Consider the following 230686-nt stretch of genomic DNA (forward strand, 5'->3'; position numbering starts at 1 on the left):
GATTATGACTAAAAGATAGATTCTTTAAAATCTGAATTGTCAATCTTCTGTACTTTTATAATATTATTTGTTATTAAAGTGGTGTAGGTTGAATAATTTAAATATTTTTTATTATTATTAAATTAGTGACATGTCAATGGAGTAGATTTATGTCTGTGGCTTCAATAAGAAAAGTTTATAATATTTATGCTTCTTTCTACGATTTTGTATTTGGCTCTATTTTTAGCCCTGGCCGTGCATTATGCACCAGTATTATCAATAAAATCGCAAAGCAAAATGCTTCCATTCTTGAAATTGGCATTGGCACAGGATTGTCATTACCTCTTTATCGTTCAGATTTATGGATTACCGGGATAGATATCTCGGAAAAAATGCTGGAAAAAGCACAAGAGCAGGTTGAAAAAAACCAGTTGGAGGATAGGGTACAATTAAAAGTTATGGATGCGGCTTATTTAGAATTTCCCGATAATAGCTTTGATTTTATCGTTGCCATGTATGTTGCTTCGGTTGTTCCAGATGTTAATGCCTTTTTACAGGAGCTCACTCGTGTTGCTAAACCTACAGCCGAAATTATATTTGTAAACCATTTTGCTTCAGAGCATGCTGTTGTTCGTTTTTTTGAAAAAAAATTTGCTTATGTCAATAACCTGGTAGGTTTTAAGTCTGATTTTTCTGTCCATTCGATTCTGGATTACAAACAATTAAAGCTCTTAAACGCTCAAAAAATTAATTTATTTGGCTATTGGAAATTATTGCATTGTAAAATCAAAAAGGACAATGCCTCTGCATGATAGGGTAGACGGGGAATACTTTTCATAGAGTCAATCCTCATACTCATTTAAATCAAAAGCTTCTTGTAAATTCTCTAATTGTTCGGCAACTACATCCAATTTTTCAAAACTGGCAATATGAAACAATGCTTGCCCTGAGTGTACAAGAGGCAGTTTGCTTTCACCAATGATAATGCCGGATATCGGGGATTTTAATTTATATTCTTCGGTGCTTGTCGGGTTTGCAATAATTGCGATAACTTGACCTTTTGTGACTTTATTCCCGGATTTTTTGATGTGCCTCAATATTCCACTGATAGGCGCTCTTAGCCAATAGCTGTTCCTTGAAACAGTTGGTGTACATTTTTTTACCCCATATTTGCTGGGCTTAATCATCCCAAGTGCACCCATAACACTTAAAATTCCGTTGATGCCTGTTCTAATGGATAATTCATCAAATCGAAGAGATTCCCCTCCTTCGTAGACGAGAATATGAATTCCCTGTTCATTTGCATACTCTCTCATTGAACCGTCCCTAAAGGTTGAATGTAATATCACAGGAACGTTAAAAGCACGAGCTAAATCTTCAATTCCTTCCATATCAAGATTTGCCCGGATTTGCGGTAAATTAAACCTATGGTTTGATCCGGTATGTAAGTCAATTGCATGTGTCGATTGAGATAAAATTTGCTTGCTGATTATTTCTGCAAGCATTGAGGCAAGTGAGCCCTTGGAACTACCAGGGAACGAGCGATTTAAGTCTCTTCGGTCCATTAGGTAGCGTTCTTGATATAAAAATCCATAGACGTTAACAATGGGTATCGCAAGGACACTTCCATTGATATGTTTTAATCCCTTCTTTTTCAAGAGTCGTCGTATGATTTCAACCCCATTGATTTCATCGCCATGAATCGCTGCAGTAAGACAAAGTGTAGGCCCTTCTTCAGAGCCATTAATTACATGTATAGGCAGACAGATAGGAGTCCAGTCATATAATTTTGGCATAGGTAACAAAATTGTTTTACGTTCACCTGGTTTGATTTTTTCATCACCAATGATAATAGATGCTTTACTCATTTTTATCCTTAATTGAACATCAGTTCGGGATAATAAAGCCGAATCATAACTCCAATTCCCAAGCCCTTGGCATACTCGCGTTGCGGCTCGTTAGCGATACTAGAACATCTACCCCACCGCCAGTGATTTGGGGAGTGCCTCTTTATCTCTACGTCACGAGACTTGTTCGTTGGATCCAGAAAACACTCCCCACTCCCTGGATGCTAAAGACAAGCCGCGAGACTTCGAATGAGGAGGCTGTCCTGAGTCAATTGTATTGCTAGCCCCAACAAAACCCGGTAGGCAGCTAATTAAAATCCTTATCCCGATATCACGTTAATTTATGACTCTATAAAAAGTGTAGCTTGTATTTAGGAGTATAGGTAAACTCATGCCTAATTGACGTTGGAATAAAAATATAATAGCGTAAAGACATTTCATGAGGTAACTTACCAGATAATTAAGGATAATTATGCATTCATATATTAAAAAACTGCTTTTTACTGGACTATCATTGCCTGTTGTTTGTTCTGCGGGAACGATGGGGAATGTAGGCCCTTCCAAAATCTGGTCTATTCCTATTCAAGGAGGTTTTTTTGGCGCATCGCAAGGCAACGATCAGCATGTTGATATTGATGGTTTGATAGGCAACCAATACACTGTGGATAATAACTCCCAAATCAGTGGACTTGTAGGTTTGGGGTTATATATTAATGGTCCTTCTTATAATTGGTTTCAGCTTTCATATGGAGTCGATGCCTTTTATTTAGGACAAACCAAGGTCAAAGGTGATATTGTTCAGGAAGATTTATTTACCAACCTTTCCTACAAATACAACATTCAAAATGTTCCTGTTTATGCGGCAGCTAAAGCGCTTATTTACACGAATAATCCCGTTTATAACTTTACTGTAGATGCAGGTATAGGCCCTAATTTTATGTGGACTTCTGGTTATCATGAAACGCCATTAGTTGATTTTGCTGTACCTGATAATGCATTTAAAGGAGCAACAACGACAAGTTTTTCTGCAACGGTTGGAGCTGGGATCCGTTTAAACAATATTATTGGTCAAATACCATTTGAATGTGGTTATCGTTTCTTTTATTTAGGACAAGGCCATTTAAAGAGGGCTAATGATCAAATTCTTAATAACTTAAATACGGGTGACACCTATGCTAATGCACTTGTTTGCGCAGTGACAGTATAGATACCCGGAAGAAAAATGAGCGATCAAAAAGTCTTATGTCTAATTGTTATGTTCCTTATTTAATAAGGAGTGTAGTGTTTAATACAGAAACCATTGGCATCAAAGTTTTCACGGGCTATGCTTATATGAAATGAACCGAATTGCCTTATCGTAATTAATGGCTTGAGGCGAGAAGACAATTCTGGTGAGTCAATTAAGAGAACATACCAGATTACTTTTTCTGACTGATGATGCCGGTATTTCGTTCTATTCACCTTTTCGAGTTCTTTAATCTGAAAATGAAAGGTATTACCAATCGGTAATGACTTAATTTGTTCTGGACTTAACTGCCCCGCATAAAACACAGTAATATGACTGCCAACGGGGCTTTTTGCGGGTTCAATACAGGAAGCATCCTTGCCCTCTGTATGTTGTATTAGAATAGGATATAAAGCATTTAAATAATCATTGGAAACTTTTAAATAGACATATCCATTTTTGGTAACCTCCAATGTTCCTTGTGTTGGTAAAGATTGGGCGGTGCTGAGTAGCGCAGGATTATTGAGCACCGTTACAGTATAAGAATTATTGTTTCCACATGAAATTAATAATAGGAGCAGGAGGCTTTCATAAAAAAATCGAATTAAAGTTTTCATCGTCACTCCAATCTCTTATAGTGAATCCTTAATGTTTTAGTTTTCTTCAGGGCAATTGTACTCATGCTTAAGATGAAAACTGTTCTAGTGTTGCTTTAAATACAGCTAAATTCCAAGCTTTGACCAATTTATAATTTTCATAAGAAACAGGCATAATAAAGATAAGCGTATTATTTTTTTCATCACAATATACAGAAACTGAAAAATTCATACCTTCATTATTTTCCAGAGGCGAGGCAAGGGACTTTTTAACTAACTGTACTAATATACGATAATAAGCGCTATTTTCTGGTATTTTTCTAGAATGATGAATCACTAATTTTTTATCTTTAAATTCATAACAAATACCAAAAGGAAAATTATGGAGAAACTCTGTAACAATTGCGTCATATTCTTTGGGTAAAATTAAATGGCTTTCGTTCAATAGGTTGATGTTTTCAAGGGATAAGAGGGTATTTTCTTTTAGGAGATCTTGCAATGCTTGTGGACCGTTTACAGCATCGGCACATAAGCGATAACCTTCAATAATACCAGCGGTTTCTATAGAAATCAGAGACAATGAGTCTTTTAAATTAAGCCCATTTGACGCAAAGAATAATATTAAATTATGTCTGTCAATCCAAAAGAGGCAGGGTGATTGAAATGTATTTGATAGTATTTTTTGCAATCGAATTTTATTCTTCCACGGTATCTTGGCATCAATTGCAAAGGAAATGATTGTTGCAGGTTTTTGATGGTGAATAAGTGCATTGAGCCAATCACTAAAAGAATAGTTGAGATTAATTGAGTTTGTTACTGGCATAAAATGGGGTTTATAAATATAAACATTACCCAAAAACAAAACAGAAATTAAAATGAGCACGTTTAGGTATATAGATTCAATGGAGATAAAGCCAAAAACAGAAATCAATATAATCAAACCACTAAAAACAACGTCTAAATAATAACGATTACTAAAGGCATTGATTTGCAAATAAGCCATGCTGGAACGCAAGATAAAAAATATTAGCAGGAGTAAACTAAAACTGAACGCACTTTCTTGAAAGTATCCTACATAAAACAATGCAGTGATTAACCAGTAAAAAAAGCCAATTAAGGGTGTTATATATAATACACGTGTATTAAAACTATTTATAAATCGATTTAATGAAGAAATGCTGCATTTTTTTATGTCAAAATAAAACAATCTTCCCCAAGTAGAGCTTGCATTTAATAATGGGGCTATGAAATAAAATAGTTTGTAATAGTCATTATAATCAGCATGGTTGAGGCTGTAGTAATACATAATCCAAATTAACATACCCTCTAAGCTTATCAAGATACTTGCTAGACCAGCCCAAAAAAATTCGGGAATAAAAATTTGGGGGATAAAATGCCAGAACTCTTTGAGTTTTGGCCATATTGACTTTGGCCATTGATGTGTTGTATATGCATTTTTAATGTAATAAAGGCTTATCGCAGAGCTTAGAATTGCACTGCAAAAAGTATTTAACACAAGAGTATATCCACCGGCAAGCCACCAAAAAAGCATTAAAAATGCGATGCTTGCGCAAGGCAATAATAAAATGGAGAGCAGGGGACGAAAAACACGGAATTTTGCATAAATCCCTGAACGGCGAACCTCAACAAAAATATGTAATCCTAACTGAAAAATCACTGCGGCAATGTAGCTATTCTCCAGCACATGTTGGGAACCAATTTCAATAAAAGCAAGGGTTCCGAATATAAAACTCGTGATGAAACAACCACCTGAAAGAAGTATTGCGAGAAATTGCCAGTTTCCTAGCTCCTGAGCAAGCAGGCTATTTTGTTGTGAATTATGCAGATGGCGTATACGAGACCGCATCACTTCCAACATTCCCCACCACCCGGCATTGATAACAAAAATTGCTGCACGGAATAAAATGAGACTTTCAAGATGAGTACTGGTAAAGATTACGGTTAAAAAATAAAACTCAAGAACATGTACTGCCATCGTAAAAATGACATTAATACTAAAATAGCGTAAGCGAAAAATAATATAAGCTAAAATATTTTTTCCAAATAACGCTTCATTAAAACTAACAAAACCTTCCTTTTTTCTTTTTTGTTTGTTGATCCATTCTTGAATTGTTTGCGGCTGATGCATGGCAACATCCTTTTATAAGAGTTGTACTGGAAAACCAATCACACCCGTCAAACATATGCCTATCAGTATATGAGACAATGATACCCCAATAAGGGTTTGGCACCGTAAGTAAAGCCAGCCCCATGCTAATCCCAAGATGAAAAAAAGGATTGAGGCGTACAACGCAAAACTTGAATAAAAACTACAGAAAATAAGATTAGACATTAATATTGCATAGATCGAATGATCTTTTTTTACGTACTGCATCAAAGAACTTTGTAGGCAACCTCGTGCAATAAACTCTTGGATTGGCGCTAAAATAATAAATCCGATACTCAATTCCAGTAATTCATAAATATTTTTGCAAGAACACAACAAAGGAGTTTCTTTAAAGTAAGGCGTATTTGTGATTAATACCCACTTAATGAATAAAAAAGAACAGATAATGAAAAAACTCACTATTAAAGATTCGATGACTGATTGTTTACTGTTTTTCAAAGTAAACCCCATTTCAGCAAGTGAGTAACCATTTTTCCACATGACAACAAAAAAAATAAATGCTAATGCCAGCGTAATTCTAATATTTAGTACATTAGGGTGTTCAGTGAATTGAGCCCATGAAGAAATATCTTTTAAAATAATAAAGAGAGAAATGATCACTAATAAATATGTCATAAATCGTGCTGTTTGCACTTGGTTTTTAAGCAGAGATATTTCCTTTTTTAAAGTGTTGGTGGCTAATTTATTCGCTTCACGCAATCGATCGGGTAGTGCTTTACTAAGATTTACAATTAATTGAGCATAAAGCTGTGGATATTTATCTTGTAAATCCAGCATATTTATTGCATACAATTCTGAGGGGATTGCTGCGTATACAGAAGAGGAACGAGGCCTCCTATCTAATATACTCATTTCACCTAAATAATCACCACTAAATAAATCAGACAAATGCTGGCCTTTTGACTCAATGCCAATCTTTCCGGATTTAATTAAGTAAACAGAATCTCCTTTGGTATCCTCGTAAAATAAATAGTGATTCTTTTTTAATTTAATGCGTTTTACAAAGTGTAAAATAATTTCCAAGTCCTGGGGATTAATATTTTGAAATAGCATTTGGAAATCAGATAAATCGTTTATCCTTATCATATGTAAAAACTCCATTTTTTCGGAAAGTAAATTTATGTTGATCCCAATAATTTTTTTCCCTGCATAAAGAGGTTAAATGCCATTCATTTCTTAAAGTTGCATAAGAAATTTTTCGAAATGCGCGTGCTCCTTTTATACCCGTAAGTAATTCAGCAATAATTAAAGCAATTGAATTATCTATTTGTTTTAAACTACCCCTATTAGTTACTTCTTTGAATATACGTTGAATTGTAGGATCTTTGAATGTGTTTGTTTCATTTAATATGTTATTTGCAATTTTGCAGAGTGCTTGCCCTTTTTGTTCCAGGTCAAGCTGGGCTAGCATTGATGTTGCGTTAATTAATCTGTGCTTTATCCGTGCCAGCATTTTTTGAATGGCAGCGCGTTTTAATGTTTTAGTCCCATCTGAAAAAATAATAAGGCCGCATAAGTCTATCTTGTTTGAGCCCATGAACTGTTCTGAATCAGTGAATGGTCTACCCGCATGAGTAAGGTAAAAACGTTGGTTTTTATCTGGGTTACACCGCAATCTTAATTTTTCTAAAATAGCGCTTATGCGACGCTCACCTTCTTTGAATAAATCAAGATCGGTATTGGCATATATAAAATCATCACTATACCGTGCATAAAAACCATGTGGAATATCCGATAATGCCTCATCAAGTTCAGATAAATAGAGATTATAAATGAGTGTTGCTAAAGGTGATCCAACTGGAATACCTACTATTTTTTGATAAGGTAAATTATCTTCGGTATGTAAAATGGGTCTTAAAGCCTCTTCAATGACGATGCGTAAGCAATCGCGTTGTTCCAAATCTTTAATTTCTTCTAAAATATCATAGAAATAATTCCAAAAAATTGCATGGGTATCAGCGGGTATACTCCCCCCATAATTTGTTATATCTGCTCTTAAAACATAGAGATTTATTTGCTTATTTGGTTCCTGAATTTGTTTCAGGTAAGAGCAGAAAGATTGGATTGCTTGCTTGGCTGAACGCCCTGAAATGTAAGAATAAACAGATGGAGAGATTAAATGCAGCGTTCTTTCTCTAAATAAATCATATAAAAGACTAAGTAGGAGCCGATCAATATAGGAGTAATTTGCAATAAGGCGCATTTTAGAATTGATGTAAACCTTTCTTTCATCATACTGCATGGGTTGATAACAACCATTAAGCAACTCCCCTATAAGAATTTTGGTAATATTTTTTCTATCCGTATAGATATCGGAAATATTAATTCCTGCTTGATCTTGTTCAAAGACTCGATTGCTTCTTAGTAATTTATTATACAATTTAGAAATTCTTTGAATGCAACGAGTCTTGTCTTCTAGTTCGGTTATGAGAGGCTCATTGTTCATAACATTAGTCACAGTATAAGTTACATGAATGACAGTTAAGTCAATTGCTTGGTAAAAAACAGAAAAAAATAAAAAATTCGGCCGCAACCACAATTTTTTCTTCGAGTATAAATTGCAAGACAAACTTGTTATCTCGCAATGAGCAAGCTTATTTTCTTAACTGTCACTAAAAGTATAGACTATATTATTTCTCTTTAGTCGATTTCATTAGATCTGATGACAATTGATCCTCATTCTCTATACCAAAGCAATGCTTTTATTTTATTATTTAAATTCATTATTTTCTGATGTTTTTGGTATTGAAGAAGGAAGCCAAATGAAACGATTTTCGACCCTGTTTTTTTCTCAAAAAGAAGGCTCACTAAACTCTCATATAAAAGCCGAGGCCAATGTTCTGATTGATAAGAAATCTGGGGAAAATAGGCCACCTCAACGAATCGTTGCAGAAGTTTATTTTCCAACAATTTCATTTTTAGGTTGCCCCTTCATTTGGTACTATTATTCGTCTCATGACCTGGCCATTTGGACAGGACATTTATACGACACACCGCGGGACAACTACAACTCAAGAGCCATGCTTACAAAACTACAAACTATCCCTGGAGTGAGCATTGAGAATGGTGAAGCTGTAATTAGAAAGGCGGGTGATTTTTGTTTACAACATCAAATGAAATATATCTCATATGAAGAGTGCAATAACCTAAATGTCCCATTAAAAAAAATATAAACGAGACTCCTCTCTTTTGGCATAATTATCTGGTTATTCCTGAATTTAATTGAGCCATAAATTCATAAGGACTTACCTGGTGCGAGAAATAAAATCCTTGCCCATACTTACACCCATAGTGTTGGAGTTGCTCCCTAATTTCTTGGTTTTCTACTCCATTGGCGAAAACATCTAATTCTAAAGTTTGTGCCAGTTTAATAATGGCTTCAACAAGTTTAGATTTTTTCTCGTCTTTAGTCATATTTAAAATTAGCGATTTTTCAATTTTTATTCTGTTGATAGGAAAATTAACCAGATAAATAAAAGAAGAAAAACCGCTGCAAAAATCATGTATCGTTATATTAACACCTAGTCTGCTTAATTCGTTTAAAACGGGAATTGATTTTTCTTGATCAGACAAACAGGCGCGCTCATCGAATTCTAATATTAAATATTGAGGCGCTATTTTATTTTCATTAAGTAAACTTTCTATAAAGCCAGGCAGTTTTTTATCAATAGCATCTTTAATAGATAAGTTAATCGAAGAAAAAATTTTATGTCCTGCTTGATGCCAAAGGGCTAATTGTTGGGTGACATTGGTGAGCATAAACGAAGTTAATTGCTGGATTAAATTTGATCCCTCAATAAGAGAAATAAATTTTTCTGTACTAATTAATCCATATTTTTCATGTACAAAACTACCCATAGCTTCAGCGCCGATTATTTTACCGGTTGCCAGCTCAACTTCAGGTTGATAATAGATCTTAATCTCTTGGTTCTCTATGGATGCTTTTAGTCCACTCATTACAATCCTATTTGTCGTAAAATCGTCTTCCATATCTGGATTGTAAATTGCAAAGGGTTTGTCTTTCTTCCTTGCATGAAAAACGGCAGTGCGGGCATGATTTATTAATGAAACATTATCTTCCCCCGCGTCAGGATAGATAGCGGCTCCTGCAGTGGTACTGATGGCTACATTAATTCCATCAACTGTAAAATTAAGATTTGTCGCATCTATAATGGTATTTAATAACTTATTTAAATTAATATTTTTATTCAGCCTTGGTAACAATAAAGCAAACTCATCACCCTCTACTCGAGCTACACTATTGATTCCCATAGTTGCCTCTAGCATAAAAGAGGTAATTAACATCTCTTTTAGTTTTTTAACAAATTCAATCAATACGCTATTGGAATTAAAATTACCAAAATTGCTGTGGATCGCTTTAAAATCATTTAATTTTAATAGAATTACTGCCAATTCATTCGATTTTTCAATTTTATTAATGGACTGAGTTATTTGTTCACCAAACAAAAGTGCATTAGGCAACTGAGTAAAAAAATCGTGCTCACTTTCATATTTTAGTTTTGATTCGAGATCACCACTTTTATATCGAAGCTCCTCGGTTTTATTCGCAACAAATGATTCTGCTGTATTGACTAACCCATGGCAAAACGATTGTCCCCAATAGGCAAAGAGAAAGGGGGTGAGGTCAAGCATCCAAATAGCTGGGTTGGTTGCTTGTGCTTTAATAAATCCCTCAAGATTAATCCATCCTGTCATTTGGTAGGACACAATAAGTGAAGCGAGCAAGATGCTACTAATGGCAATGCTTAGCCCTATATAAGCATATTTATTCACATATTCCTTTAAAATAATCGAACTTTGTGCAAGCTTGTAATTTATATCCATATGCCAATAGGAGCTATTTTTAACTATATTGATGTATTCGGCAGAAGATATAATTACTTTAAAAATTTTTATACAGTCTTATGTGGATAAGAATAATCTATTGTATCTAATCTATAGATACAGTGCTTTTTCCGTAATCCTGCCGCAAAAAATCTTGTTTTTTGCGGGTTACAAAAAAGAAATGGGCATTTTTTATTATGTTCATGCAGCAGGGGATAACTTAAGTAATAGCCCTAATTCAACGAATAGTAATTCCAATATTAATACTACTCCTAGCCCAGAAACGAATCCTCCTCCGGGAATTAACTCTAATCCAGGCCCCCCCCTATTTTAAGAACTAATTCTAGTCCGGATACCAGCTACTAATTGGGCTTACATGAATTTTAAAAAATTGGGTTACTGCTCTAGAGGGAGCATTGCTAGTGGTGTAAGGGGGGCGTCATTTTCGTAAACGCAGAAATTCGTTCAATCCCTGTTTCGATCTGACGGCTAATTTTGCCATATAGCATTATTAATAGGCTGAATGTTGATGACTACAACTTTCTAATGAGGGTGATTTTTATTGGGAACAGAAAAATCTCAAATTTCTTTTCCTAATAAAAATCACCGCATTTTATAGTTTTTCATGATTAATATTTCTTGATTAAACAATGAATTACTTTTTACCTATATAAGGAGTTTGTTTTTACTTTTAACCATGTGGCTTAATTTAATTCAATTTTGAACCATAAAAAATATCTTTACACCCTGATTTGTTTCTGTTAACAATAAATTGCTGCCTTTTAGCGAAGAGTTGTAATGGATTTACTTGTCTTTACAAAGGAGTTAAAATTATGCCCAAAGATAGAATGGATATCGACGAAGGTTCTAAGGAAAAAGACCTCAAAAAGGAAAAAAAAGTTCAACAAAGCAATACCGATACCTCTCCCCCCCATGATTCTGAAACTGGCAAACATAACAAACAATTTACGGCACATGATTTCTCGCATCTTGCAGAGAATGAACATTTTCGTTATGCACCAAATAGCAAAAAAATAGGTCATGCGGTGATCACTAAAGAGGGTGATCAAACTGTTGCACTCCAATATGAGCTTCCTTCGGTTGATGATGAAGAAACACCCACAGTTCGTCCTTTGGTTAATATTGAGGCGATTGAGCCTTTCCGGGGTATGCATCGATTTAGGGCTCAAACACCCGATGGCCATACCCCGATGTATGCAAAACGATTTATTCAAGGAAAAGTAGGAGAGAATGAAAACGAAGAGCCCATTCAAATAGCCTGTTTTTCTCCTTCTCCCGAAGAGGGTAAGCAACCTTTTTGGGGGTCAATTAAAGAAACACCTTTATTTCGAGATGATCTTCCCAAATCAGTAAAGAAAGATTTAAAGAAAGATTTGGCAGAAATGGAGCTTGTCACTAAAGGTGGGGATGTATTAACGGTTGAGCATGATTCCGTTCCACAACGCGATCTTATTAAAACAAGAACTCCTGATCAAAATACAGTGATGGGGGAATCAGCTCGCGATGCTTATGAGCATTTTTTTGACAAAATGACCAGTGAGCTGCATCCAGAGATGAAAAAACGGTTACAACGCGCCTTTAAAGCAGATATTAAAGATAATTTTTATAAAAACAGCTTTCGCCCTGAGTGGTTACATCTTAAAGGTTGGTCATTAATGCCAATGAGTATGAATCCACAAACTAAAGATAACTTGGGTGCCGCGCCAAAATGGGCAAATACCCAAATGATGATTTTGGAGCGAATTATCAAATGGTTCGCTATAAATGCCCCAGACTCCTTATTAACAATTAAACCTAGATTTGAGATGTTGCTTGATTCTGAAGTGGTGAAGCATATTGATTTTGATGTGAAAATTAAAATAAAAGAACGATATGTAGAATTGATGCAATCCATAGATCCCTTTCTCGCTTATCCTTTATTTCCTAAAGCATCTGATTTAGCACAGGGGGCTGGAGTAACTTATAATATTTTAAATAAGATCGATCCGGTAAGCAAACAAGTTGTTAAAGGTGTTAAATCAAAAAGTGATGAACATGGTTCGTCTAAAAAAGGCACATCTATATTAACACAAACTCAAGCAAGCAAAACTAATGCAATAAAAGTACCCTCCTCTCAACAAGAGACCTCTTTAGGTAGAAAAAGAAGGCGAGATGCAGATGCTGAAGATGCTTTCGAAAGAAGTGCTCCAAATCCCAAACGAGTTGCCGTGGAAAACCAGGAAGCAAGACAGCCACATGAAACAATGAGTGACAAACCAAGTTCGCTTAATCGAAAAAGAAGGCGAAGGGAAGATAGTGACGATGAGTTCTTCGAGCCACCAGTTAGAAAACGGGTCAAGTTCCCCACTCATAATCAACATGAACGTTCTGTGGTGCAAATTTATTCTGATTTTTTCGTTGCCGATTATGATAATCCCTGGCGAGGCCCAGAATCATCTGCTTGCTCAGGTTCCGGTTTTATTGTTCAAGATCCCTCCTCCGGAAAAAAATACGTTATGACTAATGCTCATGTAGCGGAAAATACAACGTTTCTTCAAGTACGGTTAGCAAATAACCGTATCAAAAAATATGAAGCAAAGGTTAAATGTGTTTCATATCAGTGTGATTTAGCCTTATTAGAGGTTGATGATCCTGAGTTTGAGGAACTTGTAGACCCGGTAGAGTTGGGTGAAATGGTGAGTCTGCGGGATAGGATCATGGTTGTTGGCTTCCCTATGGGGGGTACAGAAATATCCCTTTCCAAAGGTATCGTGTCACGTATTCAAGTGGATGGTTACTCCATGAGTGGCCAAAATTTGTTACAAGCACAAGTGGATGCAGCAATTAACCCAGGGAATAGTGGTGGACCAGTATTTATAGGAAACAAAGTAGTTGGAGTTGCTTTTCAAGGATATGGTGGACATCAAGGATTGAACTATATTATTCCCGTTCCTATTATGGAGCATTTTTTAATCGAAGCATTTAGTAACAAGAAATATCGCGGATTTCCAACTCTTCCTATTGTTACCGAACAAATCGAAAATGTCCATGAACGTGAATTTTATAAGATGGGTAAACGATCGGGCATTCGAATTTTAAAAGCAGACAATTTATCGGATGCATTTAATAAGCTAAAACCCGACGATATTATACTTGCTATTGATGGATTACCGATTTCAAATGAAGGTACGGTCGATATTCCAGGGATTGGGAATTGTATCGATTATTTTCATGTGACGCAGTCTAAATTTATTGGCGATACGGTCAGGCTCAATATTTTACGCAAGAAAGATAATGGCGAGGGAGTTGAGGAATTAGAGATTGATGTTGTTTTGGACACTATCTTGGGGGATACCGAAAAAGTATCAGTCTCAGAGCACGATAAAATGCCCACTTATTACATAAACTCTGGAATTTGTTTTGTTCCGCTGACACGTAATTACATGGAAGGCAATGGCTGTGAATTTGAAGAGATGCATTTGGTCGAAGAGAATTGTTCCTTACCTGACGCACCCAAGAAAAATCCCACCGATCAAATTATTGTGATCAATACAATCCTTAACTGTAAAGAAACACAAGGTTATGAAAAGCATATTCGTGGAATTGTTAAAGAAATTAATGGCAAACCGATTAACAACATTCATGATGTTGTACGTGTTATGGAAGACAATAAAGATAAAAGACATGTGATTTCACTGGCTTCAAAATCAAAAATTGTTATCCCTAACATGTCTGCTCCAGAACATGCCAAGTTATTAAAACGTAATCATATAGCTCACGATCGATCTGCGGATTTAGACTGGATGTTTGTTGATTCCAAAGATTCTTCACCTGTAACTGTTTCAAAAAAATCAGAATTATACGTAGAAGAAATGGAGTTAACACAATCAGGAATGCATGCTCTTTTTGCCCGCATGGGATATCCAGAAATTATTAGTGGCTCCATTTATAATGGTAATCCTACACTTAATTTAGATGCCCTGAATCGTCAAGGGTTTATGCCTATATTAGCCGATGTTGACCAGAGAAACGTTTCTGGCCATTGGATTATGTTAATGCAAGGCCATGGTAATCGATACTTCATTTTTGATCCTTTAGGACAGGAATCAGGTAAAAATTATGTGGAATGTTTAGCAAGCCAATTACCTCAGGGAGCCAGGCTTTCTGTTATTCCGAATGCCAAAGGATTAAATAGAGGATTATGTGGGTATTGGGTTGCATCAACAGGTTTGAGGGCTTATGCCGCATTAAATCAAAAGACCTCACCAAGCCTGGAGAAACTTGGTCAAAAGGTTACTGAGGAGATGCAAGCTGAGTTAGCCAATAATGGATTCATGAAAATTATAACCTGGTTGCAATCGGTGTCCGAAAAATTTACAGGCTCTCCATCAGCAAAACCAATTGATGCACGAGATTTAAGGCAAGAAAGTGAAGCAGAGCTACAGCGACCTAAAATTTTAAGCCCTATTCCCATAAAACCGGTCTCGTTGGGCCTCTTTGGCAAACACCCTGCAAAAATTGAGCAAAAAGAAGCCAATACAAAACGAAGGCGAATTATTGAATCAGATGAAGAGGAAACTGAGGAAGTGAAAAGCCTGTCATCGGGTAAGGAAGAAGGTGGGTTAACGAGGGACATGTTACCTGGTTTAAAACGCTGGCAACAAAAAATAGAGGAGTTGGAGGAGCGTTATAAAGATCTTCCAGAGGATGAAGAAGAGGATGAGGAATATGTTAACTCCTCTGAGGGTTCAGAATATTCTGATGAGGAAGAAAGTGAAGCTGACGAAAATAGTATGGATCTAGGGGATTCAGATTCAGAAGAGATCGCCGAAGTACAAGTGAAAAATAAATCTTCTAACAGAGCACGTCTTCATGGTCATGGATTTTTCAGACCTACCTCTATGGATGTTGACACTAATGCTGAACAGAATCAGAAACGATTCCAATACAAATAATCCATTTCTATATTGCGCTGGGTAAATCAAGCCCAGCGTATTTTTATTGAATGATGTAGGGGGTAGCGATGTATCAAAAAATTATGGAAATAAAAAATTTTCGAGAAGCCTTGAAAGACATTCATTTTGATACCTGGGTGTTGTTGGATCTCGATAATACGGTCATGACTCCTAAAATTGCATTTGGAGGAGATGCATGGTTTGAAGGCTTATTTTCTCATGTCTCTCAAAAAAAAATTGAAGCGGTTATTGCTCAACCATCACTAATGTCGGTTTATAATTCAGCACAGCAATTTGTACGCACTACGGCAGTAGAGCCAAAGATGGTGGATATCATTAGAGCATTGCAAGATATTGGTATTCCTGTCATTGGATTAACCGCACGTGGATATTCGATTCGACACCAGACATTGAGGCAGCTAGCTGATATGGGCGTTGATTTTTCACGAAACAGTATTGTTGCTGATGATGACTCCTCATGCCAGGGAGGCGTTATTTTTTGTGCAGGCGGTGATAAAGGAGAAAATTTAAATTCGTTTTTATCGCGATTAGGGCGTATTCCCCGCCATATTGTGATGCTTGACGATAAGAAAAAACACCTGGAACGGGTGATGTTTGCTTTGAAACCATTAGGAATTCATTTTAGTGGATTTCGTTATGGCTATCTTGATGAAGAAGTAAAACAGTTTAGTATGGAAACAGCGAACATTCAGTTGGCCCATTTATGGGAGTGGCTATCAGCTACGGTACAAGAAGATGTAAAAAAATTAAAACTTATTGCTGAAGAACTTATAGGTACTTTAAGTCCATTAGTTTATTCAGAGAGTTTTTTTCATCCTGAACATCCCCTGCATTCTGTTTTGTCACAACCGCACGCGAAAGAGCCTTCACAAGAAAAGCATTCCAAATTACCGAAACGCTCACTAAGTGTTTCTTCATTTTTTTCCAAGGGAAATCAAGTAGAGACAACATCCCCGCAATGGATGAAAACAGAGACAGATGGGCCTATCGATAAGAATCTAACCTTATCCATATGAACTAGTAGAGAAAATTACTATTGAAATGGGTAGCTCAGACGGCAAAAGCTACCTGAAAAATAACAAAAATAGCTAACCCAGGATTTGATAGGCGGTAATGAAATAATAATGGTACGATGAGTGTTCAGATTCGGTGCTCAATTCAGGGAGGATATTTACCAGAGCCTTGATATATTCTGAGTTGCACAACCTTGTCCTGGCCTGTGCACGTTTTTATTTTCTTGACTTTGGGTATTTAATCTAGTTAATCTGTGATTGATTTTTTATCATTCAAGAGTATCTATTATGCTAAAGGACTGGCAAATAAAATTTCCATACAGTTTTGCACCATTTCCAAATCTTTTTATCGAATTAGATTTTGAACAACAAGAAACTTTATCTCAATTATTGCATTTAACAGAACAAGCGGGTGTGGGATTACTCAATGGTGATACTGTTTTTCAAATACTAAATCATTCTTCTTATTTATCAGAATTAACCTATCTCATTATTTTACTTAATGATCTTAAATGTTTGGATAAATACATGCTGAATCATTTATTCACTCATCATTATTTACCAGACTTGCAAGAGAGTATTGATGTTCTTTCTAATCACACGAGGCTCACCTCCGATGTGGTAAAATTTTTATTTTCCGTCAGAAATCCGCAAGATTGTGTCGGTTTTATGATGCGCTCGCTCCAAAAAGGAACAGGGTTACCTGACATTTTGGATTACTTATCGCAACATGTCACACTGGAAGGGGTAAATCGTGCGTTAACTCTCTTTGATCTAAGTGGTTATCGCTATACGCCGGAACATTTCCCCAAATTTAGCGTCATAGCCAAGGTACTTGCAAATCCTTTATGCCAAACTATTTTTGATTCTCGGTGGCGTAGTTTTTCAGATTATACGGAAATTTCAGAGCCCTTAAATTCTACGGATGCGGATGAAATTATAAATCAACTTATTGGTTTGGTTGCTGAAGAGGATAAGATACGCACCTTTTTTGATTTTTTTGCATCATTGCGCCCGTTTCCCCCAAGTCAAAAATACATTGTGGATATAAATATTGAAGATAAGGTTACGACAGCATTGATGAGCTTTTGCAAATCAAAAATCGCAGCAATTGCAAGTAATGAAGACTCTTTGCAGGTTCAAGCAATGATAACAACCTTAAGAAAAAAAGGTGGCGATAATGCTATTTTTGATACAATAAAGTATGAGGTAGCAAGTGATATAGAATTGGAAGATTTATATTCTATGCGCAAATACGAAGATCTTATGGATGAAATTTGGTCGGCACTTAATCAACCTCAACCTCACCTGGAAACTTTTGAAGATACATTTCATGAGCGCAGGGAGTATCCAGGTTTTTTTGCCAAAGCATTAAGATTTCAAACGGCTACAGTCTCTCAGAATAAGATGGATATCGAACAAAAAGATAAAATGAATAATCTCTCAATATAATAGGGTAGAGGTATGTTTTGACTTGCCCCTGACCAAATGTTTCCAAGAATGGAACGAATCTTATAAAAACTAATCTCAACAATATACAGGATTGCAGTGAGTTAGCGGATGCAAGAGGTTTGGTCTATAATTAAACATTATACGCTTTCCCAGGAGCGCTTTATGTTAAGCCAATCCCTTAGAAAATATATAGATACTCATCATATTTCCTACAAAACTATTAGTCATCCTAGAGCTTATACAGCATTACAATGTGCACAAGCAGCACATATTAAGGGACACTATTTTGCTAAATCTGTGGTCGTCAAATTAGATGGAAAATTTGTACTCGTAGCAATTCCTGCCAATATGCGACTTGATTTAACGTCATTTAAAAAAGAGACTCATGCAAAACATGCAGAAATAGCCCATGAATTTGAGTTTCAAGATAAATTTAAAGACTGTGAAATTGGAGCAATCCCACTTTTTGGAGAGCTTTATGGTATGGACGTTTATCTTGCAGAAAGCCTGACTCATCAGGAGTGGTTGGCTTTTAATGCAGGAAATCATAATGAAGTGCTGCAAATGAAAAGCAAGGATTTTTTTAATCTGGTACACCCAAAAACTTTATCTCAATGTTAACAGGAAAGAGTGGATTGTAAAAAGTTGGGTCTATAATCTGTGCATATAGAACCTATATTAGATGAGGTTAGATCTTGTTTTAGTTTCAGTTAAAACTTATCTTATAGCTCGGCACTTGCCTTTAAGCTGATAGGAGTGCTTGATGTAAATGCCAAACTATAAAAACAGTTTAAACTAAAGGGATCAAACCATTATGTCTTGGAAACAAACAATTACACTCGAGCAGTTGCAACAAAAAGGTCGTCACTGTGAAACTATTGATGGTCATAAAATTTTATTAATTTGGCACAATGACGCAGTACATGCTATTGCTTCTCAATGCCCACATTTCAAATTACCTTTGACCAAAGGGGTGGTTACGGATGAAAACACCATCGTTTGCCCTTTTCATAAAAGTGCTTTTAATCTGACAACCGGACAACCCGAATGCTGGTCACCCTGGCCGCCTGCTCTTGGTACGGTACTTGGTAAGCTTAGTAAACCCAAGAATCTGAAAATATATCCAGTCCGTATTGATAATGATAAAATTATTGTCGATGTTGCTTAAATGATCTCTTGCAGCGGTATAATATCCCCTTTTTTCGGACAGTTCTCGTTTTGTTGAAAACGCTTACTTATTGAACCACCCATGGATTAAAGCTCATAAAGCGTAATGCTCATGTAGTGAAAGACCAATTGTCAATAGCCCATTAATCATCTCCCAGTATTGGGGAATGATTAGGGGCTATTTTTTGCAAGAGGAGCATTACTGAATAAAAATGAAGCCTAAAGGAAATCAGGACAAATGCTATCGGTTTTGGGGTTTCCCTCGTTATCATTTTTCATCACGTTCTCTAATGCATCCAATCTTATTTTGACTTGTTCTTTTTTAAGCATCTCTTATCTATGGAGTTGTTAATTATTAACGCCTCTTTTTCAGAGCACTCTAATGATTTTTTTTATGAGTCACTGAATTATCTAAAAAATTTATTAATTTTTTCATGGATGAAGCGTCTTTTAGAAAAATTCTGGCACGTGTAGAGGTAGCCCAAACAGCCGATGCTACTGCAAATCCGAGCAGTGATACACCTATAATAGCCGGCAGTGAAAAGGGTACAGTTAATAGAATAGCTGCTATAGCGGATCCTCCAACAAGGAGCGCTATAGCGCCCAAGGCAATATTTATTTTTGCATTTCTTGTTGTGTAATTTTTTAATCCCGTTAAATTAGATTGGTAGCCTTCTTTGAAGGAGTATAGTTCCATGATTATGTTTTCTTTTGCTTTATTGTAGTCTTTAGATTCATTTGCAAATTTTATTTCATCTCTTTTTTTCGGGTTGACTCTATGGGGAATTGTATCACTATGATGATCATAGGGGGCTGAATTTTGCGTGCACAAAGGACGAGTAATAGCGACATTATCGCGAGCATGTCTCATTGCTCCATTAAATGCTTGAAACTCATGATTGCTCGTCAAAGTATTTTGTTCTACTGCTTTAAACTCATCTACAAAGACATGCATCCGCTTGGAGATTTCTTTTTCTAATTGATATCCATTGAAAGCAGTAAAAAAATCACTGTCTAAATGACCTGCCCCATTAATAGAAGTTAATGGCTCTGCTTTTCCTCCTGTAATTGCATCCCAGGCATCTGATTCCCTAAATTTATCTTTATCAATCTTTATATCAATAGCCGCTTTAACTTCATTGGAAATTTTTTGCTCCAGCTTCAAGGTAATATTTCCAGGAATTAAGTTTTGATTGTGGCTGTAGAATTGATGTAATTGTTCTAATATCTTTTTCTGATCATCTTTAAAAATAAACTTAATTTCTTTATTTGGATGTAAGAAAGCAAAAAGATGCATTTGTGCATATAAAGTTGATATTTTGGATTCATCCGTTTTATTTTTAGGCATGTTTTTAATATCTTCCACATCATCCAGAGTGGGTTTCCTTTTGTCTGTTATATAGGATATGTGTTGATATTGATTAAAATTAGTACCTGGATTTATACCTTGTTGAGCATCTATTGTTAAAAAGCTATCAAATTTAATAGTACTTTTATTGGCGCTATCTTTTATTTTTTTTTTAATCTGTTCTACTCGATCTGGATAAGCGGTAAACACAGAAAAACAGCTAGATTTACAAGAATTATAATGATCTTTATGGATCCCCTGTCTATTCGAGCCAACGCAAATGGTGGCTTCATTTCCTGCATTAATACTATCGGCGATTTCTTCTATTAACATAGGGTTTGCTTCGATCATTTCTTCGAAATTTTTTTCCGCCATACATCCATCATAATCAAGAGAATAAACATACAGTTTTGTCATTTTTTATGCTTCATATCATTATTGTTTATAGATAAATTTAATCATTATGTTTATATTTAATCCAATTGATTGTATTTATAAGTGATATCAACTCAACAAATATAATTGTAATTTACGCTAAGTGATTATTGTTTGAGCAGGTGCTCAAGGTGGCTATTAATACCGAAATCCTAAAATTCATTGGATCATAAGATCAGTTGTTCCAATCGCCAGAAGCTTTCCGTTTTTCCACAATAATAATTCTTTCGATTGGATTGAGGCTAATAAATTAGGTTGATGTACAAATTCCTTATCGAATTATAGAGCGTGCTGGTGAAGATCTTAAATTGATTTAAGGGATAAGCAGGTATCAAACATCGTAGGTTGGCTTCAGTCCAACCTACGATTTCTTGATAACAGTCCTGTAATGATTATTTTGGAAAATACGTTAATTACACTTTATTAATCACTACCCTTAATGCCTGTAACTTTAAAGTAGCGCTATGCATCAACTGTTCACCTTCTACGAGCTGATTTTTTAAATAACTAACTTCTTCATCCCGTATTGAGGGGTTAATCTTTTTTAATGCTTCAAGCCGATTAATCTCGTGATTTATGCAGTCCTTCATTTGTTTAATTGCTTTTTCAAGAATCTCCTGAAGCTGAATTTCAGCAACCTTTTTACTTTGTGTTAATATCATTTCCAGATCCTGGTGAACCTGCTGAATAATGGGGTAACATAAGTGGCGCTTTACGGGCTCACACAATTGATTTAATTGATTATAACCCAATACCTTAGAAAGGTTTTTTCCTGAAACATCCATGAACACTCGAATCGGTTCCAGGGGTAGAAAGCGTTCTAGTTGCAGACTTTTGGGTGCTGCACAATTTACCGTAAAAAAGGACTCCAAAAATAAAGTTCCAGGCTTGATACTTTTAATGGAAATTGTTGCTAAAGTTGCGTTTCCTAACTCAGATTCTAAAGTCATTTCCATACATTCACTGACCATAGGATGTTCCCAGCTTAGAAACTCAATATCCTCGCGAATAAGTGCTTTGGGACGCGAATAAGTTACAGTAACGCCGTCCTCTCTTAAACCTGGAAAATGGCTTGTTTTCATGTGATCTGTGGGACGGAGAATTTCAGTATTTTCTGAATGGTATTCATGATCAATACCGTACTCTTGAAATACCTGTGCCATGTAATTTTCCAATTCCAAACAATTTTCTTCTGCTTCGATGGCGGTAATTAGTTCCTGGGCTTGTTGGGCATTACACGAATTTAGTTCCAGCAAACGATCGCGGCCATCATGCAATGCCTGATTGATTTCTTCTGCGCGTATTTTAGTGCGGGCAATCAAGGTGTTAAGTTCTTCCTCGCTTGTTTCTACTCGATCGAGAATAGGCAAAAGTTCATTTTCAAATTCTTCATAAAGAGTAAAACCAACAGAACAACTTTGAGTAAATAAGTTAATTCCTTCATGATACCAGCGAAATAATTTCTCTTGCACCGAATTCAAAAGGTATGGAACATGAATCTTAATCGTATGGCGTTGTCCTATACGATCGAGACGTCCAATACGTTGCTCCACCAAATCAGGATTTAAAGGTAAATCAAACAAAACAAGATGATGTGCAAATTGAAAATTCCGACCTTCGCTTCCAATTTCAGAACAAACAAGTGCTTGTGCGCCATTTTCTTGTTCCGCAAAATACGCGGCAGCGCGATCACGTTCAATAATAGACAATCCTTCATGAAAGGAGGCGCAGCGAATTCCCATTTTTAATTTTAAATGTTGATCCAAAGCAATAGCGGTATTTGCTTTAGCACAAATAATTAGAACTTTGTGGGGATAAAGTTCTTTAGTTTTATCGGTTAACCATGTCACGCGAGGATCGTTTTCAAGCCAAATTTGTTTATCAACAAGTTGTTCTGGATAAAGTTTCCTCTGGCCTTTTTGTTCTCCCAATGAAGAATAAATGATAGGACACTCTAGAGGGTAAGCATGTACTTGCCGTTCGGGAAAGCCTTGAATGGCTGCGCGAGTATTGCGAAATAAAACGCGTCCCGTACCATGTCTGTCTAACAAATCTCTAATTACTTGATCAATGCTTGTTTCTATTGTTTCACCCAAATAAACTTCGAGTTGTGATTTTAATTCTATGCTTAAATCATCGATAGATGCATCTTCACCATATGCCATGAGCGCTTGCACTAATTTATTGATTTCCTGATATCCATCTTCTTCTTTTTTAAATGCCGAAAAATCATAAAACCGTGAAGAGTCCAGCAATCGTAATCGAGCAAAATGACTGGCAATTCCTGCTTGCTCAGGAGTTGCTGTTAACAAGAGTAAGCCTTTACTGTGCGCAGACAATTCTTCAATACATTCATACTCTGGACTTTTCTCTTCTTCAGACCAATGTAGATGATGGGCTTCATCGACAACAAGCAAGTCCCATTTACTTGCCAGGGCTTGTTGGCGCGCATTTTCATTATCCATCAGAAAATCCAAACTGCATAAAATCAATTGTTCATTTTCAAAAAGGTTTTCTTGCGTTGTTCCGATTTGAATCCCTTCTTCGTCGTCCAGCTCATAGATCTGTTCATAGCGGTTGGCATCGATGATTGAGAAGTTCAAATTAAAACGGCGGATCATTTCTACCAGCCATTGATGAATTAATGTTTGCGGTACTACGATCAGAACCCGATTGGCACGTCCTGTATGGAGCTGGTAATGTAAAATCATACCTGCTTCTATGGTTTTTCCAAGGCCTACTTCATCGGCAAGCAAGACGCGCGGAGCATAGCGGTGTGCGACTTCATGAGCGATATAAACCTGATGTCTCAGGTGACTGGTTCTTGAGCCTAATAATCCTCTGACTCGAGATTGTTGCAATCTGCTCGCATGGTTTAGAGTATCTATTCTTAATTTGAAAGTGCTCAACTTATCCAATAACCCACTGAACAATCGTTGTTCAGGAGTATTTAACTTGATAAAACAATCCAAATTAACTTCGCTGATATAAAGCTTATTACCTGCATCATCCACACCACGGTAAAAATACAGCCCCTGCCGTTCCTCAACCTGGGTAATATTTATTTTTTTGTGGCTGGAAGTCATAACTTCTTCGCCTTCTTTATAAATGATACGACTCAGCGGAGCATTATCCGTAGAGTAAATGCGTTCTTCTTCGGCAGCGGGGAAACTCACACTTACCTGTCTCCCACTTACATCAATAATAATACCCAGACCGAGTTTTGATTCGGTATTGCTTATCCAGCGTTGGCCAATAGTAAAAGTCATAAGAAACCATGTTTTTTTAAGTATGACTAAAATAATAAAAAACTTAAAGAAACTCAACTTGACACGTAGCTTTTTTTTGAAATAGAATGGCGCAATTTTAATCATAAAGAGGACGTTAGACTATGCAAGCAAAAAGAGAGACCTTTCCTGAGTTGAGTATTAAGGAGCTAATTGCGTTGGTTGGAGTTGCTGCATGTTCAGAAAGTGATAGGGAGAAAAAGGAAGCACAAGAAATTATAGCTGCATATGCTACTGAAAAGAAAAAAACTGCTCCAGGATTTTTTACTCCTTATAGAAGTTTAAAAGATTTTGGCGGTAATTTAGTTCTTCCAGTTGTTTCTCCTTTAACTTTAGGGCTCGTTGCTGGTGTTACCGCGATTGGTGCAGCATTAGGAACGATTACTATTGCAGGGAGTTTGTTATTTGCAGCTGGTGCTGGTGTCGTCGGTCTTTTCAATAAAAACGCAAAAGAAACAGCAAAAGATGCGCTTATGGCCGCTGCCTTGGCTGGTATTGTCTCAGTTGCTTGTACTATTCTTACTGCTGCATTGGCTGTAATTGCTGTTGTTTCAACCCCATTATTAATTGCCAGTATTTTTACCCGCGGCGGCGCTACTCTTTTTTCTGCTGTTTCTGACTGCTTCTCTCGTTGCTTCCCTAAATCAGAAGCTCCAAAGCATGAGGAAGTTAATGAAATAATGGAAGATCAACCTATTTTAGCATGTAATTAATACCTGTTTTAAGCTAGGCTTTAATCGCCTAGCTTTCTCTCCGCTTTAGTGATGGCAATACCCTTTCTCTGTCTTTAAAAAGAACACACTTTGTTAAATTAAAACAGCTTAGATCTAAAAATTAATTTTTACTTGTTTTTTTAAGCTATCATGGTTAAAAATAGTTGGCACAGGATGAATATTTAACAGAAAGGGAACTCACATGGCTACCAACACAGAAGAGCTTCAGGCTCTTGTCACTACAGATACAGAAAATGATCTCAAGGAAGTAACAGAAACCACGCCACTCCAAACTAACTTAGAGGAAGAAATTCAAGCTAAGTTAAAAGCCCTTAGTGATACCGAAGAAAATAAATTCAAAAAAATGACAATCACTAAAGAAATATTCGAACAAATTAGAAAAAGTTTGGAAGAAACTGTTAAAAGTATGGAGAAAAATCCAAGCCTTTTCTCTCGTGCTGCAGATTTTTGGGGTGAATTACCGCTATGGCAAAAAATTCTCGGCGGGGTTGCCGTTACGCTACCTACTTTAATTATTGGTATCGCTGCCAATGTTGGTTTTCTGCTGGCAATTTGTGGGGTAACGGCGATTACCTATACAGCAGGTGGACTTATTCTCGATGATCATCACAAATGCAGCACCAGTGCAGTTGAGAGTTTGCAAAAAGGGATTTTAGGTTTGGCAGACTTACTTGAGTTAACGATTAATGCCCTAAATGTCATTCGCGAACAATTAGAGATCGAAATTACAAAGTTCGCACAAGAAAATCAACGTCTTGCTGAAAATATTAATTTTTTAAGTAACCAAATCGATGCGGTTGATAAACAAGTACGGGCCACCTCTAAAATTAATGAATCACTCACCATTACCAAAGATGGGTTACAATGCGTTGCCAACACTTTAACTGAGGGTGTAAACCAACAAACAGATTTATTGCAACGAGCCCAAGAAAAATTGCGCTATATTAATGAAGCCTATGGTAGCAGTCAGAAAGAGTTGGGAGAGAAAATTTTAGAGATTGAGAAGGTAAGAGCTGAATTAGGGGAGGATCTAAATAAAGCCAAATTAATGATAGAGGCTTTGGGGTCGGCAATCTCAGAATTTTCATCCACAATTGGCAATGAAGAAAAGCAACGCGTATTCCAAGAAAAATTGGATGATTTTCTTAAAAATAAAGAAGCTAGTTTTCTGCACATAGCCGAACGAATTTGCGAGGCAGAAAAAAAACTCATACTCGTACAAAAAGAGTTAGAAATTACGAACGCTTCGTATCGAGAACTCCTTGAAAGACAAGGAAAACAAGTGGATAGACTTGAAGGTTTGGATTTCAAAGGGTTATCTAAAAAATTGTCTAAAGCACCAAGTTCTAAAGAAACATTCATTGGCGAATCTCTAAGCAAAAATGGGCTTTATGCGACATCTAAGAAAGTCAATGAGTCTACAGAAACACATGAATCGAAAGTGACTCAGACGCTGCAGCACAATTAATTAATAAATACTCGCGATTCCTATCTGCCCCTCGTTTAATTTTTTCCTGGTTGAGTGAGGGGATTTTCTCACCCTGTTTCTAGGGTGAATTATCAACACGTATGCGTAAACTAAATTTTACCTGCCATGGATAACTCATAGGCCTTTAAAGCAGCTTGCACCGCTGTACGTTCACCTAGACGTTGATACCATGACAGCAGATGGGTAAATCTTTGCGTATCGATAGTTTGTTTGTAGAACACTTGAAAACAATATATCCAGGGCCAAATAGCCATATCTGCAATAGTATAATCATCTCCGCCAATAAACGGGCGATTGGTTAATTGTTTTTCCATAACACCCAACAAACGATCACTTTCATCTGTATAGCGTTTTAGTGCATACGGAATCTGTTCAGGGGCTGCGCGGTGAAAGTGTCCTAATTGGCCAAACATTGGGCCAATGTGTGCTGCCTGAAAATAACACCACTGCAAAATCGTGTATTTAGCTTTTGGTGCACTAGGTAGGAATTTTCCATGTTTTTCTGCAAGATATTGCAAAATTGCTACACTTTCAAATAAATAAAAATCTTCCTGAGAATCATACAAAACCGGGATCTTATTATTGGGTGAAATTTTTAAAAACTCTGGATTAAATTGCTCATTTTTGGAAATATCAATTAATTTGATCGTATAGGGTTGAGATAGCTCCTCCAGTATAATGGTTGGTTTTATGCCATTGGGAGTGCCAAAAGAGTATAATGAATACATGCGAACCTCCTGTTTTAATTTCTATGTGATCTGAGTCTTTCAGTAACATTGAGCGGATGCCAAGATAAGCTATTGAAATGCCACCTAACCATATCAAAAGATTATATAATGTCAAAACATAACTCAATGAAATTGCCTTTTTTGCTGCAGATACAGGCGAATCAGTTATTTTTGTAAATCTAATTAAGCGATAGGACGTGCTTTTTAAAGAATATTTTCTTGCAGAATCGTCTTGCATCAATCTATAGCACACAGGAAGAAGTTTCATTATACTGGGTACTAAAATTGATGACACGGAAACATGTTATGTATGCGCCCACAGTTGCTCTTTTTAATCCCTTTTGCTCTTTTTTTCTTCTTAAATTATTTTTCTTCATGGAAGACACCCTAAATTTGCAGAAAGAGTAACTTAATGGATATACGATCTTTATTTTCTACTTTTCATGAGCCTGATAAAAATCAGGCTCCCTCTGCCAAAATAGTCCAAATTATTATCCTGCTATTCCTACTCCTGATCATTATCCTTTTGATTAGGGGGTGTCTTGCCCTTCTGGCCAGTAGCCCTAAAAAAGCGGTTACTCCCATGCTTATTCGCAAAGAGCATCATATATTCGTCCCTGAAAATTCTCCTTTGCGTGCCCAACTCATTGTACGTCCGGTTAAAACATCGAATAAACCTCATCGCGTTTTTTTACCCGGGGTCGTTGAAGCTGATCCAGTACGTACGGTAAATATTTTCCCCCCACTGACAGGACATCTGACCGCACTGAAGATCAAGCTCGGCGATGAAGTAAAACACGATCAAGTTTTAGCAACCTTACAATCAGCGGGTTTAGCTCAAGCATATTCTGATTTGGCAAAAGCACTGAGTATCTTGAAGCAGACTCAAGAAACGTTAAATCGTGCCCAAAAAGTCAACCGGGCAGGTGCTAATTCAGTCAAAGATATTGAACAAGCGCAAAGTAGTTACACCCAAGCCTTTGCCGAAGTACAACGTGCTCAAGCAACTTTAAAATCATTAGGCAATAATGAGCCGGGTATATTGCGCATTCAAGCTCCTATCGACGGCAAAGTGATCGCGATCAATTATGGTATAGGCTCATATATTAATGATCCCGCAACACCTATATTGACTTTATCTAATATTCAGTCTGTTTGGATTGCAGCTTGCGTTCCAGAACATTTAATTGCGTTAGTCAACAAAGGGCTTAAAACGTCCATTTCATTAATTGCCTACCCTCATCAAGTTTGGGAAGGTCAAGTGGCATTTATTGATAATTTAATTGATCCGTTCACCCGATGTAATAAGACGCGCATTGCTTTTGCAAATGCGAATCATAAACTGCAGCCCAATATGTTTGCTACAGTACAAATGGATTTGCCACAAGAAGAACAGGTCATTGTGCCGCTCTCTGCAATTATTATGAATGATGACGCCACTTCTGTGTACGTTGAAACAGCGCCATGGACTTTTGAATCACGTGCTGTAGTGCTCGGTCCTGAAGATAAAAATATGGTACGGATTACTTCAGGATTAAAACACGGAGACCGCATTGTTGCCTCCGGAGGAATACTGGTCAATGATTGATAAAATAATCACTGCATGTTTCCATCGTCGCCACATTGCCTGGGGAGCTGCAATTTTGATTGGCTTTTATGGCTATATTTCTGGTACCCAAATGATGGTTGAGGCTTATCCTGAGCTTGATGATGTCAGTGTTTCTGTCACTACTCAGGTACCTGGCTTAGCCGCAGAAGAAATTGAACAACAAATTACTATACCCTTAGAACGTGCATTGGTGAGTGTACCCAATATATCCGTATTACGCTCCAGCAGTACGTTTGCCTTATCATTAATTACTATGGTTTTTAAGGATGGAACAGATGAATACTTCCCCCGAGAACGTGTTCAAGAAGTGTTAAGCCAAACTTCCTTACCGCCGGGTATTTTTCCTAGCCTGGATCCACTGGTTGGATCAAGTAGCGAAATCTATCGCTACACGCTTACATCCAATACTAAAACCTTGATGGAATTATCCGAAATTCAACGTTGGTTGATTATTCCCAAACTAAAACAAGCTCCGGGGATTTCTGATGTGGTTAATTTTGGGGGGCTGACTAAAGAGTTTCAGCTTACCCTCGATCCTCTTAAAATGCGAATTTATAACCTTTCATTAAATGACATTAGTAACGCAATCAACAACAATACTACCTTCGCAGGGGGAGGCCGAGTTACTCGAGGCGAACAAAGTTACATTATTCGTGGTAAAGGCCAGGTACATACCTTAGACGAGTTGGGCGCTATAGTAGTCAAACAACAAAAAGGTGTTCCAGTGCTTATCCGTGATCTTGGCAAACTTGAGTTCGGTCATAAGGAGCGTGAAGGGATATTAGGAAAAAATCATAATTCAGATACGATTGAAGGCATCGTTCTCATGCGGAAGGGGGAGAATGCCGGAAAAATATTAGAAGGAGTTCATGCCAAATTAGATGCATTGCAGGAACAACTAAAGCGCATGGGAGTGACTATTGTTCCTTGTCTTGATCGTGATAAATTGGTCGACCTTACCGTCGACAAAATAAAGCATACTGTCATTGAAGGAATCGTCTTTGTTTCGCTTGTATTGATGCTTTTTCTTGGGAGTTGGCGTAGTGCCTTGGTCGTTACCGTTGCGATTCCTGCAGCATTAGTGACTGTATTTATTTTCATGAATTTAACTCAAATGCCTGCGAATCTTTTTTCCCTAGGCTCTATTGATTTTGGTGTCATTGTTGATGGGGCAATCGTCGTAATGGAAGCAATTTTACGCCAGAGGGAACAAAATCCTGGGCAAATGCTGACCGTTGAAGAGACATTAAAAGTAACCAACTATGTCGCTCGGCCTATATTTTTCGCTACTTTAATTATCATCTCTGCTTATTTACCCTTATTTGCGTTTGAACATGCTGAAGGTAAATTGTTTACGCCAATGGCCTATACAGTGAGTTATGCTCTTTTAGGTGCTTTAATCTGTTCCTTGGTACTTATTCCAGGCTTAGCCTATACCGCGTTACGTAAGCCACAAAAAGTATTTCATAATTATCCCCTGATTTGGTTAACCAAACATTATCAATCGCTGCTACGCCAATTGCTTAAACGCGCCTATATTGCTTATGTATTAGGGATAATTACATTAGTCTTAGTCATATTTTTAGGAATTACAGCAGGTCGTGAGTTTTTACCGGAACTGGATGAGGGATCACTGTGGTTGCAAGTCGATTTGCCGCCGGGTTTATCCTTGGAAAAAGCTAATCAAATGGCGGGTTCATTACGCGATACTCTGCTTGAATATCCTGAAGTTTCTTATGTGATCACTCAAGTAGGGCGCAATGATGAGGGCACTGACCCATGGACTCCTTCTCATATGGAAGTTCCTGTGGGTTTAACACCTTACGCACAATGGCCTAACCATGAAACTAAAGCCCAATTTATCGCAAAGCTTACAAAACGATTTTCCAGGATGCCAGGGTACACCATAGGAATAAGCCAACCCATTATTGATAACGTGAATGATATGATAGCAGGGGCACATAGTCCGCTTGCTTTAAGGATTTATGGGGATGATTTGCTTGAGTGTCGTCGTATAGCCAATCAGATTGTTGCGCTATTAAAAACTATTCCTGGCACTGCCTCTGCGTCAGTATTCCAAGAGCCCCCCATTCCGCAAATAACGATTCAAGCCGATAGAGAAAAAATAGCCCGCTATGGTATTAATGTTGCTGATATCACTAATTTAATTCAAACGGGTCTTAGCGGTTCTCCAATAGCGTCCATATATGAAGGTAGTCGCATATATAATGCTACTGTACGCTTTCCTAAAACGGATAAAAACAGCATTGAATCCTTGGGAAATTTATTTCTAACCAGTTCAGATGGAGCTCAGATACCTTTATCAGAATTAGCTAAAATTGAATACAAGACTGGTGAAAGCACGATTGCTCATGAAATGGGAGAGCGAGAAATCACAGTACGTATGGATAATCGAGGTCGCGATCTTACTTCTTACCTTAATGAAGCCAAACGTCGCATTGCTCAGGAAGTAAAATTTGATGCGCAACAAATTCGTCTGGAATGGGCGGGCCAATTTGAAAGCCAGGAGCGTGCAGAAAAACGATTAATCTATATCTTGGGCCTTATGTTCGTCCTCATGGGATTGATTTTATTCTTTGAATTCCAAAAATTACACCTCGTTTTTCTTATTTTGGGTGTAGTCCCGATGGCAACCTTAGGCGGCCTGGTCACGCTTCATATTACGGGAGAAACATTCAATGTTGCTACCGCGGTTGGTTTTATAGCCCTCTTTGGTGTTTCCATACAAAACGCGATTATCATGATTGCAAATATTAGAAGGGTACGCAAAACCAATAAATCGTTAAGTCGTGCTGTGGTCTATGGCGCAGCTGAACGGTTGCGACCTATACTCATGACTGCAACAGTGGCTTCCTTTGGTATGCTTCCAGCTGCATTGGCAACTGGGGTAGGAACAGATGTACAACGTGGGTTAGCTACAGTAATAGTGGGCGGCTTGGCAGTATCTACTTTATTAACTTTATTTATTCTACCTACCTACTATTACACCTTGGAACACTTCATTGAACACGGTAGAAGCAGTATGCGCCGATGGAGATGGAGGCGATGAGTAAGCATAAAAAAGACAACTGGTATTTTGGGCTTTGTAATAAGCTCTTTAACCCATGTTTTAAACGAGCCTCGGGTATAGGCGCTGTACTTGTATTTTTTCTCTTAAGTAACTGTACGGTTGGTCCTGATTATAAAAGGCCGACACAAATACTTCCTCAGTCGTATACGAAAAAATCATTGGGAAAAAAAACACCTGCAACGGCTACTAAAATGGGTGAGGCACAATATTTTGCCCCAAACAAAGAGCTTCCGAAACAATGGTGGCAATTATTCCATTCCAAAGATCTCGATGATGTGGTTTTGGCAAGTTTACAGCACAATCCTACAGTAACCTCAGCCCAAGAATCATTGTCCGCGGCTCTTGAGAATGCCTATGCCGGAAAAGGTGCTCTACTTCCTTTTGTCGGAAGCTCCTTTTCACCTACTTACCAACAAACGGCAAAAATTCTTACAAGTGTTTTAGCAAGTAATCAATATTTATATTCCTTATTTACCGGACAGCTTTATGTTTCTTACACTCCCGATGTTTTTGGAGGTACAAGGCGCCAGATAGAATCATTGGTTGCCCAAGTAGAGGTGCGACACTTTCAGTTAGAGGCAACGTATTTGACCCTAACGACCAATGTGGTTAATGCCGTCATCCAGGAAGCGGCTTTGCGCGAGCAAATTACAGTAACCCAGCACCTGATTGCCAATCAAAAAAAACTTTTGGTAATTCTGAAGCAGCAGTTAAAACTGGGTGATACAGCGTTATCCAATGTTGCTACTCAACAAGCAGCATTAGCTGCATCAGAAGCAATGCTTCCTCCCTTGGAAAAACAGCTTGCGATTCAGCGTGATTTGCTTAATGCTTTAACTGGACGATTTCCAGACGATCAACATACACCTCAATTTCGTTTAAGCTCCTTACATCTTCCAAGAGAACTTCCCCTCTCTGTGCCTGCAAAATTACTCGAAAATCGACCTGATATCCGGGCTGCTGAGGCACAAATGCATGCAGCAAATGCATTGATTGGTGTTGCTATCGCAAATCGATTGCCGAACGTGACGATTAACAGCAGCGGCACTAACCTGGGAACCGCAGCAACGACTATAGGCACTTTATTGCAATCTAATACCCAATTCTGGGCAATGGCAGGGATTATCACACAACCTATTTTTGATGCGGGGACTTTGCGCCATAAACAACGTGCCGCGGAAGCCAGCTACAGGCAAGCTGCAGCAGACTATCGCGCAACAGTCATTAATGCCTTCCAAAATGTGGCCGATACCCTAAAAGCAATTCAATCCGATGCCTCTTCCTTAAAAACGGCAAGCAACGTTGAACGCGCAGCCTTAACGAGCCTGACCATTGCTCAACGCCAATTTACATTGGGGGATAGCAGTACTGTAGCATTGATTCTTAATGAAATAACTTATCAACAAGCCAAATTAAATTTAATTCAAGCGCAAGCCAATCGGCTAGCAGATACTGTTGCTCTTTTTCAGGCTCTGGGAGGAGGGTGGCAGACTCCTTCAGAGAATAAAAATTGTAATACATCAAAATAATAAAGCGGGGATATTTTGCCTTAATTTCAAGCGGATGGTAAAAAAATGGACTATTGCCCTTGGGAAGGGCGAGGCTTCGCCACGCTATTAAGGCAGTAGAGATCTGTATGAATCACAATCGCCCTATAATTTGTTTTTTCCTTCCTTTTTTTGTAAGGCTTTCAAGTGGATGCTTGTTTTGGCAGCGCGATCAGTAAAAATCCAATTGAGTCCTCGATTCAATTCCCTATATAAGCTGTACTTCGAATCGACCAAGCCGACACCCACAATTTTTTGGGTTGCCCTTAATTGATTGATTGCTTTTTTGTGAATCATAAGATAATGGCCTAATACACCTCCATAATTTTCTTCGATACATAAATTACAAAATTCCTGCACATTATTATGTGAGGCTACTAATAATAAAGATTCTTTGGGAATTTGCGTTAATGAAGAAAAAATTGATGATTTGAGAGTCAACAGATGGTAGTTCTCTGCAGCGGATAATTCTTGTAACTGCGCTACTAAGGCCTCTTCATGATGAATAGTTGTTTTTAATTCAATAAATAAATGCATGCTCTTGCCATATAGAGCGATTACTTCGGTAAGTGTAGGTACGTTAGGAACCAGCGCACGCAGTTCATTAAAGGTAATTTTCGCGATTTCTTGATTATGTCCCCAAAGACGCTTCAATGTCGCATCATGATTAACAACTAATACATTATCTGCTGTACTACGTACATCAAACTCAATTCCCCAACACCCCAAATCCTTGGCTAAGGCGAAAGCGGGAAGCGTATTTTCAATAATTCCCCGGGCTTTATTATGAGCTCCCCTATGGGCAATTAAACGTACGGACTGCATTAGCTCAAATGAGGGCTTATTTCTAGGGATAAATGAAAAATAGCCATCTAGAGTTTTTCCTAATATACTAAGTAACACGACATGATTCCTCAACAATATTTATTTTTAATTCTATGCAGGTACTATTGAAAAGGCAAAAATAGCTGCTTTCTCCTGCAAATTGTGTAAAAATAAAAAATTTTCACTATATGTTTTCTATATGCCCTTAATCACTACCAATATTGATCGAGCGATTCACGATTTGCAACAAGGGAAGCCTGTTGCTATACCTACAGAAACTGTCTATGGCTTAGCAGCTCCTATCAATAATGAGCAGGCAATTAAAGCGGTTTTTGCGATAAAAAATAGACCTTTAAACCATCCTTTAATTATACATGTGGCTGAAAATTGGGCGCTTGACCTGTTGGTTAAAGATATTCCAGCTTATGCACAACAATTAATTAAAAAATTCTGGCCAGGCCCTTTAACGTTAGTCTTTCATTGCAAACAGGATCAAATCAGCCCATTAATAACTGGTGGCCAAACGACTGTAGCAATCAGATGTCCTGCTCACCCCATCGCCCAGGAGTTATTAAAAAAATTGGGCGTTCCGCTTGTTGCACCCTCAGCAAATCCATTTGGAAAAGTCAGCCCTACTACTGCAGAGCACGTAAGTGAATCTTTTTATAATCAAGAACTAACTATCCTAGATGGTGGTCGTTGTACTGTAGGGATAGAATCAACCATCATTGATGCAACTGATCCCCAAAATTATCAAATTTTACGGCATGGAATCATTGATGAAAAAGCTATAGCGGAACTAATTGCTCTTCCATCTTTGCGCGGCGAAAACTCGTTACGTGTTCCGGGGAAATTAGACAGTCATTACCAACCCCAAAAAAAGCTGTATTATTTTGACAGTTATAATTTGCTGACTCATTTTTGTCAAAAAAATGGAGATAACATTTACGTTATAGCAAGCAAAAAACCAATGGGTATGCGCGAAGAATATTTTCACTTACTTGAAGATAATCCTGAAAAAGTAGCGTTTGATCTATATTATCAATTAAGAAAGGCTGATGCTTCTAATGCGGAGGTTATTGTCATAGAGCTTCCCCCTGCTACAGGGGCATGGCAAGGAGTACGGGAGCGTATCCTTAAAGCAGGCGCTCCTTACATGGCTTAATCCTTACTCGTTAATTATTGTGGGTGTGCCGATAAACGTTCCTTTGCATTTAGGTGTACTCCATACCACCCAAGTTTTACCTTGATCCAGCTCACTTAAAGTTTGTTGATACATTTTTACAGGGGTAGACCATTCTCCATGTGCGTCTTTTCCACTGATTGTCGCATTAACTACATTAAATAACAGCCCATCTTTTTTGGTGCTTTTATAGCTGTTATAGTTCACACGCAATCCATTTAATGATTTTACTCCTTGTTTACTTAAGACTTGAGCTACTGTAGTGACCATTACCGTTGGTGTATGCTCCAAACAATATTGTAAGGTAACATCCTCTGACCTGGGTGTTATATTATCAAATACCGCCGTCCAAATTATGGATTTGGATGCGCTTGCAATAGAGCTATAAAACAGGATAGTTGCAACAATAAATATTTTTTTCATGATTAATGATCCAGTTTGAAAATATACTCGTAAAGCCATAAATGTTTATTAATTACATCATTATGATGCAAAAGCAAATAAGCACAAGGCTTCTGTGATTTTTCATGGTTCTGAAGTGCTGTCCCAAACAGCGATAACACAGCAATTAACTAAAAGAAGCCGGTTATGCTATTGACAGAACTGTAAAATATGAGTACTTTAGCGCCACAATGCCGAGGTGGTGAAATTGGTAGACACGCTAGCTTCAGGTGCTAGTGGGGGTAACTCCGTGGAGGTTCGAGTCCTCTTCTCGGCACCATTAAGCGATTTTAAAACAATTTCTGATGGTTTATCGTTGTTCATACCTGATTGATGATTAATTTTATAATGATCGTTTTAGTCCATCTGAGGGACAAAAGGTCTTCCAATGGGTTCTTAATTCTTTCCTATAGGTAAAACTGTATTACTAATAATGCAGTCCAGTGAGCAGTAACGTATTTTTTAGTTTTAAATTTCCGGGTTAATCAACCATCAAATAAAGTAAAAATATGATTCAAAATAATATATCTTATAAATTTATGTTAATCATATAAGGGGTTTCCGTAAATTGTTAACTAAAAACCATAGGTTAACTATGAAAGTTAGTTCTGGTGATACTCTTGAATTATCTGATATCGTCATTTGAATTTTAAATATCCGCTTTCTACTTACCGCTGCTTGTCAGCGATAGCTCCCAATTAGTGCCGTATGTCGTGGACAAACCGTGGTTCATAGGTTGTTTAACGAGTTATGTAAAAATCATATAACTAAAGTAAAGAATAGTGGACTTTATTTGATAGTGATTGAGTCATAAAATTATCCCATGCATTTAATTACAGATACTAGTGATGTTATAAGAAAATGATTTTTCAAAGATTCTAACAAGATCGCAGGTAAGTTATATAAACCGTTATGAGAATTAGGAAAACTTATTTTAGTTTAGCGAGCTTAGTCTCAATTTGCTCAATATTTTTTAAAATATTCTTAATTTTTTCTTCAATATTTTCTTCAGAGTTATTTTTTAAATGCCCTTCGGTTGGTTTTTTATCGTTTTTTATTTCCTGCTTTAAGTAAGGAGTCTGATTATCTAAAAATTTGTATAATTTTTCCTTAATTTTTTCTATTTGATTTGTTTTACCAAGTTCGTCCTGTTCAGCGCCATTAGAATTTTTTAAAATTGACATCGTTTGCTACCAGGGTTAATTGCCTATAATTTAATCCTAGATGACTCATGTTAAGACAAGATGATTTTTAAATTCCATTTTTTTATGAGGCATTCTTTGTGGGAACAGTAGATGTTTTAAATTGACAATTAAAAGTCTCAAAGAGGCAACTATTAAAGTGAAGGGTAACAACAAGGCCATCCGATCCAGCCGCTAAGGCTAATTGATAATTTTTATTTAACCTGTCCTATAATTTAATTACGAAACATTATAAGAGTTTTCTTGTGAGAAAGAGCATCATACTTATAATTTGTATTATTATACTTCCACTTAATATTTATGGACGAACGTTAACAGTAGGGATTTCCCACTTTGATCCCTCCTTTGTCATCCAATTAAGTCCTAAACATTTCTCTGGTTTTGATATTGACCTGATTCAAAATATTTGTAAGAAACTGAATGATGATTGTACGTTAATTTCTATGGATTGGGATGAGCTGATTGATGCGGTAGCTCAAAAAAAGGTCGATATAGCAGTAAGTGGCCTCACTATTCCGCAAAGCCATTCTTCACCGGTTGCATTTTCTATACCCTATCTAATTATGAATATTGATACTATAGGATTAAAAAAAAATGTAATAGGTCATTTTAATATGAGAATGCTAATTAATGCGAATATAGGAACTACAGATAAAGATTATTGGACACTATTTAAAAAATTAAACCTCAAAAGTACCAACTTTATTTTATTCGATCAAGATGATGAATTAATTAATGCCCTAAAAGTAGGGAAAATCAAATTTGCATTGGTGGATTCATATACTGCAAGCTACTGGGAAGTTAACTCATCAAATACAATTAAGGACTTAGGCCCAGTTACTCACCTCGAATACTTTACGGCTATTGCTATCAATCCAAATGATCCGGAGCTTCAAAATGAAATCAATAAAGCTTTAACTGATTATTTGCACAGTAAGGACTTTATGGATAATTATCGTAACAATTTGATTCATTTTTAAAATCACTGGCTATTTTAAAACGAAAAATGAAACATCTATTAAATGCTGATATCAATTCCTCCGGTAATGCCGTATTGGTTTTTCACTTGGGTTCCATAGAGATTTTGTATTATTGGGATATTAATGCCAAGATATGCGGAATAATTGGTGTGAGTATTGACTCTAATCCCAGGCAATAAAAAAATGGTGTTTCCTCCGCTATTCGGATCCATCGTTCCTGCAATATTATCTTTTGTAATATACTCACCATTGAGTTCCAAAATGCCATCAATATCCAACTTTAATGATTCATTTCTATACAGCTCTAAAACAGTTGCAAAATTATAATCAAATATAGAGCCCAGAGTTGTATGTTGTATACCTTCTATCCCTTGGGTATAAATTAAATTTGAACTTAATGAAAAATTGTTAAATTGCCTCGAAATAATAAGTCCAGCAAATGGAGTCCATGCCCCACTCCCTGGCTGATCTGAGGCAGAAAATAAAGTCCCAGTATTATCTCTCGCTGTCGTTTTGCCTGTTGGAGCATTAACACCAGAAATTAAACTCAGTGAGATGAAGTAATTATCTTCTTTAAGGAATTGCAATAAAGCAAAGATGTTGGTATCACCTAACCCGTAAGCACCTCCTAAATTAAGAACACTTTCAACTTGTGTAGTTTCATTGAAGCCTGCAGCAGCAAAGGAAATATTATCAACATAGACCAGGCTTGCACCAATGGATAAATTATTCAACAGCCCATAAGAAATCAACAAAGAGCCATATATACTGGCATTTAAATTCTCGGCAAAGGGGTGTTGCAATAATACTGCATCAGACAGGGGGATATTAGGATAATATTCTACTCGTTGGCTTATACCTATCGCCCCTTTTTCTAAAGCATCGGCAGTTGAGGTAACGATAGGTTGACCTATCCCCACAGAGTAATTGATTGTTTTTTGGTGAAGCGTGGCTGCATGGAGACTAAAAAAAACGCAACAGTATAAACATATTACTCGCTTTATTATGTTCATTTCGTGAGTATCATTTAAATTTTTATTGTAACTTAGATAGAGGTAATGCCCAATAGCCTCTAAGAATCCCAACGGTTACAGTTTGACCTCTTCTAGTAAATTCACAATGAGCTTTTGATTAGAAAATAACTCTGATTGATGTTCATCAGATTTTTTTGTCCACAAAAGATATTTTTTTAATTTAAATATTAATGAGTAGCCGTATGCTGTTATTATGCCAGTATACCTCGAGTTTCATTAGGGTAGTTTAACATTAGTGGCTCATTGGCTTTCTGAGCATCTTTTTTAATCCCCGTAAATAGAGGCTCTTCATATCCTCCAGGAATTCCTTGCTTTGAAAAAACAATTTGCCACAATTGCGTGCCACGCGAACGAAAAGTGCCGGCACATGCTAATAAATAATAACGCCACATACGATAAAAACGATGATCATAATGTTCTTGTAATTGCGCCCAGTTTTTTTCGAAACGCTCATGCCAGGCCATTAATGTATGATCATAGTATGCGCCAAAATTAACCCAGTTTTCCATAATAAATAATCCTTCTGAAGCCTTGCTAAGTTGCTCCATAGAAGGAAGCATGCCATTAGGGAAAATATATTTGTTAATCCAGGGATCTCCTGCCGTTTGAGTGAGGGTACTGCCAATGGTGTGTAATAAAAAAAGGCCATTACCTTTGAGGCATTCTCTGGCTTTTTGCATATAGGTACGGTAATTTTTATAACCTACATGCTCAAACATCCCTAATGAAATCACACGATCAAATTTTTCATGGATATCACGGTAATCTTGGAAACGAATTTCAATAGGTAAACCGACACAATTTTGTTTTGCATAATTACACTGCTCTTTGGAGATAGTAATCCCCACCACACTAACCCCATAATTCTCTGCTGCATATTTTGCAAATGCACCAAATCCACATCCTATGTCCAGTACACGCATGCCTGGTTCAAGTTTGAGTTTTTGACAACTTAATTCTAATTTATTGATTTGCGCTGTATCCAGGTCGCTGGCATTTTTCCAATAGCCGCAAGTGTAATTCATCCGGGTATCCAGCATCGACTCAAATAACTCATTACCAAGATCGTAATGCAGTCTTCCCACTTCTAAGGCACGCTTTTTAGATTGGTAGTTAACCAGCTTAAGGAGAAACAATTTAGGCCATAGCCATTTGTTGGTGCGAATTTTGCTGTCAAGATTAGCCTGGATAATTTGGGTAATAAACTGATCGAGACTTTTACAGTCCCACCATTCCTCCATATAGGTTTCCCCAAGGCCTAATGTACCATGATTAAAAACGCGTTGATAAAATTCGTCATTATGGATTTGAATATCCCAGGGATTTGACCCGTTGGGTGAAATTCCGGCTGAATGCAAAAGGTCTAATACAATTTTTTTAATCATTCCCTGACTCATAAGTAGATTTATCCTTTTGTGCGGCAAAATTCAAGAACGATTAAGCGATACTCAGCTTATCCTGTTAATATAAATAGTACAATTTAAATACTAATAAAATATATTTTCCATAAGTTACAATTGGATGCAATAACAAATCTGTAATTATGTTTGACATGAATAAAGCAAAAAAGCAAGTGGGATAGCCATGATATTATAAGCCAGTCCCCAAAATGCTGGAGTTAAATCTAAAAATATTTTTCTTGCTGTTGTTCAAATGCAAGATTTCACGAGTATATTCAGTAAAGTTATTTTTACTGTATTGTTTGATAGTCGATCGCCAGAACTGATAAGCACCTTCGTTGCCAGGTAGAACCATCACTTCCCATTCTCCTGAAAATTTTTTAAAACATTGCTCTGCAACATAACGGCCAATACCTTTGTTTTTGAATTTCCGTGCGATAAAAAATTGAGCCATATTGAATTCAACGCCAGCATCACTTCCTATTTTATCCACTATAGCAAAGCCAGCCAGTTCCTTTTTATAACGGATGATAAATGGGAAAGAGTTTTTATCTTCCCAATATTTTCTAAAATCAATACATTCATACAAACCATCCGCCGGGATTTCCCATCCCTCTTCATCACCTATGTATTCGCTCATATCATAGACATAAAATCTACCTAGATTTTGCACAACCGGATAATCTTCAAGGGTCGCGGGTATGAGCTCTATTTTATCGTGAACTGCAGATAAATTCGCAATAGAGTACCAGGCTACTTCAGTATTTCCATATCTTCCCAGACCTGCATAGCTCATCCCCGCTTTTTCCAATACGCGGCGTGAACGTTCATTTCCGGGATGAACATAGGCAACAAGCCTCTCTATGGAAATGTTTTGAAATCCCCAGGTGATGAGTGCTTTTGCGAGCTCAAGGCCGTATCCTTTATTCCAGGCGGTTTTATGCAATGCATATGCAACTTCAATATCAGGCTGGCTGTCATTGTAGGCGGCATAAATTAATCCGGCACGCCCCACAAAATGAGCACTTTCTTTTTCAAAGACACAGCCAAGGCTGAACCCATACTTCTCATAATGGGCAATGGCTTTCTCTAATCCAGCCATTATTTCAGCCTCAGTACGAATTCCTTGACCAATATACTTCATGACATCAGCATCGGTTTGTAAGGTATATAAGTTATTAAAATCCGCCAATTGTGGTGCTTTAATGATTAAATTTTTAGTTTCTAAGAAAAGGCTCATAGTGCTCGCTCAATACAAAAGGGATTCATTGATAAAGATAACTAAAATCATTTCTGACCTTAACATAATACATTTATATTACCAACGAAACATAGAGCCTTTAGAGACTATGGGATAGAAAGGTATTCGCTGGAGAATGGCCCCTTAGGTCAATTTGCTTGCTCTAATCCAATTTTATGTAAACTTATTGAAAGTATATGATGCAAGATTAAGGCAACACGCCTTAATTAAGATTTATTAAATTGTGGTTGGCTAAGGCATGTTAGAGTAAAGGAAGATTTTAAATTCTTTTATTAGGGTGTGTGCACACACCCTAAAATAGACTTATTCGATGGTCTAAATTTGGCTTATTCAATCGTCCAATTTATTTCGCCGGGAAGAGAACTCCACCAGCTGCCAATTTTTGCAACATAATCAGCGTGCACATTGTTTGAGCTAGAGTAGTCACCAGAGACAGATCCTGCATACATGACACATAAATCTTGTCGAGAAACAATACTGATGGTTTTATTATCGCATTCATATTCTAAACGAATACTTGGACCAGCAGTGTAGGTCTGCTGCAGTGTAAACGAGAGGGCTTTCTCGCCATTTTCAATTATTCCAGGTACCTGGCCAAATATAAGCTGGCCATTTATTAAATTGGTTGAACGTAAAGTACAGGTATGTCCGCTTTTGTTAAACACGGAGACATTCAAATTACCACAATTATTTGCATGAGCCGACCATACGCTGGCAACCAATGGTAGGGCGAATAAAATTTTCTTGTTCATTGTTAATCCCGTTTAAAAAACATAACGCCATGAAGTGTACACTTGGTTGATTAGAAGTTCAATGCGTGAAACTATAGGTCATATAAGTTGTTGTTCTATTTTTAAATTACTTCGTTTTCTTGCTTCCTGCTCCTAACCGCTAATCAAAAGACTTAATCCTGGGATTATGATTAAAACATATGTTTTTTGATTATTTCTTTTACTTTTGCTTCTTTTTTAGTACAATGTCGGCAGTCAGAACTAGATGTGCGGAACAGTGGAGGAAGATAGGCTAGGGGATTTACTCGAACATGTTTAAAAATTTTTATTAATAGTAAAAAACAATATTTTCTTTTATTGAGATACTTATGCTGTAAATCAGCCCGCAAAGAGATCAATTAGAAAACGACTAAATCATATTTATTGCCTACTTCATCTGATTATTTCAGAAAAGCCATATCTACATTCTGCAAATGATAAATTATTGGAGAAGTGTAATGCCAACTCTGTTGCGAGAAGAAGTAGATATTTATGTTAAACCGGAAATTCATGATACCGGATTGGACAGTAAATTAGCGGAAGTTACGGTCGGTGATCTCCACGGAAACATGATAAAGCTTTTATATTTTCTGGTTCGCTATGGTATTGCGAATATCAGCTCAGATGACTATGACAAACTACTGAAAATTTATCAAACACCCCTTGAGAACATCGATAAAGAATGCCTTATTCAATTTAATAATATTTTAGATAGAATTGTTTTCCAAAAGGGGAGGATGATAAGACTCCTCGGGGATGAGTTGGCGGATAGAGGGGCTAACGATTACTTCACATTAAAGTTGTTGGAAAAACTGCAATTAAATAAAGTACCTGTCGAAATATTACTGTCAAATCATAGCGTTGAATTTATTGAATCCTATGAAAATGAAGATCGTTTTCATACAACGATGGTTCCATATGAGGGCATTTGTCATTCAATAGAAAGTTTACAAAGATTGGTTGACAAAGAAGTTATATCAAGAGAAGAAGTTCTTGAATTAGCAAATGTAGGTTATAAACCAGCACTGCGAGCGCTTTCATACTCACTTAATGAGGATCAATCTGAAATTACAATATACAGCCACGCTGGTATTGGTTTAGAAACTATCGAAAAGCTTGCAAAAAGCTTAAATGTACCGTATCTGGATAGCTCTGCTAAAGAGTTAGCAGCAACTATCGATAATATTAATCGGGTATTTCAAGGTTACGCAACTACAAATACGGTACACACACTGTATTCACGTGAGACTATGACAGCGGCTTATAAGTGTAATAGAGAATTTGTCATCGAGTCACCGATTGAATTTATAATGATGAACCGAAACTACGAGGTTCTTAATAGACCTGTTACCCATTCTAGCTATCATATCAATTTTGTTCATGGACATGAGATAAGTGATCTAACAAAAGAAAATATTTATAATCTTGATGATGATCTTGGTAAAAGCTCCGATCCGATTCTGGCACCTAAAAATCGTGGGGTATATTCGGCGGTTATGCATATTGTTCCACCTTCATTTGCGCAAAAACTCTTGTTTGATGTATCTCAATCTTTGCAGGAAGAGTCTTTTGAAAGTGTCGATAAACTTTATGAGTCTACTTATACCCCTAGATTTTCTCTATTTAGGCCAGAATCAATTCTGGTAGCAGAAGAAGACTTGGTTTCTCCGAAAAAAACCTCTGATAATGTAGAGAAACTTTATGAGCCTATCCTTAGTCCCCGGTTTTCTCTATTTAAGCCTAAATCAATTTTAGTACCAGAAGTTGACTTACTTACCTGGAAAAAACTCTTCGGGAATGATAGTGCATTTTAAAACTTGATTTCTAATTATGCGAGTATTATGAAATAATGCTCGCATAGTTGAGATTAACGTAAGAAATTAATGATGGGCTATCCAGGTATGCAAATAATGCATCGTAGGTGTTATGGTAACAGCGGAGTGTCCTGATTTGTCCTTATAAAGACATACCCAACTGTCTTGGCCATCAACCTCATAAGCCATGGGGCCTTTTTCAAAAACTAAAGAATCTACAGCACGCAAAACTTGTTGTTTTGCATTATTTTCATTACTTGCTCGGAAAGCGCCGATAATAAAAGTCCATTTATCATTAGTATCGTAAGTGTGGGATCTTACTGCGCCATACCATAAACCATTTTCTTTTATGACGTCAGAAACACCCACGGCTTGTAATCCTGAGACTGAGGGGCAACTCTTGGGTTTCTCAGGGGGAGCAGCAAAACTGAATTGGGATAGTGATAAGAATAAAACTGTATTTATAACTTGTACTTTCATGATTTTCCTTTGAAAATTTTAAAAATATTTCCATAATTACTTAGGTTGCATCAAAATTTTTTTGATGTGTCCTAAGTATGCAGAGAATATACCTTAATCCAATCATTTAAATCCAACAGTAATATGCAATTATCACCACAACCAGGCAAATGTAGCCCGTATCAGCGCAAACCTAATACGGGATTTCCTCTGGAATTCTTTATGAATGAGATGTCTTAATATAACAGGTCGCGCCTTAAATACATTTCAATAAGCCTAATAGAGGTTGAATAATTCGAATCATTAACTGGCATTTTCCTGTTCTTGATTAGGGGCCGGAAATGGGGAAGAGCCAACGCTTTTTAAAATTGATATGAAGTGATCATCGAATCAAGATGCCAAAACCCAGACTGGAGTTGGCTCCCTGAACAAGACACGAGCCCGTGACCTAATGATTAACAGTTATAAAATTACGGCTTTTAACTACTTTTAGCAACTTTTAAATTATCTCAACAACCCTTTATATATAAGGCCTGTAGGCTTTTATTATGGCGTAAGCACTTTTATTGTGTTTTAATCATTCCTTCGACACATATTCGACACGTTTGAATAAGAGGGAAAATGAAGATCACAAAATCGGCCGTTGATAAATTACCTTTGCCTGTTTCAACGACTCAGGGAAGAACTGCCCAAAAACGATATTACGATGAGGTGATGAAGGGATTTGGTATCAGAGTTACCTCCGGTGGAACTAAGGCTTTTTTTGTTGAAAAACTGATAAAAAATAAACTGTCTCGCATTACATTAGGCCGTTATCCTGAGCTGACAGTAGAAATGGCCAGAAAGGAAGCCCAAAAGTTGCTCGGGAAAATTGCGACTGGAATCGATCCGGTTGCCGAAAAGCGCGCTGAAAAAATGCGTCAAATCACCTTAAACGATGTATTTAATGATTACATCCAAGTGCGTAAATCGCTAAAACACAACACCCTTTATAAATATAAAAAAGTATTAGCCACAGGATTTGCTGGCTGGGTTAATAAACCCCTTCTTGCCATCACCAAAGATAGCGTTGCCAAGCATCATAAAAAATTAGGTAAAGAACATGGTGAAGCTTACGCCAATTTAGCTATGCGTTTACTGCGAGCCCTTTTTAATTTTGCAGCCGGTCAATACGAGGATACACAAGGTAAATCATTAATTACCGAAAACCCGGTTAAACGTTTATCACAAACTAGAGCCTGGTATCGGGTTGAACGTCGTCAAAGTTTTATTAAAGCCCATGAATTAGCTGCTTGGTACCTTGGCGTACAACAATTACAAAGTGAGGTTTTGCGAGACTATCTATTGCTAATAATACTAACAGGATTACGGCGCCAAGAAGGAGCTACTTTGCGTTGGGATCAAATTGATCTAAACGCTAAAACACTAACGGTTCTTGATACTAAAAACCACGAATCTCATACTCTCTCTCTTTCTAGCTACCTTTATGAATTGTTATTATCACGCAGCCAAAAAAGGATTAATGAGTATGTTTTTCCGGGAACGGGGGCAGCAGGTCATATTATTGAGCCACGCAAACAAATGGCCAATGTAACCAAGCTCTCAGGCATTCATTTTACGGTTCACGATTTAAGACGAACATTTATTACCATTGCTGAGGGACTGGATATCTCAGCTTATGCTTTAAAGCGTTTGATGAACCATAAAATGAATGGAGATATTACAGCTGGGTACATCGTGACCGATGTTGAACGGCTGAGAAAACCAATGCAGCAGATTACCGATTATTTTTTGAAGTGTATGGGTGTCCAACCATCCGCAATACTAATAGCAATCCAACCACAAGAAGTAGTTCATGAGTAAAGAAATTTAAGTTCAAGATGACGCATTATGCTTAAACCAAGATTACAAGCATTTCTTAACCAATATCAAAACACGGTTACAAACAGCTCAGATCCGCGCGGCACTTGCTGCGAATAGTGAGTTGATAAAGTTCTATTGGGAGCTTGGTACTGATTTAATCGAGAAACAAAAAAATCATCAATGGGGATCTCATTTTCTGGAACAATTCTCACATGATATGAGGCAAGCATTACCTGAAATGCAGGGGTTTTCTAAAAGAAACCTTGAATATATGGGACGGTTTGCCCAGCTGTTTCGCAATTGCCTTGGGGGCACATTGTGCGCTTGATGTAGATGGTTAAAGAAGAGTCTAGGCGAGAATGGTATGCTGAACAAACTATAAAAAATGGTTGGTCACGAAATACTCTTGAAATGCAAATCAAAAGTGGATTGTATGAACGACAAGCTATAGCTAACAATAAAACCTCCAACTACCATAAGCATTTACCAGAATTACAATCTGATTTAGCCAATGAAATATTGAGAGCTCCCTATAATTTTGATTTTCTGACTATTCAAGGCAAAGCCCATGAACGTGGTATTGAAAATGCTTTAATCACCCATATTCGTGACTTTCTCATTGAGCTCGGCCAAGGTTTCGCCTTTGTGGGTTCTCAAGTCTCCCTAACCTTTGATGATCAAGAGTTCTTTGTTGATCTATTGTTTTACCACCTCGAATTACGAGCATTCGTTGTCATCGAATTGAAAAATACGAAATTTAAACCAGAACATACCGGACAGTTGGGTTTTTATCTTGCAGCTGTTGATGATCAATTACGAAAGCCCGGGGATAACCAAACTATTGGAATCTTGCTATGTAAATCGAAAAATAAAGTCATTGCAGAATATGCCTTGCGGAACATTAGTGCTCCTATAGGTGTTTCAGAATATACCTTATCAAAATCAATTCCTACCGACTTGAAAGGCAGTTTACCGACAGTTGAAGAAGTTGAAGCTGAATTAAATGAATCGGCAAAAGAGAATTAATTAATTTTCAGGGTAATTAAATGAACTCTACGTGTATTTCAAGATTATAAAAAATGTATGAGACAATGGGGTGAGTGGGGCAGCTCGTCAATACTGAGCTAAAACCGCCCCACTCTGAATCTTCATGGTGGGATATGGAGCACATTTTCGTTTTTTAGTTTTATTGTTTCACTCAGTATCCTTCTACGCAACTAATTTTCTATAAAGAAGAATCGTAAGAAGAGAACCTAGCGAGCAGATTAAAAATAAAGAGTAATAATCAACTAACTGATAAATTACGCCTCCTAAAACAGGACCAACAGCTAAGCCCATAGCGGAAGCATTAAGAACACCATAACAACCACCCATCACCTGTGGTGGTGCAATTTTAGCAAGGAAGACATCATTCAGTGGGAAGAAAATGACTTCGCCTATGGATAAAATGAGCATGGAGCAATTCAATGTTATACTATTTGGGGCAAAACAAAATCCCAAAAAGCCTAGAGCGAATAAGGAGAGTCCAGTAGAAGCAAGCACCATATAATTGACTTTTCTGAGGAGAGGGCCAATACAAATCTGCAACAAAACGCAAGTGATTGCATTGACGATGAGCATGTTGCTGTACATCACGATTCCATTATCAAATTGTTGCACCATATACTGAGCTAGTGAAGAAGTTATTTGGGCGTATAAACAGTAGCAAATAAAACTAATCAGAAAGAGTATTTTTAAAGAAGAATTGGCTTTGATGAATCGAAAGGTATCCATGACTGAGAAAGGTGATTCTTTTTTTGTTTGTCTATTTTTCTTTTTTGACCAAAACATCAATAACAAAAGTCCAGTAGCAAGATAACAATATGCGATGAGCTGAAACAGTTGAGTGGCGTGTTCTACAGGATAACGTGCCCCAATCAGCGGGCCTAAAGCGGCCGCTAAATTTAAAATGGCATAACGCACACCAAAAGCGATAGTTCTCTGTTGCTCATGGGTGTTGGACGCTAGAAACGTTTTTGATGCACTATCAAAAATGGCTCGGAATATGCCAATGATAGTAATTAATACAATAAAACACATTAATGATTGGTTTTGATAAAGACACTCATAGGCAATAGCTGAGCCCAATAAAGTCACGATGAATAAGTGCTGTGAAGGGAATCGGTCTGATAAATGACCTATGAATAAGCTTGTTAGGCTGTGACTTAATTGCCCAGATGCGATAATCACTCCTATAATAATAGGTGATAGTGAAAAATGATTCAAATAAATGGCTAAAAAAGGGATGATTAAAAACTGCCCTAATTTCATGATAAAAAAAGAGAGCATAAAGAGTGACATGCTCAAATAAGCGCTACTGGTGCGAGCGCTACTAAGATACATAGGTTCCGACATGATATTTCCCTAATCAATATGAGCTTTTGTGGTGATCTGCACGTGTTCCATAGCAAAACTCACCGAAGAAATAGCCTCATCAATGGTGCTTCCTGTTCCTAAAATATATCCTTGTCTGGATAAAGATGAGCTTAGTTTCCCAAGTTTCTGCCCCTTTTTCAAAGTACAATCAATACGAACGATTCCGGGCAAATTGTTTGCAGAATCAAGCCCATGAATATCAAGAATCTCTTCAAATTCTCGAGCAAAAAATAAAACAGCAGCGGCATTTGCTTTCTTAGTTGTTGTATTTTGACTTAATCCCAATAAATGGAGTACGGTTTTAGAAATGGTATCCACTCCTGTGGTTAATTCGGTGAGCTCCCAAATTTGATCGCCTCCCATTCGGGTTTGTGATTCAATTATTTTTATTTCATCCTTGTGTACTTTAATCTCCGTATGTGCCGGACCATTTAGGTGCTGAATAATATCTAGAAAACGAAGAATAAGTTGCTGTATTTTTTGTTGTAGTTTTGGAGTTAATTTTGCAGGAGAATGATGCCCTAATTCAATAAAATGAGGGAATCCGGTTGTCAGCTTTGCGGTAATAGCAATTACCTGATGTTGTCTATCCAAACTTAAAGATTCCACACTGTATTCTTTGCCTAAAAGATATTCTTCTGCAATCAGTTCCTGATTGCCATGCTGTATAGCCCAGTCCCATGCATTAGGGATGTTTTCGAGTGAATCCACATAGCACACGCCTTGACTTCCTGCGCCATGAGTAGGTTTTAGGATAAAAGGGGCATTTATTTTTGTATAAAAGGCAACGACATCTTCTAAGGTGGTACATCTTTGATAGGCAATAGAGTCAAGCTGATGCTTTTTCAGTAAACTACGCATTTTAAACTTATCTCGTGTGTATTTTACTGGAAATACAGCATTTCCTCGAATGTTCAATTGTTTAGCGATTAAGGCTGCGGGATATAAACCAAACTCAGTAAACGAAACAACGGCTCTAAAATGATGTATTTGATGTAATTGTTTGGCTATTCGACTTAGTTCAGAAAGATTATCATAAGTATCAATGAATACGATTTGTGCCTCCAACGAGGTAGTTATAGAATCATGTTGTGATTGAATCAGCACAAATCGGATATTCATTGTTTTTAGTTTTTGTAATGTATGTTCTCGCGCCCCGATGACTAGTAAACAAGGCGATGAGTTTATATCATATGCTTCCATGTTGGATGTTCCTTAAAAATGGCTAATTCTTGGGTAATTTCTGCAACTGATTTATTGAGATAATAAGTGCTCAATGAAGAGAACTCCTTTCCAGCAGGTAAACGGCCAAGCCACTCAAGTGGTGTTAACTTATCCTGAATGAAGTTGGTTCCCCATGCGTTTAAATCATTGCATAGTAGTTCCTGAAGTAGTTCGCGCTCTTCTGAGCTATCGGGATTTAATAGCGTGCAAAATATTTTTTGGATTAAAGGAAGATAAGCAATTTGCCTTGTTCCACCCAAGACACGAATTTGAGGCATGAGACATAAAACAAGAAAGCTTAAAAAAATATTAGGGATAAGTAACCCATCAATAAGAGCTGTTCGAATCGATTGATGGTCTAAGGGTATTATTAATTGTTTATTTAGATTGGTTGTTTTTTCTTTAAAAATATTATCTACAATGGTTAATGCACGTATTTTATTGTCTCTGACGCCCCAGAAAAACTCGGTACCTTGTTTTAAGAACACATGATTCTTTTCATGCATCATTGAGGCGATTGAATGGTTCAACTTGTTGCGTTGTTTCGGGGAAAAAATAAGTTGATAAATAATTCCTTCAGGCTCACGTAAATGTTCTGCAACTAAAAGTGAGGTGAAGTAGTCGTTCATGATTAATGGCTGGATTTCTTGGTCTTGAGCACACTGAGCCAGTAAGCGTTGATTCGATATGGTAAATGCAGAAATAAACCCTTCATATTCTTTAGAATCAATTGATGTCAGTAGTTTTTCTAGTCCTTTTCGTTCAAAATAATTGGATTGATTCAAATATTGGGTGAAATTATCCCTACAATAAGTCAATCTAGGGTAGGGTGAGCACACACTGAGTTTCGACATCTGTTTCGGCGTTAAAGCAAATAAATTAATCACCTCATGTTTCAGGTTAAGCCATCCAGGACCTTGTTTCTTACTCCATTGTAGCGTTCGTGTCACGCTGTTTAAGACAAACATATGGTTTAGCCGATGGAGTTGGCTTCCCATCCAGCTCATCAAGATGGCATTAAAATCAACCTCGTTGGCGTACAGCTGACAATGGGGTCCTGTTTGTAAAATGGGGTAGCGTTCAAACTCGAAAATAGCGCGTTCAAAGTCAATGGATTGTGGTCTAAAAAACAGTTTCAATGCGTCATAGAATTTCGTTCTGGATTGAACTGCTATGGTACTTTCGCAAGAAATAGGCCTTTGCCAAACTTGGTTGATGTAGGACGATAAAGTATCGTCCCAATGTGTTTTTAAATCATTAAGAACGCCAGGACAAATGATTTCCATCGCTTTAATAATGGGGAATAAATCAAGCTCTCTCATATTCGCCCCAGATATGATGTGTTACGTGAAAAAAGGGATCAAACACGTTAGCGAATTGTGTTTGAGAATAGTCCTGGAGTTTTTTATGGAGGATATGGAGTTCTGCACAAGCAATAATGAAGTGGTGCTTTGGATATTGGCCCATCAACTCTAAAAAGTTATCCAATAACTGTGAGTTTATTTGATTATCTTTCACGGCCTTAATCAGCCTATTTAATTGTGTTTGCACCTCAGTTTCAACATAAGTAATGTGCGTAGCTACCTTTGCCCATAATGGATGATGTTCCAAAACCTGTGCCTCTTTTGCTGAAGAGGCACAAAGAACGAGGAATTGTGTGTTTTGTGCCAGTACGTGCTCCAAACCCTTTGTGACCAGCGAATAAATTTTAACCTGGTGCTCAGGTACTAATTGGGACAGTAATGCATGGGCAGTAAAACAGCAAATCACAATACAATCGACTTCGTGCTGTACGAGATGCGCTATATTTTTTTCAAGCTTTGCTAAGAGCTCCGTTTTACTTAGATTAACAGACATCAGCGCTGTAGATTGAGTCTGCAAGGGCTCAGAATACAGATATACATAAGGGGAATGATACTCCTCTTTTAACTCATTCTTATTGAGATAAGTTGTATAAAGAGTCTCAGCAAATGATGCCGAAGCCAAGGGGCCCATGCCACCGATAATACCTACTTTAATTGTTTTTTTGTTCATTCGTGTTAATCCATTAATTTATCACAGCATCCACATGGTCTGTTTAATTCAAAATGCGCTTTCACTTTGGTATAAGCGTTGTATCCTACCCGTGCAATCACATTAAGTTTGTTGGTATCGATTCGTTTATCCTTAGTTAAAATGTCAGGATTAAGATGTATGCCAACGACTTTTGCGATGATCATGCGGTTGATTAAACTCGAATTATCGGGTATTGGTAATTGCACCGATTGGTGATAAACACATTCCAAACTAATCGGTGCGTCTTTAACGCGATAGGTTTGAACTATTTCTCCTGGTAAATGGTCTACTTCCGCCATAGCAAATTCGTTAATTCCCCTTGAAAAATCTAAGGAGGTAATATTCATTGCCTCCTTATTGATGTAACTCACCAAATTGACGGTAAACTCTTTAGTTTCTTCCGCATTTTTTAACGTATCTTTGGCACCACCACTGTCATGTGAACCAGTAGTGGCAAACATAATCATCGGTGGGTCTTCACAGACAATATTAAAATAACTAAAGGGCGCTAAATTAGGATTGCCTTCCTTATCTTTACTGCTTATCCAGGCAATGGGCCTTGGAACAACACAGGCTTTAAAGAGTCCTTTAGGCAATTTCTGGGATGTATGAAAAAACATGATCGATTCCTTGATTAGAGTGGGGAAGAAAGACTCGTCCACCCATAGTTTGAAAATTTCTGAATGCCCATAAACTGGGGCTTACAAAGACGCGTTGAATCCAGCGATAAGGACAACCTTGATGGTCGTAGGTTGGCGTAAATCGCTCGCGAGCATGCAGCGTAAAACGATTATCCACATACACTAATTTCTCTGGGGTAATTTGAATGGCTTCAGAGGTTTCTTTGATGGCTTGATGGAAATGAGCTAAGGCTATTTTGGCTGCATGATTGATGGGCAGCATCATATTCGAGTAAAAAGCAACAGACACCCGTGGCTTATTTAATGTTCCTCTTAAGACTGAACATTTAACCATTGCTTCATGAGAGAAAATTTCGCGCCATCGATAGGGGATGTTTAAATAAAAGTTCGCTCCATATAAAATTTTCAAATCAAAAGGGCTTAATAACTTTAAAGCCTTGCGAGTATCAGCAATGAAGGTTTTGGTGGGTTCAATGCGTTCATCAATTCGGATACCTAAAAAGAATAGTCCCGATGGCGAATAATCGTCTTCAGCAACATACTGCAATGCCGCATTTTCAATATGAAAATCGAGCTCTACTTCAGAGCCCAATCCTGTATAATCAAATTGATTTTGGGCTTGTGGTGTTAAATTATTAACAAGCTCTTGCCCCTCAAAATAGATTGAGTAGGGTTCGCCCACTAGAGAAGCAAAAGCGGTAATAATGTTTTCACTCAAGGTGCCGGATTTAAACAGTTTACCTGTTTGTTCGAAACTGGGACTTCCATAGATTTCTTCATCGATGGGAACATTGTTAATTACTATTGCAGGTGCCAGATTATCGGTCCCTCGTTGGCTTGTAAGCGTATTAATTAATGTTTCGGGTAGCACCTCATATATTTTTTGCCGCAGCAATTGGATATAGTGTTCTCTCCCTAAAGGGTCATATACAATTTCGTTAAACTCCTGTACTAGTTTTTGTTTCTTTTCAGTACTCAGAGTGATTTCAATAATACTTTTTTCATCCATGGTAATTCCATATTTAAATCCTGTACTTCTGATTAAAAAAATCAGTCTTTTTTTCAGATTATCTTTAGCTGGTATACGTCATATCTAAATTTACAAATTATTTTTTCCTTATAGGTTGAACTTGATTAATTTGAACATTGAATATAAAAGAAAAAAACTACTATATTTTCATGTAAATTTCAGAATTGAATAATGAACAATTTAACTTAAAATAAATCCAATTTATTGACAGGTCTCTTTTTGTAGAACTAAAATCGTAGCTTTTTATTGGATTTTACTAGAGTGTGTATTCATTTGGTTTTTAAATCAAAAAAATAAGGACACACCCTAAAGTACAGGATGTTGCATTGATGTTTACAGAGGTTGATGAAAGAAAGGGATTGGTTAAATGTTTTTGGTCAGATATTCGTCACCGTTTTGCAAAGATAGAGCCTGTATTTACTAATATTGTAGATCAGTTATCGCCAAATCAATCTTACCCTCTTTATATCGCTTATTATCTTTATGGTGATACTGATGCTGACACACGTAGCTCCTTATTTCCTAATATAAATGGAGACTACTATCGAATTACGGATCCTAACCTTCCACAAGATATTCTTCAGCATCTTGGATATAGTGCAAATGGCACTCCTTTAGGCATGGTTCTCGAAAAAGAGCTCGAATGTTTTATCGATTTGAAAAATGAACAAATCACAATTCCTTGGCTTGTTTATAAACCTGGGGATATTTTCCCTCTCTCAACCATTCTAAATAAAAGAAAAAGTCATGTTTATACTCCCAATGGATTGTTGTCTTCAACAGCAGGAGCACGCTCAACATTTATGTTGCCTAATATTGGAGCAGCTCTAAATCATTCGAATTTACAGCGGGATTTTAATATTAGAAGTCGACCTGCAAAATCACTATATGAACATTGGCAAGTTTTTAGAGAGGTAGTCAATAGTAATGTAATTAGTACTGATTGGCGTTGTTGTATCGTTTATTTCTCAGAGAGTTGGTTAATTAGTTTGCATAATGATGTTAGTTGGAAAAGTTTGAAGCAATATTTGCATGAATTGGCATGGTATCGATATGAGTATGAGCGAAACAGAATTTATTATGACATCACTTTTTCAATCATACAAAAAAATCGTAATTTAAAACCCAATCCTTACCTTGTTGATACAGCGAAACATTTATTTGCTACTGCTTTGGGTGCTGCTCCAGGTTATGTTCCTGCAACAGATAATAATGCTTTACCGGTTGATATATTACAGCAAGCTTTTGTGGAATCTTATGGCTTAAAAAAATATAGGCCAACAGTGATGCAACCTAAGCATTTTAATTTTCAAACAGATTATTTCCCAATATATTATTCATTGCAGCATCCCGCTACTCGTATATTCTCGCCAAGATCAAGGCTTGCCTCCAGTACAATAAATGAAGTGCGCGAACTAGAACATATCATGAATATTTTCATCGAAGAATTATCAAAAGATGGCGCGTTGTCTTCTGATACTGTTGTTGGGCAAATAGCAAAATTTGTTAAATTCAGCTATTTTCATAATGCTTTAGATACTCATAACATACTTAGAAACTCTCTCGATCTGTTAAATAGTGATAAGCGCTTTAATGATACTTTATTCCTACATACATCAGAAGCATTATTTGCAGCAGATGCCTCCTTCTTAAGGGGGTGTGTTAGTATAGGTTCTGCTGCAATACCAACACAGCAAAAAACACATTGTCCCAATAAACATGCTGCAATACCAGAGTAAATTTCCACCCCAATTTTGATATATGATACCTCCTAGTGTTGGTCCAATTACATTGCTTACTGCAAATGCGGTTTGAAATAATCCTAAGCTTTGTCCTTTTTTCTGATTGCTACTTCGCTCATAACATAAAAGTTGGGCTGTAGAGATAAAGAGCATTTCACCTGTTGTCCAAACAATGCAGGAAAAAATAGCCAGCACAAATACAGAAGAATAGCTTAAAACCAACATCCCTGTTCCCATTAATAAAGCACCAAGTCCTGTCACTAATAATTTATTTTGTCCACCTACTAAGGTAGTCAATGGAGCTTGGAAAAAGACAATTAGAAATGTATCTAAGAGAAATAAAATACTTACGGCCCTAATACCTAAATGTGGAAATGACTTTTGAATATAGAGAGGATAAGTCGTGCTTAACTGGGCTATTATTAACCCAACAAGAAAAACACATGCAATAACCAATAATAAGATTATTTGAGATGCATTTGAATGATCGTAGTGATGCTGCCCTTTGATTGGTAATGGTACAGTAGTACTCGTATTTTTCTGAAATAAAAGATAAAGTGCGGAGCACAAAAGCAATAAGCTGGATAAACAAAAAATTGACTGAAATCCATAAGTGGTCATGCTAGCAATAAGGATCCCTGATAATCCTAACCCAAAATTAGCAGCAACATGGGAAATACTAATCGTTTTATAATGTAAATTTGTATCATTTCGACACAAGCTAAGCATCCATACATTATTGGAGGTTTTAAATCCATAGGCTGCAAATCCAAGCAAGAACATATTAGCCATTAGTGCAAAGGCTGAATGTAAGTTACTTAAAAGAAAAAACGTTGTAGATTGCACTAAAAGGCTAAAGATTGAAATAAGACGAGGTGAAAACATATCTGACAATTTACCAGTAATAAGTCCACCCAATACGGTACCCAAACCGTAACAAGAAAGTAATAATCCAGCTATGGATGGAGTAAAGTGCCTAATAGTAACAAAGTAGAGCGATAGGAAAAAACAAATACCAATAGTAAGCGTATTAATACAAATTAGCATAATACCTTGCCAGCAAAGCTTAGGTAATCCTTTATAATTTGCTGTATATTTTCTAGCAAAAGTTGTTAAATAATCCATCATTTTTAAATTAATCCAAGTGCACTTAATATTGCCTCATTACAATGAGCTTTTTTTACAGGGGGAATATATAAGGTTGAAAGGGTCGATAATTGAATATCCGGTAAATGCTGTAACTGCGTACGGGTTATTCTATGATCTAAACCAGGATATTGTGCCGCTTCATAAATAATAATTACATCTACAGGCTGATAAAAATGCTTCAAATAATCCAATAAGAGCAAAATGCCTGTTTTTTTATTATTTGTTGAGCCGTGATCAATAATGCCTACTGCATCAATTTGCCACAAAATTAAGTGTGACGAAGGATCTAATTGTCGCTGATGAATTAAAAAATCCGATGCTTCGAACGATTGACACCCTAAAGAACCTGGATCTATTAATAGATCAGCAAAAAGACAAGCCTCAGCAGAAATAGCCGGTAAGATTTTTGCAAAATAACCTTTTTTTTGCGCTTGCTTAACTGCTTCTAATCCTGGTTTGGAAAAAACACTGGGATGACCATATAGTGCAAAGCATACATGCTTCTTTTGATATAGATGCTCTAAAACATAATTAGTAATACGCTGATAGGTTTCTGTGCGTAGAGAACACGAACCATATAAAAAGTCCAATGATTCTGTATTTTGATTTTGTTTTTGTATCCATGACTTCAGAACGGGATCATTTACTAAATAAAGAACGATATCAGACTGTTGTATATAAGCAATTGTCTCTGTGGTTAAATGGGCAAAGAACTTAATTCCGCACCCAACAACAACCAGTGATGACGTATTTGGATTTATTTGCATATCTAATGCGAAAGCATCTTGAAAATCTAAAGATCAAAAATTGTAGTTCGATCAGCAAGTATCTCCGTTTCATTAAAAAGAGCTTTTAGATATGAAGCATCATTATTTGCAAATACTTGCTGTATGTCTGCATTTTTTTCTTTTAATAACTTATCAAGATTTATTTTATGGTGAGTTGTGCTGGCTAGTTCTTGGAGAAGCGTTACAATACACATAATGCAGATCCCTCTATAGATTAAATTTTGATTCTAACATAGGATTATAATGTAGTTAAACACATGGAACATATAATTTTAATACTTGGTTCTTATAACAATGATCAAGGTGAGTTATCTCACATTGCTACTTCTCGATTAATGAAAGGCCCGATTGTCCCGTGTATTTTTTACATGTCTGCAAATAAATTATTATTTTGTTTGGGAATGATAGGTTGGTTTTCCCGTTTGCAAGCAAACGGGCTACTTGCTGAATGCAGACCTTTATATCTACAAGGAACGTAGTAAAGGTCGCATAAAAAAGACAATTCAAGGAGCAAAGTGCCAATCAAGCAATAGTAAGAAATATGCTAAAGGAGCTAATGAGCCATGGATAATTATTACGTCTCTTCCAGAAGGCTTAAATACCGCTAAAAAGATAATCAAAATATATAAATTACGCATGCAAATCGAAGGCGCTTTTAAAGATATAAAAAATAAACGTTATGGATTTCGTCTCCCTGAATCAGGTACAAAATGTATCAAGCGGTTAGAAAATTTAATCCTCATCGCTCTTCTTGCTACAGTAGTTGCGTGGTTAGCAGGTCAAGTTGCACTATCCAATAAATGGCACTATCAAATTCAGGTAAATACGGTTCGTTCTATTCCTGTATTAAGCATCTTGTTCATTGGGCCTCATATTCTAAGGCATTTAACTTCTTATAAAGTAAGTAAAAAACAACTGATACAAGCTTTATCTTATATCAGTAATTATGTATTAGATTGGGGAAATTATGATTGTACAAAATTATGACGGGATCGTTCAGGGTCAGGTCTTGAATTTTGAATTACAACCATGTGGCAATAAAAAAACGGTACAATTCACAATTCAAGGCCTGACCCCATTGATGCCATTGAAGATGTTTTTTTGCCGCAAATCTACAGTATTTTATGGTGACAATAACTCTGTCGGAATTTTTAATCAAGAATCAGTTAGGCTCCTCGCGGACTCATACATCAACTCTACTTTTCCGCATGTAGCACAAGCTTTAGATACACTAAAAACAAATGCTTTAAAATTTCTTGCGTTATTGGATAAAGAGTTAAAACACCAAAGTCCAGGAGTCATCAATAAATTTTCCGAGGCAAGAATTCAAATTGCGCTAAAAAATGCTCTGGAAGGATCCTCGGTTACTGATGAGACTGATATCCGCAAAACATTATCCAGTTTATTGCTCGAAGGAGTTAATCAATCAAATTCGACATTAGTTGAACTAACAGTAAATGAAGCAATTATAACTTCATCAAAACTGAACCTAAATTTAATTAAAATGCTGGGGCTATCATTCATTTTTAGTCGAACAAAATTAGATCATTTTATGGATGGATTATTTGATAAGATTGATCGTGGAATTAAAAGAATGTTAGAAAAATACAGCGAGATAGCCGGACTTCGTCGTACAGTTTTACCATACCAATCACGACATTTTTTGTTCACCTGGTTAAAAACAAAAGGCATTGATGATGCATTAATTCAACCCTATTCAGACCATGAAAACCGCGCCTCGCTTGAGATTTATTCAAAATTATCCTTATCTGATGCGCAAGAATCATATGATGATAATATAAAAGATTTTCCTGTATGACATTGCTCAGATGGCGGAAAAAGCTGTGATCTTTACTCCCAGGCCAAGTAATCGACCCATTGAGGTGTAATTCAGCACTGTTTAATTTTTTGACGATCAATTTAGGATACAGCTGTTTGTTGATTTTCTATATTTCTTGAATTATAGTTTTGCGCCTTGAAAAATAGGCGTGTATAAGATGGCGCAGCATAGCGAACATACGCGCTATCCACTCGAAATAGGCCCATCATGTTTTCAAAATCAAACCCCAACAACGCGCTCCAAAGTGCTTATGCTATTTTAGCAAAAAGCTCCTTTGTTCCCGGTGATATTATTTTACTGGATTTAGACCAAACGCTTTTGTGGTGTAAGAAAGGTGAAAAATATACCCAAGCCCCTATGTTGACGCATCCCAAATTACCTCAATTGCTTCAGAGCTTGCAAAATCAGGGTGTGATTTGTGTGGGTTTGACGGCAAGAAATGCTCAATATAGGAAACAGACCCAACACCAACTGACCACTCTAGGCCTATCCTTTACTCTGGTGACCAAGCTGCTTGCTGCCACGCACTTTGACGTTCAGGATTTTAGTTATGCAGACGGTGTTTTTTATGCTCCTGAGCAGCACATAAGGAGCACTAAGGGCATAGCGGCTGCCTCTTTGTTGCACACACTAAAGACACTGGATGCATTTACGTTGGAACAACAGGGTTTAAGCCACAAAACGCTTGCAAGACACGTTTTTGCTTTGGATGATGAAAGCCGCAATTTAGAAGCGATACAGCAAAGCCTGTGCGACCTCAAAAACACATTAACTATCGAAGCGGTAGAAACTCATAGTGTTTCGTACGCCCCGATTTTTGTATCCAACGCGGCCAATGCCACCCCATTTCCTGCAGATTTATCCGCACTGGAATTTATAGAGCACCTGGATGGGGGTTCTGGTGGTGTTTATCGAGTGCAAGAGCGCACTACGGGGAGGCAGTACACCTTTAAAGCGCATTCGGATGTAAACCACTTACACGAAGAGCTTATTTCCGATGCACTGTACCAAGCCGCGGGGTGCGCGGTGCCTGATTTTGCGATTATCACTGCCATACCTGCCTGTTTGGAAGACTATGATATCCCGCGCAATGGCGTTTATCGCTTGGCTCAATTCATTTGCGCCGCTAAGAAGCAAGACAAAATATTCATGCACAAGGAACTGGCCCGCCATTTCTTAGTCGATGCTTTATTGGCCAATTGGGATATTGCTGTAGGTGACTTTAAGAACGTCATTTTAGACCAAAACAACAGGCTCTATCGTATCGACAATGGCGGTGCGTTACGTTATAGGGCCACTCAAGGGTTAAAACAGGAAGGCTCTTCGTGGTCAGCGTATTATATGAGCGAGCTTGAGACTTTACGGGACTCGAGCAGGAACAAAGATGCGGCTGCAGTGTACCAAGGACTCACTCAAGAAGACCTAAAACAGCAACATGAAGCGTTATTGCCACAGGTGAATTCTCTTTTTACAACGCTTAGTCACTTAGCACAGGTGCTTAATATTGAGCACGTAGAAGAACTGCAGCAGCTGCTTGCAGCAAGGCTTTATGATTTAGAAATTCGTCTGCATAAGACCCCGCACCCTTATGCCAAGGCGTTTACCAGTCTTAAGGCGAATAAAGAACGCAGCTCCGCCAGTATTTTAGTCTTGAGTGAAGTGCAAGGCATTCCTTGTGCGTTATTAGGCCAACGCATTCGCCACCAATGGTATGGGGATTTGGGCGGAAAAAGCGAGATAGAGGATGGCACGCTCATGGTAACGGCTGCACGCGAGTGTGCGGAGGAAACTGGGGGTAAAATTCAGTATTCTCCTGCGCAACTGGAGCAATACCCCTCTCATGACCTTATCACCCAACACGAGCAAAAAGGGCATACCCACCGCATGTTTCTTGCCCAGAAAAGTTATATACCCAGTCACGATATTGCTGATGCCGTACAAAAAGAGACAACCCAGGCGCAAGAATACACCGATTTTCAGTGGGTCCCTGTGGCAGCACTTCTTACTGCCTTACACGACAGGAACTACATCCACGAAGAACACCAAGAAACACTTCAGGTCGACTATACCTCTCCTGAAACAGGAGACAAACACCGCATTTCCTTATTTCCACCGCTGGCTAAGATGCTCCAGCAAGCTCCGGTAACAAACCACTTACAGCATCTCATGACGAAGAACGATGCTTTAGTTTCGTTTCCGCACAGAACCCGTTCGCATGCAAACGCGTATGCAGCGCTCAGTCAAAACAGCCCTCCTCGATACCAAAACCCTATCCTTTTAGAACCTCAACAACCTCATATCCCCGCCATCAAAGTACGCACGGTATTCTATGGCAACCAATCGGTTGAAGAACGGGTGTACCCAGATCCTGCAGCAGAGCAGCACTGTGTGCTAAAAAATACGGTGCGTTCTTCTGTGTTATTAAACCAAGAGATAAAAAATAAAGCAAAAGAAAACACTACCCCGCCGACCTCTCCCTACCCATCACAAAGTATTGCCCATCTTCAAGGCTTATTAGAGACTAATGAACGCAGTGCCGCACATTTGGTGCCGCAATTTTTTGCTGAAAAAATGCGTTCGTCCCCCATGGCCACCGATGTCCAATACCAAGAAAAACTGATACAAATTATCGAAGCAGAAGCAAACCATCCCAACCACATCGTTTTATACCATGCAACCAATGCCCACATTGGCTTTTTCTATGATTTGATTTCTAAGGTGCGCAGTACATTGGTGTGTGCTGACATCCGCAGTTTACGAACCTTTGATGATGTCTTTGCAGGCCTTAACGATGTGGAAGCATTTTTACAAGAACAATGTAGAAAGCAAAATGTGTCCAGGCAAGAGCTAAATAACTACTCCGCAGACTACCAAGAGAAAGGCTTATCGTGTAATTTTAGTGTGTTTGCTAATTACAATCATCCCACGTCCTCGAGTTTTGAGTACTTTTATACGAATAGCACTGCAACAAATAATGATAAAAAAGTGCTGGTGAGTGCCTTTAACATGTTGCTTCGTTACCTTAACATCCAAAGTGTCCGCATCCAAGAATTCATCGATGTGTATGAACAGCATCAAAAAGACTTAGGCGCTCATCTGTATCAAATTTTTATTGCTCAAGAACACGTCGATACGTTGTGCTATTTCTCCAGTTTTCATGGACGTTATCATAACTTCCTCCAACCCTGGCAAGAGGGAATGAGTCCTGAGGACCAACATAAATTAGCGCCTGTTATCACTGCCTTACGGCAAGACCCGCAGGCCTTTGCAAAAAATCAAGAACTCAAAAGACAAGATAGCCTGCAAGTACGGCTTTTTATGCAGCCTTACTTGATGCATGACCCCCATATAGTGCAGGTAAGCACCTATAAAATGCAAAAAAAACCCAAGTTAGCACAGCAGGAGTTAGCCGAATTTGCGCAGCGTATCGTTCAAGAGCTGTTATACAAAAAACAAGGACTGCAAGTAAGTTATCAGGCCAGTATTCAGGGAAATACAGAACAAACAGCGTTACAAAGAAAATATGCCTACGTCGTTCAAGGGGAGATACAGCAAAGCATTCGCTATAACCGATCGTTTAATATTCATCTTCTGTATCAATGCATCACATCGAACGATACTGTGGTTTTCGAGCGCCTACTAAACTCGCTGCCCGAAGGCTTCGATCTCGGCCAAGAATTGAATGACTTTTCAGGAAGAATAAAGGAACCATTGCTTTTTTATGCATTGAAAGAACAGCAAATCAATATGGTTTCTTTACTTGTGAATAATAAATGCTGTACATCAAAATTGCTGTCACAGAAGGATAATCAAGGAAATACCCTATTAACGTTAGCAACACGACGAGGTGCGACAGAGATTGCTATAGCATTATTAGAGAGCAAATATTGTACTGCTGAATTGGTAACTTCTACGCCATACCACAATAAAATCACTACTTTGATTGAAGCTGTAAGGCGCGGAAATATAGACCTTGTTAAAGCATTGCTGAATAGCCGATACTGCAGCTCAAAATTTGTAGCTCATACGAACAGTGATGAAAAAAATGCCTTGATCATAGCTGTAGAAAAAGGTCATGCAAGGATTGTTAAGGCATTGCTAGAGAGCCCATACTGCAGCCCCGAATATGTGGCTTATGCAAATAGCAATAATGTAAACGCCTTGCTCTTAGCTATAAGCTTAGGTCATACAGAGATTGCTAAATCATTATTAGAGAGCAAATATTGTACTGCTGAATTGGTAACTTCTACGCCATACCACAATAAAACCACTACTTTGCTGGAGGCTGTAAACCTCGGAAATATAGACCTGGTTAAAACATTGCTAAATAGGCCATTCTGCAGCCCCGAATTTTTGGCTTATGAAAATAGCGATAATATAAACGCCTTGGTCGTGGCTATAAGCTTAGGCCATACAGAGATTGCTAAAGCATTATTAGAGAGCAAATATTGTACTGCTGAATTGGTAACTTCTGCGTCAGGCTACTATAAAACCACTACTTTGATTGAAGCTGTAAGGCGCGGAAATATAGACCTTGTTAAAGCATTGCTGAATAGCCGATACTGCAGCTCAAAATTTGTAGCTCATACGAACAGTGATGAAAAAAACGCCTTGATCATAGCTGTAGAAAAAGGTCATGCAAGGATTGTTAAGGCATTGCTAGAGAGCCCATACTGCAGCCCCGAATATGTGGCTTATGCAAATAGCAATAATGTAAATGCCTTGCTCTTAGCTATAAGCTTAGGCCATGCAGAGATTGCTAAAGCATTATTAGAGAGCAAATATTGTACTGCTGAATTGGTAACTTCTGTGTCAGGCTACTATAAAACCACTACTTTGATTGAAGCTGTAAGGTGCGGAAATATAGACCTTGTTAAAACATTGCTGAATAGCGGATACTGCAGCCCCGAATTTGTGGCTTTTGAAAATAGCGATAATACGAACGCCTTGTTCGTGGCTATAAGCTTACGCCATACAGAGATTGCTAAAGCATTATTAGAGAGCAAATATTGTACTGCTGAATTGGTTTTTGCGTCAGGCTACTATAAAACCACTACTTTGATTGAAGCTGTAAGGCGCGGAAATATAGACCTTGTTAAAGCATTGCTGAATAGCCGATACTGCAGCCCCGAATTTGTAGCTCATACGAACAGTGATGAAAAAAACGCCTTGCTCCTAGCTATAATCGAAGGTCATACAGAGATTGCTATATCATTATTAGAGAGCAAATATTGCACTGCTGAATTGGTAACTTCTACGCCATACCACAATAAAACCACCACTTTGCTGAAAGCTGTAAACCTCGGAAATATAGACCTGGTTAAAACATTGCTAAATAGCCCATTCTGCAGCCCCGAATTTGTGGCTTATGCGAATGAAGAGGGAAACAATGCCTTAATTGAAGCAGCACAGAGAGGTTATACAGATATTATGAAACTTTTGCTGGAAAGCATTTATTGCATAGCAGAATTAGTGGCCCACACCAATAAAAATGGAGATACCGCTTTGCATTGGGTAGTAAAGAAAGCGATTAAACCCATTATCAAAATTCTACTAGAAAATAAACACTGCACCTCAACGCTTGTGACCCATGCGAACAGCAACGGTGAGACTGCTTTGCATTGGACTGCTGAGAAAGGCCGTAAAGAAATAGGCGATGCGCTACTAAATAGCGAGCACTGCACCCAAGAATTTGTGACCCACATAAATAATAATGGAGACACTGCTTTGATTTTGTTAGCCAGTAATGGCCGCGCTAAAGTTCTCAAGGCAGTACTGGATAATAAATATTGTTCCCCAGAATTTGTTAATCACGCAAATCACAAGGGCGATAATGCCTTGATTGTAGCTGTATCTAACAACCACAGGAAAACTCTAAATACACTATTAAGTCACAAACATTGCAGCAAAAAACTAGTAACTCACGTAAATAATGATGGAAATACCGCATTAATTATAGCTGCAAAAGTAGGTCGTATCGAACTTGTCAAATTATTATTAAACAGTAATTACTGCTCTGCTCAGTTTGTCACGCACGCGAATAATCAAGGGGAAACCGCCTTGAGTTGGGCCAAACGAAAAGACCTCACAGAGATTGTCACAATATTAGAAAAATATAATGTAGTAGAAAAAACATCTTCTGTTATAGAAAGTCAAAATGTACGTTTTTTTAATCGAAGTCTGCAAAATGAATCCTCTAATACAATGATGATTAACCAAGAGTACTCCGCTCTTACGGGTTTTGTTCAAAACTCAAAAAATACTTATGGGTAATTGAAAGTCACGTAATGGCGTCAACTTAAGTGGACGCCATTAACCGTTCACGCCTCTTGTAAAGAGGCGTCTAAGTTTTGACAACATCATCTTCTTCGTATACGTTCGGCTAAATACGGGTTGCATTGAAAGAGAAAATTAATTAGAGATGTTTAGGTTAAACGGCAACAGAGCTTTAAAATGCTCTACTGCTTTGCAAGAGCGGATGTTTTCAAAAAGGGTTTTCAGATAATCAAAGGGATTAAGACCATTAACTTTAGCTGTTGCAATGAGGCTATAAAACAATGCTCCAGCATAAGCGCCTCTGGGGCTACCAGCCATCAACCAAATTTTCTCCCTAAAGCAAAGGGCCTAATGAGGTTCTCTATGAGATTATTAACAATCTCAAGGCAGCCATCCAAAAGATATGCAGTCAACTCGCCCCATCGAAGATGCATGTAATCTAATGCCTTGCCCAGTTCGGATTGGGTAGAGGTTGTTTTGATGGTTTTGTCCAACCATATTTTAAGTTCCTCAAGGATAGGTTTTGCTTGTTGCAAACGAAGTTCATATCGTTGCTCGACCGTGTAGTGGTTATTACGGGCATGCTGTTCAATTAAGTAGGGTTTTTTAATATAAGCTACAGCTTGATGCGATTTCCCAGTAGTTTTGGCAATGTTCACAAGCTTTGCAAAAGGCCTTCTGGCGTGAGCGAAGCAACCCAAATGGATAATATCCGGATGGTCATCCACCCAGTCATAACCTTTATATCCATCTGTTTGCAAATAGCCCTTAAAATCCTTAAGAATTTGTTTTGGCCACTGAGCTTGGCAGGTTTGCTGGTAATCAAAAAGAATTACTTTTTTATCAGGCTGGTGGTTAGTATAGACCCACATATAACTGGTACTGGTATTTTTTCGATTCAGTTCATCCATGACTTGCATGGTGGTTTCATCGGCTTGTAGATAGTTTGATGTAACAAGTTCTCCATGAAGAGCTTGCCTCATGGGTTCACACACCTCATAAGCGGCCATTATCCAGCCACATACCGTGAAAATCGAGATAAATTGCAGGTTCTTCTCCTGGATGAAACGTGTATTTATTAGACGCCATCAACCAATTTAAATGCTCTTTTGTTAACTCAATATGCCCTTGTGTATTTCGTGGGAAAATAAATTTCCTTTTTCCAATCTTCTGTACCATAAAGTAAAACCAAACTCCTCGGAGTACAAAGCCTTTAGTTTGGAGCCACAACGACTACGAAATAAAAATAAATGCCCTGACTGAAGCGCCATTCCAAAAACTTCATTGTTTAATTACATAGTCCTATTTAAAAAAACTAACCCTCATGTTTTAGGTATAGATTTGTTAGCCTGTAACGTTGGCCTGATTACTGATGAATATGATGGATTCGCCCAAAAATTGGCGGAAAATATAGATGGGATGAGATTTGAGAATGGTTTGGCGCTTCATACTTTCATGGGACCTGATGATAGAATAGGAAATATGAATTTAGTTATTGATGGTAAAAATAATAATTTTTTTATCGAAAAAACAGATGAATTTGTAAATCAACCAGATATACAAAGTAAGTTAATTCTCCTGGAGCTTATTCGTATATCTGATGCTCTATTTTTTTATGGGAATGATTACCCCCCCATTTCTAAAATTGCAAGATACTTAGAAGAAGATGATTTGGAGTTCTATCTTAGAAAAATGATCCGATTGAGAAAAAACGATCAAATAACTATTGAAACATCCGAGGACTACCTATATCCGTTTAACCTCAACAACATTAATCAATTAAAGGACAACAAAGATGGGTCATATACAATAAATTACGATAATGGAGAAACAGAAGTAATTGATGGCAAAATTTTACATGTGATTGCTCAAGAAAGTTTTATCACTTCAATTAAATATCAATATGAAGACCCTAATATTAATCTTAGTTTCGATTATCCAGGAACAAACAGAGGTCAGCGAGACGAAATCTGTAAAGCTATTAGAGATGCTTTATCTAAAGTTAGAAGGGTTAGAAACAATTATACCAATGAAGAAAACATTCGAGTACCAATTAGATCAGACAGTTTTATCTACTCTACAAAAGTAATTCGTGGTGCTCTAGAAACGTTTACTCAAAACCAAAAAGACTTTCATCCTCAAGGACATCAAAAAACCTGTGAGCTATATAAAAAAACACGCCAACACCTCCTAAAGTTAGAGGGCGATTTAAATGAAAATAAACCACTGGGAGGAGGATTTTACAGACTGTTGGATTCAACTGATAAAAAAATAGAAATAGCTAAAGCAATAAGGTCAGCCAAAATTTTAAATCAGATTATCGAGAATAAGTATCAGTACTTTCTGAGGAGGAACCAGAGGTAGTTGCAAATATGAATTCATATACTTCATCTTATGATATGATGAACCTAATTAAGTTTGTAACAAACTAGCTGCCGAATTTCATCCCAATCTTCGACACATATTCGACACGTAAAATTTAAGGTTTGATTGATTTTCGCCAAAACCCAGACTGGGATTGGCTCCCCGGACAAGACTCGAACTTGTGACCTAATGATTAACAGTCGAGCAGAATGCATTGTTCTTCATTATTCAGGGACATGCAACGTTATTCATGAATTTTATTGTAAAGGCTTATGAGATAGGGATTTTTCTTGATTTCATGCTTCATAAGACATTATTGTTATTCACCAGTTGCCAGTACTTTAGAGGAACGTTTGGAGGAACGTTTAAGCATTTAGCTATAACTAAGACTATAATTTTTATAGTTAGTTATTGTTTTTGGAATAAAAATTATGAAAAAAGGATTAGATAACCGTTCTCAAGATAAAAATGGAAGAATACGGAAAAAAAATGGGAACACGAAAGTTAAAACGCTACAACATGAGTATGGCGAAAATTTTCTTAAAGGATATAATCCTGAGGCAACGCTTAGTGATGTCCTTAAAGAAACAGGAAAAAATAGTTTGAGTGAGTTATTAAAAAAAGATAAAGTCGACAAGTAACGATTTACTTGCCTGTTTGGGTTTATCTCGTGTTCTTTATCTTTGGGTAATGATTTTATAGGTTTAAGGAAATTATCTGAGATAACCACTTGTGGGCTTGCTACGTTATTTTCATTTAATCCTATTACCTTGATTGTCTCAGCAATTTGTCTGGTAGAGAGTTCCGCCAAATGCAGAAAAGATGAATTCTGCTTCAGTCATATGATCGCTTAAGTTTCTGAGATGACTATTTCCTTTACTTGATAAACCTATTTTGAAGCCATAACTTTATAGGTTCTGATTTAGAGCTGGGATAGATTGAATTAGACGTAATGGATCATCTGCGGTAAGTAGCATTGGTAAGACGTAACTTTCCATCCTCAGCAATCATTTTCAACTGGTGACAATTTGCCACCGTTTCACTTCCTTCCTTTTTTAAACGTTCTTTTAATTTATTCCAATACTTTCTTGCTATTTGATTATTTTGTAGTTGAGTTAATACTTGGACAATCTCAACCACAGAGAAAAGCCATGTTTCGGTTTTTGCATCATAAGCATGATGAATTTTGTATTGTTCAAAAATGGCTGGATTATTCACAATAAATTCTTTGTTTTTATTTTTTATGCCGATATTGCTTGAATATTTACATGTAGAAAAAAATAAAATGTTTTTAGAGGATCACATTTTTCACTTTTTTCACCATTTGGAAATTATAATTCAAAAAATAAACAAAAATATTATCAAATTGTTAATTCACTTTTTTCACCTCATCGATTATAGTCTGGTGTAATTTAAAAAAGTTTGGTTTTTTGTATGCACCTTATTCACAAGAAGTATGGATCGAAGGTTTTAAAATGAAGAAGTGGACTGATAAAGAAATTCAAGGTATGAAACCCAAGAGTAAGAGTTATGACCAACGAGAAAAAAGTGGCAATGGCTTTGGTGTAACTATATTTCCGACAGGGGAAAAAAGTTTTTTTTATATTTATACATTTCAAGGTCGAAAACGGCGTATGACATTGGCTAAATATAGCTCGTGCTCTTTGGGTGAGGCTAGGAAATTACATAGAGCAGCACTTGTTGTGCTCGAGAGAGGTAAAGATCCTGCTGAGGAAAGGCGAAAACAAAAAATAGTTATCCGTGACGCATATACTGTAAATGCGTTAATCGATGAGTATATAGAGAAGTGGGCTAAACCTAATAAACGTTCTTGGAAAGCTGATGAAAGTTGTTTAAAGCGTGATATTAAACCTCTCTGGGGTAAACGTAAAGCGAATGAGATTACAAGAAGAGAGGTAATTGTATTACTCGATGGAATTAAAGAGCGAGGTGCTCCTGTGCAAGCAAATCGAGTGCTTGCATGTATAAGAAAAATGTTTAATTTTGCAATCGAAAGAGATTTACTTACAGCTAATCCTTGTAGTGGTGTTAGGCCTGTTACGAAAGAAAATAAGCGCGATCGCGTATTATCTGAAGAAGAAATAAAAATACTATGGTTTGCTCTTAGCCATATACATGAAGTGAATCAATCCCATGATCTACATATGTCTTTGGAAACTATGCTTGTTTTAAAGCTTCAACTAGTTACAGCACAAAGAAAAGGTGAGCTCATAAGTGCAGAATGGGATGAAATAGACTTTGCTTCTGGTTGGTGGACGATTCCAGCAAGTAAAGCTAAAAATAAACAGGCACATCGTGTACCTCTTAGCTCGCTAGCAGTCGAGCTATTAAATGAAGTTAAAGTTCTCAGTGGTAATTCACGCTATTTGTTTCCAGCAAAGCATAAAAATGCACATATTACTGATAGTTCTATTGATAAAGCGGTTAAGCGCAGCATTTTTGAGGGAATAAAACCATGGACGCCTCACGATCTTAGAAGAACAGCTGCTTCTCACATGACGTCTATAGGTATTCTTCGTTTGGTGGTAAGCAAAATTCTTAATCATTCCGAACAAAGTATTACAGCAGTCTACGATCGCCATAGTTATGATAATGAGAAACGATCTGCACTAGAAACGTGGGCAAATAAATTACAAGAAATTATTTATAGTGATACCTCATTAGTTGTCACTCTTGAATTAAGTGATGATAAAGAAATGGTGTAAAGATGCTTATGGTTGTGGCTAATTTGTAAATAAGGGACATTGCTTATCATGAAAAGTATTAATGCTGATGTAGAAGCACAAGCAAATGCAAGAGTATATGCAGTTAGAGATAAATTTAGTCCTGGCTCAAATTTTGATTTATTGGGTAATTTACTTGAGCATAGCAAGCAAGTGGAGAGGAATCATGCTCTTAGTAAAGTGTTTCTGGACTTAGGAGATGATTTAGCTCTTTTAAAGAAAGAACTTGATTCAGAAGTAGCATCTTTAAGTCGATTGGAAAAATTATCTTCTTTTACTAAAAATAGCCTCGATATAGCAGAAAAAATTACTTATAAACAAAAATGCATTGTGGAACTTACCACACATTTGCAGAACCTTAGTACAGCAATAAGAAAGAGGAAAAGATATCCACGTTCAGACGCAAAACATCATATACGCAGACTTGCTGGTATTTTTTATGAAATGACAGGTAAAAAGCCAGATTGTATTTACGACAGTATGGGCGGTGAGTACGGAAATAAGCCATATTCTGGAGTTTTTTATGATTTTTTGCTCAGTATAAAAGCTATTTCGAATGAAATTGGCATTAAGTTACCGGAGAGTAATGAAACTTTAGGGAAATATGCTTCTCAAATCATCCATGAAGATAGTTTTGCCAGTTGGAATCTCGCCTAAAAAAACCTAGAGACGTTGTGGAGCCATAATATTTCGCCATGATCGCATTTAAGGTAAATGAAATGATATGTCTGCGGAATACAGTTTTAAACCCCTAAAAACTATGTTCTGTGACTTTAAGTTAAAAATTCAAGATACTCCTAAGGTGTCATAAATAACAATGAGGAGATTGAAATGACTCAAATTAAATCTAAAGGAGTAATTCGTTGGCGAGGGCTTAGAAAACGATTTGATGACAACATTAGTCGTAGCACTATAGATCGATGGATAAAGGCTGGCAAGTTTCCTCCTAAAATTCGGTTGGGGAAGAATTCAGTAGGCTGGAGTCTTGAAGCAGTAGATCAATGGTTCCAAGATCGTGCAATTGCTGCACAGGAGATAAGGTAATGAATAAATTAAATAACAGGTCATCGTTTGCGGCGATGACCTATGACGCAAAACGGCTTCTTAGTCTTTTTTCAAATACCAAAGTACTAATTAATATAAGTAGAACACCGTTCGATAAGGATTTTAACCTTAAAACTACATACCTTCCAGTGGTAACAAAATTGCACCAGAGGTTTTTATCCAATGGAGGGTTACTATGAATACTTCACAAGACTTAATTACTCTAGAGCAAATGTTTCATGATTTTTTAGCATCTAATGGGCATCCATTAGATGGTAATATTAACTTTGCTTCTGAGTTTCACCGTTATAGATGCCCTCATGGTGGTTCAAAGGATGCAGTGTACAAAATTTTTACCAATGGTGTTGCGGCTGGATATTTTAAATGTTGGCATTGTGGAATTGAGGATGACTTTTGCTCTAAGTCCAAACATGATATTTCAGTAGCGGAATGGGAAGCCCATAATAAACGCTTAAAAGAGGCGAAACGTCAGGAAGATTTAAATACCAGAAAGCGATATGCAGAATGTGCGCAATTAGCTAGAAAGGTCTTCTCTTCTGCAATTGGGGTGGATGCTACTAAAGAAGGTTATTTATCTAAGAAAAGGGTCCAAAGTTATGGTTTAAAACTTATAGATAAAGAAAATGAGTATACTAAAAATGCTCAATGTTATTCAGGTACTCTATTGGTACCTTGTTATAATGCAGCGAACGAACTTGTTAACCTTGAGCGTATTTATTTTGATGTTTCCCAAAGTAGATACCAAAAAAGGCCACTGGCCGGTGCTCAACGTAGTGGTGCTTTTTATATTTTGGGCGATATTACTGCTCAAACTCGTACGGTGTTAATTGCTGAGGGATATAGTACAGCCGCTACACTTTATGAAGCACTTGGATATCCAACTGTCATTACCTTTAATTGTGGAAATATACTTCCCGTAGCAAAAGTATTGCGCGAAAAGTACCCTTATCCTCATTTTCTTATTGCTGCTGATGATGATCGATGGCATGAAGATGAAAAACTGAAATATTCTGGTGAAAAAGTAGCTAAAAAGACATGTGCTGAAGTAAATAATACCACTTATGTACTTCCTGATTTTAGTGTTTTAGATATGCCGGAAGGGAAACTGACAAAACTAAAACCCACAGACTTTAATGATCTTTTTGTACTTCTTATGGATAAAGGAGCATCAAAGGAAGATGTGTTGGCAGAGATAAAACGTCAGATATTTCCCACTCCAACTCCACATGCTGAGGTTTTAGGAAGGCTCCTCAAGAAAATCCCATCTATTGACTTTAGGGAGCATATTTCCCTTAATGAAAATGAAACATTAAAAAATAATCACTATCAAATCACTGTGATAGATAGTTTATTAGATATTGCGATGGCCAATAATTGGGGAATTTGTAAGAGTCTTGATTTTATTTACTTATTTAATGGTGCATTCTGGAGTCAGCTTGATGAGAGTGAGTTCAAGTTATTTCTTGGAAGTGTAGCTGAGAAAATGGGTGTTGATAGGTATAGGGCGAGATATTTTAATTTTAGAGATCATTTATATAAACAGTTTCTTGCTGTAGCACAGTTGCCAAGACCTGAAGTAGATAACGGAAATATTTGTATTAATTTAATGAATGGTACTTTTGAGTTCTCTCAAGGAGGGTTTCGTTTAAGGGAGTTTGATCGTAATGATTTCTTAACATACCAACTTCCTTTTGAATATCAACCGGACGCAGAGGCTCCATTATTTCACCAATATTTAAATGAGGTATTGCCAGACAAAAAATTGCAGGATGTTCTTGCTGAATATTTAGGATCTATTTTTATTTCTTCTATTACATTAAAACTTGAAAAAACTTTAGTACTTTATGGAACTGGTGCTAATGGAAAGTCTGTTTTTTATGAAATTGTGAAAAGCTTGCTAGGGGAAGAAAATACTTCTGCATATTCTATGCAAAGCCTTACTGATAATAATGGCTATTATCGCGCCATGATTGCAAACAAGCTTGTAAACTATTCTAGCGAGATTAATGGAAAGCTTGAAGCCTCATTTTTCAAACAGCTGGTAAGTAATGAGCCTGTAGAAGCAAGAATGCCGTATGGCCGACCATTTACTCTCAAAAAATACGCCAAATTAATTTTTAATTGTAACGAGCTACCTAAAGACGTTGAGCAGACAGAGGCTTATTTTAGACGTTTTCTAATTGTTCCATTTGAGGTAACTATTGCAGAAGCTAATCAGGATAAACGCTTGGCACAGAAAATAATTGCTACTGAGTTGGCAGGAGTTTTCAATTGGGTTTTAGAAGGCATGAAAAGACTTTTATGCCAAGGAAATTTCACTGAAAGTGATACAATTAGAAAAATTAGAGACCAATATGCGCTAGACTCGGATAGTGTAAAAACATTTTTGTATGAAAATAATTATAAATCTAGTCCCAATAATTTTATTCAGTATAAAACTCTTTATGAGGAATACAGAATGTTTTGTGATGATGATGGTTTTAAGCCTGTAAGTAAGACAAATTTCAGAAAGCGTCTTGAGGCCGCCAAAGTTACGATAGAGAGAAGAAATTTTGGAATAGTAGCTTTTTTAGCTAAAGAGACATACAAAGATTTTGGTTAAAACAAAAAAGATAACGCTTCTTGGTCATTGAAATTTTTATAATTTTTAATGACCATTTTTTCAAAATGCTCTAAACCTATATTCTGAAATACTTTAGTACTACAGGAAGTATAACACCTATGATGAAAATAATGATCAAGACATTTATTTTGATTTTAATTTGTTTGGTTAAATGTTCAGCATTCTTATATGTGCTTCATGATCAATAGAGACTCTGTTTTACACGATGAAATAAGAATTTTTATACGAATTTTCCCTGGAAATTTACTGAAAAATTTATGATTCTTAAAATTTTAAAAAATTATCGAACTCACCACAGGCGAGGCTCCAATACTTCTAACAAGGGTAGCTCGTTTGCGGGGCATACCCCCATAAAATTTTATGCCAAAATGCCTGCATTGCTTACTGGTTGCTATTCTCTTTAAGATGGCAGCTATGGTGTGGGAGTAGTTAAAGATAATGCTATTGTATAATAGCGGCTTGTCCCCTAAACAACAATATGATTGTTTATTAAGATTGCAGACAGGCATTTACTAAAACAGTAATATTACTGTTGACTGTAGATTCATGAAAGATCCATTGTTCATGTGATCCGTAGCGATGGAATTCACTTTGAAGGCTTTCTTCTCATTAGATAATGAAGAGAATGATTTGATATAAATTAGCTGGTACGATATTTGACTGAATTCTTCTCGTTTTAATTTTCTTTATTCTCTAAACCACAAGTAGCAAATACATTTGATTTAAACTGGATTTCAAGTAATAAAAAAACCATATCCCAGGTAAGCTCAGGAAGTTTTTCATTAAGAACTATTTTGTTAGCTGCTTTGTCCGTGCGCCAAAAAGTTATCCCTGTTGCGACTGTATCAAGATAATTATACTAGCTTCTTGTTTTAATGCTGACAACACTAATTGTTGTTCTTATTCACAATAACAATTGAATAAAAACATTCAATCTAAGATTTAATAATCCTTTTCAAATTGGGCTTCAAGAGCTGCTACGTTATTGAGAAGCAAAGTCATTTCCTTTTGGTTTGTATCGGATAAAGCATGAGTACTTTCAATCCTATTGCCATAAACTTTAGGTAACAATTTACAAGCGAGCCATTTGCGCGTATCGATTTGTAGTTTTGCCCTGGTTACTACATTATTACTAAATACAGGTACTCCTTGTTCATTAACTACCCTGTCTTTAGATGAGTCATCAGCAATTTCTAATATTTCATCAACCAATAACTCAATTTGACATCTTTTTGCTTGCGCGTATTGCTCTGAAAAGTCCTCATTATTTTTAAGCCACGTAAATAAAGTAGCTTGGCTCGGCCAATGGGAGTTCTCTTTGCATAAAGTTTTAGTTCCCTTACTTGAGGAGGAGATAGTATCGCAAATCTCCTTTGCCAATTCGGCACTATAAGTGCTAGGTCTACCTTTCTTGAGTTGAGTCATGATCATTTTCTTATTCCAGCGTCTTTATATCAGAATATCACATCATCAATAAGAAATAGCGATATGAATATATTGTTATAGCAAATCCTCCTGGCTATAATTTAGGCATTATAGCGGAGGACAATATGATCACATTATTAGTATATTTTTATTTAGCACTTACAGTCTGGGGCATATTTAAAGGATTAGATTCAGGATCATAATCATAACTTTTTCCCTATTGCTGAAAAGCTAAATATCCTCAGTGCTTTTCTTGCTCTAATTTTTTAGTGGCTGGGTTATAAATCCATAAAATTGCATCTTCTTTTTTAAGCCTTGATAATCTGGGCGAATCATAGGCTTGTAATTTTTTAATGCTAGAGCTGTGTTCCTTTGTTACAGTGATTTCATCATTAATTGTTAGTGATTTGGCAGAAACACATACAGTAAAAACAGATGCAGCAATATACAGAGAACGCTTAAACATTTTTTTAAATCTACATGCATTAATCTATCCTCGCAAATGGATCTTCAGGTGAATTGAGAGAATATTTGATAGTGTCTAATTTATCCTCAATTCCATTTAATCGTTCTTTACAACAGTAGTTATATTCGGAACAACTGTGATGTCTGCACTCCTGTAGATCCTCTCTTAGTCGATCAACATTTCTGTCAATGTTCTTAATTTTATATTGGAAGTCCTCATAAACTTTAGCTGCAACTTTATTCGCTATGTAACTAGCGAAGCAATACATCATTAATGTAACTGCGCATCCTATAAAAACTGAATTCCAAGAATAATATTGGGCAAAAATGTATACTCCAAGCGCTACTAATGACCAGATACTAAGAAAAATACTAGCACTAATAATTTTTTTTCTAATCTTGGCATATACTCCACCCTCTTTTCCTTCTACATCAATCAAAACAACTATGGCTATTGAAAACGCCATACCCATTAGAGCGCGAAAATATTCGTATTCAAATGCATATACATAGATTGTAAGAAAAGTAATAGAACCAATTAAAATATATAAAGAATATTGCTTTAATAATTTATAATATCCATATTTCTCTAGCCTTATTATTATAATTTCTACAAACGCAATAAGCATTATAAGGCCAAAGAATAATCCAATACTTATATAATCACCTGTTTCATATTTATGATGAAATGGCAATTTTTGTTCCGTCATGTTCTTAAAATTGCTCATATAAGCTCACCAAGGTTAAAAAGTGAGCATTATACTATCGTTTGTTCAAATTAAAAGCATTTGGTTGGGGTTGATTTTGTATTCTGTGAAAATTTCATGTATTCAATTTTTTCATATAAGACCTTAAGTTCAATTACATTGCCCCTTGTTAACTATCACTCTACTAAATCCATTCGCGAATTTTATGTGTACGATGTAGAGACTCACATGTTCTTTGGTTTGTACTGCATTAGCAATTTGATATACGTTTTGCCTCTTGCGTTATCCAGCTATCAGAGATACGTCCTCCACCTTGCATAGCAGCATGTCTACCTGCTTCGGTCATTGCGCTTAATTTTATTTGGCATAATTTTGAAAAATCTACAGCAATAATCATGCATTCAGTAACTGATTGAGGTGTTCCACCATATCCTCCTTCAGCTATATGCAGGGCTTGATTACCCTTTTCAAGGCAAGAATCGACAGATGATGCCAATACAAGATTTGACAAAATTAACATAGTAATAAAAACAATAGTTTTCATTTTCTTACCTTCATTATTGTTTATTTGGTTTTAACTGATTTGGTGATTATATTCTGGGTTTTTATAAATGACTTTATTTTGCTCATCCCTGTAGGGTGTTAAAATTAATTACCCATTGTGTCAATTAAGTACTCATTGATGGATGTTGATTAGTGAAAAAGGTGCTAAAAGTGAAAGCTTAAAAACATTTTATTTTTTCGCTCTGTTAGGAATTGTTCTAATTGATTATTTAAATATCGCAACTAAAATTGAAACTAACAATGCTACACCAGAAATCCATAGTGCAAGTCGAGCGATTTTGTTTGATTCCTGTTGCAAACTTAGAGCTTGTTGTTTATGAGATATGTTTTGTTCTTGTTTCTTCGTTTTGACCCAATTTTCAGCAATAGCTCTTTTTCCTTTGGCATCACCATATATTCCTTGAGCTAATCCCTCTTCAACGGTACTTAAGCCCTTTTGTTCCAATTGTTCTTTAAAGTGTTCTTTCTCGATTTCATCCATCATGATAGGGTCTCCATATAGTTCTAATTTATATATAAGATGATTTAGCACTCAAATTATAGGCTAATTTGTTCCTAGCAAGAGATCGAAAGGAACGTTTAGAGGAACGTTTTTTAAAATTGATATGAAAAGTTATCGAATTAAGATGCCAAAACCCAGACTGGGATTGGCTCCCCGGACAAGACTCGAACTTGTGACCTAATGATTAACAGTCATCCGCTCTACCGACTGAGCTACCGGGGAATGAGGCCGAATCTTAAAACGATTCTGGTTTGAGGTCAAGTAGATTTAATAATAATTTTTTAAATTTGCGTTGAATTTAGAATTTTTGATCCATGATTAAAACGGTAATTCTCCTCACCTACCCGTAGCGAGGAGAGAATTTAGAGTTTTATTTACAAAAATTTTGAAGGCGGTTTAACGCATCTTGGAGCGTTTCCATGCTGGTTGCAAATGAAAGCCGAATGCAACCTTCGTTGCCGAAAGCAGACCCTGGGACTAAAGCTACTCCTGCTTCAGTTAACAGTTTTTCTGAAAATTCGAGATCGTTGGCATAACCACGTTTTTCAATAATGGCTTGTACACTGGGGAAAATATAAAAAGTTCCATCAGCGGGGATTACCTCGATGCCAGGGATGTCCTGTAATCGTGAAGCGACAAAGTCATGTCTTTGGTGAAATGCTTTTACCATTTCTAAAACACTTTCATGACCGCCCTTTAATGCAGCTACTGCGGCCCTTTGCGCAATAGAACAAGGGTTTGAGGTCGATTGAGATTGAATGGTTTTCATCGCATTGATTAGGGAGGCTGGACCTGCGGCATAGCCTATGCGCCATCCGGTCATCGCATACGCTTTGGATACCCCATTTAATACGATGGTTCTTTCGTATAATTCGGGGCATGCATTAAGGATATTCGCAAAAGGTTGGCTCCATAGAATATGCTCGTACATGTCATCTGTGGCAATAACAATCTGGGGGTGCTTTTTCAATACCTCAGCCAATGCCTTTAACTCTTCCAATGTGTAGGCTACTCCTGAAGGATTGGATGGGCTATTTAAAAAGATGAGTCGTGTTTTCGGGGTAATAGCTTTTTCTAATTGCTGGGCATTAAATTTATATCGTTGGGCTGGAGTGGTTGAAATAAACACGGGCGTTGCATCAGCAAGCAAGACCATATCTGGATAAGAAACCCAGTAAGGAGCCGGAATGATGACTTCGTCGCCGGAATTTAACAATGCCTGGCATAGATTATAGCAACTTTGCTTTCCGCCTACAGAGACTAAAATTTGATTCAGCTGATAATCAAGCCCATTATCTTTCTTAAATTTATTTTTAATCGCCTCTTTTAATTCAGGTATTCCGTCTACCGCTGTATACTTAGTATAACCTTGTTGGATGGCCAGGATTGCTGCTTCTTTGATGTAATCTGGCGTATCAAAATCAGGCTCTCCAGTACCTAAGTTAATCACATCATGCCCTTGTGCACGCATTTGGATTGCTTTTGCAGCTACAGCCAAAGTGGGAGAAGGTTTAACTTTTTGCACGCGTGTTGCCAATGCGATATTCATTTATTGCTCCTGTGAGATATACTATAAAGATATGAAAGATTTATTTAAAATTTATGCCGATTTTCAACCTGCCGGTGATCAGCCAACCGCTATTGCCTCATTAATCGATGGCTTAAAATCTGGTTTGGCCAAACAAACCCTTTTAGGGGTTACTGGTTCAGGTAAAACCTTTACTATAGCACATGTAATTCAAGCTATGCGAAGGCCTGCCTTAATTATGGCCCCTAACAAGACGCTTGCCGCTCAGCTTTATGGGGAGTTTAAATCCTTTTTTCCGGATAATGCCGTAGAGTATTTTGTATCCTATTACGACTATTATCAGCCCGAGGCTTATGTGCCTTCATCAGATACCTTTATTGAAAAGGATTCATCCATCAATGACCACATAGAGCAAATGCGATTATCCGCAACCAAAGCCTTAATTGAACGTAAAGATGCAATTATTGTTGCTACAGTTTCGGCAATTTATGGTTTGGGTGATCCTGACTCTTATTTGCGTATGGTATTACATCTTTCTCGTGGAGAACAATCGGATCAGCGTAAAATTTTAAGACGCCTTGCGGAAATGCAGTACACTCGTACCAATTTTGCTCTGGAACGTGGTCAATTTCGCGTACATGGTGATGTGATTGATATATTTCCTGCTGATTCTGAAAAAGAGGCAATACGCGTTGAGTTATTTGATGATGAGGTTGAAAATATTGCTCAATTTGATCCGCTTACTGGCGAAATTTTGCGACGATTACCCCGAGTTACTGTTTTTCCCAAAACCCATTATGTAACGCCCCGGGAACGTATTTTGCAAACTGTCGATTGGGTAAAAGAAGAGTTACAAGAACGCTTGGCTGAGTTTAATGCACAAAATAAATTAGTTGAGGCACAGCGCTTGGAGCAACGTACCTGTTTTGATATCGAAATGATGCTGGAGTTGGGATATTGTTCCGGTATCGAAAATTATTCGCGTTATTTATCAGGGCGAGAAGCTGGAGAACCCCCTCCTACTTTATTTGATTATTTGCCAGATGAGGCATTACTGATTATTGATGAGTCCCATGTTACCGTGCCCCAAATTGGTGGGATGTATCGAGGAGATCGCTCGCGTAAAGAGACTCTAGTACAATACGGTTTTAGACTTCCTTCCGCCCTGGATAATCGACCTTTACGTTTTGAGGAATTTGAAGCGCGTTCGCCTCAAACGATTTACATTTCGGCCACGCCTGGGCCTTATGAACAGGAACATTCCGATAATGTGGCGGAACAAGTCGTGCGTCCAACAGGCCTGATAGATCCAGAGGTTGAAATTCGCCCAGTTCGTACTCAGGTTGATGATTTAATGTCAGAAATTCGCCAGGTGATTCGACATAATGGACGAATTTTAGTAACGACTTTAACGAAACGAATGGCAGAGGATTTAACCGATTATCTGAATGAACATGGAATTAAGGTGCGTTACTTGCATTCGGATATTGATACGGTGGAGCGAGTGGAAATTATTCGCGATTTGCGTTTGGGTGTTTTTGATGTTTTGGTGGGGATTAATTTATTACGCGAAGGTTTGGATATGCCCGAAGTCGCATTGGTCGCTATTCTTGATGCGGATAAGGAAGGATTTTTACGCTCTGATCGCTCTTTGATCCAAACTATAGGACGTGCAGCACGTAATATGAAAGGGCGAGCAATTCTTTATGCCGATAAAATAACCGGATCCATGCAAAGAGCTTTGGACGAAACGAACCGCAGGCGTGAGAAGCAGCAAGCATTTAATGAGGCACATGGGATCACACCTAAAGGGATTAATAAATCCATAGCAGACATTATGGAAGGAGCCTTTCAGGGAAAACGCAAAGTTGCAGTTGCTGAGTCAGTTCCGGAATACAAGCATTGGTCAACTCAGGAGTTAATTAAGCATATTAATACTTTGGAAAAGCAAATGTATTTGCATGCTAAAAACATGGAATTTGAAGCCGCAGCGAAAGTTCGCGATGAATATCTTTTATTAAAGAAACAACTAGTGGAAGGATAGCCCCGACAGACATGGATTATGAACCCTTTTGGTTCAAGTGGGCAGCGAGTGAATCGGTTCAGGCTTCCCACTTTAAAGTGGGCTTGCTCAACGCCGAATTCAGGATGCTTCCCATGCTGTTAGCATTGGTTCTAAAATCACTTGCTATCGGGTTAAGTAGATTATAACATGGCCAGCTTGATTAAAGTCAAGAATTAGAAAAAATGTTTATGCATTTTTATTCAGGCACGAAAATAAAGTTGCCAATAAAATCGAAAATTATATAGTAGAGAGTTCTACTTTTGACATAAAAGAGGAGGGCGTTATGGCAGCAACCCTATCAAATATGCTCCCACTGGGAACTAAGGCTGCTGATTTTAATTTAGTCGATACACGAAATAATCAAATGGTTTCTTTGGCACAGAGCAAATCATCTGTTGCAACAGTAATTATGTTTCTATGTAATCATTGTCCTTTTGTCAAGCACATCCAGGTAAAGCTTGTTGAGATAGCTGAGTATTATCAGAAAAAAGGGATTCAATTTATAGCAATCAGCTCCAATGATGTGGAGAGATATCCCGCTGATAGCCCAGAAAAAATGTGCCTTGAGGCAGAGCAGTTTCACTACCCATTTCCTTATCTGTATGATGAAACACAAGAAGTGGCCAAAGCCTATCACGCAGCTTGTACTCCTGACTTTTATATTTTTGATAAAGACTTGCTGTGTGTTTATAGAGGATGTTTGGATGAATCAACACCTGGCAATAATAAGCCGGTAACGGGTGATCATTTACAAAAAGCGTTAGAAAACATACTTGCCGGAAAGCCTGTCAGTGCAGAGCAAAAGCCGAGTATTGGATGTAATATTAAATGGAAGTGAGCTTTATTTTTTGTTCTATAATAAAGCTATGAGTTATTTTACTATTTAAGCCTTGTATGATTGCGGCAGAGAAATATTGACATTGAATATAATCCCGGCTTAGCATGCAAGAGCTATTTTATTTATGGATATGTGATGGGAATTGATCATTTACGCAATTTAGTGAGTGAAGATTTTGAGGCAGTTAATCATTTAATTATTGAAACAATCAAATCCCCCATCCAATTGATCGATGATATCGCGAATCACGTTATTCAAAGCGGCGGCAAACGCTTACGATGCCTGTTAGTTCTTTTAGCAAGTCGTGCTTGTGGTTACGAAGGTAAAGAGCACATCATGCTTGCAGCTATGATTGAGTTTTTCCATACAGCTACCCTGCTCCATGATGATGTTATTGATGATTCGACTCTACGTCGTGGTCGAGATACTGCTAATAAAATATGGGGCAATAAGGCGAGTATTTTAGTTGGCGATTATTTATTTACAAAATATTTAGAGCTTATGGTTGAAGTGGGTGATATCGATATTATTCAGCTTCTTATTGGCATCGCACCTCAAATGGGTTGTGGTGAAATCCAGCAATTTTCTAACCGCCATAACGCCGATCTTTCTGTTGAAGAGTATTTTGACATGATCCGTGCCAAAACGGCCTTACTTTTTGCTGCATCTTCTGCTATTGGGGCTCTAATCAGCAAATCAGAACATCAAATCCAGAAAGCGATGTATTCTTACGGATTGCATTTAGGCAACGCCTTTCAATTAATTGATGATGCTTTGGATTATTGCTCGGATGCCCAAACAATAGGAAAAAATATTGGTGATGATTTAGCAACTGGCAAAATTACTTTACCGTTACTGCAAGCCTTAAAACACGGCACCGCAGAACAACAAATAAAAATAAGGGAAAGCCTGGAAAAAGGAACGCTTCTACATTTACCCGCCATATTAGCTGCAATCACTGAAACAAAAGCGATTGAGTACACGCGCGATATTGCCGATAAAGAAGCAGATTTTGCAATTGATGCGTTAAGTATCTTACCGGATTCGACTTATAAACAAGCACTTGTGGACTTGGCTCGATATGCTGCTCACCGCAAGCATTAAACTTAATATTTAATGCAAATTCTTGAAACCTGGATGTCTTATACTACAATAAAGTTATACTTTTTCGAGAAGTTTTTTGATGATTTGATAAATAGTGAATCTCTTGATGTTATTCCCTCAGTTTTAAAGTCATTATAAATTGGTATATTGGCATTGATGAAGTATAATTAACGAAGCATTGATATAAAATGCATAAGCCTTTATATCGCTTAACGAACGTTATCCCGTGATATGCATAGGTTTTACGCGGGATCGGGTTCTAAATAAAACAGCTTGATAAATCATTTTATTTTTTATATCGAGCAGACGTTTAACATTCTGGCATACTAAGTACTCAGCATGGGCTATCAAATTTATTCGTCACTGGGACCTAATTATGGAAGATCTTGATATACTTCTAAAGCCTTTCTGGGGTTCCGAAAAATGGATCCTTGAGGGATGGAACAAAATCACTGATGACGAAAGAAAAGACATCAAAAATCGAGTAGAAAACCTTTTTAAAAATGGTCTACCTTTTGAAATAAAATATGACAAGCTGCTGTATCTTTATGTTTTTTCGTTGATGGCGCAATTAGAGGTTCTGGGTATTCAGCTACCTATGCGTTTTGAAGATGAAATGCATAACCCGGAGCTAAAAAAACGAATGCGGGCACAATTAGTAGATGAAATTTATCACGCGATTGTTTTTACTAAAATTATATTTACCCTTTGTGCTCCTTATGCAACTCCTCCTGCTTATAATCAAGAAATTGAGCGCCTTTGTGAGTTTATTCGTGCTCAAGACTGTCTCAAAGTAGGCATGGTTGTTATGAACTTAGTATGCGAAGGCTTGGTTGAAGAGGTTTTTACCATTTTTCACAAATATGGTGTCGCAACTGAGCTTTTTGAACTGATTATCGAAGATGAACATCGACACGTTTGTGAAGCAGATTTGTATCGAGAAATAGGTTTACCGGATAAAGAAATCCTGGCGGAGAAACTGAGAGCATTAGAAGAGCTCCTCATTTCTGCCTTTTCATTACAGCCCAAGTATGATGTAGCACTCAGTGTATTAATCGGTCCAAGAGGGACTGGTGAATTTCTCATGGCTTTGCAGGACAAACACATTCGCCAACTAAAAAAAATAGATATGGTTCCAGGTGAGAAATGGGAGTTGGTCTTCCAGCTAGCCCCAGAAGCTTTAGCTGAATTAGAACCTCATAAAGAAGAATTAACTCGTGAAGCAGAGCTTGAAATCTATGAAGTGGAAATGACGCCACTGAAAAAAATTTTCATGTATGAGTTAAATGATCCTGGTGATCCTACCACAGTAGCCCAGTTTAGTATTGATATTAGCAATTTTGGTTATTTTGATAATAAATACCCCCCTGAATTGTTAACGCCCTTAATGATGCAAGCTGTAAGTCATATGGGGGCCACTGAAGATTCATTTCGAAATTTTCTAAGTTACAAAAAAATGTATCGTACCCGGGGTGCATATGTTGCGCTTTATCAGAAATTACCCGGTTGTGGCGATCATTTAGCGACCATCTTTTTCAGAGATTGCCATGAGCTAAGCCCGATTGAAATGCTCCCTCGAATTAAACGTACTATAGAGATGATGGTTTATTGCTATAAAAAAAGAGAGCAAGTTGAGAAAGAACACCCGGAACTTAAGCGACGTTTAGATGATTTGCTTTATGAATATGCTCATGATGTCTATCCTTGTCCAATTCCTGTCAGTTATGGAGCATATATAGCTAATGCTCAAGAATGCGGGTATGAGCAAGTAGTAGCTCCTTTATTAAAACAAACGAACCTACAGCTGACTCTTCTGGCTGCAGATCGAAAACCGGTCTGGAATAATGCAACACGATCATTTGAACCCAAAGATGTGTTACCCGTATCTCTTAGTGCAGACGGTCGAATTTTTGATGGAACCTTACCTGTTCCAAAGCTACTCAATGAATCCTTTCAATTAATGTTTGAAAAGATGAACGAACGAATGAATAGTCCGTTAAAGGATAGTGATATAGCAGAGAGTCTTTACAAGGAAAAAGCGGATAGAATTGCTGAAACTCTTTTAACCAAAGAAAAGATTAAACGTGGGGAAAAAATCGCTCAATATTTAGCGAGTAAAAAAATAGTACTCAAGGAAGCTCGCAGAATATTTGGAGATGATATCGAGGATTTCGAGTTATATGGCGAAAAATTATCCCAATACTCAGATTTTAAGAATATTGCCAATAATCTTTTGCTTGATTATCTGGGATTTAATGCAGAAGAAGCAGCGAAAAACGAAAAGCTTACGCGCATGATCGATAAAATGTTGGCCGAAAATGTAGAGATGGGATATCGCATACTGTCTACCTTACAAACTATATGGCTCGATTATGTAGATATAGAGGCTGTTTTTAATACCGCCTATAAAAAAGTAGCGCAAACGCGACTGATCAAATTGGCTAAATTTATTCCTACTATTGGCAAACGCTTAAAATACGATGATCCGGATGAGTGATGATTTATCCGTGTATAAGCCTTGAGCTTTTGCGACATAATCAACAATCCTTTTTAAAGCTGGAATCCAAGCGTTCTGTTGTTATCAAGCGGCTGCTAATGGATTAGTTGTGTTCAAGTTCAGCTAAAAATTATTCCGGTTTTCTTCGTCGTTATTTACGACACTCGGGTCGCTTTTGGTGATTTTATATTGTCGATAAAGCTGGCCGTCATCAAGGCTAGGGAATGGCTCTAACAAAAGAACGTTTGAAATAGTGCGCTGATAGAAATGGCGGCATGGATGGTATCTTGTACCGTGGAACAAAGCCACGGTATTTAGAATTGAGTACATATGGAAAATCCTGTCTTCCCTTATTTCATAGGCTCTGGTTGTGGGTAACCCATTGGATAGGTATTCTCTAGCGATTGCCCAGTACATGGTTGAGCAAAAAATCCAGGATATACGCTTGGTGCTGTTGGCCAGGAAACTGCGGTCGTATAAGGACTGCTTTCTCCTATAGGTGCATTGTATAGCGAAGCCGGAGGAGCGCTTGGTTCAAAACCAGGGGCAAAGGGTGGTTGAAAGCTTTCATTTGGAGTCAACCGAACGGATGAAATAGGAATTTGTCGGTTCAATTCTTTTTGCATTGCCAGCAATTGGGCCCACATTCCTGATCCTGGTTCTGGTTGGAATAAGCCCCTTTTGACTGCAAAAAATTTACCCAAAGGTGTTTGTTTTGATAGTGCTTGATTAACCAACTCCCTCTTCATAAATGGCGGCAAGGATTGAATATAGTTTAAAACACGCTCTTTATTGTTTCCATATTTACCTAAAACAGCCAGTGCTTCCGGTTCAAGGTATTCCTTTGATTTCACTCGCCATTCAGAACAATCTATAATATGCTCTTGTTTAATAGGAGGTAGATGTAATCGGCTTCCTCTAGCCAAGATGCCTGAACCGGCAAAAACTAATAATGCAGTTGCTTCGATATCTATATACTGCTGGTGTAGAAGATTATATAAAGGGGATTGACCTGAGTGGTTTACTTTTTTAGCATTGACTCCAAGTTTAAGTGCCAATGATATATGGCCTAGACAATTTGACATAACAGCATGTTGTAACAAATTATTGCCAAAAGAATCTTCGGAATCAACTTTTGCACCAGCTTGTATTAATACAGCGGCAGCCTCAAAATCTATTGGGTAATTATTCAATAAACATTGCAGTGGAGATAAACCTGCTTTATTTTGTTTTTGAATATCCATGCCTAGTTTTAATACTGCAGGAATCAGTGCATAAGCTTTGCAATAAATGACCAGATGAAGCAAAGTATCGCCATTGACATTGGGAGTATTAGGATTTGCCCCTGCTCGGATAAGTGCAGTAACTCCTGCTAAATTAAACTCTGACTGTGATAAGTAATCTCTTAACTCGACATCGTGGCTCATTTAAATTTCCTTATTAGATACTTAAAGTGGATCGTTATCTTTGAAAAAACTGTCGCCCCTCAAAATCTGGAGACTTACATTAAAATAATTGGTTCTTAAAAGGAAGTATTAAATAATCACATATCTTTGAGTTTCTTTATTGAAATTTTAATGAGGCTTAATAAGCAATACGAATATTTTAGATAATCAGTTATCTCCCTTTTAGTTACTGATAACTATACTATAAATTAAATCCGCCAAAAGGAATTGGTATGAAAAAAGAGATTTTTAATAAGAAAATTATTCTGCTGGGATTTGGCTCTATCGGGCAAGCAATATTACCCCTATTGATTAATCGATTAAATAGTTCTCCATCGCAAATTTTAATTATCACTGAGGAAGATTCTGGAATTTCCCTTGCCCAAAAATATGCGGTTAATTTTTTTATTCAAAAGATTACACAACAAAATTATGTGGAAATTATCGGTAGTCAACTTGCATCAGACGATTTAGTTATAGATGTTTCTATTGGTATTTCAAGTGCTTCTATGATTCAACTTTGTAATGAAAAACAGACATTGTATATAAATGCCTCTATAGAGGAGTGGGGAGAAAGTCTTTTTGAAAAGAATATTCCTGAAGAGCGAACCAATTATTGGTTACGGGAAACCATTTTAAAATTAAAAAAAACAATTAAAAAGACTGCGGTACTCACTCATGGCGCTAATCCTGGGTTGGTTTCTCATTTTGTAAAACAAGCTTTATTAAATATGGCCAAGGATAATAATCTTCAAATTTCTACCCCAAAAAATCAATTGGAGTGGGCTCAACTTGCCTCTTTACTAAATATCAAAGCAATACACATTGCTGAACATGATACACAAGTGACCCACTTCCCTAAAAAATTAGGAGAATTTGTTAATACATGGTCTATCAATGGATTTATCGAAGAAATGAAACAACCTGTGGAAATAGGATGGGGTAGTCATGAACGCCATTTTCCTATCGATGGCAAAATTCATTCGCAGGGAGAAAAATCCAGTATCTATATAGAACGCCCCAGTGGTAGCTTTAAAGTTCGTTCCTGGACTCCAAGCTTTGGTCCTTATCATGGATTTTTAATCACCCATCCCGAAACCACCTCAATTACGAGTTATCTAACTTTGCAACATGATCATGAACTTTTATATAGACCTACGGTGCTTTATGCTTATTGTCCTTGTCCTGATGCAATTTTATCGATTCATGAATTGCAAAGCAAAGAATGGTTGCCCCAAAAAAACCATCGCTTAATTGTTGACGAAATAGTTGAAGGGGTAGATGAACTTGGTGTCTTACTTATGGGGAATTCTAAGGGGGCTTATTGGTTTGGCTCTACTTTGTCCATAGAATCAACTCGTGAACTAGTTTCTCATAATAACGCAACGAGTTTACAAGTAGTTGCAGGCTTGATTGGTGGGATAATTTGGGCGATACAACACCCCAACCAAGGCTTAGTGGAGCCGGATGAGTTAGATTATGACGAAGTTCTGCAAAATGCGTTACCTTATCTTGGGAGGGTAGGCGGTTACTATACTGATTGGACTCCATTACAAAATAGGAAAAAATTATATTTTGAAGAATTGGATTTTTCAGACCCTTGGCAATTCATTAATATACAGTCAAATAAGTAAGTACAAAGTCTCATGTAAATACAGCGTCTAAACGCACGAAATAAACACTTAAAATTTTTCTGCATCGGCTGCTTCCCAATGAGCTCTATAACTCTCCGGAACTTCAGAGGTTAATAGTTGTCCTGGTGACAGGTATTCGTAGATCTCATTAAAAGACTTCACTTCTTGCACACTTACTCTTCTCATAATATGGCTGGGTTTCAAATCACTGGGATTGTCTAAGCCTAGCGATCCAACCATTTCTAAAAAGCTTTTCATGGTATTTTTATGGAAGTTTGCGACTCTATATTTTTTTTCATCCACAACCAAGCCATATTGCAAGCGTTTGCTTTGCGTTGCTATTCCAGTTGGACATGTATTGGCATTACATTGCTTGGTTTGTAAACAGCCTGAAGCTAACATCATCGCTCTTGCAGCATTACACATATCAGCTCCCAAGGCGATATTGGTTAGCAAATCAAATCCATTAGCCACCTTACCACTACAGATAATACGTATTTTATCCCGTACATTAATTCCTACTAAAGCATTATGCACAAAAACTAATCCAGCCTCTAAAGGGGTACCAATAAAATTGGTGTATTCTACGGGCGCAGCTCCTGTGCCTCCTTCCGCCCCATCAACTGTAATAAAGTCTGGCAGGATGTTGGTTTTTAACATGGCTTTACAGATTGCGAGAAACTCATCCCTGCGTCCAAGACATAGCTTGAATCCAACAGGTTTTCCATGAGATAAATCACGTAATTTTTTTATGAAATGGAGCAAACCAATTGGGGTACTAAACGCGGTATGTGCAATTGGCGATACTACATCCTGACCCATGGAAACTTTTCTGGCTTTGGCGATTTCTGCAGTAAGTTTAGCTGCTGGCAAGATTCCGCCATGAGAGGGTTTAGCGCCTTGAGAGAGTTTAATCTCAATCATTTTTACTTCTTTACGGTTTGCTTCTATGGCAAATTCCTTCTCATCAAAATTACCTTGCTCATCACGACAACCAAAATAAGCAGTTCCTATCTGAAATATAATATCTCCTCCTTGTAAATGATAGGGGCTTAGACCACCTTCACCAGTGGATTGAGCAAAACCACCAATCATTGCTCCTTTGTTCATGGCCATAATAGCCTTCCCTGACAGGGAGCCAAAACTCATGCCGGAGATATTAAATCGAGACGCATTATAAGGTTGTAAACAATCAGGGCCTCCAACAACAATTCTTGATTCTACTTCGGAATGATGTTTTGGAGCTAAAGAATGTAATGCCCATGTGTAGCCCAAACTTAAAATGTCACGTTCTGTTCCATAGGGTATGGTGTCGCGTGTATTTTTGGCACGCTCATAAATGAGCGAACGTGTCTCACGATTATAAGGAAGCTCACTTTCATCAGTAGCAATGAAATATTGTTGGATTTCAGGGCGCAGGAACTCTAAAAAATAGCGCACATGGCCCAAAACAGGAAAATTACGTAAGATGGTATGTTTCGTTTGTATTAAATCATAGATCCATATGACTATAATGGGTATAAGAAAAGCGATAAACCACCTAATATCACTCAGCATAATAAAAAACGCGAGAGCAATTAATAGAGCCACTCCAAAGCCTATATACCATTGGCGTCTCATTTTTAGTCCCTTTAATTGAAAATATTTAAGTAAAAATTAGCACGTAACGTAACAGTAATTAAAATTCGTTCAGAAAGACAACTAATCTGTTTCCGTGATGCTTTCAAGTAATTCTCCATCGACCATTTTATTGATTTTATTTTCTAATGAAGTAATAAATTGAGTGACTTGATGTTGCTGATAGGCCTGTTTATTTTTGCATATTATTAATTCATGGCTTATATCAAGAGCTGCAAGTAATAGAGTTTGCAGGTTATCAAGTTGTTTTGATTTCTTTTTATTAATAAGGATTTGGTTGTTTAATTTCTGTACTGCAAGGTGTAAATTAGCCTCTTCGCCTTCAGGACACTTGATTTCATAAGTTGCATTAAGCAATTTAATGGTGCATGTTTTCATATGAGTCATGATAATAGACCTTTGTTATTCCACTGTATGGTAAGAATAGTAACAATTTTGCTTGCAAGCAGCAATTAGAAGGGTGAACGCTTGCATTAAATCGGTTATTATGGAGATCACTTTATATTAATGAGTTGAATATGTCTGAGAAAGAACATTTGCATTTGCCTAATTATGACGAATTTTCCAAAAACATTAGTGTATTAAACTTACATATATCTGCCAGTTTATTGCATGGAGCGATGTGTGGCTATCTTTGTGCAGGTGCAGATATTCAGGGTGAAGCTTATTTGCGTGCCTTGTTGAATAATAAAAAGGATGAAACAAGCCGCAATGCTATTTTAGGGATGTTTGCTGTTTTTTCAATAAGCCAGCAGCAAATTTCCAGCCTGGACTTTGGGTTTGAAATGATGCTTCCTGATGAGTATGAGCCCTTATTGGTACGGGCGCAAGCTTTTAGTGAATGGTGCCAAGGGTTTATTGAGTCGTTGAAACTCGCAGGTATTGGCGTTGGACGATTCCATGATGAAGAAGCACAAGATGCCTTCCAACATCTTATCGAATTTGCCGAGCTTGATTGTGAAACAATAGATGTGGGTGAGGATGATGAACGTGCATTGATGGAAGTGAGCGAATACACTCGGATGGCAGTGCTGCGTTTGTATAGTGACCTGGTAATGGGTGAGCCTAGTGGGAATTCTGGAATAACGCACTAAACAAAAGGATTTTGATATGATTTCTCAACAAGAATATCAAGCAAGAAGAAAAAATTTCATGCAAAGGTTGCCTGAAGGAAGTATTGCTATTATCCCGGCAGCCCATGAGTCCTTACGCAATGGAGATGCGCATTATCGTTTCCGTCAAGAAAGTAATTTTTATTATTTGACCGGCTTCAATGAACCTGAATCACTGTTAATACTTATCTCGGGGAAAGATTCGCAAAGTATTTTATTTAATCGACCACGTAACCCAATGGAAGAACAATGGACAGGAAGACGTTTAGGCCAAGACGGTGCTCTGTCTGAATTAGCGATGGATGCCGCTTTTCCTATAGGTTGTATTGCCGACGAGTTACCTAAATTATTAATTGGGAAAACAGCAATTTATTATGCTCTTGCGCGTAATTCAGAAGTTGAAAAAATAATTATGCAGGCCTTGGATAAGGTGAAAAGCCAGGTACGACGAGGGGTAAAAGTACCTGAACAATTGTGTGATTTAGAACCTATATTAGGTGAAATGCGTTTATTTAAAAGTGACGCTGAACTGGAATTAATGCGTCGAGCTGCGCGTATTTCTGTTAAAGCTCATGAACAAGCCATGCGACGCTGTAAACATTTGGAGTATGAGTATCAGTTGGAAGCCGAGCTTCTTTATGAATTTAGCCGTCAAGGTTGTCGTAGTGTCGCTTATGATCCTATTGTCGGGGGAGGTGAGAATGCCTGTATTTTGCATTACACGAATAATAATAAACCCCTGCGACAAGGCGATCTGGTTTTAATTGATGCTGGTGGTGAATATGAAAATTATGCTGCTGATATTACCCGAACCTTCCCCGTAAATGGGGAATTTAGCCTGGAGCAGAAAAGTATTTATGAGCTGGTGCTCAAGGCACAAAAAGCAGGGATAGCAGTAGTGAAGCCAGGGCTTCCCTGGAATGAGATACAAAAAGTTATGTTAAGGATTTTAACAGAAGGTTTATGTGGATTAGGTATTTTACAAGGAAATGTTGAAGAATTACTTGCTAAGGAAGCCTATAAACCTTTCTATATGCATAATTCAGGGCATTGGTTGGGTTTAGATGTACACGATATTGGCCTTTATAAAATTAATGGTGAATGGCGTCCTTTGGAACCGGGAATGGTTTTAACCGTAGAACCTGGTTTATACATTAGTTCTAATACTCCGGGAGTAGATAAACGCTGGTGGGGTATAGGTGTTCGTATTGAAGATGATGTAGTAGTGACTAAAACAGGCCATGAGGTAATAACTGCGGCTTTGCCTGTAGATGTGCATGAGATTGAGGCATTAATGCGTGATTAATAGAGAAATTGATATACTGGTTATTGGTGGGGGGTTAACAGGTGCAACTTTAATGCTTGCTTTGCAAGGATTAGGTTATCGCACGTTATTGGTAGAAGCAAAACCATTTGGTGAGAAAATAAAGCCTGATTTTGATGCACGTTCATTAGCACTATCACCTGCTAGCCGACGCATACTTACTATGCTTGGTGTTTGGCAACATCTGAAAGCCCATGTGAGTCCCATAGAGATGATTCATGTTTCAGATCAACACCATTTTGGTGTTTCACGCTTACAAAGTCAAGGGCATGAACCTTTAGGTTATGTTGTTGAAATGCAGCATATTAACCAGGCTTTGCATCAATTAGTACCTCAAGATCAGCTTATAGCCCCCGCAACATTACAGTCTTTAGATTATGAGAAATGTTCGGCGACCGTACATACTGATTTAGGAGAAGTTACGATTGCGGCTCGTTTAATTGTTGCAGCAGATGGAACCCAATCAGGGGTGCGCCGCTTTTGTAATTTATCGACTCAAGTGAAACAATACAACCAGCATGCCCTTGTTGCCAATATAGGTTTACTCAAGCCGCACCAGCAACGTGCCTATGAGCGATTTACAGTTCATGGCCCCTTAGCGCTCTTGCCCATGCAAAACGATCGAATGTCTTTAGTATGGGCAATGCCTCCTAAGGAGGCAGCACATATGTTGTCTTTATCAGATACCGATTTTTTAAAACAACTACAACACGCTTTTGGTTATCGTGCAGGTCGATTTGATAAAATAGGTAAACGATTTTCTTATCCTCTGCAGCAAGTTTTAATGCCGCAGCAAATTCGCTGGCCTATTGTTTTTGTGGGCAATGCAGCACATACATTACATCCTGTTGCAGGCCAGGGATTTAATTTAGGGCTTAGGGATGTGGCAATGTTAGCCCAATGCATCGCAGAGCAAGGACTGACCGCAGAAATGCTTTTGCATTATGTGCAATTAAGAGCACACGATCAAAAAGCAATTACTTGTTTAACTGATGGTTTAATTCAAGTATTTACCAGCCGTTTACCCGGCATGGGTTTGGTGCGTGGTTTAGGATTGATGGCACTGGATAATATTCCTGTTTTGAAAAATCTTTTAGCACGATATACGCGTGGTTTTGGGGGAGCAATTCCCGATTTAGTGTGTGAAATTGCCTTGGCTGAGGCACAAAAACACGCTCCGTTTGAAATTTCGGAGAAAAAATGAGGCAGGAATTTAATGTATTAGTAGTTGGCGGTGGTATTGTGGGATTAACTTCCGCTTTAGCTATGGCGCAACGTGGCTATACTGTTGCCATTATTGATGCAGGATCCTTAAAAACTGATGCATTATGTGCTGATACACGTGTTTATGCTATTAATCATGCCTCTCAAATGTTGTTACAACAATTAAATGTTTGGCATCATTTGGAACAATCAAGAATTTCCCCTTATTGTCGCATGCATGTTTGGGACTCAGTTAGTGGTGCGCATATTGATTTTGATTCACGCTATGTTGCAGAACAAAATTTGGGTTTTATTATGGAAGAGTCCGTTCTTAAAAACGCTTTATTCAAACAAATTGCGTTGCATCCAGCAATTCATCTATTTCCAAATCGTTTTGTGGAGGAAATAAGCTTTGATGATGATGGAGTTACGGCAAGCAACACAAAGCAAAGCTGGAAAGGGCTGCTCTTAATGATCGCTGATGGAGCACAGTCCCCAGTACGGAAAAAACTAAAAGTTGCATTAACAAGTTGGTCTTATGACCAACAGGCTTTGGTCGCAACAGTGTTTACTGAAAAGGAACACAAGCAAACTGCTTATCAAGTGTTTCACCCTGATGGTCCCTTGGCATTTTTACCGCTTGCAGATCCACATCAATGTTCCATAGTTTGGTCCACGAAGCCTAATCATGCGAAAGAATTAATGAGTCTTTCTGATCACGAATTTAATAAATCACTTACCCAGGCTTTTGCGAAGCGATTAGGTAAAGTAGAAGTCATTAGTGCGCGCCATCAATTCTCTTTGCATATGAGGCATGCACACCAATATGCAGGTAAGCGTTGGCTGCTTCTTGGGGATGCAGCACATACAATTCATCCTTTGGCGGGTTTAGGCTTAAATGTTGGATTAGCTGATGTAAGCTCCTGGCTCCACTGTCTGGATGCGGTTTCTGGGGGTATTTGTTCGAAGAAGGCATTAGGCGCTTATCAACGCGAACGTAAGGCAGCTGTATGGCAAATTATATTGCTTATGGAAGGATTTAAGCGCTTATTTGGTAATTCTTTTGGTCCTGTGGTTACCTTGCGTAGTTTGGGCTTGGGATTTTGTAACGGATTTACCCCTATAAAGCGTTTATTTATTCAACACGCCCGAGGCGTGTCATCATATTGAACGGATATTAATTTCATTAGGAGCTCGTCATGCCACGCATTTATTGCGAATCCATTATCTCATTATAGGACCCATGGGGTATAGGGGTGTTTATCGGATGGGCTCTCAGATACATTTTCTTTTCCTCCTTGGAGCTCCACTTCTCCATTTTGAAGATCATCAGCGGGGATGGTCTCGTAGCGTTGAGTTGCATTTAAAAAATCTGGATTAATCTCTGTTATGGGCACTGATTCCCAATATTTAGAAGTTAAAATTTCTAAATGTTCCCCATATTTGGAGAGAGCCTCCTTTAACTCACTGGATTCTTTTACATGCCCTCCGCAACCTACTTTTTTTCTGCGGTCTGGTGCTTAATGAGCCGTGCCGGGGTAGCAAGAATTTGTGCATGATAATAATCGAAAATGGGATTTGGAATGTCATTGGTTTTTTTACAAAGCAAAGAAGCCTCCTTCATCTCCTCCCTGTTATGAATAGGAGAGGATATCGTTAAAAAATGATTCAAAATTCTGCTGTTCATTCGAAGATATATTTTTTCCCATTTAAATACTCTGCTTCAGCATATGATTGTTATCATTTAAACACTAAGTATTGTATTTATGCAATGCAATTTATTTATATCTTATATCGAATGGGCTGATAAAGGAGAAAATTCAGCCTCCAATGGATAGGTATGCCTCGCTACGGAATTTGTCTTTATTTTTTCATGAAATTTTCTGAATCAGGTAATTTTCAGTCTTGTTCAGATGTTTTTGGTGGTCAAATACAATCTAAACCCGATCTGGGTCAGGCTATGCCACCGATTCTCCGGATAGGTTCTAATTCATATGAGGCTTATCATTCGATTTTTCTATTTTTATTATTGGATCTTGAGTCAATTGAGACGTTAATTCATTGGCTTGTTTTTGTACTTCTTTTATAGGGGACGAGAAATGCTTAACCTCAGATTGAATCGCTTGAGAACCAGATTTTTTAATGAGGGGCACTTTTTTAGGGCATGGACTATCAGGCATTTCCTTGACAGCGTCCTTAAGCTTAGTTGCAATATCCATTGCCACGCTGACAGGTTCGACAAATACATCTTTACGAAATCCTGACGTAATTAAGCGACTAAAAAAATTTTTAACTTTAATGAGAAAGTCTGAAAATGAGAGTGGGGTATTTTGTTCTTTAATTTGAATCTCAGTACATATTTGCGCACATTCCTTTTTAAATTCCTTGTTCTTTTTTATTCCTTTGTTCCAACTTTTATAGAGCTCATCAAGTGATTTAAGTTGCTCAGGATATCTTTCCTTACTTTTAGGATCTTGATTTAGTTGATTTATAAGTACGCCACAATAGTGGAGCATTTGTCTTTGTTTTTCTTCGCGCATGTTTTTCTCTTGAGCTTTTTGAACTAGCTCTTGATGCATCATTGATTTTATGGCAATTCCTTGAGCATATTCTTGAGCTTTATGAAATTCATGGGCGGTGTCATCAATAATCGCATAATCCAATTTAATGTTTGCTTGGGCAAAAATGGATTGAATGTGCGAGTCTTTAAAGATATCGATGACTTCATTATAACTGTGGTAACCGTCTTTAATGTATGCCGAAGTCCATAACATTATGATGTTATTTATTTTTTTCTCAAGATTTGGATCTGCTTTATGTTTCTCCATATATTTTTGTAGCACCACAACTAAAGAGTAAGTTGTGCCTGATAATGAAGCCACAAAAGGGACTTGAGGATTTGATTTTGAGTAGCCAGCAGCCTTTTTCTCATCGATGACTATTTTATCTATTTTTTTAATCGGGACTGTATTATCCAAAAAATTAGGAGAATTTGGTTTCATAATACCAGGATTGGCTGTTAGTACTTGTCCTAACTCTTCTCGGGAGCGATCTTTTTTCTTATAGATTGGTGATTGATCCTTTAAGCCTAGTTCGACGTTATCATTAAGCATCACGAATGCTAAAACTAGCTTTCGTGCTTCTTCAAAAGTATTAATTTTGGTGAGATCATTGATTGTGTATTCAGGCCTTACTTCGTTATATGCTTCGTTTAAATCATCAAAAATGGAACAATCAAAATCATTTCTCAAGATGGATTCAAGATGTTCTGCATACAAGACTTCATAAAATCGTCGACTTTCATTGTCTTTAGGGGCACTTGTTATCTGGGAGGCTTTAGTTATCAAACGTTGAACAACGTTTGAACCTAATAGTGTTTCATTCTCTTGACACAGCCTTAAAATATTTTCTATAGCTTCTTTATATTCCAGTTCCAAATAGTGTTTTTGAATTTGTTTCGAAAAGGCAGGATAATTTTTATGATTACCTAGTTTTTTTTCAATAAGCTTGGAGGAAAGTAAAATGAAATCTGACTCATCTAATTTAGGATAATCCAAGGCCAAAAGAAGACCACTTTCAATTTTTGTATATGACATATTAAAGCGCTAAAAAATAATTAATAAGTTTAAATATAGACCATGAAAAGTTAACCGGATATATTAAGCACGAAGAGCATTATATATAGGGCATCTTTTTTTGACTACATATTGGCCTAAATGATAACATATGGATCATTTTATTGGAAGTCTGCTTTTTAATCATTTTATACGCAAGAGGAAAACTAAATGCCTAATTTTACGGAAACTCCGAATCCAGCTAAACCAGGTGTCTTTAATATCCAATTAACTCGATCGGCGGTTGGCAAACCAAAACCTGATGTTACAGATAAAGAATATCCAGTCGTTGCTTATTATCCAGAGAGTGTATTGGAGGGCTTTCAGGCAATCATTAAAGAAAGTAGCTTATGTGGACAAGAATTCTATAATCCCTTCACAGAAGAGATGGAACGGTTTCCCGAACATCCAACTGAATTTACTGTGAGACATTTACAATTTTTAGCACGCAATGAAAGCAGTAATGTCAGTGGTATTATGGATTGTAGCTTATACGGGGGGCTCCTGACCGAAGACCAGATTGCACGTATTCGATGTTTAGTTAAAGGATCGGCGGTTGTTGGTAAGGTTACAGCAACCAAGGCATATGGCTTTGGCCGCAAGGTAGAGGAATTACCTAAACCAGAAGATGTAATTGTTATTGATCAAATTGGACTTCAGTGGCAGGGCGATTTGCGAAATACAGGTGGCATGTTTTTTTATCCTCAAGACTCAGAGATTGAAAAATTACCTAAGAACTATGCTGCATGGCAAAATGATATGTTTTTTCAGATGTATGGTGTTGAAAGGAGAGATCAACCATCTAAAGAAAATTCATTGGAATTGCAATGGGGGCCTAGCTTGGATAGCGACTTAAGAGTGCGGGGTGTGCTTGATTTAGATGGTGTGCGTTGGGGAATTATGCATGAATTTCATCAGGCATTGGCAGGTTTGGTTAATTACAGTCACACGCTCTCAGAAGATTCAAACCCAATTAACTTTAAATTTCTTAAAGCAGGAATGGGTTTTTTTAGTGCGGGTCTTTATGATCTTGATTTTAATTATCCTCTCACTGCACTTCAAAATGATGGTCTTGCACAAGTTGAATTAGCTCGCTTAAAAGGCATATTGTCTGCTCTGGAAAGCTACCCTTCTGATACCAATTTCGGAAAGGTTAGGCGCTTGAATTTACCTTTTAGTGCTCAAGTACCAGATAATGCAAGCCCAGAAGTTGCAAATCAATATGGGATAATTCTCAAGGCAATAAAAAATGAGTGTAGGCGATTAAATCTGGAGTGGGGTACTGATCGAGTTGAAGATGCTTTAGCACCTGTACCAGGATATATTAATGCGGTAACTAATTGTGCTGATCCTCATGCATTGATTGGAAATGAAGGTAAGTACTCAAGTGTTGATGCAGCGATTTCCAGCAATATTCCCAATATCCATCTACTAAATTCGGCCTATAACGTTCATATCCATGGTTACCCTTTAACTCCGGGATTTACTCTGCCAAAACGAAGCAAGCCTGAAGTGATACCGCAAACGGATGTTTCTTTGTTTGGGTATGTACAAAAGCTTGCTACAGGTCTGGTAGATAGTTGGACTAAAAATACACCCATTCCAGAAAAAAATGTAGTGATAAAGTCCAATAAAGTAGGTTTTTTTGATTCTTTATCTACTCCAAAAAGAGGCGAGATTGAAAATATATCGAAAGTAATACCTGAGAAGCAAGGTGATAGCCCAAATCCTAGGTAAAAACAGCGAAGGTATTTCCTCGGTTAAATTTATTAACCGAGGATTTCTTTGGGAAGTTGTTTTATCAAAGTAATAAAGAAAAACAAAAGGTTACTCCGCGTGCACAATGCTAATAAAATGGGGTTGACGCCATGAAGAATTATAGGGAGTATCATTTGTCATTTTAAACGAGAAAAACTCTCGCGACTAAAGGCTACTTTTTCTGCGACAGACTCCTGGGGAAATTGGTGGTAACGGGCTTCAATAGTGCGGTACCTTTTTAACCCCCCTTCTCTATTTGCAATTTGGATGTTTAATCCTGGACGTGCATTCAGTTCAAGCATCAAAGGGCCTTGGTCTTTATCAAGTACTATATCAACGCCAAGGTACCCTAACCCGGTTAATTCATAACAGCTGGAAGCTATTTCGAGTATTTTATTCCAATAAGGTACTTCTATGTCTACTATTGAATTCAAGGTATCTGGATGATAATCGATGATGTCATTGTGATATACACCACCAAGAGTTTTTCCAGTAGCCATATCGACCCCTACACCAATAGCTCCTTGGTGCAAATTAGCTTTTCCTCCCGATAATCGAGTCGGAAGCCGCACCATAGCCATCGCCGGATAACCCAATAAACTAATAATTCGGATATCGGGAATCCCTTCATAACTGACTTCAGCAAATACAGGATCAACAACTACACGTTTCTCAATAATTGCATAGTCAGAGGAACCCCCAAGGCTATATGCACCTGATAATAAGCAGGATAAATGATAGCTAAGCTCCTGGGTTGTCATTAATTTACCGTTAATTTGCCGATATCGCCCGTAAACTTTATCCTTAAAAACCAAGATACCATCACCACCAGAACCACGGGCTGGTTTTACTACGAAATCATTATAAGGAGCCAAACGTTCTTCGATGGTTTTTATTTGTTGTTCTGTTTCAATAATATCGTACAAAGGAGGTACAGCAATTCCTGCTTTTAAAGCTAATTTTTTTGTTTTTAATTTATCATCCACCAAAGGAAATAACTTTCTAGGGTTATATCGCAATACAAAATCAGTATTGCGCTGATTGATACTCAAAATCCCATGATTTTTTAAACGACGAAACAGGGCAATCATTCTACATGTCTCGCGAGTGATTTAAATCGTTTTAATTCGAACAAACGATAGCCTCTATATTGTCCAAACCATAAAATCAAAGCTAATAAAATCAAAAGCAATTCTGGAAAAGCAAAGATCAAATATTGTAATGGTTCATAGCTCATTGCCCAGTAAGAGATGACTGCGGCGACCAGGCTTCCAATACCAGATTTTATCGCTTCGGAAGCACCGCGCTCGTCCCAGGTAATGCACATTCGTTCTATAGTCATTGTTAAAATGATCATAGGGAATAAGGCAACAGACAACCCGGCATCGAGTCCCAGGCTTTGACTAAGCACACTAATAAAAATCATTAATAAAATGACAACCGTAAGAATCGCCCCAAGTCTTGGTACCAGAAGCAACCTTAATTGATCTAGGTAAAAGCGCGCCAATAGACCGAAAGAAATAATGATAACAAACAAGGAAATTCCCCAGACCACATGAGTTTCCCTAAATGCTAATGCGATTAAAACGGGCATAAAAGTTCCAAAGGTTTTAATCCCAATAAAATTACGCAGGATTAAAATAATAAAGGCGCCTATAGGAACAGTTAATAAGATTTTATAAGTTGCCTGGACATTGACTGGAAGTTGTAACAATGAGAAACGTAATAATTGTGAATCTGATTGCAATCCTCGTGATTTAGCAATACTTAATGCATTGATAGGAGTAGGGGAAACCGTTAAAGTAAATTGGGCTTTTTTTCCTCCAACAACATCAAAAACAGGTTCATTTCCATATTGCCAAATAAGGAAATCTTTAGGCAATCCTGCCCCACCTGTTTTGGGATTGATATAAATCCAATTTTTTCCGTTAAAAACGGCTAGGAATGAATTTAAATCGGCTTTACTTTTTTGGGATAAATAAATTCCCTTAACAGGAACCGCATAAATTTTAGACTGATTTAAAATAAGGGTTGCGGCGCTAATGATATGCCCATCATCAAAGTTATTACCTGTTAATAATTTGGCATTACCATCTTTTTTATTCAATTCTTTAATTGTGCTTTGCGCAAAGGTTTTTATGTCTGCAGAAGATTGCCTCACTTGGTTGGTAATAGTTTCTACTGCTGATTTTTGATTTTCCTCCAGAGGCTGGGATTTTACCGCTGGTGGTGTCCCTAATGGTGATTCATTTGTTTCCGTTTGCCGGAAAATGGCTCTGTAATACAAGGATTGTTGACCACTCGCTCGTCTTATTGCCCAAACTGTTTCTCGATTATCACCGTTTAAATTGGTTGTAACCCCATAGTTTCTTGAGACAAAATATTCATCAAGAATAGCAAAATGAGGGGGTAAATAAGGAATATTAAAGCTCGCTTTAATTGGCGTATTCGGTTCTGCAACAAAACGTAAATTGGACTCTACCATCCAGCTGTTTATGGTTTCAGTATCTGTTAAGGGAACATCAAGTACTAAATGCCTGTATAAAAAAATCCCTGCTCCTAAAATCAATAAGGTAAATATCAGTCCATAAACGTGACGTGTATTGTTTTTCATTGCTTCTTAAGACTCTTATTTCTTTTTTAAAGTAAAAGTGAGAGCAGGATCAACTGCGCCATTAAACGCAATGATTGCATCTCTTCCTAATAGAAGAGGATAGAGAAAACGCTTACGATTGGTTAAGTTGACTTTAATTGTCCTTACCTTATCGCCAAGTTGCATACTGAGCAGTACCACGGGGCGTTTAATGGGTGCATGCGCTAATATTTCTGAACCGTGTTCTCCCTCACGAACTTTGATCTTCACTCGGCCTTTATATTCTGCTTCAAATTGATAATCCCCGTTTTTAGTAGGCACCGTAAAGCGTAAATAGGGTATACCCTTTTTGGTAATTTCGGTAATATTGGTTGCATTTAATGATGCTGATTTAGCTCCAGTATCCAGTTTTGCTGATAGAATCAAATTCTTTTCTGGAAAAGATACTTTTTCAACATAACCATAAATTTGTGCTTCATTTGTTGCCATAACAGGTCCAGTCATTAATAACACAAAAATAAAGAGAGCAAGTGTTGATCTCATTTAATCATCTTTCCTAAGTTGTTTTTATTATTTAGTGCGATATCGTAGCAGGTTTTACAGCTTAAGTCACAACCGTAAGTATGTTTACAACATATTTTTTGTGCTTTTTGAGTGTGATATCATGAACAATGGCCAATAAATTTGTATTTTTTTGGCACAGGATGAAAGTATTATTGACATGAAGAGCAATTATACATATAATCCGCGCCATCTTAACCGATGGTCTCTCTGCGTGTAAGCATGTCCCGTAAGAGTAAAGATTCAGCTCCAAAATCAAAAGAACTTATTTTCCTTTTAGCTGTTGCTGGGCGCATCGATGCGCAAGGCAGGCTTCTGGCGCAAAAACTCGATAAGAATCGATATGTTTATCATGCCTACGCAATTTTAGATTCTCTCAGTTCCTCCTACAGCATGCTTAAATGGTTTTTTGAAGTATGCATGCCCAATAATAATCCTGATGTGATGCATGATATATTAACCTCACCTGAAGGAATCGCTGCAGCTTCAGCGGAAGCACTCTTTTTAGTTTCTTTTTCTTTGTTAGCAAGTGTTTATGATGGCGAAGAAAAAAATCCAGTTAAAAAATTCATTGCAAGTGCTTGGCCTTATTTTAGAGATGTAATGAAAGGCTTGAAAAACGCATATAAAGGCTGGAAAAGTGCCATACAAGTCATGGGCATCATTACTGAGGCAGATCTTAAGTATATGGTGGTTCCTGTAGGGCTTGTATTGGGTGTTTTTGCCGCAGCAAATCGACTTTGGATAAGGGGTATGCTTGAGTCGCGCAAGAAGAAAATGAATCAAAATAAAGAGCTCTTAATTGAAATCCAGCAATTAAACTCGTTAACATTTTTAGATCGCGAATATTATTTATCCCGTATTGCCCATCAGGATGAAGAAGAACGCATCCATGCTTACCTGGCGGTGGGTATTGGTGGTTTGCTTGACGGGTTATATCTCTATATAGGGGTAGTCAGCCTTTCTATTCTTGCTCCCCCTCTTTTTCTTGCCATGTCAATACTTAGTGCTGTTTATGCGGTGTCCTGTGTGATTACACGACTTTATGAAGAATATGATTTTCAATTGCGTTTGATGGTTACCCAGACCAAATGCCAACTTGCGCTTGTTACTAAAGAAATGGAACTTGCTTATGCGAAGTTACTTTCTTTAGAAGAAAAAAAAGATAAAACCATTGAAGATAAATTTGAGATTAAGCGTTTGAAAGCGCAAGTCTGTCGACTCCTCGACGATTTTGAAGCGTTACGCCAAACCTTAAAAAATCAGACAACCCATAGCTACTTGACTGCTGGTTTGTTAGGAATGAAGTATGGTTTATATGCCTATGGAGTGTTGACCAGTATTTTATTTATGGTCTCTTCAGTATTTTTAGTGACCGCAACAGCGTTTCCGCCTGCTTTATTAGCTGCGTTTATTATCTCCGGGTTAGTCTTAATGGCTGGATTTACCGCGTATACCTTAAGAACCCATTCCCAGCATCTGAAAGAACAAGCACAGGCACAGGAGGAAGAGAATCCATATAAGCAGTTAATAGAAATGAAAAAAAATATAGAGGCCAATGAAGAAACTGCAGAAATTTTAACTTCTGATAGTTTTGGAGCCTCCTTAAAAGATGGCCTTGCTCTTGATCCATCACCACAATATTTTTTTCAAGAGTGGTTTGAAGTTTTTCGTTCATTGGCATCGGGCATTTCTAAGGGTAAAAGTTTTTCTAATTTTGCGACAACTCCACTGCAAGAAGCCGATTCTGAAGGACATTATCATGATACACCACTGATCGGTGCCTTGGCTGTCGCAAATTCGGTATTGTTTTCTTTAGTCCTTGGACTTCGTGCTTTGGCTCGAGGATTAGGACGTCCCCCTTTAGGGCAGGTCAATTCGCGTAATGTGAAGCAACCTGATGTGGTTGAGTCGTCAACGGATGACATAAAAACCAAGTCTCCAGGGGAATCAAGCCGACCTTCCAAGAAAAAAGCGCCTGATTCCCTGTCGAGAAATGAACCTTCTGTAGCAAACATGGGCTTCTTTGGCTCAAAACTTAAAAAAACCACCCCACAAGACAAACCTATGTCCCATTCAAAGAGTGAATTCCATTTATCTTCATTTGAATCTTCTAACGGCGGTATAATTCTGGGTTTAGATTAGGATCATTGTACATTTTAAATTGGTGATAGATTCTGAAAGTCCGTTTTTTAGCTCGTACTTCCTCAACCAGTTCCCCAAGGCATTGAGATAATTGTTCTAATTGTTGGCGAATGATAATTAACTTCTTAGAGCAGTTTTGCCGATGCTCCTCGGTTGCATCTGTGCGCTTTGTTTGTAGGGACATATGATAGGATTTCAAGGATAAAATAGAGAGTCTATCGATAATCATACCTGGTGATTCAGAATTGACAGGACAATTATTGAAATCGGCAGGTTGTAAATACTTGAAAAGCCATTCATCCATAGCTTCCATGCGATTATTACGTGATTGATTGAACCGGTCTATTTCGCGTTTTGCCTGATATACAAACTCATAACCCAAGTCATCACGACGCGCCCGGTCTTCAGCATGCCATAGCTGAAAATTAAAGGCATGGTTTTCTTCAACTAATCGATAGAAGTCCTCCTGTTGAAAGATTATGCCTGATGTTTTCCAAATGGCAATGGAGTTTTGATGGAGATTGGTTATTTCTGAAACCTTAATACTATCTGGCATTTGGTTATCCTGTCTAATAAAATAAATACCAGTTTAACCCATACCTTATTTTGTCACAATTTGAGTTTCTTATGGGCTTACTTTTTGCGGGAAAAAGAATAGGGCAGAAAGCGTAAAAAACTGCTGTTGCGTTATTTACCGAAATATTTATTATAGATCATTTCATAAGTTCCATCATTTTCTATTTCTAGTATGGCTTTATTGATTTTATTCATGAGTTCTGCATTTTTATTCAGAGTCAAAATCCCATATCCATTTCCGAGATTGATCGACTTGCTTATTGTCCAGCCATTTATAAGGTTGTTATTCGTTAAGTATTTCAAAATATCCACATTGAGCAGCAGAGCATCGACAGAGTGATCTGTAAAGCCTTCCATTAAATCATTAATGCGATCGTATTCTTTAATGTTTTCATCAGAGGTATAAAGTTTAAGGATTCTATGAAGATCAGAGTCTTTAAGTGTGCCAATTTTCTTATCCTGAAGATCAGATAATTTTTTTATATTTGGATTGTTCGTTATAAATTGTCCATGACTTGTCAAATAAGGGATACTGAAGATGAATTCAGGGGGGAGATGATTAGAGATAGGGGTTGATGATATAGAAATATCAACCGTTCCTTTTTCCAGTTCGTCTAACATAGAGTCTGGGTCAATTGCCTTGTATTCGCACGTCGTATTGATGCGCTTACACACTTCATTAATTAAGTCGATGCAAAAGCCAAAGTAATGATTGCTTGTATCTACTGAAGAAAATGGGGGAACAAATTTCACAATACCTACTTTCACCGTATTACTGTAAGCAAAGATACTGCTCATTAATAAGGCGAAGCAAATGATATATTTGATAAGTTTCATGTCCAGCTTCTTTTTGGGTTATACTTTGAATCTAGGTCGCTGGGAGTTAATTGTCAAATTACAGGGATTATTTGAACTTAAAAAATATCGATATCTAATCGAAAGATTCTAAATGAGTTTTTTAAAGAAGAGTTCGTTGCTGATTTTAGCGAGTTTATTTACCAAAATATTTATTATATATCCCTTCATAAGTTCCATCATTTTCTATTTGTAACAAAGCCTTATTGAACTTATCAATGAGTGCTGCGTTTCTTTTAAGGGCTAATAACCCATAGCCATTTCCAAGATTAACCGGTTTACCAACGAGCCGAAAATTAATTATTTGATTGTTAATCAGGTTCTTAAGGATATTTACATTCAACAATATGGCATCAATGTCATTATTATTCAAGGCTTCTATTAAATCAGGAAGCTTTGAAAATTCTTTTACATTTTCAATAGGAGTGTAGCTTAAAAGAGTGGTTTTTAAATTGGATTCCTCAATTATGCCGATTCTTTTACCTTGAAGATCTTTGAGCGATTTTATGTCTGGATTGTTGGTTATAAATTGCCCACTACTGGTCATATAAGGCATGCTGAAAATATATTCGGAGGATACATCTGGGCTAATGGGGGTTGGCGTTAAAGTAACGTCAACGATTCCTTTAGTCAGTGACGCTTCAATACCCTCACTCATGACTGATTTATATTCGCATGTATCGTTCATTCGCTTGCATAATTCATTAATCAGGTCGATACAAAATCCAAAATAGTGATTACTTGTATCGGCTGCCGAAAATGGGGGGACAAACTTTCCAACTCCTACCGTGATAGTAGCGCTATATGCAAACATGTTGCTCGACAATAAAGCTAAAAAGATGATTTGCTTCAACATTTTCATGGCACATATCCCTTGCAATTATATCTTGAATCTAGTTTGTGATAAGATTATTGTCAAATTTTAGTTACGATTTTTTGATTAAAAATCAGTAGTCTTAACGAGAGATTTAAATGAACAAAGTTGGCAAGCAATAGAGGCTAATTATATAATGCTCCAAAAGTGCTTCTAAATCCATTTCAAGCGGCTATTACGCAAAGTTTTCAACACTCTAGCCTTATTACAATTTGATTGTGTTTTAGGATAATATCAACGATATATCAAAAATAAAGTTATAATTTTGAGGAGAAAAGATAAATGAGAATTTTTGCTTTTTTGTATTGTCTTTTGTTATCTTTTTATGCAACAGCTGAATCTACTTTACCTTCGGGTTGTCAGGCGGTAACTGTCCAAGGGGAGTCAGTAACATTAAAAACCAAAACAAGTAGCTTGTTTTTTATACATAATTTGACTGACGCAGATTTATGGATCACTCATCCTGTAACGAATCCTGGCGCAAGTGCTGGATGGACTTCGCGATTGAAAAGTGGAAATTGGTCGGCATTAGCCTTAAAAAAAGGTCCTTTCATTTTAAATTGCATTGAATCCAGGCCAGGACATGAACAACAATCGCCATGTGAAGGGGCGATTGCAGTGTGCCAATGGAAAGCAAAGGGAGTGAAAATTCCTGCTAATGCTAAAAAAACCACTTTCTGGGTAGCGGAGGATATGTCTCTATCTGGGCTAATTGCAGCAGTTGGTGCACGTGGTTTTGTTATTCCTGTAGCCAAAAGTGATGAATAGGTAATTTTGTTACCGACCCTTTATCTTGCTACTTATATGGATAAATGATAGAACAAAGTAAATGGTGTGTAATTAAATATATGACAATAAAATACAAACAAAAAACAGGATGAAAGTTGAGTAAAAAATCAAAAGATCCCTTTTACGAACGGGAAAGTGAAAAGTATACCGATCCCGTGCCCAGTCGTGAATTCATTATGAAAATTCTTAATGAATATGGAAAACCGATGTCGCGCAATCGATTATTTGATAAATTGCATATAAGCGATGAGCGTAAACAAGAGTCAATGGGATTTAGGTTGAAGGCTATGTTGCGTGATGGACAAATCATGCAAGATAGGCGCGGGCGTTTTTGTCTGATGCAAAAAATTAATCTATCTCGAGGTACTGTGCAGGGACATCCGGATGGTTTTGGTTTTTTTATTCCTGATGATGGCTCAGAAGATATGTTTTTGTCCGCTAAAGAAATGCGGGCAGTGATGCATGGAGATATAGTTCTTGCTTACCAAGCCGGGATAGACCGTCGAGGCAGGCCCGAGGCCAAGATCCATGAGGTAATTGAACATGCTAATGCTACTGTTGTGGGTCGTTTTTTTACGGATCATGGAGTCAGTTTTGTTTTACCAGACAGTAAACATTTGACGCAAGATATTTCAATTCCCCAAGAAATGGTGAATGGTGCCAAAAATGGGCAAATCGTATTAGTTGAATTAATTGCTTTTCCCAGTAAACGCACTCAGCCTATAGGTAAGATCATCCATGTATTAGGTGAGCATATGGCTCCAGGCATGGAAATTCAAGTTGCTCTTTATGCACATGGGATTCCTTTTGAATGGCCGGAAGATGTGCGTGTTGAAGTGGCTAAAATTCCACAGCAAGTTACTGATGAGCAAATAAAAGGTCGCACCGATCTTCGTAATCTTCCTTTTGTTACTATAGATGGTGAAGACGCTAAAGATTTTGATGATGCTGTTTATTGTTATAAAAAGCCTAAAGGAGGTTTTCAATTATATGTTGCTATCGCTGATGTGAGTCATTATGTGAGGCAAGATTCAGCATTGGATAAGGAAGCCGCTCGTCGTGGTAATTCTGTCTATTTTCCAGGCAAAGTAATTCCCATGCTCCCTGAGGCTTTGTCCAATGGACTTTGCTCTCTCAACCCTCATGTGGATCGTTTATGCATGGTTTCTGAGATGGCAATAAGTCGCGAGGGAAAAATATCACGTTCACGTTTTTATCGCGCGGTTATCCATTCCCATGCACGTTTAACCTATAATCAGGTTGGTTCATGGGTTGAACAGGGGCAGGCAGATGAATCCCATTCTTCATTATGGCCGACGTTGTGTGCACTTCATGATTTGTACCACATTTTATTGGTTACTCGTAAGCTTCGTGGTGCAATGGACTTTGAGACTACTGAAACACGAATTGAATTTGATGAAAACAAAAAAATTCAATGTATTGTTCCAGTGGTCCGCAATGATGCCCACAAATTAATTGAAGAATGTATGTTGGCAGCCAATGTTTCTACTGCACGCTTTTTAGAAAAGGCAGAAATCCCTACCCTGTATCGTGTGCATGCAGCACCTGAGGAAGATAAAATTACCGCTTTAAGGCAATTTTTAGGTGAATTGGGATTGCAATTAGGTGGAGGCAAAAAACCTGGACCCAAAGATTTTCAGCGTACAATGAGTACCATTGAAGACCGCCCTGATAAACATCTTATTGAAACAGTCATGTTACGTTCATTAAAACAAGCACAATATGTTGAAGCGAATGAAGGACATTTTGGTTTGGCCTATTCTGCCTATACCCATTTTACTTCACCAATCAGGCGTTATCCTGATTTATTAATTCATCGTGCATTAGGTCATTTGCTAGATAATCATCCAATTCATGAGTTTGTTTATACCCATGAAGATATGAATCGTTTAGGTAAACATGCATCAATGACAGAACGTCGTGCCGATGAAGCGACTCGAGAAGTTACTGCTTGGTTAAAATGTGAATATATGCAAGATAAATTAGGGCAGATATTTAAAGGTCGGATTTCTGCTGTAACCAGTTTTGGAATTTTTGTTGAGCTTGATGAAATCTATGTCGAAGGTTTGGTGCATGTAACCTCTTTAAAAAATGATTACTATACTTTTGATTCCGTAAAACATCGTCTGACTGGAACTCGCGGTGGCCAGGTATATTGTTTGGGTGACAAAATGACCGTTTTAGTGGCGCGTGTTGATTTAGATGAGCGTAAAATCGATTTTGAGCCTGTGGAGGACACAATAAGCCATGAGTGATCAGTACGTTTATGGATTACATGCGGTATCTGCTTTATTAGCTAACCCCCATCGAATGACCAAAAAACTCTATGTCAGTCTTGATCGAGAGGATAACCGATTGCAGGAAATAATTGATAAAGCGATGCAAGCGAATATTAATATCGAAAAAGTAAGTATGCACAAAATGAATCAACGTTTTGCTGATTTTACCCATCAAGGAGTTGTGGCTTGTGCTTCCTCATTACCGGAATATAATGAATCGCATTTACTTGCATTATTAGAGTCCAGTAAACATCCTGCTTTAATCCTTATTTTGGACGGGATCACAGATCCTCATAATTTAGGTGCTTGTTTACGTACTGCTGATGCAACAGGTGTTGATTTTGTGATGATCCCTAAAGATAAAAGTGCCAGTATTACTCCAGTGGTAAGTAAGGTTGCATGTGGTGCAGCTGAGTCTGTACCTTTAGTTAGAGTGACCAATTTGGTACGTAGTATCAAACTTTTAAAAGAACACGGTGTATGGGTTTATGGTGCTGCAGGAGAGGCAACAGGTACGTTGTATCAAACAGATTGCACCAGCGCTATTGCGATAGTCTTAGGCGCGGAGGGAGAAGGATTGCGTCGATTGACACGTGAGAACTGTGATAGTTTATTTTCTTTGCCTATGTTGGGTAGTGTTGATAGTTTAAACGTTTCTGTAGCCACTGGTGTTTCTTTATATGAAATTTTAAGGCAAAGAAAAGGGAGTGGTTTTTTATGAGTGATTTAAAAATTAAAGCTGCAAAAGCGGCGCTGGATTTTATTGAGGATGACACAATTGTTGGTGTAGGCACAGGCTCTACAGTTAATTACTTTATTAAAGAACTGGCTACTATTAAGCATAAAATCGATGCTTGTGTTGCGAGCTCTAAAGCAACCGAAGCTTTATTAAGACAAGAAGGGATACCAGTTATTGATTTAAATTCAGTACAGGACTTGCCAGTTTATATTGATGGTGCTGATGAAGTAACTGAGCATGGTGAGATGATAAAAGGAGGGGGGGGAGCTTTGACCGGCGAAAAAATTGTAGCCCAACTCGCTCAAAAATTCATTTGCATTGCGGATGATTCAAAACAAGTGCGCCATTTAGGGGGATTTCCTGTAGCAGTTGAAGTACTTCCAATGGCAAGAAGCATGGTTGCCCGGGAACTCGTAAAATTGGGTGGTGATCCAGAATATAGAGAGGGTTTTGTAACCGATAATGGCAATATTATTCTCGATGTTTTTAATTTTACAATCAATGAGCCTATGGATTTGGAAGAGCGTATTAATCGCATAACGGGTGTTGTCGAAAATGGTATATTTGCTCATCGCATAGCGGATGTGATTTTATTAGGGTCTCAAGATGGAGTGAAGCGACTGAAATAGCAATCGTGGCCTGGGTAAAATAATAAATCCCGGGAATGCCTTACATCTACGTGGATTGTATATTAATCTCAAACACAAGCAGGTTTTCGTTAATGAATGAGCATAAAGTTTATGTAAACAGAATTCTCAATATGAAAAAAATCAAGATGATTGGCCTAGATATGGATCATACTTTGATTCGTTACCATTCTGAGAATTTTGAATCCTTGGTTTATCAGCTCGTTAAAGAGCAATTGGTCGAAGTAAAACACTACCCTGAACCTATTAAAAAATTGAATTTTAATTATCGTGATGCAATTCGTGGGTTAGTGATTGATAGAAAAAACGGTAATATATTAAAGCTAAGTCGTTATGGTGCAATCCGGCAAAGTTATCATGGCACCAAATTAATCAATTTTTCGGAGCAGCAAAAAATTTATCGAAGTATTTATGTCGATTTAGGTGATCCTAACTATATGGCCATAGATACTGCATTCTCAATAGCCTTTTGTGTATTATATGGACAGTTGGTTGAATTAAAAGATACGTTGTATCCCGAACAGATGCCTAGTTATCAAACGATGGCTGTTGACGTACAGTTTTGTGTCGATAAGGTCCATTCTGATGGGAGTTTAAAATCGATTATCAGTAAGAATTTGCCTACTTATGTGATAAAGGAACGAGCTGTGGTTGAAGGGTTGAAGCATTTCATCCATCACGGCAAAAAAATATTTATTCTGACTAATTCAGATTATTCTTACACAAAGCTTTTACTCGAATATGCGATAAACCCCTTTTTAAAAAAAGGGGAGCACTGGGTTGATTTATTTGAATATGTTATTACTTTGGCAAATAAACCACGCTTTTTTTACGATAATCTTCGCTTTTTATCTGTTAATCCGGGTACAGGTATGATGACAAATACAATGGGAGCTATTGTCCCTGGCGTGTATCAAGGAGGTAATGCTAAGAAATTCACTGAAGACTTAAATATCCGTGGCGATGAAATTCTTTATATTGGTGATCATATCTATGGTGATATCCTAAGGTTAAAAAAAGATTGTAATTGGCGAACGGCACTGGTTGTTGAAGAGCTTGGTGAAGAAATTACAGCCCAGACCCAAGCTATTCCTGTAGAGAAAAAAATAACGGAAGCTATGGAAATTAAAAAGGATTTAGAAAAACAATATGTAAATTTATATACCAAAATTATTGATGAAGGTGCTTCTAAAGAGCACAATAAAGAACTTCGAGAGTTACAAGCAGAGATAAGTCGAATCGATGCCCTGCTTACAAAATTAATCAAAGAGCAACAAACCTATTTTAATCCCAAATGGGAACGAGTTTTTCGGGCAGGAGCAGAAGAAAGCTACTTTGCTTATCAGGTAGATCGCTTTGCGTGTATTTATATGGAAAAATTATCTGATTTATTAGAGTACTCTCCTGTAACTTATTTTCGTGCTAATAGACGTTTGCTGGCTCATGATGCTGATGTATAAATTCTGATTATGAGCATATATAAAATAAGCATATATGTTTTATATCGGACTGATTTTATTTAGAACTGGATCCCATATAAAGGCTAAGCATCTCCTCTTTCTCCCGGGGCAAGCTTGATAGGATAACGTTCGTTTAGGGACGTCAGGCATGGAAGTGTTTTGGCGTCGAACCCACGTTAAATAAGGAATACAATGGAAACAATTAAATTTTTAAAGAGAATGATTCTTATTGGCTGTCTAATAGGAATTTCCCCATTTATTAGTTCCTGTGCAACGAATCAGACAATACCAGATAATGCGAAAGGTTATGGTGGTGAAGGGGGGGGCGGCCACTAGATTCGTTTATCTTTACCGCTTGAGTTAAAGCCTGGCCTATATATTGAGACAGAAGATTTTAGGGTAACTTGAAAGAAAATATGTTTCTTGTAAAGGATGGGCTGAGGGGGGTAGTTAATTTCATTTCCCCAGCCTATCCTCATACCCTCTTCTCTTTATCTAAGCGCTAAAAAAAATTGAATAATACCAAACCGTTATCATCTTCGCCGTTACTGATAGTACAAAGCCAGTCGAGAACCAGTTGGTGTTTATGCAAAATAGGATTAAAGAAATCCAAATGCAGTGTTGCGGTATTATCCTCAAAAACACTTAAACGACCAGAGAAAGTTAAGAGTTCCCCTGAGGGACGTTCTATAAAAATTTTCATAGATGTGGTCACAGTATCTATTAATTGATCATTAATTTTCTCTTGGGCATGAAAAAAATGGGTAAAGTTAAATCGAGTAGTTGCTCCTTCTAATCTTCTTTCTTTTTGAGTTTGAGAGGCCGATTCTTTCACAAGACAATTGTCAAAATGAATAATCGCCCGGACATTGTCCCCATTTTCAATAGCTTGAACGAGTTGAGAAAAATTAACAAGAATATTACTATTATTAAGTGCGTGAGTCTGATTTAAAGAAAGCAGCAACACTCCTCCAACTGCCATCAAGAGCCAAATTCTCATTTATATCCTCCATGATTTGCCCCAAATTTTTAACTTATCCAGCAATAAATACACATTGAGCATTTAAATTTTACTATATGATTGTATTTATTTCATTCTTTTTAAGAATAACTTTATTAGTCCTCGCTTTGAATGGGTTTAAATTTGACTGCTTTAGTTAAGAGTTTTTATTGAAGACCACAAAAAGCACATAAATATTTATTGTTTCTTAAGTGTTCCTTAAGGTTTGATCTTTATACTTAACCGCAACTAACAGGGAGTCTTGACGTGATGCATGTATTAATTATTGAAGATAATGCTTTTAATGCATTTTGTTTGTCTCGAATATTAGAGACAGTTATTCCTTCAGTTTCAGTAATTGTGGAAAATAATAGCCAAGATGCTTTATCGGCTATAGACAATCATGTACCTGATCTTGTTATCATTGACGGTGAGTTGAATTTAATCGATGAGTTATCTACTCATGGTCCGCAGTTTGCTGCGATTCTTTTACAAAAACATCCCCATCTCCCTCTTATCGCCTGGTCAGATTCAGAGTTTATGCGCGGAGCATTTGCCAAAGTTTTTATGCAGAATAACCGTAAAATTAATGAATTTAATTCCTGGTCTAAAACAGTTAGCCCGAATGATATTCGTAAAACTGTCGAATATTATTTTGATGAATTAACTGGAAAAATAGCCAAACCATTCTCTCATGCCATAGGCTCTCAACGACATACCAGTTACCGTATGGATTGTATTTAAAAAATTAAACACTTTTATCTATACTGAATTAATAAGTTATAAGTAACTCTGAGCTATAATTACTATAGTAACTAGTTTTATGCGCAATAGAAAAGTCCAATTTTTAGGAAGGAAATATAATGGAATATAACCAATTAAATTTTGAAATGCAGAAAGATCAAAATAGCCAAGAAATGAGTGTACGATACTCATCAAATGGAAAATCAAATAAAGGAAAAAAAGGTCACGCTAAGAAAAGAAAAAGCGTCCTTGATTTAGAGGAACAAATGTTTAAAGCAGAAGCTCATTATACGAAAAGCATCCTGCAAAGTATCTTGGAAAGTGCGATTGAATATTCTATTGTGGGCACAGATCTCCCTGGGACCATTTTATTATGGAATGAAGGGGCCCATTGTAATTATGGTTATAAAGCAGATGAGTTGATCCATAAAAAAAATATTCGCATGTTGCATGCACCTGAAGATATAGAGTCAGGAGTGGTTGAAAAGTTTATGCAAGAAGCCTTGGAAGAAGGAAAAGCAGAAGGTATTTTTGAACGTGTCCGTAAGGATGGATCACGCTTCACTGCTTCGGTTACTTTATCAATACGCCGAGATGATGAAAATAATCCGATTGGTTATGCGATGATTTCCAGGGATATTACTGAAGCGAAACGAATCGAAAATGAACTTATCAAGAGTAATGAGGAGTTGGAACAGTTTGCTTACATTACCTCACATGATTTAAAAGCCCCTTTGCGGGCAATACAACGGTTGGCTTGTTGGATCGAGGAGGATAATAAAGATAAGCTCGATGAGAAATCCAAAGAGAATTTGATGTTATTGCGTAAACGATCGATTCGCCTTGCCAAATTAATTGATGGGATATTGCAATATTCACGAGCAGGCAGGGTCGATTTAAATATAGAAACCGTAGATACCCAAGAAATTTTACAGGATATTGTTGACAGTCTAAATCCAGATGGTCGATTTAAGATTAAATATCCCAAAAATTTCCCCATTTTTGAAACAGCTAAAACTCCATTAATTCAAGTAATTTCCAATTTAATTGGAAATAGTATAAAACATCATCATCGAAAAAATGGAACTATTTCAATTGATATTGATACATTGGGTTCATTTTATCTTTTTACAGTGAAAGACGATGGTCCTGGAATTGATCCTGAGTATTTTGATAAAATTTTTGTGGTTTTCCAGACCCTTAAATCTCGAGATGAATTAGAAGCCACAGGAATTGGTTTAAGTATCGTAAAGAAAATTGTGGAATCTCAAGGTGGAAAAGTAATGGTTCAATCTCATGTAGGCCATGGCACTACCATGTCATTTACGTGGCCAAAATACGTCAAGAAAATTATAGTCGATAATTAGGGATGCAATTTGCTGTATTTAGCGAAGGGGATATGCTTAAGGGAATTTAGGTAACGAATAACCTATGTACAAGTTGAAAATTATTGTAAGGTTTGTCGCTCCTACAACCCGTTAAAAAATCTTCACATTTTTAATGTTGTATTTTATCAATTCCGATTGTCATGTGGAAATTCCAGGAGATTCCAATAGTGATGCAAGGCGTTCACTACTTCTTTAAAATCTGAAAATTGGAAGGGTTTTATGATATATCCGGCAACATTTAAATTATATGCATCTATTTTATCCTGCTCATTATTTGAGGTAGTAAGAATAAAAATCATCAATGATTTTAATTGATTATTGGCGCGTATGGTTTTCATAAATTCTATGCCATTCATTTTAGGCATATTGATATCTAAAATAATGATTTTAGGAGTAGGGTGCAGTTTTTGTTCACCTGCCTTTCCCAATAACATATTTAATGCATCCAATCCATTAGTTGCTACGTGAAGTGGATTGTTAATATTATTATTTTGAAATGTTCTCTTTATGTCTTGAATATCAACTTCATCATCATCAATTAGCATTAAGTTAATGGACTGATCAAATTGAAACATAACTGGTCCCTCAAGTTTATATTTATATATAATTATAGGCAATAAAATAATCATTGTGGACGTAAGCAATACTATAATTATAAAGAGAGTCGCTAATGATTCAGATTTTTAGATATTTTTCTAAGGTCTGTTGACAATTGGTTCCCACTGTCTATGTGTTGCGCTCTATGTGCAGCATCCAGCTTTGCAAGAACCTAATTTTGGTTCAAATAGTTTCATCCCTATGGATCTCGCGCATAAAGCGCAGACGTAGGGAGCATAAGAATCGTCAACAAACCTTAAATTTTTATTTGGCTTAGGGGCGATGTGGATATGGGAAAAGTGTAACAGGAGGACGATTATGAAACCCCAGGAAAATACTGTAGATATTTTATATGTGGAGGATGATATCGTTGATGCCCAGGGTGCACAACGGTTATTTAAAAAAGTAAAAGAATCCTGTGCTATTGAAATTGCTTCTAATGGACAGGAAGCATTAAATAAATTATTTGGCCATGAAGGAGAAAAAAAAATACACCCCAAGGTGATTCTTCTCGATATTAATATCCCCAAGGTAAATGGGATCGATTTACTTAAGATAATCCGTCAAGAGCCTTCATTAGCTTTTGTAGAAGTATTTATTTTAACGAATGCCTATACTACAAAAGATAAAATTGCAACCAAAGACTTAAATGTCAGAGGTCAAATTATTAAACCTCTTGAATACGGTGATGCATTAAATATTTATTGGGCAACCCAACACACATAAGAGTGCCCATTGAGACAGATATGGATCTAATGAGCGGCATCCCAATTGGCACCTGTGCCAATGGAAACAACGAGTGGAACAGAAAGTGTAACGGTGTGCTCCATCAATTCACGAATCATTTCTTTGCTTGATTCGATTGCATTTTTATTTACTTCAAAAACCAATTCATCATGTACCTGCATGATCATTCTTGCTGGGGGCTTTTCATGAGAATTTTGCCATTTTGCGATGCAAATCATTGCATTTTTTATAATATCAGCTGCAGTTCCTTGCATGGGGGCATTAATAGCAGTTCGTTCTGCGGCTTTTTGCCGCATTAAATTACGTGCATTGATTTCGGGTAGATACAAACGTCTGCCAAATAAGGTTTCCACATAACCTTGATGATGCGCTTGTTGACGGGTGCGATTCATGTATTCCAGCACTTTAGGATAGCGCTGGAAATAAGTGTCAATATAATATTGCGCATCTTGACGTTCTACCCCAATTTGTTTTGCTAAACCAAAAGAAGACATTCCATAAATCAACCCAAAATTAATCGCCTTGGCTCGGCGACGTTGTTCATTATTTATTTCTTCCAAGGGTATTTGAAAAATTTCGCTAGCTGTTGCCGCATGAACATCCCAACCGTTAGCAAATGCTTTGAGCAGATTCTCGTCTTGTGATAAATGCGCCATGATCCGTAATTCAATTTGGGAGTAGTCTGCCGCAAGAATAATATTATCTTCAGGTGCTATGAATGCGGTGCGAATCAGTCTTCCTTCTTCACTGCGTATAGGGATGTTTTGCAAGTTGGGTTCACTCGAAGAAAGTCTACCTGTGGCCGTGACCGCCTGGTTATAGGAGGTATGTACTCTATTTGTTTTAGGATTAATTTTTTTAGGCAAGGCATCAATATATGTAGAAACTAACTTGGTTAAACTACGATACTCAAGAATTACAGCGGCAAGACGATAATCATAGGCTAATTCCTGTAACACGGCTTCCGCTGTTGATGGTTGTCCTGTAGGTGTTTTTGCAATAATAGGCAATTTATGCGAATCAAAAAGAATTTCTTGTAATTGCTTGGGTGAGTTTAAATTGAAGGGCTTGCCTGCTAGATGCAATGCTTCTTCTTCCAGGGTTCTGATGCGTTCTTTTAAGCGTTCCCCATGTTGCTTTAGGGTTGCGGAGTCTATAAGAACTCCCATTCGTTCCATATCTGCAAGTACCGTCACTAATGGCATTTCAATATTGCCAAAAACATGGTGTACCGACTCTGGGATTAACGGATAGAGTTTATGATGGAGTTGCAACGTAATATCAGCATCTTCTGCAGCATAAGCCCCGGCTTTCTCTACAGGGATCTGGTCAAAACGAAGTTGCTTTGCTCCTTTGCCTGCAATTTCTTCATAACTTATCGTCTTATGTCCTAAATATTTTAAAGCAAGGGAATCCATATCATGACGACCCGAACCACTGTTGAGGACATAGGATTCTAACATGGTGTCGTAATAAATCCCTTTTAACGTAATGCCGTGATTTCTCAAAACAGAATAGTCGTATTTAAGATTTTGGCCGATTTTTTTTATGGTAGGGTTTTCCAAAATGGGGTTTAAAGCGGTTAATACCTCTTCACGCAGTAACTGTGGGCTGCCATCATCGTGAGTCAAAGGAATATACGCTGCCTTGCCTTCCTCGATTGCTAATGAAATTCCTACAATTTCTGCCATCATAACATCAAGGCTTGTTGTCTCTGTATCAATGCAAAATGCTTCACATTTTTCCAATTGGTTTAACCAATGACTTAACTGTTGATTCGTTGTGATTAGTTCAAATGACACTGGTACTTGTTTTTCGTTATTGTCATAAGACTCTTCCTCACTTAAGAGTTCTTTGAGCCAGTTTTTAAACTCTAAATCCCGAATTAATGCAATCAGGCGTTCTTTATTCATAGTCTTGGGCTGTAACTCGCCCCAGCGCAAAGGTAAGCTTACATCTGTTTTAATAGTGACTAATTTTTTAGATAGGGGAAGCTGAGGTATGCTTTCACGTAAATAGTCACCTATTTTACCGCCTATTTGATTTGCATTTCTGATGAGATTATCAAGAGATTGGTACTCTGTGAGCCATTTAATGGCTGTTTTGGGGCCACATTTGGTTACTCCTGGAACATTATCTACACTATCACCAATGAGGGTTAGATAATCAATGACTTGACTGGGCATAATGCCAAATTTTTCTTTGACTCCCTCAATGTCCATGGCTGAGTTATTCATGGTATTAATTAGTGAGATATGCTCATTGACAAGTTGTGCCATATCTTTATCGCCCGTAGAAATAACAACGGACACACCTTGTTCGGTGGCTTGTGTTGCTAAAGTTCCGATTACATCATCTGCTTCAACGCCTTCAATAATTAGAATGGGAATCCCCATGGCTTCTAATAATTCGATTAGGGGGGTAAATTGTGAGCTAAGCTCTTGAGGCATGGGCGGTCTATGTGCTTTATACTCAGGATACCACTCATCCCTGAATGTTTTTCCTTTTGCATCAAAGACTACGGCCAATTCTTCAGGCTGATAATCTTTAATGAGTCTTTTAATCATATTGACAACCCCATAGATTGCTCCTGTAGGCTGTCCCTTTGAGTTAGTCAAAGGAGGAAGTGCATGAAATGCACGAAAAAAATAGGATGAGCCATCAACGAGAATCAATGGGGAAGATGTCATAGTTACTCTGCCTCTTCTTTAGCTAACAGTTGCTTTTTCAACAAATCAACTTGTTCTGAAAGCGCTTTAATATTTTTACGCATTAAGGGAATGCGATTAACACCAAGCTCATGTTGAATAGCAAGGTCTTTGGGACGAGCAGGGTTTCCCAAATAAATATTTCCTTCTTTCAAATGCTTATTTGGTGGCACACCTGTTCGTGCCCCCAATACCACACCATTATCAATGCGTACATGGTCACTGACACCAACATTTGCAGCAAAAATAACATTATTTCCAGAGGTAGTGCTTCCAGCGATACCTGTAAATCCACAAAGAATATTGTGCTTCCCTAATTTAACCGAATGGGCTACTTGGACTAGATTATCAATTTTAGTTCCTTCGCCAATAACGGTTGAACCTATTGTCGCGCGATCTATTGCCGTATTTGCACCTATTTCTACATCATCTTCAATAACAACATGCCCAACATGGGGAACTTTTTGGTGTTTGCCATCAATAAATGTATAACCAAAACCGTCAGAACCTATAACAGTAGATGCATGAATGGTTACCCTGGATCCAATTCGACACTTATCATAGATAGTCACTTGGGGGTGAATGGTAGTATGGTCGCCCAGGATCACCTCATGCCCAACATGAATATGGCTTTTCAGCACACAGTGATTCCCTATAATACTTCCGGCCTCAATCACTACATAAGGACCTATAAATACCTCATTTCCTAATTGCACTCCTTCTCCAATAACGGCAGTAGGATGAATATTCGGAATGATTTTTGGGGGGGGATTAAATTCTTGTATTAAAGCTATAAATGCATTGAATGGATGTTTTACTTGGATTAGGGGTTTGCTGGAAATTGAAACCTGCTGATTTACAAGTATAGCAGCTGCTTGAGATGCTTCTGCTTTTTTTACATTTTCAATACTATCAGCAAATACCAAGCTTCCAGGAGCAATTTCATCGATAGGTGATAGGAAAGAAATTCTTATCGAGTCATCACCAATGACTATCCCATGCACCTTATTTGCTATATCAGATAGTGAATAACTCATTTGTTGGCCTTTTTGTAAAATAGCTGATTATATACCCAAGAAACCTTCAATGCCACGGTTTAGGCGACTTGATTTTATCTCATTGAGTTTACTGTAGAATAAGTGAAGTATAGAAAATCGAGCCTAAATATTGTATAAAATTAATCGGACTGCATTAGGGGTTGTTGGCGGTTTGTTTTTCTTCCTGCAACCCGGGTTTTTGTTCATGTTTTAGGTAATTCGAACTTGTTTGTACCACTATTGGGCTTGGCCCAGCAGGGGCGCATGAAGTGCGCATGCAGGAAGTGGGGGCAACTGTGTACAGACCTCAGGATTTAATGTAAAAAAATCAAAAGGATAGGTATGTTTAAAAAACTAGTAGTCTTGGCGTTTTGTGCTTTATTTTCCATGAATGTTTTTGCCGTAGACCCATATGCTCCAGTAATACCTCAAGTATGGTCATCGATTATTACAATTAGTGGGGGGCCTGCATGGTCTGATCCTGGAAAAGATCAATACCTTTATCCTTATCCCGCACCATTGTTTAACTATTATATTGCTGACTCAGAATCTGATTTTTTAGGTACAGGTGAGATCTTTTTTGGGTTACAGCGTTTTATTGGCACAACTAATATCATTGGGCAATTGGGTCTTGGCGTTGCAGCAGCTAGTGACGCTTATCTTTCTGGGGTGGTTAATGTCAACGGCATTCCCAATGTTTATGCTTATCAGTATAGGGTAAGCCATGTTCGTGCAGAAATGAAGGGTAAACTTATTGCCAATGGATTTCAAACCGTACAACCATATCTTAGCGGAAGTTTTGGTGTCGGTTGGAACCATTCCCATGATTATTCTTCTACAACAATAGATCCTGTTCTTTTCCCTACATATTGGTTTGGCACCAGCAGTGTTGTTGCTTTTTCTTATACTCTGGGGGCAGGTATCCAGAAGATGTTAACTCCCAATTGGCAAGTAGGTGTGGGTGCTGAATTTGCCGACTGGGGAAAAAATTATTTGGGTGGGGATGGGGCTACTCTTAATCAAGGCCCAGGCATGCCTCATTTATACACTACAGAATTGTTATTTAGCTTAAGTTATATGTTTTAAGTGTTGGCAAAATCCAAGAGCGCCGCACTAAAACACTAAACCCCGCGGATGAACCGGCGGGGTATGGTCGCAGATGTGATTAAGAGGCGGCGATTCGCGAAGAGGTGACGTTCTTCGAACGCTGATTTAGTTTTAAAACGTTAGTTTTCAACAAAGCTGCTTGAAAAATATTCGTGCTAACAATCCTGCATTTGTCGTAAGCTATTTTTAGCGTACATACCTACGTAGAATTAAAGCAGTATTGGCGCCTCCAAAGGCAAAATGGTTAGATAATGCAATATCAATAGATTTTTCACGTGCCTTATGAGGGACATAATCAAGATCACACACCGGATCTGGAGTTTCTAAATTGATTGTTGGTAGTAATAGATTATGTTGTAGACTCAAGCATGAGGATATAATCTCCATCACTCCAGAGGCACCTATAGAGTGGCCTATCATTGCCTTTTGCGCAGTGATTGGAATTTCATAGGCTCTTTCCCTGAATATGGATTTAATGGTTTGAGTTTCAGTTGCATCATTTAAAGTAGTTCCGGTACCGTGTGCTTTTATATATTGGATATCTTGAGGTGAAACTCTTGCATCATCCAAAGCTGCCTGGATAGCGCGTTGCTGCCCTTCAGAAGAAGGGGCGGTGATGTGAAACGCATCACAGCTGGCACCAAAGCCGATGATTTCTGCAAAAATGGGAGCCCCCCTTGCCAGTGCTTGGCTTAATTCTTCAAGGACTAAAATTCCAGCACCCTCTGCCATGACCATTCCTTCACGATTAAGATCAAATGGACGACAAGCTTTTGTTGGGTTCTCGTTATTAATAGACATCACTTTAAGTTTACACCATGCAGACATCATGGATTCCCAAAGTGGCGCTTCGGTTCCTCCACAGATAGCCGTAGAAATGATGCCTTGAGAAATTTGTTGGTATGCTGCGCCTATAGCATCAGCTGATGAAACGCACGCATTTGAAATTGTAGAGTTGGGCCCGCCGATCCCGAATGCAATGGCAATGAAGTTTGCAACGGAATTGGGCATCCCTCTAATTACAGTTAAAGGCTGCATCTTTTTCCAGTTATTGGTGAAAAACATCCTATAACTTGTTTCCGATTCAGGATAACCTCCCATTCCTGTACCTATGTATGTTCCTGCCTTGCGTAATTCATGCTCAGTAAGCCCAGACTGTAATAATGCATTGTTTGTGCAATATAAGGCAAATTGGGCTACACGCACGTAGCGCTTGTTTTTATTCAATTCAGGAAGATGTTCTAATGAAAAGTCAGTTATTTCACCTGCTATTTGGGTTGGATAAGGAGAAGGATCATAGCATTGAATGCGTTTTATGCCGCACTGTCCTTGACTTGCGGCCGCCCAGAATTTGCTGAGTCCAGTTCCTATGGAAGAAGTTACCTCCATACCGGTTATTACAACCCTTTTTTTCATTAATGATCCTTTAGTTTTTATCAACAGCAAACTCGTTCTTAAATATACGTATAAAAAATGAATGAGAATTGAATTGTTCCATTTTTTCAGTCCAATACTAAAGGTGGGCTTTAAATTTTGTCAAGTTCTATCTTGAGTAAACCCTTATTAAGCCCCTATTACTACCGTTAGCTAATCTAGTAAACTCAAAATGAATGATGATCTTATAGATTTTGTTAGCAACCGAGTCTTATTACAGTCCTAAAGATATTTATAAGATTGGTGTTTTTATAAAGCATCACTTAAGGACAATCGGTTTATTCACTGACAATCATCCTTCTAAACCCAGCAATCCTACTTATCCTCTGCTTTAGACTCTTCCTGATTTCCACGTTTCTGTTTTATGAGTTTTTCCAATTGGTAGAGATCAATTTCCCAATAATCACATGCATTTTGCGTGAGGAAACCAAGACGAGAATATAGGTTAAGTGCTTTTTGATTATGTGTTTCCACATCGAGATTAAGATGTGGTTTTCCTTCACTTAATGCAAAATTAATACAGTGCGCTATCAAGGCGGTTCCCAATCCTTTCCCTTGTCTGATGGGTAATACAGCAATATCTGAAAGTGTTGCTCCATCCTTTTGCCAACGTAAATGGGCTTTCCCAACGATATGGTTGTCTTCAAAAGCGAGTATTATTTGATAGTTTCTATCACCGAGTATGTGTTCGAAACGTGGAATTAATTCTGCTTGCTTTTTAAAAAAACAGGATTCGTCCAGAACACAAAGAAAAGGAATATCTTTAAGGGTTGCGGTACGAAAAGTTAAGTCCTTTTTATAATCGAGCAAAGGGCTTAAATCATTACGTTCCATGTAGTATTCGCTATGCATATAGGAACATCCAAGATCAGGTAGCCAATGGTGATTTAAATGAGCAGGACTTGAAAATATTAGTTTGAAAAAATTTTGTTCCTTTATAAGAGGTAAAATACTCCGAAGCAATTTTTTAGCCATACCCTGGCGACGAAAAGATGGATGTATAAGCAGAGAAACTTCTACGGCATCATCATAAAAAAAATAAACACTTAAGAAACCGATTAATTTTTGGTTTTCATAGTTCAACAAAATAGTTGGAAAGTTTCTTTTTTGGGTTAATAAATGAGTATATAAATTGGGAACACTGCCATCGCTTTTTTTACAGATGGCTTTTAATTGTTCTAGATCCTTAAGTTGATCCTCAGTGAGTTGATTTGTATTACTTAGCATAATTTTGTTAATCGTAACTATTTCTGTTAAGAATAGCTGGTTTTAACGAAATTTGCTCTTATTAATTGATTAAAAATGCAAATTTAGAACCGCAATAATAATTTCTAAAGTGATTAAAATGATAATGATTATTTCCAAATTATGGCCATGCCGATTATCAAGGTAGTTATTAAACATATCAAAGATTTCATTTAGAGTATCGAGACGATGATTGATTGCGTTGACGCGTCTTTGTATGTGCAAGTAGCGTTCAAGCATCGTAAAGTGTTCTTCTAATGTTGGATGTTGCCAAAAATATTTTGGGTGATAAAGAAAATTACTAATTAAGTTCATTTCGCTTTTCGCGCCAAGAATTTCACCAATAATTTGCTGTATTTGTGTACGACTAATTTCCATTTCACCTGATAGAGAAAGTTTTTGAATCATAGGGTTGTATTTTTCGATCAGCACTTCAATAATGGTTTCAAAATACTGCAACTTAACTGATTGAGAAAATCCATAAGACAGGCTAAGTTTTAACTCATCACTGTCATCTTCGATCGTTAAACAATCTACATCAAAAAAATCATGGGGTTCTATAGTAGTTTTACTACCATATTGATAATGAAATTCATCATGGACCAAAAGAGCTACAGGTTTATCAATGAGGCTTTTAACAATATTCAAATAATCGTTAATTTGATAACGTTTGACTCCCCAAGAAACTACAGCGCCGTTTTTAAAAATAAATACGGTATGATTTTTATTATGATTAGCACTTAGCTTCAGTACATCGCGAGTCTTAATCGCTGTAAATTTACCCGAAGCGTTTTTAAAATAATTATCTACACGTGTTAAATCAATTGACTTACCAATACAAAAACTTAAGCATTCCATGATGGTTATAATCCGCGAACTCAAAGCATTTAAAGATATATAGGAAATAATTTGCTGCATCAGCTCTAATTAAGATTAGATACAGCAAGATTATTTATATAGTATATAATAATTTCAGTAATTATCTCAAATGGCGTCAATGGATGCAAAAATGCCTTAGTTACTGTTTTTAAGATATGCTATCTGCTGTCTCGCGGTTTAGATAAGTTCTTTTACGGTCACTGGCACCACCTAACCATTGAGGACAAACTTCCAATATTTCAGCGATTTTGTTGAGCTGATCATCTCCGGGAAGTATGTGACCAAAAATAAAGGAGTTTGCTAAATGACGTGAAACACCAAATACCTTAGATACCGCTTTTGTTTTTTCAGTTAACTCTTCCGGGAACCCTAAAGAAGCTAATTCGCGATTGAAACGTTGCGAAAATACTTTACTGTTCATTTTCTCACTCCATGAAAAAATATTTTTCAGCGTCATGCTGCTACTACATCCTGGTTGCTTAATGATCCATAAGCTATGGTAAGAATGTTATAACTTATTTTTTTTCAATAGAAAAGTTCTTTTATTATGAAATCAACTAGTTATTTTTATATTCGAAGATAATTTTTTGAGCAAAAAGATTATATTAAGCTCAGCGGTGAGCATTTTTTCGATCAAAATCCGAATTAATTTATAATTTTTTACACTAATCGTATGAAATAGGGTATAATGCTGTGCTGAAATTCATTAGTGCTAAAAAATTTGTTAAAGTTATCAATTATTAAGGGCTGTTGCTAATTTATCTCCATACATCTACTTGTCTCGATTTATGTCGCGTAGATAATAGTCAATGCCTCTTAATTTTTCTTGTTCCTTGGTATGGTTTAAGGATATAAACATGTAAGGAATATTTATTTCACATTAGGAGCTAAAACAGAATGATGAAAGTAACCTCGATTTTATTAGGTTTTGTTTTAACCGGCTTGGCTTTTGCTAATGGTCCTAAAGAAATAGCAGCTCATACGGTGACTCTTTCAGGTTTACAACCTGGAGAAGGTCGATATATTCGTAGCGATATATTCGAGAACAATAAATTCCAATCAGGTTATTATTTTTGCGCTGGTGCTGATAGTTTGCTTTATGACTTGCAATATGTTTTTTCAAAAAGCCAGGAACCATTTCACGCAGAACATTTAATTAAGTTTTCCATATGCCAAGATGAGACTATGGCACAATGCCACGAGTTTGCTATAGATAAATACCTTACTTTTAGAAATCTCGATGGGTATTTACAAAATGATGTGACTAAAACAACAGTAGATATTTCTCCATTAAAAACAGCTTACCAGTCCTGTGAGCCAAGTGCAGATATGGATGAGTTGGTCAAACAATCAATTTATGAAAATGACCGTCGCTTTGCCCGTATAGGTTAAGTCATTATTTTTTTCCAAAATCTCAAATAGAGGTCTGTTGGGCTGGCGGCATGTGCTGCTATTATGCCAAAAGGACCTCGTTATTCTTCATTTAACCTCTCGATTTGTTATTCTTTTGTTAAAATTTAGCAAAATTAATACAATTGCTTGTGTAAAATAATGTTCCAATGGTTAAATTACGTGCATTTTGCGTTTGTCTAAACATTAATTCGGAGGTTTATTGAATGAAAAAAATGAAAGTATTAGGTTGTTGTTCTTTATTAATACTTGCATTGGATGCATACTCCTACCAAACTCGAGAGAGTAAAATATATGATGAAAAAGGCCAGGTTGTTCATGTAGATGGATTATCATGGTCTGGATTTCAAGATACAAATGTTCTTCAAGGATTACAAAGCAACCCTTTTTATGCAATTCCATCCCTTCAATCGAATCCTAGATCTTTTGGCATGATGGATTTAATCAGTAAACCGTGGGAATTTCCTGAATCAGGGGTTGATAAAAGCTCAGCGGTCTCTTTTAAAACCATACGCTTACCAATCCAACCCGAAGTGCTTTATGATGATCAGCGTGAAGTAGATTTGAATAAGTGGCTTTCAGATAAAGCCAAACCAAGTGCCGGTAATGGTATTTTTTGTAAAACCTGGCAGAGCAATGGAAGTGGTTGTGAAAAGGCAGTTAGCCCAAGGCAGGCTTTTTGGATTGTCTTACAAGAATTTAAAAAGAACAATATCAGAGTAATGATTGATATCCATCACCGTCAAGGATATGGTGATGCAATGCGTGATGGAACTGTTTATGACATGACGCAATATATTCAAGATATCGCTTTTTTAGCTAAAGAAATTAAAGATCGTCAATTAGACAATGTTCTAGGCATTGATATTTTCAATGAGCCTTATCGTTTGAATTGGTTTAAACCCCACGATTCTCAAGTACCTTGGACAAAAGTTATTGCAACTGCTGCAAATGCAGTGCAAAAAAATAATCCTGATTTATTGTTATTTGTGGAAGGCCCAGACTCTGGTAATGATGATTCAAATAATCCAGTTATTTGTGTTCCTAAATCTCAAGTACCCGATGATAATGGATATAGCCATTCGCCCGATCCTTCGTTGTGCGGTAGTCTTGAGCGAGTTTTCTTTAAAGGCAATTGGGGTGAAGATTTTAAACCTTTGCTCGATGAGCAATTGGCACAACGTGGAATCGCGACTTTTGACGCAGTTAAATTCAAGGATCAGTTGGTTCAGCAGGGAATTAACCAATCTGCTTTGCAGTGGTTAATGGGTGATGAACAAGCTCAAAATAGCCATTTAGTATTTTCACCTCATGTATATCCTGCTGAAGTTGCTGGATGGGAAACTTCGCCTGGTATGGCAAGCCAATTACGTTTTGATTGGTCATGGGGTTTTTTATATAAAGCAGGTTATCCTGTTGTTCTTGGTGAAGCGTCTTGGAAAACTGCAAAAGGAAAAGCATTTTTTACAAATTCATTGATGCCTTATTTACAAGATAATATGGAAACAAATAACCTCTTTTTCTGGGCAATTGGTTATCTTGGTGATACCGTAAGCGCTATAGATCCAAATTCAGGTAAGCTTAATTTGGAAGTACAGCAAGCCTTAAAACAATACTATGATGATCTCTAGGGTATGTATTTTGAGACATTAACATTTTTGTCTGGGTGAAAGTGAAACCCAGGCAAATCCTGATAAAATAGCAGTGGAGTTTCGCTCATATAGAGTTTACACGATAATTGGTGTGATAGTCTTATTGCTTGTATATTGGGGTATGTCCCCTAAAAACTCATAATCTGCGGCTTTACATTCCAGGCGATACAATCCCAAAGTTCAGAATGTTCTTTATTTTCAAAGATGCATAATGCTCCTGTAGCAATTTTAATTCCATATTGTCCAGTGAATGCTGCAAAATTACCTGTTAAATGAGGTAAAAAACGGGCAACTCCATTACTGGTGATGACCAAACATGTTTTCCCCATATAATTTGTGCGAAGATGGATAGAAAAATCCAGCCAATTTTTAATGAGTGTATCGGGATCAACACTCCAACCTTGGGGTACTATAGCCTGGGTTTCCCAAGCGCTCATCGCATCTTTTCCAATTCGAGCAATTACATTCTCTTCTGGTTGGTTTTCATCAGGCCCATAATCGATTTCATTGAAAATGGACAAGGTTTCAATCGGCAAATCAGAGCCCATAGTGAGCTGAGCTTGTTCTGCTGTCTGGATGGCGCGTTTTAATTTTGAGGTAAAAATCACATCAGGGATAAGATGCTGTTGCTTTAGGTAAACACCAAGTAAACGGCCTTGATTTAAGCCGCTTGCCACTAAAGATAAATCAGTAGTGCCTACTCGGCGGACCACATCGCCAGGGGCGAAAGTGTTTCCATGACGGGCGACAAGTAATCGTGTAGCCATATTATAAATTCTCTTGAGATTGAATGGGTAAGGAAGTTAAAAAGTCACCATATTTAGCGATCAATGCTTCAGCACGAATGACGTCCTGCGGGCTATCAATACCAGACATGCTGACGCGATTTTTATAATCAACAGCAACACAACGAATCGTGTAGCCATTTTCCAAGAGACGCAATTGTTCCAATCCTTCTAATTTTTCAAATTTACTTTCAGGTAAGGTAACATACTTTTCCAGCATATTGAGCGAATACCCGTATAAACCAATATGACGAAATATAGGGCTCTTGTCGCTATTTTGGCGTAACTTTTCTTCTTGGCGCACAGCTGGAATAATACTTTTACTAAACCAAAAAGCGTTGCCAGTTTGCTCATCGAAAACGGCAGTAGTCCCACTAAAAGGGGTTATCTGTTTATTCTGGCGTAGCTCATCGAGTTGTTTCCAGGTTAATTGGGTCACAGGAGTTACTACATCACAAGGTGACTCAGCGAAGGCATCGATCATTGCCCGTAAAAAATCAGGGGGCGTTAGAGGTGCATCCCCTTGCATATTTAAAATGAAATCAGGTTTGTCCGGAATCTGCCGTATTGCTTGAGCAACGCGATCAGTACCACTGGGAGCATCTGGGGAAGTCATCACAGAGGCAATGCCAATTTCATGACAATGCTGGACAATTCGATCATCATCAGTTGCGACGATTACAGAAGTGTTTTTTAGTCCTTCAATAGCGGCGAGTGATAAACGGACTACACGTTGGAGCATCGTTTGCCCCTTAATATACACCAATGGTTTTCCTGGTAATCGGGTGGAGGCATAACGAGCAGGAATGACAATGGCGGTTTTCATGGCAAAAAATAGGTCAATAACAAAAAAACAATAATAGCCTAAATAATGGGCTGTTACTATAGTAGAATGATCGCGCAATAATTTGGGTTTAAATAAGGATATTGATGATGAAAAAAATAAATGCAGTCCTAATGGTCTTAATGATGACAGGGGCTTTTGCTGTTAGTGCCGATCAAAATTCTTTGGCAAAATTAACTGATCTAGCAGGTGCATCTGGGTTTGAGAAATCCGTTCGTGATGTGGTAAAACAACAGTGGCAACAGTCAATGAGTCGCGTTACGGTGGATGGCATGGGAAATTTAATTGGATTATATAAAGACAATCCCCAAGGTCCTAATGTTCTGTTAATGGCTCATATGGATGAAGTTGGATATATGGTTGAATCAATAACGCCTGATGGTTTTTTAAAGATTATCCCTCTAGGTGGTATTCCGGCCTCGGTTATTTTTGCACAACGCTGGACTGTTTCGACTCCTAATGGTCCTATTCTTGCTTATTCCGGAATGGACTCAACTCACCTTATTGAGGAACCCAAAAAAAATAAATTGCCCGCGGTTAATGCCGTATTTCTGGATATTGGCGCCGAAACAAAAGAGCAAGCTGAAACTCAATTCAATGTTCGTCCAGGATTACAAGTGACTCCTGCCAGTCAATTTAGTCCCTTAAGCGAGAATCGTTATTTAGCAAAAGCACTCGATGATCGATTAGGTTTAGCGTTGATAGGCGATGTTCTGGAGTCCATCAAAAATAAGCAACATCCTAATCAGCTTTTTACAGCTGCAACCGTACAAGAAGAGGTCGGGTTACGTGGGGCAAGCACCGTTTTTAATAGTACCCATCCAGATGTCACCATTAATGTTGAAGTAGGTATTGCTGATGATTATCCTGCATTGATTGCTGCTCGCAAAGGTAAAATTGCTTTGGGTAAAGGTCCCACGTTATTTGTTTATGATCGTTCGATGATTCCTCACCAAGAGTTATTAAGTTGGATTTTAGATTTGGCTAAAAAAAATAACATCCAAGTACAATTAGAATCTGAAATAGGTTATGGCCAAGATGGATCCAAAGTACAAGGTTCAGGCTCAGGAGTTCCAAGCATTAATATTGGAGTGCCCATCCGTTATGCCCATCAACAAGCAGGTGTATTTGATAAACGTGATTATGATCAAGCAGTAAAGTTAATTAGTTTGATCGTCACTCATCTCAATCAAAATGCTGTCGATCAAATTAAAGCGGGTTGATTCTATAAATAGAAGGATGCTTACATCCTTCTTTTATTTCATTTTTTCCTTGCATTGTTCCAGGAAATAATGTGCAGATGAGTCCTGGGGATTTATAGATAGAATTTGTTTAAAAAGCTCTGATGCTTCATTAAATCTTTTTGCTTCATAATGACTTAAAGCGGTCGTAAAAATAGCAGCTGAATCATTTTTAAGCTGAATTACCACAGGTGAATTATGATTAAAGATTTCATAAATTTTAATAGGGTAGTTTTTACCTTTTACTTTGGTCAATCCTAAAAAACGAAAATTATATCGTTCTTTGTATTGTAATTGTATAAAGGTTTGTTCGCTGATTAATAACTCAATATCAAAAACTCGAGTTAGGTTTTCAAGCCTTGAAGCAATGTTGACCGCATCACTAATAACACTGCAATCCATTCGTTCTTCAAATCCAACGGTGCCTAAAATCAAATGCCCTGTATTGATACCAATGCCAACACGTATAGGATCCAGATTATTGAGTATTCGAGAAGCGTTAAAATTGTCTAGGGCGACTAATAATTCCGATGCAGCTGCAAGGGCATCATCTGCATTATTGAATAATGCCATGATGGCATCGCCAATATACTTATCAATAACGCCAGAGTTTCTAAGGATTACCGGCTCCATATAGCTCATTAATGTATTAATCAGATTAAAAATTTCAACTGGGGAAAGTTGCTCGGCAATGGAAGTAAAGGACTTGATATCCAAGAAAAGAACTGTCATGACTTTTTCAACCCAATCACCTAATTTGATATCGGCAATGTTTTTTCGATTCAGTACCTTAAGGAAATCTTGGGGGACAAAACGGGCTACTGCTATGGCATTTTGTTGAATTTGGAGTAGTTTGTCGAGCAATTCGTTATTTAATGCCCTAACTTTTTGCTCAGCGATTTGCAACTCTTGAAAATATGAATTGGTTCGGACCATATAACGAACACGATAACCAAGTAACGTTGGGTTAATCGGCTTTGTGGTAAAATCTGTAGCTCCCGCCTGGTAAGCAAGATTAATTGATTCATAATCTTCTAAACCCGTGACAATCATAATCGGAAGGTAACGCCAATCAGGTAATTTGCGAATTTCAGCACAGACTTGAAAACCATTTAAACCGGGCATTTCTACATCCAGTAATACAGCGTCGGGTTTAGCAGTTGTCAGTAGTGATAATGCTCGTTCACCATTTTCAGCTTGAATTACATTAAAACCAACTTTAATTAATGCATCGCAGGTAATTAGACGCATAGTAGCACTGTCATCAACAACTAAAATCAATGGATTTTCTTTTTCCATAAAAAGGTTACTCGCTTGTAATGGTACAAATTTTTGTTAAATAACCTGCAATATTCTCTAATTCAATTACTTTGTCTACGGCGTTTAATGATTGTGCTACAGCACCCATGCCAAACACAACAGAGCTTTCTTGGTCTTGGATCAAAGTATGCCCATGAGCTTGTTTTAATTCCAATAATCCTGTTGCGCCATCATCACTCATTCCCGTTAAAAGCACACCAATGGCTCTTTCTCTGGAAACCCTGGCGATTGATTGAAATAAATGCGTAATTGAAGGGCAAAAACCGGAAACAGGGGGAGCATCCACTAATTTGCAGATTAAATTTTTATGAGCTTTATCGATCTCCAGATGTTTATGCTCAGGGGCTATGTAAACTACTCCTGCTTTTAAGGTTTCATAATTTTCTGCATTTTTAACGGTAAGCGCTATATTTTCCGCAAGCCATTGAGCAAACCCGCATATAAAACCACTACTCATATGTTGCACAATTACGATAGGTACAGGGAAATCTGCTGGTAATTGGGAGAGAATAGTTTTCAATGCTATGGGACCACCAATGGAGGCCCCCATAGCAATAATTTCATAAAGGGGCTCGCTCGTATGCTTGGCGTGCGCCAGGAAACTGCCGTGTGTTAAATGCCTTTTTAGTGGCTTTTTTACTACTCGAATATCCGCAAGGCTACGAAGAGTATCAATGATATGATTTTTGCTGTCTTCAAAAGAAGGTGAAAATACATTTTGCGGTTTTTCTAGGGCAGTTAATGCGCCTGCGTCGAGAATATGAAAGCTAGCTTGGGCAGATTCGCTATTTATCAGGGAACTAATGATCACAATTGGTGTAGGATGATGGGCCATAATGATACGAGTGGCCTCTAGCCCATCCATGACTGGCATATGTATATCCATCGTAATAAGGTTGGGCTTTAATTTTTTGTTTAACTCAATTGCTTCCTTGCCATTTTTGGCGACGCCAATCACTTCCATATCCTTGGCAGACTCAATGATATGTTGGATTAGTGCCGTTTCTGTAGGTGAGTCATCAACAATTAAAATTTTTATCATAGGCAATCATTCACTATAGCAGCACCCTTTTTATTATCTCTGCAGAATTTAGTACGAAATTAATTTGATTGCTGCCTGTTAAGGTAGCCCCAATGACACAAGGTATATTGGCTAAAGGTTCTTGTAGTGGTTTGAGTACTATTTCTCGTTCACCAATAATTTCGTCGACAAGCAAGGCAAGGCATTCTTCATCTTTCTTGATGACAACAACAGAAAAATTTTCCTTGAGATTCTTCTTATTTTCATCAAGGGACAATACCTTTGACAACGAGCATAACAAAATGGGTTGTTCCTTAACAAGGACGGTTGGATTCCCTTCTACATTAACAATGTCTTTCTTTTGTAACAGCAATACACACTCTACAGCGCTGGTAACAATTACAAATGTCTGGCTACTGCACATAACAATTAAACCGCGTTCAGTCGCTAAGGTAAGAGGAACCTGTAAGAAAAAAATAGTTCCTTTACCTGTTTGGCTTTCTACATTAACCTGGCCTTTTAAACGAAGCAGATTCGATCGAACAACATCAAGTCCTATGCCTCTTCCAGAAATATCGGTCGCTGACTTGCGAGTAGAAAACCCTGGCCGAAAAAGGAGATCATAAATATTTTCCTGTTTCATCGTTTCAAGTTCGGTCTGGGTAATAATATTTTTTTGAAGTGCGCTACGGATCACATCTTCAGTTTTAATTCCTGCACCATCATCGATTATTTTAAACACAATTTGATTGTTTTTCTGCACGACCTCAATACTTATATTTCCCTGCGGTGATTTGCCAGCCCGCAGACGAACCTCACTATTTTCAATACCATGATCAATCGCATTACGCAAAATGTGGACTATAGGATCTTTTAGGCCATCAAGGATTAGCTTATCAATTTTTACTTGATTACTTTTAATTTCGAAATTGACTTCCTTGTTTAGCTCTTGTGCTAAGTCACGGACTATGCGTGGTAAATAACGTAATTGATTTGTTACCGGAATAAGGCGTAATGTACGAATTTCATCCTGAAGTGCATTTAATAAAATTGATAATTCGCTGATGGGGATACGTAACTCCCTTTCAATTAAATGAGCCGCTTTTTTGGCTTCTGTGAGTTCAGTAAAGTTTATGGAGGGTAAGGTATCCACATGTTTTATTTCATTTCCAGAATAATTTTTAATTAACTCAAAGGTGTTTTTTTTCCAAGACTTCGTGAGCTGCTCTAATTTGAAATTAATCTTGGTTAATTTGGCATAGTTTTCTTCAATAGCAATTTTAATGGCTTGAATTTCTTCCATATAAACTGAAATACGTTCCAAATTTTGTAAGGACACGCGTATTGATTCAAATTCGCTTTTTTGGGGGGTGATTGGAAATCCGGCTTTTTCATTAGGCTTAAGTGAGGTTTGATTACTTGGAGATCTATAAGAAGCTATTTCTTTTTGAGTTCGGCCTTCAGCATAACAGGTTAGCTGTTGCAAATGATTGTCTAAGTCAAATGATAAAGGCCGTTGCTCACTAAAGCATTGTATCGCTTCATTCATATAATCAATTGACTGCAAGCAAAGATTAATTATTTCAGAAGAAATCTCGATCTTTTTTTTCTGAATTGCAGCAAATAAAGCTTCTAAATAGTGAGCAATTTCACCTACATCAACGGCTCCTACTCCTCGGGCGGAACCTTTGATATTATGGGCAACTCGAAAAATTTCTTCCAATAGATTCTGGAAGTCTTGTTCAGAGTCAGTTCCTTTCTCAAGCTGTAATAATCCATCCGTTATCGTGATTAAGTTCTCATGTAGCTCTGTTTTAAATGTTTCAATGATTTTCTTAATAAACTCAGTATCTGAGGAAGAAGGGGTAGGTATTGAAGGAGATGTTTCTTCATTGGATTTATTTTCATGAGAGGTAGTCTGTGGGGGGGGGATTTGATTTTCTTCTTCATCTTTATCACGCTGCGAAAGAGATTCGAGTTGATATAACAGTTTATTAAGGTTAGCGGAAAGGGGTTTTTTTTCAATAAAATCCTGCATGGCTTCACGCATCCCATCAACCGCACGAAATGTTAATTGGATTATCTCTGTTGATATTTTATGGAACGGATCAAACAGTTGCTCCACAAATTCAGCGATCTTGCCAAGATTTTGCATGCCTACTGAAAATGCTGAAACTTTAATGTTGCGTCCAGCACGAGAAATGTCCGCCATCATAAGATCGAGATCATTTACTGCTTCTGCCCGTTCAATTTTACTTAAATTTTCAGTAATAATTGACAGTAATGACTCAAGTTCTGGGCCAAATGTTTCTAATAACTGTTTTAATAACTGATCGTCTGGAGTCATATTAAAGCTTCTAAACTTTATAAATATTCACACCATCTTTAAGATGTTTTGCTATATCATCTAACTTATGGATAAAATCCATCAATTCCTTAATGCCCCCTGAAAAAGTGGATGTAGTGCGGTTAATTTCATTCATACTTTCGACTATTTGCTCTATACCTACAGTTTCCTGGCGTATGGCTACTTCAATGTGCTGACTTGAAATAGAGGCTTCATTGATCATTTTACTAAGCGTCTGAATGACTTGACCTGCTTTATCAATGAGTTTTGTCCCGGATTCAAGGGCTTTTGATCCTTCTTCGGTAACAGTAACGGCTTTTTCGGTAGTTCGTCGGATATCTTCAAGAATTTTTTGTACCTGTACTGTAGATTGTTCTGATTGTTCTGCAAGATTTCTGACCTCAGTGGCAACAGCAGCAAATCCTTTTCCAGCTTCACCTGCTTTAGATGCTTCAATGGATGCATTCAATGCCAGCATTTTTGATTGCTGTGCTAGAGTGTTCACTACGGAAGTGATATCCCCAATTTGTTGGGTGTGGGTGCTTAAGTCAAGAATGGTTTGAGCGATAAGCTTCATCTTTTCCTCTAAAGCATTAATCCCTTCAATGCTTTGTGCTACCGATTCCGTACCTAATTTTCCTTGCTCATATGTATTTTTAGCAACTTCCCTTAACGTTTGTGCTTTAGCCATAGTTTGTTTTGAGCTTTTATCAATTTCTTCTAAAGAGGCGCTTATCTCATTAATTGCAGTTGCTTGTGAGGTAATGCCTTCAGCTTGCTCATTGGCCGAAGTAAGAATCGTTTCAACCATGGCCACTATCTCATTGCCCGCGGTGGTAATTTTTTTTGTAATGGATGCAAGGCCATCGGTCATTAAATTTAAATCTTTACCTAAATCTTGTAAAACGTCTTCTTTATCAATTTCAAGATGTTCTCTAAGGTCGCCTGCGGCAACTTTACTACTATGTTCACGAAATTTCTTTGATGAGCTGACTAATTTTTCAAATAATATTCGAGATTCTTCTTCTTTAGTACGGAGAATCTCTTCATTCTTCTTAATCGCTTCTTGCATCGCTTTTAAGGATAAAAGAAGTTTACCTAATTTATCCCTGGTTGGAATTTGGATCATTATATCGCGTTCACCTGCGGCAATTTGTTCAGCAATATCTATTGCCTTATCGATTGGAATGGACATCGCCCGTGATGTGAAATAGGGAACAATAATGGTTAAAATAACAGCTAAAATGAGTAGCCAATAGGCAGAGTTTTTTATAGAAACTAAACTTTTATTAATTTTGGTCGTGTTCTTTTCGATTTCTTGAGATAACAAATAAAATAAGCCACCCGATCTTTTCCCTGTTTCATTAGAATAAGCACCGTCTATAATTTTAAGCATCGCATCTTGAATATTTCTTGTTTTATTCCTCGTTGTTTCTACATTATCAGGATTATTGGGATCCCTTGGCGTATTGATAATCGAGCTTTGAACCTCGTAAAGGGGTAAATATAGTTCCTCTAGTTTATCCCATTCATTTCGGAGTTTGGGGTTTTCTATAGAATGCATGGCCTGGTTCCATTCATTTCTAATATTAGTGATTTGACCCCATAGGCGCTCGAAATGGATTTTGTCTTCGGGGTCGCCTGTCATTGCCCAATGTTCCAGGATGTCTTGAACCTCATAAATTTGGCTATCAATAATTTGTGGCAAATTTTCACTGCGTATTTTTTGGCTTAATTGGACTACAAAGTTAACCTTGGGTATTAAAAGCATAATTAACAGCAATAAAGGAAGGCTAAGAGTCATAAATCCAATGATTAAGCGAGCACGAACAGTTATAACAAAGCCTCGATTATTAGTGGTTTCCATGAACCTCTCCTCTCCTGTATAAACTTTTTTTAATTTCCAAACATAAACTCGATATTAGAGCCTCAACATGGATAATTGCTGTAACCGCATGATGCAATCCCAGAATATATTCAGGTTTTGCTGCATTTGTCGACGATAATGGGATGGCCAATTGATTTGGCTGATAAACAGCACTTCCCTTGATTTGAGGGGTTAGTAAAGCAAGGGTGATGTTATTGGCATTAATGACGATAATAAAATCGTTTTTTTGTTTATGCCCAGAAGGATGCGGATGAAAAAATCGGATTAGATCGATCACAGTAATTAATGCCCCTCGCCAATTAATGACCCCGGCAATAAAATGGGGGATGAACGGAGGTTTTACCAAATCCACATGATGTAAAATTTCTTGGACATATTGATAGGGAATTCCATAATGTTCATTTTTGTTAAGTGTGAAATGAACAAAAGCAATGCCATTATTTTGAGTTTTATCCACTTCCTGTTGTGCGAGTTGCCTGGTTCTCGCTTGCAGTATGTATAATGCTTCTTCACTTTTTGGTATCAGTTCAGAAGCGTGCTTTTGTTCTTTTATCGTCATTTAAAATCCTTTTTTGTTTCATCATCTTTATTTAGAGAGAAATAGATAGCATCATTATGATGAAAACTAAGATTAGTTCCTGATGTAACAATCGGATCTGACGCGCCTAGTACCAGATAACCATGTTCGGTCATACAGGCGCTTAATTTTTTCATAATTTTTATAACAAGTTCATTATCAAAATAAATTAGCACATTACGGCATAATATTAAATCAACATCAAATATTCCATTAATTATAGATGGATAGCTATTATCACATAGATTAAGATATTTAAATTGTACCAAGTCACAAATTTCTGGTGAAAGGATGTATGAGCGATTATTTGTTTTGAAATATCGTTTTACATACTTTTCAGAAATAGAGCGCATCGACCATTGTCCATAAATGCCGGAGCTTGCTTTTTGGAGGGCGCTGGTATTTATATCAGTTCCTATTAAATAGAGGTCCCACGAATCGATATTGGGAAGCAATTCTGTTAATAACATGGCAATTGTATATATTTCTTCACCAGAAGAACAACCTGCACTCCAGATTTTTAAAGTAAAGTCATTCGACTTTTTTTTGATTAATTGAGGCAAAAGAATTTTTTCAAGTAGGAGCATTTGGTTCTTGTCGCGGAAAAAATAGCTTTCGCCTACGGTAATCGATGCAAGTAAATCAGCTAACAATGAAGAATTACAGGAACAACTTTTTAGATGGTTTAGATATTCTTGAGGCAAGTAATTAAATTTAATACATGCGGCAATAATTGTTTTTGTGAGTTCTGTAGCCTGATTTATACGTATAACAAGACCAAATCGTTTGTGAATGAGCTCGATAAACTCGGGCTCGAGTTTTTTTATTTCATTTATTATGGTATTAGTATTGTTGTTCATAATTAGTTACTTGAGTTATTTCTTGTGTAAGTTTTAGCGTAAATACCCAATCAATATTGATTAATAGTGAAACCCCGGTCTCCAGAGTTACGACGCCAAAAAAAGGTGAGTTGCTATTTGTAAATTCTTCATGAACCTCAAGTTTGGTTTCCTCTATTTCATTGATACCAAGTACTTTATCAACGATTAAACCTATCTGGTGTGAGCCGTTATCGCATAGAAGAACGGGTATATTTAAGGGATATATTTGCTCTCGATGCAAACCAATGCTAATCGCTAAATCAAGAACAGGGATGCATTTACTTTTAAGATTCATCAGGCCTGCGCAATAGACTGGGGAAGATGGTACTATTTCAAGCAAGGGTAAAGGAAGTACTTTAGCTATATATTTCAACTCAATGCATGCATGGATGTCTTGCAAAAGAAAATGGAGAACAGTTATGTTCTTGATTGACATTTAAGCTTTTTCCTTAAATAAAAATATTTTTAAGTATGTGTATTATATTTATAGACTTAATACTATTTATGTACAAGCTAATTCCTACAGGAAATCGCTTCTTTGCAAGAGCTTTGTCTCTGAAAACGAAGAGAGTCTCTCCAGGGGATGCTGCAAGTTGAAATTTAGAGTAAGGGTTGTTGTTTCTCCTTGAACCTTCCGCTTGTATGAAGGGTAGTTCCAGGGAGAAACAATTGCAAGGGAGTCTATCCTGCTGAGGTGTTTTCACGTGCAAAATAATTTAAATCCAGTTCTCGGGCAGCCTTAACATCGTCCAGTCGCTTAACGGGTAAAGAATGAGGTGCCTCTTTAACTATGCCAGGGTTTGTTGCTGCTTCTTCTTTGATAGATTTCATTACCTGTACAAACTGATCCAGTTCTTCTTTGCTTTCGGTTTCTGTAGGCTCAATAAGCAAGCATTCAGGAATAAGCAACGGAAAATAAGTGGTTGGGGCATGGATGCCATAATCCAATAATCTTTTGGCAATGTCCATGGCGGTAATCCCATAAGATTTCTTTTCCGGACTTAGTGTTAAGATAAATTCATGCGAAGCACGTCTGTTTGGATAGGCTGGAGTAAACCCTGCTTTGATTAACTCTTTAAGGAGGTAATTTGCGTTTAGCGTCGCATGTTCTGAAACACGCAATAAACCCTCTTTACCGAGTACACGTATGTAAAAATAAGCACGCAGTAAAATACCCGCATTTCCCATAAAGCAGGATAATCGGCCTATACTCTGGGGATAATCGTGCTGAGATGCCCATTGGTACCCAGAGTTTGTTTTTTTCACGACTGGTAATGGCATGAAGGGCAGTAAACGGTTGCCTACTGCAACAGGACCTGCGCCAGGTCCGCCGCCGCCATGAGGGGTAGCGAAGGTTTTATGAAGATTTAAATGCATAACATCAAAGCCCATATCCCCCGGCCTTACTTTCCCTAAAATAGCATTAAGGTTGGCACCATCGTAATACAATAATCCACCAGCTTGATGAACCAGGGCAGCTATTTCTTTAATTTGTCGCATAAACAATCCGAGTGTAGAAGGATTGGTTAACATGATTCCTGCAGTTTTAGGGCCAAGTTTGCTCTTTAACTCTTCAAGATCAATATCGCCGTCTGCAGCAGTAGCTATTTCAACAATTTTAAATCCACACATGACTGCAGAAGCTGGATTTGTGCCATGGGCGGCATCTGGAATCAACATTTCATCTCGTGCAGTATCACCGCGAGATTGGTGATACGCTTTAATCATTGCAACACCTGCAAATTCACCCTGAGAACCTGCCATGGGTGTCAAAGACACCCCAGCCATCCCCGTAATTTCGGCTATATATTCTTGCAAGCGATAAAGCGGCTCTAAAAAACCCTGGCTGTCTTGTTCAGTTGCAAGTGGATGGCGGTTGAGAAAATTCGGGTTGGATGCTGCTTTATGTACCCCCCGCGGATTATACTTCATGGTACACGAACCTAAGGGATAAAAATTACTGTCTATTGCAAAATTTTTATGGGAAAGGCGCGTGAAATGTCGCACGACTTGTAATTCGGAGCAAGCAGGCAATCTAGGTGGTATTTTTCGCTCCAATTCGGCAGGAATGGCGTATTTACTCTTTGAAATTTTCGGTGCTTGTGCCGTAGCTTGACGGTTATTTTGGGATAATTCAAAAATTAACATAATTTGCCTTCCGTTTTCTGAATAAGCTCTTTAAGTTCAGCTCGATGATTGACCGGGGTAAATTCAATAAACTGATACTCCGCGATTTCTGCTAAATAATAAGGGTCATTTTTGAATATGGATTCAAGATAGGCTCGATCATTTGTAGCCGCAATGATGATCCCGCCTGTCCGTGGTTTCATTGGGCCAGAAGCTACCAATAAACCTTGTTTGTAATAGTAATCAAGAAATTCTCTGTGTGACTGTAAATACTTATCTACTTCATTAAGAGGTACTAGATAAGTTAACTGAATTACGAACATGTGGCACCTCGTTGAGACATGATGGCTTTTAATGTATTTGCATAGAGCTCGATTTCTTCATCTGTACGCATTTCTGTAGCACAAACCAAAAGGGTATTTTCTAATCGAGGATAATGGATTGCTGGAGCATAACCACCTGTAATGCCTGCATTGGCTAACTCTTTTAATACTTGATCAACAGGTTGATTTAATTGAAGCAATACCTCATGAAAATAAGGGGCATCAAAAGCTAACTTTACACCATCAATTTGGGTTAAAACCTCAGCCAATAGATGTGTGTTTTGATGGCATTGGCTTGCTACCTGGCGTAATCCTTCTGCTCCCAATAGGCTCATGTGGATGGTTGCCGCGGTAACGAGTAATCCTTGATTAGTACAAATGTTTGACGTCGCTTTAGCGCGGCGTATATGTTGTTCTCGTGCTTGTAATGTTAAAGTAAACCCTCTTTTACCCTCTTTATCTACAGTACATCCAATCAATCTTCCTGGAAGTTGGCGGACATGGCTCATACGTGTACTTAAAAAACCAAAATAAGGGCCTCCAGAAGCCATAGGCGAGCCTAAAGGTTGCCCTTCACCGCAAACAATGTCTACGCCATGGTTACCCCACAAACTCGGTGGTTTTAATAATGCAAGCGATACGGGGTTTACACATGCGATACTAATGACTTTGTTTTGATGTGCCCAATCACTCAATTCATTAACTTTTTCAAGGCAACCAAAGAAATTAGGCTGTGCAATCACGAGCGCAGTAATATCCTCACCAGAATATTGCTTTAATGCAGAAAGAGCGATAACGCCTTTCTTTTCATCAAATGGTAACGTAATGACTTCGATATGTTGATTACGTAAGATGGTTTCAACCGTTTCACGATAGAAAGGATGAACAGTACCCGCTATTAACACACGATTTGTTTTACTGTGTTTGTTGATGCGTACTGCCATTAAAATGGCTTCCGCCAAAGAAGTGGCGCCATCATACATTGATGCATTAGAGACATCCATGCCAGTGAGTTCACAAATCATTGTTTGATATTCGTAGAGTAGCTGTAAGGTGCCTTGACTGGCCTCCGCTTGATAAGGCGTATATGCGGTTAAAAATTCGCCGCGAGAGGCAATATCCCACACTGCTGCAGGAATATGATGTTCATAGCATCCTGCCCCCATGAAGCAAACACCATTACGATTTTTATTTGCAAAGTTTTGTGCTTCTTTCAACATATCCATTTCGTTGATGCCAGCAGGTATGTTTTGAAAACCTGCATATTGCAAAGCTAAGGGAATCTCATCAAACAAGGTTTGTGTTTCTTGTACTCCAATAGCATTTAGCATGACCTTAATGTCTTCAGGGGTATGGGGGATATAAGGCATAATTAATGTTCCTCGGCAATCTCATTTTGATATTGTTCAGCATTTAATAAACTATTTATTTCATCGGGATGGCTTGGTTTTAGTTTGACTAGCCAACCAGCGGCATAGGGATCGCTGTTGACGAGTGCTGGATTTTCAACAACCATTTCATTAACTGCCGTGACAATACCACTAACAGGGGCGTAAAAATCAGAAGCAGCTTTTACCGATTCAACGACACCTAACTCTTCACCGGCACTTACCTGATCACCTATTTCTGGAAGCTCGACAAAAACCATGTCCCCTAAAAGTTCTTGGGCATGATCTGTAATGCCTACAGTGACCTCTTCATTTTCTTTTTTTAGCCATTCGTGTGTCATTGTGAATTTTAAATCATTCATTGTATTTATCCTCATTTTTTGTGTAGCTTAAATGAAGCGAGGTGGGACCTCAGACGTTTGTACCACTAAAAATTAGCATCTATAACTCCCTGTTCTTGCTCGCTATGAACTCAATTGCTTATAAATAATGTGACGTTAAATGGCTTTTCCCAATTTGACAAAGCGTGGCTTACCTACTTTTGCGGGAACTAATTTACCACGAATATCTACCATTACTTCCTCACCCGTTTCAACAGGAACTCGTGCCAGCGCGATAGATTTTTCTAATGTAGGAGAGTAGCTTCCACTGGTAATAATTCCATCGGAACAACCGGGAACAACAACCCTTTGCCCATGGCGCATGACTCCTTTGTCTAATAAGGTAAGTCCTATCATTTTGCGTTTAATTCCTATTTGCTTTTGTGAAAATAAAGCCCCCATTCCAATAAAGTCGCGATCTTCGGGTTCCCACTTAATGGTCCAGGATAGGCCTGATTCCAATGGACTGGTAGTTTCATCCATATCTTGACCATAAAGAAGCATGCCGGCTTCTAATCTTAAAGTATCTCGAGCAGCCAGGCCACAAGGATGTATGTGTGCTTTTAGCAAATCATGCCATAATTGCACAATTATTTCTTGTGGAACAATAATTTCTAAACCGTCTTCTCCAGTGTATCCTGTACGTGCAAAAAACCAATTTTCTACATCAACGCATTCAAAATGGGTTAATGTAGAAACAGCATCACTTTGTGCAGGATTAAGTGTTGTTAACACCTTTTCTATCGCATTAGGGCCTTGTATGGCAAGCATGGCCAACTCTGTTCGCTCTTGCAAGCCAACAGCAAACCCCTCACTTTTTTTGCGAATCCAGGCTAAATCATTTTCTCGGGTAGCTGAGTTGAGAATAATCCTGTAATTATCTGAAGCACGCTGATAAACAATAAGGTCATCAATAATTCCGCCATGCTCATTGCACATGCAGCTGTACAGTGCTTTGCCGTTATGCTCCAACAAGTCAACATCATTAGTGAGAAGTTTGCGTAAAAATTGACGACAACCAGCACCAAGTACATCGACTATGGTCATGTGAGAGACATCAAACATACCTGCATCTTTGCGTACATGCTGATGTTCTGTGATCTGAGATCCATAATGCAACGGCATTTCCCAGCCATGAAAATCAACCATTTTTGCACCACATTCCAAGTGTGTGGCATAAAGAGGAGTTTTAGCAATCATTGCATATCCTTATAATAGAACCTTGATGCCAATGATTATACCTATTGCGGTATATACTGTATATTGCATAAAGCATATTTCTTAGGACTACTTTAATGACAGGGCTATTTTTTTTGCGATGGATGCTCGATTTAGTTTGGTTATTTTTTCTTTTGATTCTGTTTAGACATTTTTGGCAAGACAGGCAGGTATTAGTGCGTGCGAAATCCTGGTTAATCACCAAAGGCCGTATTACCTCTTGTAAATGGACGGAAGTGGGCCATAGTGTTTGGCCTAAAATTGAATATTCTTATCAAGTTTATGATAAAGATCTGACTGGAGAATATTTATTTTTAGATACTGCTCATAATAATCCAAATAGTAAATATTCTAGAAATATTGCATATAAGGCTGCAGTTGCTTTTAAAGAGGATAAAGAAATTGATGTTTATTATAATCCAAATAATCCAGAGCAATCCGCTTTGGATGTAACTGTGCCAACCAAGTTAAATATCATTTTAATTTTGATTGGCGCATTCATCGTCTTGCATTTGGGACTTATTGTTTGGCGTTACCTGAGTTAGGTTTACTCGGTGGTAAGAGGGGGCTCTCTTGTTCAACATCACATTTACAGGGTGTTTTGTTGACCACAGATTGTAGACTCGAAATAGTGTAGCCTCTTACGCCCTGGCCTGAGGGGGCTGTCATAAAATTGATGGTTACTTTCAAATGCTGTTTTTGCTGATATTGGGGATTTTGGTATACAACTAATAAACCCATAGTCGCTTTCCAATGCGTGGCGTCAATGTTAGAAATAACAGGTGGTTCAGTCGCTACAGCGCTTACATAATAAAGATTTTTTTGTATGGCCTCGGGTAATTTTGAAGCATTTAATGCATTGCTGTATGCTATCCAGCCATCAGCCGTAAAATATTTGGCTATTCTTTTTTGATCTTCTAAATAGTTTTTATAACTATAGGTGTATGTGGCAACAATAGCTTCATTGACCCAGACTGATAATTGCACGGGATCAGGTTGTGCATAACTGAATTGAGAAATGAGCAACAGTATCCCCAGGAAGCTTGTTAATTTTTTATTCATGAATAATGCCTCGATTGTCAATGGAATAGATTGATTTTAATCATTTTTACTGAAATTCACCACTTCCAATAAGAAGTATTTGAGTTCTTATTTAGCTTGAATCCTGGAAAAAAGCTTTATTTTGAAACAAGATGGGGCAAAAACAGTATTTCGGGCTTAGGGCAGAAAACCACCGCCATTAACTGCGGAAATGCAGACTCTATACACAGGAGAAATGGATTTTCCCTTTCGTGAAAAGTTTCCCCCCAGGTCAATAGCAGTGGGCCTAAGTGGATACTAAAAAAATCCCCGGCTGGAGCCGGGGTAAATTGTGTGTTTAGATCATGAATCTAAACATTTCTTCGCTTAAGAGGGGGTAAAGCGAAGTTAAGCATTCGGGGGAAATGCTCACTATATTAGACACCTAAATTCCATAAAAGTTCAATTATTAATCTAAATGTTTTGTTTTTTTCGATTGTCTTTAATTAAGGATAATCACCAACTGATCGATTAATCATTATAATGAGCAATTTAGGATAATATTTCAACGGCTTTTATCTATTGATTAAGCCTTCTTTATGGTATTTTATGCAGCATATCAAACGGATATGGAAATAACTGTAACTGCATTTTTAGTGTATACTGTTTGTTTGATTCTGCAAAGTGTATTTCGTTGTATCAACCAAAGTTTATTAAGGGGGCATAGTGCGGGAAAGTCGGTTCTACTTTGCTAATCCTGATAGAGTCGGTCGATATATAAATCGTTGGGATTTACTGCTTCTTATTCTTATTTTTTCTATCCTGTTTTTTTTAGGTTGGGCTGGTTCACAAATGGCTACTCCATATCAACTAGGAGAACAGATCCCCATTTCTTTAGATCCTTCCAACCTTCCTTTTTATGCGTTGCGTACCGTGTTGCGTATGTTTATCGCCTTATTCTTTTCCATAATTTTTACATTTACTGTTGGGCTTTGGGCTGCTAAAAATCGACGTGCAGAGCAGATAATTATTCCAGCTATTGATATCTTGCAATCCATACCTGTCTTAAGCTTTTTATCGATTACAGTAACAGGGTTTATTCACTTGTTTCCAAATAGTCTGTTAGGACCGGAGTGTGCTTCCATATTCGCTATTTTTTGTGCCCAGGTATGGAATATGACTTTTGGTTTTTATCAATCCATAAAAACACTGCCTCATGATTTAAAAGAAGTAGCTTCCATGTTTCGATTATCCGCATGGCAGCGTTTTTGGAAACTGGAAGTACCTTTTTCCATGTCAAGTTTATTATGGAATATGATGGTTTCCATGTCTGCGAGCTGGTTCTTTGTGGTCCTGTCTGAAGCGATTTCTGTCGCGCATCAAAACATCCGCTTACCCGGAGTGGGCTCCTATATCGCTTTAGCCATACAGCAACGCGATTTACATGCAGTTGGTTATGCAATTTTAACGATGGTTATTGTGATTTTTTTGTATGATCAAATTTTCTTTCGCCCTTTAATTGCATGGTCAGAGAAATTTAAAGCAGAAACCTCGCATGATGAAGCGGAATATCAATCTTGGTTGGTGGATTGGATGCGTGGCAGTCGTTTAATGAAGCAATTCGCCGAGATTATTGGGGTTTTCACCGATCATTTTGTGAATGCACGCTGGATGCGCCTTAATGAATCCAAAGCAGTTAAGGAAATTGATTTAAAAAAACAACGGCGTCTTGATCGATTTTGGGGGGCCTTTGTCTTTTTATGTGTGTGTTCAGGAGCATGGTTTTTGCTGCGCTTCATTCTTGCAGAGCTGAAAATTAGTGATATTGTTCACGTATTCTTGCTTGGCGCAGCAACAGGGACACGTGTTATATGTCTAATTATCCTGAGTTCATTAATTTGGATTCCAGTAGGTGTATGGATAGGTATGAGACCAAGGATTGCACAAAAAATACAGCCAGTGATTCAATTCGTCGCCGCCTTCCCAGCTAATTTATTTTATCCTTTATTTGTTATTGCTATTGTTAAATTCCATTTAAATGTAGAAATTTGGGTTACTCCACTGATGATCCTCGGGACTCAATGGTATATTTTATTTAATGTGATTGCGGGTGCATCGGCAATCCCGCGCGAACTGTATCTCGCAGCAGATAATTTTGGTTTGAAAGGATGGCTTTGGTGGAAAAGATTAGCAGTTCCAGGGATCTTTCCTTTTTATATTACTGGCGCCATAACTGCAGCAGGTGGTGCATGGAATGCCAGCATCGTGGCAGAATTTGTAAGTTGGGGAAATACTACGCTTAGAGCCACCGGTTTAGGTGAATACATCCAAGCCAGTACAGCAACAGGGGATTTCCCAAAAATTGCTTTAGGTACAGCGATGATGTGTTTGTATGTACTTGCTTTTAACCACTTGATTTGGCGTCCGTTATATCGGTTAGCGGAAGAACGTTTTAATTTTAATTAATAAATCATTATGTCTGAAACCATTATTTCTATAGAAAGTTTAAGTAAGTCGTTTAAAAAATCATCAGAGCAAAATTTGCTGGTGCTCGAGGATGTTAATTTTAAACTGCAAGAAGGTGAAATTGTTGCTTTATTAGGTAAATCTGGTTCAGGCAAATCGACGTTGTTGCGTATTATTGCCGGTCTGGTTGCTCCAACAAGCGGCTCTGTGACTTACAGGGGAAAACCAGTTATGCGACCCGTTGATGGTATTGCGATGGTTTTTCAATCTTTTGCGTTGATGCCGTGGCTTACTGTATTAGAAAATGTAGAGCTTGGTCTTGAAGCTCAAGGTGTTAGCCGAGAAGAGCGAAGGCATCGTGCTATTGAAGCAATTGATATTATTGGTCTTGATGGTTTTGAATCTGCTTTCCCAAAAGAATTGTCAGGCGGTATGCGCCAACGTGTTGGTTTTGCGCGTGCTTTAGTGATTAACCCCGATGTTTTGTTAATGGATGAGCCTTTTTCTGCACTTGATGTGCTTACTGCGGAAAACTTAAAATCTGACTTGTTGGAGTTATGGAAAGAGAAGAAAACAAATACGAATGGAATTTTATTGGTAACCCATAATATTGAAGAAGCTGCTACTTTGGCAGACAGAATCGTTATTTTTGGCAATGATCCTGGATATATTCGAGCTGAATTACCTGTAACTTTACCACAACCCCGTGATCCCGAATCCTCTGAATTTCGAGCTTTAGTCGATAAAATTTATACTTTAATGACTACTGGACCTAAAGAAAAAGCGAAGCGTGCCCAAAGAGAGCGGCAAATTGGTTTAGGTTATCGTTTGCCTGAAGTAGAGCCTTCAGAGCTAACGGGTTTGATTGAAACTATGACTTCTTTTGAAGAGCGTATTGACCTTCCAGAGCTTGCTGATGAACTCATGATGAATATTGATGATCTATTCCCTATACTTGAAACATTAGAAATATTAGGTTTTGCTAAAGTTTCTGCGGGCGATATTCAATTAAGTGATTTAGGAAAGCAATTTTCCGAGGCTGATCTCCAGGAGCGTAAACAATTATTTGCACGTAGATTATTGGAGAAAGTACCTCTTGCACGTTACATTCGCAGAATTTTAGATGAAAAAGTCGGCCATAGAGTTTCGGAAGAACGATTTTTAAGTAAACTTGAAGATTATTTAAGCGAAAAGGAAGCCGAGCGTGTTTTACGCACAATGATTGATTGGGGGCGCTATGCAGAGATTTTTGCTTACGATTTTAATACGGGTATTTTAAGTTTGGAAAATCCCGGCATAGGTGCATAAAATGCATCATTAAAACTCCTTTTCAAAAAGTCCAATTTATTTGCTAAAGAATATTTATATTCATCTGATTAATTTATTATTATTTGTTCAAATTGATTGAAGGTTATTTAGCATGGAGCACAAAGAAGAATATGATGAACATTTAAAAATAATCCTTCTTGGTGATAATTATGTTGGCAAATCCTGTTTACTGGCAAGTCTTTGTGGCAATGCAGATTTTAATAACTATTTCGACACCATGGGTGTTGATCAGAAAATAAAATTTCTTGGAATTTATAATAAAACAATAAAGTTACGCATTTGGGATGCTTCCGGAGCTCCTGGACTTCAGAAGATCGTTACGTCCTATTTTCATCATGCTGATGGTGCCTTTATTTGTTTTGATCTTACTAACCTCCGATCATTTTACAATGCCAAAGTCTTAATCGAGCGTTTTAGGGCAAGTAATAAAGAAGCACCCATCATTCTTGTAGGTTGTAAATCTGATTTAATTGAATTGAGGAATGTATCCTGCAAGGAGGCTAACGAACTGGCAAACCATTTTGGTCTAACTTATATAGAAACCTCTGCGCGTAAAGAAATTAATGTTAAGGAAGGATTCAAATTATTAAGCAGGCAAATTTACTTTTTGGCGCAAATAAAAAAAATTAAGCCCATATTGGAAGGGCAATACCATAATTATTTATTAAGTATGCAGAAAAACCGTTCAAGTTTGTTTTCAGCATGCAGTCAATACCCTAAAGAAAATCTATTAAGTGAGGAATATCATCACAGCCTTGAACAGTTTCTTAAAGCTACTGATCCTTCTGCCCTGAATGTGTTCTGTATTAAAATATTAGATCTCATTGAAAGGGCGGATCAATTGTATGAACAGGAAAATCCATATTGGAGTATCCTTTCTCATAGCCCACTATCTAAAATTTTGAGACATGCGTTGAACTTTTTATGCAGCATGCCGTCAGCAATTATTGAATTAAGTGATATTAGGGAATTGATAAGCAAGGATAGGTTTTTTTGTAAAACCACACGGTAAGGATTTTTAAACTCAGAGGAGATGCCGTGGCATATTGGCGGCATCTTCTTTCGGCTAATTTAATTCTTTAGTAGGCTACAAATGCAGGTTCGTGAGCTTTTTTTATTGGGTGTATCGAATTGACTTGCAGAGTTTGGGTATTTTTCAAACATACTATGCTCGCTGACTCGAGCTGTTTCTACAGTAAATTTAAAGTCTTCTTTTGATGTTTCTTGATAATTCCCTAATTGCTGTTGCGCGGCTAGTTGGGCAATATTTTCTTTGATTTTAGGATAAACACACGTATGGAAAAAGTTACCATCAACTTCGATACTGCATTTTTCATAGAGTTTGGTTGTTTGTTCTTCATTTTCATTTTTATACAACGGATATTCTTGATTTCTTAAAACTAAATATGGATCAGATACTGTAGAAGAAGGTGTTCTTCCATCCATTACAAAAGCAGTTCCATCGCCGAGTCGGTGCATGCATGCAACGATTTTACTTACATTTTCTTCGCTAATATTTTTAAATGTTATCACCAAACGAGCGCGATCTTCGCCGGGGGTAAGTCGTGATAAGTTTGCAGTGTGAATTTTTACATTCGCTAAAGATAAAATTACATGCCCGAGCAAATCACATTTTTCTGGATTAATACGATAGGGAATTAAAAATTCTTTAAATTCTTTATGCAGCCCAATATTGCTAAGAACTGATTCATTGCGATGATAACACTCAAATAAAGCAATACTATCCAACAACATTATGAGTTGTGCGTATAATTTTGGCTTTCCATTAATTTCTGGTAGTTGCAAAAAATGATTTATCTCTTGTTTGCTTTTTAAGACATCTACATACAAATGTGGAAAATTCTCTAAATCAAGGATGCGCCCTGATAAAGTTGAAATGAAACTGATGAGGTTTTTTATTGTCTGCGTGAATGACGTGCCTGGGTAATTAGCCATTATCATGAACTTTACTTCATCAAGGTTCTTTTTGAGTATGTTTTTAGCATTTGCCTCTAAAAGTGGGGCAGATAGTGCCTTATATTGGGCGATAATTTCAGGTGAAGTTTCTTTTAAGGTTTGAAAACGATTTTTAAAATTAAAAAGAAAGTACTCAATCATGGTATCATCGTTGATTAATATCGGTTTGCCATGTAGGTACTTTTCTTCGGGGATTTTAAAGAAGTTGAGTATTTTTTTGATTTGAGAAAAATCGAGCCCAGTTGCAATGGAAAATGTTACTTTTTCTTTATCCATTGTTTCTTCATTGTCAAGAGTAAAGCCTTGATAGAGCTGCTCTTCATTGACTTTAATATCAGCCAACTGATAAGTCATGTAGTTTACTATTCCTGAATGAATACTTATTCGTTCCTGCTCCAGAAATTGCTGCAGCTCTCTTTTTAGCTTTGATGTCATAATGTGTCCCTTCATTATTGCAAAAACACAGTTAGAGAATTATGTTGATTTTCGCGATAGATAACTCAATATTTCAAGTAAGCGATCCGGGCTCCCAGCCATTTGCAAATCAGTTTTGTATTTATGATTCACCACGAAGGCAGGAACGGCATTAATTTGATAGCTTGCCATCAAGCTCATGCCATTTTGTACTCGCATATCAATGGTTGGTGAGTTCTCAAAAGCACTTTTTGCGATTTCTCTATCCACACCTTGTGCTACAAAAAACTGGATCATTGCTTGTTTTGAATCCAGTGGTTTTTTATCTTCTTGTATGGTTTTAAATAATAAAGAGTTTATTTTATCTGAAAGGGCTAATGTTTTGGCCGTGTAATAGGCTTTGGCATAGAGTTCCCAGGAAGGTTTAAATATTACCGGTACACGTTCAAATTGTATGTTTTTTCCTGTTTCGCTTACCCATACATCAAGTGGTCCTTCGATTTTATAACACCATGGGCAACCATAACTAAAAAACTCTTCGATAACGGGCGTTTTATTTTTGTCATTTGTGGCATTTGGGTTGGTCACGATTTGATAATCTTTGCCTTCAACAAATGATGTAGCTAAAGCTATTGCTGGTAAAAGAAAAAATAAAGCAATTAATTTTTTAAACATAATTTAGTTTCCTAATGTAAACCTTCAATATAATGTGCTACAGCTTCCATGTCCTCTTGGCTCATTTTGCTGCTAATGTCTTGCATAATATGGTTCAAATCGTTTTTTCGTTTGCCCTCTTTAAATGCATTTAATTGTAATACAGTATAAGCAGAATGTTGGCCAGAAAGAACTGGAAAACCCGCTTGGGCGTTGCCCGTGCCTTTAGGACCATGGCAGGCGATACATGCCGTGATCTTTTTTGCAAAATCTCCTCCACGGTAGATTTGTTCACCCCGTTTCAGAAAGTGTTCAGGTGTACTGCCTTGAGCAACTGGCATTTTAGCATAATATGCAGCCAAGTCATCCATGTCCTGGGCGCTCAAAGTAGAAACCAGGGCATTCATTGTTGGTGCGTCGCGTAAAGAGCGGTGCTTCATGTCTTTAAGTTGCTTAACAAAATATTTAGGGTGTTGTCCGGCAATATTAGGCCATTCAGGATTTGTACTATTACCTTGTTGTCCATGACAAGCAGTACATACAATCGCCTTATTGGCAACGGATGGACTATCTTCTTGAGCAAAAAGAATGGTTGGTGCGAATAGAATAAAAGCGAGTACAAATTTTTTCATCGATTTCTCATCATTAACTCTCAAGTAATGGTACACTGTCTTGGTTGAAATCCCAAAAAGTATTATGTTCATGTTTGAAAACCCTTATTCTAAAGCAGTATTTCTAAAAAGTGCTGCACGCGTATCCCAGTTGCCTGACGATTCAGGTTATGAAGTAGCTTTTGCTGGACGTTCTAATGCTGGAAAATCTAGTGCTTTAAATTGCTTAACGGGAATTAAAAATCTTGCCCGTACAAGTAAAACGCCTGGGCGAACCCAGCTGATTAATTTGTTTCAGTTGGATGAAGCACACCGTCTTGTTGATTTACCGGGTTATGGTTATGCCAAAGTTGCTTTACGAGTGAAGATGGATTGGCAAGAAAATTTAGCCCATTATCTCGAGGTCCGAAAAAGTTTAAAAGGTTTGATTCTGTTGATGGATATTCGCCATCCTTTAAAGGACCTGGACGTAATGATGGTTGATTGGGCATTGGATCGGGGATTGCCCGTACACATTTTATTAACCAAATCAGATAAATTAAGTCGCAGCGAAATAAAGAATACCGTATCCAAAGTTCGTAAGTATTACGAATTGGCGCAACATTTGATTACAGTCCAATCTTTTTCATCTTTGAAGAAGGATGGGATAGGGGAGTTAATTGCATTATTAAATCAATGGATGGAATTCAATTAATCCACAATTACCCAATTCTTATCGTGATGCAAAAATCAATAGTCTCTTCGATGTAGGCCTGGAGGTACTCCTGGGGCATGGTGGGCAGAGGGTAAGAAATAAAGATACCCCCCTTTCGGATACCCTCTCAACAGGTTTTTTCCTCATCACCATTAGATCCTATCAGTATGGAGGAATAAAAATTTAATACTCGATTATGATAGGATAAGCGATCGGACAGCATGCGAATTACCGCTTTATGTAACTCATTGGAAAGATGTGGGCATTCGGTTTCAAGTTGACTTAAAATATCTTTGGAAAACTTATATACCACACAGTCTTCCTCCGCAATTATTGAAGCCGAACGCCCAATGTTTGTATAAAACCCCATTTCACCAATAAAATTTCCATTTTGTAATTTTTTAACAATTAATTGAGTCGGCTTACCATAATTAATAATTACATTTAAACTACCTTTTGTTAATAAATATAAACTCTCTGATAAATCACCCTGGTGAAATAAGAAATCGTTCTTTTTAATTTTTTCTTTTACCCCATGAGACAAAATTTCTGTTCCTGTCTTAATATCTCCAAAAATATCCTCTAGGATTTGAGGCACTCCTCTTTTATGTTGAATATATGCGTTAGAAATAATATTTTTTTCGATATCATCAAGTGCTTCTTCAATAGAATTGAATACAATAAGTTTACCCTGACTATTTTCCTCTTTATAAAAGTTACTCAATTCACTAATCATTTTATTATTTAAGTGTGTTAATATAATTAATATATTATGTCGCATAGTGTAAGTGAGGACTTTATATAAGCTATCTATCCCTGTAATTTCCAATCCGGAAACCTGAGAAAAATCTATTATCACGTTTGTATATTTTTGGTCAGGAGCATCCAGTTTCTGGATGATTTTTTTGCTCATTAAATTGGAATTACCAAAAAATAAGTATCCATTTAACAAAACTACCAAGGTTTTTTGACCTGCTTTATCTAAAAAGAGTCGTTCTGTTTTATTATGTTCAACTTTACTGGTTATCATATTGGCATTCGACATGTATTTAATGGAGCTAATTTTACTGTATCTGTAAAAGAATAAGCTCAATGCAAATAACATCCCAAAAGAAACACCTAACATATAACCATTTATCACGATGATAATGCTTATAAGCCAAATAATTAAATAATCAAATTTCGAAACTTTGTAAAAAATTTTAAATAGCCATTCATAAATCAGTTCAAAACTTACGTATAAAAGAAGGGATGAAAGGATAAAATTTGGAATGTACATAGTCAGGCTGGCATCCGCGAAAAAAAACAAAACACAGACAAAACCTGCAATCATGCCAACTGTTCTAGAGATGGTGCCTAATTTATAATTTATTAAAGAATAGGAAAACCATTGATAACCCACCAATCCTCCCAAAAGAGCCGATATACCATTGGCTACACTCGTTATTCGCAATTCATGATCAATTTTCAACTCACTTTTTACAACTTTCTCGATACCTGTAATATTAAGCAATAGACCTATAACGGATAAAAATGAGACGATCATATATTCTGGTAGATAGTAAAAAACGACTTTCCAATTTACTCCATGATAAAAAACTACAGTGCTCGGGATGTTCATTATGCTTCCCGAAGAAGTTAAATTTAATGTCCAACCTAATAATTGAGCTTGATGGAAGGATATTCCTTGATACTTTATGTAAATAACAAAGGCGATAAAACTCGCTAAACAACTAAGAGGGAATATCAAATAGTGATTAAAATACCGCATAAATAGAAACATGCAAAAAGCAACGCTAAAAGGTATTGCCCATGTAAAAAGATGAGTAGACAAAAGCTGATAAGATATGTACTGAGAGGACGGTATATTGAGACTGCCTCTTATTGCGCCTGACATTAACAGTAAGCCTGTTCCTGCAATAAAACCTGCTATTATCGTATAGGGAATGAATCTAACGAGCTCTCCCAGTTTGAACCAACCTATAACCCCCATAATTACAGCAACAGTTAGCCCTAATATTATCAGGCTGGCAAATATCGTGGGTAATAGGCTATCAGGTTGTTTTAACATATCCGGATGGTTAGCAATTGATGCAACAATTAATGAAGACATGAGTGCAACAGTATCTTGTGGACCAGCGATAGTAATGGCAGATGAACTAAATTTTGAAATAAATAATAAAAGAACTATAGACCCGATTAAACTGGATGCTGCACCTATAAGTAAATAGCTGGATAAGTTTCCATTAAATATTAAAATACTAAATGACAGTGAGGTAAAAATTAAAAACACACCTATCATTAAGCGCAGATAGCGCGCATTTACTTATATTTTTGAGTGCCTCGTTCATTTATGTATTTCATTGTCAAAAGTACATCAATTCATTGTTAGCCTAAACAGATATTACTAGATTATAGTCTATAATGGACATATAGTTTTGCTCTTAATGATTGCTCATGAATACCCGGCTAAACTTCGATTATTCAAATAATTTAAGACTGATTGTAAAAGATTGGCTTGCATTATTTAACTTTGATGGCAACAAACCGCATAATATGTTTCTGCTTAATTGACAAGCTCAGACCACAGCCTATGCTGAAGAGCTAGTGTTTCTATTTTTTGAGAAAATAGGAATTAATTATCCAGGAACAAAAGATAATGAACATAATTTGGAGAGTGAATATTTAAAAAATCAAATAGATAAAATAGGTATATTTTTTCTTCATGAATTAATCGCTTCGCTGCCACATGATACTGAAATAATAAAAAATGTGCATAAATTGCTATTCAGTAATTCATATAAAAAAGCAGGGGAGTTCCGAAATGAGGATGCTTCAATCAATCTGTCGCATTTCTCTATTCCGATCAGAATTAATGATGAACTCTGTAATTATATAAAAACTTTTTATAAGCACGAGCATCTCAAAACCAGCACCAAAAAACTCCTTGCAAAACAATGTGCTGTTCAATTTAATTTATTTAATATGATTCATCCATTTTATTACGGTAATGGCATTATCAATCGTTTGTTTATTAATAATTATTTATTAATACATAATTACCATTCTGATTGGGATTTGATAGAGCAAAAAGAATATGACGAGTCATGTAACCTGGCATTTCATGGAGATTTAAATAACCTGGAAAAAATGGTTAATAAATTGATAGTTCCGTTATCACAACGTCTTGTTTCTTAACCATGCGTGTCCTCCATTTCTAAAATTTAGGTGTATTCATAGTCTCTACATTAAGAGCGCTACTTAACTTTATGTGCAGAGTGCCATCAATGACTGTTTCTGCACATTTATAAATTATAAGGAAATACTCTTATCCTTTAATTTCTGCATTCTCCAATACTTTTTCTGCTTGGGCTGCGCGATAATTTTGAATCGCTTCGCGGTATTCAGGATATTTATTGCTAAGGATTGTCGCTGCTAAAAGAGCTGCGTTAATGGCTCCAGCTTTACCAACGGCAAGGGTCCCTACTGGAATACCTGCGGGCATTTGAACTATAGAAAGGAGTGCGTCAAGCCCATTTGTAAAGGTGGATGATGGCATAGGTACTCCTAAAACGGGCAATAAGGTTTTTGCAGCAACAACACCTGGTAAATGGGCGGCTCCACCCGCTGCAGCGATAAATATTTCGATACCGCGTTGTTCTGCTGATTTTAAATAGTCAAATAAGGCATCAGGTGTGCGATGGGCAGATAAAGCACGCACCTCATGGGGAATATTTAATTTTTCCAGAGCCAAACTGGCTTCCTCCATAATTGTCCAATCTGATTTAGAACCCATTAATATAGATACTAGTTTATGTGACATATTGCCTCCATTGATTTGCTAACGCAAAATGTTGTTTAAAATGTACAACGACAAATAGTTTGTATTGCCTCAACCAAGGCCGCCCCTTCCAACTCTTGTACCCTGGCTTTTAAAAGTTCGGGTGTATCATTTAGTCTGACGGGACATTTCTTTTGTAAAATAATAGGGCCTGCATCTACTTCTTCGGTGACATAGTGTACGGTACATCCTGTTTCAGGTTCACCTGCATCTAAAACGGCTTGGTGCACTTCAAGATTCATCAGGCCGGCGTAGGCTGGTAAAAGTGACGGGTGAATGTTAATAATTTTATTTTCCCAGGCTAAAACAAACTCAGCAGACAAGATACGCATGTAGCCAATGAGCACGATAAGATCAATTTGATGTTGCTTGAGAATCTCGGATAAACGATGATCAAATTCAGTTCGGCTTAAATCCTGGGAATTAACAAACATGGATTTAAGACCAAAATGGGTTGCTTTCTCGAGAATGAGCGCATCTTCCTTATTGCTTAGTACCAGTTCAATCGATGCAGCCAGATTTTTTTGATTTACAGCTTCAATAAGTGCGTTAAGGTTCGTCCCTCGGGTTGAACCTAAAACAGCGATGCGAGTCATAACGCACGTATCCTTAACATCTGTTCAATGCGTTGTCGAATTAAAGGTTTGGTACCTATATCCTGACGATGAAACAAAGGACCTTCAATTAATGAAATTTCATGTTCGGCTTTTTTTTCTGCTGCAAAAATAGAGTCCGCAATACCGACATAAGCTGCTGTTCGAGAGCCTACAGCAATGATTTGCTCATTCACTTGATTGACTGAGGCAAGGTATAAATGATTCTGACAGGTGATTTTTGAAAAATTAACAACAAAATTTTTCTTGGGCGAATCTGGATATCCTTCAGGAACCGTGTATTTGCAGACGGTAGCTTTTTTGGCAAACCTCACCTCATCTTCATCTAAATGACCATTTACCTGTGATTGGCAAATGCCTACAAAATCCGATTCTAAAATCGAGAGCACGTTTAAGGCCTCAGGATCTCCAAAACGCGCATTGAATTCGATAACGTAAACTCCATTTTTAGTAGCGATAAAGCTTCCATATAAAATGCCAATGTATTGCTCATTACATTCATGGGATAAGGCACGAAAAACGGCATTGTTAATCGCTAAAGCATCCTGCACTTCGTCTGTAGTCAAAAAAGGCAAACTGTGATTAGCGTCTGAATAACTACCCATCCCACCAGTATTTGGACCGCGATCGCCATCATAAGCACGTTTATGATCCTGGACTAAAGGCATGGGAATGAGATGCTTTCCGTCTGCGAAACACATCAATGAAAATTCTTGCCCAATAAGTTTCTCTTCAATGAGGATGGTCTGATTTTGATTAAGAATTTCCTGACAAAAACTCATTGCCTCTGCGATTGAATGTAAATGTTCCCCAGCCACTTTTACACCTTTACCACTCATTAATCCATTTGCTTTAATGACATAACTACCTTCGCCCAGCTCATTTAGAAAGGATTCTATATGATTTAGGCTCGTGAATTTTTTATAAAGAGGTACGCCTGGGATATCGTATTTCTGCATGAGGTCGCGAGCAAACTCTTTCGATGTTTCAATTTGAGCCAAGATTTTTTTGGGACCAATTGTTGGGATACCAACCTGCCATAATGCATCAGCCATCCCTTTTTCTAAAGGTGCTTCGGGTCCAATAATTGCCAAATCAATCGCCCAAAGTTTTGCTTTGGATAAGACAGCAGTACAATCAGTAATATCGCCAGTACAATACTGGACAGTTAATGGATGAATGCCCGGATTAACTGCTGTACCATAACAAAACAAAGATGGATTTTGTGGCGAGCGATGTAATGCTTTAATGAGGGCATGTTCACGTGCGCCAGAACCTAAAACAAGAATATTCATTCCATCAAGTCCTCTTTTTGTGACGGGTTATTGTGTCGTCCTGTTTCACGTAGTTGCTCCAATTGCTGCATTTTTTCTTGAGTTATTCTTTTGCAAAAATAATCGCCATCCATACACGCCATACATGGTTTTTTGATTAGATGTTCACCACGACGGGTGACGGCCTCAACCAAATCTTCCTGTGCTTGATACAGTAAAACATCAACACCCAGATAGTTTGCAATTTCTTCCTCAGTTTGATTTGCTGCAATGAGTTCTTTACGTGAAGGGATATCAATACCGCTAAAACAGGGGTTTTTAAGGGGGGGGGAGGTCGACGCAAAATAAATTTTTTTTGCCCCAAACTCCCTGACCATTTTGACGATTTCACGGGAAGTGGTTCCCCGTACAATACTATCATCAACAATCATCACTACTTTATTTTCAATTTCAGTGCGTTGAGGGGTTAATTTATAGCGAATATTACGAGTTCTCGCTTTTTGGTTAGGCATAATGAAGGTGCGACCAATAAAGGGGTTTTTATACAAGCCTTCAGAATATCTTACGCCTAACTCATGGGCAAAAGATAACGCAGCTGTATTTGCAGTAAATGGTGCTGGAATAACCACATCCGGGATCATCTCGGGGTGGTTTTTCTTCCATTGAAGGGCCAGATTTTGTCCCATACGCAAGCGCGCTCGGTAGACGCTGACATTATTCAATGTCGCGTCAGGCCGGGCAAAATAAACATATTCAAAAACACAGGGTCTGAATTGTTCTTTTTTAAGCACGCGGCGATGTAATTTCCCATTGAGATCCACGTAGGCTACTTCACCGGGTAATATATCTCCTTGTGGCTCAAATCCCAATGCATAGAAAGGGGTTGTTTCTGAAGCAAAAATTGTGTCTATTGTGCCATCGGTGTTTTTTCGGGTGCCCCAAACCAGGGGGCGTATGCCATGAGGATCGCGGAAGGCAACAAGCCCTTTACCTATGACCACGGAGACAATGGAATAAGCTCCTTCGATTCGTTTAAAAACATAGGATACTGCTTTGCTGAGCAGTTCAAAAAAGCTTTCAAAATTCTCTTCAATACTGTGGGCGCTACTTGCAAGTTTGTCTGCAAACAGGAGCAATAAGGCTTCTGAGTCCAAAGAGGTATTGAGGTGACGATGTTGTTTTAAACAAATCTCATCTGCCAACTCCTGATAATTAGAGAGATTACCGTTATGCGCCAATGCAGTCCCGCGCGGACTACCAATCCATAGGGGTTGAACATCAGTTGTGGTATAACCCCCGGCAGTGGGATAACGGACATGGCCAATACCTATATTGCCTTGTAGGGATGAGATGTTTTCGGGGGTGAAAATTTCCCGTACTAAACCTAACCCATGCTTTGTATAGAAACGCTGATCACAGGTAAGTATGCCTGCAGCATCCTGTCCTCGATGCTGCAGGTGAATTAGGCTCTCATACAATTCAGGGGCTACTGGTTCATGGCTGTAAATACCCACTATTCCACACATGGATGAACTTACCTCAGATAATTGGCAATATGGCGCAAAATACGTTGCTCGGCCGGCTCTTTATGCGCGTTAAAATTAAAATCTTTACCGGTAATTCGTTCATAGAGTTGAATATAACGGGCGGAGAGTTCGACAACTAATTCTTGGGGTGCTTCAGGGAGTTTCTCATCATGATAAGGATCTGAGTTTTTAGCAAACCATAAGCGTAAGAACTCTTTGTCTATATTTTCAGGTTCTAATCCCGCAGCTATGCGTGATTGGTAACTGTCAGCCAACCAGTATCGACTTGAGTCAGGGGTGTGAATTTCATCAACAACTCTAATTGTTCCTTCAGCATCACGACCAAATTCGTACTTGGTGTCTACTAAAATTAAACCGTGATCGCGAGCAATTTCAGCGCCACGCTGATAGAGTTTAAGTGCCAGGGCACTTACCTCTAACCAATCTTCCTCACTCATCCATCCTTCAGAAATAATTTCATCTGGAGAAATAGGGCGATCGTGAATTTTTTCTTTAGTAGTTGGTGTCAAAACAGCTTGTTCCAGTTTTTGGTTTTTCCTTAAGCCTTCGGGAAAGGTAATGCCGCAGTAGTCACGTGTGCCATTTTGATATTGAGTCCACAATGAAGTGCTTGTTGTACCGCTAATATATCCTCTTACCACAAATTCAATCGGAAAGACCGTGCATTTTTTAGCAATAACCACATTAGGATCGGGAACGGCAATGATATGATTGGGGACAAGATTTTTTGTTTGTTCAAACCACCATGCGCTGGTTAAGTTGAGTACGGCTCCCTTATAAGGGATTAGCGCCAAGTGCCTGTCAAAAGCGCTGAGCCTATCCGTAGTCACCAGCATGATGGCATCACCAAGATCATAAGCATCTCTTACTTTCCCTTGATATTTTTCTCCTGCAGGCAAGTTTGTTTGGTCAAGGCAAAAAGCCAAAGCTTCTTGAATTTCATCATGATAAAGAGTAGTTGTAGCATTCATGAGCATGTGGATTCCCAATAATGTGAGTTAACAAAATACGATCAGTAAGCATCGCGACATCGACTTCATCGCTGGTAAACTGCCATAAAACACCATGATTTATTTTATTGATTTCTGGAATTGCGTAATGAATTTTCAGTGTTTGTAAAGTTTGTTGGCCTTTCAAGTCCTCTTGAGGGCGAACGAGATAGGCTGAAGCATTGGAGGAGCGAAACTCGGTTAATAAAATTTCTCGTTCTTTGCGATCAGAATACAAAAGTCCGGTTTTTTTCAACAATTCAAAACTTTCTAGCGAATCACAATCAATTTCCCAATGTTCAAAACGGTGCACTGTGACTGGGAATCCTAAACGTCTTAATGTTTTTTGCACGGTTAATGCTTGATTATCAGTAATAATAAGCTTGACAAGACAGAGGTAACTACCCGGATTCTTGATAAAATTCTTTGATTTTTGATGCGGCTTTGGCGGGGGGGGCATAATCCGCGATGGTGAGCCCTTGGTTCGTATATTATTTGCATCCAGGTTACAGTTATCTTTTATATAATCGCGCATGGAAGTAAAAATAGGGTCACCATTAACGGTACGCTCAGGGTGTGGCATCATTGCCATTACATTACCTGCACGGTTGGTAATTGCGGCAATATTACCAGCAGAGCCATTGGGATTGATCGGGAAATTATCAATAATGGCTCCTTCGGCATTACAGTATTGAAAAAGATTTAAGCCCTGTTCTTCAATTTGATTTAATAAAGAGTCAGGCATAAGAAAACGTCCCTGTGCATGTGCGATAGGGAGATGGATTAAATCCTTACTCGAAAGATGGCGAGTAAATGCGTTATGTTGATGTTTGTCAGACAAGCGCATATGAACCCAGGCATTATAAAAACCGGTTCCTATAATTTTGTGATTCATAATACGTTTATTTTCGGTAAGTGCCATAGGAACATCATGCCGCTCACCCTCAAGCGCGGGCACCAGACCTGATTCAACCAGGATTTGTGCACCATTGCAAATTCCTAGCACGGGTTTACCTTGTTCGCTTTGGGTTTTGATTTCCTGGATTACAGGATCAAGTGCTGCAATAATTCCGGCACGGGAGCGATCTTCATAAGAAAAACCACCGACAAGAATATAACCATGCAAATGACGCAATTTCTCTAAAGGTTCATTCCACAGAAACTCAACAGGCTCCATTCCTGCACGTTTTACTGCTAGCGCTGTTTCACGTTCACAATTAGATCCCGGAAATTGAATTAAGCCTATACGTATCATAAAAGCGTCACCTTTTGTTCTCCTCTTATAACTTGCCCTATTTCATAAAGAGGGTAGGATGGAAAATCACGTAACACTTCGCGAATGGCAGAGAGTGTCTCTGGCCCAATAAACAGAACCAAACCTGCCCCCATATTAAAAGTGCGATACATTTGCTCATCATCAAGATGGCCTAATTTGCGTAATAAATTAAATATTGGCAGCTCGGGAATCAATTTTTTGTGGATTTCAACAGTACAATTCTTAGGTAGAATACGAGGAATATTCTCGAGTAAACCACCTCCAGTGATGTGTGCCATCCCCTTAATTGGGATGTTTTTTTCCAAAATGCTTAATATCGGACGCGTATAGTTAATATGGGGAGCCAAAAGCTCTTCACCTATAGTATGGGTAAAATCTTGAAATTGTGATTCCACTTTGTAACCGGCAACGTCAAAAAGTAATTTTCTTGCCAATGAATAGCCATTGGTGTGTAAGCCACTTGAAGGAAATGCAACTACAATATCGCCTGCATTAATTTCTTTTCCTTCGATTGCTTTACTTTTTTCCACGACTCCAGTGATTACTCCCACTAAATCGTGTTCTCCAGGGAGATATGTTCCAGGCATTTCGGCGGTTTCACCTCCCACCAAGGAAATTTGATTTTCTTGGCATGCTTTTACCATACCATGAATAATTTGTTCGATGATTTCGGGTCTTAATTTATCATTGGCAATATAATCAAGAAGGGTAAGCGGTTTTGCCCCCAGAACAATAATGTCATTGGCGGTAGCACTCACCAGATCGATGCCGATGGTGTCAAATTTTTCCATCATTTTAGCCACCATCATTTTGGTGCCCACCCCGTCAATGCTTTGCACCAAAACAGGGTGTTCATAATGATGGAGAAGATTTTTAAGATCATACATCGCCCCAAAGCTGCCGATTCCCGTAAGCACTTGTGGTGAAAAAGTACTTTCTACGGCACTTTTAATACTGCGAACCGCTTCATTGCCTGCTTCTATATCTACACCTGCAGCTTTATAATCGATAATTGACATTTATATGAGCCTCTCAACTAAACCATTTTTCCAGGCAGTTTTTGCTGCACTAATAGATACATGAACTACGGAATTCATTATCAATGTTGGGGTTGCTGTTGTTTCACCTATTGCATGAAATGCTATTGAATGATTCTTAAATATCGTTTCTATTTTGATTAGATTTTCAGGAGAAATTTCAAGGATAAACCCTCCGCTTTCTGAGAATAGCTTTTTATCATTAGGCAATTCGCCTGGAATAAAAACATCTACGCCAATTTCATTTTTAAAGCTCATTTCAGCAAGAGCAACAGCGACTCCTCCTTCGGAAATGTCGTGAGCTGAAAGAATCAACCCTTTTTGCATGGCGAGATGGATGGCTGTAATTTCGTTGGTGAATGATAAAAGATCAGGTTTGGGCAATTGGCTACCGAGTTGATGATGTAATTGATAATAAACACTGCCGCCGCATTCATCCTTACGTTCTCCAACCATGAGCAACACGGAATTGGTTTGTTTGAAGTCGTAGGTTATTGCTTTGGAATAGTCACTGATGGCACCGACACAACTGATAATAGGGCTTGGTGGGATCGCTTTTTGAGCTGATTCATTATATAAGGATACATTGCCAGAGATAATGGGTAGGCACGCATCATTATGGATCATTTTTATTGCTTTACATGCATCGGTGATGCCTTGTACTGAAGCAACAAATTCCCCCATTTGCAATTCATTCTCTGGGTTGCCAAAACACAGGCAATCCGTTAGCGCAAGAGGCCACGCTCCTACTGCAATGATGTTACGTACTGATTCTATAACTGCGTTAACAGCTCCCCAATAAGCGTCAATTTTATTGTAACGAGGATTATGATCAACAGATAAAGCAACACCAGTTTGGCGAATTTCTTCAGGATATTTATCTTCATTAAATGGGGCAATCAAGCCAGCGTCAGCCCATCCTGGTTCAAGAACAGAACGACCTTGAACTTGCTTGTCATAGCTTTCATAAATGGGGGCACGAGAGGCAATATTTTCATGGGAAAGCAACTGCAATAATTGCTCATTGAAATTGTCAATGGTAAAAGGCGCGGGTTCATTATGAGTTGCTTGTTTTATGTGGTAGGGCCTATCGTAGAGTATGCCTTTAGTAATGTCCTTGGCTTTTGCAGAAACAATCTCTTTGCCTTGAGCTTTAACGACATACAAACCATCATTTCTTATTTTTCCTACAACCGTTGCTTGCGCGCCATCACAGATTTCTGGAAGAGCAAAACGTTCGTTGTAATGTTTGAGGAAGGTATCTACAAGTTCTTGAGGGACGACCCACATAAAACGCTCCTGGGTCTCAGAACATAAAATGACTGCGGGAAGCAGATTATCCATACTGGTAGGAACTAAATCCAGATTGATTTCAGCACCATAACCACTTGCCTCTGCTAATTCTACGCTGGCACAAGCAATTCCGCCTGCACCTAAATCTTTAAAACCAACCCGATCAATGAGGTTATTCTCACGCAGAAATGCAAACATGGCATAATTTGCTTTAAGAACATGCCGCTGTAAAAACGCATTAGGTTCTTGCACTGCGCCTTTATTTTGCTCTTGTTGTTCTTCACTGAGGGTTGCCGAAGCAAACGCCGCACCGCCAAAACCACTATTATCAGTTGGTTTGCCTACCAGGATAAATTGATAATCTTCTGCGTGGGAGGGGGCGTAAGAATGAATAATATGGTCTTCGCGGACTACGCCTAAAGTCACTACTGTTACCAGGCAATTTTCATTATAAGCTTCATCATAATAAGTATCGCCGGCGAGGTTAGGAATCCCAAGCGGATTGGCATATCCAGCAATACCCTGAACTACCCCCTGATGAATCCATTTTGTTTTTGCGCGATTAATATCCCCAAAACGTAAGCTGTCTGCAACGGCAATCACTTCTGCTCCCATACAACAGACATCGCGTACATTGCCACCTACACCAGTAGCTGCCCCTTCGAAAGGTACGAGTTGTGAGGGATGATTATGTGACTCATGGCTTACAACAATACCGTAGCGTCGGTCTTGTTTATCAGTAACTACGGCAACAATGCCTGCATCTTCTTTGGGGCCTAAAATAACGTGAGGTGCTTGGGTGATGAATTGATTGAGGTGTTTGCGGCTGCTTTTATAGGAACAATGTTCTGAACCTTGAATGGACCATAATACGCATTCTGCATAAGTAGGCGGTCGTTTTAATAAAGAGTTCTGGATAGTGAGTGCTTCGTCAGGAGTTAGGCGCAGGTTAAAACGTTGGAGTAAATGAGCTATTTCATCCAAGGACAATTGAGAAAAATCAAAACAATCCGGTGTTTCTAGCATTTTAAGTAAAGACCATCAGCTAAAACGTCAACGAATTGTAATCGTATTTCTATCAAAAAGCAATAAAGATTTTGTCATTTAATTGCCAAATTGGTCAAAAATTTTCTGAAAAGCAATATCTATTTTTCCAAAAAATCCAGAAGAGCCTTTTTTCAATTGAGCCTAATTTAATGAATAAAATAAAAAATTTGTCAGGAACCTCCTGAGGTGATTTTTCTTACAAAGGATGAAGTCGATAAATCTTGAAACATGAGAGTTGTCTCACCATGGACGCTGTTGCGTTATGGTGAGAATTCCTGGTTCTTTATCTGTTCAGGGCGGCGAATGCATTGTTTTAGGTTAAAATTGTGCCGATTCTTCCCATAATTGCGCAACAATCTGAGGGTTTGCTAAAGTCGAAATATCACCTAATTCTTCAAGACTTTGAATTTCTTTTCCTGAAATTTTGCGCAAAATTCGCCGCATAATCTTACCTGATCGTGTTTTTGGTAAGTCATGAGTAAAATGGATGATGTCTGGTTTGGCTATAGGGCTTATTTCTTGATTCACTTGTTTGATTAACTCAGTTTTTAAAGCATCATTCGCAGTGAAACCATCCCTTAAAATGACAAAAGCATAAATTCCTTGACCCTTTAACTCATGAGGTATCCCAACAACAGCTGCTTCTGCAACTGCAGGGTGGCTTACCAACGCACTTTCAATTTCTGCAGTACCTAAGCGATGACCAGAAACATTAATCACATCATCCACACGGCCAGTGATCCAATAATCCCCCTCTTCGTCACGCTTGGCGCCATCACCGGTGATGTAATAACCATGATGTAAATAGGTGCTACAATAGCGATGGTGATCTCCTGCGATGGTTCGCGCCATAGATGGCCATGGATATTTTATAGCCAGGTATCCTTCACCAGCTCCGGTTATTTCATGGCCATGCTCATTGAGTAGCACTGGAATAACCCCCGGAATGGGTTGGCGGGCAGCGCCAGGTTTGCTGTCTGGTTCATCAGCTCTGGGACTAATCATAATCGCCCCAGTTTCTGTTTGCCACCAAGTATCTATTATTGGGCATCTCTTTTGGCCTACTTTCTGATAATACCATTGCCAGGCTTCTGGATTAATGGGTTCTCCTACTGAACCCAGCAAGCGTAAAGAACTGCGGGTGCTGGATGCGAGCCAGTCATCTCCTGCACGCATTAAAGCGCGTATAGCAGTAGGTGCGGTATAAAAGACATTCACTTGGTATTTATCAATGATTTGCCAGTTTCTGGAAGGATCAGGCCAGGTAGGAATCCCCTCATAGATAAGCGTGGTGATGCCATTGCAAAGAGGGCCATACACTAAATAGCTATGACCAGTAACCCAGCCAACATCAGCGGTACACCAAAAGATGTCATTATCCTGACAATTAAAGAGCAACTGATGGGTGTAGGCTGTTTGTACCAGATAACCCGCTGTAGTATGAACTACCCCTTTAGGTTGTCCGGTACTACCTGAGGTATAAAGGATAAATAAAGGATCTTCGGCATCCATAGGCTCAGGATCGCATTGATCACTTACTTTCTCTTTTAACTCATGCCACCAGTGATCTTTATTGTTATCAAAAGCAACAGGGTCATTACTGGTTTTAATGATAATTCTGGGTAAGGATAAATCCTTGCACGCTTCATCAATATGCTCTTTTAATCCTACTAATTTACCCCCGCGGTAAAAGTGGTTTGCTGTAATGATACAGCGGCATTCCGATGCGAGTACACGTTGCTTTAAAGCCTGGGCAGAAAAACCTGCAAATATGACGGTATGTACTGCGCCAATTCGGGTACAAGCGAGCATAGCTATTGCTGCTTCGGGGATCATCGGTAGGTAGATCGCGACTTTATCCCCTTTTTTTACATTGAATTGTTTGAGTACATTGCTCATGCGGCATACTTCAGCATGTAATGTTGCAAAAGTTAATGTCTTGTTTTGGTCTGGATCATCTCCCTCCCAAATAATTGCAGGATGATTTGCTTTATAGGGAAGATGCCTATCCAGGCAATTTAAGCTGGCGTTTAGTTTCCCACCTTTAAACCAGGTCACATCACCATGTTGCAACCCACCAGTCAATACTGTATCCCAGGGGCGTAGCCAATCCAAAGTTTGTTGCGCAATTTCCGACCAAAATTCAGTCAAAGTATCTTCTGTTTGTGCTAGTTGAGGGGGGCGTAAATGAGCATGCATATTATACCTCTTTTCCTTGAGCGATTAATTTGATTATGGCTGAAAAATCAGAATCACCAAGTCCTTGATCAATAAAATGTTGATAAATTTGAGCAGCTTTCGCACCTAAAGGAGTTTCCAGATTTACCGAGTGCGCTGAGTCTTGGCTGAGTAATAAATCTTTGAGCATCATTGCGGCGGCGAATCCAGGTTTATAATCATTGTTTGCGGGAACATTTTCTAAAACTCCCGGAACAGGTGCATATTTAGTCATTGCCCAGCATTGTCCTGAGGAATTACTCACTACTTCAAAGAGTTTTTGCGGTGATAATTGTAATTGTTCTGCAAGGACAAAAGCCTCTGAAATAGCAATCATTGAGATGCCGAGGATCATATTATTGCAAATTTTTGCTGCTTGCCCACTTCCTGCAATTCCAGTATGGATGATTTTTTGTCCCATAGCAGCCAATATGGGTTTTGCTGCATGGAATGCACTTTCTTCACCGCCAACCATAAAAGTTAGAGTAGCAGCTGTTGCTCCAGCTACGCCACCTGAAACTGGTGCGTCAACTACTTGAAGGTGATATTGTGTCGCCAAATGATGCAATTCACGTGAACTATTGACATCTATCGTCGAGCAATCAATGAATAAAGCGTCTTTTTTTGCTGCCTGAAATAATCCATTCTTGCTATGACATACCCCTAATACTTGTTGCCCAGTTTGCAGCATGGTAATTATTGCATCTTTATCATGAGCTAATTCCTGGGTATTATGGGCGATTAAACCACCGGCTTGGGCAAAATGTTGCAGGGCTGTTTGTTGTAAATCATATCCTGTAACTTGATATCCTGCTTTAATCAGGTTGATGGCCATGGGTAAACCCATATGTCCAAGTCCTACAAATCCTATTTTTGCCATTGATTTCTCCGTCTGATGAATGTGTGGCCTTGTTGAAACGCAACGAAATCCGGGAAATTGATTGAGTCCAATAAACCCTATGCTACTAACTAAATAAGTCGCACTTTAATGCTACTCACCTCAACATCCCGGAAAGTATGATTCGGCAAATTTTTTCTTTAATTTCGTGCCATTAAGAGAACCTGGGCTTCGCTGCGCTTCACCCAGTCTGCATCATTTCTAAATCATTTTAATCATGCGTAGGCATAATGAAAGAGCTTTCTTTGATATCACTAACAGGCCATTTACTGGTAACTGTTTTGCGACGTGTATAAAAATGTATACTTTCTTGGCCATGCATGTTTGTATCACCAAAGGAGGAATGCTTCCAGCCACCAAAAGGATGATTGGCAACGGGAACTGGAATAGGGATGTTTACTCCAACCATGCCTACTTGTACCCGTTGACTGTATTCACGGGCACTGAATCCATCACGAGTGAAAATTGCGGTTCCATTGCCATACTGATTTCTATTCACCAAGGCTAAGGCATCCTCAAAACTATCTACGCGTACGATAACGAGAACAGGGCCAAAAATTTCATTTTGATAAATAGACATATTTTCATGGACATGATCAAATAAACAAGGACCCATGAAGAAGCCCTGGGGATGATCCGGGTGTTGAAATGATCTTCCATCAATGAGTAATTTCGCCCCTTCATTTATACCTTGCTCTACAGCAGCTAAGACTTTTTGGCGATGGGTGTCGCTGATTAAAGGCCCCATATCTGTTTGGGGAATATCACCTGCGTTAATGCGTGTCGCATGAATTTGGGGTGTCATTTTGGCAATGAGTGCATCAGCAGTATTTGCTCCTACTGCAACAACGACCGAGATTGCCATGCATCGCTCACCGGCAGAACCATAAGCTGCGCCGACAATAGCGGAGGAAGCCTGGTCAAGATCTGCATCAGGCATGACCACACAATGATTTTTCGCTCCACCGAAAGTATGAGCACGTTTTCCATATGAGGTCGCCTGGGTATAGATGTGTTGTGCTACTGGTGTAGAAGCGACGGCAGTAAAAGCGGCAATATCGGGATGGGTAAGTAAATAATCTACAGTTGATTTATCCCCATGGACGCAGTTGGCAACCCCATCGGGTAATCCAGCATCACTTAATAACTCCAGTAAACGAACAGGGGCAGAAGGATCTTGTTCTGAAGGTTTTAAGATGAATGTATTGCCACAAGCAATTGCAGGGATAAGCATCCATATTGGAACCATAACTGGAAAATTAAATGGTGAAACACCAGCACAAACGCCCAATGGTTGCCTTAGTGTGTGGCAGTCAATACCCGTAGTTACATCGGCAGAAAAATCTCCTTTCAATTGGTTCACCAGGCCACAATGTAATTCAACTACTTCTATTGCTCGAGCTACTGAACCTTTGGCATCATCTAAAGTTTTTCCATGTTCACGAGTAACAATTCGCGCTAACTCTAATTGGTTTTTTTCAAGCAAGTCTCTGAACTTAAAGAGAATTCGTGCACGTTTAATGGCTGGAGTCTGCGCCCAGTCTATCCCTGATTTTTTAGCTGCAGCAATTGCATTGTCGCATAGAGATTTTGATGCAAAATAAACTTGGCCTACCACCTCGCCCAAAGCAGGATTATAAATAGAGTGACATGTCGTATTTGTTTCGTTAAATAATTGACCCTCAATATAATGTTGTACAATGTAACCCATTAGCAAACTCCTTTTATTATTTTTAGCAATTAAGTTGTTTATTGTAATTGTTTCATGGAATTATTTATACAATAATAGCGAAGAGATTAGGACTAAAATAACCTCATTTTGAATCACTCTATTCTGGAGTAACTTTAAAACCGAGGTAAGCAGTTAAGGAAAATAAGCGATGGGAAAAGGAATTATTGTACGGGTGCCGCATGGCATCGAGTTATCATCTGAATTACTGAGTGCCTTAGAAGTTCGCTTTCCAGGTTATATTCTAGAGACCTACTACCAGAAACCTGATTATCACCGTAGTTTTGCACGTCGTGTAGATAGCCTGCACAAAGCGTTCTATTTTCTTATCGACGCTTATCCGTTTTCTGCAAAGAACACGCCTTTAACTAAACAAACTTTAAAGGCGTACGTTGATGAGTGTAAATTAGCCACTACTGACGCAAAAGGATCTATAGATGATTTGCATAAAGAATTAGAGCGATTCACCGCCAAGTTAATTGAACTTATCGCTTTAAATTGGGGCTGTTCTGAAATTAAAGAGGCTGTAGAGCTATTAAATGAGGCAGAGCAATATGCGTTGATGGGCGAAGGCCGTTACGATTTAGTTACATTACTCCCTATGCAGTTGGGGCAGGATGTAGATTATGTTCTTCAGGTAGATGAATCACTTCCCCCATATTATGATCAATTACTTGATGAATTAACGTTAATTAAAGCCAAAAAATATCCTAAAACGCCTGGCTGGTTACGTGATCTTGAAGAATATCAACATGCCTATTTCTGTAACTTGGATCAAGGGGTTACATCTTATCTTGAAGTGATTCGAGATTTTAACAATTTTTTACTGAATTGGGCCTCAATAAAAAAGATAGCACTGAGCTTAAATTCTGATTTGCAGCAAATTGTCAGTGGTTCCCCGCCACTTCCTTCATGGTTTAATGGGTTAAGTGTACATCAACGCGAAATGATGCGAATTTTAGCGGCAGACCCAACCTCATTAGATAAAAAATTAACTCAATTTAAAAAATTTCTCACAGGGGACATTAAGTGGGAGATCTGGGATACAGCGACACAGATTTCCAGTCTTCCCCAGTGGTATTGGGTATTATCTGAACACCAACAATTTTTCCTGGAACATGTGCTTAAAGGAGTTGATGACGTCAAAGATGCAGTTTCCTTTTTATCGAGTCGCCACCGTACCCTGCCATTGCCTGCAAATTATGCCGCCCACAGTTTGTTAGGGTTGAGTGAAAATGGGAACATGCGCGAATTATCCGCCAAACGCTATCGTTCCAGTCATATTGCAACTCGAGACGGATTAAATTGGCCTAAAGCAGTACAACAAAGGCATAGTGATTCTAATCTGGCTAAGGTAATGGAGTATTCAAAAAACGATCAACTTGCGATATTGCAAACTTTGATTAGTCCAATACATGCAACAGAATATGTGCCTAACTGGATTACTGATTATTTACCAACCCTGCCTCCTGATTTGGATTTGTATAAGCTGGCTCGTTCTGCGGTTGAACGTCGAAAAGAGACCCAATCCATTCTTCAGAATAACCATCCCTATAATATGGCTAAGCGGCTTTATTATACTCAAGCGTATGATAAAGACAGTCAGTCTCTATTAGTTACAGCAAAGAAGTATGCTTCTTTTACGCCAGGGTTACAAGAACTCTTGGATCAATACCAATCTGTCCTGGAATCAGCACTAGGTACGGCAACTATTTTTGATTATGCCGGTAGAGAACTATTTTTGAGTTCTCTTGAGCAGTTAATTATCTTGACCATTGGCGGACATTCCTATGGTTCTTGTGTTAGTGGTAAAGATAGAAAAGCCATTGAGCTGATTCATACGGATGCGATGATTTTGTATAAGGAGTGCTACGGCACTTGGCCGGTGTTTGATGAACTTCCCGATAAGGAAAATCGTATTCGTTTTGTTTCTTTAGTCGCTGATTTGTATATGAGTCGCCATCAGCATGAACATGCAGGGCAAAATGCACCAGGTTCTGAAGGGATAAAAACTCCGGAATGGTATTTACCAGAAGATATTGCAGCCGAAATCAGAAAGCGTTTGGATAGCGAGCGATCACTTAAAGATGATGACCGGGCAGCAACAGATAATGAAGTAAAGAATATTTTTATTGGGGGTAGTAAAAAACTTAAGGAATATTTACTTCCTGAAAAAAAATTGCTCTGTCGTTTAGTGGCGCGGCAATTAGGGGAAAGCAATTGTACAAAGCTATACGATGCCCTACATTCCTTGATTAATGAAAGAAATTTATTTACACCACAAGAACAAAGTTCGCGTTGGACTAGTTCATTCTTTTCCTCTGAGAGTAATCCTACTCCTGATGGTATCAAACAGATACTTGAGTTAATGCTGAGTCCTTCATCAGGTAAAGACAATATCATTCGAATTGAAAAAATATTGCAGGTTGTATCTGAGCGACCTGAAATTGATGGAAGTCGGACTGAAGCAACAAATTCAGTTTATGGGCGCTTACGGTCATTTTTAAACTGCAGTGAAAAAGCCACTACTTTTTCCGAAATTGTTTCAACAACCGTAGAGGAGTGGACCAAGTTATTTGAAGAGTCTAAAAGAGCGCACGTTAAAGAGTTTGAGTCTTCTCATAGATGATAAAACCTGGATTGATATAATCCAGGTTATTTTTAAGGTTATAATAAATGCTCAAGCCCATAGACCAAGGTAGTCAATCCTAATACTTTTTGACAGCAAAGGACGATGCCGGGCATAAAAGAACGACGATCAATGCAATCGTCAGTAATTGTTAATGTCTCGCCTATGCTGCCAAAAATAACCTGTTGTCGTGCAATTACTCCTGGAATACGTAAGGAGTGGATATTGACATCATAGTGAGAACCGCCGCGCGCGCCCGGTATTAGTTCTTTGAGATTTAATTTATTTTTAGGTTTTTTTCGTGCTGCAGCAATCATTTCTGCTGTTTTTAAAGCAGTTCCCGAAGGGGCATCCAGTTTTTGTTGATGATGTGCTTCAATGATTTCTACTTCAGGAAAATATTCTGCCGCTTTTGCTGCGAAGAGCATCATTAAAACAGCACTAATTGAGAAATTGGGGGCAATAATCCCACCGATATGATGGCTTTCGCAAAGTGTGCTTAACTCTTTAATTTGATCGGGAAGCAGGCCTGATGTTCCAATCACAGGACGTGCTTTATGACTGATGATAGTAAGGCAATTTTGGTACACGCAATCTGCACGAGTTAAGTCAACAACTATCTGTGCCTGGGTATCTCCAATGGCTTGAGCTAAATTATCATCCTTGCCCAGTTCTGCCACTAAATCGAATTCGTCGTGATTGCTCAGTGTTTCACAAGCAAGAGAACCCATTTTGCCTTTAGCCCCATTAACAATAACTCGAGTTGGCATAATACTCCTTAATGAAGTTTATCGTTTAATTTTTTTGTCTTTTTTGTTTTTTTTGTATTTCTCATCGCCATAGTGGGTGTTCCAAGCCCATACTGTCGCAAAAGGCCAGCCAATAATTGTAACTTGCATAACTAATGAAATGATTGCACCGCCAGGATTATCATCCAAAAGAAGCAGAAGCCATGGAAAGAATGTTGCAAGGAATAATATAAATATTTTTTTAAAGAAATCCATCATTTGCTCCACAAATTTCGTTATAAAAGTTGATGAATTGACAATTTATTAACGAACTGTTATTAAAACAATAAGCTAAATCCAAGAAGTCTTGAATAATACAATTTTAGTCTAATTATAGGTCTATCATTCACTTTTTTTCTACCTGGATTATTTTGTTTTTATACCGCACTGCTAAGCATCACAGAGGACTTGCAAACAATCAATAAACATTGTACATTGTGCGCTCATTTTTAATGTAAAAGATTTTATTTCAGATATGACAATCAATATCTAACCAAGGGTTCACTTATGAGAAAACAGGAGCTGCACCCACGCACCGCTGTTATTAATAAAGCTCAAAAAAATAAGTCTAAAAAAGCACGGACAGATGCTTTATTATGGCTTGCTGCAAATTTTCCTGCAGCATTTGATAATTCACTACGAATTCGCCCATTAAAAATTGGTATTATGGATGATATTTTACTTCATGCAGAAAAAGCTGCGGAAGTTGGTATTTCCAAAAGCAAATTGAGAGAAGCAGTGGTGTTATTTACGCGCCGTCTAGATTATTTGGCCTGTCTTAAGCTTCGAGAAATGCGAATTGATTTGCAAGGTAATGACGTTGGTGAAGTGAGTTCAGAGGAAGCTGAATATGCGGCTGCCAAGATTAAAAAGCGTGTTGAGAAAAGTGCTCGTAACGCGCGTAAAGCGCTTGCAGACAAAACAGCTAATCCTTCTAATCCAAATCCTCAAGGCATGAGCTACCACTCAAAAATAATGAATCAATCATCAAACACAACGGATGATAATTTTCCTGTTTATCCCACACGATCTACCTATAATGCCCTAAATGCAACGACACAACCGGTTAGAACTACTGCTGTAGTGGTAAAGCATAAGTCAGCAAAACAATATGATCCTGATGCTGTAGCTCGTTTGAAAGAGAAATTGGGATTGTCCCGAAATTCCGAAGAAAAAAAAGAAACTGTTGAAGAGTAATTTTATCTCTATCAGATAATAATCCAGTTCTACTGTGCCTGTTTACTCGGTAGGGATGAATGGTCAACACGCCCTAATTTAATTTTAGGGTAGTGGCTTTGTAGCATTGGTGAAGTGCATTAAGCTTAAAGAAGGTTTCCCTGGACTGCCCCACTCATTAGGTGAGGCTCTTACCTGAATACAGTTTTGGGTTATAGGGTAAAACTATAACCAAGGGGTTTATCTGTAGTTTCTGTTTTAGATACCAGTTTGAAAAAACGACAAGAGCCGGGTGACTGTTGCGGTTTCTCCACCGAATTATTCTTGATAATTTCTGAAGAATTCAAGGAAGTCTGTTGTCCTGATTTTTCTGTATCTTCTGTCTTTTCCGCGGAATGGTCGAGGTCACTTTGCATTTGCCATTGTTGTAACACTTTATTCATTCCCAACTGATTCAGGAATTCATGGTGTTGCCTTGTAAGTGGGAGCTGTTCAGGATTTTTTACGTATCGCTGTAATAACTCGAAGCATTTACTAACGTAATCAAGCTCCTGTGTGCTAATAAACTCATCCAGCTCACTGTTCTTAATATTTGCCAAGTGTGCCAAAACGACAATAAGCATCATGAATTGAGTAGCTTGATGTTGTGTAGCAAGAGAGTTGTTTGCATTGATCACCTGACGGGTTAAAGGGCAAATAACTTCTTCTTTAGTTAAATCCTCCCCACGGTCATCACGTAATTTTTTTCGATGTGACTCCAATTCTACTGCTTGTTGTGTAATTAATTCTTCAAGATATTGAGGGAGTAATTTAAATCCTGAGGTCTTGTCAGATGATTGTAAAATTTTCCAATACTCATCAACTAATGGTGCTATATTCTTATCACCAATTTGTTTCAGTCTGTTGATGACAGTCATTGCTGCTTCTTCATTTTGTTTGGCCACCATGTGAGCCATGATTAAGCCACCATTTATGGCATTACAAATCATGCGAATTTGCGCCTTGTCTTTTCCTTCCTCTACAAGAAACCTTAAAATATTCTTTAGTTCTGTTTCATAAGATTTATCTGTATGGTTGTTTTGAACAACCAGAGCAATCTCACTCTTATCTTGTGGTACTTTGGCGATGTATTGACGGCTTTCCTCCATTTGCTTTGACATTTCTAGCAAGCTGTTGGCTGACATCAATCTTAATTGCTCAAATTGTCGATAAGAAACAAAAACAGGATCATCCGGAATCATAAGAGAGGCCGGATCAACAAGATGATTCACAAAATCCTCAATTTGAGCACTAAAACTCGACAAATCGATATTCTCCAGCCATTTATACATACTAATCTCCAATATCATTAAACTTCAAACATTTACTTTTTAAATCAGATTATTAAATCTGTTATTCGCTTGGTTGGTTTGCCTGTTTCATTCCATCGAAAATAGGTATTTATCCCATTGCTATAAAACTCTAACCATTTGTTGATTGGAAAGATTTTTTTCTGAGGTAGTGGTATCAGTAACATTATTTTTATTGAAAAAGCCTAGTTTAATTTGAAATTTGACCGGTGATTCGGATTTAGTATCCTTACCATCCAGGTTAAAATCATGAGTAATTTCTTCGACTAATATTTTTAGATAGGGGTTATTAGGGATTGCCAGGTTATACTGCTCCATGCGCGATTTAAAGTAAGATTGTAAGTCCTCTTTGTAAAGGCCAAACTGCCTGGGAAGGATGTTCATTTTTAACAATTTAAGCATGGTTTCAATTTCATATACATAAGCATTCGCTTCATCATTTTTTAGCTTGCCATAAACGTTAAATGCATGGCCTGCTTCATGAACGAGCATCCCAATAATATCAATATTGTTTCTTTTCGGTTCAATCAAATAGGCATGACTAATAGCGATTGTTATATTAGGAACCCAATCCTCATGAAATTGTTTCAATTTTTTATAAGTAACTTCGGTTACAAAAATTGCAGGGTTTCCTCTTGCACCTATAAATGAATTTGGTTTAGGGAAGTTAATCTGGAGTTGGGGAATAATGGCATACGTGCCATTTCTTAAGCCTTCATACCCAAGTATTTGACAATACAGTAATATCCTTTTCATATCTTCATCACTCATACTCCCTCCTCAATTTATCTATAAGTTCACCATCAAAAAATCAATTTATACATTTTGAAATCATATTAATCATGAAAATAACTTGAAGTTTATTTATATGTCAATACATGTTGACCATTATTTATTCTTACTAGAGAAAATAAATCGCAACAGATATTAAATTGGCTTCGTTGTATTCTTAGTGGGGTCGGTGTAGTATTCAGGGCAAAATGGTGAAATTTATTAGCATTGTCTGCGAGGCTATAGGTCGTTTTTTGAGTGTGTTTCAGGATTTGTCAACAAAGCTCACAGGACATGTCTTTTTCTAGTGTTAAGATAAAAACAGTTGGACATAGAATAGGGTATTTTGCGAAATCCAGAGACTTGGCTGTCTCCTTCGAACCTGGTGATAAACCGCGAGACATATTTAGAAGAGCCTTCCTCAGTTCGGCTAACATTGCCAAAAGTTCCGCCTGATAATCCTTCAATTCTTACGGTCTTTTGCTGGCCATTTCCAGCAGCATAAAATACACCAAATAGACGGCTCTATATTGAAAAAGAGCCTCTAATGGTATGTGTTAATTGACAAAAAATTTTTATGTTTAGGAGTGTTTTTCAAATTTTGAGCGGGTGATGGGAATCGAACCCACGCTATCAGCTTGGGAAGCTGAAGTTCTACCATTGAACTACACCCGCAAAATAAATGATACCTTGAACTAGCCGTTAATACATTCAACTCACACTTATTATAAACTAAAGTTTAATAATCTCCATGCTATTTGTTCCTCCAGCTGTACCAATTATTCTACCTCGTGTTAATAAAATAAATCCATTTTTCTCAATATGCCCCAGCTTTATTAACTCATCGAGTACTTGTTGATTCAGCGTTTCGGATGAGAACTGATGATAATTCATGAACACAGGAAAAACATTATGTGCAAGACACAAGCGGCCTATTGTTCGTTTATTAGCGGAGACTGCAATAATAGGAACAGTGCTTTGTTGTCTTGATATCCATAATGCCGTATCACCCGATTCAGTTAGGGTAATAATGGCTTGGATGGGAAAGTGGTTTGCGGCATGCATAGTAGCCATGGCTATCGCTTGATCTGCACGTTTGTAGTGGCAAGATTTTTCATTACCATGGTAATAAAAACTGGCATGTTTTTCTGCGCTTAAACAGATTTTATTGACCATGGATATTACTTTGATTGGAAAGTGGCCGCTCGCTGTTTCTGCAGATAACATTACCGCATCTGTCCCATCCAGTATGGCATTGGCAACATCAGATACTTCCGCGCGAGTGGGTTGTGGGTTGTTAATCATCGACTCCATCATTTGAGTCGCTGTGATAACAACTTTATCCAAACGTCGTGCTTCCCCAATAATATGCTTTTGAATGGCTGGTACTTCAGCAGCACCTACTTCAACGCCTAAATCCCCACGTGCTACCATGATTGCATCTGCTTCTTGAATAATTTCTGTTAAATATTCCAAAGCCTCAGTACGTTCAATCTTTGCAATAATGGGTATTTTTTTTCCAAACTCATTAATAAGGGCACGAGTATGCCTAATGTCTTGCGCATCCTTTACAAAAGATAGACTAATGTAATCCACCTCTGCTTCTATGGCAGTGTGTAAATCGCGTTTGTCTTTATCGGTCATCGTCCTTGCTGCTAATCCGCCGCCTTTTCTATTTAGCCCTTTTAGATCACTTAAAATTCCTCCTTCAATAACGATGCAGTGAATTTTAGAGTCGGTAATCGCTGTTACTTCCAATTCCACCAATCCGTCATTAAGCAGTAAATGATCCCCGAGGGTCAACTCTCGGGATAAATTTGGATAAGCGATAGAAACCTCATTAATGTCACCGGGCAGATCTGGAGTATTACAATCCAAAGTAAAACTTTGCCCTTCAACCAAAGTAATTGATTTGTTCTTGAAACGTCCAATACGAATTTTAGGTCCCTGTAAATCGGCCATTACTGCTAATGGGTGATTTAATTCTTCACTTATTTGTCTCACTAAGGCAATAAGTTGTAATGCAGACTCATCTGCATGAGAAAAATTAATCCGGACTACATCAACACCTGCAGTTAGCATGGCGCGAAGTTTTTCTGGATCACTACTTGAAGGGCCCAGGGTAGCAACAATTTTAGTTTGACGCAGCATCTTTAGCACGCTCCTGCAAAATGGCAACAGCTGGCAAGGTTTTTCCTTCTAAACACTCCAGAAATGCCCCACCTCCAGTGGAAATATAGGAAATCTGTTGATTGAGATCATACAGATCAATTGCCGCCAATGTATCACCACCACCAGCAATGGAAAATGCGTCACTTTCAGCAATAGCAATTGCTAAAGCCCTTGTACCATAGGCAAACTGGGCAAACTCGAACACGCCTACGGGACCATTCCAGATAATGGTTTTAGCTTCATTGATGATATCTACGTAGTCACTCACAGTCATCGGTCCGATATCGAGAATCATGTCATCCGAAGCAACATTTTGCAGTGATTTATTATAAGCAGGACAAAATTCACTAAATGACTTGCCTACTACAACATCAGTAGGTAAGGGTATTTGACAGCCCTTTTCTTTGGCTAATTGGAGAATTTCGCGTGCTTCATCCAGTAAATCCTCTTCATAAAGGGAAACACCTATTTCAAATCCTTGTGCTTTGAGGAAGGTATTTGCTATTCCTCCGCCAGGAATTAAATAATCAACAAGATTTACCAATTGTCGTAATAAACTGAGTTTGGAGGAAACTTTAGCACCACCTACAATAGCAACAATTGGTTTTTTTGGTGCTTCAAGTGCTTTATCTATAGCGTGCAGTTCTCTCACGAGTAATGGGCCTGCTACCGCAAGCGGTGCATACTGAGCAACTCCGTATGTGGACGCTTGGGCGCGATGTGCAGTCCCAAAAGCATCCATCACAAAGATGTCACAAAGATGTGCAAGCTTTTTAGCAAGTTGTTCATCATTGCTTTTTTCGCCAACATTAAAGCGTACGTTTTCACAGACAACCAATTCACCGGGTTTTACATCGAGGCCATTGAGGTAGTCCTCTTCAAAACGAACGGGATAACTTAAGTGTTCACTTAAGTAGTCTGCTATGGGCTGCATAGAAAAACGCCTTTCAAATTTTCCTTCTTCAGGACGACCTAAATGAGACAAAACCATGACTGCAGCACCAGCAGCTAAAGCAGTTTCCAAAGTAGGTAAAGCGGCCTGTAATCGCTGGTCACTGGTAATAATCCCTTCTTTAATGGGGACATTTAGATCCTCACGAATTAGCACCCGTTTTCCTGACAGGTCTATATCGCTCATTTGTATCAGGTTCATCAGTTATCTCCAAATCGGGGTTAGCAACTCATCATTTGCTGTGCTGTATCAATCATTCGATTGGAAAAACCCCACTCGTTATCATACCAGGCAACGATTTTCACTAGATTCCCGAATACTTTAGTTTGGGTAGTATCAAAAATAGCAGAGGCTGGATTATGGTTAAAATCGCAAGATACTAAAGGATCATCGTTGATTTGCAAAATACGGCTCTTCGCTTGGCGGATAATGTCATTCACTTCTTTTGCCGTTGTTTCACGTTTTGCAGTAAAGGTTAAATCAATCACTGAAACATTTATTACTGGAACACGCATAGCAAAACCATCAAGCTTCCCGGCGAGTTCAGGTAATACTAATCCTACAGCGGCAGCAGCACCTGTTTTTGTCGGAATAATAGACTGAGCTGCGGCACGTGCACGGCGCAGGTCTTCATGGCTTCCGTCTAACAGCATTTGATCATTAGTATAAGCATGTACTGTATTTAATAATCCGTACTCGATTCCTAAAGCATCATTTAAAGGTTTAACCACTGGAGCTAAACAATTGGTAGTACATGACGCATTGGAAACAATAAGATCAGATGGTTTAAGCGTTTGGTGGTTTACTCCATATACTATGGTTGCATCAACATTTTTTCCAGGAGCAGAAATTAATACTTTTTTTGCCCCCGCAGCAATATGTTGCATTGCCTTTTCACGTTCGGTAAAGAAACCTGTACACTCCAAGACTAAATCAATATTGAGTTCCTTCCAGGGAAGATTCGCAGGATTGCGTTCTGCGATAATTTTAATCGCATGCCCATCGATGATTAACATGTCTCCTTCAATGCTTACATCTGCAGGAAAGCGCCCGTGTGTGGTGTCATAGCGAGTTAGATGTGCAGTAACATCAATTGCTGATAAATCATTGATAGCTACGATTTGAAGTTCGTTTTGTTTTTTGGATTCAAAAATTGCTCTTAAAACACAACGACCAATGCGGCCATAGCCATTAATCGCAACGCGTATTGTCATATTACTTCTCCAATATTTTAGTAATAAATAGTTACTTTTATTCCTAGAGGTTTATTGTTACTGGAATACCAAAGCCTCACTTTGAAGTTAGAGGACAACACATCCAAAAGTGGGCTTTATCGTTTACCCGGACTACAATAATGTATTTAAAGTCTTTACTATTCGCTCAACGCTAATCCCCAGGAATTGATATGCCTGTGCTGCAGGAGCAGATACACCAAAACGATCCAAGCCTATTACTGCCCCTTCCAAACCAACAAATTGATACCAATAAGCAGAACTGGCTGCCTCAATTGCGATGCGTACGCGGATATTTGGTGGCAATACCTGATTTTTATAATTTTGGTCTTGCTCTAGGAATCGTTCCGCACAAGGCATGGAAATGACTCGCACCTTCAATCCTTGGGTTTGCACTTGTTCGGCAGCAGCAATCGCTAACTGAACTTCTGAGCCAGTTGCTATCAGAAGCGCATCGGGAGTGCCATCACAATCTTTAATGATATAACCACCTTTTTTAATCAATTCAGCAGCTGTTTCACCATGTGGCAATGCCGGTAAGTTCTGTCTTGAAAGCAGTAAAGACGTCGGCCCATTATGATGCTCCAAAGCAAATTGCCATGCAACAGCGGTTTCCATTAAATCCGCAGGCCGCCATACGCTCATTCCAGGAGTCATTCGGAGCATGGCTGCATGTTCTACCGGTTGATGAGTAGGGCCATCCTCACCTAACCCAATAGAGTCATGTGTAAAGACATAAATGACTCGCTGTTTCATCAACGCGCTTAAACGTACAGCATTGCGTGCATAATCTGCGAAGACCAGGAATGTGCCACCATAAGGGATAAATCCCCCATGCACTGCTATTCCATTCATAATTGCAGCCATAGCGAACTCACGAACCCCGTAATAGAGATAATTACCTGAGTACTCATGGCCAAGAATTGCTTTACTACCTGACCAGTCTGTATTATTCGAGCCTGTTAAATCTGCCGACCCCCCGAGCATTTCGGGTAATAAACGCGCAAAATATTCAATGCATTGTTGCGACGCTTTACGTGTTGCAACGGCTTTCTCATTATTGCGGCATTGTTCAAAAAATGTATTGCTCTGGTTTAGCCAGTCATCAGGAAGATCTCCATTGATGCGGCGTAAAAATTCATCATGCTCTTGAGGATAATGTTTCTGGTATTCATTCAGAAGCATTAACCACTGTTGTTCGTCTTTTTGCCCTTGTTCTACATGGCTCCATTGTTGATAAATGGAATCAGGGATAACAAAAGGCTCATGTTTCCAGTTAAAAAATTCGCGGACATTGGCAACATCTTTTGCGCCTAATGCTGAGCCATGAGCTTTCTCACTCCCGGCTACCGAAGAACCTAACCCTATTACTGTATTGCAGATAATTAACGTAGGCTGTGTTGTATTTGCTTGAGCTTTAAGAATTGCTTGTTCAATCTCATGCGCATCATGGCCATTTATTGCTTCAATGACTTGCCAATGATACGATTTAAAACGTGTTGCTGTATCGTCAGTAAACCAGGAGTCGATTTTACCATCAATAGAAATACCATTGTTGTCGTAAAAAACGATCAGTTTTCCTAAGCCTAAAGTACCTGCCAAGGAACATGCTTCATGTGAAATACCTTCCATCAAGCAACCATCGCCCACAAAGGTATAGGTATAATGATCAACGAGATTAAAATTATCCTGATTAAAGTGAGTCGCTAAAACACGCTCGGCCAAAGCCATACCCACTGCATTTGCCAATCCCTGCCCTAAAGGCCCTGTAGTCGTTTCTACCCCTGGAGTATGTCCAAACTCTGGGTGTCCTGGAGTTTTTGAGTTTAATTGACGAAAATGTTTCAGATCGTCCAGAGACAGATTATAACCCGTTAAATGAAGTAATGAATAAAGGATCATGGAGCCATGTCCATTGGATAATACAAAACGATCACGATTAAACCAATGGGGATTTTGTGGATTGTGTTTTAAAAATTTCTTCCATAAAACTGTCGCTATGTCTGCCATGCCTAACGGCATTCCTGGATGGCCTGATTGAGCTTGTTCTACTGCGTCCACACTTAAAATGCGAATGGCGTTAGCTAATTCTTTGCAAAGATTCATGGGGTCTCTTGTATGTAACTTGGGAGCATTATTGTCGCTCAGAAGACACAAATCAGCAAGAATACAAGTTTATTTTTAACCATTATTTTGCAAAAAGAATTTATTTTGAGCGATTGTTGTGTTTAATGAGCAAATTTATTGGGTGCCCGCGAAACAATGGTAACTTTTGCTGAGTCAAAATTAAATTAGGGATTGCTAATCAGGGATAGTTTCGATATAAAAGTAAATTACTACCCCTGCACGTTAAACCCAGAAGGGCAGGCAAGCTTTGGATTTTAGTAAATCCTTATTTAATCACTCGCGTTATTCCATGAATTAATAGAGAAGATAGGGCGGATATTATTATTTCTTTGTACTTAATTTATGTAAATTTAGCTTTATTTTTTTACTTTTAAATTTATTTATAGACAAAAAAATAATGATCACGATAGAATGCTTGTTTTGTCTTTAAAGCATATTTTAAAGCATTATGACCCCAATAACGCGACATTTACAAGATATTTTATCAGAGCTGCCTTTTCCTCAGGCTGGAAAAAATTCATTAAATTGGTCTTTTAGCGAAAGCATTAAAAAACTAGGCCCTGATTTTTATCGCAAAGTAATCCCTCTTCATTTGGTACTTAACCTGGAATACAGTTTATTGGGGCAACAACTAAGAGCAAAATTTTTATCCAAACAACTGGTGAAGCAAAAGGATATAGAAGAGCAGTTAATTACCGCTTTAATGATGGCTGAACTCCTGGAGCACCTCTATCAGTATTATCTTAATGTCCCAAGGGAAGTAGTGCGTTTACGCCAGCACCAAATATTGTATCGTGAACTTTTGGCAGAAATAAGTGAACCCTTGCCTGGTAAGCCTAAAAAATTAGAAATCAATTCTTCTTTTTCCCAGGATGTTCGCAATACAACCGTCTCCCTGAATTTATATCGATTGTTATTTATTCGTTCTAAACGTGCTTTTGATGTTATCGCTACGCTCGGTACAGTTTCTGAATCCTATCGTAATTTTGTCAAAATTCTGGATAAATATACCGATCCTATTTTAGCGGATTTGGCATGGATTTTTTTCCTTCCCCGCCTGTCAGTCAATCTCTTTCTATTAATGAAACATACTTTGCCTGGCCCCTGGATGAGCAAGGAAGAAAAATCTTTGGGCTTGAGCGTACGTTTTCATGCGCAAATGCAGCGCAGATGGTTTGAGTTAGGTAATGACAGTGTTTGGATGACAGCAGGCCTTGTTAATCGTTTGGTTTTGACAGGCGCTTTGGCGCCATTTGCTATATATGTCTCTCTTACCTGTTTTGCAATTGATATTATTCTCTCTGTAACCCGGGCTTATCTTGAATTAAGCCGTTTGTATGAGTTGCGAAAACAATACGAGGCCATGCTAAAGCAGACAAGCAGCTTAGAGGAAATAAAGAGTATTAACGAACATCTTGAGGCCATTAATAATCAGCTCAATTTTGAATGGTTACGGCTTGGTTCACATATGATGACTACCACGGCGATTTTTCTATCAATGGTCGTAGCAGCACCCATATTGGCCTTTAATCCGCTTACTATTGCGATCGGCGCAATTTGTTTGGTTGCGGTTTGCTTTATAAATTTTGCATTATTCCAGATTATCGATGAATCACGGCCTAAAGATACCTTGGTAATTCCACAGGGTGGGCTGTCCAAATTAGGTTTTTTTGCGAAGAAAGCACACAAAGAACCCGTTCTTCAGCCTGAGAATGAGCTCGATTTGGACTTAGATAATTTCTCAAGTTATTCCATCTAATTATCGCAAATTATTAAGAGATACCACAATCAGGAGACAATCTTTATCACAGGTATAGAGGCATGATTAATTGAATGTTATGCTTAATGCTTTATATCTATTTTCGAAGGTAAAGCATGTCAGCACCAGTTGGATTACCACAGTTTAGCCGTATTGATGTAACTCATTTTCAATCTCATCTTGATGCGATGCTAAAAAAGCATTTGCAACAAGTAGAACACTTACTCAAAGACAACCCTCATTATACTTGGGATAATTTAATGTATCCTTTAGATGACATGGATGATGAGCTCGAGCGCTTCTGGTCGCCTTTTTCACATTTGCACGGAGTAATGGACTCTCCTGCGTTGCGCAAATGTTATGATGCCTGTTTGCCCTTGCTTTCTGCTTACGAAACAGCAATGGGACATAATCATGAATTATATGAGGCCATTAAATCAATCGATAAACATACACTTAATCCCGTACAGCAAAAATTGATTGCAGACAATCTGCGTAATTTTGAATTATCCGGGGTTGCTCTTGATAAAGAGCACAAAAAGCGTTTTGAGGTCATCCAAACACGCCTGGACGAAATAACCAACCAATTTGAGCATAATATTCTGGATGCAACTCAAGCATTTACTTTACATCTAACTGATGCTACGCGCCTGGTAGGTTTACCGGAGCATGCATTAAATACAGCCAGAGAATTGGCTGTAGAGAAGGGCCTTGCAGGGTATGTACTTACCCTGGAATATCCTTGCTATTATGCGGTGATGACTCATGCTGAAGATCGTAGTTTACGGGAAGAAATGTATCATGCTTACATCACCAGGGCGTCAGATCAGGGGCCTAACGCTGGAACCTATGACAATACACCGTTGATTCAAGAAATCTTAGCGTTACGTCATGAAGAAGCACAGCTTTTAGGCTTCAATAATTTTGCGGAATTGTCTTTAGCGACAAAAATGGCCGAATCAACCAACCAGGTTATGGATTTTATGCAAGATTTAGTCAAACGAGCCCATAAACAAGGTGAAGATGAGTTCAAACAATTGGAGCAATTTGCCGCAGAGCAATTTAAGTTAAATAATGTAAAACCTTGGGACGTAGGGTATTTGACTGAAAAAAGAAGACAAGCGTTGTTTACATTGCCACAAGAAGATTTACGCCCTTATTTCCCTCAGCTGAAGGTGATGCAAGGTTTGTTCGAACTTGTCAAAAAACTTTATGGAATGTCTATTGAAGAAATCAAAGGTGCGGATGTATGGCATAAAGATGTACAATGTTATTGTATCGTTGATGAGCATAATAATGTACGCGGCTATATTTATACGGATTTGTTTTCCAGACCCAATAAACGCAGCGGTGCATGGATGGATTCATTACAAAGCCGTAGAAGATTGGACGATGGTACCGTACAACTTCCTATAGCAACTTTGACATGTAACTTTGCAAAGGCGGCAGCGAATAAGCCAGCACTGCTCTCTCATGAAGAAGTCATTACATTGTTCCATGAATTTGGCCATTGTCTTCATCATATTTTAACTCAAGTAGATTATTTAGGCGCTTCAGGGATTAATGGCGTAGAGTGGGATGCGGTTGAGTTACCCAGTCAATTTTTTGAAAACTGGTGTTGGGAGAAAAGTGGTTTAGCCGTTTTAACCGCCCACGTAGATACGGGTGAGTCACTTCCTGACTCTCTTTTCGAGCGTTTGATTGCTGCAAAGAATTTTCAATCAGCGATGGCCATGTTAAGGCAAATGGAGTTTTCTCTTTTTGATTTTCGCATCCATAAAGAATATGCTCCAACTCAGGCGTCACTTGTTAATGATATCTTAGCGGACGTACGCTCTAAGACTTGTGTCGTTCCTCTGGTTCCCTACAATCGTTTTCCGCAGAGCTTTAGCCATATATTTGCAGGTGGATATGCTGCGGGTTATTACAGTTATAGCTGGGCAGAGGTTTTATCCAGCGATGCCTTTTCTCGCTTTGAAGAAGAAGGTGTCTTAAATCCGCAAACGGGGCATGACTTTCTGCATCATATTTTAGAAGTAGGGAGCTCCAAAAAAGCAGCAGAAGCTTATAAAGAATTTAGGGGGCGTCCTGCGACGATAGATGCCTTATTACGTCATAATGGCATTCAAGGTTAAATAAATTTCCGGGTTAAGAAAAAATAACCCGGAAAGCGCTTTTGAAAGCAACGAAATTTGATGGCAGAAGGCTTATTTTTTAACATTTTATGGTATACTTAAATTGTAGGGGGGCGACCTGGCTTCGACGTGGGTTGCAAAACCAGAGGTGCATGCCGAGAATGAGGACTCTCGTAAATCAGACTCAACTAAATATAAATGCAAACGATGAAAACTTTGCTGGTGGGGAAGCTATTGCTGCCTAATAAGCACTTTAGATAAACCATCACTGTGTACTGGCCAATAAACCCAGTATCCCGTTCGACCGAGCCCGCTTATCGGTATCGAATCAACGGTCATAAGAGATAAGCTAGCGTCCTAATCCATCCCGTATTAAGGCGCGAAACTCAGGGAATCGCTGTGTAGTATCCTGCCCGTCGGAGAATGCACAGTTAAATCAAAAGACAAGGCTACGCATGTAGAGCTGAAGGCAGAGGATTTGCGGACGCGGGTTCGATTCCCGCCGCCTCCACCAATTATTTAGACCATTTCTGACTACCAAAGACCATGAGAAACCCTTATAAATCAAAGGATTAAAGCCAGTTTTCTCACTATTTAAGTTGTCTTTTGTGGTTTCCTATTGGCTCAAAAATCACCCAAAAAATGCCCAAAATTTTTGAAAAAGTACCCAATATCTGCCCAAAAATAATCTTTACTTATTTACTGGCGGCCATCTATTTTGAATTATTCTTCGATTATCTCTAAGTATTTCATTGAAATGAATAGATTTACCCTCTATAAGTTTACTCAATCATTTGAATTGCTTGTTGAATTGTTATGACTTGATGAATTGAATAAGTATATATATCCACATGTGTAATATGTTTATTTTGTGACAGTAAGCTACCAGATTTTTTTATACAGGTTATTTCATAGGAGGTCAGGATCTAACATTCTTATTCCTACTATCATTATAGATAAGAATTTTAAAGCACATCTTTTCTGCCAAAAAAATAATCATCATAAATGATTCTATTAAATAAACTATGCTTTATTAAATAAGAACAATTGATGGTGAATAACATGTGCTTTGATTTTATTAGCCATTTAAATTGTGCGGAATGGCTTCATTATACAAAGAGTTTTTTAACAATGCTGTTTTCGGCAATAGGGATTTATATTGCCTATCAAGGATTGAACACCTGGAAAAAACAACTTAAAGGAACAGATATTTATGATCTTGCTAAAAAAGTAGCATTACATGTTCTTGAATCTCAAGGATTAATCAAATCTATAAATAAAAATTTTTTAGAAGAAGGAAGTATTGGCGACCACAAGTACTATTTTCAACATTTAAATCATGTTAAAGATAAGCTTATAGAGAAAAAGTCTGAAATTTTACTATATTCAGGGCAATTAAAGATTATTTATAACAGCAACATAGAGGCAGAATTACAAGCTCTTTATAATTATATAGATACATTTCTAGAATATTTGCCTTATATTTCTTTAAAAAAAGCCGATCACGAAAAATTACATGAGGGTTATCAATTTTTTTATGAAACAGATTTTGCAGATTTAGATGCTGCAATTGATAAGGTAATAAAAGCAATAGGAAAAATAATTAATTAAAATAAAAAGTAATGTATTAAATATTCCTAATTATATCCCCTGATATTCTGTATTACTGCACCAATAATTTCTGCTTGCATACCATCACAAACTCTAATGTTAGGCCAATTATCATTTAAGGTTAAAAGCTCAAAATCTTCAGATGCATAAGATAATTTTTTATACTGACAAATAATCACCTCTGGCTTTTTATTAATTTTAACGGCCACATAATTTCCTGGGGTGGGCATAATGGCAGGATCAATTACTAAGACATCATTCACTCTGATTTCAGGCATCATACTGTCATCTGCTATTTTCAGTGCAAAGGCATTTGTACTTAATCCTGTCAATAATGCAGTACTCACGGAAATAAATACTATTTCAGGAGAACCCTCTAGTCTATTAATTGCGCGGATATAACGTGTTGCCTCACTCGCTTGTTTATAATCTAAAAGCGGAATTAATTGACTGGGGCTTTTTATTTCATTGAATTGCTTTTCATCGGATAAACACATCAAAAATGCAGGTGAAACATCTAACGCCTCTGCTAACTGTTTAATTTCTTCTGGTCCTGGTGTCCGTAGTCCTTGCTCCCAATTGGTCAGACGTGTTTGCTTAAGTCCTCCAGCTAGCTCTCCTAGTGCTTTGAGTGTTAAGCCTTTTATCTTTCGTGCTTCCAAAATACGCTTTCCAATTTCCTTTTTAATATTCAACTCAATTCACCTCAAAAATAAATATCAACCATTGAAATACCACTAATTGTGATATATTATGGCTTAATTAATCACTAAAAGTGATTTTATTGTTTTATATAATAAAGATATCACAATGTGAAAATAAAAACGAGGGATGGATAGGATCTATAACCATGATGGATTTTGTGATTAATAGGGATGAGTTATTAGGAATGAGTGGTTTACCTCATATACAGCAACTAGTTTATTTGAGAGGGATACGACCTTATATGGATGTTAAAACCGGAATAGTAGGTATTAAACGAGGCATTAGTTATCAGTCTCTTTCTGAAGAGTTATTCGTTGAGCCCCATCAGGGTATTAAAAGTCAAAGCTTTTCACGTGATCAAGTACGGCGTGCCGTTTCTGGACTGGTTCGCGCTGGTATAATTCAAATGCAATCTGAAGGCATGCAATTAATTTTAAAATGTAACTTAGCTTCACGGCATTTTTCTGTCCAAAATAAAGCCGCCATAAACCCGCCACAGAAAGCCACCATAAACCCGCACGTGGAATCCCTTGAAAATACTGGTTTATCTGGGTGTGAGCCATTAAAAGCCGACATAGTTGAACCTCAAAAAGCCGCCATACCTCATAAAGAGAATAATTATTATATTTATTTATTATCGCAATTCGAAAAATTTTGGTCGCTTTATCCAGAAAAAAAATCCAAACAAAAAGCTCAAGCAGCTTTTGAGCAATTAAATCCCAGTGCCTCGTTATATCGGCAACTCATGGAGGCTTTGCAACAACAAATTAATCATATCGAAGCTATGAAAGTAAGTGGACTATGGGTACCGCCTTGGAAATATCCCGCTAATTGGTTAGGTCAACGGTGCTGGGAAGATGAACTAATGGAAGTAACACAGGAGAAGAAGCATGAAAAACATCGGGACAATCATCAACATGAATCAACAAAAGATATGTTCTGGAACCCAGACGAAGAACATCATGAGCCAGAAAGAAACAATATTGTCTACTTCCACAAAAATTGATCACCAAAGCAAACTGATTGATCTCTTGTTTTCAAAGTTTGCGGCTTTTTATGGCCATTTATGGAGGAGCCAATTTAAGAGTGAAGGATTTTTAGAGTTTGCCAAAAGAGAATGGCAAGATGGATTAAGTGGGTTTAATGAACACATTATCAATAAAGCCATCATGCAATGTCGGGAATATTACGAATCACCTCCGTCATTGCCACAAATGATCGCCTGCTGTCGTGCAATTAAAAAGCGCAATAGCTTTTATGTAGTTCAAAAAGATCACGTTCAAGCTAAACAAGAAATAGTTTTAGCACAATTGACAAAATGCAAAGAAATTTTAAATCAAAAATAAGGAAGGAAAAGCATGTTGGTATTGGAGCGCAAAATTGGTCAAAAGGTAGTCCTTGATAATGGAGCAATTGAGGTGAAAGTACTTAAAACTAAGGGAAATTCAATTCGATTAGGTTTTAAAGCACCGCAAAATATGGAGATTAACCGAGAGGAGGTTTATTTGAGAAAAGTGTTGCAAGTCCCGGAATTTTTAAAAACCGTGCGTACGTAATGAGGAAGAAGGAAATGAGCATACAAAATAGATTCACAAGGAACATAAAAAGAGGTGTTAGCGTTTTAGGTTGTTTACTTCTTTCATCAAGCCTATGGGCTAACGATCTTTTATCCAAAGCACTGGAAGGTGATGTCAGAGACTCCTTAGGAAGTGGTTCGATGTTTTGGAAGGTCTTTATATTAGTAGACATTATTTTAGCTACGGCAATGGCGGTGAAAAGTAAAAACCCCATGGTTTTTGTCGGAGTGACTGCCGTGGCGTTTATTCCAGCATTTTTACTAAAAACATTTGTTTTTTGAGAGGAGGGGAGAGTGAGCAACATAGCGTATCAGTTTTTAAACCACATAGATGCACCAAAGCGGATACTGACCTTAACCGGAGATGAACTCTTTGTTGCAGTATTAGGATTTATGTTGCTCGTTATTGCTAACCAAAAAGTATTGGTGTCGTTATTAGCCTTGGGATTATTAAGCGGTTTGCGCTTCTTAAAAAAGGGAGAAGGGCCAAAATCATTGCTGGTTCTTGCCTATTGGTATTTGCCAAGTAGCCTGACGCAGTTCTTTTTACCCAAACTTCCACCATCTCACCATCGAATTTATGTTGCTTAAGGAGCGTCAAAATGGATTTTAAAAGTTATCAAAGTCGCTTAAGTCAAATCTCTGCCCGGTTTAATCTTATGGTGTGTCTTGTCTTTGGGCTGCTCTTATCCAATATAGTGTTAACGAGTTTTATTTATACTCTATGGAACCACCACCGTATTGAAATAACGCCTTTTTCAGGAAACTTAAGTTATCTCAAATCAGCATCCAGTGTGGACAGTCATTATTTAAGTTTAATGACGGAAAATTTTATTAATGAACGTTTGAACGTTAGTCCTGAAACGGTGGATGGAAATCACAAACGTTTGCTTTCCTTTGTGAACCATCAAAATTATCCCGAGATGCTAAGGCGTTTGACCCGTGAAGCCACAGTGATTAAAGCCAAAAACATGTCATCGACCTTCAACATCACGCACATTAAAACTGACCCCAACAAACTTACATCAATTGTATCGGGCACCTTGAAACGCTATGTGGGACTGCAAGCGTTAACTGAAGAACGTAAAACCTATCGATTGCAATTTCACTATCGAAACAGTCGCTTGTCCATCCTTAACTTTTCGCTGATGAAGGAGAACAAAGATGCATAACTCTTTAGGTATCGCTTTGGTATTAGCTTCCATGATGGCTCAAGCCTCCAGCAGTATTCCTGTTAAAAACAACAGTGATATTGCCTTGACCTTAAGCCAAAGTAATTACAATCGCATTGTGGTGAAGAACGATAAAATAATGGAGGCGGTGTTTCCTCCAAACAGCATGGCCGTCAAACGAGATGAGCACGATGGCTCTGTTTATGTGCTATTGGCTGCTCAAAATCCTTTTACTTTGTTTGTAACCACTGAAAAAGGAATCCATTTTTCAGTTACTTTAAATGGAGAAGAGTCTTTGGGTAAAACTATTGAATTGGTGCCCCAACACTCAATTGTAGCAAAAACAACGAAGCCACAATTGACCAATAAGAACATCACCAATAGTAAAGATGCGGTGCCCGAGGCGATTCTGGCGATGTTGACTCACATGGAACAACAAAAACCTTTTGCTGATGTCAAAGTAGTACGGCAATTTGGCAAAGCCCAACGCTGGGCAAAAGGCTTAACGCTCCTACCCAAGGAGTCTTGGGATAGCAAACTATTAAAAGGCGAGGTCATCGAACTTTATAATGGCGGGAAAGAGCCTTTAGAGTTAAACCAGGAGTGGTTTGCTAAAAAAGGAACTTTAGCGGTGAAATACTCCAAACCGATTCTTAAATCCGGTGAACGTGCCATGCTTTATCGCGTACAAGGGGTAAGCCATGGTTAATTGGCAATTAAATAAATTAATTAAAAGCAGTCAAATACGTGCCTTAATGGTCACAGGAAGTTGTTTTATTGTGATTGTTGCGCTGGTCCTTTTGTTGTTGACGCAAGGACATAAGAAAAAGCCAGAAGTATCGAAAAAGTCAGTGGACTTAACCGGTATTGTGGATGAGTCCTTTACGGAGGCGGCTGCGAATAATGCACTAACCGCCCAACAAACGGAATTGGAGTCGCTTAAAAAGCAAATCACCGAATTAACTCAGAATGTTAAAGCAATGGGCGAAGAACATCTTCGGCAACTCCAATCTCAAAAAGAAGAAATCAAAGCTCAATTAACTACGTTGGCTTCGGTAACTCAAAAGAATAACGAGAGCCTTGAACAACCTAATATGCCTGCCGAATTAAAAGAAGCGAAAAACCAACAACTTTGGCATCACCCCAATACGTATGCCATGAATACCATGATGGCTTCAGGCAACACCCTTGCTGATGCTATGCCTCGGATTAACACGGTTTCTTTTAGACCAAACAAGCGCCTCCATCGTACGCACCCCAATTCGTACTTAAATCCTACTCATTACGTCCCATCCAATACATCAATAAGGGCGGTGATTTTAGGCGGTGCTGATGCGGATGCCTCCGTGAATGGCCAATCAAAAAACAATGGGGTGATGCTCTTTAAGTTTTTAGAAGACGGCACACTCCCTAATGGCCAACGTTCCAGACTCAAAGGATGTCGGGTTAGTGCCAATTCCTATGGAGACATTTCCAGTGAGCGTGCCTTTGCAACTCTTTATCGCTTGTCGTGTGCGCATCCAGGTCAGCCCATTATTGATAAAGAAGTGACAGGTTGGGTATTTTTCAATGGCAAGGTAGGCATTAAGGGAAGACCTTTAATGCGGGATAATAAAGTAATGACTTGGGCAGGAGTAAGTGGCGCTTTATCCGGTATCGCCTCTGCTGCTCAATACGCTCAAAGTACGCAATTCATTGGGCCGTATGGTGGTACTTCGATGATTGCCTCAAGTCAAATTGCGCCCTTTGCTGCTTATGGTGGTGCTTCTAAAGCCGCTGATACGTTATCAGCTTATTACGTCAAACGTGCTGAACAATATCATCCTGTGATTCAAGTCGGTTCAGGGAATGTGGTCACTATAGTCTTTAAAGATGGGTTTTATTTAGAACCCGATGATTCCATGAGTCAGCATGCACTGAATCAAGCCAAAACACACGAAGAGACGCAAAATCTTATCGCTAAAGATACTGACAAACCCTCTGCAGAAATGAACTTTACTGTACCACCTGAAGTGTTAGGAACAATTGACCAAACAAATGCTTTAAGCAGCAATCAAATAGGAGGTATGTAATGACTGTACGTGATTTGATGTTCTTAACAGGCGCGCTTCTTACGCTTACCGGCTGCACCATGAACTCTAATTTCAGCTGTAATGCAACCGCAGGGGATAGCTGCTTGACTATTGAGCAAGTCGATGCCATGACCCGCTTTGCCGATGCCCCCCAACCGGTTGCTGCAACATCAAGAAGGATAAATGCAGAGAAAAACCTCTCCAAGCCTTCAGGACGATTGGTCCAACAAGCACCAGGCCAATCCTTATGGGTAGCAAAAACAGCGGAGGAACGCTCATGGGCTTAAATACAGCCAAGTGGCGCGATAAAACTCGGGAAATGCTTTATCGTATGAGCCATAAACTGGGGGAACAGGTCAGTATTAAACCTGATTCTTGCGTCACAACGCGAAAAGCGTTGGAATCTTTAGAGTTGGATTTACCCGCACTTTCTAAAATTCTTCCTTATGAAACCGTAACCGATGGCGATATTTTTGTAAATCGAGGCTCTTTAGGTTTTGGAATGATGCTTACACCCATGGCTGGAGCTGATGAATCTCTGATGAAATCTCTTGCGGAGACTTTTAAAAACAAACTGACTGGGGGTACGGATTGTACGGTGCTGCTCTACAAGCATCCTTGGCTTTCGCATTCTCTTTCGCAAAACTATGAACCCATTTTACAGCAAGGTGGTATTTATGCCGAATTGGCGAGACAAAGTCTTCAATACCATTTGAATGCCATTAAAAATGGCTATAAGAATGGCCGAAATGTTCCGGCGGGCCTAAGTGATTACTGCTGTTATCTTTTTATTTCACGACCCACACAACCTGGCGTGGAAGAACAAATAGAGCGCTTGCGCCATGATTTTGAATCGGAATTCAAAGTCGCAGGATTTAACTTGCAACGCTGTAATGTGCATCACTTTAAGATGCTGATGCGTGCGCTCGTTTCTCCTAATTTTAATGAATGTTCTTGGCCTTCAGTGGAAGAAAGAGGCCTAATGATTGGTGAATCCATTCCAAGCCCTACGACCGTATATGAAATAGGAGCCGATGCAATGGATGTGTCGCTTGCTGATGAAAAAGGACATCCTCAATACACCCGAATGGTCAACTGTGAACTTACGAGTTACCCTAATACCTTGTTCGGCCTCTGGCAAACCCCTGATTTGTTTGCCAATCTCTTTAAATCGGAACAGGGGATTGAATGCCCTTTTCTAATTTCATTTACGATTCGTGGAATGAATCAGGAAAAGATGAAGGCCAAAGCTAAAACTCGGGCAAAATCATTAAATGCGAATAACAACGCCATTCAAGCCTTTATTAATCCATCAATTAGTGATGAAGCTTCAGAGTGGCAGTTGGTGCATGAGCATGCTTCACGTGGCGAGCTGCATCTTTTAACCACATTTTACAACCTAATCCTTTATACCTCGAAGGAAAAGGAGCGCGAACAGGTTGCCAAAGCAATTGCAAGCTACAGGCAATTAGGCTTTACACTCACTCAAAGTCGTTGCAAGCAGTGGCTTCGATTCTTAGGAAGTCTTCCCTTTATGTTGACGGAAGGCCCTTTTTCAAGCCTTGAGCTTTTAGGCATGACCAAACAATTAAGCCATGGCAATGTAGCCAACCTTTTGCCGGTGGTGGCCGATTTTAAAGGCGCAAGGCAAGGTCTTATTGTGCCTACCTACCGCCATCAGTTGTTTTATTTAGATACCTTTGATGACCGAGCTTTACCGATTACCAATTTTAATCGTTTAACGGTTGCTAGTACGGGGGCTGGTAAATCCTTTTTTGAACAAGCACAAATTTTAGATGGTTTATCACGAGGGCAGCAGATTTTTGTGATTGATTTGGGTGGCTCCTACACGCATTTATGTAAATTGGTGGGGGGAAGTTATATTGATGTCGCAACATTAACTTTAAATCCATTTACTTTATTTGATTTTGAAGGGACAACCGAAATTAAGGGAGAAAACCTTAACGATTATATTCAAATTAGAGATTTGTTGGCGATTATGGCAAGTCCCAACGAAGCTTTGGGCGAAGTTCAAAAAGCGTGGCTATTGGATGCGGTACTTGCTACTTGGAACGTGTATGGCCGACATGCGCGTATGGATAACGTACTCGAAGCGCTGCGTCATTTATTACAAAAACCAGAGTCATTTAATGACCAACGACTCAAAGACTTACTGATTTTACTCGATAAATACGGCAGCTCAGGCATTTATGGCAAAATGTTTAACAGTGATACACCGCTGTTAAATGGCTCTAATTTTGTTGTATTGGAAATGGGGGCTTTAAAATCCAATCCTGAATTATTGACCATTGTTATGTTTGTGATGATTGTCATTATTCAGGGTCAGTTTTACCACTCGGATAGAAAACGTCAAAAACGTTGTGTGATTGATGAGGCTTGGCAGTTTTTAAAAGCAGGGGCTAATCCATTAACTGCAGGTTTTATTGAGCAGGGTTTTCGAACCGCACGAAAACATAACGGTGGCTTTGCTGTTATTACTCAAAATCTGTTAGACACCATGAATACCCTTCAGGGACAAGCCATTGCGGCAAGTAGTGATACCAAAATAATCATGCGCCAAGGGGATTTTAAAAAGTATGTTCAACAACACCCAGACCATTTTACTGAGTTAGAGGCAACCCTAATTGAATCTTTTGGGGAGGCCAAAATGCAGGGTTTTTCCAATTTAATGCTCCAGTTTGGCAACGTCAGTACCTTTCATCGCTATTTTTGCGACCCTTTTTCAAGAGTGTTGTTTTCCACCTCAGGTGATGAGGTCAGCGAGATTGAGTCGTTGATGGAACAGGGGGTATCTCTGGCGCAAGCAGTTGAAACCGTAGCTCATCACTATTATGGAGAAGTGTGATGCGAGTTACTTCACTGGCTTTAGGACCTTCTTTTTTAGCGTTTCTTTTGGGCGTTTTATTTTATGGTGCACAACCGAAACAAAGTATTGTCCTTTTTAATCAAGAGGCACTTCAAGGTCAATTCATTCGCCAATTAGCAGAACATCATGCAACCGCCATGCAAGTCGAACAGGCCACGCAACACTTTCATCAATCCATAAAAAAGATATTAGCGCAATATTCTAAAGACCATCAGGCGGTCATTTTGAATCAAAAATATGTGTTTGAAGGCGGTAACGACATTACCGAGGAAGTTGCTTTGAAATTAAGTGGCCTCATGAGGAGCAAAACATGAAAATTTTATGCTCCTTAGTACTCCTGGTAGTGTGTTGTAGCCAAGGCTTCACCAAATCTTTTGGCGTGATTGGTGAGATATTTCCAGTCGTAGAAAAAAGCTTTTTAGTGCTGATTGAAGAGCGTTTACACGCATTAACTTTAAGTGGGGAGTTGGATGCATTAAACCAGAAATGGCTTCATACAGTGGTCAACCATACTAACAGACCTAGCGCATTAAGTTTGGAGCGTACCAGCCAAACCATCAGTCATTACTACACATCAGAAATCACTTTAAGTCAGGATATCACTGATTATAAAGGTAAGATTCTTTACCCAAAGGGAACTTATATCAATGCCCTGGAGTATATGCCAGCGTATAACCCTTGTTGGTTGTTTTTCAATGCGGATGACGAAGCACAGATTCGTTGGGCGCAGATACAAAAGAATAACTGTTCTAGTCCCAAATTTATTTTGACTGGAGGGGCAATCAAGATTGCTGAAAAGAGTCTAAATGCCGTGATTTATTTTGATCAGGAAGGACGCATTACAAGCAAGCTTAATATTATTCATGTGCCAGCTCGAGTCACACGCAAAGCGAATCATCTTTTTATTGTTGAAGAGGCGATTAAGGAGAATGGTAATGCGCTCTAAGACAGTCTTTATGATTACCTTTTTTATTTTTTCTTGTGCTGGATTTGGTAAGCAGTGCAGCGGACATTTTGTTAACCCCATTACCGATGTATGTTGGCGCTGTCTTTTTCCCTTATCAATTGGAAATATTAAAGTGGTTCATTCATCTTTGCCTGATACTGAAAATGCATCGAACCCTATTGGTGTATGTCCAGGACCTACAGGACTTCGCGTAGGATTAAATATTGGTTTTTGGGAGCCCATGGCACTCACCGATGTCACCGACACCCCTTATTGTTTGGTTAATCTTGGTGGTACTCGATTAAATTTAGGCTTAAAGCAGGGTAGGGGCGGCCGCCAGGTGGTTGGTACTGGCCAGCAGCGCGCGTTTTTTCATGTACATTGGTATAAATACCCGCTGATTCATTGGCTAAACCTCATTACTTCAGTGGGTTGTATGCAAGGCGGGGATTTTGATATTGCTTATCTTACCGAACTTGACCCCACCTGGCAGGATTCAGAAATGAGTTTTGTATTAAGCCCCGAATCGGTCTTATTTGGTAATCCAGTAGCGGCTTCTGCTTGTGCGGCCGATGCATTGTCCTCAACGTTGACTAAAAAACCATTAGATAGCCTTTTTTGGTGTGCCGGAGCTCAAGGCACTCATTACCCGATGACAGGTCATGTGAATGCACCTCTGTCTCCAGTACAAACCGCACTGCTGTTAACCGAGCGAATGAACTACAAAATGCATCGTGAATTTTTGCTCTCAGATTCCAGCCCTAAAAGCGGGGCCATTTGCAAAGAGCATCATTATTCAGTTACCCCTAAATCTCGCTACCGCTATGAGCTCGTCAATCAGGTGGCCGATGGCAAACATTGCTATCCAGGTGGTTTAACTACCTTAGCTTGGGAAGCCGGAAAAATTAAACCCCACACCCCTGACCAATACGGATTTTTGGTTTGGCGTAAACGCTCATGCACTTTTTTATAATCGGGAGAAATTGATGTTCAAAAAAGGACTGACTTTAATATTGGTATGCTTTGCCCATACGGTAATTGCTGCATCAACGGTCTCGGTATTTATCAGTTTTTCCATGCCTAATACTCTTTTGGAAGAAACGCTTAACGAATGCAGTCGTTTACATATTCCTGCCTATTTAAATGGCCTTTATCAAAACTCGATGAAGGATACGGCGCTTAAAGTCATGGAGCTAAGCAAGAAGATTCCTAATCTAAATCTAGCTATTGACCCGACCTTGTTTGAACGTTTTGGCATTGGGCAAGTACCTGCACTCGTCATTGAGGAGGGAAAAACCTTTGATGTGATTTATGGCCATTTGCCCCTTCAAGAAGGACTCATGCGAATGGCAGGACATGGAGACACGCATTTTTCTATAACTGAGGCACGGAGAATCAGCGGTGCTTAAACGCCTTATTATTTTATACTCCTGTTTGATAATGCCTACAGGGTTTAGTCAAATTCCTGCTGATGTGCTAAAGGCGCGCGAGCAAGCCATGCAGGCCTTGCACGGCTTTAATCCCGCATCAGCGATTGAAGGCTATACCACTAATCCGCATGAAACATCCCTTAATCCTCAAGAGGGCAGTAATGCCTTAAGTTCGCAAGGATTAAATGCGCTCAACAAAAATCCCACCGCTTTTGAGGTGTATCAAAGCGCTGGAACTCGTAGCAAAGGACGATACAATCCAAACAGTCCAGAAATGCGTTATGCCGAAAATCTACTCGAAAATCCTGAGGGTGTCTTGGAGGGTGTGTGTTATAAAGAGCCGGCACACTGTGAGACTATTTCTGAAACAAAAACCTGCCAAGAAACTCTAAGCTATAAAAATAAGGCCTGTACCGAGCAACTGGCGGTTACTTTACAACCGCTTGCTCAGCAATTAAACCGTGTCATTACGACATCCAATGGTAATGCTACTTTTGATGTAACCCGATGTGCGCCCCATGATAAATATTGTACTAAAGCAGCGCTTGCTGAGCTTACTCCTTTATGTGAGGCATTAACTGTCTCCATTACTTATAAAAATAAACGGGTTCAACTCATCAAACAACCTACCTGTACCGACCCGACGGTCAGCATAGTAACGCCCCAAAAGGGACGACACTATGCTCGCCTAAGTATACACCTCACTCAATGGATGAGTGAGGATACCTGGTCTGCAAAAGCGTGTGATGCCATCCGCCAAGACCGTAGCGCAAGCCATTGTCTTTTAAAAAACGAAAGTGTATGCCTTGAGCCTAACTCCGAAAAGACCATTCAAGGTGTTGTCATTACTCGCCCCTGTTGGGGTCGAAGCTTTCAGTTCCAATGCAGTTATCTAGAAAACAGCACCTGTAAGCCCTTATTAATGGAAGGATGCTCCCAACGTGATTCCCAATGTGTGAATGCCTCCAATGGTCTTTGCAGTTCTTATTTACAAACCTTCACCTGCTTCCAGAAGTCGTGCCTGCCTGAAAAAACAGTTTGCTCAGGAAGAATAGGTTGCAGTGATGGGAGCTGTGATTTATCGGAAGAGGAGGTCAGTGATGATGCTGCAGAAGGCCTGTCTCGACTAGGCGTTCTTGCAGGAGCTGCTGCGGAAGTTGCCGAAAAACAGGTTCAAAGTGGCGTGCCTTCCATTTTTACCGGAAAAAACTCCACCTGTCGCAAAGTAAAAGCCGATGTGCGTAATTGTTGTAAAGGCAGTTACCAAATGACCCATTGCAGTGACGATGAAAAACGTCTTGCTAAGGCCAAAGAAGAAGGACGCGCTTTTAAAGTGGGGAAATTTTGCGCCCTAAAAAAAATGGGTATGTGTTTGGAAGAAAAACAATCCTGGTGTGTTTTTCCCACGAAATTAGCAGCCATTATTCAGATTCAAGGGCGCTACAGCCAATTAGGGATTCATTTTGGTTGGGCAAAAGATGAAGAAAATCATGCCAATTGCCGTGGCATTACACCTGAAGAGTTAGAGCGCATTAATTTTTCTGCATTAGATTTATCGCCTATTGAACAAGAACTGATGAGTCGTAAAGTACTGCCTCATGAGGGGAGTGTCTCGGCATTCAATCAATCGCACATTGAGCGCTTAAAACAAATGGAGCGCTCCCATGATTAAATGGAGTATTTTTTTATTAATCGTCTTTCATTCAATGACCGTACTTGCGGAAAAACCGGTTGGTTTTCTTTGGTACAGCATCGAAAAAGAACACCATCCTATAAAAAAAACACCTCATCACGGCACGCCGTTTAACCAGCTTAGTTATACACAGCAAGATGCCGTACTTCGTTTTTACACCATGGAAGCGTTGCACAAGGCACGCCAAACCAAAAAAGTGGAGGACATGCGTGTTTTTTTAAGCCTTCAAGATTACTGGCTTAAAGAGTCTTCACGCTTTAAGCAACTGTTTCAGAAAACGATGCTTGCCTATCCTCAGTATGATTATACGGTTACCCATCCTACTTCCAATCTGGGAGCAAAAATAACCGATGAAGTTCGTGAACAAAAAAAAGAAGAAGTGATTCATCATGCAGCAAAATCCCATGGCTTATTGTTTTTTTACCGCGGTAAAAGTCCCTATGACCAAAAGCAAATTCCTATCCTGGTTGATTTTTGCAGGCGTTTTAATTTATCCATGATGTCCGTGAGTGTCGATGGCGTGGTGGTACCAGAACTTCCGAACTCACGAATCGATGAGGGGCAAGCAGAGCGTTTGGGGGTTCGTTATTTTCCAGCGCTTCTTTTGGTCAATCCCGAAACCCATCAAGTGAACCCCATCGCCTATGGCTTAACCACTCAAGATGTCTTAATGGAGCGCATCGTTCAAGTGACCACCCAATTTCAAGGAGAGCTCTAATGCGTGTCGCGTTATGGATAGGATTCGTGTTAGTAGGTGCCGCCTTCAATGTTCAGGCGGGTAATGGACGATGGTTAACCCAGATTACTGCCGAGCAGGAGCGTAGTGTTCAGCCTAATCCTATAGAGCAACCCAATAGAAAGAACACTAAGTTTTTTAACAACCATGGGGTGATTTTATTTTATGGAAGCCTTTGCCCGCATTGCCGGCAATTTGCTCCGATAGTAAAACGATGGGCAGAGCAAATCGGTGCCGAAGTTCTTCCCTTATCCTTTGATAACCAATCGTTACCTGAATTTCCTCATTTTTTACCCGCAACCACGGAATGGGTGAATGCGGCTTTTCAAGGAAGTCCAATCAACTATCCTGCCGTTTTTATTATGAACGCTAAAGAAAAAATCTTGTACCCCGTTGGATTTGGTTCAATGAGTGAGGAGGAGCTTCATGCGCGTATGGATGCAGTGATTGCTAAAATTAACGAGTATGAACACAAGGAAATAGGATGAAGCATTTAATTTTCTCATTCGTTTTGCTTTTTCTATTTGCAAATACCCAGGCTTCGGTAAGCCAAGACTTGGATAATTTTTTTAACGGGATGGGCTATGCCTCCAATGTAACCAATCCGGCTGCCTTTGAATCGCAAGCAGCAGGATTTTTTGGTGGAGGTTCTCTTTATGCACGTAATCAGGTGCGCCAATATCAATTGGTTCAACTTGATTTACCCAGTTATCGGGCGGGGTGCGGGGGCATTGACTTATACACCGGCAGTATGAGTTTTTTGAGCAATCAAAAATTAGTGGATTTAGGAAAATCCATTATGACCAATGCGGGTGCTTATGCAGCTGATGTAATGTTAGCGTCTACTGTCCCTGAATTAAAACAAGTGCGTGATTTCAACTTATACCTGGAACAATTGGCCAATCACAGCAGCATCAACTCCTGTCAGCTTTCTGAAAATATGATAGGTGGCATCTGGCCAAAAACGGCAGCCAGCCAACAAAAAATATGTAAAGACCAAGCAGCGATGGGAAAAGAGAGCTTATTTAGTGACTATGTTCAAGCTCGTATGGCCTGTTCAGGGAATGGATTTGATAACGTGATGAATAAGGCATCCCAAGACCCTGAGCGTAAAAAGCAGGTGGTTTTAAACAAAAATCTGGTATGGTCTTTATTGCAAGCCAAATCGTTTTTAAACAGCGACAAAGAACTTGCGGAAATGGTGATGAGTTTAACGGGTACCTTAATTATTGATAAAGAGGGTAAAGTAACCAACGTTCCCTCATTGGCGGGTGACGCTGATTTAATCAATGCATTAATTGGGACAGGAAATGGCACCCACACCGCTAAAATATGGCGTTGTAAGGATGGAGTCCCCAACAGCCAGTGCATGCAGGTAAGTTTACAAGACATCACCATTCAAGATACTTCAACACTGACCTACAAAGTTCGTGAGATTATTCGCACCATAAACACCAAACTTCTTAATGATGAAAAACCAGGCAATCGAGAACTTAATTTTTTAAGTATGACCTCGTTGCCAGTCATGAAGTTTTTATCGGTATTAAACAGCATGCACTATGGCAGCAGTGCAGTAGACATTGAAGAGTACTCCATGTTGATTGCTCAAGATTTATTGACCAATTATCTTTCCGAATTACTCAAAGAAGTGAATGTGGCTACAGCAGGTTCCGAATTAAACGCCGATTTAGTCAAAGAAATTCAAAAACGTATTAATGAAGCCACCACAAGAGTTTCTTCTATTGACCCTAAAGTAGGTCGAAAACTGCAAGAAAAGCTCACTTTAATTGAGCGAATGGCCCAGATTGAAAAACAGGTAGCTTCACAAATGACCAGTACTGCAGGCTAAGGAGTGCAGCAAATGATAACCATACATGTATTGGCGGGTGGCGAATTATTTCAGCACGTACTGAATGCCATCACTGCGTTTATGAAACAAGATAGTTTTCTTGGATTACTGCGCATTACTGCGCTTATTGGAATTGTCATGGCAACCGTTGGTTTTCTTAAAACGCGCGACCCCATGGCTTTTGCCCGTTGGTTTTTAGGCTATGTGTTGTTTGTGAACGTGGTGTTATTGCCTAAAACATCGGTACTCATTGATGACATTTCCGCACAAACACCAAAACTGGTGGACAATGTGCCAGTTGTGTTTGCACTAGGAGCAAGTCTTGTAACAATCATTGGTTACGGTTTAGCGCAAACTTATGATGCGTTGCTGACTATGCCCGATGATATGTACTACACCAAAACAGGCGCTTTGTTTGGGTCACGCTTAATTTCCGCGTCTACCTCTTTTCGCATTAAAGACCCCGTGCTTAAAGAGGAACTAAATGAGTATTTTCGCGTGTGTGTGGTGGGCGATATTCGCTTAAATCGAAAGTACAGTGTCAGTGATTTAGCTCATTCCACCGACATTTGGAGTCTCATTAGCGCCAAAGCATCACCGCTTCGCATGATTTCTGTTAATGGCAAATTAGTGACTTGTCTTGAGGCCTCAAAACCTGATGGACCATACAGTTTAAGAAAAAAACTCGATGCAGAGATTAAAAAAGCCTATACGTTTTTTGGGGTAAATTTATTTGGTAAACCTAAAAATACCACTTATGAAGCGTTATTTAGTACTCATCTCAAATCAGCTTTTGAGTACTACCAAGGGCTAACGGATTCTTCCAGCAATATCTTTTTACAAAGCATGATGATTAATGCCATGAACGATGGAGTAGCCCATTATCAAGCGTTTACCGATGCCACCGCAGGGATTGTGAACCAACAATTTACCAAATCCCAAGTACAACACCGTTGGAGTTGGGAAGTGCTAGGGCAAAAGGCGTTATGGATTTTACCGATTACTCATACCTGTTTAACGCTTTTATTATTTGGGGTATTTCCCTTGATTATTGCGTTATCCACCTTACCAGGTGGCGTAAAAATTCTCTACGGTTACATGCAATTTTTTATGTCGCTGCAATTTTGGCCAGTGCTCTTTGCCATACTGAATGCCGGTATGACCATTTATGGTGCTTCATCTTCTGGTGAATACGGCCAGTTCACGATGGTGAATCTCGATAAAATTGATGAACTTCATGCCGACATTTCAGGCGCAAGTGGCTATCTGATGATGCTTATTCCTTTTCTTTCTCATGGTTTGGTGTCTAATTTAGGTGGTGCGTTCAGTAATCTGGCCACCAGCATGATGAGTCATATGCAAGGCTCCAGCATGTCTGTGGCAGGGGAGGCGGCAAGTGGCTCTTTTGGGCTTGGTCAAACGAGTTTCTACAACACCACGGCCAATAATTTTTCAGCCAACAAGCATGATTCCAATTGGACGCACATGCATGGCATGCATACCGAACAATTAGGAAGCGGGGTATTGAAAACCATCACTGGTAGTGGCGATAGGGTTTTTGATGTAAGCCCTGGGATGACGCGTAGTGCCGTATCTATTAATAGCGCTGAGGGCTTAAGTAGCTCACTAACGCAAGCTTATGAACAATCCACTCAAGCCGCCCGAAATGAATCAAAGCATTATCAATCCTCCCTTTCGAATTTTGCGCACCGTGCGTTGCAACTTTCACAATTGGCAGGCCATGACATGCGCTTAGGTGATGGAGTATCCGAATCTGAAACAGGCCAGTACTCTAAGGCGCTCTCGACCATTAGTCATATTGCTGAGGATGTGGCACGCCGTACTGGTGTAAGTAAAGAAGACGCACTGTCGCATTTAACCAGTGGAGGATGGGGTGCTCAAGCCGGTGTTAAAAGCCAAGGCAGTATTTGGGGTAAACTGGCTCAATTGGGAACTGGTTTTCATGCTGGTGCGGATGCCCATCTTAAATTTGATCGTAATTCGACCAGCAGCGATAAATATCATACGGGTATGGATGGGACGCTCTCTGCGCGGCAATCGAAGGACTTCAATGAGGCGATGAATTATGTGACGCATTTTTCACAAAGCCATCATTTTGATGACAGCTATTCAAAAGCTTCTTCATTGTCCAATCAATTAGGTGCCGATTTACGAGAAGCTGAAACCGCAAGCCACAATATCGATGCTTCGCTTGCAAAAGCAGAGCGCATTCAACAGGCAAAAAGTTATGTAGCGTCCCATTCGTCGCAAATTACCACCGATTTAAATCAGGCCTTCCCATCTTATGTTGGACAACGTATCGGAGAGTCAGCACGTGATGCGTTATTTAGCCATCCTGGAGACATGACAGCCCTTAATAAACTCAATGAACTCGGCCAAGATTTTATTGCCTCCAAACGAGACAAATTAATTGCCGAATTTGGCAGTCAAAAAAAACAGGCAGAAGTTGAAGCGTTCTATCAGAAAGAGCAACGTGATGTTATTGCCAAAGAAAACGACTTAGGAACGAACTATCAAAAAGGCAGCGAGCACTTAGCGCACGAGGCTCAAGCAAGTGGTCTGGGTCTTGATGAGCCTAAGCGCCACGCTTTACAACAAGAGATTCATCATCAAATGAATACCTTGCCTCAAAATCTTAATCATGGTGAGGCCTTGATTAATGCCGATCAGTATGATCTTATGAATAAAAAAGAAAGTACGGTACACGAAGGAATGGAGCGTGCCCAAAAAGACGTCATTTTAATGGGCCAATTACCAAAAACTTGGGGTCTTCATAATAAAGGAGAATAGACCAATGAATCATCAAGACTTAAGAAAAGCGATAAGTGACGATATGGAAACCATCAAATCGCTGAATCCTGAAATAATTCCTGCCAAAATATATTACCCGCGATTGCTCCGGTTATTTGTGAGTAGTTTTTTGAAAGTTTGGTTTATCGTCTCATTAACCATTGCCTATGCGGGAATTACTCATCCATCAAATGATGGTTTAGCACGAGAAGCCATGTCCCAAGTGATGCGAGAGGCAACCCTGATGGCTTTTTTCTTAAGTTTTGGGGTGATGCTTTTGTTAACTCCTGCGCTTAATTTTTTCATTCTTTTTCGGTTTCACCTTGAGCCATCACTTAAAACAGGAGCTTTGCTAGCTCGGAAATTGAAGCATGTTGCCTACATCTTTTTTGGATGCTTTATTCTTCTTTGTACTTTATTTGGAAGCTACATTGAATCGGCTGCCATCTTTATGGGAATTGGATTTGCTTTCTTTGGAAGCCTTGCTGCAACTTACTTTTTAGTAAAAATGGAGTTAAATCGTATCGGTGTCTATACACTGTTCATCTTGTTTGATCACTATTTTAATAAAGGAAAAGACTTGAGTATTAATTTGCCTAGGTAATCGTTCATTCAATAAAAACTGATTTCATTTTATTCACTTTTAAGGTGGGGTAGCTACTGCTTTGCCTAAAAAGCTGATAAGGAGTAAACATTGTGCGTGAAGAACCCAATTTCAAACATTATACCCGTGGTGGAATAATTAGTTTTCACAACTTTCGTATGTGGGATCAAATTAATAAAATACTAACCTGCGTTTGTCTTTCTCTATGGGTCGTATTAAGTGGATTAATCACCTGGTTGGTTACTTCACCTGAGAAACTCTATCAAGCGCTTGTTTATTACTATGCGTATTTTTTAAATAGTGTGGGCCAGAAGCATGTATTTATTATTTCTTTTCACGGCAAAAATTATCAACAAAACGTAGAAACGATTCTGCACTATCCCTATTACCGTGAAAATGCCAATCACATGGTGGATTTATTAGGAAAGTCTTCGCTTGCTGCGTTTATAGTCTCCTTTGTTTTAGGTCTTATTTTTGCTGTTTATTTTATTCGCCGAGGCAAAGCACAGCGCATCAATCAGTTTATTCGCGGCAGTCGAATAGAGACATGCGACAAGGTAAAAGAACAAATTATTGCCCAAAAAGAGGACTCCGATATTACAATTGATGGATTTCCACTGATTGCAAACTCCGAGGTACAGCATCTTTTAGTCCATGGCACTGTAGGTACTGGTAAAAGCCAATTGATTATGAAAATCATGGATGGATTACGCCAAAGAGGCGATCGCGTTATTGTTTATGATAAAGGGTGTGCTTTTATTCCTCATTATTTTGATCCCCATAGTGATGTCATTTTAAATCCATTTGATGCACGATGTCCCAATTGGGATATGTGGCGTGAGGCACCTCGTGATTCTGACTTTGAAAATATGGCTGATAGTCTTATTCCCATGCATGGGGAATCCGATCCCTTCTGGGTGAATGCGGCACGCACCGTGTTTGCTTCATGTGCGGCAAAGATGCGCTATGATTCGGACCGCTCCATTGAAAAATTACTAAAATTATTGCTGACCGGTGAGTTTACTCATTTGGACGAATATCTTAAAGGAACACCCGCCGCAACGTTAGTCAGTGGAAAAATTGAGAAAACCGCTATTTCTATTCGTTCGGTGATTACCACCTATTTAAAATCAATGACTCACTTAACAGGCCTTAATAGCGAAGGAGCGGCACCATTTTCGATTCGTGATTACATTCTTAATGAGCATCATAATGGCTGGCTTTTTATTTCATCAAATGGCGAGAGCCATAAAACCTTAACTCCTTTAATCTCGATGTGGTTGGCTATGGCTTCTTTAACTTTATTAAGTTTAACTCCCAATTCGGAGCGCCGCATTTGGTTTATTTGTGATGAGTTGCCTAGTCTTCACAAGCTTCCTTTACTTGGCGAAACGATTGCTGAGGTACGAAAATTTGGTGGTTGTTTTTTATTAGGTATGCAAAGTTTTTCTCAGCTTACCAAAGTATATGGACAGCCTGGCGGCAAAGAGATTTTTGATTTATTAAACACCCGCTTTTTCTTCAGAAGCCCAAGTGCTGATATGGCGCGCCTTGTGGCCAGCGAGCTTGGTGAGGAAGAAATAGAGGAATCAAGAGAAAACTATTCCTATGGGGCAAACAGCATTCGTGATGGAATTTCACTAGGCAGTCAACGCGTTACCCGTCCTATTGTATCGTATCCACAAATTTTAGAGTTGGAAAAATTAAGCTGCTTTTTGCGCTTGCCAGGCAGTTATCCAGTGACTCAGCTTAAACTCCACTATCAAAATCGTCCTACTCATTTGAAGGGCTTTGTAACGCGCGAGATGGTGAACAATGAGCCCATAACAGCAAAGGTTGAAGTCAATGAGTGTCATGGGGAATCAACGGATGGGCCACAAAGTTCTAAAAAGCGTTCGGTGATGGAATTTGAACTCTAGTCAAGGAATTCACGATGCTCAGTATTCAACCCTTAAAATCAGCCAAAGGTGCAGCAGATTATTATGCGGCAACCTTTAATTACTATGCCGGTGATGCCCAAGCGATGAGATGGTTAGGACAAGCGAGCCAGAAGATGCAATTAACAGGAATTGTGCAAAAAGAACAAATGCTTGCTTTATTAGAAGGGCAATTGCCTAATGGTCAATCGTTACACAACCTTCAAGGGGAACATCGTCCTGGTTTTGATATGACCTTTTCTGCGCCTAAAAGTGTGTCGTTATTAGTGGGATTAGGTGTGGCCCCCGAATTAGTTCGCTATCATGATGAAGCGGTAGCCTATGCCATAGACCAAATTGAAAAAGAGTTTGCAGAAGCCCGAGTTTCTCGCAACGGAGCAATTTTTTATGAAAAAACAGAAAACCTAGCGGTTGCAGCTTTTAGACAACCAAGCTCTCGTGCAAATGACCCTGCCTTACATACCCACTGTGTCACTATGAATCTCACCTTTCATGAAGGAAAAGCTCGCTCTTTGGCAAGTGACATCTCAAGAAGCAATGGAGTGATTGAGCAAATTCAAAATAATGCCCATTATTGCGGATTGATGTATCGCCAACATTTAGCCAACCGATTGAAAGAGGCAGATTTTCCACTACGGTTAAGCGGCGATGGATTATTTGAAATTGATGGAATTCCTGAAAAAGTCTTACAGGGGTTTTCTAGAAGGCGGGAAGACATTGAACGTCATATGGAGGAAAAAGGCTGGAGTGGTGCAAAAAGTGCTTCAGCGGCTACATTGCTCACCCGCCAGAACAAGGAAGAACATGACATTACGCTGTTAGAACAAGACTGGAAAGAGCGCGCAAAAGACTTAGGCTTTGATGCACAAGCTTTTATGCAAAATCGAAATCAAGTTCAATCCTTGTCCTGGTTTTCAGCCATTAAAGATAAATTAATGGCTTTAGTGGGCAAACAATCCAAAGATAAAAGCCCATCAGAAATGGATGCGGCAATTGCTTGCGTACATGTAGCTACTGAAACATTAAGCCAGCGCACTTCGATGTTTTCAGCAAGGGGCTTAGCCTTTGAAGCAATGAAGCACAGTCTTGTTTATCCTAAAGCAGTATCCAAAGAATCCATTAATGATGCGATTCAACACGAAATTAAAAACCAATCTTTATATGAAGCTCGATGCCCGGAAACGGGACAGCGTTTTTTAACAACGCCCTGGCTTTTAACCACAGAGACAGAAACCCTTGCTCGCATTGAGCACAATAAAGGAGTTGTTCCTGCCATTGCTACCAAAGAAACGGTTAAAGCATTTCAAAAACAGCGACACCCTTTATTGCCTTATCCACTGACCCATTCGCAAAAAGAGGCAATGACTGTGCTATTAACCAGTAAAGACCGCTATTTAGCCATTCAAGGTTATGCAGGGGTTGCCAAAACCTCAATGCTTTCTGAAGCCAAGTTATTGATTGAAGCCCAAGGTTATGCACTTCGAGGTATTACTGTAGCGAGCTCCGCTGCCTATGAATTACAGGAAAAAGCAGGCATTAAAACAGACGTATTCCCTTTAGTACACCAGGAATTAAAAAATGCACCCACTGCTTCTTTAAGCAAAACTTTATTCATAGTCGATGAAGCCTCCATGCTTTCTTCTCATCAAGGTCATGAACTAATGAAACAGATTGAGCGCACTCATGCAAGACTTGTATTGGTTGGAGATAAAGCACAATTACCTAGCGTTAATGCAGGGCGAATCTTTGGCTTAACTCAAGAATATGGCATTGAACACAGTATTATGGATGAAATTGTGAGGCAAAAAAATACAGTCCTTAAAGAGGCCGTAATTGCTGCAACCAAAGGAAATGTCAAAGAGGCTTTAGACAAGCTGGACGTGAAAGAATGCGTCACCCATGAAGAGCGCATTGCTTGGATTGCCAATCATTGGCTGTCTTTGTCGCAAAAAGGGCGCGATGACACCTTATTATTTGCACCAACACACGCTCATCGAGAAGAAATTACCAAATTGATTCGTAATGGATTGAAAGGAGAAGGCATTCTAGAAAATGAGGGCCTGTGCCAAACGGTACTTAAAGCAAAAAAAATGGAGCCCATACAGAGCCGATTTATTGCCTATTATCAAAAGGGCGATAAGGTACGTTTTAATCAGGAGTTTAAAACAAATAATATCCAAGCAGGGGCCTATTATACCGTTGGCGAAATCAGCAAAAAAAATCGCCAAGATAATGTGTTACCCCTTATTAACGAACAGGGAAAACAAATTCAATTTAAACTAAATAACTTGCCCAAATACAAAACTCATAATGCAGCTTTTGAGCGAATCATTGAACTTTATCAGCCAAAGAAGTTAGAGCTTTTGGTAGGTGATAAGGTCATGTGGACGCGTAATTTTAAAGCCAATAACCTAAGAAACGGTCAATGTGCCACCCTTCATGAAATTAAAGAAAATGTGTTCACTTTTATTACTAAAGAAGGGCGTCAATTAACCCTTGAAAAGGACCATCCCGCGTTAAAGCATCTTGATTACAGCTATGTGCTAACCAACTATAAAGTTCAAGGAAAGGATGCGCCGTTTGGCATTGGTTTAATGGAGTCCTATCATCGGTTTGGTACCACTTTAAATAATTTTTACGTACAAATTTCCAGAGCCATTCACGGTATGATTCTGGTGACCGATAATAAGGAAGAATTGGTTCATGCGATTCGAAGAAATACTGAAGAAAAACCAGTGGCATTAGATAGAATATCCAGTGAACAACTAGTGCGTCATGAGGAGCGATTCGTTCAATCTAATAAATTTTCCATGCAAGCAGTGATAACTAAGAAACAAGCTTTTGAATCACAAAAATCGCCGCAATCAAGGCATCAAAAAATCACTATGGATGAATTGCTCGTTCCGCATAAAAAAACAGAAATCAATCGACCATTAATCAAAGAATTAGAACTATAAAATTAGGAGAAATCATGTCACGTCTTACTATTTCACTACCCAATAACTTACATAATCGAATTGCATCACTTTCGATAAAAAATAATGACTCCATGTCCCATATGATTAATCTATTAATTCAAGTTGGATTAAATCATTGGTTTGAGAAGAATGAGCCTTTAAAGGAAAAGACGGCCGTTGAAAAACACTGCCATCAACTCATCATTCAGATGAATGCGCTGATTAAAAATATGTCGGCTGAACTATTAAAGCTGAATAGGGATGACTTTGAAAAGTTACAGCATGCAGCTTTGATGAAATATAATGAATTGCAAAATATGTATCATGAAAATGCTTAATACACTGCTTTATTTTTTACCGATTATAGTCAGTTTCATTGATAAAAATGCGGTGCAAAGTGGTGAAAAATGATGAATCTATGGTGTAGGGCGGTGGTGAAGAATTAAAAACTTTTCTCATAGCCCTGATAAAATCTAGATCCTTTGATTTTTGTTCTTCACCATTACCCTTCACCACACATACATCAGCTTTTTAAACCTATATTATGTAAATAATTACCGAAAATGCTTATAAATAAAGGGTTGAACCCGCATTTTTTAAAAATGCGATAGGTGTGTGTTACTTATTAGATGATTTATCTACATAGTTATGTTTCTAATTTTTTAATTTTTAATACATGGGGTAATCAAAAGTGCATCTCAATTGCGCGATTGTGATTTACATTTTGGTATTATATATCATTACTTCTTTTAAAATTTGTTTATTTTATTAATTTTGCACTTACCAAATTCTAAAGAATTTTTTGTTAGATCATGTCCAAAAGGCTCTGAACCAGATTCATAAATAATATCTCCTGTATAACGATTAATTTCTACAAAAGCCCCTACTGTAAAAAGGGGGGGAGCAATAGTAAATAATATTTCATATTTATTATCTTTAACTATTAACTTACCCTCTCTCTGAACATTTGAATAAACATCTATTCCTACATTTTTATAAAGATCTATAATTATTGTTTTAGTATATCCTGGGCCGAAGGTACAATCGAGTCTAATTGGTTGAGGTTTTGAACATGAAACTATTAAAACCAAGAATAGTAAAAATATTTTTTGCAATAATTTCATTAAGTAATCCATCCTCTATTTATCCTTAGCTTGTGGCAAGTCTTGGTGACGGAGGTTAGGGCTTTTGTTAATTTATAGCCTTGAATACTGTAAGATGCCAATTAATTTGATCTGATTGCGTGATTTCTAGATTTGAAATTATTTATTGAGAGACCTTTATATCTAAATATGAAAAGGCAGAACCACAGAAAGACCTGTAATTTTTTGAGATTGCTTTGCAGTTTGATGCAAGATATGCTGAAAAACTATAAGTGTAGTCTTTTTTAAGTGAAAAGTCTGAATTCCACTCTAACAATGCTTTAGTTAAATTAGATATGGAGTTCATTTTTTTATATCTGAAAATGAAAAAGATATCATCCATTGATAAAAAAGTAATTTTATTTTCTTTTAAATTTGTAAGACTTTTTTCATATATGCAATGGGTTAAAAAATAATCCATTTGATCAAGTAAATCAAAATCACCAAAATGATTATCAGTAACTAAAATAGGGAAAATTTTTTTTCCTTTATATTTGTTTTCTAATAATGAAATATGTTTTGAAATTTGTTGAAGTTTGGCTTTTGGACTAGATTGACTTGTCCTTTTTACAAGTATGGATGAATATTTTTCTTTAACTTTACTAATATCTTGAGAAAAAATTGTTAAATACCCGGGTTCTTGAGTGGTATATTCAAATAAAATAATCGAACGATTATCTTTGACAATACAATCCGGATATCCTTTTTGATTCCTAGTTTCCTCGAAATTTTCCGTAAAGATTCTCTTTATTATTTTAATAAAAATATCTTCTGATATAACAGAATATATCTTATCTTTGAAAGTTTTATATTGTTCTGCCTCACTACCATTATCAGCTGAAAAATAGCATTGTTTGAAAATTTCAAATGCTAAAGCACCATTAGTATTAATAATGGACAAAAAATCCATTGGAAATCTTACCCCTTCCTCTTTTAGGATAAATGGTCGTAACACTGTTTCAATAGACACATTGTAAAGTTTTATGTCTTGAGAATGAAATTTTTTACTTATTTCGGCTGTGGTGCTAGTTAAATATTTTATGGCTGGTAAAAACTTTTTAAATTTAGAATCTTTAATAAAAAAGGTTTGATGTCGATTTAAATTAAATTTTGAAGAATAATATTGCCAAAATCCCACTAGGCTCCGGACTAATTGTTTTATATCTAACTCATTTTCCCTTTTAAAAAGGTCTAATAAATCATTCCACTCTTTATTTTCTTTGTGAGAAAAAAGTAAATAGCTTTTTAAAATACGATTAAAATAAATTATTTTGGTGAAATGGTTATAATTATAGTTCGGAAAATCTCTAATTAATTGTCTTATAAAGTCATGCTCTTTGTGAGGGTGGCAATTTAAAATTGCTAGTGCCACCAGAAACTTATCACTATTCATCAAACAGCGTGCAGAGAGAGAAACTGTTCCTTTAATTGTTTCAATATGTTTTAAAGTTAAGCCAAGTAGACTTAATAGATTGTATCGGTGCAACAATATATGGCGAGGAAAAACTGGCCAACCAGCTTTTTTTAATAAATGGTTTTGTATTAACTTTATTTCTTCTATTTCTTTTACAGATACTATCATGTTAAGCCAAGATAGGAATTCAATTAGCTGATAGGGCTCGTAACTTTTTATATATTCTAGGGCTAAATACTCAAGATTTTCCGAAGAAAAATCACTAATAATGGGGAGGATTATTTTATTTCTACACCTATGCAAATCTTCCAAGGTTAAATAAGTATAAAATTCCATTTTAAATTGTTCATCAAAGGTGGCTTATTAAAGTATAGCTCTCCCCACCTAATAATACTTAAATACTATATTTATCAGCAGACCAAGCGGTATTGGAAAAGTTGCTGCTTGTGAGGTAAAAATTAAATTTCAATTATTGGTGGATTTCGAAGGGTCAGTTCTTTTCTTATGTCCCCACGTTCCTTAAATTCCATTAATGCCCCTACTCTTCTTCACGATGCCGTTTTAAAGAGTCTTTCAAATTCATGATCTAAGGCTAATTTAAGAAGGACTACTTATTACCCTAGAAATATAAGAAAATTCCTAATCATCATCTCTTTGAAATAAAGAATTTAAAAAAGATAGCTTCTCTCGTTGATCAGTAAAAAGATAGTTCAGAATATCATCTTCTTTTTTTTCATAATATATACTTCTTTCGCATGTTAATAATGGAGGGTACTCACTATTCTTCTTTTTATTTTTTCGAGAGTAAACATACATAAATCTTTTTGGTCCTATTCCACTGTAAAAAGAGAAAGGGAGAAGGGAGGAGTTATAGGATGGATCAAAATCAATTAATTTAGGATATAGTTCTTTATTTTTGCTTTTTGGATATGCTTCTAAATATATAACTCTTGATATTCCAGCATTTATAATTTCTTTGGCACATAAGTGGCAGGGAAATGTAGTTGTGTATAAAGTTGATTTTCTTACAGATATTCCTAATTTAGCCGCATCAATTATGGCTGCTATTTCAGCATGAGTTAGAACCTCCAAAAGGAACGCCCAGAGCGGCACATTTTAATGTCATTAACATGGCTAATGCTTCGACTTCTTGCTGAGTAACATTTAAATTGTAACGAATGCCTCCTTTAGTTGGCAGCAAATGCTCACTATGATTCGCCCTCCATCCTTTGAATACTTGATAACTGCCACGAATTTTAACTGGAAAATGAAATCGATTTATAGAGCAGCACTGTGTAATCACTTTCTCCAATCCTTTAGGAATAGTGACAAATTGCAAAGCATCATGCAGAGTACATGTTACACTCCCAAGGAAATTATCCGATTTACCATGTGCCATAGATTTCCTTATCTACAATAATAAAAGACTTAAATAGATAAAAATAAGTACAAAGTTTTCATATTCCTATATTTAAATATAGTTGAGAATTTAACGTAGTTGCAATAAAACAATATTCATGCGCTTTTTGTACTAACAAAGGTGATTTTTATATTCAAAGTAATATCTGTAATGACGTGATCAAGTTTAATGAATGAGAAATTGAGTTGCATTGTTACATTTATTTAGAGATTTTTTATATATTCTTATGAGATTTATCTTTTTCAAGAACATCTCTCCAAGCTTGTTCTTCAGATTCATTTAGGAATATCTCAGTATCAGATTCTTCAAAGATCGAATTTTCTGTTTTTATTTCATGCTTAGTAGTCTCTATATGAGTTGGTTTATTTTGAATTTTATTTATGCGATCCACTGCATAAGGTTGAGGATTTTGATATGTTTTCATATGTGCTTTTGAGAATGGAATTAAGTTTAAGTATAGATTATTTAAAGTAATATGATTATTAATTGAAGACTTGCCAAAAAAATTGAATACAAAGTAGAGAAACTGGAGCTATACTAATTTTTTAAATTCAACAAATTGAAAGGGAATTCAGATGAAACTTGATTCCCTTCATTGTCTATGTGTAATCATGAAACCTCATTTCTATCACGAACACACACTGAATTAACTAAAGTACCAGGCTTAATCAAATTTTATCACTTCCGCTCATAAGCTTGCATTGCGTATCCTCTAAAGTTATTGAGTCAGCAAAAGTATATTGTGAGAAAAAGATGCCTATTATCCATATTATTGATTTCATAAAATTCCCTATCAGTTCTGGTTGGGTTTATAGAATAATATTTATTTAATTAACTATTTAGGTCTAGTATCAATTTTTAATACTTTCACATTTTTGAAAGGAAATTGAGCCCCGACCATTATCTTCAACTGTACTTAGGTCAGGATAAAGTTGGACATTTAATTGTGATTCAAAAAATAACTTAATAATATGTACACAGGGTATTATTTACTTTTTTTAGTAACATACATTTTAGAATCAGCTTGATCCAGAATGTCATCAAGTGTTTTATGTTCTTTTTGATTGTATTCGATAATCCCGACACTAAATTCGATTGTATAATCTTTTATTTCTGCAGATTTCAACGATTCATTTAGGCGTTGAATAATTCCATTCACATCATCTTGTTTTAATCCAGAACAAAAAACACAAAACTCATCGCCGCCTAAACGTGCGATTATGTCGTAGTAACGAAAGTTCTGAATAAGAGCATTGGCAAAAATTTTTAAAACCTTATCTCCTTCGCTGTGTCCGAATTTATCATTAATTTGCTTAAACTTATCTAAATCAAAAAATAGTAGTGTAAAAATTTGGTTTTCACGTTGGTATTTTTGGAACAAATAGCCCGCTAATTTTAAAAACCCTCTACGATTGGACAATCCTGTTAATTCGTCAGTTATTGAAATTTGTAATTGTTCCAAATCCGTTTCCACTATTCGAGCAAGATCAGTAACGACAGAGTTATCGATTTCAATTTTTGATCGTGGCTTGTCGTCGATTAAGCAAAATACGCCCACATTGTATCCTTTCACTTGTAAAGGGCATCCCAAATAAAATCTGAAATTTGGTTTTTTTAGAACAAAAGGATTATCATAAAATCGTTTGTCTTTGGTTGCATCCTCAACAACCATAATTTCATCGGATAGAATGACATGACCACAAAATGAAGTTTTTCGCGCAGCCTCTTTAATATCGAGTCCTTGGGTTGATTTCATCCATTGACGTTCAGCTTCAAGGAATGATATTACAGAAATAGGGACTTCAAAAAGTTTGCATGCAATACGTGTTACTCTATCGAAACGTTCTTCTTTATCCGTATCGAGGATCTGCAATTTGTAAAGAGTTGCTAAGCGTTCCGCTTCATTTTCTGGTTTTTCAGGAGGAATCATCAATATTATCCCTGCAAAGAATTCAAAATATTAATGAAGACTTATAAATATTATATATCATTATTTTAGGAAAACTTAAAAGTGGTGAAAAGCTTAATTGATTACAGAATATAATTTAAGGAAGGTTTGAAAGAACGTAGATTTGCGGCAAAAAAAGCATTGAGTCATTATTTTCGCCCCAACCTATTGATTTTATTACGCCTGCTAGCTAACCTTGCTGCCCTTAAGAGGAGCAGAGTTGCTAAATGACACCAGCAAAAGAACTACCGATTGTCATTGAAAAATCCCAGGAAGAGGTTGAGCAGAGCATTGCATTGGTGCGCTCATCAAACTTACCTGAGGGAACAAAAACGTTTGTGATTGGGTGTATTAACCTGGCTTCCTGGATCCCGCGCGCACTGGTCGAGCATAAAATAACCGTATCCAATTTAAAGCGGCTTATCTTTGGCAAAGGAGATAAGACCACGAAACAACAAGACAAATCTTCAAAGGCAGAAGAGAATACCACCGATGCAGAAGAATCTGAAGCGAGCCCTTCAAATGATGAGAGCAATGAGCCCAAAGAACCCACAGGACATGGACGCCTTCCACATACTGCCTACATCAATGCACAGGAACACACCATTGCCTTAGAGTCCCTAAGTGCTCGACAACTATGCCCACATCACTGTGGTGGCAGGCTTTATTCCATCAACCCAGGTATCCTTATTAATATAAAAGGACAAAATCTAGCATCCGTTGATAAATACTGGATTGAGAAGCTACGCTGCGCTTTATGTAATGAAGTTTTTTCGGCCAATGTTCCACCCCATGTCGATAAAGAAAAATATCATCCAAGCTTCAAAGCCATGCTGGCCTTACAAAAGTACTACATGGCCATGCCTTTTCATCGACAAGAATATTTTCAATCGCTCATTGGCTTTCCCATTCCCTCCTCTACCCAATGGCAACTCATGGAAGAATTAGCTGGATGTGCATTGTTAGTATTCCCTGCTTTAGAGGAACTCGCGGCGAATGGCTCTTTAATTCACAATGACGATACGGTGCTTCGAATTGTAGATACGATTCGGCACAACAGACTAAACCCTGATAAAAAACGAACTGGCATGTACACCACAGGAATATTGGCACAAAACGGCGCCCATAAAATAGCACTCTTTTATAACAGCCAACGTCACTCTGGCGAAAACATGGAGCGCCTTCTTAATAAGCGCCATAAGAATAATGGCAAGGTCATCCAAATGTGTGATGCACTAAGTCATAATATCCCAGTGACCCATGACACCATTGTATGTAACTGCTTGTCTCATGGCTTTCGTAAGTTTGATGAGTTACAAACATTTTACCCGGAACACTGTTTGCCTATCATGAAATGGCTTTCTATTCCATTTAAGAGGGATGAGGAATCAAAACAACTTGGACATGATGAACAACAGCGTCTAGTCTACCACCAGAAGTACAGCAAAACTGCAATGCTTGAAGCCCGAGCGTACATGGAGAAACTGCTGTCATCCAAACAAGTCGAGCCTAATGATTCCTTAGGCAAAGCCATAAAATACATGCTGAAGCATTGGGAGAGACTCACCCGTTTTTTACAAACTCCCGGTGCGCCCATCCACAATAACGACATGGAACGAGGGTTGAAAATCCCCATCAGAGGCCGTAATACCTGGTTGTTTTATAAATCTGAATACGGTGCTATGGTAGGCGGCGTACTCACGAGTATTATTTATACCTGTGAGTTATCCGGTATTAACCCCTTTGAATACCTAATTGCACTTCAGGTTTACAAAGACCAAATTGTTAAAGAGCCTCAAGCCTGGCTTCCCTGGAATTTTGAGGCCACCAGGGCTTGGTTCGAATCATCACTAGCCGCCTAAGCAATAGAACGCCAATCGTCTGGAAGGCTTGCTTTTATGGGATGGCCTTGGGCAAGCAGTATCAATAACTCACTGGAACGTAATGGAACGGAAGGACTCAATCCACTAGGCCACCAAGCTAATTTGCCTCGACTAAACCGTTTCTGACAGAGCCAAAAGCCACTCGCATCATACACGAATAGTTTCACTGAGGTTCGCATGCGATTGGTAAAAACAAATACGGTACCGCTGAAGGGGTCATCAAGAAGCTTTTGTCGGCATAAGGCTTTTAAGCCATCGATGCCTTTTCTAAAATCAACCGGTTCAACAGCAAGTAACAACCGATGTTGTGGGGTAATCTGCAGCATCGTTACCCCATAAAATCCAGCATGAGTTTTGATATCCTACTCATCGGTACTGCGTTGATTTTCAGTATACTGCCACAGGGGCGATGAAGTTCAACACTACAAGGCGCATCGCTATTTGATAGAAACTCTGAATCAAGCCTCGTAGGTTTTCCTTTTACCTCAACAAACTGCGGACTAGTATTCTGGACAGGTACTAATTTTTTCCTGATTTGGATTGGACTAATTCCTAAATGACTGCCGATTTTCGATGGAGTATAATCACCCAATAGTCCCTTGACCTGCTCCCATAACTCATCGGGGATTTGCCCGCGCTTTGTTCTTGTGGCTCGCCAGTGCCTAAAGGCTTGTTTGACAGTTTCTAGTTTATTGGTGCCATTTATCATTAAGTCTCCTCCTAAAATCATTGAGGCTATAGGCTAAACAACCGCTCTGTCTTTAGTCACGCACGTTTGCCGAAAGTCCAGAATGATTGCAAAAAAGATGATCCAGATATGATTTCCTTAGCAATAACTGCACTTATTCATGATATTGGCCATGGCCCCTTTTCTCATACTTTCGAACAAATATTTAACGAAGCGTTAAAAGCAAACAATATTTTTGATTCGGAAACAAAAAAAATAATGGAAGTAAAACATGAAGACTGGTCAAATGTGTTCATTGATAGATTAATAAAAGAAAATATTATCAAAGAAAAATATAGTGAAACAGTCAAACAGATTTACCGTGTAAAGACTCATAAATTACATGGAATAATATCTTCACAACTTGATGTGGATCGTTTTGATTATTTATTAAGAGATAGCCATTTTTGTGGAGTTAGTTATGGGAATTTTGACTTATATTGGTTAATTGATTGTTTACGTATTTGCCCGATAGACAGTGTTATTTGTATTGAAGAAAAAGGGATTAATGCAGTTGAGCATTATATTATGGCAAGACGTTTGATGAATAAAAATGTATATTTTCATAGGATCAAATGCGCATATGAATTTATGCTAAAAAATGTTTTTAAATTAATAAAAAACCATATAGCTGAACTTTCTCAGATAACCCAAATCAACCATTTTCCTTTAATTAGTTTTTTAAATCATATTTCCAAAGATGAGGAGAAAAGCAAAGAAGAAATACTTAATGAATTATTTGATTATTATTGTAATATTACTGACTATGATATATGGTCATTATTAAAACAAATTGCAAATCTTAATTCGTTAAATACTTCTTTAAACGAAATAAAGTTATTAATATTTTTGTGCGATTGTTTATTGAATAGAAAATTACCTAGTATTTGTTCTGTTAAAATTGGATATTCTACCCTTGTTAAAAATAGAATTACTGAATTTATTAAGGACAATGCAAACAGTCTAATTAAATATATTATAGAATTTGAACCGCAAGATTTTGGTGTTTATAAAACTAAAGGTGAGGAAATATATTATTTGACTGGGGAAGGTTATAGAAATGTTCTTGCGAAGTCTTCTTTATTAAAGACCTCTCAATCAGAAGAAGTTAGATATTTATACAGAATAAATATATCCCACATTGACTTATGTGCGGACAATGAAGTTAATACTTATCTAAACTCATTAAGCTCATATTTAGATTGTAACAAATAAATTATTTTACCTTCTATCAGCGTTTTATTATGCGTTTATATCCTCCTTTATTTCTAGAAGTACAGATCGATTTCTGAAATAGTTTCTGGGTAATGCTGACCTTATTAAGATATAATTGTTGAATTGTTGTGGAATAATAAGGTTATAACTTAATGAAAAATAATGAGTTATCTATTTTAGAAAAACAGACTGCTGAAAATTTATCTCTAAAAGCATCAGAGTATATAGAAGTTGCTAGAACCAGAGTTCAACGCTCAGTAAACTCTGAAATGGTACAGGCATACTGGCTCATTGGCAGAGATATTATTGAAGCAGAGCAGAAAGGTCAGATTCGAGCAACATATGGAAGCCATCTTTTGCAAGAGCTCTCACATTATTTAACTAAAAAGTATGGGAAAGGATTTAGCGTTAGTACATTAAAAGATATTAGGCAATTTTACCTTGCTTACCCAGATTTACAAATTAGCCACGCAGTGCGTGGCGAATCTATAAAAACTGGCTTAAGACTGAATTTAGGCTGGATTCATTATCGGGCATTAATGAGAATTGACAGAGAAGAAGCACGACAATTTTATACAGTTGAAGCAGAAAAAAACTGTTGGAGTGGAAGAGAGCTTGAAAGGCAAATAAATAGTTTACTTTATGATAGATTAGCTAAAAGCAAAGATAAGGAAGGATTAATAAATCTAGCTAAAGAAGGTCAAGAAATTAATAAGCCGGAAGATGCTATAAAAGAACCAGTTGTATTAGAGTTTTTAGGGCTACCGGAATCAACGAAATTAGTTGAGTCGGAACTTGAAGAAGCTTTGATTAACAATTTACAGCAATTTTTATTAGAGCTAGGAAAAGGTTTCTCGTTTGTTGGACGTCAAAAAAGATTAACTTTTGATGGTGATCATTTCTATGCTGATTTAGTTTTTTACCATGTTATTCTTAAATGTTACGTTATTATTGATTTAAAAACCCGAAAATTAACTCACGCAGATTTAGGACAAATGCAATTGTATGTGAATTACTTCGATAAAGAAATAAAACAAAATGATGATAACCCCACGATTGGTCTGGTACTTTGTACTGAAAAGAGCGAGGAAATGGCTAGATATATGCTAGGAGATAAAGCCAAACAAATATTTGCTAGTAAATATCAATTATATTTACCGACAGAAGAGCAGCTTGAGAAGGAAATTAGAAGAGAAGTTTTAATTCTAAATCAACAAAAAGCAGAATAGAGTTGAGCTATGTAAAAAATTTTATTTTATTATGGAGCAAATACTTCCTCGCGTTGGATTGAATTATTTAAAATTCAGTAGGAAAAATAAATGCCACAATTAACACTTACTATTTCACATAATATAAACACTGATGTAATCAATTTTAAAAATCTGTTCAATCAGATTCATGAAGCTCTACGAGCTGTACCTAATATGGATGTAAACACCGCCCACAGTGGGGTTATTCAAGAAAGCTTTTTCTTACATTGGTTTTGACAATCCAAGAGCAACTAAAGTTTATCTCCATCTTTACTGGATGGAGAATGAAGAAAGAGCCGCAATAAAACCAGCTTTAGGAAAAACTTTGCTTGATATTCTTCAAAATCATATTGTTCCAGAAGTATTAGGGCAGGGATTGATATGTGTGCCAAGAGTTAGAATTGCTAATCTTGGGAATTTGAATAAAAGTTATTTCATTGGTGGATAATAAATTTCGCCATGTAATTTATGCTAAGTCTGATTAATCGTAAAAGTAGACTTTTGTTGGCCTGCAAATCTAAATAAATCATTTATGAATGAATATATAAATTTTTTTTAATAAGAGTGTATATAAAGGTCATTCGCCTATTTACTACAGTTGATTTTTAAAAAATAAGTTATAACATTGCAATTCAAATATTTAACAATTAATGAGTATTGTAAAAGGATATTATATGAAAGGGCAATTTTCTTCGAGCCTTCCTTTAGCAAAACTATCTATTGAGGAAATGCAGGTGGCAATTCCTAAATTAGATCGAGGAATCGACGCTCTTAAGGGTTTCGATATTAAAACTATATCAAAAGGAAACGAACCTGAAATTGTAGCTCTATCCCAAAGGATTAGCCGACTCATCATAGGGATATTTGGAAATGATACTTTTGAATATAATCAATATCATTCATTTTCGAACCTAAGCTATTTATCTCTTTCGCTGCACAATAATCCCTCCGATATAAGAGGAATAATAAGACATAAGGTTGAACATGCTATTTCTACCTTAGAGTCAATTAAGCAGGGTTTCTTAGAGGAGCTAGAAGAGATAGATAGATTGGGTTTTGGCGTTAGGGCCATTAAAGCATATGAAGGTCTAAGTTTACATCCAAAAATTGAAATTGCAGTGAACGCATTGTTTCTGGATGGCCATTATGCTAACGCTATTGAAGATTCAGTAAAAGCACTGAGTGAAATGGTCAGACTTAAATCAGGTTTTACGGAAGATGGTGTTGCACTAATGCAAAAAGCTTTTAGTCCAAAAAATCCCAAGTTAAAGTTTAATTTATTAGAAGATAGAAGTGATGAGGATGAACAAAAAGGCTTTATGGATTTGTTCACAGGAGCTGTTTCGGGCCTTCGTAATCCTCGTGCGCACAAAATTATTAAAGATGATCCAGATATGGGGTTAGAGTTTATCGCTTTTGTTAGTCTATTGGCTAAATTACTCGATAAGACACTTGTGAACGAAAATCATATGGCAACACCCAGGGCTATTACTCAATAATGGTATTGTAAGCCCATGGAGATATTTAAATAGCACCTATACCTGGGACTATAATTTAAACAGATCGGATTGAAACTAATTTAAATTTGTTACTAAAGCATTGAGGGGCAGGGGGTATATAACTTGTTAGGTCTGATTACTTGTCTAATCAGACCTTACTCTATAAATTGCCAGTTACATTAAATAACCGGCATATATTTGCCCATTTCTGAATCTTATGCAATACCTATAACACGCATTAACTAGATGAATTGAGAAACGGATATTATTATTCCCCAACAAAAAGCAACTATAACACCGAGAAAGATTAGTTCTGGAAGCTCTTTCAATATAGAGAACAACCCTCTTTTAGAGAATATAAATTTAACTGGCGTCAAAATTTTATATTCCGTATTTAAAGGCATTATATCCTCGCTTAATATTACAAATTTCTTAACATATGTTAATTAACTATCTATTCCAATAATCAAATGAATTAAATTGGTTGCCCGTATGCATATTGCTAAAGCTAGAATGATGATTAATTTGATGATGTATGGAGTGATTGTAATTAAATCCAAATGGACTACCACCAGCATCGTACGAACCAATCATAGGCAACCCAGTGACAGGATTTATTCTAAAAGTATCTTGTGGATGGTTATTAAATAATTGCTGTTGATCAATGGAATAATGATCACTATGCTTTACATCATGACCTTTAATAATATAAGGCAAAATATGTCGTTTAAAATATTCATTTTCCATATAATTAAAGTGTTCATCTTTTGATGCAATGGCTTTTTGATATTCAAGATAACCTGGTGGTGGTTCTAATACAAAATCTTTAATTCGGATGAGTAATTGAATTAATTTTTTTATACGATCAATTATCACATCCTTTTGAAAAAATAGTTTCATTTTTTTATCCTAGTTAGATAGCTAATTTATTCCTTCACAAACGCGCAAAGGCACGCGCTCTTTATTTATTCCATAGTCCATTGTTCTATCTATACTAATGGTAGTACTTCACAAGGGTGGTGCCTAGTTATATTTTCTGATTCTACACACACCACGCAATGTGATTGCTTTAAAGAATTTGTGCATAACCATATGATTTATATATAAATAACTAAACAACCTTTTAAAAACGAGTAATTTAAAGTAAAATCCCTATGTATACAATTGTATACATAGGCCCCTTGTAAAATCAATGGATATCAACTTAAAAATACAGTTGTATACATAAATAATACTATTGTATACTTGTATTGATTCAATAAATGAGCCCCTCTATGAAAGAAAATGATGTCATTACCTTACGTATTTCAGAATATGAGCGGGAGTACTTAAATAAAATTGCACATCAATTTGATTTACAAAAACGAGGCTCATCAGATATTTCGCCAGCCAAAGCATTAAAATTTCTTTTAGAATTTTGCCTGCATAATGAAATTTCACCACATAAAAAAAGTGAAAATCCGTTGCAAGATATAAGAAAAATGATTGAACAAATTCATGCATCCATACCCCATTTGATGTATCACAATCATTATCAAAGCTTAGTTATTTCATCCAATATTAGGCCTAGCGCTCCGGAACTTGCGCCCTGACGCAAAAATCTAGAAAATTAGATGGGAAAATCCCCAATAACATCATTATACTTATCTTGTGCATCTGCCAGGCTTAATTTTGAATATATTTCAAGAGAATCCCTTTTAGCATGTCCTGAGTAGGGTTGAATAAAGGCATCATCAATGTTTTGTTTCTTAAGCCAAGTAAATAAAAAATGTCTTAGTTTATGGGGGGATATGGAGCGCTCAATGCCAGCAAGTCTGGTATATCGCATTAGTATTTTTCTAATTCCACGATCGGTATAGTGGCGTCGAAAGCCTGATTCAAATAAAAACAGCCTGTTTTCATTTTTATATTGTTTTAAATGAAGCGCTAATGTTTCTTTAAATGCTGGTGAAAAAGGTACAACCCTATCTTTTTTTCCCTTACCCTGATTTATTTTTATTCGACAATTGGTTAAATCAATGTCGCATAACTGGATATTAATTAATTCACTGACTCTTATCCCTGTATAAAGTAAAACTTTAACAATAAGCATTGGTATGATGTCGTGAGATTCCCAAACAGTTTTATAAAAGAGTCTAATTTCATCTTCAGTTGGAACATAAGGTAAGCGTTTGGGCGTTGTTGTTACTTCGATATTAAGATTTTCTCTCACAAATCTGAATACATCGCGAAGATAATCATAGTTAGGGTTTTGTGCCTTAAGTAGACTTGAAACCTTTTGGGCCATTTTTTTAGCTGATATTTGTTCCATTATGCAGCTACCTTATAATCGAGGTGGGGTAACCTGGTGGATAAATCCAATGGAAATAAACCATACGGATTAACATGTTCATAAATAAGGGGAGTTAATGCTCGCTTATCTTCTTTTGTCAGTTGATCTTTTAATCCAAGCTCTTCGATAATTTGTTGAATCATTAATGTATTGATATAAACCATAGATAGTTGTAAAAGATGTAACGACATTACAGATAACGTTTGCGCTTTTTCATGGTTGGATGAAATTTCCCCAGCACGACCATAAAAAATGAACTTGCTAACGCCATTCCAAAGCTCAACTACATTTAATCCTTCTTGAATTTCTTGCCTGATAGATTCGTGCATTAAATAATTACAAATGAATATAGTTTTTAAAACTTTGCCTAATTGAGATAATGCCATATAAGTTGGATGTTTTAGGTTGTTTTGGTTAAAACGCCTGAGAATGGATTCTGGATCAGCATGACCTGCCTTCATTGCGGCAGTATATTTTACTATTTGGCTATATTGCTCTTTAATTAACTGCCAATTAATGGTATCAGTCAGAACAGCCTGTAGATTTTTATATTGTTGATAATCGCCCAGTTCGCATTGTGCTAATTTTTGTTTATTCAAATTGGCAAGCCGTGGCATCAAGGAAAAGCCTAAAAGATGCGAGAAGGCAAAACCAACTTCGCTTTGGCCATGAGTATCTACATAGTTTTTTTGAACGGACATTTCGGTACAGTGTCTTAAAACACCTTCAATCATGGCCGAAACTTCAGAGCTCGACACACTTTTTAGTTGCGAGTGAATGCAACTGGCATTTTTTTCAACATGCCAGTAAATCATCACGCCTCTTCCTCCATAGCGATTATGGTATTCTGAAATCAGAT

At 37.9% G+C, this 230686-nt stretch carries 204 protein-coding genes, 3 tRNA genes and 2 other RNA genes (1 of these 209 cut by a window edge); 98 read left to right on the plus strand and 111 right to left on the minus strand.

The features are described 5' to 3' along the window. Nucleotides 1-149: 149 nt before the first annotated feature. Nucleotides 150-791: a phospholipid N-methyltransferase PmtA gene (gene pmtA, locus EKG34_RS04730; RefSeq protein ID WP_003633963.1), complete on the plus strand. Its 642-nt coding sequence runs from the start codon at nucleotides 150-152 to the stop codon at nucleotides 789-791. 30 nt (nucleotides 792-821) lie between these two features. On the opposite strand, the gene EKG34_RS04735 is transcribed toward pmtA, so the two are convergent. Continuing rightward, on the minus strand, nucleotides 822-1847 hold the full coding sequence (locus EKG34_RS04735) for a succinylglutamate desuccinylase/aspartoacylase family protein (RefSeq protein ID WP_003633965.1): 1026 nt from the start codon (nucleotides 1845-1847) through the stop codon (nucleotides 822-824). Nucleotides 1848-2298: 451 nt separating this feature from the next. Here EKG34_RS04735 and EKG34_RS04740 point away from each other — a divergent pair, with 451 nt between their 5' ends. Further along, nucleotides 2299-3033, plus strand: a complete 735-nt coding sequence (locus EKG34_RS04740) for a hypothetical protein (protein WP_003633966.1) — start codon at nucleotides 2299-2301, stop codon at nucleotides 3031-3033. Nucleotides 3034-3092: 59 nt separating this feature from the next. Here EKG34_RS04740 and EKG34_RS04745 read toward each other — a convergent pair whose 3' ends face one another. From EKG34_RS04745 to EKG34_RS04760, 4 genes are all read right to left on the minus strand, one after another. Beyond that, nucleotides 3093-3668, minus strand: coding sequence for a hypothetical protein (locus EKG34_RS04745; protein WP_003633968.1), 576 nt, complete (start codon nucleotides 3666-3668; stop codon nucleotides 3093-3095). A 67-nt stretch (nucleotides 3669-3735) separates the two neighbouring features. Then, nucleotides 3736-5796: a hypothetical protein gene (locus EKG34_RS04750; RefSeq protein ID WP_012979562.1), complete on the minus strand. Its 2061-nt coding sequence runs from the start codon at nucleotides 5794-5796 to the stop codon at nucleotides 3736-3738. A gap of 12 nt (nucleotides 5797-5808) precedes the next feature. After that, nucleotides 5809-6921, minus strand: coding sequence for a cyclic nucleotide-binding domain-containing protein (locus EKG34_RS04755; protein WP_003633972.1), 1113 nt, complete (start codon nucleotides 6919-6921; stop codon nucleotides 5809-5811). Further along, nucleotides 6896-8281: a reverse transcriptase domain-containing protein gene (locus tag EKG34_RS04760; RefSeq protein WP_012979561.1), complete on the minus strand. Its 1386-nt coding sequence runs from the start codon at nucleotides 8279-8281 to the stop codon at nucleotides 6896-6898. Before EKG34_RS04760 ends, EKG34_RS04755 begins: the two co-directional genes overlap by 26 nt. Before the next feature lie 316 nt (nucleotides 8282-8597). On the opposite strand from EKG34_RS04760, the gene EKG34_RS04765 reads away from it, so the two are divergent. Next, on the plus strand, nucleotides 8598-9008 hold the full coding sequence (locus EKG34_RS04765; protein ID WP_125461280.1) for a hypothetical protein: 411 nt from the start codon (nucleotides 8598-8600) through the stop codon (nucleotides 9006-9008). 25 nt (nucleotides 9009-9033) lie between these two features. Here EKG34_RS04765 and EKG34_RS04770 read toward each other — a convergent pair whose 3' ends face one another. Continuing rightward, nucleotides 9034-10680 (minus strand): putative bifunctional diguanylate cyclase/phosphodiesterase, encoded by a 1647-nt coding sequence (locus EKG34_RS04770; RefSeq protein WP_003633977.1) that lies wholly within the window; start codon nucleotides 10678-10680, stop codon nucleotides 9034-9036. An 82-nt stretch (nucleotides 10681-10762) separates the two neighbouring features. Between EKG34_RS04770 and EKG34_RS18155 the strand changes: the two genes are divergently transcribed. The 6 genes from EKG34_RS18155 (at nucleotide 10763) to EKG34_RS04795 (ending at nucleotide 19289) form a co-directional block, all read left to right on the plus strand. After that, nucleotides 10763-11014 (plus strand): hypothetical protein, encoded by a 252-nt coding sequence (locus EKG34_RS18155; RefSeq protein ID WP_125461281.1) that lies wholly within the window; start codon nucleotides 10763-10765, stop codon nucleotides 11012-11014. Nucleotides 11015-11513: 499 nt separating this feature from the next. Beyond that, complete coding sequence (locus tag EKG34_RS04775; RefSeq protein WP_003633981.1) at nucleotides 11514-15635, plus strand: PDZ domain-containing protein; 4122 nt, start codon at nucleotides 11514-11516, stop codon at nucleotides 15633-15635. 68 nt (nucleotides 15636-15703) lie between these two features. Beyond that, the gene (locus tag EKG34_RS04780) at nucleotides 15704-16672 is read left to right on the plus strand and encodes a DUF2608 domain-containing protein (protein WP_003633983.1); all 969 of its coding nucleotides are present in this window, start codon (nucleotides 15704-15706) and stop codon (nucleotides 16670-16672) included. 285 nt (nucleotides 16673-16957) lie between these two features. Further along, nucleotides 16958-18121: a hypothetical protein gene (locus EKG34_RS04785; protein ID WP_003633986.1), complete on the plus strand. Its 1164-nt coding sequence runs from the start codon at nucleotides 16958-16960 to the stop codon at nucleotides 18119-18121. 162 nt (nucleotides 18122-18283) lie between these two features. After that, nucleotides 18284-18742: an aminoacyl-tRNA deacylase gene (locus tag EKG34_RS04790; protein ID WP_012979558.1), complete on the plus strand. Its 459-nt coding sequence runs from the start codon at nucleotides 18284-18286 to the stop codon at nucleotides 18740-18742. 193 nt (nucleotides 18743-18935) lie between these two features. Continuing rightward, nucleotides 18936-19289 carry a Rieske (2Fe-2S) protein gene (locus EKG34_RS04795; protein ID WP_003633990.1) on the plus strand — a complete coding sequence of 118 codons (354 nt, stop codon included), beginning with the start codon at nucleotides 18936-18938 and terminating at the stop codon, nucleotides 19287-19289. 378 nt (nucleotides 19290-19667) lie between these two features. Here EKG34_RS04795 and EKG34_RS04800 read toward each other — a convergent pair whose 3' ends face one another. Together EKG34_RS04800 and rapA are read right to left on the minus strand one after the other, a co-directional pair. Next, a complete protein-coding gene (locus EKG34_RS04800; RefSeq protein ID WP_012979557.1) occupies nucleotides 19668-21053 on the minus strand; it encodes a YidH family protein in 1386 nt (461 codons plus the stop codon). Between the two features lie 431 nt (nucleotides 21054-21484). Further along, the gene (rapA, locus tag EKG34_RS04805; protein WP_003633995.1) at nucleotides 21485-24340 is read right to left on the minus strand and encodes an RNA polymerase-associated protein RapA; all 2856 of its coding nucleotides are present in this window, start codon (nucleotides 24338-24340) and stop codon (nucleotides 21485-21487) included. Between the two features lie 122 nt (nucleotides 24341-24462). Between rapA and EKG34_RS04810 the strand changes: the two genes are divergently transcribed. After that, nucleotides 24463-25071, plus strand: coding sequence for a hypothetical protein (locus EKG34_RS04810; RefSeq protein ID WP_003633997.1), 609 nt, complete (start codon nucleotides 24463-24465; stop codon nucleotides 25069-25071). Between the two features lie 202 nt (nucleotides 25072-25273). Then, complete coding sequence (locus EKG34_RS04815) at nucleotides 25274-26560, plus strand: LegC2/C7 family Dot/Icm T4SS effector (RefSeq protein ID WP_003633999.1); 1287 nt, start codon at nucleotides 25274-25276, stop codon at nucleotides 26558-26560. Between the two features lie 110 nt (nucleotides 26561-26670). Here EKG34_RS04815 and EKG34_RS04820 read toward each other — a convergent pair whose 3' ends face one another. Further along, on the minus strand, nucleotides 26671-27309 hold the full coding sequence (locus tag EKG34_RS04820) for a glutathione S-transferase family protein (RefSeq protein ID WP_003634001.1): 639 nt from the start codon (nucleotides 27307-27309) through the stop codon (nucleotides 26671-26673). Between the two features lie 412 nt (nucleotides 27310-27721). Between EKG34_RS04820 and EKG34_RS04825 the strand changes: the two genes are divergently transcribed. The 3 genes from EKG34_RS04825 to EKG34_RS04835 are packed head-to-tail and all read left to right on the plus strand — an operon-like array spanning nucleotide 27722 to nucleotide 33538. Continuing rightward, on the plus strand, nucleotides 27722-28897 hold the full coding sequence (locus EKG34_RS04825) for an efflux RND transporter periplasmic adaptor subunit (RefSeq protein WP_003634003.1): 1176 nt from the start codon (nucleotides 27722-27724) through the stop codon (nucleotides 28895-28897). Then, the gene (locus tag EKG34_RS04830; RefSeq protein ID WP_003634005.1) at nucleotides 28890-31988 is read left to right on the plus strand and encodes an efflux RND transporter permease subunit; all 3099 of its coding nucleotides are present in this window, start codon (nucleotides 28890-28892) and stop codon (nucleotides 31986-31988) included. The genes EKG34_RS04825 and EKG34_RS04830 overlap by 8 nt, the downstream gene beginning before the upstream one ends. Further along, nucleotides 31985-33538 (plus strand): efflux transporter outer membrane subunit, encoded by a 1554-nt coding sequence (locus EKG34_RS04835; protein WP_223800078.1) that lies wholly within the window; start codon nucleotides 31985-31987, stop codon nucleotides 33536-33538. Before EKG34_RS04830 ends, EKG34_RS04835 begins: the two co-directional genes overlap by 4 nt. 123 nt (nucleotides 33539-33661) lie before the next feature. Here EKG34_RS04835 and EKG34_RS04840 read toward each other — a convergent pair whose 3' ends face one another. Continuing rightward, nucleotides 33662-34459 carry a glycerophosphodiester phosphodiesterase gene (locus EKG34_RS04840; RefSeq protein WP_003634011.1) on the minus strand — a complete coding sequence of 266 codons (798 nt, stop codon included), beginning with the start codon at nucleotides 34457-34459 and terminating at the stop codon, nucleotides 33662-33664. 121 nt (nucleotides 34460-34580) lie between these two features. Between EKG34_RS04840 and EKG34_RS04845 the strand changes: the two genes are divergently transcribed. Then, on the plus strand, nucleotides 34581-35546 hold the full coding sequence (locus tag EKG34_RS04845; protein WP_003634012.1) for an L-threonylcarbamoyladenylate synthase: 966 nt from the start codon (nucleotides 34581-34583) through the stop codon (nucleotides 35544-35546). Nucleotides 35547-35549: 3 nt separating this feature from the next. Here the strand turns inward: EKG34_RS04845 and EKG34_RS04850 are convergent, their stop codons facing one another. Next, nucleotides 35550-35987, minus strand: a complete 438-nt coding sequence (locus tag EKG34_RS04850) for a hypothetical protein (RefSeq protein ID WP_003634014.1) — start codon at nucleotides 35985-35987, stop codon at nucleotides 35550-35552. 211 nt (nucleotides 35988-36198) lie between these two features. Here EKG34_RS04850 and EKG34_RS04855 point away from each other — a divergent pair. After that, nucleotides 36199-36285: transfer RNA gene (locus EKG34_RS04855), tRNA-Leu, on the plus strand. A gap of 649 nt (nucleotides 36286-36934) precedes the next feature. On the opposite strand, the gene EKG34_RS04860 is transcribed toward EKG34_RS04855, so the two are convergent. Next, complete coding sequence (locus tag EKG34_RS04860; protein ID WP_012979556.1) at nucleotides 36935-37189, minus strand: hypothetical protein; 255 nt, start codon at nucleotides 37187-37189, stop codon at nucleotides 36935-36937. 263 nt (nucleotides 37190-37452) lie between these two features. Between EKG34_RS04860 and EKG34_RS04865 the strand changes: the two genes are divergently transcribed. Next, nucleotides 37453-38187, plus strand: a complete 735-nt coding sequence (locus EKG34_RS04865; RefSeq protein ID WP_003634020.1) for a transporter substrate-binding domain-containing protein — start codon at nucleotides 37453-37455, stop codon at nucleotides 38185-38187. 38 nt (nucleotides 38188-38225) lie between these two features. Here EKG34_RS04865 and EKG34_RS04870 read toward each other — a convergent pair whose 3' ends face one another. The 4 genes from EKG34_RS04870 to EKG34_RS04885 all read right to left on the minus strand — a co-directional run bounded on the left by EKG34_RS04870 (nucleotide 38226) and on the right by EKG34_RS04885 (nucleotide 42634). Next, complete coding sequence (locus EKG34_RS04870) at nucleotides 38226-39200, minus strand: hypothetical protein (RefSeq protein WP_003634023.1); 975 nt, start codon at nucleotides 39198-39200, stop codon at nucleotides 38226-38228. A 212-nt stretch (nucleotides 39201-39412) separates the two neighbouring features. Next, on the minus strand, nucleotides 39413-40618 hold the full coding sequence (cfa, locus tag EKG34_RS04875; protein ID WP_003634025.1) for a cyclopropane fatty acyl phospholipid synthase: 1206 nt from the start codon (nucleotides 40616-40618) through the stop codon (nucleotides 39413-39415). Nucleotides 40619-40811: 193 nt separating this feature from the next. Beyond that, on the minus strand, nucleotides 40812-41861 hold the full coding sequence (locus tag EKG34_RS04880; protein WP_003634027.1) for a GNAT family N-acetyltransferase: 1050 nt from the start codon (nucleotides 41859-41861) through the stop codon (nucleotides 40812-40814). Nucleotides 41862-42208: 347 nt separating this feature from the next. Continuing rightward, nucleotides 42209-42634, minus strand: a complete 426-nt coding sequence (locus EKG34_RS04885; protein ID WP_003634028.1) for a hypothetical protein — start codon at nucleotides 42632-42634, stop codon at nucleotides 42209-42211. A gap of 476 nt (nucleotides 42635-43110) precedes the next feature. Here EKG34_RS04885 and wip point away from each other — a divergent pair, with 476 nt between their 5' ends. Continuing rightward, nucleotides 43111-44466, plus strand: coding sequence for a Dot/Icm T4SS effector Wip (gene wip / locus EKG34_RS04890; RefSeq protein ID WP_003634030.1), 1356 nt, complete (start codon nucleotides 43111-43113; stop codon nucleotides 44464-44466). A gap of 66 nt (nucleotides 44467-44532) precedes the next feature. On the opposite strand, the gene EKG34_RS04895 is transcribed toward wip, so the two are convergent. Beyond that, nucleotides 44533-44946: a DUF4949 domain-containing protein gene (locus EKG34_RS04895; protein WP_003634032.1), complete on the minus strand. Its 414-nt coding sequence runs from the start codon at nucleotides 44944-44946 to the stop codon at nucleotides 44533-44535. A 600-nt stretch (nucleotides 44947-45546) separates the two neighbouring features. Between EKG34_RS04895 and EKG34_RS04900 the strand changes: the two genes are divergently transcribed. From EKG34_RS04900 to EKG34_RS18540, 3 genes are all read left to right on the plus strand, one after another. Beyond that, entirely contained in the window at nucleotides 45547-46788 is a 1242-nt protein-coding gene (locus tag EKG34_RS04900; RefSeq protein WP_012979552.1) for a tyrosine-type recombinase/integrase, read from the plus strand. A 121-nt stretch (nucleotides 46789-46909) separates the two neighbouring features. After that, nucleotides 46910-47116 (plus strand): DUF1016 N-terminal domain-containing protein, encoded by a 207-nt coding sequence (locus EKG34_RS18535; protein ID WP_012979551.1) that lies wholly within the window; start codon nucleotides 46910-46912, stop codon nucleotides 47114-47116. 5 nt (nucleotides 47117-47121) lie between these two features. Then, on the plus strand, nucleotides 47122-47814 hold the full coding sequence (locus tag EKG34_RS18540) for a PDDEXK nuclease domain-containing protein (RefSeq protein WP_012979550.1): 693 nt from the start codon (nucleotides 47122-47124) through the stop codon (nucleotides 47812-47814). A 183-nt stretch (nucleotides 47815-47997) separates the two neighbouring features. Here the strand turns inward: EKG34_RS18540 and EKG34_RS04910 are convergent, their stop codons facing one another. From EKG34_RS04910 to EKG34_RS04935, 6 genes are read right to left on the minus strand one after another with little or no spacing between them, the layout of a single operon-like run. After that, nucleotides 47998-49182: an MFS transporter gene (locus tag EKG34_RS04910; protein ID WP_012979549.1), complete on the minus strand. Its 1185-nt coding sequence runs from the start codon at nucleotides 49180-49182 to the stop codon at nucleotides 47998-48000. A 9-nt stretch (nucleotides 49183-49191) separates the two neighbouring features. Next, complete coding sequence (locus EKG34_RS04915; RefSeq protein WP_012979548.1) at nucleotides 49192-50406, minus strand: ATP-grasp domain-containing protein; 1215 nt, start codon at nucleotides 50404-50406, stop codon at nucleotides 49192-49194. Continuing rightward, a complete protein-coding gene (locus EKG34_RS04920; RefSeq protein ID WP_012979547.1) occupies nucleotides 50388-51749 on the minus strand; it encodes a hypothetical protein in 1362 nt (453 codons plus the stop codon). The genes EKG34_RS04915 and EKG34_RS04920 overlap by 19 nt, the downstream gene beginning before the upstream one ends. Further along, complete coding sequence (locus EKG34_RS04925) at nucleotides 51736-52461, minus strand: aspartate/glutamate racemase family protein (protein WP_012979546.1); 726 nt, start codon at nucleotides 52459-52461, stop codon at nucleotides 51736-51738. Before EKG34_RS04925 ends, EKG34_RS04920 begins: the two co-directional genes overlap by 14 nt. Before the next feature lie 5 nt (nucleotides 52462-52466). Next, nucleotides 52467-53102, minus strand: coding sequence for a flavin reductase family protein (locus tag EKG34_RS04930; RefSeq protein ID WP_012979545.1), 636 nt, complete (start codon nucleotides 53100-53102; stop codon nucleotides 52467-52469). After that, a complete protein-coding gene (locus tag EKG34_RS04935) occupies nucleotides 53071-54132 on the minus strand; it encodes a Fe(II)-2OG oxygenase family protein (RefSeq protein ID WP_012979544.1) in 1062 nt (353 codons plus the stop codon). Before EKG34_RS04935 ends, EKG34_RS04930 begins: the two co-directional genes overlap by 32 nt. Before the next feature lie 350 nt (nucleotides 54133-54482). Here EKG34_RS04935 and EKG34_RS04940 point away from each other — a divergent pair, with 350 nt between their 5' ends. After that, entirely contained in the window at nucleotides 54483-55892 is a 1410-nt protein-coding gene (locus EKG34_RS04940; protein WP_012979543.1) for a hypothetical protein, read from the plus strand. Here the strand turns inward: EKG34_RS04940 and EKG34_RS04945 are convergent. Genes EKG34_RS04945 through EKG34_RS04955 form a run of 3 tightly spaced genes read right to left on the minus strand, consistent with a single transcriptional unit; the run spans nucleotide 55803 to nucleotide 58026 of the window. After that, nucleotides 55803-57023, minus strand: a complete 1221-nt coding sequence (locus EKG34_RS04945; RefSeq protein WP_012979542.1) for an MFS transporter — start codon at nucleotides 57021-57023, stop codon at nucleotides 55803-55805. The two genes, EKG34_RS04940 and EKG34_RS04945, sit on opposite strands and share 90 nt — an antisense overlap. Before the next feature lie 2 nt (nucleotides 57024-57025). Continuing rightward, nucleotides 57026-57811 carry an SAM-dependent methyltransferase gene (locus tag EKG34_RS04950; protein ID WP_012979541.1) on the minus strand — a complete coding sequence of 262 codons (786 nt, stop codon included), beginning with the start codon at nucleotides 57809-57811 and terminating at the stop codon, nucleotides 57026-57028. 26 nt (nucleotides 57812-57837) lie between these two features. After that, complete coding sequence (locus EKG34_RS04955) at nucleotides 57838-58026, minus strand: hypothetical protein (RefSeq protein WP_012979540.1); 189 nt, start codon at nucleotides 58024-58026, stop codon at nucleotides 57838-57840. A 63-nt stretch (nucleotides 58027-58089) separates the two neighbouring features. On the opposite strand from EKG34_RS04955, the gene EKG34_RS04960 reads away from it, so the two are divergent. The 4 genes from EKG34_RS04960 (at nucleotide 58090) to EKG34_RS04975 (ending at nucleotide 65945) form a co-directional block, all read left to right on the plus strand. Then, a complete protein-coding gene (locus EKG34_RS04960) occupies nucleotides 58090-58311 on the plus strand; it encodes a hypothetical protein (RefSeq protein WP_125461282.1) in 222 nt (73 codons plus the stop codon). After that, nucleotides 58274-58819: a transposase gene (locus EKG34_RS04965; protein WP_223800077.1), complete on the plus strand. Its 546-nt coding sequence runs from the start codon at nucleotides 58274-58276 to the stop codon at nucleotides 58817-58819. The genes EKG34_RS04960 and EKG34_RS04965 overlap by 38 nt, the downstream gene beginning before the upstream one ends. Beyond that, nucleotides 58800-59651 carry an LPO_1073/Vpar_1526 family protein gene (locus tag EKG34_RS18160; RefSeq protein ID WP_012979539.1) on the plus strand — a complete coding sequence of 284 codons (852 nt, stop codon included), beginning with the start codon at nucleotides 58800-58802 and terminating at the stop codon, nucleotides 59649-59651. Before EKG34_RS04965 ends, EKG34_RS18160 begins: the two co-directional genes overlap by 20 nt. Nucleotides 59652-59879: 228 nt before the next feature. Beyond that, nucleotides 59880-65945: an ankyrin repeat domain-containing protein gene (locus tag EKG34_RS04975; protein ID WP_012979538.1), complete on the plus strand. Its 6066-nt coding sequence runs from the start codon at nucleotides 59880-59882 to the stop codon at nucleotides 65943-65945. 138 nt (nucleotides 65946-66083) lie between these two features. On the opposite strand, the gene EKG34_RS04980 is transcribed toward EKG34_RS04975, so the two are convergent. The 4 genes from EKG34_RS04980 to tnpB (EKG34_RS18955) are packed head-to-tail and all read right to left on the minus strand — an operon-like array spanning nucleotide 66084 to nucleotide 67219. After that, nucleotides 66084-66266, minus strand: a complete 183-nt coding sequence (locus tag EKG34_RS04980; RefSeq protein WP_049775004.1) for a transposase domain-containing protein — start codon at nucleotides 66264-66266, stop codon at nucleotides 66084-66086. Next, on the minus strand, nucleotides 66266-66958 hold the full coding sequence (gene tnpC / locus EKG34_RS04985) for an IS66 family transposase (protein ID WP_049775003.1): 693 nt from the start codon (nucleotides 66956-66958) through the stop codon (nucleotides 66266-66268). The genes EKG34_RS04980 and tnpC overlap by 1 nt, the downstream gene beginning before the upstream one ends. Then, nucleotides 66945-67127, minus strand: coding sequence for a hypothetical protein (locus tag EKG34_RS18165; RefSeq protein ID WP_041819204.1), 183 nt, complete (start codon nucleotides 67125-67127; stop codon nucleotides 66945-66947). Before EKG34_RS18165 ends, tnpC begins: the two co-directional genes overlap by 14 nt. Further along, on the minus strand, nucleotides 67061-67219 hold the full coding sequence (gene tnpB, locus EKG34_RS18955) for an IS66 family insertion sequence element accessory protein TnpB (RefSeq protein WP_080619847.1): 159 nt from the start codon (nucleotides 67217-67219) through the stop codon (nucleotides 67061-67063). Before tnpB (EKG34_RS18955) ends, EKG34_RS18165 begins: the two co-directional genes overlap by 67 nt. Nucleotides 67220-67289: 70 nt before the next feature. Here tnpB (EKG34_RS18955) and EKG34_RS04995 point away from each other — a divergent pair, with 70 nt between their 5' ends. Next, complete coding sequence (locus EKG34_RS04995; RefSeq protein ID WP_041819201.1) at nucleotides 67290-68312, plus strand: hypothetical protein; 1023 nt, start codon at nucleotides 67290-67292, stop codon at nucleotides 68310-68312. 431 nt (nucleotides 68313-68743) lie between these two features. Then, nucleotides 68744-68953, plus strand: a complete 210-nt coding sequence (locus tag EKG34_RS05000) for a hypothetical protein (RefSeq protein ID WP_080619848.1) — start codon at nucleotides 68744-68746, stop codon at nucleotides 68951-68953. A 316-nt stretch (nucleotides 68954-69269) separates the two neighbouring features. Here EKG34_RS05000 and EKG34_RS05005 read toward each other — a convergent pair whose 3' ends face one another. Beyond that, nucleotides 69270-69530, minus strand: coding sequence for a hypothetical protein (locus tag EKG34_RS05005; RefSeq protein WP_105166058.1), 261 nt, complete (start codon nucleotides 69528-69530; stop codon nucleotides 69270-69272). Between the two features lie 257 nt (nucleotides 69531-69787). Here EKG34_RS05005 and EKG34_RS05010 point away from each other — a divergent pair, with 257 nt between their 5' ends. The 4 genes from EKG34_RS05010 (at nucleotide 69788) to EKG34_RS18385 (ending at nucleotide 74723) form a co-directional block, all read left to right on the plus strand. Further along, on the plus strand, nucleotides 69788-71038 hold the full coding sequence (locus tag EKG34_RS05010) for a tyrosine-type recombinase/integrase (protein ID WP_080619850.1): 1251 nt from the start codon (nucleotides 69788-69790) through the stop codon (nucleotides 71036-71038). 48 nt (nucleotides 71039-71086) lie between these two features. Further along, on the plus strand, nucleotides 71087-71713 hold the full coding sequence (locus tag EKG34_RS05015) for a hypothetical protein (protein ID WP_080619851.1): 627 nt from the start codon (nucleotides 71087-71089) through the stop codon (nucleotides 71711-71713). A 174-nt stretch (nucleotides 71714-71887) separates the two neighbouring features. Further along, a complete protein-coding gene (locus EKG34_RS05020; RefSeq protein WP_080619852.1) occupies nucleotides 71888-72100 on the plus strand; it encodes a helix-turn-helix transcriptional regulator in 213 nt (70 codons plus the stop codon). Between the two features lie 232 nt (nucleotides 72101-72332). Further along, nucleotides 72333-74723 carry a phage/plasmid primase, P4 family gene (locus EKG34_RS18385; RefSeq protein ID WP_207222375.1) on the plus strand — a complete coding sequence of 797 codons (2391 nt, stop codon included), beginning with the start codon at nucleotides 72333-72335 and terminating at the stop codon, nucleotides 74721-74723. Nucleotides 74724-75686: 963 nt separating this feature from the next. Here EKG34_RS18385 and EKG34_RS05030 read toward each other — a convergent pair. The 7 genes from EKG34_RS05030 to EKG34_RS05060 form a co-directional block, all read right to left on the minus strand. Next, nucleotides 75687-76169: a terminase small subunit-like protein gene (locus tag EKG34_RS05030; protein WP_105166101.1), complete on the minus strand. Its 483-nt coding sequence runs from the start codon at nucleotides 76167-76169 to the stop codon at nucleotides 75687-75689. A gap of 241 nt (nucleotides 76170-76410) precedes the next feature. Next, nucleotides 76411-76635 carry a hypothetical protein gene (locus EKG34_RS05035; RefSeq protein ID WP_080619856.1) on the minus strand — a complete coding sequence of 75 codons (225 nt, stop codon included), beginning with the start codon at nucleotides 76633-76635 and terminating at the stop codon, nucleotides 76411-76413. A gap of 19 nt (nucleotides 76636-76654) precedes the next feature. Beyond that, nucleotides 76655-77362 (minus strand): hypothetical protein, encoded by a 708-nt coding sequence (locus tag EKG34_RS05040; protein WP_080619857.1) that lies wholly within the window; start codon nucleotides 77360-77362, stop codon nucleotides 76655-76657. 229 nt (nucleotides 77363-77591) lie between these two features. Then, nucleotides 77592-77885 carry a hypothetical protein gene (locus tag EKG34_RS05045; RefSeq protein WP_080619858.1) on the minus strand — a complete coding sequence of 98 codons (294 nt, stop codon included), beginning with the start codon at nucleotides 77883-77885 and terminating at the stop codon, nucleotides 77592-77594. A 225-nt stretch (nucleotides 77886-78110) separates the two neighbouring features. After that, nucleotides 78111-78389: a hypothetical protein gene (locus tag EKG34_RS05050; RefSeq protein WP_080619859.1), complete on the minus strand. Its 279-nt coding sequence runs from the start codon at nucleotides 78387-78389 to the stop codon at nucleotides 78111-78113. A 164-nt stretch (nucleotides 78390-78553) separates the two neighbouring features. After that, a tRNA-Asn gene (locus tag EKG34_RS05055) sits at nucleotides 78554-78629 on the minus strand. Nucleotides 78630-78777: 148 nt separating this feature from the next. Then, nucleotides 78778-79956 (minus strand): pyridoxal phosphate-dependent aminotransferase, encoded by a 1179-nt coding sequence (locus EKG34_RS05060; protein ID WP_003634054.1) that lies wholly within the window; start codon nucleotides 79954-79956, stop codon nucleotides 78778-78780. 31 nt (nucleotides 79957-79987) lie between these two features. Here EKG34_RS05060 and uvrB point away from each other — a divergent pair, with 31 nt between their 5' ends. Beyond that, nucleotides 79988-81979, plus strand: coding sequence for an excinuclease ABC subunit UvrB (gene uvrB / locus EKG34_RS05065; RefSeq protein WP_003634056.1), 1992 nt, complete (start codon nucleotides 79988-79990; stop codon nucleotides 81977-81979). On the opposite strand, the gene ssrS is transcribed toward uvrB, so the two are convergent. Beyond that, a non-coding RNA gene (gene ssrS / locus EKG34_RS05070) (6S RNA) lies at nucleotides 81974-82145 on the minus strand. The two genes, uvrB and ssrS, sit on opposite strands and share 6 nt — an antisense overlap. Before the next feature lie 138 nt (nucleotides 82146-82283). On the opposite strand from ssrS, the gene EKG34_RS05075 reads away from it, so the two are divergent. From EKG34_RS05075 to EKG34_RS05085, 3 genes are all read left to right on the plus strand, one after another. After that, nucleotides 82284-82838, plus strand: coding sequence for a thioredoxin family protein (locus tag EKG34_RS05075; protein ID WP_003634060.1), 555 nt, complete (start codon nucleotides 82284-82286; stop codon nucleotides 82836-82838). A gap of 135 nt (nucleotides 82839-82973) precedes the next feature. Continuing rightward, on the plus strand, nucleotides 82974-83942 hold the full coding sequence (locus EKG34_RS05080; protein WP_003634063.1) for a polyprenyl synthetase family protein: 969 nt from the start codon (nucleotides 82974-82976) through the stop codon (nucleotides 83940-83942). 376 nt (nucleotides 83943-84318) lie between these two features. After that, nucleotides 84319-86439 carry a hypothetical protein gene (locus tag EKG34_RS05085; RefSeq protein WP_003634067.1) on the plus strand — a complete coding sequence of 707 codons (2121 nt, stop codon included), beginning with the start codon at nucleotides 84319-84321 and terminating at the stop codon, nucleotides 86437-86439. Between the two features lie 350 nt (nucleotides 86440-86789). On the opposite strand, the gene EKG34_RS05090 is transcribed toward EKG34_RS05085, so the two are convergent. Next, nucleotides 86790-87866 (minus strand): ankyrin repeat domain-containing protein, encoded by a 1077-nt coding sequence (locus EKG34_RS05090; RefSeq protein WP_003634068.1) that lies wholly within the window; start codon nucleotides 87864-87866, stop codon nucleotides 86790-86792. 251 nt (nucleotides 87867-88117) lie between these two features. On the opposite strand from EKG34_RS05090, the gene EKG34_RS05095 reads away from it, so the two are divergent. Next, nucleotides 88118-89518, plus strand: coding sequence for a saccharopine dehydrogenase C-terminal domain-containing protein (locus EKG34_RS05095; RefSeq protein ID WP_003634071.1), 1401 nt, complete (start codon nucleotides 88118-88120; stop codon nucleotides 89516-89518). A gap of 48 nt (nucleotides 89519-89566) precedes the next feature. Here the strand turns inward: EKG34_RS05095 and EKG34_RS05100 are convergent, their stop codons facing one another. After that, nucleotides 89567-91138, minus strand: coding sequence for an FMN-binding glutamate synthase family protein (locus EKG34_RS05100; protein WP_003634073.1), 1572 nt, complete (start codon nucleotides 91136-91138; stop codon nucleotides 89567-89569). 81 nt (nucleotides 91139-91219) lie between these two features. Beyond that, entirely contained in the window at nucleotides 91220-91543 is a 324-nt protein-coding gene (locus tag EKG34_RS05105; protein WP_003634075.1) for a cell division protein ZapA, read from the minus strand. Between the two features lie 131 nt (nucleotides 91544-91674). On the opposite strand from EKG34_RS05105, the gene EKG34_RS05110 reads away from it, so the two are divergent. The 4 genes from EKG34_RS05110 to EKG34_RS05125 are packed head-to-tail and all read left to right on the plus strand — an operon-like array spanning nucleotide 91675 to nucleotide 95965. After that, complete coding sequence (locus EKG34_RS05110) at nucleotides 91675-92250, plus strand: UPF0149 family protein (RefSeq protein WP_003634077.1); 576 nt, start codon at nucleotides 91675-91677, stop codon at nucleotides 92248-92250. Nucleotides 92251-92266: 16 nt separating this feature from the next. Beyond that, entirely contained in the window at nucleotides 92267-93574 is a 1308-nt protein-coding gene (gene pepP, locus EKG34_RS05115; protein WP_003634079.1) for a Xaa-Pro aminopeptidase, read from the plus strand. After that, nucleotides 93567-94796, plus strand: coding sequence for a 2-octaprenyl-6-methoxyphenyl hydroxylase (ubiH, locus tag EKG34_RS05120; protein ID WP_003634083.1), 1230 nt, complete (start codon nucleotides 93567-93569; stop codon nucleotides 94794-94796). Before pepP ends, ubiH begins: the two co-directional genes overlap by 8 nt. Then, nucleotides 94793-95965, plus strand: a complete 1173-nt coding sequence (locus EKG34_RS05125) for an FAD-dependent oxidoreductase (protein ID WP_003634086.1) — start codon at nucleotides 94793-94795, stop codon at nucleotides 95963-95965. Before ubiH ends, EKG34_RS05125 begins: the two co-directional genes overlap by 4 nt. 62 nt (nucleotides 95966-96027) lie before the next feature. Here the strand turns inward: EKG34_RS05125 and EKG34_RS18175 are convergent, their stop codons facing one another. The 3 genes from EKG34_RS18175 to EKG34_RS05130 form a co-directional block, all read right to left on the minus strand. Continuing rightward, the gene (locus EKG34_RS18175; RefSeq protein WP_003634088.1) at nucleotides 96028-96192 is read right to left on the minus strand and encodes a hypothetical protein; all 165 of its coding nucleotides are present in this window, start codon (nucleotides 96190-96192) and stop codon (nucleotides 96028-96030) included. A 98-nt stretch (nucleotides 96193-96290) separates the two neighbouring features. Further along, nucleotides 96291-96419, minus strand: a complete 129-nt coding sequence (locus tag EKG34_RS18820; protein WP_003634090.1) for a hypothetical protein — start codon at nucleotides 96417-96419, stop codon at nucleotides 96291-96293. A 361-nt stretch (nucleotides 96420-96780) separates the two neighbouring features. Further along, nucleotides 96781-98391, minus strand: a complete 1611-nt coding sequence (locus EKG34_RS05130) for a hypothetical protein (protein WP_003634092.1) — start codon at nucleotides 98389-98391, stop codon at nucleotides 96781-96783. 189 nt (nucleotides 98392-98580) lie between these two features. Here EKG34_RS05130 and EKG34_RS05135 point away from each other — a divergent pair, with 189 nt between their 5' ends. Then, complete coding sequence (locus EKG34_RS05135; protein WP_012979536.1) at nucleotides 98581-100146, plus strand: hypothetical protein; 1566 nt, start codon at nucleotides 98581-98583, stop codon at nucleotides 100144-100146. 158 nt (nucleotides 100147-100304) lie between these two features. Here EKG34_RS05135 and EKG34_RS05140 read toward each other — a convergent pair whose 3' ends face one another. Genes EKG34_RS05140 through EKG34_RS05150 form a run of 3 tightly spaced genes read right to left on the minus strand, consistent with a single transcriptional unit; the run spans nucleotide 100305 to nucleotide 103303 of the window. Beyond that, on the minus strand, nucleotides 100305-101258 hold the full coding sequence (locus tag EKG34_RS05140; protein ID WP_003634100.1) for an alpha-L-glutamate ligase-like protein: 954 nt from the start codon (nucleotides 101256-101258) through the stop codon (nucleotides 100305-100307). Further along, nucleotides 101255-102781, minus strand: coding sequence for an inactive transglutaminase family protein (locus EKG34_RS05145; protein WP_003634103.1), 1527 nt, complete (start codon nucleotides 102779-102781; stop codon nucleotides 101255-101257). The genes EKG34_RS05140 and EKG34_RS05145 overlap by 4 nt, the downstream gene beginning before the upstream one ends. 15 nt (nucleotides 102782-102796) lie before the next feature. After that, the gene (locus EKG34_RS05150; RefSeq protein ID WP_003634105.1) at nucleotides 102797-103303 is read right to left on the minus strand and encodes an ATP-dependent zinc protease family protein; all 507 of its coding nucleotides are present in this window, start codon (nucleotides 103301-103303) and stop codon (nucleotides 102797-102799) included. A 240-nt stretch (nucleotides 103304-103543) separates the two neighbouring features. On the opposite strand from EKG34_RS05150, the gene EKG34_RS05155 reads away from it, so the two are divergent. Further along, nucleotides 103544-105466, plus strand: a complete 1923-nt coding sequence (locus tag EKG34_RS05155; protein ID WP_003634107.1) for a hypothetical protein — start codon at nucleotides 103544-103546, stop codon at nucleotides 105464-105466. Here EKG34_RS05155 and EKG34_RS05160 read toward each other — a convergent pair. From EKG34_RS05160 to EKG34_RS05170, 3 genes are all read right to left on the minus strand, one after another. After that, nucleotides 105435-106022, minus strand: a complete 588-nt coding sequence (locus EKG34_RS05160) for a DUF4254 domain-containing protein (RefSeq protein WP_003634108.1) — start codon at nucleotides 106020-106022, stop codon at nucleotides 105435-105437. The two genes, EKG34_RS05155 and EKG34_RS05160, sit on opposite strands and share 32 nt — an antisense overlap. A 131-nt stretch (nucleotides 106023-106153) precedes the next feature. After that, the gene (locus EKG34_RS05165; protein ID WP_003634110.1) at nucleotides 106154-106879 is read right to left on the minus strand and encodes a transporter substrate-binding domain-containing protein; all 726 of its coding nucleotides are present in this window, start codon (nucleotides 106877-106879) and stop codon (nucleotides 106154-106156) included. Between the two features lie 154 nt (nucleotides 106880-107033). Beyond that, nucleotides 107034-107759 (minus strand): transporter substrate-binding domain-containing protein, encoded by a 726-nt coding sequence (locus EKG34_RS05170; RefSeq protein WP_003634112.1) that lies wholly within the window; start codon nucleotides 107757-107759, stop codon nucleotides 107034-107036. Nucleotides 107760-108053: 294 nt separating this feature from the next. Here EKG34_RS05170 and EKG34_RS05175 point away from each other — a divergent pair, with 294 nt between their 5' ends. From EKG34_RS05175 to EKG34_RS18180, 6 genes are all read left to right on the plus strand, one after another. Beyond that, on the plus strand, nucleotides 108054-108539 hold the full coding sequence (locus EKG34_RS05175; protein WP_003634114.1) for a hypothetical protein: 486 nt from the start codon (nucleotides 108054-108056) through the stop codon (nucleotides 108537-108539). Between the two features lie 116 nt (nucleotides 108540-108655). Continuing rightward, nucleotides 108656-110836 (plus strand): ribonuclease R, encoded by a 2181-nt coding sequence (gene rnr, locus EKG34_RS05180; RefSeq protein ID WP_003634115.1) that lies wholly within the window; start codon nucleotides 108656-108658, stop codon nucleotides 110834-110836. Next, entirely contained in the window at nucleotides 110829-111581 is a 753-nt protein-coding gene (gene rlmB, locus EKG34_RS05185) for a 23S rRNA (guanosine(2251)-2'-O)-methyltransferase RlmB (protein WP_003634117.1), read from the plus strand. The genes rnr and rlmB overlap by 8 nt, the downstream gene beginning before the upstream one ends. Continuing rightward, nucleotides 111578-112228, plus strand: a complete 651-nt coding sequence (rpiA, locus tag EKG34_RS05190; protein WP_003634120.1) for a ribose-5-phosphate isomerase RpiA — start codon at nucleotides 111578-111580, stop codon at nucleotides 112226-112228. Before rlmB ends, rpiA begins: the two co-directional genes overlap by 4 nt. 92 nt (nucleotides 112229-112320) lie before the next feature. Then, nucleotides 112321-113706 (plus strand): HAD-IG family 5'-nucleotidase, encoded by a 1386-nt coding sequence (locus EKG34_RS05195; protein ID WP_003634123.1) that lies wholly within the window; start codon nucleotides 112321-112323, stop codon nucleotides 113704-113706. A 192-nt stretch (nucleotides 113707-113898) separates the two neighbouring features. Beyond that, complete coding sequence (locus EKG34_RS18180; RefSeq protein ID WP_041819198.1) at nucleotides 113899-114042, plus strand: hypothetical protein; 144 nt, start codon at nucleotides 113899-113901, stop codon at nucleotides 114040-114042. Between the two features lie 166 nt (nucleotides 114043-114208). On the opposite strand, the gene EKG34_RS05200 is transcribed toward EKG34_RS18180, so the two are convergent. Beyond that, a complete protein-coding gene (locus tag EKG34_RS05200; RefSeq protein WP_003634127.1) occupies nucleotides 114209-114706 on the minus strand; it encodes a hypothetical protein in 498 nt (165 codons plus the stop codon). Between the two features lie 270 nt (nucleotides 114707-114976). Here EKG34_RS05200 and EKG34_RS05205 point away from each other — a divergent pair, with 270 nt between their 5' ends. Next, the gene (locus tag EKG34_RS05205) at nucleotides 114977-115450 is read left to right on the plus strand and encodes a response regulator (RefSeq protein ID WP_003634128.1); all 474 of its coding nucleotides are present in this window, start codon (nucleotides 114977-114979) and stop codon (nucleotides 115448-115450) included. A 119-nt stretch (nucleotides 115451-115569) separates the two neighbouring features. Continuing rightward, nucleotides 115570-116817 carry a sensor histidine kinase gene (locus tag EKG34_RS05210; RefSeq protein WP_003634130.1) on the plus strand — a complete coding sequence of 416 codons (1248 nt, stop codon included), beginning with the start codon at nucleotides 115570-115572 and terminating at the stop codon, nucleotides 116815-116817. 146 nt (nucleotides 116818-116963) lie between these two features. Here the strand turns inward: EKG34_RS05210 and EKG34_RS05215 are convergent, their stop codons facing one another. Beyond that, nucleotides 116964-117413 carry a response regulator gene (locus EKG34_RS05215; protein ID WP_003634132.1) on the minus strand — a complete coding sequence of 150 codons (450 nt, stop codon included), beginning with the start codon at nucleotides 117411-117413 and terminating at the stop codon, nucleotides 116964-116966. 340 nt (nucleotides 117414-117753) lie between these two features. On the opposite strand from EKG34_RS05215, the gene EKG34_RS05220 reads away from it, so the two are divergent. Continuing rightward, nucleotides 117754-118161, plus strand: a complete 408-nt coding sequence (locus EKG34_RS05220; protein WP_003634135.1) for a response regulator — start codon at nucleotides 117754-117756, stop codon at nucleotides 118159-118161. A gap of 26 nt (nucleotides 118162-118187) precedes the next feature. Here the strand turns inward: EKG34_RS05220 and polA are convergent, their stop codons facing one another. After that, the gene (polA, locus tag EKG34_RS05225; RefSeq protein WP_003634137.1) at nucleotides 118188-120872 is read right to left on the minus strand and encodes a DNA polymerase I; all 2685 of its coding nucleotides are present in this window, start codon (nucleotides 120870-120872) and stop codon (nucleotides 118188-118190) included. Between the two features lie 2 nt (nucleotides 120873-120874). Then, a complete protein-coding gene (gene lpxD, locus EKG34_RS05230; RefSeq protein ID WP_003634138.1) occupies nucleotides 120875-121927 on the minus strand; it encodes a UDP-3-O-(3-hydroxymyristoyl)glucosamine N-acyltransferase in 1053 nt (350 codons plus the stop codon). A gap of 342 nt (nucleotides 121928-122269) precedes the next feature. Between lpxD and EKG34_RS05235 the strand changes: the two genes are divergently transcribed. After that, a complete protein-coding gene (locus EKG34_RS05235; RefSeq protein ID WP_003634140.1) occupies nucleotides 122270-123013 on the plus strand; it encodes an outer membrane protein in 744 nt (247 codons plus the stop codon). Between the two features lie 207 nt (nucleotides 123014-123220). Here EKG34_RS05235 and EKG34_RS05240 read toward each other — a convergent pair whose 3' ends face one another. The 4 genes from EKG34_RS05240 to EKG34_RS05255 form a co-directional block, all read right to left on the minus strand. Continuing rightward, the gene (locus EKG34_RS05240) at nucleotides 123221-124450 is read right to left on the minus strand and encodes a beta-ketoacyl-[acyl-carrier-protein] synthase family protein (RefSeq protein ID WP_003634141.1); all 1230 of its coding nucleotides are present in this window, start codon (nucleotides 124448-124450) and stop codon (nucleotides 123221-123223) included. 333 nt (nucleotides 124451-124783) lie between these two features. Then, a complete protein-coding gene (locus EKG34_RS05245) occupies nucleotides 124784-125695 on the minus strand; it encodes a GNAT family N-acetyltransferase (protein ID WP_003634143.1) in 912 nt (303 codons plus the stop codon). Between the two features lie 69 nt (nucleotides 125696-125764). Beyond that, nucleotides 125765-126571 (minus strand): RMD1 family protein, encoded by an 807-nt coding sequence (locus EKG34_RS05250; RefSeq protein ID WP_003634146.1) that lies wholly within the window; start codon nucleotides 126569-126571, stop codon nucleotides 125765-125767. A 169-nt stretch (nucleotides 126572-126740) separates the two neighbouring features. Beyond that, nucleotides 126741-127013 carry a hypothetical protein gene (locus tag EKG34_RS05255; protein WP_003634147.1) on the minus strand — a complete coding sequence of 91 codons (273 nt, stop codon included), beginning with the start codon at nucleotides 127011-127013 and terminating at the stop codon, nucleotides 126741-126743. A 476-nt stretch (nucleotides 127014-127489) separates the two neighbouring features. Here EKG34_RS05255 and EKG34_RS05260 point away from each other — a divergent pair, with 476 nt between their 5' ends. Together EKG34_RS05260 and EKG34_RS05265 are read left to right on the plus strand one after the other, a co-directional pair. Beyond that, the gene (locus EKG34_RS05260) at nucleotides 127490-127984 is read left to right on the plus strand and encodes a hypothetical protein (RefSeq protein WP_003634148.1); all 495 of its coding nucleotides are present in this window, start codon (nucleotides 127490-127492) and stop codon (nucleotides 127982-127984) included. Between the two features lie 224 nt (nucleotides 127985-128208). Further along, nucleotides 128209-129633 carry a cellulase family glycosylhydrolase gene (locus tag EKG34_RS05265; protein ID WP_003634151.1) on the plus strand — a complete coding sequence of 475 codons (1425 nt, stop codon included), beginning with the start codon at nucleotides 128209-128211 and terminating at the stop codon, nucleotides 129631-129633. A gap of 149 nt (nucleotides 129634-129782) precedes the next feature. On the opposite strand, the gene EKG34_RS05270 is transcribed toward EKG34_RS05265, so the two are convergent. Both EKG34_RS05270 and kdsB read right to left on the minus strand, forming a co-directional pair. Continuing rightward, the gene (locus EKG34_RS05270) at nucleotides 129783-130421 is read right to left on the minus strand and encodes a histidine phosphatase family protein (protein WP_003634153.1); all 639 of its coding nucleotides are present in this window, start codon (nucleotides 130419-130421) and stop codon (nucleotides 129783-129785) included. A 1-nt stretch (nucleotide 130422) separates the two neighbouring features. After that, entirely contained in the window at nucleotides 130423-131265 is an 843-nt protein-coding gene (kdsB, locus tag EKG34_RS05275) for a 3-deoxy-manno-octulosonate cytidylyltransferase (RefSeq protein ID WP_003634155.1), read from the minus strand. Nucleotides 131266-131369: 104 nt separating this feature from the next. Between kdsB and EKG34_RS05280 the strand changes: the two genes are divergently transcribed. Next, complete coding sequence (locus tag EKG34_RS05280) at nucleotides 131370-132506, plus strand: M42 family metallopeptidase (RefSeq protein WP_003634157.1); 1137 nt, start codon at nucleotides 131370-131372, stop codon at nucleotides 132504-132506. Nucleotides 132507-132539: 33 nt separating this feature from the next. On the opposite strand, the gene EKG34_RS05285 is transcribed toward EKG34_RS05280, so the two are convergent. From EKG34_RS05285 to gcvT, 12 genes are all read right to left on the minus strand, one after another. After that, nucleotides 132540-133823, minus strand: a complete 1284-nt coding sequence (locus EKG34_RS05285) for a response regulator (protein ID WP_003634160.1) — start codon at nucleotides 133821-133823, stop codon at nucleotides 132540-132542. Nucleotides 133824-133830: 7 nt separating this feature from the next. Next, nucleotides 133831-134886 (minus strand): chemotaxis-specific protein-glutamate methyltransferase CheB, encoded by a 1056-nt coding sequence (cheB, locus tag EKG34_RS05290; RefSeq protein ID WP_003634161.1) that lies wholly within the window; start codon nucleotides 134884-134886, stop codon nucleotides 133831-133833. Nucleotides 134887-134899: 13 nt separating this feature from the next. Next, the gene (locus tag EKG34_RS05295; RefSeq protein ID WP_003634163.1) at nucleotides 134900-137212 is read right to left on the minus strand and encodes an ATP-binding protein; all 2313 of its coding nucleotides are present in this window, start codon (nucleotides 137210-137212) and stop codon (nucleotides 134900-134902) included. Nucleotides 137213-137222: 10 nt separating this feature from the next. After that, entirely contained in the window at nucleotides 137223-139079 is a 1857-nt protein-coding gene (locus EKG34_RS05300) for a methyl-accepting chemotaxis protein (protein ID WP_003634165.1), read from the minus strand. Further along, the gene (locus EKG34_RS05305; protein WP_003634167.1) at nucleotides 139066-139659 is read right to left on the minus strand and encodes a chemotaxis protein CheW; all 594 of its coding nucleotides are present in this window, start codon (nucleotides 139657-139659) and stop codon (nucleotides 139066-139068) included. Before EKG34_RS05305 ends, EKG34_RS05300 begins: the two co-directional genes overlap by 14 nt. Continuing rightward, entirely contained in the window at nucleotides 139656-140537 is an 882-nt protein-coding gene (locus tag EKG34_RS05310) for a CheR family methyltransferase (RefSeq protein ID WP_003634170.1), read from the minus strand. The genes EKG34_RS05305 and EKG34_RS05310 overlap by 4 nt, the downstream gene beginning before the upstream one ends. Then, nucleotides 140521-140994: a CheW domain-containing protein gene (locus tag EKG34_RS05315; protein WP_003634172.1), complete on the minus strand. Its 474-nt coding sequence runs from the start codon at nucleotides 140992-140994 to the stop codon at nucleotides 140521-140523. The genes EKG34_RS05310 and EKG34_RS05315 overlap by 17 nt, the downstream gene beginning before the upstream one ends. A 245-nt stretch (nucleotides 140995-141239) precedes the next feature. Next, the gene (gene gcvPB, locus EKG34_RS05320) at nucleotides 141240-142706 is read right to left on the minus strand and encodes an aminomethyl-transferring glycine dehydrogenase subunit GcvPB (RefSeq protein WP_003634174.1); all 1467 of its coding nucleotides are present in this window, start codon (nucleotides 142704-142706) and stop codon (nucleotides 141240-141242) included. Next, the gene (locus tag EKG34_RS05325) at nucleotides 142700-143008 is read right to left on the minus strand and encodes a YciI family protein (protein WP_003634175.1); all 309 of its coding nucleotides are present in this window, start codon (nucleotides 143006-143008) and stop codon (nucleotides 142700-142702) included. Before EKG34_RS05325 ends, gcvPB begins: the two co-directional genes overlap by 7 nt. Beyond that, nucleotides 142999-144378 carry an aminomethyl-transferring glycine dehydrogenase subunit GcvPA gene (gene gcvPA, locus EKG34_RS05330; RefSeq protein WP_003634177.1) on the minus strand — a complete coding sequence of 460 codons (1380 nt, stop codon included), beginning with the start codon at nucleotides 144376-144378 and terminating at the stop codon, nucleotides 142999-143001. Before gcvPA ends, EKG34_RS05325 begins: the two co-directional genes overlap by 10 nt. Before the next feature lie 2 nt (nucleotides 144379-144380). Next, nucleotides 144381-144758, minus strand: coding sequence for a glycine cleavage system protein GcvH (gene gcvH, locus EKG34_RS05335; protein ID WP_003634178.1), 378 nt, complete (start codon nucleotides 144756-144758; stop codon nucleotides 144381-144383). A 135-nt stretch (nucleotides 144759-144893) separates the two neighbouring features. Beyond that, on the minus strand, nucleotides 144894-145976 hold the full coding sequence (gene gcvT / locus EKG34_RS05340; RefSeq protein WP_003634180.1) for a glycine cleavage system aminomethyltransferase GcvT: 1083 nt from the start codon (nucleotides 145974-145976) through the stop codon (nucleotides 144894-144896). 95 nt (nucleotides 145977-146071) lie between these two features. Here gcvT and EKG34_RS05345 point away from each other — a divergent pair, with 95 nt between their 5' ends. Further along, a complete protein-coding gene (locus tag EKG34_RS05345) occupies nucleotides 146072-146539 on the plus strand; it encodes a DUF3592 domain-containing protein (RefSeq protein ID WP_003634182.1) in 468 nt (155 codons plus the stop codon). On the opposite strand, the gene EKG34_RS05350 is transcribed toward EKG34_RS05345, so the two are convergent. Next, nucleotides 146514-147056, minus strand: coding sequence for a DotI/IcmL family type IV secretion protein (locus EKG34_RS05350; protein ID WP_003634184.1), 543 nt, complete (start codon nucleotides 147054-147056; stop codon nucleotides 146514-146516). The two genes, EKG34_RS05345 and EKG34_RS05350, sit on opposite strands and share 26 nt — an antisense overlap. Before the next feature lie 684 nt (nucleotides 147057-147740). On the opposite strand from EKG34_RS05350, the gene EKG34_RS05355 reads away from it, so the two are divergent. From EKG34_RS05355 to EKG34_RS05365, 3 genes are all read left to right on the plus strand, one after another. After that, nucleotides 147741-149480 carry an ABC transporter permease gene (locus tag EKG34_RS05355; protein WP_012979534.1) on the plus strand — a complete coding sequence of 580 codons (1740 nt, stop codon included), beginning with the start codon at nucleotides 147741-147743 and terminating at the stop codon, nucleotides 149478-149480. 9 nt (nucleotides 149481-149489) lie between these two features. Next, nucleotides 149490-150788, plus strand: coding sequence for an ABC transporter ATP-binding protein (locus EKG34_RS05360; RefSeq protein WP_003634189.1), 1299 nt, complete (start codon nucleotides 149490-149492; stop codon nucleotides 150786-150788). Between the two features lie 112 nt (nucleotides 150789-150900). Continuing rightward, entirely contained in the window at nucleotides 150901-151821 is a 921-nt protein-coding gene (locus tag EKG34_RS05365; RefSeq protein WP_003634190.1) for a Rab family GTPase, read from the plus strand. Between the two features lie 59 nt (nucleotides 151822-151880). On the opposite strand, the gene EKG34_RS05370 is transcribed toward EKG34_RS05365, so the two are convergent. The 3 genes from EKG34_RS05370 to EKG34_RS05380 are packed head-to-tail and all read right to left on the minus strand — an operon-like array spanning nucleotide 151881 to nucleotide 154486. Beyond that, nucleotides 151881-153221 (minus strand): hypothetical protein, encoded by a 1341-nt coding sequence (locus tag EKG34_RS05370; RefSeq protein ID WP_003634193.1) that lies wholly within the window; start codon nucleotides 153219-153221, stop codon nucleotides 151881-151883. 39 nt (nucleotides 153222-153260) lie between these two features. After that, entirely contained in the window at nucleotides 153261-153875 is a 615-nt protein-coding gene (locus tag EKG34_RS05375; protein WP_003634195.1) for a thiol:disulfide interchange protein DsbA/DsbL, read from the minus strand. Between the two features lie 11 nt (nucleotides 153876-153886). Beyond that, complete coding sequence (locus EKG34_RS05380) at nucleotides 153887-154486, minus strand: c-type cytochrome (protein WP_003634197.1); 600 nt, start codon at nucleotides 154484-154486, stop codon at nucleotides 153887-153889. 70 nt (nucleotides 154487-154556) lie between these two features. Between EKG34_RS05380 and yihA the strand changes: the two genes are divergently transcribed. Then, complete coding sequence (gene yihA, locus EKG34_RS05385; protein ID WP_003634198.1) at nucleotides 154557-155159, plus strand: ribosome biogenesis GTP-binding protein YihA/YsxC; 603 nt, start codon at nucleotides 154557-154559, stop codon at nucleotides 155157-155159. Nucleotides 155160-155286: 127 nt separating this feature from the next. Here the strand turns inward: yihA and EKG34_RS05390 are convergent, their stop codons facing one another. Beyond that, complete coding sequence (locus tag EKG34_RS05390; RefSeq protein WP_003634200.1) at nucleotides 155287-157461, minus strand: SulP family inorganic anion transporter; 2175 nt, start codon at nucleotides 157459-157461, stop codon at nucleotides 155287-155289. A gap of 305 nt (nucleotides 157462-157766) precedes the next feature. On the opposite strand from EKG34_RS05390, the gene EKG34_RS05395 reads away from it, so the two are divergent. Next, nucleotides 157767-158357 carry a Fic family protein gene (locus tag EKG34_RS05395; RefSeq protein WP_003634204.1) on the plus strand — a complete coding sequence of 197 codons (591 nt, stop codon included), beginning with the start codon at nucleotides 157767-157769 and terminating at the stop codon, nucleotides 158355-158357. Nucleotides 158358-158487: 130 nt separating this feature from the next. Here EKG34_RS05395 and purE read toward each other — a convergent pair whose 3' ends face one another. The 11 genes from purE to EKG34_RS05450 all read right to left on the minus strand — a co-directional run bounded on the left by purE (nucleotide 158488) and on the right by EKG34_RS05450 (nucleotide 172903). Continuing rightward, entirely contained in the window at nucleotides 158488-158982 is a 495-nt protein-coding gene (purE, locus tag EKG34_RS05400; RefSeq protein WP_003634206.1) for a 5-(carboxyamino)imidazole ribonucleotide mutase, read from the minus strand. A 35-nt stretch (nucleotides 158983-159017) separates the two neighbouring features. Next, nucleotides 159018-159596: a phosphoribosylglycinamide formyltransferase gene (purN, locus tag EKG34_RS05405; RefSeq protein WP_003634209.1), complete on the minus strand. Its 579-nt coding sequence runs from the start codon at nucleotides 159594-159596 to the stop codon at nucleotides 159018-159020. Further along, a complete protein-coding gene (purD, locus tag EKG34_RS05410; RefSeq protein ID WP_003634211.1) occupies nucleotides 159593-160909 on the minus strand; it encodes a phosphoribosylamine--glycine ligase in 1317 nt (438 codons plus the stop codon). Before purD ends, purN begins: the two co-directional genes overlap by 4 nt. After that, on the minus strand, nucleotides 160906-162414 hold the full coding sequence (gene purF / locus EKG34_RS05415) for an amidophosphoribosyltransferase (protein ID WP_003634212.1): 1509 nt from the start codon (nucleotides 162412-162414) through the stop codon (nucleotides 160906-160908). The genes purD and purF overlap by 4 nt, the downstream gene beginning before the upstream one ends. Nucleotides 162415-162422: 8 nt before the next feature. Continuing rightward, nucleotides 162423-163412: a phosphoribosylaminoimidazolesuccinocarboxamide synthase gene (locus EKG34_RS05420; protein WP_003634215.1), complete on the minus strand. Its 990-nt coding sequence runs from the start codon at nucleotides 163410-163412 to the stop codon at nucleotides 162423-162425. Further along, the gene (purQ, locus tag EKG34_RS05425) at nucleotides 163378-164679 is read right to left on the minus strand and encodes a phosphoribosylformylglycinamidine synthase I (protein ID WP_003634217.1); all 1302 of its coding nucleotides are present in this window, start codon (nucleotides 164677-164679) and stop codon (nucleotides 163378-163380) included. Before purQ ends, EKG34_RS05420 begins: the two co-directional genes overlap by 35 nt. Further along, a complete protein-coding gene (gene purM / locus EKG34_RS05430) occupies nucleotides 164676-165719 on the minus strand; it encodes a phosphoribosylformylglycinamidine cyclo-ligase (RefSeq protein ID WP_003634219.1) in 1044 nt (347 codons plus the stop codon). The genes purQ and purM overlap by 4 nt, the downstream gene beginning before the upstream one ends. Continuing rightward, entirely contained in the window at nucleotides 165720-168056 is a 2337-nt protein-coding gene (gene purL, locus EKG34_RS05435) for a phosphoribosylformylglycinamidine synthase subunit PurL (protein ID WP_003634221.1), read from the minus strand. A 339-nt stretch (nucleotides 168057-168395) separates the two neighbouring features. Next, nucleotides 168396-170276: an acetate--CoA ligase gene (gene acs, locus EKG34_RS05440; protein ID WP_003634224.1), complete on the minus strand. Its 1881-nt coding sequence runs from the start codon at nucleotides 170274-170276 to the stop codon at nucleotides 168396-168398. Between the two features lies 1 nt (nucleotide 170277). Then, nucleotides 170278-171174 carry a 3-hydroxyisobutyrate dehydrogenase gene (gene mmsB, locus EKG34_RS05445; RefSeq protein ID WP_003634225.1) on the minus strand — a complete coding sequence of 299 codons (897 nt, stop codon included), beginning with the start codon at nucleotides 171172-171174 and terminating at the stop codon, nucleotides 170278-170280. Between the two features lie 229 nt (nucleotides 171175-171403). Next, complete coding sequence (locus EKG34_RS05450) at nucleotides 171404-172903, minus strand: CoA-acylating methylmalonate-semialdehyde dehydrogenase (RefSeq protein WP_003634227.1); 1500 nt, start codon at nucleotides 172901-172903, stop codon at nucleotides 171404-171406. A 169-nt stretch (nucleotides 172904-173072) separates the two neighbouring features. On the opposite strand from EKG34_RS05450, the gene EKG34_RS05455 reads away from it, so the two are divergent. After that, nucleotides 173073-175550, plus strand: a complete 2478-nt coding sequence (locus EKG34_RS05455; protein WP_003634229.1) for a hypothetical protein — start codon at nucleotides 173073-173075, stop codon at nucleotides 175548-175550. Between the two features lie 38 nt (nucleotides 175551-175588). On the opposite strand, the gene dapB is transcribed toward EKG34_RS05455, so the two are convergent. Both dapB and EKG34_RS05465 read right to left on the minus strand, forming a co-directional pair. Then, nucleotides 175589-176320 carry a 4-hydroxy-tetrahydrodipicolinate reductase gene (gene dapB, locus EKG34_RS05460; RefSeq protein ID WP_003634231.1) on the minus strand — a complete coding sequence of 244 codons (732 nt, stop codon included), beginning with the start codon at nucleotides 176318-176320 and terminating at the stop codon, nucleotides 175589-175591. 18 nt (nucleotides 176321-176338) lie between these two features. After that, entirely contained in the window at nucleotides 176339-176554 is a 216-nt protein-coding gene (locus EKG34_RS05465) for a hypothetical protein (RefSeq protein WP_003634232.1), read from the minus strand. Nucleotides 176555-176845: 291 nt separating this feature from the next. On the opposite strand from EKG34_RS05465, the gene EKG34_RS05470 reads away from it, so the two are divergent. Next, the gene (locus tag EKG34_RS05470; protein WP_003634235.1) at nucleotides 176846-177535 is read left to right on the plus strand and encodes a ProQ/FinO family protein; all 690 of its coding nucleotides are present in this window, start codon (nucleotides 176846-176848) and stop codon (nucleotides 177533-177535) included. A 191-nt stretch (nucleotides 177536-177726) separates the two neighbouring features. On the opposite strand, the gene EKG34_RS05475 is transcribed toward EKG34_RS05470, so the two are convergent. From EKG34_RS05475 to tkt, 7 genes are all read right to left on the minus strand, one after another. Further along, nucleotides 177727-178845 (minus strand): hypothetical protein, encoded by a 1119-nt coding sequence (locus EKG34_RS05475; protein WP_003634237.1) that lies wholly within the window; start codon nucleotides 178843-178845, stop codon nucleotides 177727-177729. Between the two features lie 120 nt (nucleotides 178846-178965). After that, entirely contained in the window at nucleotides 178966-179634 is a 669-nt protein-coding gene (locus EKG34_RS05480; RefSeq protein ID WP_003634238.1) for a hypothetical protein, read from the minus strand. Between the two features lie 604 nt (nucleotides 179635-180238). Beyond that, a tRNA-Gly gene (locus tag EKG34_RS05485) sits at nucleotides 180239-180309 on the minus strand. A 57-nt stretch (nucleotides 180310-180366) separates the two neighbouring features. Next, nucleotides 180367-181785: a pyruvate kinase gene (pyk, locus tag EKG34_RS05490; RefSeq protein WP_003634240.1), complete on the minus strand. Its 1419-nt coding sequence runs from the start codon at nucleotides 181783-181785 to the stop codon at nucleotides 180367-180369. Next, complete coding sequence (locus EKG34_RS05495) at nucleotides 181769-182959, minus strand: phosphoglycerate kinase (protein ID WP_003634242.1); 1191 nt, start codon at nucleotides 182957-182959, stop codon at nucleotides 181769-181771. The genes pyk and EKG34_RS05495 overlap by 17 nt, the downstream gene beginning before the upstream one ends. A 20-nt stretch (nucleotides 182960-182979) precedes the next feature. Next, on the minus strand, nucleotides 182980-183972 hold the full coding sequence (gap, locus tag EKG34_RS05500) for a type I glyceraldehyde-3-phosphate dehydrogenase (protein WP_003634244.1): 993 nt from the start codon (nucleotides 183970-183972) through the stop codon (nucleotides 182980-182982). A 132-nt stretch (nucleotides 183973-184104) separates the two neighbouring features. Next, the gene (gene tkt / locus EKG34_RS05505) at nucleotides 184105-186096 is read right to left on the minus strand and encodes a transketolase (RefSeq protein ID WP_003634246.1); all 1992 of its coding nucleotides are present in this window, start codon (nucleotides 186094-186096) and stop codon (nucleotides 184105-184107) included. Nucleotides 186097-186565: 469 nt separating this feature from the next. Here tkt and EKG34_RS05510 point away from each other — a divergent pair, with 469 nt between their 5' ends. The 3 genes from EKG34_RS05510 (at nucleotide 186566) to ssrA (ending at nucleotide 190525) form a co-directional block, all read left to right on the plus strand. After that, nucleotides 186566-187876 carry a hypothetical protein gene (locus EKG34_RS05510; protein WP_003634248.1) on the plus strand — a complete coding sequence of 437 codons (1311 nt, stop codon included), beginning with the start codon at nucleotides 186566-186568 and terminating at the stop codon, nucleotides 187874-187876. Between the two features lie 116 nt (nucleotides 187877-187992). Next, entirely contained in the window at nucleotides 187993-190011 is a 2019-nt protein-coding gene (locus EKG34_RS05515) for a M3 family metallopeptidase (protein WP_003634251.1), read from the plus strand. A gap of 109 nt (nucleotides 190012-190120) precedes the next feature. Next, nucleotides 190121-190525, plus strand: a transfer-messenger RNA (tmRNA) gene (gene ssrA / locus EKG34_RS05520). Nucleotides 190526-190793: 268 nt separating this feature from the next. Here the strand turns inward: ssrA and EKG34_RS18960 are convergent. After that, complete coding sequence (locus EKG34_RS18960) at nucleotides 190794-190937, minus strand: DUF3892 domain-containing protein (protein ID WP_125461295.1); 144 nt, start codon at nucleotides 190935-190937, stop codon at nucleotides 190794-190796. A gap of 136 nt (nucleotides 190938-191073) precedes the next feature. Between EKG34_RS18960 and EKG34_RS05530 the strand changes: the two genes are divergently transcribed. Beyond that, nucleotides 191074-191622, plus strand: a complete 549-nt coding sequence (locus EKG34_RS05530; protein WP_080619860.1) for a hypothetical protein — start codon at nucleotides 191074-191076, stop codon at nucleotides 191620-191622. Nucleotides 191623-191648: 26 nt separating this feature from the next. Here the strand turns inward: EKG34_RS05530 and EKG34_RS05535 are convergent, their stop codons facing one another. Then, nucleotides 191649-192317, minus strand: a complete 669-nt coding sequence (locus EKG34_RS05535; protein WP_080619861.1) for a helix-turn-helix domain-containing protein — start codon at nucleotides 192315-192317, stop codon at nucleotides 191649-191651. A 155-nt stretch (nucleotides 192318-192472) separates the two neighbouring features. Here EKG34_RS05535 and EKG34_RS05540 point away from each other — a divergent pair, with 155 nt between their 5' ends. The 23 genes from EKG34_RS05540 (at nucleotide 192473) to EKG34_RS05650 (ending at nucleotide 215335) form a co-directional block, all read left to right on the plus strand. Next, nucleotides 192473-193333, plus strand: coding sequence for a Vir protein (locus EKG34_RS05540; protein WP_080619862.1), 861 nt, complete (start codon nucleotides 192473-192475; stop codon nucleotides 193331-193333). Further along, nucleotides 193290-193673 (plus strand): Vir protein, encoded by a 384-nt coding sequence (locus tag EKG34_RS05545; protein ID WP_223800076.1) that lies wholly within the window; start codon nucleotides 193290-193292, stop codon nucleotides 193671-193673. The genes EKG34_RS05540 and EKG34_RS05545 overlap by 44 nt, the downstream gene beginning before the upstream one ends. Nucleotides 193674-193685: 12 nt before the next feature. Next, nucleotides 193686-193883 (plus strand): carbon storage regulator, encoded by a 198-nt coding sequence (locus EKG34_RS05550; RefSeq protein WP_080619864.1) that lies wholly within the window; start codon nucleotides 193686-193688, stop codon nucleotides 193881-193883. 14 nt (nucleotides 193884-193897) lie between these two features. Continuing rightward, a complete protein-coding gene (locus EKG34_RS05555; RefSeq protein ID WP_080619980.1) occupies nucleotides 193898-194185 on the plus strand; it encodes a hypothetical protein in 288 nt (95 codons plus the stop codon). Nucleotides 194186-194197: 12 nt separating this feature from the next. Continuing rightward, nucleotides 194198-194494, plus strand: coding sequence for a type IV conjugative transfer system protein TraL (traL, locus tag EKG34_RS05560; RefSeq protein ID WP_080619865.1), 297 nt, complete (start codon nucleotides 194198-194200; stop codon nucleotides 194492-194494). 11 nt (nucleotides 194495-194505) lie between these two features. Then, nucleotides 194506-195075 carry a type IV conjugative transfer system protein TraE gene (gene traE, locus EKG34_RS05565; RefSeq protein ID WP_080619866.1) on the plus strand — a complete coding sequence of 190 codons (570 nt, stop codon included), beginning with the start codon at nucleotides 194506-194508 and terminating at the stop codon, nucleotides 195073-195075. Next, nucleotides 195068-195784 (plus strand): type-F conjugative transfer system secretin TraK, encoded by a 717-nt coding sequence (gene traK / locus EKG34_RS05570; protein ID WP_058466434.1) that lies wholly within the window; start codon nucleotides 195068-195070, stop codon nucleotides 195782-195784. The genes traE and traK overlap by 8 nt, the downstream gene beginning before the upstream one ends. Then, the gene (locus EKG34_RS05575) at nucleotides 195777-197147 is read left to right on the plus strand and encodes a TraB/TrbI/VirB10 family type IV secretion system protein (RefSeq protein ID WP_080619867.1); all 1371 of its coding nucleotides are present in this window, start codon (nucleotides 195777-195779) and stop codon (nucleotides 197145-197147) included. The genes traK and EKG34_RS05575 overlap by 8 nt, the downstream gene beginning before the upstream one ends. Next, a complete protein-coding gene (locus EKG34_RS05580; protein WP_058466432.1) occupies nucleotides 197147-197434 on the plus strand; it encodes a TraV family lipoprotein in 288 nt (95 codons plus the stop codon). Before EKG34_RS05575 ends, EKG34_RS05580 begins: the two co-directional genes overlap by 1 nt. Beyond that, the gene (gene traC / locus EKG34_RS05585; RefSeq protein WP_080619868.1) at nucleotides 197425-200013 is read left to right on the plus strand and encodes a type IV secretion system protein TraC; all 2589 of its coding nucleotides are present in this window, start codon (nucleotides 197425-197427) and stop codon (nucleotides 200011-200013) included. The genes EKG34_RS05580 and traC overlap by 10 nt, the downstream gene beginning before the upstream one ends. After that, the gene (locus tag EKG34_RS05590; RefSeq protein WP_058466430.1) at nucleotides 200013-200348 is read left to right on the plus strand and encodes a TrbI F-type domain-containing protein; all 336 of its coding nucleotides are present in this window, start codon (nucleotides 200013-200015) and stop codon (nucleotides 200346-200348) included. Before traC ends, EKG34_RS05590 begins: the two co-directional genes overlap by 1 nt. Continuing rightward, nucleotides 200345-200980, plus strand: a complete 636-nt coding sequence (gene traW, locus EKG34_RS05595) for a type-F conjugative transfer system protein TraW (RefSeq protein ID WP_058466429.1) — start codon at nucleotides 200345-200347, stop codon at nucleotides 200978-200980. Before EKG34_RS05590 ends, traW begins: the two co-directional genes overlap by 4 nt. After that, nucleotides 200970-201953 carry a conjugal transfer pilus assembly protein TraU gene (gene traU, locus EKG34_RS05600; protein WP_080619869.1) on the plus strand — a complete coding sequence of 328 codons (984 nt, stop codon included), beginning with the start codon at nucleotides 200970-200972 and terminating at the stop codon, nucleotides 201951-201953. Before traW ends, traU begins: the two co-directional genes overlap by 11 nt. Before the next feature lie 13 nt (nucleotides 201954-201966). Beyond that, the gene (gene trbC / locus EKG34_RS05605; RefSeq protein ID WP_080619870.1) at nucleotides 201967-202389 is read left to right on the plus strand and encodes a type-F conjugative transfer system pilin assembly protein TrbC; all 423 of its coding nucleotides are present in this window, start codon (nucleotides 201967-201969) and stop codon (nucleotides 202387-202389) included. Next, a complete protein-coding gene (gene traN, locus EKG34_RS05610) occupies nucleotides 202382-204082 on the plus strand; it encodes a conjugal transfer protein TraN (RefSeq protein ID WP_080619871.1) in 1701 nt (566 codons plus the stop codon). The genes trbC and traN overlap by 8 nt, the downstream gene beginning before the upstream one ends. After that, nucleotides 204075-204821, plus strand: coding sequence for a type-F conjugative transfer system pilin assembly protein TraF (traF, locus tag EKG34_RS05615; RefSeq protein WP_080619872.1), 747 nt, complete (start codon nucleotides 204075-204077; stop codon nucleotides 204819-204821). The genes traN and traF overlap by 8 nt, the downstream gene beginning before the upstream one ends. Next, nucleotides 204821-205327, plus strand: a complete 507-nt coding sequence (trbB, locus tag EKG34_RS05620; RefSeq protein WP_080619873.1) for a type-F conjugative transfer system pilin assembly thiol-disulfide isomerase TrbB — start codon at nucleotides 204821-204823, stop codon at nucleotides 205325-205327. The genes traF and trbB overlap by 1 nt, the downstream gene beginning before the upstream one ends. Continuing rightward, nucleotides 205324-206688, plus strand: coding sequence for a conjugal transfer protein TraH (locus EKG34_RS05625; protein WP_080619874.1), 1365 nt, complete (start codon nucleotides 205324-205326; stop codon nucleotides 206686-206688). Before trbB ends, EKG34_RS05625 begins: the two co-directional genes overlap by 4 nt. Before the next feature lie 12 nt (nucleotides 206689-206700). Beyond that, nucleotides 206701-209499 (plus strand): conjugal transfer mating-pair stabilization protein TraG, encoded by a 2799-nt coding sequence (traG, locus tag EKG34_RS05630; RefSeq protein ID WP_058466422.1) that lies wholly within the window; start codon nucleotides 206701-206703, stop codon nucleotides 209497-209499. A 4-nt stretch (nucleotides 209500-209503) separates the two neighbouring features. After that, the gene (locus EKG34_RS05635) at nucleotides 209504-210103 is read left to right on the plus strand and encodes a hypothetical protein (protein WP_058466421.1); all 600 of its coding nucleotides are present in this window, start codon (nucleotides 209504-209506) and stop codon (nucleotides 210101-210103) included. 92 nt (nucleotides 210104-210195) lie between these two features. Further along, nucleotides 210196-212022 (plus strand): type IV conjugative transfer system coupling protein TraD, encoded by a 1827-nt coding sequence (traD, locus tag EKG34_RS05640; RefSeq protein ID WP_080619875.1) that lies wholly within the window; start codon nucleotides 210196-210198, stop codon nucleotides 212020-212022. A gap of 14 nt (nucleotides 212023-212036) precedes the next feature. After that, nucleotides 212037-214997, plus strand: coding sequence for a MobF family relaxase (mobF, locus tag EKG34_RS05645; RefSeq protein ID WP_012979150.1), 2961 nt, complete (start codon nucleotides 212037-212039; stop codon nucleotides 214995-214997). Between the two features lie 14 nt (nucleotides 214998-215011). Then, a complete protein-coding gene (locus EKG34_RS05650) occupies nucleotides 215012-215335 on the plus strand; it encodes a hypothetical protein (protein ID WP_080619876.1) in 324 nt (107 codons plus the stop codon). Nucleotides 215336-215746: 411 nt separating this feature from the next. Here EKG34_RS05650 and EKG34_RS05655 read toward each other — a convergent pair whose 3' ends face one another. The 6 genes from EKG34_RS05655 to EKG34_RS05680 all read right to left on the minus strand — a co-directional run bounded on the left by EKG34_RS05655 (nucleotide 215747) and on the right by EKG34_RS05680 (nucleotide 220903). Then, nucleotides 215747-216121, minus strand: coding sequence for a hypothetical protein (locus tag EKG34_RS05655; RefSeq protein WP_125461284.1), 375 nt, complete (start codon nucleotides 216119-216121; stop codon nucleotides 215747-215749). 142 nt (nucleotides 216122-216263) lie between these two features. Further along, the gene (locus EKG34_RS05660; RefSeq protein WP_080619878.1) at nucleotides 216264-217889 is read right to left on the minus strand and encodes a hypothetical protein; all 1626 of its coding nucleotides are present in this window, start codon (nucleotides 217887-217889) and stop codon (nucleotides 216264-216266) included. Between the two features lie 303 nt (nucleotides 217890-218192). Then, nucleotides 218193-218645 carry a deaminase gene (locus EKG34_RS05665; RefSeq protein WP_207222376.1) on the minus strand — a complete coding sequence of 151 codons (453 nt, stop codon included), beginning with the start codon at nucleotides 218643-218645 and terminating at the stop codon, nucleotides 218193-218195. After that, nucleotides 218623-218952, minus strand: coding sequence for a Glu/Leu/Phe/Val dehydrogenase dimerization domain-containing protein (locus EKG34_RS05670; protein ID WP_080619880.1), 330 nt, complete (start codon nucleotides 218950-218952; stop codon nucleotides 218623-218625). The genes EKG34_RS05665 and EKG34_RS05670 overlap by 23 nt, the downstream gene beginning before the upstream one ends. Before the next feature lie 235 nt (nucleotides 218953-219187). Continuing rightward, nucleotides 219188-219397 carry a hypothetical protein gene (locus EKG34_RS05675; protein WP_080619881.1) on the minus strand — a complete coding sequence of 70 codons (210 nt, stop codon included), beginning with the start codon at nucleotides 219395-219397 and terminating at the stop codon, nucleotides 219188-219190. Nucleotides 219398-219958: 561 nt separating this feature from the next. After that, a complete protein-coding gene (locus tag EKG34_RS05680) occupies nucleotides 219959-220903 on the minus strand; it encodes a sensor domain-containing diguanylate cyclase (protein ID WP_080619882.1) in 945 nt (314 codons plus the stop codon). Between the two features lie 245 nt (nucleotides 220904-221148). Here EKG34_RS05680 and EKG34_RS05685 point away from each other — a divergent pair, with 245 nt between their 5' ends. Then, nucleotides 221149-222783: an IS66 family transposase gene (locus tag EKG34_RS05685; protein ID WP_080619883.1), complete on the plus strand. Its 1635-nt coding sequence runs from the start codon at nucleotides 221149-221151 to the stop codon at nucleotides 222781-222783. Here the strand turns inward: EKG34_RS05685 and tnpB (EKG34_RS05690) are convergent. Further along, a complete protein-coding gene (tnpB, locus tag EKG34_RS05690) occupies nucleotides 222780-223130 on the minus strand; it encodes an IS66 family insertion sequence element accessory protein TnpB (protein ID WP_080619884.1) in 351 nt (116 codons plus the stop codon). The two genes, EKG34_RS05685 and tnpB (EKG34_RS05690), sit on opposite strands and share 4 nt — an antisense overlap. Before the next feature lie 2 nt (nucleotides 223131-223132). Next, nucleotides 223133-223513 (minus strand): hypothetical protein, encoded by a 381-nt coding sequence (locus EKG34_RS05695; protein WP_105166061.1) that lies wholly within the window; start codon nucleotides 223511-223513, stop codon nucleotides 223133-223135. Between the two features lie 108 nt (nucleotides 223514-223621). Between EKG34_RS05695 and EKG34_RS05700 the strand changes: the two genes are divergently transcribed. The 5 genes from EKG34_RS05700 (at nucleotide 223622) to EKG34_RS05715 (ending at nucleotide 227495) form a co-directional block, all read left to right on the plus strand. Next, entirely contained in the window at nucleotides 223622-224746 is a 1125-nt protein-coding gene (locus EKG34_RS05700) for an HD domain-containing protein (protein ID WP_080619885.1), read from the plus strand. 152 nt (nucleotides 224747-224898) lie between these two features. After that, a complete protein-coding gene (locus tag EKG34_RS05705; protein WP_080619886.1) occupies nucleotides 224899-225975 on the plus strand; it encodes a PDDEXK nuclease domain-containing protein in 1077 nt (358 codons plus the stop codon). A 90-nt stretch (nucleotides 225976-226065) separates the two neighbouring features. Beyond that, nucleotides 226066-226233 (plus strand): hypothetical protein, encoded by a 168-nt coding sequence (locus EKG34_RS18545; RefSeq protein ID WP_223800075.1) that lies wholly within the window; start codon nucleotides 226066-226068, stop codon nucleotides 226231-226233. 40 nt (nucleotides 226234-226273) lie between these two features. Continuing rightward, nucleotides 226274-226444: a hypothetical protein gene (locus EKG34_RS18550; RefSeq protein WP_223800074.1), complete on the plus strand. Its 171-nt coding sequence runs from the start codon at nucleotides 226274-226276 to the stop codon at nucleotides 226442-226444. A 226-nt stretch (nucleotides 226445-226670) separates the two neighbouring features. Next, nucleotides 226671-227495 (plus strand): TIGR02391 family protein, encoded by an 825-nt coding sequence (locus tag EKG34_RS05715; RefSeq protein ID WP_165391539.1) that lies wholly within the window; start codon nucleotides 226671-226673, stop codon nucleotides 227493-227495. 450 nt (nucleotides 227496-227945) lie between these two features. Here EKG34_RS05715 and EKG34_RS05720 read toward each other — a convergent pair whose 3' ends face one another. Continuing rightward, a complete protein-coding gene (locus EKG34_RS05720; RefSeq protein WP_080619888.1) occupies nucleotides 227946-228395 on the minus strand; it encodes a hypothetical protein in 450 nt (149 codons plus the stop codon). A 374-nt stretch (nucleotides 228396-228769) separates the two neighbouring features. Here EKG34_RS05720 and EKG34_RS05725 point away from each other — a divergent pair, with 374 nt between their 5' ends. Continuing rightward, a complete protein-coding gene (locus tag EKG34_RS05725; protein WP_223800073.1) occupies nucleotides 228770-229087 on the plus strand; it encodes a hypothetical protein in 318 nt (105 codons plus the stop codon). Nucleotides 229088-229104: 17 nt separating this feature from the next. Here the strand turns inward: EKG34_RS05725 and EKG34_RS05730 are convergent, their stop codons facing one another. Together EKG34_RS05730 and EKG34_RS05735 are read right to left on the minus strand one after the other, a co-directional pair. After that, nucleotides 229105-229806 (minus strand): tyrosine-type recombinase/integrase, encoded by a 702-nt coding sequence (locus tag EKG34_RS05730; RefSeq protein ID WP_080619889.1) that lies wholly within the window; start codon nucleotides 229804-229806, stop codon nucleotides 229105-229107. Continuing rightward, a protein-coding gene (locus EKG34_RS05735) for a Tn3 family transposase (RefSeq protein WP_080619890.1) crosses the window boundary here: on the minus strand, nucleotides 229806-230686 show its 3' portion. Its footprint extends 2020 nt past the window's final position; 881 of the gene's 2901 nt are visible here — the last part of the coding sequence; its start codon lies off the right edge, out of view; its stop codon occupies nucleotides 229806-229808. The genes EKG34_RS05730 and EKG34_RS05735 overlap by 1 nt, the downstream gene beginning before the upstream one ends.

Origin of the sequence: Legionella longbeachae (assembly GCF_004283175.1) — a bacterium.
Taxonomy (GTDB): Bacteria; Pseudomonadota; Gammaproteobacteria; order Legionellales; family Legionellaceae; genus Legionella; species Legionella longbeachae.

Bases quoted from the DNA above. Each gene is read 5' to 3' on its own strand.
- pmtA (WP_003633963.1), top strand. From the start codon at position 150: ATGTCTGTGGCTTCAATAAGAAAAGTTTATAATATTTATGCTTCTTTC.
- EKG34_RS04735 (WP_003633965.1), bottom strand. From the start codon at position 1,847: ATGAGTAAAGCATCTATTATCATTGGTGATGAAAAAATCAAACCAGGT.
- EKG34_RS04740 (WP_003633966.1), top strand. From the start codon at position 2,299: ATGCATTCATATATTAAAAAACTGCTTTTTACTGGACTATCATTGCCT.
- EKG34_RS04745 (WP_003633968.1), bottom strand. From the start codon at position 3,668: ATGAAAACTTTAATTCGATTTTTTTATGAAAGCCTCCTGCTCCTATTA.
- EKG34_RS04750 (WP_012979562.1), bottom strand. From the start codon at position 5,796: ATGCATCAGCCGCAAACAATTCAAGAATGGATCAACAAACAAAAAAGA.
- EKG34_RS04755 (WP_003633972.1), bottom strand. From the start codon at position 6,921: ATGATAAGGATAAACGATTTATCTGATTTCCAAATGCTATTTCAAAAT.
- EKG34_RS04760 (WP_012979561.1), bottom strand. From the start codon at position 8,281: ATGAACAATGAGCCTCTCATAACCGAACTAGAAGACAAGACTCGTTGC.
- EKG34_RS04765 (WP_125461280.1), top strand. From the start codon at position 8,598: ATGAAACGATTTTCGACCCTGTTTTTTTCTCAAAAAGAAGGCTCACTA.
- EKG34_RS04770 (WP_003633977.1), bottom strand. From the start codon at position 10,680: ATGGATATAAATTACAAGCTTGCACAAAGTTCGATTATTTTAAAGGAA.
- EKG34_RS04775 (WP_003633981.1), top strand. From the start codon at position 11,514: ATGCCCAAAGATAGAATGGATATCGACGAAGGTTCTAAGGAAAAAGAC.
- EKG34_RS04780 (WP_003633983.1), top strand. From the start codon at position 15,704: ATGTATCAAAAAATTATGGAAATAAAAAATTTTCGAGAAGCCTTGAAA.
- EKG34_RS04785 (WP_003633986.1), top strand. From the start codon at position 16,958: ATGCTAAAGGACTGGCAAATAAAATTTCCATACAGTTTTGCACCATTT.
- EKG34_RS04790 (WP_012979558.1), top strand. From the start codon at position 18,284: ATGTTAAGCCAATCCCTTAGAAAATATATAGATACTCATCATATTTCC.
- EKG34_RS04795 (WP_003633990.1), top strand. From the start codon at position 18,936: ATGTCTTGGAAACAAACAATTACACTCGAGCAGTTGCAACAAAAAGGT.
- EKG34_RS04800 (WP_012979557.1), bottom strand. From the start codon at position 21,053: ATGACAAAACTGTATGTTTATTCTCTTGATTATGATGGATGTATGGCG.
- rapA (WP_003633995.1), bottom strand. From the start codon at position 24,340: ATGACTTTTACTATTGGCCAACGCTGGATAAGCAATACCGAATCAAAA.
- EKG34_RS04810 (WP_003633997.1), top strand. From the start codon at position 24,463: ATGCAAGCAAAAAGAGAGACCTTTCCTGAGTTGAGTATTAAGGAGCTA.
- EKG34_RS04815 (WP_003633999.1), top strand. From the start codon at position 25,274: ATGGCTACCAACACAGAAGAGCTTCAGGCTCTTGTCACTACAGATACA.
- EKG34_RS04820 (WP_003634001.1), bottom strand. From the start codon at position 27,309: ATGTATTCATTATACTCTTTTGGCACTCCCAATGGCATAAAACCAACC.
- EKG34_RS04825 (WP_003634003.1), top strand. From the start codon at position 27,722: ATGGATATACGATCTTTATTTTCTACTTTTCATGAGCCTGATAAAAAT.
- EKG34_RS04830 (WP_003634005.1), top strand. From the start codon at position 28,890: ATGATTGATAAAATAATCACTGCATGTTTCCATCGTCGCCACATTGCC.
- EKG34_RS04835 (WP_223800078.1), top strand. From the start codon at position 31,985: ATGAGTAAGCATAAAAAAGACAACTGGTATTTTGGGCTTTGTAATAAG.
- EKG34_RS04845 (WP_003634012.1), top strand. From the start codon at position 34,581: ATGCCCTTAATCACTACCAATATTGATCGAGCGATTCACGATTTGCAA.
- EKG34_RS04850 (WP_003634014.1), bottom strand. From the start codon at position 35,987: ATGAAAAAAATATTTATTGTTGCAACTATCCTGTTTTATAGCTCTATT.
- EKG34_RS04860 (WP_012979556.1), bottom strand. From the start codon at position 37,189: ATGTCAATTTTAAAAAATTCTAATGGCGCTGAACAGGACGAACTTGGT.
- EKG34_RS04870 (WP_003634023.1), bottom strand. From the start codon at position 39,200: ATGAACATAATAAAGCGAGTAATATGTTTATACTGTTGCGTTTTTTTT.
- cfa (WP_003634025.1), bottom strand. From the start codon at position 40,618: ATGAGTCAGGGAATGATTAAAAAAATTGTATTAGACCTTTTGCATTCA.
- EKG34_RS04880 (WP_003634027.1), bottom strand. From the start codon at position 41,861: ATGAGCCTTTTCTTAGAAACTAAAAATTTAATCATTAAAGCACCACAA.
- EKG34_RS04885 (WP_003634028.1), bottom strand. From the start codon at position 42,634: ATGAACAAGAAAATTTTATTCGCCCTACCATTGGTTGCCAGCGTATGG.
- wip (WP_003634030.1), top strand. From the start codon at position 43,111: ATGCCAACTCTGTTGCGAGAAGAAGTAGATATTTATGTTAAACCGGAA.
- EKG34_RS04895 (WP_003634032.1), bottom strand. From the start codon at position 44,946: ATGAAAGTACAAGTTATAAATACAGTTTTATTCTTATCACTATCCCAA.
- EKG34_RS04900 (WP_012979552.1), top strand. From the start codon at position 45,547: ATGAAGATCACAAAATCGGCCGTTGATAAATTACCTTTGCCTGTTTCA.
- EKG34_RS18540 (WP_012979550.1), top strand. From the start codon at position 47,122: ATGGTTAAAGAAGAGTCTAGGCGAGAATGGTATGCTGAACAAACTATA.
- EKG34_RS04910 (WP_012979549.1), bottom strand. From the start codon at position 49,182: ATGTCGGAACCTATGTATCTTAGTAGCGCTCGCACCAGTAGCGCTTAT.
- EKG34_RS04915 (WP_012979548.1), bottom strand. From the start codon at position 50,406: ATGGAAGCATATGATATAAACTCATCGCCTTGTTTACTAGTCATCGGG.
- EKG34_RS04920 (WP_012979547.1), bottom strand. From the start codon at position 51,749: ATGAGAGAGCTTGATTTATTCCCCATTATTAAAGCGATGGAAATCATT.
- EKG34_RS04925 (WP_012979546.1), bottom strand. From the start codon at position 52,461: ATGAACAAAAAAACAATTAAAGTAGGTATTATCGGTGGCATGGGCCCC.
- EKG34_RS04930 (WP_012979545.1), bottom strand. From the start codon at position 53,102: ATGTTTTTTCATACATCCCAGAAATTGCCTAAAGGACTCTTTAAAGCC.
- EKG34_RS04935 (WP_012979544.1), bottom strand. From the start codon at position 54,132: ATGGATGAAAAAAGTATTATTGAAATCACTCTGAGTACTGAAAAGAAA.
- EKG34_RS04940 (WP_012979543.1), top strand. From the start codon at position 54,483: ATGTTTACAGAGGTTGATGAAAGAAAGGGATTGGTTAAATGTTTTTGG.
- EKG34_RS04945 (WP_012979542.1), bottom strand. From the start codon at position 57,023: ATGATGGATTATTTAACAACTTTTGCTAGAAAATATACAGCAAATTAT.
- EKG34_RS04950 (WP_012979541.1), bottom strand. From the start codon at position 57,811: ATGCAAATAAATCCAAATACGTCATCACTGGTTGTTGTTGGGTGCGGA.
- EKG34_RS04955 (WP_012979540.1), bottom strand. From the start codon at position 58,026: ATGTGTATTGTAACGCTTCTCCAAGAACTAGCCAGCACAACTCACCAT.
- EKG34_RS04960 (WP_125461282.1), top strand. From the start codon at position 58,090: ATGGAACATATAATTTTAATACTTGGTTCTTATAACAATGATCAAGGT.
- EKG34_RS18160 (WP_012979539.1), top strand. From the start codon at position 58,800: ATGATTGTACAAAATTATGACGGGATCGTTCAGGGTCAGGTCTTGAAT.
- EKG34_RS04975 (WP_012979538.1), top strand. From the start codon at position 59,880: ATGTTTTCAAAATCAAACCCCAACAACGCGCTCCAAAGTGCTTATGCT.
- EKG34_RS04980 (WP_049775004.1), bottom strand. From the start codon at position 66,266: ATGGCTGGTAGCCCCAGAGGCGCTTATGCTGGAGCATTGTTTTATAGC.
- tnpC (WP_049775003.1), bottom strand. From the start codon at position 66,958: ATGGCCGCTTATGAGGTGTGTGAACCCATGAGGCAAGCTCTTCATGGA.
- EKG34_RS18165 (WP_041819204.1), bottom strand. From the start codon at position 67,127: ATGGTACAGAAGATTGGAAAAAGGAAATTTATTTTCCCACGAAATACA.
- tnpB (WP_080619847.1), bottom strand. From the start codon at position 67,219: ATGGCGCTTCAGTCAGGGCATTTATTTTTATTTCGTAGTCGTTGTGGC.
- EKG34_RS05000 (WP_080619848.1), top strand. From the start codon at position 68,744: ATGAAAAAAGGATTAGATAACCGTTCTCAAGATAAAAATGGAAGAATA.
- EKG34_RS05010 (WP_080619850.1), top strand. From the start codon at position 69,788: ATGAAGAAGTGGACTGATAAAGAAATTCAAGGTATGAAACCCAAGAGT.
- EKG34_RS05015 (WP_080619851.1), top strand. From the start codon at position 71,087: ATGAAAAGTATTAATGCTGATGTAGAAGCACAAGCAAATGCAAGAGTA.
- EKG34_RS05020 (WP_080619852.1), top strand. From the start codon at position 71,888: ATGACTCAAATTAAATCTAAAGGAGTAATTCGTTGGCGAGGGCTTAGA.
- EKG34_RS18385 (WP_207222375.1), top strand. From the start codon at position 72,333: ATGTTTCATGATTTTTTAGCATCTAATGGGCATCCATTAGATGGTAAT.
- EKG34_RS05030 (WP_105166101.1), bottom strand. From the start codon at position 76,169: ATGACTCAACTCAAGAAAGGTAGACCTAGCACTTATAGTGCCGAATTG.
- EKG34_RS05035 (WP_080619856.1), bottom strand. From the start codon at position 76,635: ATGTTTAAGCGTTCTCTGTATATTGCTGCATCTGTTTTTACTGTATGT.
- EKG34_RS05040 (WP_080619857.1), bottom strand. From the start codon at position 77,362: ATGAGCAATTTTAAGAACATGACGGAACAAAAATTGCCATTTCATCAT.
- EKG34_RS05045 (WP_080619858.1), bottom strand. From the start codon at position 77,885: ATGAAAACTATTGTTTTTATTACTATGTTAATTTTGTCAAATCTTGTA.
- EKG34_RS05050 (WP_080619859.1), bottom strand. From the start codon at position 78,389: ATGATGGATGAAATCGAGAAAGAACACTTTAAAGAACAATTGGAACAA.
- EKG34_RS05060 (WP_003634054.1), bottom strand. From the start codon at position 79,956: ATGAATATCGCATTGGCAACACGCGTGCAAAAAGTTAAACCTTCTCCC.
- uvrB (WP_003634056.1), top strand. From the start codon at position 79,988: ATGAAAGATTTATTTAAAATTTATGCCGATTTTCAACCTGCCGGTGAT.
- EKG34_RS05075 (WP_003634060.1), top strand. From the start codon at position 82,284: ATGGCAGCAACCCTATCAAATATGCTCCCACTGGGAACTAAGGCTGCT.
- EKG34_RS05080 (WP_003634063.1), top strand. From the start codon at position 82,974: ATGGGAATTGATCATTTACGCAATTTAGTGAGTGAAGATTTTGAGGCA.
- EKG34_RS05085 (WP_003634067.1), top strand. From the start codon at position 84,319: ATGGAAGATCTTGATATACTTCTAAAGCCTTTCTGGGGTTCCGAAAAA.
- EKG34_RS05090 (WP_003634068.1), bottom strand. From the start codon at position 87,866: ATGAGCCACGATGTCGAGTTAAGAGATTACTTATCACAGTCAGAGTTT.
- EKG34_RS05095 (WP_003634071.1), top strand. From the start codon at position 88,118: ATGAAAAAAGAGATTTTTAATAAGAAAATTATTCTGCTGGGATTTGGC.
- EKG34_RS05100 (WP_003634073.1), bottom strand. From the start codon at position 91,138: ATGAGACGCCAATGGTATATAGGCTTTGGAGTGGCTCTATTAATTGCT.
- EKG34_RS05105 (WP_003634075.1), bottom strand. From the start codon at position 91,543: ATGACTCATATGAAAACATGCACCATTAAATTGCTTAATGCAACTTAT.
- EKG34_RS05110 (WP_003634077.1), top strand. From the start codon at position 91,675: ATGTCTGAGAAAGAACATTTGCATTTGCCTAATTATGACGAATTTTCC.
- pepP (WP_003634079.1), top strand. From the start codon at position 92,267: ATGATTTCTCAACAAGAATATCAAGCAAGAAGAAAAAATTTCATGCAA.
- EKG34_RS05125 (WP_003634086.1), top strand. From the start codon at position 94,793: ATGAGGCAGGAATTTAATGTATTAGTAGTTGGCGGTGGTATTGTGGGA.
- EKG34_RS18820 (WP_003634090.1), bottom strand. From the start codon at position 96,419: ATGAAGGAGGCTTCTTTGCTTTGTAAAAAAACCAATGACATTCCAAAT.
- EKG34_RS05130 (WP_003634092.1), bottom strand. From the start codon at position 98,391: ATGTCATATACAAAAATTGAAAGTGGTCTTCTTTTGGCCTTGGATTAT.
- EKG34_RS05135 (WP_012979536.1), top strand. From the start codon at position 98,581: ATGCCTAATTTTACGGAAACTCCGAATCCAGCTAAACCAGGTGTCTTT.
- EKG34_RS05140 (WP_003634100.1), bottom strand. From the start codon at position 101,258: ATGATTGCCCTGTTTCGTCGTTTAAAAAATCATGGGATTTTGAGTATC.
- EKG34_RS05145 (WP_003634103.1), bottom strand. From the start codon at position 102,781: ATGAAAAACAATACACGTCACGTTTATGGACTGATATTTACCTTATTG.
- EKG34_RS05150 (WP_003634105.1), bottom strand. From the start codon at position 103,303: ATGAGATCAACACTTGCTCTCTTTATTTTTGTGTTATTAATGACTGGA.
- EKG34_RS05155 (WP_003634107.1), top strand. From the start codon at position 103,544: ATGTCCCGTAAGAGTAAAGATTCAGCTCCAAAATCAAAAGAACTTATT.
- EKG34_RS05160 (WP_003634108.1), bottom strand. From the start codon at position 106,022: ATGCCAGATAGTATTAAGGTTTCAGAAATAACCAATCTCCATCAAAAC.
- EKG34_RS05165 (WP_003634110.1), bottom strand. From the start codon at position 106,879: ATGAAACTTATCAAATATATCATTTGCTTCGCCTTATTAATGAGCAGT.
- EKG34_RS05170 (WP_003634112.1), bottom strand. From the start codon at position 107,759: ATGAAAATGTTGAAGCAAATCATCTTTTTAGCTTTATTGTCGAGCAAC.
- EKG34_RS05175 (WP_003634114.1), top strand. From the start codon at position 108,054: ATGAGAATTTTTGCTTTTTTGTATTGTCTTTTGTTATCTTTTTATGCA.
- rlmB (WP_003634117.1), top strand. From the start codon at position 110,829: ATGAGTGATCAGTACGTTTATGGATTACATGCGGTATCTGCTTTATTA.
- rpiA (WP_003634120.1), top strand. From the start codon at position 111,578: ATGAGTGATTTAAAAATTAAAGCTGCAAAAGCGGCGCTGGATTTTATT.
- EKG34_RS05195 (WP_003634123.1), top strand. From the start codon at position 112,321: ATGAATGAGCATAAAGTTTATGTAAACAGAATTCTCAATATGAAAAAA.
- EKG34_RS18180 (WP_041819198.1), top strand. From the start codon at position 113,899: ATGGAAACAATTAAATTTTTAAAGAGAATGATTCTTATTGGCTGTCTA.
- EKG34_RS05200 (WP_003634127.1), bottom strand. From the start codon at position 114,706: ATGAGAATTTGGCTCTTGATGGCAGTTGGAGGAGTGTTGCTGCTTTCT.
- EKG34_RS05205 (WP_003634128.1), top strand. From the start codon at position 114,977: ATGCATGTATTAATTATTGAAGATAATGCTTTTAATGCATTTTGTTTG.
- EKG34_RS05210 (WP_003634130.1), top strand. From the start codon at position 115,570: ATGGAATATAACCAATTAAATTTTGAAATGCAGAAAGATCAAAATAGC.
- EKG34_RS05215 (WP_003634132.1), bottom strand. From the start codon at position 117,413: ATGTTTCAATTTGATCAGTCCATTAACTTAATGCTAATTGATGATGAT.
- EKG34_RS05220 (WP_003634135.1), top strand. From the start codon at position 117,754: ATGAAACCCCAGGAAAATACTGTAGATATTTTATATGTGGAGGATGAT.
- polA (WP_003634137.1), bottom strand. From the start codon at position 120,872: ATGACATCTTCCCCATTGATTCTCGTTGATGGCTCATCCTATTTTTTT.
- lpxD (WP_003634138.1), bottom strand. From the start codon at position 121,927: ATGAGTTATTCACTATCTGATATAGCAAATAAGGTGCATGGGATAGTC.
- EKG34_RS05235 (WP_003634140.1), top strand. From the start codon at position 122,270: ATGTTTAAAAAACTAGTAGTCTTGGCGTTTTGTGCTTTATTTTCCATG.
- EKG34_RS05240 (WP_003634141.1), bottom strand. From the start codon at position 124,450: ATGAAAAAAAGGGTTGTAATAACCGGTATGGAGGTAACTTCTTCCATA.
- EKG34_RS05245 (WP_003634143.1), bottom strand. From the start codon at position 125,695: ATGCTAAGTAATACAAATCAACTCACTGAGGATCAACTTAAGGATCTA.
- EKG34_RS05250 (WP_003634146.1), bottom strand. From the start codon at position 126,571: ATGGAATGCTTAAGTTTTTGTATTGGTAAGTCAATTGATTTAACACGT.
- EKG34_RS05255 (WP_003634147.1), bottom strand. From the start codon at position 127,013: ATGAACAGTAAAGTATTTTCGCAACGTTTCAATCGCGAATTAGCTTCT.
- EKG34_RS05260 (WP_003634148.1), top strand. From the start codon at position 127,490: ATGATGAAAGTAACCTCGATTTTATTAGGTTTTGTTTTAACCGGCTTG.
- EKG34_RS05265 (WP_003634151.1), top strand. From the start codon at position 128,209: ATGAAAAAAATGAAAGTATTAGGTTGTTGTTCTTTATTAATACTTGCA.
- EKG34_RS05270 (WP_003634153.1), bottom strand. From the start codon at position 130,421: ATGGCTACACGATTACTTGTCGCCCGTCATGGAAACACTTTCGCCCCT.
- kdsB (WP_003634155.1), bottom strand. From the start codon at position 131,265: ATGAAAACCGCCATTGTCATTCCTGCTCGTTATGCCTCCACCCGATTA.
- EKG34_RS05280 (WP_003634157.1), top strand. From the start codon at position 131,370: ATGATGAAAAAAATAAATGCAGTCCTAATGGTCTTAATGATGACAGGG.
- EKG34_RS05285 (WP_003634160.1), bottom strand. From the start codon at position 133,823: ATGGAAAAAGAAAATCCATTGATTTTAGTTGTTGATGACAGTGCTACT.
- cheB (WP_003634161.1), bottom strand. From the start codon at position 134,886: ATGATAAAAATTTTAATTGTTGATGACTCACCTACAGAAACGGCACTA.
- EKG34_RS05295 (WP_003634163.1), bottom strand. From the start codon at position 137,212: ATGACTCCAGACGATCAGTTATTAAAACAGTTATTAGAAACATTTGGC.
- EKG34_RS05300 (WP_003634165.1), bottom strand. From the start codon at position 139,079: ATGGAAACCACTAATAATCGAGGCTTTGTTATAACTGTTCGTGCTCGC.
- EKG34_RS05305 (WP_003634167.1), bottom strand. From the start codon at position 139,659: ATGACGATAAAAGAACAAAAGCACGCTTCTGAACTGATACCAAAAAGT.
- EKG34_RS05310 (WP_003634170.1), bottom strand. From the start codon at position 140,537: ATGAACAACAATACTAATACCATAATAAATGAAATAAAAAAACTCGAG.
- EKG34_RS05315 (WP_003634172.1), bottom strand. From the start codon at position 140,994: ATGTCAATCAAGAACATAACTGTTCTCCATTTTCTTTTGCAAGACATC.
- gcvPB (WP_003634174.1), bottom strand. From the start codon at position 142,706: ATGTTAATTTTTGAATTATCCCAAAATAACCGTCAAGCTACGGCACAA.
- EKG34_RS05325 (WP_003634175.1), bottom strand. From the start codon at position 143,008: ATGTTCGTAATTCAGTTAACTTATCTAGTACCTCTTAATGAAGTAGAT.
- gcvPA (WP_003634177.1), bottom strand. From the start codon at position 144,378: ATGCCTTATATCCCCCATACCCCTGAAGACATTAAGGTCATGCTAAAT.
- gcvH (WP_003634178.1), bottom strand. From the start codon at position 144,758: ATGAATGATTTAAAATTCACAATGACACACGAATGGCTAAAAAAAGAA.
- gcvT (WP_003634180.1), bottom strand. From the start codon at position 145,976: ATGATTGCTAAAACTCCTCTTTATGCCACACACTTGGAATGTGGTGCA.
- EKG34_RS05345 (WP_003634182.1), top strand. From the start codon at position 146,072: ATGACAGGGCTATTTTTTTTGCGATGGATGCTCGATTTAGTTTGGTTA.
- EKG34_RS05350 (WP_003634184.1), bottom strand. From the start codon at position 147,056: ATGAATAAAAAATTAACAAGCTTCCTGGGGATACTGTTGCTCATTTCT.
- EKG34_RS05360 (WP_003634189.1), top strand. From the start codon at position 149,490: ATGTCTGAAACCATTATTTCTATAGAAAGTTTAAGTAAGTCGTTTAAA.
- EKG34_RS05365 (WP_003634190.1), top strand. From the start codon at position 150,901: ATGGAGCACAAAGAAGAATATGATGAACATTTAAAAATAATCCTTCTT.
- EKG34_RS05370 (WP_003634193.1), bottom strand. From the start codon at position 153,221: ATGACATCAAAGCTAAAAAGAGAGCTGCAGCAATTTCTGGAGCAGGAA.
- EKG34_RS05375 (WP_003634195.1), bottom strand. From the start codon at position 153,875: ATGTTTAAAAAATTAATTGCTTTATTTTTTCTTTTACCAGCAATAGCT.
- EKG34_RS05380 (WP_003634197.1), bottom strand. From the start codon at position 154,486: ATGAAAAAATTTGTACTCGCTTTTATTCTATTCGCACCAACCATTCTT.
- yihA (WP_003634198.1), top strand. From the start codon at position 154,557: ATGTTTGAAAACCCTTATTCTAAAGCAGTATTTCTAAAAAGTGCTGCA.
- EKG34_RS05390 (WP_003634200.1), bottom strand. From the start codon at position 157,461: ATGATAGGTGTGTTTTTAATTTTTACCTCACTGTCATTTAGTATTTTA.
- purE (WP_003634206.1), bottom strand. From the start codon at position 158,982: ATGTCACATAAACTAGTATCTATATTAATGGGTTCTAAATCAGATTGG.
- purN (WP_003634209.1), bottom strand. From the start codon at position 159,596: ATGACTCGCATCGCTGTTTTAGGTTCAACCCGAGGGACGAACCTTAAC.
- purD (WP_003634211.1), bottom strand. From the start codon at position 160,909: ATGAATATTCTTGTTTTAGGTTCTGGCGCACGTGAACATGCCCTCATT.
- purF (WP_003634212.1), bottom strand. From the start codon at position 162,414: ATGTGTGGAATAGTGGGTATTTACAGCCATGAACCAGTAGCCCCTGAA.
- EKG34_RS05420 (WP_003634215.1), bottom strand. From the start codon at position 163,412: ATGCTCATGAATGCTACAACTACTCTTTATCATGATGAAATTCAAGAA.
- purQ (WP_003634217.1), bottom strand. From the start codon at position 164,679: ATGATACGTATAGGCTTAATTCAATTTCCGGGATCTAATTGTGAACGT.
- purM (WP_003634219.1), bottom strand. From the start codon at position 165,719: ATGTCAATTATCGATTATAAAGCTGCAGGTGTAGATATAGAAGCAGGC.
- purL (WP_003634221.1), bottom strand. From the start codon at position 168,056: ATGCTAGAAACACCGGATTGTTTTGATTTTTCTCAATTGTCCTTGGAT.
- acs (WP_003634224.1), bottom strand. From the start codon at position 170,276: ATGCATGCTCATTTACGCCCCCCTCAACTAGCACAAACAGAAGATACT.
- mmsB (WP_003634225.1), bottom strand. From the start codon at position 171,174: ATGGCAAAAATAGGATTTGTAGGACTTGGACATATGGGTTTACCCATG.
- EKG34_RS05450 (WP_003634227.1), bottom strand. From the start codon at position 172,903: ATGGGTTACATTGTACAACATTATATTGAGGGTCAATTATTTAACGAA.
- EKG34_RS05455 (WP_003634229.1), top strand. From the start codon at position 173,073: ATGGGAAAAGGAATTATTGTACGGGTGCCGCATGGCATCGAGTTATCA.
- dapB (WP_003634231.1), bottom strand. From the start codon at position 176,320: ATGCCAACTCGAGTTATTGTTAATGGGGCTAAAGGCAAAATGGGTTCT.
- EKG34_RS05465 (WP_003634232.1), bottom strand. From the start codon at position 176,554: ATGGATTTCTTTAAAAAAATATTTATATTATTCCTTGCAACATTCTTT.
- EKG34_RS05470 (WP_003634235.1), top strand. From the start codon at position 176,846: ATGAGAAAACAGGAGCTGCACCCACGCACCGCTGTTATTAATAAAGCT.
- EKG34_RS05475 (WP_003634237.1), bottom strand. From the start codon at position 178,845: ATGTATAAATGGCTGGAGAATATCGATTTGTCGAGTTTTAGTGCTCAA.
- EKG34_RS05480 (WP_003634238.1), bottom strand. From the start codon at position 179,634: ATGAGTGATGAAGATATGAAAAGGATATTACTGTATTGTCAAATACTT.
- pyk (WP_003634240.1), bottom strand. From the start codon at position 181,785: ATGCTGCGTCAAACTAAAATTGTTGCTACCCTGGGCCCTTCAAGTAGT.
- EKG34_RS05495 (WP_003634242.1), bottom strand. From the start codon at position 182,959: ATGAACCTGATACAAATGAGCGATATAGACCTGTCAGGAAAACGGGTG.
- gap (WP_003634244.1), bottom strand. From the start codon at position 183,972: ATGACAATACGCGTTGCGATTAATGGCTATGGCCGCATTGGTCGTTGT.
- tkt (WP_003634246.1), bottom strand. From the start codon at position 186,096: ATGAATCTTTGCAAAGAATTAGCTAACGCCATTCGCATTTTAAGTGTG.
- EKG34_RS05510 (WP_003634248.1), top strand. From the start codon at position 186,566: ATGACCCCAATAACGCGACATTTACAAGATATTTTATCAGAGCTGCCT.
- EKG34_RS05515 (WP_003634251.1), top strand. From the start codon at position 187,993: ATGTCAGCACCAGTTGGATTACCACAGTTTAGCCGTATTGATGTAACT.
- EKG34_RS05530 (WP_080619860.1), top strand. From the start codon at position 191,074: ATGTGCTTTGATTTTATTAGCCATTTAAATTGTGCGGAATGGCTTCAT.
- EKG34_RS05540 (WP_080619862.1), top strand. From the start codon at position 192,473: ATGATGGATTTTGTGATTAATAGGGATGAGTTATTAGGAATGAGTGGT.
- EKG34_RS05545 (WP_223800076.1), top strand. From the start codon at position 193,290: ATGAGCCAGAAAGAAACAATATTGTCTACTTCCACAAAAATTGATCAC.
- EKG34_RS05550 (WP_080619864.1), top strand. From the start codon at position 193,686: ATGTTGGTATTGGAGCGCAAAATTGGTCAAAAGGTAGTCCTTGATAAT.
- EKG34_RS05555 (WP_080619980.1), top strand. From the start codon at position 193,898: ATGAGCATACAAAATAGATTCACAAGGAACATAAAAAGAGGTGTTAGC.
- traE (WP_080619866.1), top strand. From the start codon at position 194,506: ATGGATTTTAAAAGTTATCAAAGTCGCTTAAGTCAAATCTCTGCCCGG.
- traK (WP_058466434.1), top strand. From the start codon at position 195,068: ATGCATAACTCTTTAGGTATCGCTTTGGTATTAGCTTCCATGATGGCT.
- EKG34_RS05575 (WP_080619867.1), top strand. From the start codon at position 195,777: ATGGTTAATTGGCAATTAAATAAATTAATTAAAAGCAGTCAAATACGT.
- EKG34_RS05580 (WP_058466432.1), top strand. From the start codon at position 197,147: ATGACTGTACGTGATTTGATGTTCTTAACAGGCGCGCTTCTTACGCTT.
- traC (WP_080619868.1), top strand. From the start codon at position 197,425: ATGGGCTTAAATACAGCCAAGTGGCGCGATAAAACTCGGGAAATGCTT.
- EKG34_RS05590 (WP_058466430.1), top strand. From the start codon at position 200,013: ATGCGAGTTACTTCACTGGCTTTAGGACCTTCTTTTTTAGCGTTTCTT.
- traW (WP_058466429.1), top strand. From the start codon at position 200,345: ATGAAAATTTTATGCTCCTTAGTACTCCTGGTAGTGTGTTGTAGCCAA.
- traU (WP_080619869.1), top strand. From the start codon at position 200,970: ATGCGCTCTAAGACAGTCTTTATGATTACCTTTTTTATTTTTTCTTGT.
- trbC (WP_080619870.1), top strand. From the start codon at position 201,967: ATGTTCAAAAAAGGACTGACTTTAATATTGGTATGCTTTGCCCATACG.
- traF (WP_080619872.1), top strand. From the start codon at position 204,075: ATGATTAAATGGAGTATTTTTTTATTAATCGTCTTTCATTCAATGACC.
- trbB (WP_080619873.1), top strand. From the start codon at position 204,821: ATGCGTGTCGCGTTATGGATAGGATTCGTGTTAGTAGGTGCCGCCTTC.
- EKG34_RS05625 (WP_080619874.1), top strand. From the start codon at position 205,324: ATGAAGCATTTAATTTTCTCATTCGTTTTGCTTTTTCTATTTGCAAAT.
- traG (WP_058466422.1), top strand. From the start codon at position 206,701: ATGATAACCATACATGTATTGGCGGGTGGCGAATTATTTCAGCACGTA.
- EKG34_RS05635 (WP_058466421.1), top strand. From the start codon at position 209,504: ATGAATCATCAAGACTTAAGAAAAGCGATAAGTGACGATATGGAAACC.
- mobF (WP_012979150.1), top strand. From the start codon at position 212,037: ATGCTCAGTATTCAACCCTTAAAATCAGCCAAAGGTGCAGCAGATTAT.
- EKG34_RS05650 (WP_080619876.1), top strand. From the start codon at position 215,012: ATGTCACGTCTTACTATTTCACTACCCAATAACTTACATAATCGAATT.
- EKG34_RS05655 (WP_125461284.1), bottom strand. From the start codon at position 216,121: ATGAAATTATTGCAAAAAATATTTTTACTATTCTTGGTTTTAATAGTT.
- EKG34_RS05660 (WP_080619878.1), bottom strand. From the start codon at position 217,889: ATGGAATTTTATACTTATTTAACCTTGGAAGATTTGCATAGGTGTAGA.
- EKG34_RS05670 (WP_080619880.1), bottom strand. From the start codon at position 218,952: ATGGCACATGGTAAATCGGATAATTTCCTTGGGAGTGTAACATGTACT.
- EKG34_RS05675 (WP_080619881.1), bottom strand. From the start codon at position 219,397: ATGAAAACATATCAAAATCCTCAACCTTATGCAGTGGATCGCATAAAT.
- EKG34_RS05680 (WP_080619882.1), bottom strand. From the start codon at position 220,903: ATGATTCCTCCTGAAAAACCAGAAAATGAAGCGGAACGCTTAGCAACT.
- EKG34_RS05685 (WP_080619883.1), top strand. From the start codon at position 221,149: ATGACACCAGCAAAAGAACTACCGATTGTCATTGAAAAATCCCAGGAA.
- tnpB (WP_080619884.1), bottom strand. From the start codon at position 223,130: ATGCTGCAGATTACCCCACAACATCGGTTGTTACTTGCTGTTGAACCG.
- EKG34_RS05695 (WP_105166061.1), bottom strand. From the start codon at position 223,513: ATGATAAATGGCACCAATAAACTAGAAACTGTCAAACAAGCCTTTAGG.
- EKG34_RS05700 (WP_080619885.1), top strand. From the start codon at position 223,622: ATGATTTCCTTAGCAATAACTGCACTTATTCATGATATTGGCCATGGC.
- EKG34_RS05705 (WP_080619886.1), top strand. From the start codon at position 224,899: ATGAAAAATAATGAGTTATCTATTTTAGAAAAACAGACTGCTGAAAAT.
- EKG34_RS18545 (WP_223800075.1), top strand. From the start codon at position 226,066: ATGCCACAATTAACACTTACTATTTCACATAATATAAACACTGATGTA.
- EKG34_RS18550 (WP_223800074.1), top strand. From the start codon at position 226,274: ATGGAGAATGAAGAAAGAGCCGCAATAAAACCAGCTTTAGGAAAAACT.
- EKG34_RS05715 (WP_165391539.1), top strand. From the start codon at position 226,671: ATGAAAGGGCAATTTTCTTCGAGCCTTCCTTTAGCAAAACTATCTATT.
- EKG34_RS05720 (WP_080619888.1), bottom strand. From the start codon at position 228,395: ATGAAACTATTTTTTCAAAAGGATGTGATAATTGATCGTATAAAAAAA.
- EKG34_RS05725 (WP_223800073.1), top strand. From the start codon at position 228,770: ATGAAAGAAAATGATGTCATTACCTTACGTATTTCAGAATATGAGCGG.
- EKG34_RS05730 (WP_080619889.1), bottom strand. From the start codon at position 229,806: ATGGAACAAATATCAGCTAAAAAAATGGCCCAAAAGGTTTCAAGTCTA.